This is a genomic window from candidate division WOR-3 bacterium (assembly GCA_039801085.1).
GTDB lineage: Bacteria > Hydrothermota > Tepidihabitantia > Tepidihabitantales > Tepidihabitantaceae > JAOABP01.
The window spans coordinates 286684-517369 of the sequence record JBDRTY010000002.1 but is presented as its reverse complement, the minus strand read 5'-3'; the positions used below and the strand labels follow the sequence as shown (position 1 = coordinate 517369).

General features: G+C 53.2%; 208 protein-coding genes, 4 tRNA genes and 2 rRNA genes (2 of these 214 running past the window's edge). 99 read left to right on the top strand and 115 right to left on the bottom strand.

All coding sequences use genetic code 11. From position 1 onward, the window contains the following. The 17 genes from ABIK48_06705 to ABIK48_06625 all read left to right on the top strand — a co-directional run. Nucleotides 1-21, top strand: partial view of a 50S ribosomal protein L25 gene (locus ABIK48_06705; protein ID MEO0021847.1) — the 3' portion only. The gene continues 672 nt to the left of window position 1, outside the view; 21 of the gene's 693 nt are visible here — the last part of the coding sequence; the start codon falls outside the window, past its left edge; the stop codon is at nt 19-21. A 1-nt stretch (nt 22) separates the two neighbouring features. Beyond that, complete coding sequence (pth, locus tag ABIK48_06700) at nt 23-616, top strand: aminoacyl-tRNA hydrolase (protein MEO0021846.1); 594 nt, start codon at nt 23-25, stop codon at nt 614-616. Continuing rightward, the gene (gene ychF, locus ABIK48_06695; GenBank protein MEO0021845.1) at nt 613-1665 is read left to right on the top strand and encodes a redox-regulated ATPase YchF; all 1053 of its coding nucleotides are present in this window, start codon (nt 613-615) and stop codon (nt 1663-1665) included. The genes pth and ychF overlap by 4 nt, the downstream gene beginning before the upstream one ends. A 14-nt stretch (nt 1666-1679) precedes the next feature. After that, complete coding sequence (gene rpsF / locus ABIK48_06690; GenBank protein ID MEO0021844.1) at nt 1680-2018, top strand: 30S ribosomal protein S6; 339 nt, start codon at nt 1680-1682, stop codon at nt 2016-2018. A gap of 2 nt (nt 2019-2020) precedes the next feature. Further along, on the top strand, nt 2021-2521 hold the full coding sequence (locus ABIK48_06685) for a single-stranded DNA-binding protein (GenBank protein MEO0021843.1): 501 nt from the start codon (nt 2021-2023) through the stop codon (nt 2519-2521). Nucleotides 2522-2577: 56 nt separating this feature from the next. Then, nucleotides 2578-3012, top strand: a complete 435-nt coding sequence (gene rplM / locus ABIK48_06680; protein MEO0021842.1) for a 50S ribosomal protein L13 — start codon at nt 2578-2580, stop codon at nt 3010-3012. Between the two features lie 3 nt (nt 3013-3015). Further along, nucleotides 3016-3405: a 30S ribosomal protein S9 gene (gene rpsI / locus ABIK48_06675; protein MEO0021841.1), complete on the top strand. Its 390-nt coding sequence runs from the start codon at nt 3016-3018 to the stop codon at nt 3403-3405. Next, nucleotides 3390-4124, top strand: coding sequence for a 30S ribosomal protein S2 (gene rpsB / locus ABIK48_06670; GenBank protein MEO0021840.1), 735 nt, complete (start codon nt 3390-3392; stop codon nt 4122-4124). Before rpsI ends, rpsB begins: the two co-directional genes overlap by 16 nt. Before the next feature lie 14 nt (nt 4125-4138). After that, complete coding sequence (gene tsf, locus ABIK48_06665; GenBank protein MEO0021839.1) at nt 4139-4720, top strand: translation elongation factor Ts; 582 nt, start codon at nt 4139-4141, stop codon at nt 4718-4720. Next, nucleotides 4713-5393 (top strand): uridine monophosphate kinase, encoded by a 681-nt coding sequence (locus ABIK48_06660; GenBank protein MEO0021838.1) that lies wholly within the window; start codon nt 4713-4715, stop codon nt 5391-5393. The genes tsf and ABIK48_06660 overlap by 8 nt, the downstream gene beginning before the upstream one ends. After that, nucleotides 5387-5944 carry a ribosome recycling factor gene (frr, locus tag ABIK48_06655; GenBank protein MEO0021837.1) on the top strand — a complete coding sequence of 186 codons (558 nt, stop codon included), beginning with the start codon at nt 5387-5389 and terminating at the stop codon, nt 5942-5944. The genes ABIK48_06660 and frr overlap by 7 nt, the downstream gene beginning before the upstream one ends. 36 nt (nt 5945-5980) lie before the next feature. Continuing rightward, nucleotides 5981-6706, top strand: coding sequence for a polyprenyl diphosphate synthase (gene uppS / locus ABIK48_06650; GenBank protein MEO0021836.1), 726 nt, complete (start codon nt 5981-5983; stop codon nt 6704-6706). After that, nucleotides 6696-7505 carry a phosphatidate cytidylyltransferase gene (locus ABIK48_06645; GenBank protein ID MEO0021835.1) on the top strand — a complete coding sequence of 270 codons (810 nt, stop codon included), beginning with the start codon at nt 6696-6698 and terminating at the stop codon, nt 7503-7505. Before uppS ends, ABIK48_06645 begins: the two co-directional genes overlap by 11 nt. Next, nucleotides 7502-8545, top strand: coding sequence for an MBL fold metallo-hydrolase (locus ABIK48_06640; GenBank protein MEO0021834.1), 1044 nt, complete (start codon nt 7502-7504; stop codon nt 8543-8545). Before ABIK48_06645 ends, ABIK48_06640 begins: the two co-directional genes overlap by 4 nt. Before the next feature lie 78 nt (nt 8546-8623). Beyond that, the gene (locus ABIK48_06635; GenBank protein MEO0021833.1) at nt 8624-9268 is read left to right on the top strand and encodes a hypothetical protein; all 645 of its coding nucleotides are present in this window, start codon (nt 8624-8626) and stop codon (nt 9266-9268) included. 98 nt (nt 9269-9366) lie between these two features. Beyond that, the gene (locus tag ABIK48_06630; protein ID MEO0021832.1) at nt 9367-10449 is read left to right on the top strand and encodes a tRNA 4-thiouridine(8) synthase ThiI; all 1083 of its coding nucleotides are present in this window, start codon (nt 9367-9369) and stop codon (nt 10447-10449) included. Beyond that, nucleotides 10433-10660, top strand: coding sequence for a NifU family protein (locus ABIK48_06625; GenBank protein MEO0021831.1), 228 nt, complete (start codon nt 10433-10435; stop codon nt 10658-10660). The genes ABIK48_06630 and ABIK48_06625 overlap by 17 nt, the downstream gene beginning before the upstream one ends. A 10-nt stretch (nt 10661-10670) precedes the next feature. Here the strand turns inward: ABIK48_06625 and ABIK48_06620 are convergent, their stop codons facing one another. From ABIK48_06620 to trpS, 5 genes are read right to left on the bottom strand one after another with little or no spacing between them, the layout of a single operon-like run. Further along, on the bottom strand, nt 10671-11891 hold the full coding sequence (locus tag ABIK48_06620; GenBank protein MEO0021830.1) for a hypothetical protein: 1221 nt from the start codon (nt 11889-11891) through the stop codon (nt 10671-10673). Beyond that, on the bottom strand, nt 11888-13156 hold the full coding sequence (gene rseP, locus ABIK48_06615) for an RIP metalloprotease RseP (protein MEO0021829.1): 1269 nt from the start codon (nt 13154-13156) through the stop codon (nt 11888-11890). Before rseP ends, ABIK48_06620 begins: the two co-directional genes overlap by 4 nt. A 10-nt stretch (nt 13157-13166) precedes the next feature. Continuing rightward, a complete protein-coding gene (dxr, locus tag ABIK48_06610) occupies nt 13167-14327 on the bottom strand; it encodes a 1-deoxy-D-xylulose-5-phosphate reductoisomerase (protein MEO0021828.1) in 1161 nt (386 codons plus the stop codon). Continuing rightward, complete coding sequence (gene ispD, locus ABIK48_06605; GenBank protein MEO0021827.1) at nt 14324-15001, bottom strand: 2-C-methyl-D-erythritol 4-phosphate cytidylyltransferase; 678 nt, start codon at nt 14999-15001, stop codon at nt 14324-14326. Before ispD ends, dxr begins: the two co-directional genes overlap by 4 nt. Nucleotides 15002-15005: 4 nt before the next feature. After that, nucleotides 15006-16013, bottom strand: a complete 1008-nt coding sequence (gene trpS, locus ABIK48_06600) for a tryptophan--tRNA ligase (protein MEO0021826.1) — start codon at nt 16011-16013, stop codon at nt 15006-15008. Nucleotides 16014-16380: 367 nt separating this feature from the next. On the opposite strand from trpS, the gene ABIK48_06595 reads away from it, so the two are divergent. Next, entirely contained in the window at nt 16381-17637 is a 1257-nt protein-coding gene (locus ABIK48_06595) for an ABC transporter substrate-binding protein (protein ID MEO0021825.1), read from the top strand. Continuing rightward, nucleotides 17634-19274: a FlgD immunoglobulin-like domain containing protein gene (locus ABIK48_06590; GenBank protein MEO0021824.1), complete on the top strand. Its 1641-nt coding sequence runs from the start codon at nt 17634-17636 to the stop codon at nt 19272-19274. The genes ABIK48_06595 and ABIK48_06590 overlap by 4 nt, the downstream gene beginning before the upstream one ends. Here ABIK48_06590 and lnt read toward each other — a convergent pair. From lnt to lysS, 9 genes are all read right to left on the bottom strand, one after another. Continuing rightward, a complete protein-coding gene (gene lnt / locus ABIK48_06585) occupies nt 19225-20739 on the bottom strand; it encodes an apolipoprotein N-acyltransferase (GenBank protein MEO0021823.1) in 1515 nt (504 codons plus the stop codon). The two genes, ABIK48_06590 and lnt, sit on opposite strands and share 50 nt — an antisense overlap. A 24-nt stretch (nt 20740-20763) precedes the next feature. Further along, the gene (locus ABIK48_06580; GenBank protein ID MEO0021822.1) at nt 20764-21813 is read right to left on the bottom strand and encodes a Gfo/Idh/MocA family oxidoreductase; all 1050 of its coding nucleotides are present in this window, start codon (nt 21811-21813) and stop codon (nt 20764-20766) included. Then, on the bottom strand, nt 21810-22436 hold the full coding sequence (purN, locus tag ABIK48_06575) for a phosphoribosylglycinamide formyltransferase (protein ID MEO0021821.1): 627 nt from the start codon (nt 22434-22436) through the stop codon (nt 21810-21812). The genes ABIK48_06580 and purN overlap by 4 nt, the downstream gene beginning before the upstream one ends. 94 nt (nt 22437-22530) lie before the next feature. Continuing rightward, a complete protein-coding gene (gene selA, locus ABIK48_06570; GenBank protein MEO0021820.1) occupies nt 22531-23922 on the bottom strand; it encodes an L-seryl-tRNA(Sec) selenium transferase in 1392 nt (463 codons plus the stop codon). Nucleotides 23923-23924: 2 nt separating this feature from the next. Then, nucleotides 23925-24968, bottom strand: coding sequence for a protein arginine kinase (locus ABIK48_06565; protein MEO0021819.1), 1044 nt, complete (start codon nt 24966-24968; stop codon nt 23925-23927). Continuing rightward, a complete protein-coding gene (locus ABIK48_06560) occupies nt 24965-25462 on the bottom strand; it encodes a UvrB/UvrC motif-containing protein (protein ID MEO0021818.1) in 498 nt (165 codons plus the stop codon). The genes ABIK48_06565 and ABIK48_06560 overlap by 4 nt, the downstream gene beginning before the upstream one ends. Before the next feature lie 23 nt (nt 25463-25485). Next, a complete protein-coding gene (locus ABIK48_06555; GenBank protein MEO0021817.1) occupies nt 25486-26172 on the bottom strand; it encodes an ABC transporter ATP-binding protein in 687 nt (228 codons plus the stop codon). Next, nucleotides 26165-27391: a lipoprotein-releasing ABC transporter permease subunit gene (locus tag ABIK48_06550; GenBank protein ID MEO0021816.1), complete on the bottom strand. Its 1227-nt coding sequence runs from the start codon at nt 27389-27391 to the stop codon at nt 26165-26167. The genes ABIK48_06555 and ABIK48_06550 overlap by 8 nt, the downstream gene beginning before the upstream one ends. Further along, entirely contained in the window at nt 27388-28863 is a 1476-nt protein-coding gene (gene lysS / locus ABIK48_06545; protein ID MEO0021815.1) for a lysine--tRNA ligase, read from the bottom strand. The genes ABIK48_06550 and lysS overlap by 4 nt, the downstream gene beginning before the upstream one ends. A gap of 94 nt (nt 28864-28957) precedes the next feature. On the opposite strand from lysS, the gene ruvX reads away from it, so the two are divergent. Beyond that, a complete protein-coding gene (gene ruvX / locus ABIK48_06540; GenBank protein MEO0021814.1) occupies nt 28958-29413 on the top strand; it encodes a Holliday junction resolvase RuvX in 456 nt (151 codons plus the stop codon). After that, nucleotides 29410-30372, top strand: a complete 963-nt coding sequence (gene mltG / locus ABIK48_06535) for an endolytic transglycosylase MltG (GenBank protein ID MEO0021813.1) — start codon at nt 29410-29412, stop codon at nt 30370-30372. Before ruvX ends, mltG begins: the two co-directional genes overlap by 4 nt. Before the next feature lie 125 nt (nt 30373-30497). Here the strand turns inward: mltG and ABIK48_06530 are convergent, their stop codons facing one another. The 4 genes from ABIK48_06530 to ABIK48_06515 form a co-directional block, all read right to left on the bottom strand. After that, complete coding sequence (locus ABIK48_06530; protein ID MEO0021812.1) at nt 30498-31148, bottom strand: class I SAM-dependent methyltransferase; 651 nt, start codon at nt 31146-31148, stop codon at nt 30498-30500. Nucleotides 31149-31154: 6 nt separating this feature from the next. Beyond that, nucleotides 31155-32573, bottom strand: coding sequence for a T9SS type A sorting domain-containing protein (locus tag ABIK48_06525; protein MEO0021811.1), 1419 nt, complete (start codon nt 32571-32573; stop codon nt 31155-31157). A 60-nt stretch (nt 32574-32633) separates the two neighbouring features. Next, the gene (locus ABIK48_06520) at nt 32634-33284 is read right to left on the bottom strand and encodes a hypothetical protein (protein ID MEO0021810.1); all 651 of its coding nucleotides are present in this window, start codon (nt 33282-33284) and stop codon (nt 32634-32636) included. Nucleotides 33285-33427: 143 nt separating this feature from the next. Continuing rightward, nucleotides 33428-33781, bottom strand: coding sequence for a DsrE family protein (locus ABIK48_06515; protein MEO0021809.1), 354 nt, complete (start codon nt 33779-33781; stop codon nt 33428-33430). A gap of 248 nt (nt 33782-34029) precedes the next feature. Between ABIK48_06515 and ABIK48_06510 the strand changes: the two genes are divergently transcribed. From ABIK48_06510 to speY, 3 genes are read left to right on the top strand one after another with little or no spacing between them, the layout of a single operon-like run. Continuing rightward, the gene (locus ABIK48_06510) at nt 34030-35025 is read left to right on the top strand and encodes a zinc-dependent alcohol dehydrogenase family protein (protein MEO0021808.1); all 996 of its coding nucleotides are present in this window, start codon (nt 34030-34032) and stop codon (nt 35023-35025) included. Nucleotides 35026-35061: 36 nt separating this feature from the next. Beyond that, entirely contained in the window at nt 35062-36207 is a 1146-nt protein-coding gene (locus ABIK48_06505) for a type III PLP-dependent enzyme (protein MEO0021807.1), read from the top strand. A 10-nt stretch (nt 36208-36217) separates the two neighbouring features. Beyond that, the gene (gene speY / locus ABIK48_06500; protein MEO0021806.1) at nt 36218-37387 is read left to right on the top strand and encodes a deoxyhypusine synthase; all 1170 of its coding nucleotides are present in this window, start codon (nt 36218-36220) and stop codon (nt 37385-37387) included. Nucleotides 37388-37396: 9 nt separating this feature from the next. Here the strand turns inward: speY and ABIK48_06495 are convergent, their stop codons facing one another. The 4 genes from ABIK48_06495 to ABIK48_06480 all read right to left on the bottom strand — a co-directional run bounded on the left by ABIK48_06495 (nt 37397) and on the right by ABIK48_06480 (nt 44043). Then, a complete protein-coding gene (locus ABIK48_06495) occupies nt 37397-39145 on the bottom strand; it encodes an ABC transporter ATP-binding protein (GenBank protein ID MEO0021805.1) in 1749 nt (582 codons plus the stop codon). Then, nucleotides 39138-40931, bottom strand: a complete 1794-nt coding sequence (locus ABIK48_06490; protein ID MEO0021804.1) for an ABC transporter ATP-binding protein — start codon at nt 40929-40931, stop codon at nt 39138-39140. The genes ABIK48_06495 and ABIK48_06490 overlap by 8 nt, the downstream gene beginning before the upstream one ends. Before the next feature lie 64 nt (nt 40932-40995). Next, on the bottom strand, nt 40996-43524 hold the full coding sequence (locus tag ABIK48_06485; protein MEO0021803.1) for a FlgD immunoglobulin-like domain containing protein: 2529 nt from the start codon (nt 43522-43524) through the stop codon (nt 40996-40998). A gap of 51 nt (nt 43525-43575) precedes the next feature. Then, nucleotides 43576-44043: a T9SS type A sorting domain-containing protein gene (locus ABIK48_06480; GenBank protein MEO0021802.1), complete on the bottom strand. Its 468-nt coding sequence runs from the start codon at nt 44041-44043 to the stop codon at nt 43576-43578. Between the two features lie 226 nt (nt 44044-44269). Here ABIK48_06480 and ABIK48_06475 point away from each other — a divergent pair, with 226 nt between their 5' ends. Further along, a complete protein-coding gene (locus ABIK48_06475) occupies nt 44270-45379 on the top strand; it encodes a hypothetical protein (GenBank protein ID MEO0021801.1) in 1110 nt (369 codons plus the stop codon). Here the strand turns inward: ABIK48_06475 and ABIK48_06470 are convergent. Beyond that, on the bottom strand, nt 45373-46911 hold the full coding sequence (locus tag ABIK48_06470; protein ID MEO0021800.1) for a hypothetical protein: 1539 nt from the start codon (nt 46909-46911) through the stop codon (nt 45373-45375). The genes ABIK48_06475 and ABIK48_06470 overlap by 7 nt on opposite strands. A 59-nt stretch (nt 46912-46970) precedes the next feature. Beyond that, complete coding sequence (locus ABIK48_06465; protein MEO0021799.1) at nt 46971-48302, bottom strand: hypothetical protein; 1332 nt, start codon at nt 48300-48302, stop codon at nt 46971-46973. A 186-nt stretch (nt 48303-48488) separates the two neighbouring features. Between ABIK48_06465 and ABIK48_06460 the strand changes: the two genes are divergently transcribed. Together ABIK48_06460 and ABIK48_06455 are read left to right on the top strand one after the other, a co-directional pair. Next, nucleotides 48489-48561 (top strand) — tRNA-Ala (locus tag ABIK48_06460). A 23-nt stretch (nt 48562-48584) separates the two neighbouring features. Continuing rightward, a complete protein-coding gene (locus ABIK48_06455) occupies nt 48585-49178 on the top strand; it encodes an arginine decarboxylase, pyruvoyl-dependent (protein ID MEO0021798.1) in 594 nt (197 codons plus the stop codon). Here ABIK48_06455 and ABIK48_06450 read toward each other — a convergent pair whose 3' ends face one another. The 9 genes from ABIK48_06450 to ABIK48_06410 form a co-directional block, all read right to left on the bottom strand. Further along, nucleotides 49179-50342: a SpoIID/LytB domain-containing protein gene (locus ABIK48_06450; GenBank protein ID MEO0021797.1), complete on the bottom strand. Its 1164-nt coding sequence runs from the start codon at nt 50340-50342 to the stop codon at nt 49179-49181. Between the two features lie 48 nt (nt 50343-50390). Continuing rightward, nucleotides 50391-50507: ribosomal RNA gene (rrf, locus tag ABIK48_06445) — 5S ribosomal RNA — on the bottom strand. A 39-nt stretch (nt 50508-50546) separates the two neighbouring features. Further along, nucleotides 50547-53561, bottom strand: a 23S ribosomal RNA gene (locus tag ABIK48_06440). A gap of 246 nt (nt 53562-53807) precedes the next feature. Continuing rightward, entirely contained in the window at nt 53808-54089 is a 282-nt protein-coding gene (locus ABIK48_06435; protein MEO0021796.1) for an SWIB/MDM2 domain-containing protein, read from the bottom strand. Between the two features lie 440 nt (nt 54090-54529). Next, nucleotides 54530-54736 carry a hypothetical protein gene (locus ABIK48_06430; protein ID MEO0021795.1) on the bottom strand — a complete coding sequence of 69 codons (207 nt, stop codon included), beginning with the start codon at nt 54734-54736 and terminating at the stop codon, nt 54530-54532. Nucleotides 54737-54789: 53 nt separating this feature from the next. Then, entirely contained in the window at nt 54790-56928 is a 2139-nt protein-coding gene (locus ABIK48_06425) for a TonB-dependent receptor (GenBank protein ID MEO0021794.1), read from the bottom strand. Further along, a complete protein-coding gene (locus ABIK48_06420; protein MEO0021793.1) occupies nt 56918-57187 on the bottom strand; it encodes a hypothetical protein in 270 nt (89 codons plus the stop codon). Before ABIK48_06420 ends, ABIK48_06425 begins: the two co-directional genes overlap by 11 nt. Before the next feature lie 200 nt (nt 57188-57387). Continuing rightward, nucleotides 57388-59148, bottom strand: a complete 1761-nt coding sequence (locus ABIK48_06415) for an ABC transporter ATP-binding protein (protein ID MEO0021792.1) — start codon at nt 59146-59148, stop codon at nt 57388-57390. Then, nucleotides 59145-60542: a radical SAM protein gene (locus ABIK48_06410; GenBank protein MEO0021791.1), complete on the bottom strand. Its 1398-nt coding sequence runs from the start codon at nt 60540-60542 to the stop codon at nt 59145-59147. Before ABIK48_06410 ends, ABIK48_06415 begins: the two co-directional genes overlap by 4 nt. 703 nt (nt 60543-61245) lie before the next feature. On the opposite strand from ABIK48_06410, the gene ABIK48_06405 reads away from it, so the two are divergent. From ABIK48_06405 to ABIK48_06395, 3 genes are all read left to right on the top strand, one after another. Further along, nucleotides 61246-61527, top strand: coding sequence for a hypothetical protein (locus ABIK48_06405; protein ID MEO0021790.1), 282 nt, complete (start codon nt 61246-61248; stop codon nt 61525-61527). Nucleotides 61528-61612: 85 nt separating this feature from the next. Further along, a complete protein-coding gene (gene der / locus ABIK48_06400) occupies nt 61613-62890 on the top strand; it encodes a ribosome biogenesis GTPase Der (protein ID MEO0021789.1) in 1278 nt (425 codons plus the stop codon). Nucleotides 62891-62894: 4 nt separating this feature from the next. Then, nucleotides 62895-63995: an LCP family protein gene (locus ABIK48_06395; GenBank protein ID MEO0021788.1), complete on the top strand. Its 1101-nt coding sequence runs from the start codon at nt 62895-62897 to the stop codon at nt 63993-63995. Here ABIK48_06395 and alaS read toward each other — a convergent pair. Both alaS and ABIK48_06385 read right to left on the bottom strand, forming a co-directional pair. Continuing rightward, nucleotides 63992-66580 carry an alanine--tRNA ligase gene (gene alaS / locus ABIK48_06390; GenBank protein ID MEO0021787.1) on the bottom strand — a complete coding sequence of 863 codons (2589 nt, stop codon included), beginning with the start codon at nt 66578-66580 and terminating at the stop codon, nt 63992-63994. The genes ABIK48_06395 and alaS overlap by 4 nt on opposite strands. A gap of 46 nt (nt 66581-66626) precedes the next feature. Beyond that, on the bottom strand, nt 66627-67061 hold the full coding sequence (locus tag ABIK48_06385) for a hypothetical protein (protein MEO0021786.1): 435 nt from the start codon (nt 67059-67061) through the stop codon (nt 66627-66629). Nucleotides 67062-67856: 795 nt separating this feature from the next. Between ABIK48_06385 and ABIK48_06380 the strand changes: the two genes are divergently transcribed. The 4 genes from ABIK48_06380 to ABIK48_06365 are packed head-to-tail and all read left to right on the top strand — an operon-like array spanning nt 67857 to nt 72666. Next, entirely contained in the window at nt 67857-68126 is a 270-nt protein-coding gene (locus tag ABIK48_06380; GenBank protein MEO0021785.1) for a DUF2007 domain-containing protein, read from the top strand. Next, complete coding sequence (locus tag ABIK48_06375) at nt 68116-68343, top strand: DUF2905 family protein (protein ID MEO0021784.1); 228 nt, start codon at nt 68116-68118, stop codon at nt 68341-68343. Before ABIK48_06380 ends, ABIK48_06375 begins: the two co-directional genes overlap by 11 nt. Nucleotides 68344-68376: 33 nt before the next feature. Next, on the top strand, nt 68377-71013 hold the full coding sequence (gene ppdK / locus ABIK48_06370) for a pyruvate, phosphate dikinase (GenBank protein MEO0021783.1): 2637 nt from the start codon (nt 68377-68379) through the stop codon (nt 71011-71013). Next, complete coding sequence (locus ABIK48_06365) at nt 71014-72666, top strand: phosphoenolpyruvate carboxykinase (ATP) (protein ID MEO0021782.1); 1653 nt, start codon at nt 71014-71016, stop codon at nt 72664-72666. A gap of 2 nt (nt 72667-72668) precedes the next feature. Here the strand turns inward: ABIK48_06365 and ABIK48_06360 are convergent, their stop codons facing one another. The 11 genes from ABIK48_06360 to ABIK48_06310 form a co-directional block, all read right to left on the bottom strand. Then, nucleotides 72669-73478, bottom strand: a complete 810-nt coding sequence (locus ABIK48_06360; protein ID MEO0021781.1) for a metal ABC transporter permease — start codon at nt 73476-73478, stop codon at nt 72669-72671. Further along, entirely contained in the window at nt 73471-74199 is a 729-nt protein-coding gene (locus ABIK48_06355) for an ABC transporter ATP-binding protein (protein MEO0021780.1), read from the bottom strand. The genes ABIK48_06360 and ABIK48_06355 overlap by 8 nt, the downstream gene beginning before the upstream one ends. Continuing rightward, complete coding sequence (locus ABIK48_06350; GenBank protein MEO0021779.1) at nt 74196-75014, bottom strand: metal ABC transporter substrate-binding protein; 819 nt, start codon at nt 75012-75014, stop codon at nt 74196-74198. The genes ABIK48_06355 and ABIK48_06350 overlap by 4 nt, the downstream gene beginning before the upstream one ends. Then, on the bottom strand, nt 75004-76848 hold the full coding sequence (locus ABIK48_06345) for a TonB-dependent receptor (protein MEO0021778.1): 1845 nt from the start codon (nt 76846-76848) through the stop codon (nt 75004-75006). The genes ABIK48_06350 and ABIK48_06345 overlap by 11 nt, the downstream gene beginning before the upstream one ends. After that, a complete protein-coding gene (gene nikR / locus ABIK48_06340; GenBank protein MEO0021777.1) occupies nt 76845-77300 on the bottom strand; it encodes a nickel-responsive transcriptional regulator NikR in 456 nt (151 codons plus the stop codon). Before nikR ends, ABIK48_06345 begins: the two co-directional genes overlap by 4 nt. A 3-nt stretch (nt 77301-77303) precedes the next feature. Continuing rightward, entirely contained in the window at nt 77304-77573 is a 270-nt protein-coding gene (locus tag ABIK48_06335) for a hypothetical protein (GenBank protein ID MEO0021776.1), read from the bottom strand. Further along, nucleotides 77564-77896 (bottom strand): hypothetical protein, encoded by a 333-nt coding sequence (locus ABIK48_06330; protein ID MEO0021775.1) that lies wholly within the window; start codon nt 77894-77896, stop codon nt 77564-77566. The genes ABIK48_06335 and ABIK48_06330 overlap by 10 nt, the downstream gene beginning before the upstream one ends. Before the next feature lie 76 nt (nt 77897-77972). Further along, on the bottom strand, nt 77973-79757 hold the full coding sequence (uvrC, locus tag ABIK48_06325; GenBank protein ID MEO0021774.1) for an excinuclease ABC subunit UvrC: 1785 nt from the start codon (nt 79755-79757) through the stop codon (nt 77973-77975). A gap of 56 nt (nt 79758-79813) precedes the next feature. Further along, nucleotides 79814-81271 (bottom strand): RtcB family protein, encoded by a 1458-nt coding sequence (locus ABIK48_06320; protein MEO0021773.1) that lies wholly within the window; start codon nt 81269-81271, stop codon nt 79814-79816. Between the two features lie 728 nt (nt 81272-81999). After that, complete coding sequence (locus ABIK48_06315) at nt 82000-83385, bottom strand: T9SS type A sorting domain-containing protein (GenBank protein ID MEO0021772.1); 1386 nt, start codon at nt 83383-83385, stop codon at nt 82000-82002. Nucleotides 83386-83419: 34 nt separating this feature from the next. Next, nucleotides 83420-83944 carry a hypothetical protein gene (locus tag ABIK48_06310; GenBank protein MEO0021771.1) on the bottom strand — a complete coding sequence of 175 codons (525 nt, stop codon included), beginning with the start codon at nt 83942-83944 and terminating at the stop codon, nt 83420-83422. Nucleotides 83945-84779: 835 nt separating this feature from the next. Here ABIK48_06310 and ABIK48_06305 point away from each other — a divergent pair. The 14 genes from ABIK48_06305 (at nt 84780) to ABIK48_06240 (ending at nt 100108) form a co-directional block, all read left to right on the top strand. Next, nucleotides 84780-85613, top strand: coding sequence for a transporter (locus ABIK48_06305; GenBank protein MEO0021770.1), 834 nt, complete (start codon nt 84780-84782; stop codon nt 85611-85613). Nucleotides 85614-85684: 71 nt separating this feature from the next. After that, nucleotides 85685-87919, top strand: a complete 2235-nt coding sequence (locus tag ABIK48_06300; GenBank protein MEO0021769.1) for a kelch repeat-containing protein — start codon at nt 85685-85687, stop codon at nt 87917-87919. A 22-nt stretch (nt 87920-87941) separates the two neighbouring features. Then, nucleotides 87942-88118: a hypothetical protein gene (locus ABIK48_06295; GenBank protein MEO0021768.1), complete on the top strand. Its 177-nt coding sequence runs from the start codon at nt 87942-87944 to the stop codon at nt 88116-88118. Between the two features lie 87 nt (nt 88119-88205). After that, complete coding sequence (locus tag ABIK48_06290; GenBank protein ID MEO0021767.1) at nt 88206-88658, top strand: thiamine-phosphate pyrophosphorylase; 453 nt, start codon at nt 88206-88208, stop codon at nt 88656-88658. Nucleotides 88659-88720: 62 nt separating this feature from the next. Further along, nucleotides 88721-89767 carry a recombinase RecA gene (gene recA, locus ABIK48_06285; protein ID MEO0021766.1) on the top strand — a complete coding sequence of 349 codons (1047 nt, stop codon included), beginning with the start codon at nt 88721-88723 and terminating at the stop codon, nt 89765-89767. Next, entirely contained in the window at nt 89730-90368 is a 639-nt protein-coding gene (locus ABIK48_06280) for a RecX family transcriptional regulator (GenBank protein MEO0021765.1), read from the top strand. Before recA ends, ABIK48_06280 begins: the two co-directional genes overlap by 38 nt. A 94-nt stretch (nt 90369-90462) precedes the next feature. After that, nucleotides 90463-92607 carry a hypothetical protein gene (locus tag ABIK48_06275; protein ID MEO0021764.1) on the top strand — a complete coding sequence of 715 codons (2145 nt, stop codon included), beginning with the start codon at nt 90463-90465 and terminating at the stop codon, nt 92605-92607. A gap of 133 nt (nt 92608-92740) precedes the next feature. Further along, a complete protein-coding gene (locus ABIK48_06270) occupies nt 92741-93376 on the top strand; it encodes a corrinoid protein (protein ID MEO0021763.1) in 636 nt (211 codons plus the stop codon). Beyond that, nucleotides 93373-94386 (top strand): uroporphyrinogen decarboxylase family protein, encoded by a 1014-nt coding sequence (locus ABIK48_06265; protein MEO0021762.1) that lies wholly within the window; start codon nt 93373-93375, stop codon nt 94384-94386. The genes ABIK48_06270 and ABIK48_06265 overlap by 4 nt, the downstream gene beginning before the upstream one ends. Then, nucleotides 94377-95771, top strand: coding sequence for an ASKHA domain-containing protein (locus ABIK48_06260; protein MEO0021761.1), 1395 nt, complete (start codon nt 94377-94379; stop codon nt 95769-95771). The genes ABIK48_06265 and ABIK48_06260 overlap by 10 nt, the downstream gene beginning before the upstream one ends. Further along, nucleotides 95762-96886: a 2-hydroxyacyl-CoA dehydratase family protein gene (locus ABIK48_06255; GenBank protein ID MEO0021760.1), complete on the top strand. Its 1125-nt coding sequence runs from the start codon at nt 95762-95764 to the stop codon at nt 96884-96886. Before ABIK48_06260 ends, ABIK48_06255 begins: the two co-directional genes overlap by 10 nt. Then, nucleotides 96883-98265 carry a 2-hydroxyacyl-CoA dehydratase family protein gene (locus ABIK48_06250; GenBank protein ID MEO0021759.1) on the top strand — a complete coding sequence of 461 codons (1383 nt, stop codon included), beginning with the start codon at nt 96883-96885 and terminating at the stop codon, nt 98263-98265. Before ABIK48_06255 ends, ABIK48_06250 begins: the two co-directional genes overlap by 4 nt. After that, nucleotides 98262-99341 (top strand): uroporphyrinogen decarboxylase family protein, encoded by a 1080-nt coding sequence (locus ABIK48_06245; protein MEO0021758.1) that lies wholly within the window; start codon nt 98262-98264, stop codon nt 99339-99341. Before ABIK48_06250 ends, ABIK48_06245 begins: the two co-directional genes overlap by 4 nt. A gap of 2 nt (nt 99342-99343) precedes the next feature. After that, nucleotides 99344-100108 carry an acyl-CoA dehydratase activase gene (locus ABIK48_06240; protein ID MEO0021757.1) on the top strand — a complete coding sequence of 255 codons (765 nt, stop codon included), beginning with the start codon at nt 99344-99346 and terminating at the stop codon, nt 100106-100108. Here the strand turns inward: ABIK48_06240 and ABIK48_06235 are convergent. From ABIK48_06235 to murA, 3 genes are read right to left on the bottom strand one after another with little or no spacing between them, the layout of a single operon-like run. Further along, a complete protein-coding gene (locus tag ABIK48_06235) occupies nt 100105-101463 on the bottom strand; it encodes a carcinine hydrolase/isopenicillin-N N-acyltransferase family protein (GenBank protein MEO0021756.1) in 1359 nt (452 codons plus the stop codon). The genes ABIK48_06240 and ABIK48_06235 overlap by 4 nt on opposite strands. A 1-nt stretch (nt 101464) precedes the next feature. After that, on the bottom strand, nt 101465-102529 hold the full coding sequence (gene ispG / locus ABIK48_06230; GenBank protein MEO0021755.1) for a flavodoxin-dependent (E)-4-hydroxy-3-methylbut-2-enyl-diphosphate synthase: 1065 nt from the start codon (nt 102527-102529) through the stop codon (nt 101465-101467). After that, nucleotides 102516-103778, bottom strand: coding sequence for a UDP-N-acetylglucosamine 1-carboxyvinyltransferase (gene murA, locus ABIK48_06225; GenBank protein ID MEO0021754.1), 1263 nt, complete (start codon nt 103776-103778; stop codon nt 102516-102518). Before murA ends, ispG begins: the two co-directional genes overlap by 14 nt. Before the next feature lie 101 nt (nt 103779-103879). Between murA and ABIK48_06220 the strand changes: the two genes are divergently transcribed. The 3 genes from ABIK48_06220 to ABIK48_06210 all read left to right on the top strand — a co-directional run bounded on the left by ABIK48_06220 (nt 103880) and on the right by ABIK48_06210 (nt 104704). Next, the gene (locus tag ABIK48_06220) at nt 103880-104140 is read left to right on the top strand and encodes a hypothetical protein (GenBank protein MEO0021753.1); all 261 of its coding nucleotides are present in this window, start codon (nt 103880-103882) and stop codon (nt 104138-104140) included. A gap of 55 nt (nt 104141-104195) precedes the next feature. After that, nucleotides 104196-104269, top strand: a tRNA-Ile gene (locus ABIK48_06215). A gap of 12 nt (nt 104270-104281) precedes the next feature. Continuing rightward, complete coding sequence (locus tag ABIK48_06210; protein MEO0021752.1) at nt 104282-104704, top strand: hypothetical protein; 423 nt, start codon at nt 104282-104284, stop codon at nt 104702-104704. A 1-nt stretch (nt 104705) separates the two neighbouring features. On the opposite strand, the gene ABIK48_06205 is transcribed toward ABIK48_06210, so the two are convergent. Next, a tRNA-Arg gene (locus ABIK48_06205) sits at nt 104706-104779 on the bottom strand. 340 nt (nt 104780-105119) lie between these two features. Between ABIK48_06205 and ABIK48_06200 the strand changes: the two genes are divergently transcribed. From ABIK48_06200 to ABIK48_06175, 6 genes are all read left to right on the top strand, one after another. Continuing rightward, entirely contained in the window at nt 105120-105911 is a 792-nt protein-coding gene (locus ABIK48_06200) for a methyltransferase domain-containing protein (GenBank protein MEO0021751.1), read from the top strand. Between the two features lie 163 nt (nt 105912-106074). Beyond that, nucleotides 106075-107814: an Omp28-related outer membrane protein gene (locus ABIK48_06195; protein MEO0021750.1), complete on the top strand. Its 1740-nt coding sequence runs from the start codon at nt 106075-106077 to the stop codon at nt 107812-107814. Further along, nucleotides 107814-108590 (top strand): hypothetical protein, encoded by a 777-nt coding sequence (locus tag ABIK48_06190; protein ID MEO0021749.1) that lies wholly within the window; start codon nt 107814-107816, stop codon nt 108588-108590. The genes ABIK48_06195 and ABIK48_06190 overlap by 1 nt, the downstream gene beginning before the upstream one ends. A 3-nt stretch (nt 108591-108593) precedes the next feature. Continuing rightward, the gene (locus ABIK48_06185; protein MEO0021748.1) at nt 108594-109232 is read left to right on the top strand and encodes a hypothetical protein; all 639 of its coding nucleotides are present in this window, start codon (nt 108594-108596) and stop codon (nt 109230-109232) included. Nucleotides 109233-109235: 3 nt separating this feature from the next. Beyond that, complete coding sequence (gene selD, locus ABIK48_06180; protein MEO0021747.1) at nt 109236-110273, top strand: selenide, water dikinase SelD; 1038 nt, start codon at nt 109236-109238, stop codon at nt 110271-110273. A 71-nt stretch (nt 110274-110344) separates the two neighbouring features. After that, nucleotides 110345-111925 carry a PQQ-binding-like beta-propeller repeat protein gene (locus ABIK48_06175; GenBank protein MEO0021746.1) on the top strand — a complete coding sequence of 527 codons (1581 nt, stop codon included), beginning with the start codon at nt 110345-110347 and terminating at the stop codon, nt 111923-111925. Here the strand turns inward: ABIK48_06175 and ABIK48_06170 are convergent. Beyond that, nucleotides 111922-113460, bottom strand: a complete 1539-nt coding sequence (locus ABIK48_06170) for a right-handed parallel beta-helix repeat-containing protein (GenBank protein MEO0021745.1) — start codon at nt 113458-113460, stop codon at nt 111922-111924. The genes ABIK48_06175 and ABIK48_06170 overlap by 4 nt on opposite strands. A gap of 106 nt (nt 113461-113566) precedes the next feature. On the opposite strand from ABIK48_06170, the gene ABIK48_06165 reads away from it, so the two are divergent. Together ABIK48_06165 and ABIK48_06160 are read left to right on the top strand one after the other, a co-directional pair. Then, a complete protein-coding gene (locus tag ABIK48_06165; protein MEO0021744.1) occupies nt 113567-114073 on the top strand; it encodes a thioredoxin domain-containing protein in 507 nt (168 codons plus the stop codon). Beyond that, nucleotides 114074-114382 (top strand): hypothetical protein, encoded by a 309-nt coding sequence (locus tag ABIK48_06160; GenBank protein MEO0021743.1) that lies wholly within the window; start codon nt 114074-114076, stop codon nt 114380-114382. 43 nt (nt 114383-114425) lie between these two features. On the opposite strand, the gene ABIK48_06155 is transcribed toward ABIK48_06160, so the two are convergent. Further along, the gene (locus ABIK48_06155; protein ID MEO0021742.1) at nt 114426-115547 is read right to left on the bottom strand and encodes a hypothetical protein; all 1122 of its coding nucleotides are present in this window, start codon (nt 115545-115547) and stop codon (nt 114426-114428) included. Between the two features lie 224 nt (nt 115548-115771). On the opposite strand from ABIK48_06155, the gene ABIK48_06150 reads away from it, so the two are divergent. From ABIK48_06150 to ABIK48_06100, 11 genes are read left to right on the top strand one after another with little or no spacing between them, the layout of a single operon-like run. Then, complete coding sequence (locus ABIK48_06150) at nt 115772-116077, top strand: metalloregulator ArsR/SmtB family transcription factor (GenBank protein ID MEO0021741.1); 306 nt, start codon at nt 115772-115774, stop codon at nt 116075-116077. Further along, nucleotides 116074-117084, top strand: coding sequence for a thioredoxin domain-containing protein (locus tag ABIK48_06145; GenBank protein MEO0021740.1), 1011 nt, complete (start codon nt 116074-116076; stop codon nt 117082-117084). Before ABIK48_06150 ends, ABIK48_06145 begins: the two co-directional genes overlap by 4 nt. A 2-nt stretch (nt 117085-117086) precedes the next feature. Next, nucleotides 117087-117788 carry a cytochrome c biogenesis protein CcdA gene (locus ABIK48_06140; protein MEO0021739.1) on the top strand — a complete coding sequence of 234 codons (702 nt, stop codon included), beginning with the start codon at nt 117087-117089 and terminating at the stop codon, nt 117786-117788. Nucleotides 117789-117802: 14 nt separating this feature from the next. After that, nucleotides 117803-118975: a permease gene (locus tag ABIK48_06135; protein ID MEO0021738.1), complete on the top strand. Its 1173-nt coding sequence runs from the start codon at nt 117803-117805 to the stop codon at nt 118973-118975. Nucleotides 118976-118987: 12 nt separating this feature from the next. Then, nucleotides 118988-120202: an ACR3 family arsenite efflux transporter gene (gene arsB / locus ABIK48_06130; protein ID MEO0021737.1), complete on the top strand. Its 1215-nt coding sequence runs from the start codon at nt 118988-118990 to the stop codon at nt 120200-120202. Next, the gene (locus tag ABIK48_06125) at nt 120195-121049 is read left to right on the top strand and encodes a universal stress protein (GenBank protein MEO0021736.1); all 855 of its coding nucleotides are present in this window, start codon (nt 120195-120197) and stop codon (nt 121047-121049) included. Before arsB ends, ABIK48_06125 begins: the two co-directional genes overlap by 8 nt. A gap of 10 nt (nt 121050-121059) precedes the next feature. Further along, the gene (locus ABIK48_06120; GenBank protein MEO0021735.1) at nt 121060-121458 is read left to right on the top strand and encodes an arsenate reductase ArsC; all 399 of its coding nucleotides are present in this window, start codon (nt 121060-121062) and stop codon (nt 121456-121458) included. Then, entirely contained in the window at nt 121455-122261 is an 807-nt protein-coding gene (locus tag ABIK48_06115) for an NAD(P)-binding domain-containing protein (protein MEO0021734.1), read from the top strand. The genes ABIK48_06120 and ABIK48_06115 overlap by 4 nt, the downstream gene beginning before the upstream one ends. After that, nucleotides 122261-122704: a putative zinc-binding protein gene (locus tag ABIK48_06110; protein ID MEO0021733.1), complete on the top strand. Its 444-nt coding sequence runs from the start codon at nt 122261-122263 to the stop codon at nt 122702-122704. The genes ABIK48_06115 and ABIK48_06110 overlap by 1 nt, the downstream gene beginning before the upstream one ends. A 15-nt stretch (nt 122705-122719) precedes the next feature. Continuing rightward, complete coding sequence (locus ABIK48_06105) at nt 122720-122956, top strand: thioredoxin family protein (GenBank protein ID MEO0021732.1); 237 nt, start codon at nt 122720-122722, stop codon at nt 122954-122956. Nucleotides 122957-122962: 6 nt separating this feature from the next. Beyond that, the gene (locus ABIK48_06100; protein MEO0021731.1) at nt 122963-123202 is read left to right on the top strand and encodes a hypothetical protein; all 240 of its coding nucleotides are present in this window, start codon (nt 122963-122965) and stop codon (nt 123200-123202) included. Here the strand turns inward: ABIK48_06100 and ABIK48_06095 are convergent. Genes ABIK48_06095 through ABIK48_06075 form a run of 5 tightly spaced genes read right to left on the bottom strand, consistent with a single transcriptional unit; the run spans nt 123188 to nt 128746 of the window. Beyond that, complete coding sequence (locus tag ABIK48_06095; GenBank protein ID MEO0021730.1) at nt 123188-125335, bottom strand: TonB-dependent receptor; 2148 nt, start codon at nt 125333-125335, stop codon at nt 123188-123190. The two genes, ABIK48_06100 and ABIK48_06095, sit on opposite strands and share 15 nt — an antisense overlap. A gap of 10 nt (nt 125336-125345) precedes the next feature. Beyond that, nucleotides 125346-126272, bottom strand: a complete 927-nt coding sequence (locus ABIK48_06090) for a permease (protein MEO0021729.1) — start codon at nt 126270-126272, stop codon at nt 125346-125348. Continuing rightward, nucleotides 126269-127339: an AIR synthase family protein gene (locus ABIK48_06085; protein ID MEO0021728.1), complete on the bottom strand. Its 1071-nt coding sequence runs from the start codon at nt 127337-127339 to the stop codon at nt 126269-126271. Before ABIK48_06085 ends, ABIK48_06090 begins: the two co-directional genes overlap by 4 nt. Before the next feature lie 8 nt (nt 127340-127347). Further along, nucleotides 127348-128331 (bottom strand): hypothetical protein, encoded by a 984-nt coding sequence (locus tag ABIK48_06080; protein ID MEO0021727.1) that lies wholly within the window; start codon nt 128329-128331, stop codon nt 127348-127350. Beyond that, nucleotides 128324-128746, bottom strand: coding sequence for an RrF2 family transcriptional regulator (locus ABIK48_06075; protein ID MEO0021726.1), 423 nt, complete (start codon nt 128744-128746; stop codon nt 128324-128326). Before ABIK48_06075 ends, ABIK48_06080 begins: the two co-directional genes overlap by 8 nt. 410 nt (nt 128747-129156) lie before the next feature. Between ABIK48_06075 and ABIK48_06070 the strand changes: the two genes are divergently transcribed. The 4 genes from ABIK48_06070 (at nt 129157) to ABIK48_06055 (ending at nt 132303) form a co-directional block, all read left to right on the top strand. After that, nucleotides 129157-130092: a universal stress protein gene (locus ABIK48_06070; protein ID MEO0021725.1), complete on the top strand. Its 936-nt coding sequence runs from the start codon at nt 129157-129159 to the stop codon at nt 130090-130092. Nucleotides 130093-130173: 81 nt separating this feature from the next. Further along, the gene (locus tag ABIK48_06065) at nt 130174-130833 is read left to right on the top strand and encodes a HEAT repeat domain-containing protein (protein ID MEO0021724.1); all 660 of its coding nucleotides are present in this window, start codon (nt 130174-130176) and stop codon (nt 130831-130833) included. Nucleotides 130834-130937: 104 nt separating this feature from the next. Next, nucleotides 130938-131690, top strand: coding sequence for a hypothetical protein (locus ABIK48_06060; protein MEO0021723.1), 753 nt, complete (start codon nt 130938-130940; stop codon nt 131688-131690). Further along, entirely contained in the window at nt 131683-132303 is a 621-nt protein-coding gene (locus tag ABIK48_06055) for a hypothetical protein (GenBank protein ID MEO0021722.1), read from the top strand. Before ABIK48_06060 ends, ABIK48_06055 begins: the two co-directional genes overlap by 8 nt. A gap of 109 nt (nt 132304-132412) precedes the next feature. Here the strand turns inward: ABIK48_06055 and ABIK48_06050 are convergent, their stop codons facing one another. The 6 genes from ABIK48_06050 to ABIK48_06025 all read right to left on the bottom strand — a co-directional run bounded on the left by ABIK48_06050 (nt 132413) and on the right by ABIK48_06025 (nt 140977). After that, a complete protein-coding gene (locus ABIK48_06050; GenBank protein MEO0021721.1) occupies nt 132413-133156 on the bottom strand; it encodes a hypothetical protein in 744 nt (247 codons plus the stop codon). A 35-nt stretch (nt 133157-133191) separates the two neighbouring features. Then, nucleotides 133192-134619 (bottom strand): hypothetical protein, encoded by a 1428-nt coding sequence (locus ABIK48_06045; GenBank protein ID MEO0021720.1) that lies wholly within the window; start codon nt 134617-134619, stop codon nt 133192-133194. 69 nt (nt 134620-134688) lie between these two features. Continuing rightward, nucleotides 134689-136581 carry a glycosyltransferase family 39 protein gene (locus ABIK48_06040; protein MEO0021719.1) on the bottom strand — a complete coding sequence of 631 codons (1893 nt, stop codon included), beginning with the start codon at nt 136579-136581 and terminating at the stop codon, nt 134689-134691. A gap of 97 nt (nt 136582-136678) precedes the next feature. Beyond that, nucleotides 136679-138493 (bottom strand): PQQ-binding-like beta-propeller repeat protein, encoded by a 1815-nt coding sequence (locus ABIK48_06035; protein ID MEO0021718.1) that lies wholly within the window; start codon nt 138491-138493, stop codon nt 136679-136681. A 21-nt stretch (nt 138494-138514) separates the two neighbouring features. Further along, nucleotides 138515-139567 (bottom strand): hypothetical protein, encoded by a 1053-nt coding sequence (locus ABIK48_06030; protein ID MEO0021717.1) that lies wholly within the window; start codon nt 139565-139567, stop codon nt 138515-138517. A gap of 1134 nt (nt 139568-140701) precedes the next feature. Continuing rightward, a complete protein-coding gene (locus ABIK48_06025) occupies nt 140702-140977 on the bottom strand; it encodes a T9SS type A sorting domain-containing protein (protein MEO0021716.1) in 276 nt (91 codons plus the stop codon). Nucleotides 140978-141158: 181 nt separating this feature from the next. On the opposite strand from ABIK48_06025, the gene surE reads away from it, so the two are divergent. Continuing rightward, a complete protein-coding gene (gene surE / locus ABIK48_06020; GenBank protein ID MEO0021715.1) occupies nt 141159-141914 on the top strand; it encodes a 5'/3'-nucleotidase SurE in 756 nt (251 codons plus the stop codon). Here the strand turns inward: surE and ABIK48_06015 are convergent. From ABIK48_06015 to ABIK48_05990, 6 genes are all read right to left on the bottom strand, one after another. Continuing rightward, nucleotides 141904-143835, bottom strand: coding sequence for a PQQ-binding-like beta-propeller repeat protein (locus ABIK48_06015; GenBank protein MEO0021714.1), 1932 nt, complete (start codon nt 143833-143835; stop codon nt 141904-141906). The two genes, surE and ABIK48_06015, sit on opposite strands and share 11 nt — an antisense overlap. After that, entirely contained in the window at nt 143832-145496 is a 1665-nt protein-coding gene (locus tag ABIK48_06010; GenBank protein ID MEO0021713.1) for a SpoIVB peptidase S55 domain-containing protein, read from the bottom strand. Before ABIK48_06010 ends, ABIK48_06015 begins: the two co-directional genes overlap by 4 nt. Before the next feature lie 37 nt (nt 145497-145533). After that, nucleotides 145534-146115, bottom strand: coding sequence for a thiamine-phosphate synthase family protein (locus ABIK48_06005; protein MEO0021712.1), 582 nt, complete (start codon nt 146113-146115; stop codon nt 145534-145536). 82 nt (nt 146116-146197) lie between these two features. Next, on the bottom strand, nt 146198-146779 hold the full coding sequence (locus ABIK48_06000) for a hypothetical protein (GenBank protein MEO0021711.1): 582 nt from the start codon (nt 146777-146779) through the stop codon (nt 146198-146200). Between the two features lie 96 nt (nt 146780-146875). Beyond that, nucleotides 146876-147715, bottom strand: coding sequence for a GNAT family N-acetyltransferase (locus ABIK48_05995; GenBank protein ID MEO0021710.1), 840 nt, complete (start codon nt 147713-147715; stop codon nt 146876-146878). Between the two features lie 2 nt (nt 147716-147717). Beyond that, on the bottom strand, nt 147718-149394 hold the full coding sequence (locus ABIK48_05990; protein ID MEO0021709.1) for a tetratricopeptide repeat protein: 1677 nt from the start codon (nt 149392-149394) through the stop codon (nt 147718-147720). Between the two features lie 158 nt (nt 149395-149552). Between ABIK48_05990 and ABIK48_05985 the strand changes: the two genes are divergently transcribed. The 3 genes from ABIK48_05985 (at nt 149553) to ABIK48_05975 (ending at nt 152585) form a co-directional block, all read left to right on the top strand. After that, complete coding sequence (locus tag ABIK48_05985; GenBank protein ID MEO0021708.1) at nt 149553-151505, top strand: T9SS type A sorting domain-containing protein; 1953 nt, start codon at nt 149553-149555, stop codon at nt 151503-151505. Between the two features lie 10 nt (nt 151506-151515). Next, nucleotides 151516-151610, top strand: a tRNA-Sec gene (locus tag ABIK48_05980). 27 nt (nt 151611-151637) lie between these two features. Next, nucleotides 151638-152585 (top strand): hypothetical protein, encoded by a 948-nt coding sequence (locus tag ABIK48_05975; GenBank protein ID MEO0021707.1) that lies wholly within the window; start codon nt 151638-151640, stop codon nt 152583-152585. Here the strand turns inward: ABIK48_05975 and tsaB are convergent. The 8 genes from tsaB to ABIK48_05935 form a co-directional block, all read right to left on the bottom strand. Beyond that, nucleotides 152568-153293, bottom strand: a complete 726-nt coding sequence (gene tsaB, locus ABIK48_05970) for a tRNA (adenosine(37)-N6)-threonylcarbamoyltransferase complex dimerization subunit type 1 TsaB (GenBank protein ID MEO0021706.1) — start codon at nt 153291-153293, stop codon at nt 152568-152570. The genes ABIK48_05975 and tsaB overlap by 18 nt on opposite strands. Beyond that, nucleotides 153266-153802: an NYN domain-containing protein gene (locus ABIK48_05965; protein ID MEO0021705.1), complete on the bottom strand. Its 537-nt coding sequence runs from the start codon at nt 153800-153802 to the stop codon at nt 153266-153268. The genes tsaB and ABIK48_05965 overlap by 28 nt, the downstream gene beginning before the upstream one ends. Then, nucleotides 153795-154535 (bottom strand): type III pantothenate kinase, encoded by a 741-nt coding sequence (locus ABIK48_05960; GenBank protein ID MEO0021704.1) that lies wholly within the window; start codon nt 154533-154535, stop codon nt 153795-153797. Before ABIK48_05960 ends, ABIK48_05965 begins: the two co-directional genes overlap by 8 nt. Continuing rightward, the gene (locus ABIK48_05955; protein ID MEO0021703.1) at nt 154532-155296 is read right to left on the bottom strand and encodes a biotin--[acetyl-CoA-carboxylase] ligase; all 765 of its coding nucleotides are present in this window, start codon (nt 155294-155296) and stop codon (nt 154532-154534) included. Before ABIK48_05955 ends, ABIK48_05960 begins: the two co-directional genes overlap by 4 nt. Before the next feature lie 10 nt (nt 155297-155306). Then, complete coding sequence (locus tag ABIK48_05950) at nt 155307-156986, bottom strand: FG-GAP-like repeat-containing protein (GenBank protein ID MEO0021702.1); 1680 nt, start codon at nt 156984-156986, stop codon at nt 155307-155309. A gap of 72 nt (nt 156987-157058) precedes the next feature. Next, on the bottom strand, nt 157059-159560 hold the full coding sequence (locus tag ABIK48_05945; protein MEO0021701.1) for a hypothetical protein: 2502 nt from the start codon (nt 159558-159560) through the stop codon (nt 157059-157061). 19 nt (nt 159561-159579) lie between these two features. After that, nucleotides 159580-160923, bottom strand: a complete 1344-nt coding sequence (locus tag ABIK48_05940; protein MEO0021700.1) for a T9SS type A sorting domain-containing protein — start codon at nt 160921-160923, stop codon at nt 159580-159582. 136 nt (nt 160924-161059) lie between these two features. Next, on the bottom strand, nt 161060-161959 hold the full coding sequence (locus tag ABIK48_05935; GenBank protein ID MEO0021699.1) for an aminotransferase class IV: 900 nt from the start codon (nt 161957-161959) through the stop codon (nt 161060-161062). 78 nt (nt 161960-162037) lie between these two features. Between ABIK48_05935 and ABIK48_05930 the strand changes: the two genes are divergently transcribed. The 7 genes from ABIK48_05930 (at nt 162038) to ABIK48_05900 (ending at nt 168405) form a co-directional block, all read left to right on the top strand. Next, nucleotides 162038-162922 carry a hypothetical protein gene (locus ABIK48_05930; GenBank protein ID MEO0021698.1) on the top strand — a complete coding sequence of 295 codons (885 nt, stop codon included), beginning with the start codon at nt 162038-162040 and terminating at the stop codon, nt 162920-162922. A gap of 360 nt (nt 162923-163282) precedes the next feature. Continuing rightward, on the top strand, nt 163283-164584 hold the full coding sequence (gene rsxC, locus ABIK48_05925; protein MEO0021697.1) for an electron transport complex subunit RsxC: 1302 nt from the start codon (nt 163283-163285) through the stop codon (nt 164582-164584). 5 nt (nt 164585-164589) lie between these two features. Then, on the top strand, nt 164590-165642 hold the full coding sequence (locus ABIK48_05920) for an RnfABCDGE type electron transport complex subunit D (GenBank protein ID MEO0021696.1): 1053 nt from the start codon (nt 164590-164592) through the stop codon (nt 165640-165642). Beyond that, on the top strand, nt 165639-166208 hold the full coding sequence (locus ABIK48_05915) for an FMN-binding protein (protein ID MEO0021695.1): 570 nt from the start codon (nt 165639-165641) through the stop codon (nt 166206-166208). Before ABIK48_05920 ends, ABIK48_05915 begins: the two co-directional genes overlap by 4 nt. Next, the gene (locus ABIK48_05910; GenBank protein MEO0021694.1) at nt 166198-166806 is read left to right on the top strand and encodes an RnfABCDGE type electron transport complex subunit E; all 609 of its coding nucleotides are present in this window, start codon (nt 166198-166200) and stop codon (nt 166804-166806) included. Before ABIK48_05915 ends, ABIK48_05910 begins: the two co-directional genes overlap by 11 nt. 1 nt (nt 166807) lies before the next feature. Then, a complete protein-coding gene (locus ABIK48_05905) occupies nt 166808-167395 on the top strand; it encodes an RnfABCDGE type electron transport complex subunit A (GenBank protein ID MEO0021693.1) in 588 nt (195 codons plus the stop codon). Nucleotides 167396-167397: 2 nt separating this feature from the next. Further along, nucleotides 167398-168405: an RnfABCDGE type electron transport complex subunit B gene (locus ABIK48_05900; GenBank protein MEO0021692.1), complete on the top strand. Its 1008-nt coding sequence runs from the start codon at nt 167398-167400 to the stop codon at nt 168403-168405. A 33-nt stretch (nt 168406-168438) separates the two neighbouring features. Here ABIK48_05900 and ABIK48_05895 read toward each other — a convergent pair whose 3' ends face one another. Genes ABIK48_05895 through ABIK48_05855 form a run of 9 tightly spaced genes read right to left on the bottom strand, consistent with a single transcriptional unit; the run spans nt 168439 to nt 181190 of the window. Then, the gene (locus ABIK48_05895) at nt 168439-171240 is read right to left on the bottom strand and encodes a DEAD/DEAH box helicase (GenBank protein ID MEO0021691.1); all 2802 of its coding nucleotides are present in this window, start codon (nt 171238-171240) and stop codon (nt 168439-168441) included. Further along, the gene (locus ABIK48_05890; GenBank protein MEO0021690.1) at nt 171233-173260 is read right to left on the bottom strand and encodes a hypothetical protein; all 2028 of its coding nucleotides are present in this window, start codon (nt 173258-173260) and stop codon (nt 171233-171235) included. The genes ABIK48_05895 and ABIK48_05890 overlap by 8 nt, the downstream gene beginning before the upstream one ends. 16 nt (nt 173261-173276) lie before the next feature. Then, nucleotides 173277-176396, bottom strand: coding sequence for a tubulin-like doman-containing protein (locus tag ABIK48_05885; protein MEO0021689.1), 3120 nt, complete (start codon nt 176394-176396; stop codon nt 173277-173279). A gap of 2 nt (nt 176397-176398) precedes the next feature. Continuing rightward, complete coding sequence (locus ABIK48_05880; GenBank protein ID MEO0021688.1) at nt 176399-177535, bottom strand: vWA domain-containing protein; 1137 nt, start codon at nt 177533-177535, stop codon at nt 176399-176401. 38 nt (nt 177536-177573) lie between these two features. Continuing rightward, complete coding sequence (locus ABIK48_05875) at nt 177574-177948, bottom strand: response regulator (protein MEO0021687.1); 375 nt, start codon at nt 177946-177948, stop codon at nt 177574-177576. Nucleotides 177949-177978: 30 nt separating this feature from the next. Further along, entirely contained in the window at nt 177979-178698 is a 720-nt protein-coding gene (locus ABIK48_05870; GenBank protein ID MEO0021686.1) for an ATP-binding cassette domain-containing protein, read from the bottom strand. Beyond that, nucleotides 178695-179399: an ATP-binding cassette domain-containing protein gene (locus tag ABIK48_05865; protein ID MEO0021685.1), complete on the bottom strand. Its 705-nt coding sequence runs from the start codon at nt 179397-179399 to the stop codon at nt 178695-178697. The genes ABIK48_05870 and ABIK48_05865 overlap by 4 nt, the downstream gene beginning before the upstream one ends. 49 nt (nt 179400-179448) lie before the next feature. Further along, the gene (locus ABIK48_05860) at nt 179449-180318 is read right to left on the bottom strand and encodes a branched-chain amino acid ABC transporter permease (protein MEO0021684.1); all 870 of its coding nucleotides are present in this window, start codon (nt 180316-180318) and stop codon (nt 179449-179451) included. Continuing rightward, nucleotides 180315-181190: a branched-chain amino acid ABC transporter permease gene (locus ABIK48_05855; protein MEO0021683.1), complete on the bottom strand. Its 876-nt coding sequence runs from the start codon at nt 181188-181190 to the stop codon at nt 180315-180317. The genes ABIK48_05860 and ABIK48_05855 overlap by 4 nt, the downstream gene beginning before the upstream one ends. Nucleotides 181191-181412: 222 nt before the next feature. Between ABIK48_05855 and ABIK48_05850 the strand changes: the two genes are divergently transcribed. The 7 genes from ABIK48_05850 to ABIK48_05820 all read left to right on the top strand — a co-directional run bounded on the left by ABIK48_05850 (nt 181413) and on the right by ABIK48_05820 (nt 192675). Then, on the top strand, nt 181413-182537 hold the full coding sequence (locus tag ABIK48_05850; protein ID MEO0021682.1) for an ABC transporter substrate-binding protein: 1125 nt from the start codon (nt 181413-181415) through the stop codon (nt 182535-182537). A 22-nt stretch (nt 182538-182559) separates the two neighbouring features. Beyond that, on the top strand, nt 182560-184095 hold the full coding sequence (locus tag ABIK48_05845) for a hypothetical protein (GenBank protein ID MEO0021681.1): 1536 nt from the start codon (nt 182560-182562) through the stop codon (nt 184093-184095). Further along, the gene (locus tag ABIK48_05840; GenBank protein ID MEO0021680.1) at nt 184062-185057 is read left to right on the top strand and encodes a hypothetical protein; all 996 of its coding nucleotides are present in this window, start codon (nt 184062-184064) and stop codon (nt 185055-185057) included. Before ABIK48_05845 ends, ABIK48_05840 begins: the two co-directional genes overlap by 34 nt. Next, a complete protein-coding gene (locus ABIK48_05835; protein MEO0021679.1) occupies nt 185048-187147 on the top strand; it encodes a hypothetical protein in 2100 nt (699 codons plus the stop codon). Before ABIK48_05840 ends, ABIK48_05835 begins: the two co-directional genes overlap by 10 nt. 9 nt (nt 187148-187156) lie before the next feature. Further along, entirely contained in the window at nt 187157-188137 is a 981-nt protein-coding gene (locus ABIK48_05830) for a hypothetical protein (GenBank protein MEO0021678.1), read from the top strand. Nucleotides 188138-188228: 91 nt separating this feature from the next. Continuing rightward, a complete protein-coding gene (locus tag ABIK48_05825) occupies nt 188229-191174 on the top strand; it encodes a hypothetical protein (GenBank protein MEO0021677.1) in 2946 nt (981 codons plus the stop codon). A gap of 49 nt (nt 191175-191223) precedes the next feature. Continuing rightward, complete coding sequence (locus ABIK48_05820) at nt 191224-192675, top strand: sigma-54 dependent transcriptional regulator (GenBank protein MEO0021676.1); 1452 nt, start codon at nt 191224-191226, stop codon at nt 192673-192675. Nucleotides 192676-192698: 23 nt separating this feature from the next. Here the strand turns inward: ABIK48_05820 and ABIK48_05815 are convergent, their stop codons facing one another. Genes ABIK48_05815 through ABIK48_05730 form a run of 18 tightly spaced genes read right to left on the bottom strand, consistent with a single transcriptional unit; the run spans nt 192699 to nt 207316 of the window. Continuing rightward, on the bottom strand, nt 192699-193310 hold the full coding sequence (locus tag ABIK48_05815) for a 4Fe-4S dicluster domain-containing protein (protein ID MEO0021675.1): 612 nt from the start codon (nt 193308-193310) through the stop codon (nt 192699-192701). Next, nucleotides 193307-193678, bottom strand: a complete 372-nt coding sequence (gene mnhG, locus ABIK48_05810; protein MEO0021674.1) for a monovalent cation/H(+) antiporter subunit G — start codon at nt 193676-193678, stop codon at nt 193307-193309. Before mnhG ends, ABIK48_05815 begins: the two co-directional genes overlap by 4 nt. Next, nucleotides 193671-193922: a monovalent cation/H+ antiporter complex subunit F gene (locus tag ABIK48_05805; protein MEO0021673.1), complete on the bottom strand. Its 252-nt coding sequence runs from the start codon at nt 193920-193922 to the stop codon at nt 193671-193673. The genes mnhG and ABIK48_05805 overlap by 8 nt, the downstream gene beginning before the upstream one ends. 9 nt (nt 193923-193931) lie before the next feature. Next, a complete protein-coding gene (locus tag ABIK48_05800) occupies nt 193932-194420 on the bottom strand; it encodes a Na+/H+ antiporter subunit E (GenBank protein ID MEO0021672.1) in 489 nt (162 codons plus the stop codon). 1 nt (nt 194421) lies between these two features. Further along, on the bottom strand, nt 194422-195927 hold the full coding sequence (locus tag ABIK48_05795; protein ID MEO0021671.1) for a proton-conducting transporter membrane subunit: 1506 nt from the start codon (nt 195925-195927) through the stop codon (nt 194422-194424). A 2-nt stretch (nt 195928-195929) separates the two neighbouring features. After that, a complete protein-coding gene (locus ABIK48_05790) occupies nt 195930-196283 on the bottom strand; it encodes a sodium:proton antiporter (protein MEO0021670.1) in 354 nt (117 codons plus the stop codon). Nucleotides 196284-196288: 5 nt separating this feature from the next. Then, on the bottom strand, nt 196289-196729 hold the full coding sequence (locus ABIK48_05785) for an MnhB domain-containing protein (GenBank protein MEO0021669.1): 441 nt from the start codon (nt 196727-196729) through the stop codon (nt 196289-196291). Between the two features lies 1 nt (nt 196730). Continuing rightward, the gene (mbhE, locus tag ABIK48_05780) at nt 196731-197276 is read right to left on the bottom strand and encodes a hydrogen gas-evolving membrane-bound hydrogenase subunit E (protein ID MEO0021668.1); all 546 of its coding nucleotides are present in this window, start codon (nt 197274-197276) and stop codon (nt 196731-196733) included. A gap of 3 nt (nt 197277-197279) precedes the next feature. Beyond that, nucleotides 197280-199214 carry a complex I subunit 5 family protein gene (locus ABIK48_05775; protein ID MEO0021667.1) on the bottom strand — a complete coding sequence of 645 codons (1935 nt, stop codon included), beginning with the start codon at nt 199212-199214 and terminating at the stop codon, nt 197280-197282. Further along, complete coding sequence (locus tag ABIK48_05770; GenBank protein ID MEO0021666.1) at nt 199208-200419, bottom strand: proton-conducting transporter membrane subunit; 1212 nt, start codon at nt 200417-200419, stop codon at nt 199208-199210. Before ABIK48_05770 ends, ABIK48_05775 begins: the two co-directional genes overlap by 7 nt. Then, nucleotides 200416-201606 (bottom strand): nickel-dependent hydrogenase large subunit, encoded by a 1191-nt coding sequence (locus ABIK48_05765; protein ID MEO0021665.1) that lies wholly within the window; start codon nt 201604-201606, stop codon nt 200416-200418. The genes ABIK48_05770 and ABIK48_05765 overlap by 4 nt, the downstream gene beginning before the upstream one ends. After that, nucleotides 201596-202048, bottom strand: a complete 453-nt coding sequence (locus ABIK48_05760; protein MEO0021664.1) for an NADH-quinone oxidoreductase subunit C — start codon at nt 202046-202048, stop codon at nt 201596-201598. The genes ABIK48_05765 and ABIK48_05760 overlap by 11 nt, the downstream gene beginning before the upstream one ends. Next, nucleotides 202045-202461, bottom strand: coding sequence for an NADH-quinone oxidoreductase subunit NuoB (gene nuoB, locus ABIK48_05755; GenBank protein MEO0021663.1), 417 nt, complete (start codon nt 202459-202461; stop codon nt 202045-202047). Before nuoB ends, ABIK48_05760 begins: the two co-directional genes overlap by 4 nt. Then, the gene (locus ABIK48_05750; protein ID MEO0021662.1) at nt 202458-203414 is read right to left on the bottom strand and encodes a complex I subunit 1 family protein; all 957 of its coding nucleotides are present in this window, start codon (nt 203412-203414) and stop codon (nt 202458-202460) included. The genes nuoB and ABIK48_05750 overlap by 4 nt, the downstream gene beginning before the upstream one ends. Beyond that, the gene (locus ABIK48_05745) at nt 203411-203905 is read right to left on the bottom strand and encodes a 4Fe-4S dicluster domain-containing protein (GenBank protein ID MEO0021661.1); all 495 of its coding nucleotides are present in this window, start codon (nt 203903-203905) and stop codon (nt 203411-203413) included. The genes ABIK48_05750 and ABIK48_05745 overlap by 4 nt, the downstream gene beginning before the upstream one ends. Beyond that, complete coding sequence (locus ABIK48_05740; protein ID MEO0021660.1) at nt 203887-205476, bottom strand: molybdopterin dinucleotide binding domain-containing protein; 1590 nt, start codon at nt 205474-205476, stop codon at nt 203887-203889. The genes ABIK48_05745 and ABIK48_05740 overlap by 19 nt, the downstream gene beginning before the upstream one ends. A gap of 2 nt (nt 205477-205478) precedes the next feature. Next, complete coding sequence (locus tag ABIK48_05735; GenBank protein ID MEO0021659.1) at nt 205479-206306, bottom strand: FAD/NAD(P)-binding protein; 828 nt, start codon at nt 206304-206306, stop codon at nt 205479-205481. Further along, a complete protein-coding gene (locus ABIK48_05730) occupies nt 206303-207316 on the bottom strand; it encodes a 4Fe-4S dicluster domain-containing protein (protein MEO0021658.1) in 1014 nt (337 codons plus the stop codon). The genes ABIK48_05735 and ABIK48_05730 overlap by 4 nt, the downstream gene beginning before the upstream one ends. A 97-nt stretch (nt 207317-207413) precedes the next feature. Here ABIK48_05730 and ABIK48_05725 point away from each other — a divergent pair, with 97 nt between their 5' ends. Further along, nucleotides 207414-207875 carry a DUF1893 domain-containing protein gene (locus ABIK48_05725; GenBank protein ID MEO0021657.1) on the top strand — a complete coding sequence of 154 codons (462 nt, stop codon included), beginning with the start codon at nt 207414-207416 and terminating at the stop codon, nt 207873-207875. 15 nt (nt 207876-207890) lie between these two features. On the opposite strand, the gene ABIK48_05720 is transcribed toward ABIK48_05725, so the two are convergent. From ABIK48_05720 to thyX, 4 genes are read right to left on the bottom strand one after another with little or no spacing between them, the layout of a single operon-like run. Continuing rightward, nucleotides 207891-208739 (bottom strand): hypothetical protein, encoded by an 849-nt coding sequence (locus tag ABIK48_05720; protein ID MEO0021656.1) that lies wholly within the window; start codon nt 208737-208739, stop codon nt 207891-207893. 10 nt (nt 208740-208749) lie between these two features. Next, nucleotides 208750-210507 (bottom strand): FG-GAP-like repeat-containing protein, encoded by a 1758-nt coding sequence (locus tag ABIK48_05715; GenBank protein MEO0021655.1) that lies wholly within the window; start codon nt 210505-210507, stop codon nt 208750-208752. 14 nt (nt 210508-210521) lie between these two features. Continuing rightward, the gene (locus ABIK48_05710) at nt 210522-210872 is read right to left on the bottom strand and encodes a hypothetical protein (protein MEO0021654.1); all 351 of its coding nucleotides are present in this window, start codon (nt 210870-210872) and stop codon (nt 210522-210524) included. Then, the gene (gene thyX / locus ABIK48_05705) at nt 210853-212424 is read right to left on the bottom strand and encodes an FAD-dependent thymidylate synthase (GenBank protein ID MEO0021653.1); all 1572 of its coding nucleotides are present in this window, start codon (nt 212422-212424) and stop codon (nt 210853-210855) included. The genes ABIK48_05710 and thyX overlap by 20 nt, the downstream gene beginning before the upstream one ends. 327 nt (nt 212425-212751) lie before the next feature. Here thyX and ABIK48_05700 point away from each other — a divergent pair, with 327 nt between their 5' ends. Together ABIK48_05700 and hutH are read left to right on the top strand one after the other, a co-directional pair. After that, complete coding sequence (locus tag ABIK48_05700; protein MEO0021652.1) at nt 212752-213222, top strand: Mut7-C RNAse domain-containing protein; 471 nt, start codon at nt 212752-212754, stop codon at nt 213220-213222. Beyond that, the gene (gene hutH / locus ABIK48_05695; GenBank protein ID MEO0021651.1) at nt 213223-214746 is read left to right on the top strand and encodes a histidine ammonia-lyase; all 1524 of its coding nucleotides are present in this window, start codon (nt 213223-213225) and stop codon (nt 214744-214746) included. Nucleotides 214747-214796: 50 nt separating this feature from the next. On the opposite strand, the gene ABIK48_05690 is transcribed toward hutH, so the two are convergent. Continuing rightward, nucleotides 214797-220268, bottom strand: coding sequence for a C25 family cysteine peptidase (locus ABIK48_05690; GenBank protein ID MEO0021650.1), 5472 nt, complete (start codon nt 220266-220268; stop codon nt 214797-214799). A gap of 348 nt (nt 220269-220616) precedes the next feature. Here ABIK48_05690 and ABIK48_05685 point away from each other — a divergent pair, with 348 nt between their 5' ends. The 4 genes from ABIK48_05685 (at nt 220617) to ABIK48_05670 (ending at nt 225894) form a co-directional block, all read left to right on the top strand. Continuing rightward, entirely contained in the window at nt 220617-221522 is a 906-nt protein-coding gene (locus tag ABIK48_05685; GenBank protein ID MEO0021649.1) for a hydroxyacid dehydrogenase, read from the top strand. Then, complete coding sequence (locus ABIK48_05680; GenBank protein ID MEO0021648.1) at nt 221523-222794, top strand: DUF1015 domain-containing protein; 1272 nt, start codon at nt 221523-221525, stop codon at nt 222792-222794. A 69-nt stretch (nt 222795-222863) separates the two neighbouring features. Further along, nucleotides 222864-223832, top strand: coding sequence for a GTPase (locus tag ABIK48_05675; GenBank protein ID MEO0021647.1), 969 nt, complete (start codon nt 222864-222866; stop codon nt 223830-223832). Between the two features lie 124 nt (nt 223833-223956). Continuing rightward, entirely contained in the window at nt 223957-225894 is a 1938-nt protein-coding gene (locus ABIK48_05670) for an OmpA family protein (protein MEO0021646.1), read from the top strand. 52 nt (nt 225895-225946) lie between these two features. Here ABIK48_05670 and ABIK48_05665 read toward each other — a convergent pair whose 3' ends face one another. The 6 genes in view from ABIK48_05665 to pilO are tightly spaced (at most 52 nt apart) and all read right to left on the bottom strand, a layout consistent with a single transcriptional unit that may run on beyond the window. Then, nucleotides 225947-226744 (bottom strand): prepilin peptidase, encoded by a 798-nt coding sequence (locus tag ABIK48_05665; GenBank protein ID MEO0021645.1) that lies wholly within the window; start codon nt 226742-226744, stop codon nt 225947-225949. Beyond that, nucleotides 226741-227877, bottom strand: a complete 1137-nt coding sequence (locus tag ABIK48_05660) for a type IV pilus twitching motility protein PilT (GenBank protein MEO0021644.1) — start codon at nt 227875-227877, stop codon at nt 226741-226743. The genes ABIK48_05665 and ABIK48_05660 overlap by 4 nt, the downstream gene beginning before the upstream one ends. 52 nt (nt 227878-227929) lie before the next feature. Beyond that, nucleotides 227930-229525 (bottom strand): secretin N-terminal domain-containing protein, encoded by a 1596-nt coding sequence (locus ABIK48_05655; GenBank protein ID MEO0021643.1) that lies wholly within the window; start codon nt 229523-229525, stop codon nt 227930-227932. Nucleotides 229526-229528: 3 nt separating this feature from the next. Then, nucleotides 229529-229984 carry a hypothetical protein gene (locus ABIK48_05650; protein MEO0021642.1) on the bottom strand — a complete coding sequence of 152 codons (456 nt, stop codon included), beginning with the start codon at nt 229982-229984 and terminating at the stop codon, nt 229529-229531. A 37-nt stretch (nt 229985-230021) separates the two neighbouring features. Continuing rightward, nucleotides 230022-230579, bottom strand: a complete 558-nt coding sequence (locus ABIK48_05645) for a hypothetical protein (GenBank protein ID MEO0021641.1) — start codon at nt 230577-230579, stop codon at nt 230022-230024. Then, on the bottom strand, nt 230576-230686 hold the 3' portion of the coding sequence (gene pilO, locus ABIK48_05640) for a type 4a pilus biogenesis protein PilO (protein ID MEO0021640.1). Its footprint extends 465 nt past the window's final position; the window shows 111 of its 576 coding nt (coding positions 466-576); the start codon falls outside the window, past its right edge; its stop codon occupies nt 230576-230578. The genes ABIK48_05645 and pilO overlap by 4 nt, the downstream gene beginning before the upstream one ends.

The following is a 230686-nucleotide window of genomic DNA, read 5'->3' as shown; positions in this document are numbered from 1 at the left end:
AAGAAAGAAGAGAAAAAATAGCATGACCATCTTCGGGCTGGGAAACCCCGGACCACGATACGCTTATACCCGGCATAATGCCGGTTTTCTGGTTGTTGATACTATCGCCCACCGGCTCGGCATCCGGTTTCATCATCTCCCTGGAAGCCTTGTAGGACGAACGGTTATTGACGCCAAGCCTCTCACTCTGGTCAAACCGCTTCTGTTCATGAACAATTCAGGTGTTGTCGTTAAGGAACATCTTTCCCGAAATCCGGATCATTTTCTCGTAGTGGTCGACGATATTGCCCTGCCGTTCGGGACTCTGAGACTGCGTCCTAAAGGTTCTGACGGTGGACACAAAGGACTGGCATCGATCATCTTTTACCTGAAGACTGATAACTTTCCTCGCCTGCGTATCGGCATCGGCAGCCCCGACGGTGTTGAGGCGGCTGAATATGTCCTCTCACCCTGGACCGACGAGGAAACAAGGCAGTTACCTGAGGTGCTGAACCGGGCGGCCGATGCCTGCCTGTTCGTCTTCCAGCACGGTCTGGAAATGGCAATGAACCGCTTTAATACATCGACCCGGAACTCTATCGTACCGCCACCAAAAGAAAGGATGGTATCACAGTGAAAGTCGGACTGGTAGGTCTGCCCAATGTGGGCAAAAGTTCCCTGTTCAATCTGTTAACCGGTGCGGGCGCCCGGGTCGATCTTTTCCCGTTTACTACAATTGAAAAAAATGTCGGTATCGTTGCCGTACCCGATGAGCGGTTAAATCGGATCGCTGATGTCATCAAGCCGAAGAAAGTAACCCCGGCACACATCGAGTTTGTCGACATTGCCGGACTGGTAAAAGGTGCTAGTTCGGGCGAAGGGCTGGGAAACAGATTTCTTGCTCATATCCGTGAGGTAGACCTGCTGCTTCATCTTGTCCGCAATTTCTCCACACCTGACATTCCGCACATCCTAGACTCAGTCGATCCGGACCGGGATGTGGAAATCGTCGAATCCGAGCTGGCGATCGCTGACCTCACCGTCGTGGAAAAAAGACTGGCATCGGCAGTAAAGGAACCGGAGAGCCCCCACAAGCACCACCTGATTGCCGCCCTGAAGAAACTGGACACCGCACTTCAGCGCTCGTTTCAACCTCCAGATCTTACACTGGAAGAAAAGCATACGGTCCGAGAGCTCGCTCTCTTTGTGCTGAAACCGGTCCTCTATGCACTGAACTGTTCTGACGCTGAACCGGCAGATCTCAGCCATTTCCCAAAGCTTGCCCGGCGTCAGCCGATTCTGTTTTCCGCACTACTGGAACAGGTGCTTGCCGATCTTTCTGAAACTGACCGGCGGGAAATGCGTCTCAGCCTCAATCTTCATCCTGAAGGACCGGGGGCAATTGTAAGTGCCTGTTTTACTACCCTGAATCTCCGCCGATTCTACACTGTGAAGGGAGAAGAAACCCGCGCCTGGTCGGCACCAGCGGGCACTACTGCACTTGATGCTGCCTATATGATACACTCTGACATTGGCAGTGGTTTTATCAAGGCAGAAGTGGTCAACTGGCAGGACCTGATTACCGCCGGTAGTTTTTCGGCTGCCCATAATGCCGGCAAGGTAAAAATTGAAGGTAAAAGCTATCTGATTCAGGATGGCGATGTCCTCTTGATCAGATTCAAATAAGAAAAGGAGGATCGATGAACAATTATGAGCTGGCGGCAATAATTGATGGTAATCTGAATGAAGAGTCGGTAATCAGAATCCGTCAAGAACTGGAGCAGTTACTGAAAAACCATGGGGGCAGTGTACTTGATGCCAGAACGGAACGCCGCGCCTTCGCCTATCCGATCCGGAAACAGCGTGAAGGCACATATATTTTCATCAACTTCCAGTCCCCCCCTACTACTCCGGAAAACCTCAGGCGCGACCTGCTGCATCGAGAGGAATTGCTGCGGCTTGCAATCTTTAGGCTGCCCCAGCAGAAGACAACTGAACCAGCGCATAACGAAGCACCAACCCCGACATCAACGGTATGAGTATGAACGATCAGAAACCAAGTGCTGCAAATTCATCCCGGGGCGAAGGTTTCTCGGGCCCGGGACTGCGTCTTGCCTATCTGAATAACGTTGTAGTCATGGGACGGCTGGTTGCCGACCCGGACATCCGTTACACCCCCAAGGGAACTCCGCACTGCACCTTCCGGATCGCAGTCAACCGACGATTCAAAGATCAGACCAGCAATGAGTGGCGGGAAGACACTTACTTTTTTACTGTTAGTAGCTGGGGACCGCTGGCAGACCGGCTCTCCGACCGGCTGAAGAAAGGCTCGGCAGTTCTGGTCCAGGGCGAACTGCGGTCCCGCTCCTGGGAAACTCAAACGGGTGAAAAACGGAGCTTGGTAGAGATCCACGGCCGAAGCATCCAACTGCTTGACCGGGGTGCCCCGATTGAACTGGAAACGGCTGAACCGGAACCGGACCTGCCCCCCGATGAGGAAACTGATATCACCAAGGATCAGCTCGATGACATACCGTTTTAACTCTAACTCGGCAGAATTTGACAAAGGGCGAACTTTTTGTTATAAGTTTTGATACAATGAAAATATACGCAGCTAAAAAGGAAAAAATCAAAGGTGAGTGGTATCTGATCGATGCCCGGGACCAGATTCTTGGCCGGCTTGCAAGCCGGATCGCACGGCTTTTAATGGGCAAACACCGGCCAACCTATACGCCCCATGTCGATGCGGGAGATCATGTGGTAGTTATCAACGCCGGCGCTATCCGTGTAACAGGAAATAAATATGAAGATAAGATTTATTACCGGCATATCAATACCAAGCCGGGGCATCTGAAACAGATCACTTACCGTCAGATGGTGGAACGATTTCCCACCCGACCGTTGAAACTGGCGGTATTGCGCATGCTGCCGAAAAATCGCCTTCAGGCACGGCGCATTCGCCGACTTCATATTTATTTAAACTCCGATCATAAGCATCAGGCGCAGAAACTTGTGCCCGTAGAAATAGAGTAAATTATGGATTCAAACACTTATTTTGCAACTGGCTCGCGCAAAACCGCTACTGCCAAAGTATGGTTAATTTCAGGAGAAACTGAGCATACTGTAAACGGGCGGTCACTGCTGAGCTATTTCGGCCGGGAGGATCTGGTAAAAGTTGCCCTTACTCCGCTGCAAGTAACGGGGATGACCAGCTTTGGTGTACGCAGCGTGGTCGCTGGCGGCGGACTGTCAGCTCAGGCGGCTGCAGTTTCCCTGGGAATCGCCCGCGCCCTTTTGCGGTTTAACCCCGAACTCAGGGGGACATTAAAGGCGGCGGACCTCCTCAAACGGGATCCGCGGGAAAAGGAAAGAATGAAATACGGACTGGCAAAAAGAAGGAAGCGGTTCCAGTGGACCAAACGTTAACCATCAAACAACTCTTGGAAGCCGGGTTACATTTCGGACACCATGCCCGGCGCTGGAATCCGAAGATGAAACCGTACATCTTCGGAAAGCGGAATGGCATCTTCATTATCGACCTCGAAAAGACACTCGAACGACTGAGCGTTGCCTATAATGCGGCGCGTTCCATTACCGAATCTGGAAAAGATATAATTTTTGTCGGGACAAAACAACAGGCAAGACCGATTATTGAGGAGGAGGCACGGCGCTGTGGCGCCCCGTTCGTTACTGTGCGCTGGGTAGGAGGACTGCTGACCAATTTCAATGTTGTCTCTACCAGAATCACCCGGCTGGCAGAACTGGAGCGCATCCTTAGTAATACCCAGCTGACCGCCCCGAAAAAAGAGACCCTGCGACTGCAGCGGGAATACCGGACACTATCCAAACTGTTCAACGGGCTGCAACAGCTGGACCGGCTGCCCGGCGCAATTTATGTGGTTGATCCGGTCCGGGAAGCGACCGCGGTTGCCGAAGCCCGGAGGATGAAAATTCCGGTCATTGCCCTGATCGATACTAATGGCAATCCGGAACTCATCGACTATCCGATCCCGGGAAATGATGATGCCCTCCGGTCGATCCGCCTGGTAACGAGTCATATTGCCAGTGCGGTAATGGAAGGCAAAAAGCAGTTTGAAACTGAAGTCGAGGAAAAAACTGAGGCTAAGGCAGATAAGGAAGGATAACCATGAGTCAACCGATGGACAAGGTTGTTGAATTGAGAAGACGGACCGGTGCCGGCGTGATGGACTGCAAGACCGCGTTAGAAGAGGCAAACGGCAATATCGAGCAGGCGATTGAAATTCTGCGCAAGCGCGGAATTGCTAAAGCAGCCAAGAAGGCAGAACGGCCAACCGCCGCCGGCGTCATTGACGCCTACATCCATCCCGGTGAACGGCTGGGTGTGCTGATTGAAGTTGATGTGGAAACCGACTTTGTTGCCCGGAATCAGGAGTTCCGACGGTTTGTGCGTGATGTCGCCATGCATATTGCCGCCTGTGACCCGATTGCCATTGACCGCAACGGGGTGCCACCAGAAGTGATTGAACGAGAACGCCGAATCTATCAGGAACAGGCAGCGCAGACCGGAAAACCCCCTCAGGTAGTAGAGAAGATTGTGGCCGGTAAGATTGAGAAATTTTATGCTGAGGTCTGTCTGCTGGAACAGCAGTTCGTGAAAGCACCGGAGAAAACTGTTGGCGATTATCTAAAGGAAAATATCGCCAAGTTCGGTGAAAACATCGTAATCCGGCGATTCGCCCGGTTCAAACTGGGTGAGTAACTACTACCGACGAATTCTGCTCAAATTATCCGGTGCAGTCTTTGCTCAAGAGGCACTGTTATCCTCGGTCATTAAACAACTCTGTCAGTTAAACGAGCTTGGCATTCAGGTTGCCGTCGTCCCCGGAGGGGGAAATATTCTGCGGGGCCGGGAAACCGCCAATATGGACCGTGTAGCTGCAGACAGTATCGGCATGCTGGCAACCGTACTCAACGGCATTCGTCTGTCCGAACTTCTAGGAAAACATCTGCCAGTGCACCACTTGGCTGCTTTCCCGGTAGGAAATCTCGTTCCCGGCTATTCGGTTCACCAAGCCCGGGCACATCTGGGACAGGGAGCATTACTGATTTTGTCCGGTGGTACTGGCAACCCATTCTTTTCGACCGACTCAGCGGCTGCATTGCGGGCAGCAGAGCTGAAGCTGGATGCAGTGCTTAAGGGGACGAGAGTCTCAGGTGTGTTTTCTGCCGACCCGGAGACCGAACCTGGAGCGGTTTTTTATCCCCGCCTGACTTATGAAGAAGTAATAAACAGGAATCTGAAAGTGCTGGATCGGACAGCCGTTATTCTGTGCCAGCAGTATTCAATACCAATTGTGGTATTTGACATTAATCAGCCGTCGGCTATTTTAGATATAGTGAGAGGGGAAAAAATCGGGAGTGTGATATGTTAGAAAAACTTTACACTGAATGTCGGAACAAAATGACCCGTGCCGTCGAAGTGCTGGCGGCGGAGTTCGCCCGCATTCGTACCGCCCGAGCCAACCCGGCAATCCTGGATGGAGTGAGGGTAGAGTATTATGGCACCCCGACTCCGCTCCGTCAGGTCGCCAATATCTCGGCGCCCGAACCGCGCCAGCTGATCGTTCAGCCGTGGGATCGAACCCTGCTGCCAGAAATTGAAAAGGCAATCCTGAAGGCAGAATTGGGACTGACTCCAAAAGTGGAAGCCAATCTTGTCCGGATTCCAATCCCCCCCCTCACAGAAGAACGGCGCCGGGAACTGGCTAAACTGTGTTCCAAACTTACCGAAGATGCCCGGGTGGCGGTACGTAATGTGCGCCGAGACTTTATAGAGGAAATAAAGAAACTGGAGAAGGAAAAGAAAATTTCTGAAGACGATGCCAAAGGTGCACAGAAAAAGATTCAGGAAATTACCGACGAATTTATCAAGAAACTCGATGACCTTTTGGCAAAAAAGCAGGGCGAAATAATGGAAAGATAGACGCACCCCTTGGGGCGTCTTGTATAAATATTTTTGATGCCCACTGCCAATGACCTCAAAATCCCGGTCCATATTGCGGTTATTATGGATGGCAACGGCCGGTGGGCTCGCCAACGGGGATTACCTCGGCAGCTGGGTCATCGGCAGGGGGTCAAGGCGCTGCGCGAAATTGTCCGGACCTGCGGTGAAATTGGAGTAAAGTTTCTCACCGCTTTTACCTTCTCCACCGAAAACTGGCAGCGGCCGGCTCAGGAGATTGAGAACCTGATGAAACTTCTGGCACGGGCGATAGAACAGGAACAGGCTGAGTTAATAAAAAACAATGTCCGGGTCCGAGCGATTGGCAGATTGACAGACCTCCCTGAATGGGTTCAAAAAAAACTCCGCACGCTGATTTCCGAAACCAAAACCAACACCGGACTGAATCTAACACTGGCACTCAGCTACGGTGGCCGCGCAGAAATTATCGACGCGCTGAAAAAGGCATATACACTCTGGCGCAGCGGTCGGCTCAGCCGACCGCCCCGCGCTGAAGAGGAATTTACTCAGCTGCTTTACGATCCGGAATTGCCCCCAGTAGACCTGCTGATCCGCACCGGCGGTGAACAGCGGATTTCCAATTTCCTGCTCTGGCAGAGTGCCTATGCCGAACTGTTCTTTACTGAAACACTCTGGCCCGATTTCCGCCGGGAACAACTGATGGCAGCAATCGCCGATTTCTCCCGGCGCCAGCGCCGGTTCGGAAGAATCGATGAAAAGTAATTTCAGGGGAAGACTGATTATCGGCCTGCTTCTCGCCCTGCTGGTCAGCTTTGTCATTCTCCGGCTTCATCCCTTGGTCCTTGCAGTTCTTACGGGTGCATGGAGTATTCTGGCGACCCTGGAATTTCTGAATCTGTTGCGCCGGGCGGAAATTCTGCTCCCAAACTGGCTGATACTGATGCTCGAAGTACTGATTATGTTCTCTGCCTATTTCCAGCTGCTGCCTGAATTTCTGATTCTAACCATCGCCTTCCTCTTCATCACCCCGCTTTTCTTCCGTTCACCTCTGCCCCGAATCCCGGTCTATTCACTGTTTACGGTCATCTATCTTGGTTACCTCCCGGCACATCTAATTTTGCTCCGGCAGTTCGCCGGGGAAAAAAATTACAGTGCTTGGCTCGTACTTTTCCCCCTCGCACTCACCTGGCTGAGTGACACCGGAGCATACGCAGTCGGGAAAATTCTCGGGCGGAAAAAGATCGCCCCCAGAATCAGTCCAAACAAGACTCTGGAAGGTGCAATCGCCGGTCTGGCAACGGCTGCTGCAGTCAGCAGCCTCTGGCTGCCGAAACTGCCCCCCTTCAGTTCCCAACCTTTCTTGATTGCACCGCTTACCGGTATCTTCCTGTCCGCTGCTGGTCAAACCGGAGATCTGTTCGAATCAATTTTCAAACGGGCAGTGGATATCAAGGACAGCGGCCGGACGCTGGGAGAACATGGAGGATTTCTGGACCGTGTCGATTCATTGCTTTTCGCCCTGCCTGCATTTTACTATCTGGTTCTGCTCATCGCCAGATGAACACCAGTCATGTAATCGCAGCCGGATCAAAGCTGAAGGCGGAGCTGGTAGCCTTTGATTCGTTCGGGGTCAAGGGGATGTGCACCTGCATCCACACGCCGGAAATTACTGTTGTCACCGACCCCGGAGTCTCAGCTCAGACTGAACAGTTCCCGCTCCCCGCCGAAGTCAGGGAAAAATTACGGGAACAGTATGAATATAAGGTAAAGAGCCGCTGCGCTGAAGCTGAGGCAATCGTCATTTCCCATTACCATCTCGATCACTTTTTTGACCTCCGGGACCCCGCAATTTACGGTGGTAAAATCATCTTTCTGAAATCATTTTATGATCAGCCGGCAGCACAGCAGGAAACCGCCCGGCGCTTTCTGAAGACAATTGACGGACTGCCGCGGGAGATTGTCATCGCAGACGGACGCCGTTTCCAATTCGGCAAAACTGAAATCGGCTTTTCTCCTCCTGTGTGGCATGGCGCAGCGGAGGCAGAACCGGGAAAAGTGATTATGACCGAAGTATGCCGGGGACGGAACCGGATACTGATTAGTTCTGATGTTGCCGGTCCGGTAGATGTTGAAACAACCGACTTAATCGCCAGCATCAAACCCAGCGTGTTAATCATTGATGGTTATCCCACCATGCTTCATGCCTATCCGACAACCAGCATTCCGTTTGTAATCAGTCTGGTCAATATCATCTATTTGCTGCTTCTGCCTTCGGTAGAGGTGCTGGTCCTTGACCATCATCCGGCTCGCGACTACCGCTATCCAGCACTACTGCTGCCCTTGTATCAGATCGCCCGGAAAATGAAAAAACAATTCGGCACGGCGGCTGAGGTGTCGGAAATGAAAAGTGCTGTACTGAATGCACTTGAGAACTACGGCACCACCCGCTGGCACCGCTGGCAACCACTGACGATAGAAATGTTTGCCCGGCTCCTTGATGAAGCACTGAATTCTGGAAACATCAGACCGGCATGGCTGCGACAGCGGCTCGGAATTGAGTCCGGCACGGTGCAGGACCGGCTGCGGCAATTGTCCACTTAGAACCGGAGTTCACTGATTCCGTAATCTGTACCGGCCGAGCAAGTTTGACAAACTAAACATTACCCGTTAGGATTATCTATGAGCAAAAAGCTGCGAGCCGGTCTGATTTTTTTAATTGTGCTGCTGACACAATTCCCTGCCTGCCGACGCAAACTTGCAGCAGATTATTTTCCGTTGGTCCCGGGTGCAGTCAGAATCATGGAAATTACCGAACACCGCATAACCGGTCCGGATACTGCCACCACCCGGGAGACAAAGGTAGTCGAAGTAGTCAAGGGCTTGAGAGATATTCCGGGACTGGGAAGGGTCTGGGTAGTAGAAGTACCACTCGGCTCCCAGAAGTCAGCCATGTTCTACTTTCAGCGTCGGGGTGATACAGTTTTTAAGTTTGTCCCCGGTGTCGGCGGCAGAATTGAAAGAATTATCTACTTAATTCAGCCTTTGACCATTGGAAAGAAGTGGTTTGATTCTGAACAGGAGCGGGAGGAAAATGAGGTCACCGGCTGTGAAGACGTCACCGTACCCGGTGGTACCTTCCGGCAGTGCTTCCGTGTTGAATCCCGAAGCAGCCGGGTTGACTTTGCACAGACTGTATGGCTTGCCAGCGGCTTGGGGGTAGTTAAACGCATTAAAACCCAGCGCTGGACCCATGGAGATACCATTCGGGAACTGTTCCGCCAGGAAGAGTTAGTCGAGTACCGGATTATTAAAAAGGAAAAATGAGCCCTTCGCCGGTCTCGGCCTTTCAGGTATTATCCTGCCTTGCTTGACTTTGACTGAATAATAATTACTATTACATATATCAGGAATGAGGGCCAGCTATGATTAACAGCCGCAATTCCAAGGCGGTAGGACTTTTTGCCGGCAGTCTGGACAGCATCTTGGCATTCAGGCTGATCGGTGAACAGGGAATAGCTGCTGTAGCGTTACATTTCAGACTGCCGTTTGCAATTCCGGGCAGAACCCCAACCGACGATCAGCTGCAGAATCAGGCAAAACTACTGGGAGTATCCCTTGTGACCTTTGATGCCGGTACAGATTATCTGGAAATCGTGCGCAACCCTCAGCACGGCTACACTGTCAAAATGGCACCATGCGTTGACTGCATGGCATATATGCTGAAGCAGGCAAAGCTGCTGATGCAGGAAATCCGGGCTGATTTCGTTTTCACCGGTGAGGTGCTGGGTCAGCGCCCCTTTTCTCAGAACAAACGTTCACTGAAACTGCTGGAAAAACTCACCGGGCTTGAAGGCAGAATCCTGCGCCCGCTCTCGGCAAAACTGTTGGAACCGACAATCCCGGAGCTTTCCGGGCTGATTCGCCGGGAACGGCTGCTGGACTTTCACGGCCGGAATCGGCGCCGGCAGATCCGGTTGGCGCGCGAATTCGGAATCGTTGACTATCCCATTCCCGGGGGTGGTTGTCTCTTGACCGACACTAATTTTGCCGCCCGGTGCCGGGATGCTATCGACAAGAACGAATTTCAAACTCTGACTGATATCCGGCTGCTGAATTACGGCCGCCATTTTCGCCTCCCTGGAAACTCAAAGCTGATTGTCGGCCGGAATGAGGAGGAGAACCGGATTCTGGAAAGCCTGAACGACTCCGACCAGCTGATTTTGAAACCGGTAGAAACAGTAGGCCCGGTGTGTATTCTGCGGGGGACGAAACCGGCAAAGAAAGAAATTGAGCTGGCAGCACAGATCTGCGCCCGGTACTGTGACCATCCGGAGGAACAACTGGTAAAAGTGGCTGCTAACGGGAAAATTTATAAGGCACGACCGTGCGCTGAGGAGGAACTTATCCAGTGGCGGATTGGCGGTCCGATTACCAGACCATCCCCCGTACTGGAATTTGACCGAAAGGGGAAAAACCATGACCGAAGAAATCCGGCAGCGGATTAAACAGGTGATTGAACAGAAAATCAAACCGTCCCTTGCACTTGATGGCGGGAGCATTGAACTGGTAAGTATTGAAGATAATGGCGTTGTGCGGGTTCGCCTAACAGGTGCCTGCGCCCATTGTCCGTTTTCCAGTCTGACTCTGGCAGCAGGGGTGGAAAAAACGCTCAAGGAACTAATTCCGGAAGTCCAGCAGGTGGAACCGGTCCTATAAAGCCGACAGCTCAGGGACGATCCAGACCTTCCAGAAAATTCTGACGGTAAGCCAGACTGTAGGGTATCAGGTACCAAATAGTGGAATAAAAGCCGACTCGGCGGGGACGACGGACAAAACGGTCCACCAGTGAATCAAAGGCATAAAACCGGCTTTTAATCCAGGCAGGCTCATCAGTCTGAACCATCGGATGATATCTCACCGGAACGAACCGACCGTTCCGGTCGATAAAACGGGTTTCAATGAAATCCAGATCGGTCCGGACGAGAAGCCCGGCAATGCGGTGGTAGTCCACACCTGAGTCGGGCAGCGTAATCCGTGCACCCACAAGAATGCGCCGTGCATGAAGAAATTTTACCCGGCGGTAGAGTTGTTTTGCTACTGCCGGACTTTTCAGTGCCTCCTCCAGCCAGGGATCAAAAAAACTTTCATTGAGGTAAATAATTTTCACCCCGGCTTTAGCCAGCATCCGGACCAGCTGGGGATATTCAAAAAGCCGGCTGCCGGCATTAACAGTCCAGTGGCGTCGGAATCGCCAGAGGATACGAAAGAGCGCATAGTAGTATTCAGGATACCGGGCAATATCTTCGTCCAGCAGCCGGATTTGTTTTTTCGGTAGGGCCAGCACTTCGCCGATAATTTCATCCTTCTGCCGGAATGCTGCCTGTTCACCATAATAAAGAAATTCCGGACACAGCGATCGAACACGATCGGGACAGGCACAACCGCGCACAAACTGCACTACCTGATAGTTAACGTTCATCATACCAGGCTTGGGGAATATCAGTTTGGGAACGACATAGTGCGGCTGCTGAAGAGCAGAGTAACAGGAAAGCAACCGACCCTGCCGGGCATCTTCACGGATACGGTCCCAGACGAGCACGATATCACCACAGACGCGGTACCGGACCCAGCCCGGCGGATTATCTCCCCAGGCAGTCACCTGCGGTCCGAAAAGCACCACCGGCACCTGCACCTCATAGAAGCGCTCAGTCAGTACCCGGGCCGAATTCTCACAATTAAAATCCACCCGCACCACCACCAGCTCGTAACCGCTGGTGGTTATTACCTGCAGCCGCTCATCCTGGTAGACAAACTCATCATCCGGGGTCAGCGCTGCCAGACGGCAGATTTCCAGGTCCGGACACAGAAAAAGCCGGGCACCTCGAGGCGGAAACCCCTCGATAAACTGCTGCGGCTCCGGGGCAGCCGCCACACCAAGAATTCTCACTTGAAAAGCAGCCGTCTGAGATCATTAAACAGCGTAAGCGCCACCAGAATTCCAATCACAGCCCAGCCGATGCTGTTCGCCCAAGTGAGTTCCCGGTCGGAAAGCGGCCGGCGCCGGATACCGGCAACGACATCCAGCAGAATTCGTCCTCCATCGAGCACCGGCACCGGCAGCATATTGACTACAAACAGATTGATGGAGAGCAGCGCCCAGAGCGCCAGAAAATACTCCCACCCCCAGCTCGCCCCCTCCCAAGCAATCTTGGCAACCATGATCGGTCCGCCAATGGCACGGGATGATATCTTCCTAGTAATCACTTTGTAGATAATTACGAAGGTCTGAACCGTTATGTAACCGGTGCGCCTTGCCCCCTCCCACACCGCCTGCGGCAGAGACATCGCCCTGCGGGGCAAACGTACCCAGACCCCGATCTGACCAAACCGTTCCCGGCTCAGCTGATCCTGCTCCAGCGCCGGAACGATTGAATCGACATACAGAGATTCTCCCCGCTGCCACCGAAGTTCAATCGGCATCCCGCCATGCTCGCGGACCACACTGACAAACTGTTCCCAGCTCTGAACCTCATTACCCCCAACCGTCAGTATACGGTCGCCAGCACGAAGCCCGAGTCTTGCCGCCGGACTGCCGGCACGCACCCGGTCAATCACCGGTGGAATGAACGGCTCCAGTTCCAGTGTTTCGGGAACCAGATACTGGAAAACCAGCGTGCTATCTCCCCGCCGGGTCGTGACTGCAACCTCTTTCCCCCGATGCTTCATCAGGAGCTGCTGCAAGGTTTCAAAATCCGGAACAGTATCACCGGCAACTGCAAGTATCCGGTCCCCTGCCTGCAATCCTGCCACCTGCGCCCCGCTGCCAGGTAAAGGGGTTACCAGCGGTGACACTGAAGTAACTCCGAAAATAAGATACATGGCTACAATAAGAACAAAGCCCAGCACAAGATTGAAGAACGGACCGGCAGCAATCACCGCTACCCGGACTCCGACCGGCTTACTGCTGAATCCCCCCTGCGCCGGATTGTCCTCTCCCACCATTTTAATGTATCCGCCGAGCGGCACGAGCGAAAGTCGGTACTCAGTTTCACCGATACGCCTCTTCAGTATTACCGGACCGAAACCGATGGAAAATGAGTCAACCGGAATCCGACCCAGCTTGGCTACGATCAGATGCCCGAATTCGTGAATAGTGATCAGTACGCCGATCAAAATTGCCACCAGTCCGAGCGTACTCAAGGATGTAAACATCTCCTTCCTTTCAGTTAATTCCGATCAGTTTGCGGGCGAACTCTCCTGCCCGCCGTTCCAGCTGCTGCAGGAGGGAAATAGAAAACCTCTTTCTTTTTTTCTCGCCAGTAAACTGCGCTAATGTCTTTCTGATTATACCCGGGATTTCCCCGAAGGCAATCTGCCCCTGAAGAAACGCTTCTACCGCAACATCATTAGCAGCATTAAGCGCACAGGTTCCGCTGCTGCCGGCAGCCAGTGCCCGGTATGCCAGCTGAACGCAGGGAAATCGCGCCTGATCAACCGGCAGAAAGTGCAGTTTCATCCCCTGTTCGATATCCAGAAACTGGACAAGCGAATTCTGCCGTTCCGGCCAGGTCAGGCAGTATTGAATTGGCAGTCGCATATCCGGCACTGACAGCTGAGCCAGAAACGAACCGTCCCGGAATTCAACCAGTGCATGCACTACTGATTCCGGATGAATCACCGCTGTCACCTGGTCCGGACTGAACCCGAAAAGCCGGACAGTCTCGATCACCTCCAGCCCTTTGTTCATCAGTGTCGCCGAATCAACGGTAATTTTCTTACCCATTTTCCAAACCGGGTGACGCAGCACCTGCCGCACCCGGGCATCTGCCGGCGGTCCGGTCCGGCGGAACGGCCCGCCCGAAGCGGTGAGAATGACGCGGCGGACCTCAGAAACATCTCGTCCCTCAAGACACTGATGAATGCCAGCCAGTTCGGAGTCAACCGGCAGTACTGTGCCGTGATAACGCCGGGAAAATCTCATCAACGGTTCACCGTAAACAACGAGTAACTCCTTGCTTGCCAGAGCCACCTTTTTACCCTGACGCAAAGCTGCCAGCACCGCGCCGAGCCCTCCGGTCCCGGACATTGCCATCACCAGCGTATCGATCTCATCACTGCCCGCAAACTGCTCCAGCGCCCGCATGCCACCCAGCACGCGGAAACGCCTCCCCAACCTTGATTTTACCCGTTCGGCCGCCTGCACATCACTGAGAAGCACAAAACCGGGCTGATACCGCTCCGCCTGAAAGCAGATTTCCGACACTGCCTGATGGGCAGCAATCGCTGCCAGTTGAAACCGGTCCGAAAGGTGTTCAATTACTGCCAGCGCTGATTTCCCCACCGAACCGGTGGAACCGAAAACTGCAATTTTTGTTCTCCTCATAACAGTGCTTCACACAGTCGCAGGTCCTCAGGATAGGTCACCTTCAGATTCGGCCTGGTGTTGATGATCACAGCAGGAGAAAGTCCCAGCAGTTCCACCGCCTGACAGTCATCGGTTATCAGCATTCCCTGATTGCTGCCTTTCGCATATCCCCGGCGCAAAATCCCCAGATCAAAGAACTGAGGTGTCTGAATTGCCACCAGACCGGAGCGGTCAACGGTGCGCACAATCCTGTCTTCTATCACCTCTTTAATCGTGTCAGTTACTGGCACACCAAAGGCAACCGCACCGGTTTTGCGCACCGCTTTCAACCCCAGCGTCAGCATTGGAACGGTAATCAACGGCCGTGCCGCATCATGAACCGCTACATATCCATCCCCCGGCAGCACTGCCAATCCCAGCATCACCGAGTCCATCCGCTCTCTCCCCCCACAAACCACATCAATTACTTTTCTTAACCGCAGCACCGCTACCATTTTCCGTACCTGCCTGATTTTACTTGGATTGGTAACTACGACATACCCTCGGATTGCCGGACAGCGCTCAAACGTCTGCAGACTGTAATAAATGAGCGGCTGTCCCCGGAGCATTGCGAACTGTTTCAACCCGCCGAATCTCCTGCCCCGGCCTGAGGCTAAAATAATTCCGTAGCCGGACTCTCCGCTCTTGACCACCTTGTTATCTGTCTTTTCCCGACATCGGAAAAAAGTTAATCTTCACCGCCTCCCGGACTAACGCCATTGTCCTCTCACCTTCAGCCCGGGCACGAGCGGTTCCGTTCTGCAGGATGTCCCAGACCAGATCCGGATTTTTCTCCAGTTCTGCCCGGCGCTCCCGGATCGGCTCCAGAAACCGGATCAGCACCTCGGTCAAACGCCCTTTACACGGGACACAGCCGATCTTTCCTGCCCGGCATCGTGCTTCAATCTCAGACACCTCATCTCGATTAAATGTCTGATGATAGGCATAGACAACACACACCTCCGGATGACCCGGATCGGTCGGGTGAATCCGTGCCGGATCGGTCACCGCCGTTCCCACCTTCCGCTTCACCTCAGCCGGGGTATCCGAAAGATAAATTGCGTTGCCCAGACTTTTGGACATCTTCGCATTGCCATCCAGTCCGATCAGCCGGGGATTGAGAATCTGCTCCGGCTCAGGAAATACCGGCGCATAAATTGCATTGAACTTGCGCGCAATCTTTCTGGTCAGCTCAATATGCGGTGCCTGATCCTCTCCAACCGGCACCAGGTGCGCCCGGCAGAACAGAATATCTGCCGCCTGACTTACCGGATACCCCAGAAACCCGTAGGGCATGGATTCCTCAAAATTATACTGCCGTGCCTCGGTCTTGATTGTCGGATTATGTAAAAGCTGCTGCACGGTAACCAGGTTGGCAAAAATAACAGTCAGTTCGGCAATTGCCGGTACCATGGACTGAACAAAAATAGTCGCCTTCTCGGGATCAACGCCGCAGGCGATATTGTCCATTGCTACATTCAGCACATCCTGACGCAACCGCTCCGGCTGATCAAAATTGGTGGTCAGTGCCTGAATATCGGCAATGATAATGAAGGTATCATACTGATCCTGAAGCTGCACCCGGTTAGCAACTGAGCCGACATAATGCCCCAGATGCAATGGACCGGTGGGACGGTCACCAGTGAGAATACGTTTTCTTTCCATTTATCCGATTATACGGAGAACAGAAACAGGGTCAAGAATTAAGAGAACACAATATGCCTTAATCGCAGAATTTCTCCCACCTGACAGTTTTCCCCGTCATAAAATTAGAGCCTGCCTGCAGGGCTTTTTAACGTGTCAATTTAACCGGTACCGGTATGCTTAAGACTTCTAATCTCAATTACTTGAAATAATGTACCCGAGAGAGAAGACATTTACGGTCATATGCCGTTCTCTGCCATAACAAGACCGCTTGACCGCTCCGGCAGCACTCCGGTAAGCCCAGCCTCAGGAAAAAATTCCTGCCTGTCTCGTGTGCGTTCATCCGGTATGATTTGACTGATACATTCAGGCAAATAAAATTGTGCTGATGGACCGCTACCTCCTGCTCATACTTGCTTTTATTTTCATAACCGGCTGTGGTGACCGCCAGAAGCAGCCGGCCGCGGGCAGAAAAATCATTGTAACCTTCTGGCATGCGATGGGCGGACCGCTCGGAGATGCACTGGAGGCAATGATTCAGGAATTCGAAACTCAGCATCCGGAAATTGACATTCAACCGGTATCAATGGCAAACTACTCCAGCCTTTCCCAGAAGCTGATGGGTGCTGTTCAGGTCAACGCCCCTCCCAATCTGGCTCAGATGTATGAATCCTGGACGAGCCAGTTCTATGCACTGAACAAACTGGTGCCCGCGGATTCACTCATCCATACCGCTGACGGTCTGACACCAGAGGAGCTCGCCGATTTCTTCCCTGCATTCATAGAGAACAACACCTGGAACGACCGGCTGGTGACCCTGCCCTTCAACAAATCAATCCCGGTCTTTTTCTACAACATTGAGCAGCTCAAACAGGCCGGCTATGAGCAGTTTCCCCAAACCTGGACTGAACTCCGGACCATGCTCAGACACCTGACCAGCCGTGAGACCGGGAGATACGGTAGTGCCGGCATTGTCAACGAAGGAGTTTTCGGCACTCTACTCCTCCAGCAGGGTGGCAGGTTTCTCAATGAAAGCACCGGCATGCCTGAATTTAACTCCCGGGCCGGGGTGTATGCTGCCCGGTTTCTGGCTGCACTGGTCAACGAAGACTCCAGTGTCTACTACGGTGCCGGCTACGAACCCCAGAACGACTTTCTTGCTGGCAGGATCGCCTGCATTCAGTCCACCTCGGTCTCCTACGCCTTTCTCAAACCGAACCTGACCTTCCGGCTTGGTATTGCGCCTCTGCCTATTGAAGGCCGACCCGCAGTAATCGGCTATGGCACCAACATCGGCATCTTCCGCACCGGAACCCTAGAACAGCTCGCCGCCGCCTGGAGGTTTGTCAAATGGTTTGTCGAGCCGGAGCAGCAGGCAAAATGGGCAGTCCGGACTGGCTATGTACCGGTGCGACGCAGTGCGCTTGCGCACCCCGAATATCGGAAATTAATGGCTGAACTTCCCGGACTGGAACTTGCCCTGAAACAGCTGGACTACCTCGCATTTGAACCGAAAACTGAAATCTGGTTTGCCGGCAGAAGGATTCTCGGTGACGCCTTGGAGAAAATCATCCGCACCGGAACCGATGCCCAGACAGTACTTGACGAAGCTGCCCGGCAGATCACCGGGGCAAACAGAAAATGACCCGCCATCAAATCGTCAGATTAACGTTTACTGGCGCTGTTCTGATTACCCTCACCCTTTACGCCCAGCCGGTACCAATTCGCTGGGCAATTGAGGATGTGGACGGCGACGGCAAGCCCGACCGCCGTGGACAGGTAGCCACTCTCACCGGTATTGTCACCGCCCCCGACTCACTTTTTGACACCCGTTACACGGACATCTATATTCAGGACACCAGTGCCGGCATCAATGTCTTCAGCTTCACATTCCAGAATGCCGATCTCGGAGACAGCGTGCTCGTAAACGGACGGATCGACTGGTACCGGGGCAAAACCGAGCTCACCAACGCCACAATCACCGTTCTGGCAAAAAACCGCCCCCTGCCTGAACCGAGACTCCTCACCTGCCGCGAAATCAACCGCGAACTTTATGAAGGTGAACTAGTGAAGATCCCCGGTGTCCGCATCAGCAGCCTTTTCCTCCAAGCCAGCACCAATTACATCCTGGAGGACTCAACAGGCACCACTCAGGTCTGGATCGATGCTGAAACCCCTCTGCCCGGCTTCATATGCTATCCGGACACCTTCACCCTCATCGCCATCAAGAGTCAGTATACCGGTGATACCACCCAGCCGCTCACCGGCTATCAGCTGCTGCCCCGGTTCCGCACCGACTTCTCCCGCTCGGCAGAAAGTGTTCCTCTTTTTACCATTGCTCAGGTCCAGTCGCCCGGTCCGGATGGCGTCACCCCCCAGCTCCTCAATCAGTGGGTCCGGGTTCAAGGCCGGATCACCGGTCCGGCACGGGTATTTACCACCGGCACTAACACCAGCCTTTACGTTCAGGACCAGACCCGTGGCATCAACATCTACCACTGCGCTACTGCCGCTGAACAGTCCCGCTACCTTGATTCGCTGGGCACTGAACTTGCCATCATCGGCAGAGTCACTGAGTACAACGGGCTCACAGAAATCGCCGATGGCGCAATCTGGGTCACTGATAGTATGCCTCAGCCTGTCCAGCCCCGCATCCTTCCCTTTAATACCCCGCTCACGGAAGCGATGGAAAGCAATTTGCTGACGGTAGTCGGGGATGTCGTTGCGGCACCAGTGCGCTCCGGCTCCGGCTGGAACCTGACGATCAAGAACGGAACCCCGGCAATCGCAATCCGGATCGGCGATAACACCGGGATTCCGGTAAACTGGCTCACCACCGGCAGACGTCTGCGGATTACCGGCATTGTGGGCCAGTATGACTCCGAAGAACCCTATAATACCGGTTATCAGCTGCTTCCCCGGTTTGCCGCCGACATCATCGATACGACCGCTGCCTTTGAACCGGCAGAAAAACTGACTATCGACACCATCTTCCCCAATCCGTTTGTGCCTGAAAACGGTCAGTATCTGACCCTGCAGTTTAACTCACCGCGCACTGGTTACCGGCTGACTGTGGAAATTTACGACCTCCGAGGCCGGCGGGTGCGCCAGTTGTTAAGAGATGCGCCCGGCGGTTATTATGATCTCAAATGGGACGGCACTGATGACCGGCTCCGTCCTCTGCCCGCCGGAATCTATCTGCTGAATATCCGCGCTGCCACCAGCAACGGCACTAACGAAACCTGTACCCGGCCCGTCGCCTTAGGCGTAAATCTGCGCTGAACCGGCGCCGGACGAAAATACCCGCGATCAGCGTCAACAAATAAAAAAGCACCACCCGGTCCCCAAGAATCCGGTAAACGGTCGGGCCGAGCGGCTGCGGCACACTGCCGGAAATCACCGTCTGCTCAAACAGCCGGGTCTGCTTCAGCACCCGGCCATACGGATCAACAATGAACGAAATGCCGTTATTTGCTGAGCGCACCATCGGCACTCCATTCTCGGCCGTGCGCATTACCGCCAGCTCAGCGTGCTGATAGGCACCGGGCAGCCTGCCAAACCAGCCATCGTTTGTTACCACCACAAGCAGCCTTGCCCCCCGGTGCACAAACTCCCGTGCGAGGTCCGGAAAGATCGCCTCATAACAGATCAGCCCGGACAGCAAACCGACCCGGGATTGGAAGACCGTGTATTCCCAGCCCCGATCCCAGTTGCCCATATCTGCGGTGCCAATCAGCTTCCGGATCACCGGCAGTTCATCGCTGTAGGGAATCTTTTCAGAAAACGGTACCAGCCGGAGTTTGTAATACCGCTGAGTAATCGGCTGCCGGGGCTGGACCAGCACCGCCCCGTTGTGCCAGGAACGGTGACTGTCATCGTAGACCGGTGTGCCGGTAAAAATCTCCAGATCGAGGGAGTCTACCAGCCGCTGCAGCATCGGACCCATCTCAGTGGAATGGGTGATGTCTACCAGCGTTGCCGTCTCCGGGAAAATTAACAGTGCCGGCTTCCCTTCTGCTGCCTGCCGGCTCAGCCGGAAAAGATCCTCCTGAATTCTCTGCCGTGAATTCAGATCCCCCTTGTCGAACGGTGACACATTCGGCTGAACAACTGCCACATTAAACCAGTGGCGGCAGGGGCGCATCCGGACCAGCCCGAAACCGGCCACAACAAGAAAAACTGCCACCAGCCCGGCAAGATATTGCCACCGCCGGGGACGGAAAAGCAGTCCGTAAATCAGCAGATTCACCAGCACCACCCAGAGCGAAAGCAGATACACCCCGCCCACCGAGACGATCTGAATGAAAACAGGCCAGGGGGTCATTGTGTAACCCAGAAAATCCCAGGGAAATCCGATCTGCCCTCTGGTTTTCAGAAACTCCAGCAACACCACCACGAACGGTGCACTCCAGAGCCCGAACCACCGCACCCCAACTGCCACTACACCCCAGTAAAGCCCGAGATAGCCGAAAAGCAGAACCACACCGATGTTCAGCAGAAACCGGGTCACCGGCTCTACCGGCACGACAAGAAACCACAGCCACCACAGATGGAACATTGCGGCAAAAAAACCGAAAAGCCATCCCCAGAAAAAGGACCGGCGGGAACGCTCGAGCACCCAGAAAAGTGGCACCAGGGCAAAAAAGGCAAGAAACCGGAACGGAAAAGGGGCAAACGCCAGACTCAGCCCCGCTCCGGCGAAAAAGAGCAGGACGATACGGCGCCAGTTAGCAACCCGGACTGGCATCTGCCCGAACAGACGGTTGACCGCTCAATCCAAACCCTCCCTGATCTCGGATTCCAGCCGCACCTCGGCCCCAGTCGCATTGGACCGATAGAATGCATCAGCAATCTGATTTATGAGGAGCGCATCTCCGACTGCCATTTCGGGCGGGACATCGTTGAGTAACGACTCCACCCAGTTTTTAATCAGCAGCTCATAAGCCCGGCGCACTGGGGCGCGAGTCGTCACCGGTGGTGTGACATTGACCAGCCGACCATGGATCTCGCGGGTTATTGTCAGCGGGTCTATCACTGCTGCACCCTGAGTACCGAAAAGATTACAATAGACAAAATCCCGTTCCAGGAGCAGACTCCAGCCCACCTCCAGAGTCATGACCAATCCCGAATCAAACCGCAGCAGGGCAAATGCGGTATCCTCAACAACCTGCTGTCCGCGCTGATGATTTTTGCGGTGGGATCCTGCCACACCAATCACGGAAACCGGCTTTGCCGGTGCCACCAGCCAGAGGGCGGAATCCAGAAGTGCGCTCCCCAGATTGAGAAATGCGCCTCCACCCGCAAAATTCCACTCCTGCTGCCAGCTCATCGGTGACCACTGCCGTCTGCCCCGGAGCCACCCGGTCTTCGCATAATACAGCTGCCCCAGATCTCCGCGCAGCACATATTCGCGGACGGTCTGGACATCGATGCGCAATCTCGTAACCAGACAGGGCATCAGACGACGCCGCTCCCGCCGGGCGGTTGTCACCATCTCCCGGACCTCAGCGGCATTCATTCCCAGCGGCATTTCGCACAGCACATCCTTCCCGCTTTCAAGCGCCGCAATGGTCATCGGGGCGTGAAGATAATTCGGGGTCGCAATCACAATGGCATTGATATCCGGTTCATCCTTCAGCCGGTCAAAATCGGTGTAATACCGCTTGACATTGTAACGGGCACAGAGGGTGTGGAGCTTGCGGATATCAGAGTCACACAGCGCCACAAGGTCAACCGCCGGATGAGATTTCAGTGCCGGGAGAAGCGCCACCTGAGCCTGAACACCACAGCCTGCCAGTGCCACCCGGAGCCGGCCGTTCATTGAGCGCGAACGAGCACCCGCCTGCCAGCCAGAATAAGCCGGTCTTCGCAGAACAGCCGGACCGCCAGGGGATACGCCTGATGCTCCTCAACCAGCACCCGTACCGCCAGCGATTCCGGCGTATCTTCATCCCGCACCGGAATCGCCCGCTGGACAATAATCGGACCGGCATCCAGATCGCCAGTGACAAAATGGACGGTGCAGCCGGTAACCTTCACTCCATATTCAATCACTGCCCGGTGCACCTCCAGCCCCTGCAGTCCGGCAAATGCCGGCAGCAGTGAGGGATGGATGTTCATGATCCGCATCGGAAACCGTTCAAGAAAACAGCCGGTAAGAATCCGGTTGAAGCCTGCCAGACAGACCAGATCAATCCCGTAAGGCTCAAGCAGCCTGATCACCTCAGCTTCAAAATCTCGCCGCTTCCGGAACTGCCGGTGATCAACCACCGCCGTGCTGATCCCGTAGTTTTCCGCCCGGGCGAGCACCGGCGCGTCCGGCACATTTACCACCAGGATTTTCAGTTCGGCAGGAAAATCCGGATGCTGACAGGCACGGGCGAGCGCCTCAAAATTGGTCCCCCGGCCCGATGCCAGCACTGCGATATTCTTTTTTATTGCCACCTAATCAGTGTATTCAACGATAAACTGCTGTCAACCCGCACTCAATTTGGAACCGGCACCCTGCCATAACTGCCGGCCGAACCGCTGACCGCGATTAAGCCAGTGCCTGAATCAATGCCTCAGCAATAATTGCAATCTCATCGGCGCGAATGGTGCGGAAGTCAAGCAGATATTCATCCTGCACCACCCGGCCGAAAACCGGCGGCCGGAACAGGCGCATCCGCCGTGCCAGCTCATCCACACTGATATTAACCGGCTGGACCGCCACTGCGACTGACTCCAGACTTTCGGTTGCCAGCGAACCACCGCCCACCTCCGCCCGGGTCGGTTTGATCTCAAACCGCGCCCGGCCTGCCAGCCGTTTCTGCACCGCGTTAAGCAGCTGTCGCGCCTGCTCCTGCATCTCGGCTGGCGACTTGAGTAAAATCTGGAACAACGGATGCTCACGCATCACCCGCTCCTCATCAAGAAACAGCTCCAGCGTCCGCTCCAGAACCGCATAAGTCAGCTTGTCACAGCGCAATGCCCGGGTCAGCGGATGTTTCTTCATCTTCGAAATCAGCTCCCTTTTCCCGACAATGATCCCTGCCTGACCGGCACCGATCAGCTTGTCTCCGGAAAAGCAGACCACATCCGCGCCGGCAGCGATTGACTCGCTTACTACCGGTTCCTTGGGCAGCCCGTACCTGGAAAGGTCAAGCAGCGCTCCGGATCCCAGATCATCAATTACCGGAATTGAGTACTTCCTGCCCAGTGCCACCAGCTCCTCCAGCGGGACCTCCTTGGTGAAACCGATAATCCGGTAATTTGAGGTATGAACCCTCAGGATCGCTCCGGTCTCCGATGTAATCGCATTTTCATAATCCCGGAGATGAGTGCGGTTAGTCGTTCCCACCTCCACCATCCGGCAGCCGCTCTGGAGCATCACATCCGGAATCCGGAACGAACCCCCGATCTCAATCAGCTGCCCGCGGGAGACAATCACCTCCCTGCCTTTGGCAATCGTGGAGAGAATGAGCAGTGTCGCTGCACAGTTGTTATTCACCACCAGTGCCGCCTCTGCACCAGTCAGTTCGCAGAGCAGCGGCTCAACATGCTGATACCGGCTGCCGCGCCGGCCGTCAAGCAGATTGATCTCCAGTGCCGAGAAATGCTCACTGACATCAATCAGTGCCGCCTGCGCCACCTTGGGCAGCGGTGCCCTTCCCAGCCCGGTGTGCAGGACCACTCCCAGCCCGTTGATCGCCCGGGTCAGGGTCGGTTTGCGGGCAACAAGCAGCCGGAGTTCCAGTTCCTCAAAACTGAATTGAGTATCCCTGCCGTTGATAATTTCGCTGCGCACCTCCTGGAGATAATCCCGGATAATCCGCTTGATGAGCCGGGGATGAAGCGTTCCCGCCGCCTGCCGGACCCGTTCATCATTAAATAGCCTTTCCACTGCGGGCAGCTGCTGCAATCTCGCCTGTTTCTCGTTATCCAGCAGCACCTTCACCTCACCAGTTTCTGGCGGATAAATGTTGCCCGGCGCTCATCCCGCTCTGCCGGTGTCAGCTTCTCGCCGATAATCACCTGCAGATTTGCCGGCCGGATGAGCACCAGCAGCTGGGAAACCTCGCTCATCTTCAGCTCATTGATGATACCCAGGATCACCCCGAACCGCACGGTCGCCAGTAGATTAGTTGCCTCATCCGACGAGATGATGCGTGCCCCGCGCAGAATCCCGAGCGACCGGAATACTTTGTCCTCAATCTCCACCCGCAGGTTATGCATCAGATATTCGCGCGCCTTCCGCTCGTAGTCGATAATCTGCCGGCTGACGCTAGTCAGCACCTCAATGATCTCCGCCTCTGACTGCCCGAGGGTCCGCTGATTGGAAATCTGAAACAGATTACCCCGGGTCTCGCTGCCCTCGCCGTAAATCCCGCGCACCAGCAGTCCGACCGCATATGCCCCGCGCAGCACCTTCTCAATTTCGCGCGTCAGCACCAGTGCCGGGAGATGCAGAAATACCGAGGCTCTCATCCCGGTTCCCAGATTGGTTGGGCAGGCGGTCAGAAATCCGAACTCCTCGGAAAATGCATATTCCAGCTGGGTCTCCAGCCTTTCATCCAGATCAGCTGCCAGCTTGAAGGCAGTGGCAAAATCCAGACCCGCAGCCAGCGCCTGAAACCGCAGATGGTCCTCTTCGTTAATCATTACACTCAGCCGTTCATCAGTGGAAACAAACAGCCCCCGCGGGCTTCTGCTGGCAATAAAATCGGGCGATGCCAGATGCCGTTCTACAAAATAAAGACCATCATCCTGCCCCAGCATCCCCGGCTCAAAAAACTTGCCCTCCTTTAGATATCCGCTTTCCTCAAGTGCCCAGTGCACCGTATCCAGCACCAGCTCCGCCTCACTGAACTTCATCCTCCCAGGAAAAGGTACATCCTCGATATTCCGGGCAAACCGGACCCGGGTTGAAATCACCACATCTCCCTCCGGTCCGGTATCACTCAGCCATGCCCCGACCTTTTCCGGCACCAGATTCATGATGCACCCTCTCCTTCTGCCCGTTTCAGCCGGTCACGCAATAACGCCGCCCGCTCATAATCCTCATCCTGAATCGCCTGTTCCAGCTCCGCCCGCAGCCGCGCCAGCTCCAGCCGCTCCTGCGCCCGTTTTCTCCCCCTCTGTCTTCCCTTGCCCACATGCTGCACCGAGCCATGCAGACGGCGCACCAGTGGCGCTAACAGCTCGGCAAAAGTCCGGTAACATTCTGCACAGCCGAGCCGGCCCGATTTCTTGAAATCGGCATAACTGAGCCTGCAGCGTGGACATACCCTTGTCTCATCCTGCTCCCCGACCTTCGCCTTGAGCTCTGCCAGAATTTCGGCTGCGTTCTTCTTCAAATCCTCCACACTGGTAAACCCCCGCTTCTTGGCACACTCCGCACAGATTGCCAGCTCGGTCGCCCGGCCCTCCTTGTCCAGCTGCCGGACGCTCAGTGACGCCTCCCGCTTACCGCAAAGATCGCAGATCTTCACCGTCTTGCCTCCTTCAGCCATCGCTAACCCAGCTTCCCGTCCTTCAGTTCCAGTTTCCGGTCTGCCCGTCCTGCCACCCGCTCATTATGAGTCACGACCAGCATCGTCCTGCCGTTGTGGCACAGCCTGACCAGAAGTTCAACGAGCATCTCGGTTGACCGGCTGTCTAGGTTGCCGGTCGGCTCATCGGCAAACACGATTGCCGGTGAATTTGCCAGCGCCCGGGCGACCGCCACCAGCGCCCGTTCCCCACCGGAAAGTTCTGCCGGCTTGTGCTGCCACCGGGTAACAAACCCGACCTCCTCAAGCACCGCCTCAGCCTGTGCCAGCGCCCGTTTTTTCTCAACCCCGGCAACGAGCAGCGGTATCGCCACATTTTCCATAACGGTAAACTCGTTCAGCAGATGATGAAACTGAAACACAAAACCAACCTTCCTGCTTCTGAACTCCGGCAACCTATCTTCAGGATACTGGAAAATATCGCAGGAATCAAGCACCACCCGCCCCCGGTCCGGCCGGTCCAGCCCGCCCAGAATATGCAGGAGTGTTGACTTGCCTGAACCCGATGGTCCGACAATCGCTACCAGCTCACCCGGCGCCACGGTCAGATTCACCCCCTTGAGCACCTCCAGCCGTTCCGGTCCGGTCTGAAAACTACGCCAGATATCCTCGGCAATCAGCACCGGCGCAGCGCCTCCTTTTTCATTCATAGCGGATCGCCTCCACCGGTTGCAGTCTTGCCGCCCGGTATGCCGGATAGAATGTCGCTACAAAGGTAATTACCAGCGCCGATGTGCAGACAATGGCAAAATCCTGCCACTGCATCTGTACCGGCAGATTCTTGATGAAATACACATCTCCGGGCAGATTCACAAACCGGTAACGGTTCAAAAGCCAGGATACCACAAACCCGAAGATCGCACCACCCGCAGTTCCCAGGATACCGATCATCAGCCCGACCAGCATGAAAATCCGGGTGATGCTCGGTGAGCGGGCACCAATCGTCTTCAGGATTCCGATCTCCCGGGTCTTGCGCATGACCATCATCGTCAGCATCCCGACGATGTTGAACGCTGCCACGAGCACAATCAGCACCAGCACAATGAATGTCACCACCTTTTCCAGCCGCAATGCGGTAAACAGATTCTTGTTCTGGGCGATCCAGTCGGTTGCCCGGAACGGTACCCCCAGCACACTGGCAACCCTTCTGGCAACCCGGCTCGCATCCAGCGGTTCAGAACACCGCACTTCATATCCGCTCACCACCCCCCGCATTCCCAGAAACTGCTGCAGATCCCGCAAACCGACAAACACAAAACTGGCATTGTATTCATACATCCCGGCATCAAAAATCCCCCGCACCCGGAAGGTCTTCGTCCGGGGCAGATAACCGACCGGTGTTGCGGTGCCAGCCGCCGGCGTAAAGAGCACAATCTCATCGCCGACAAAAACGCCCAGACTCCGCGCCAGCTCACTGCCGATCACCGCGCCGGCGGAATCCAGCGCAAATTCGCCCTCAATTACACTGCCCGCAAGCTGGGTCATTTTCCTTTCCAGCTCCGGCTCTACACCCTTGACCACACCGCCCTCCACCAGCGACCCGGCTCGGATCAGAATCTTCGTATAGATGAAAGGTGCCACTTCAACAACACCCGGCACCTGCCGGATTTTGCGGACGAGTGAATCCTGTTCACCCTGATAGGCCACCGGCTGGTAACCGAACTGGGAAACCGTAATATGGGGTGATGCACCCAGAATCCGGTCCCGGAGCTCCTTGTGAAATCCATTTTCCACTGAAAGGACAATGATGATCGCCGCTACCCCGACAAACACACCGCCCATTGCGATCGCACTCGGACCGGAAAGCAGCTGCCGGCTCCGGCCCCGGAGATAGCGCCGGGCGACGAAAAACTCAAAACCGGAAATCATCCGCTGGCTTTCTTCAGCTGGGGAAAGAGAATCACATCCCGGATTGAGTCCTGATTGGTAAACAGCATCACCAGCCGGTCAATCCCAATCCCTAATCCACCGGTCGGTGGCAGACCGTATTCCAGTGCAGTGCAGTAGTCATCATCCACGGTGGCAAACTCCTCATTCCGCTTCACCCCCTCAATAAACCGCTCCCGCTGCTCCAGCGGATCGTTGAGCTCGCTGAAGGCATTGCCGATCTCCATCCCGCAGACCACCGGCTCAAACCGTTCCACCAGCCTCGGGTCCTGCCGGTGCGGTTTGGCGAGCGGGGTCGTCTCCTTCGGATGGTCAAGGACAAAGGCCGGCTCGATCAGCCGGTCCTGAATCAGTTCGCTGAACAGCTTGTCCAGCAGCTTTGCCCGCGTCGTCCCAGGCTTGACATCAATCCCGGCGGTCTGCGCCGCCGTCCGCAGCTGCTCATCGGTCAGCTCCAACGGGTCGGCACCGAGCCTCTCCCGGAGCGCCTCAACAAACCGCACCCGCTGCCATGGTTTGCCGAAATCCACCCGCTGACCGCAGTATTCAATTTCAGTGCTACCGAAAAGGCTCTGCGCCAGAAACCGGAACAGCTCCTCGACCAGCGCCATCATATCATGATAATCGGCATACGCCTGATACAGCTCCAGCTGGGTAAATTCCGGGTTGTGGGTCCGGTCCAGCCCCTCATTCCGGAAGTCCTTGCCGATCTCATAGACCCGCTCCAGACCGCCCACGATCAGCCGTTTGAGATACAGTTCATCCGAGATCCGGAGAAACATCTCCTGCTCCAGCACATTGTAATAGGTAACAAACGGCCGGGCAGCGGCACCGCCATAAATCGGCTGAAGCACCGGCGTCTCCACCTCAACAAAACCCCGCTCATCCAGAAACTGTCGGATCAGCCGGATGATCCGGGAACGCAGTTCAAACACCCGCCGGGATTCGGCATTGACAATCAGATCCACATACCGCTGCCGGTAGCGCTGTTCCACATCCCGCAGTCCGTGAAACTTCTCCGGCAGGGGCAGAAGCGACTTGCTCAGCAGTGTCCACTCCCGGACATTGACAGTAACCTCACCGGTCTTCGTCCGGAAAACCTCCCCTGCCACGCCGATGATATCACCGATGTCCACCAGCTCCAGCTGTTCGTAATTCTCTGCTCCCAGCACATCCTGCCGGAAATAAAGCTGGAGCCGTCCCGCGCCATCCAGAATATGGGCAAAGCGGGTCTTGCCGTGCCGGCGCCAGGACATCACCCTGCCGGCAACCCGCACCTCTTTCCCGTTCAGCTCCTCAAAACTGCCGATCACCTCCTGACTCAGATGAGTCCGCCGGTAGTGATAGGCATAGGGCAGAATACCACCTGCCCGCAGCTGATTCAGCTTCTGCAGCCGGATTTCCCGCTGCTGTAAAGACGGTTCAAAATCATCCGGTAGCTTTGCTTCGTTCATATCGGGCTAAATATATCCGAACCGGTGTCAAAGTCAAAAAACATTGCCTTTCACCACTGGACAAAAACCGGGTTCTGGGCTAAACTTTTATCCAATGTCCCGGATCCTCTGCCTTGATTACGGTGAAAGGCGCACCGGTGTTGCCATCTCAGACGAAACCCGCACTATCGCCCAGAGTCTCACAACCATCACCCACAAGAACGACGAGGAGCTCATATCTGCGGTCAGCCGGCTGGTGAAACAGTATGAGATTGACCTGATTGTGATCGGTCTGCCGCTGAGCCTTTCCGGCAAACCCAGCAGCCGTAGTGAAAAGATCCGCCTGCTCGCCTCCCGTATTGCCCGTCAGCTCCATCTGCCGGTGGAACTGTTTGACGAACGCCTTTCCACCCGCTATGCCCAGCAGATTTACACCGAAGTCCACGGCATTCCGTTCCGGCAGCGTCCTGGTGCCGAATCACCGCTCGACCGCATCGCCGCCACGATCATCCTTGAGGACTACCTCAACTGGATCCGGAGCTGCCGCAAGGCAACTGGAGTCCGGGAATGACAATCCGTTTCCTGCTCTGCGCCCTGCTCTCCCTCTGCCTTTTCTGCTCCGAACCGGCTCCCCCCGACTACACCGGACCGAAACGGGAGGTGGTCATCAAACCCGGCATGTCAATTCTGGAAATTGCCACCGCCCTCAAGGAAAAGGGCATCATCAGCTCCGCCCTGATCTTTCAGCTCATTGCCCGGCTTGACCGCTATGACCAGCGCATCCAGCCCGGCCGCTACCGGTTCATCCCCAACTCCGATCCGAAACTGGTACTCAAGATGCTTGCGCGCGAAACCCCGGCATTCCTCTTCGTCACCATTCCGGAAGGAGCAACCACCCGCCAGATTGCGAAAATCCTCGCCGAAAACGGCATCTGCCCGGCAGACTCCTTCCTTACCGCCTGCGCCGACACGGCGCTATTGCGCTCCCTTGACATTCCCCTTGCCACTGCTGAGGGCTGGCTCTTTCCCGAGACCTACGAATTCCAGACCGGCTCTGACCCCCGTCACCTCGTCCGCCGGCTCGTCCACCAGTTCCGCGCCACCTATGAATCGCTCCGCCGGGAAAGCCGGACCGCCCTCAGCGAACCGCAGGTGGTGATACTGGCATCAATCGTGGAAAAGGAGGCGCGGGTACCGGAGGAGTTTCCGGTCATCGCCGGTGTCTTCCTCAACCGGCTCCGGCGCCACATCCCGCTCCAGTCCTGTGCCACGGTCCAGTTCATCCTGCCCCAGCCCAAGGAACGGCTCTCCAATGAGGACCTGAAGATTGATTCCCCTTACAACACCTATCTCCACCCAGGACTTCCGCCCGGACCGATCTGCAACCCAGGCAAACAGGCGCTGCGCGCGGTCCTGCATCCCGCAGAACACAACTACCTCTTCTTTGTCGCCCGCGGCGACGGCACCCACATATTCTCCCGCACCCCGCAGGAGCACGAGGCGGCACTCCGCCAAGTCCGCTCCAAATAGCCGGATTCCTCAAGCGATTCCTGGTTTTGTAAGGATATGGTGCCTTATATAGATATTATAGTAAGTTAAACACAATATGTTGTGGTGGGGGCATGCCCCGGGCTCGTACCCGGGTTAGCCCGGATTTAAGCCGTCTGCCTTCTGCCCACGATAACCACAAAGCTGGCACCGGGGTGAAACCCATCTCTTGGCTCATCGCCGGCTGTATCCTCACCCGGTCCGGAAAACAGGGCGGAGATGGTGCGGACAACCTCAAAACCAGCCTGCCGGGTGAGCCGGACAACCTCCTCGTAGTCATAGAACCGTGCCCGGCTGAAGAGCGGATGTCCGGCTTCTGCCTTGCGGAGATACAACCTTCCCCATTTACCACCACGGTCCAGATAGGCGTTGACCAGCATCCCGCCGGGCTTGAGCACGCGCCGGATTTCCAGAAGCGCCCGCCCGGGTTCAGAAAGAAACTCCCAGGTGGTCAGGAGAAAAACGGTGCCGAACTCACCATCAGGGAAAGGCAGGTTCTCGGCAACCGCCCGAACCGTCCTGATCCCCCGCGCCTGTGCCAGTTTGAGCATCGCTGCGGACGGGTCAACACCGAGCGGAATGCCGAGCGCCTGCGCAAACCTGCCCGTGCCAACTCCGACCTCAAGCCAGGGGTGGGGCAGTTCCGCCACCACCCGCCGCAGCGCTGCCAGCTCAACCGCAAACGCCTCCCTGCCCGGCGGCTTATCATACCAGGTATCGTAACTTTCTGCATAGCCGTTGAAGGGGCTGTCTGGCATTTTTAGTTATCTGAGAATCAGCACTTTGACGCACGAACCGCTGTCCGGAGTTGTGATATTCACAAAATATATCCCCGGTGCCAATCTGTTATGTGTCCAGTAGTAAACACCCGAACCGGCAGCCACATTGAATTCTGTTTGATCCACCAATCTGCCCGCCACATCGCTGACCTCTAACCTGAGCTTTCCCGGACTGCAAGCATGATAGTAAATGGCCGCCCTGCCCTGCACCGGGTTGGGAAAAACTTGGGTAATCACTCCGCTATCAGCGCGCTCCAGAGATTCTCCCAGCCAGATGTTCGGGAAAAAATTACCTGCAGAATCGGTCTTGACAAAACAGGACATATTTGCATACCAGCCGTAGAAAACGAACCCGCCATCAAGCGCCGACCGGATGCGATAAATATAGCTCCACTCAATGGTGCCATCGCCGATGATACGCTCCCAGAGAACTTCACCCGAACCACTGAACCGTATCAGCCAGATATATAATGTATCCCGACCCTGTCTGTGACGCAACATATAGGATCCGCCAGCAACACAACCACCATCTTTAGTCGGAGCAACCGAGTTCGGCGCCTTTTCTGGCGGATGAAGGTAAACCACCCGCCACCGCTCATTACCCCAGCGGTCAATTTTCCACACCCAGACACCGTCCTTGGGAGTCCAGCTGGTCCCCCCGCAGGCAATAAAACAGCTGTCCGAGGTCTCACAAATATCATTTATTACCGGCAAATCCAGACTTTCGTCCTTAAAGAAGCGTATCCAAAGGATATTGCCATCATCATCAGCCCGCGCCATGCCCGCCAGCTTCTCATTGCCAGCCCAGCCTGCCACTGCTAATATGTAACCGCCGAATGATACCTGTCTGATATAACCGTAACCAATAAAAGTATCATTCCCGGACGCAGCCATCTTTACCCATGTAATGTTACCATCCCGGTCAAATTTCCACAGTTCTCCGTTTTCATGCTTCATACTCCTCACTGTAACTAAAACCCCCGAGTCTCGGGTAGGAGATATCGAATTAAACACGAATTCCGTGTCCGGGAAGAACCTCATCCAGCGCAGATTACCCAGCGAGTCAAGCTTAGCCAGTGTTGTTCTGCCAACCGTTGATTCCGGGCAACTGTAAACCCAGAGGCAGGAAACGGCAAAATTACCATCCCGCAGAATACAGACATCTTCAGAAAAAACCCCACCAGGCAAAACCGGGCTGTAGGTTTTGAGCCACAGGGAGTCACCACTGGGAGAGAGCCGATACAGGGCAGCAGGTGTCCTGCCATGAGGGTTATTGATTAAAACTCCACCCCAGAGGAGATAACCGGAATCTCCAAGCACTGCGATGGAACTGGGCCAGAAACCGTTCAGTAGACGAAAGAAACGCGGTATCGCACTCAGCGGCTGCAAAAATCCGAGCAGCATAACTAAAACCGCCGAGTAATGTAATTTCAACCGAGCCAATGGTGTCATTATCCCCTCTGATTAATGGATAACCGTAACCTTGCCTGCCGTCACCCCGGCAGAGGTCTCAAGCCGCCAGTAATATATGCCGGTTTGCCAATGACCGGTGTCCAACCGCAGAACACACCTGCCGGAAATTGGGCATTCACTTAATCGCTTCATCACTGTGCCCGCAACACTGAACACCGTGAGATTTACGGATCCGGATACATCATTAACAACGATCTGATATTCTCTGCCCGAGGGCAGAAGCATAACCGACGGCAGAGCAGATATCCTATCGACAGACTGACTTCCATCAGGTTCCTGGGAATCATAATAACACCAGAATTGGGGTTCGTTATCTCTGCCAAACACCGCATAGAAGGTATCCCCAGCCTGACAAAGTGCGGCTCCCCAATCTACCTTGTCCCTTCTCGGATCTTCCCACGGTAAATTCTGCCGGCGTGCCCATGAACCTGGTGGTCCTGACGGTGCATACCAGCGCTCAAAAAAATTTATTTCATCTGAATCTCTACCATGGAGAAGCCAGAGCAGTGTGGTCGCATCCGGAGTGGGAGAACCGGTTTCAAGACCGCGTCCTGCTGCTATTGCGGTTCCAGGACCGGTTGCGTGCCCATAAAAGTTAGCCAGCCGAACCCACCCCCCATATAGGCGAAAGGGTGAGCACACTGCTAACAATCAAGATTTTCAGGTGTCTCATTTTAGCCTCCCTTGCCGGGAATTAATGACACCATTGGCTCACGGATACTATATAATAAATTTTCAATATGTCAATAATGGATTTACAATGCCGGACGTATTTCATCCTGCCATCAGAAGACCAGCACCTCATAGCCCTGCTCAATATAACGGGCAACGCTCGGATGGCCCTCAAGCTCATTGCACAGATTCAGTCCCTGCTCTCTGACCGCCGGCACAACCGTGTTCTTGCGGGCGCAGGCTTCACAGACACAGTCAATAATGCCCGCATTTTTCGCCTTCTGCCACAGAGCGGCAAAGGGCTTGGTCTCATTGCGCAAAAGCGAGACCTGCTTGGTCGCATCACCCTCAATCACAACCCTCACCTCCCAGCCCTGCGCCTGCATCCCCAGTCCGTTGAGCAGACAGTGGGCAAACACCACTGGATCCGAATTAAAGGCAAAGATGGCAACCCGGCGTTTTTCCATTTTCAGCTCCTTTCTGAATAAAATTACCACTGCTCTGCCTCACTGTCAACGGTAGCGGAAGGGATTTCTCCACTCCGGTCGAAATGACCAAGAACGAAGGCGCATTCGGACCGGAATTACTCCTTCTGTCATTCCGAGCGCAGTCGAGGAATCCATTTCCGGTCACTGTCTGCCTGAAGACCGCAACCGAACATCCGCCGTGCTTGTCTTGCCGGGTTCACAATGTTTAATAATTTCCGATGCGGGCGATGGTGTTGCGCAAGATCGCACCGGTGGAAACTGCACCGCTGGAGGCGTCCGAACTGCCCGTTCCGGAACCCGGTCCGGATGAACTGCGGGTCCGGGTCCTTGCCTGCGGTGTCTGCCATACCGATATCCATGAGATTGAGGGTGACATAAAGGTCCCGCGCCTGCTGCTCATTGTCGGACACGAGATTGTCGGCATTGTTGACAAGCTGGGCGAGAATGTGTCCCAGCCACCACCCGGCACACTGGTCGGCATCCCCTGGCTTGCCGGTGTCTGCAGAACCTGTCAACACTGCCGTAAGGGCAGGGAGAACCTCTGTGAAAACATCCGGTTCACCGGTTTTCATACCGATGGTGGATATGCCGAGTTTACTCTCGTCCGCGCCGGCTTCTGCTATCCCCTGCCCCGGAAAATCCCTGTGCCAAATCTCGCACCGCTGCTCTGTGCCGGTGTGATCGGCTACCGGAGCCTGAGGCGGGCGCAGATTCAGCCTGGCGACCGGGTCGGGCTGTGGGGCTTTGGCGCCTCTGCCCACATCTGTCTGCAGATTCTGAAATACTGGCGCTGTCCGGTTGCGGTCTTTACCCGCAGTCCGCTTCATCAGCAGCACGCCCGGGAACTGGGCGCTGACTGGGTCGGCAGTGCCGATGGACAGCCGCCCTTTACCCTGGACGCCGGGGTTATCTTTGCCCCGGCAGGCGAACTGGTGCCGAAGGCGCTTGCCTGGCTGGAGCGGGGCGCAACCCTTGCCCTTGCCGGCATCCATATGAGCCCGATCCCGGTGCTGGACTATGGTTTGATCTACCACGAACGGCAGCTAGTTTCGGTTGCCAACAGCACCAGGCAGGATGTGATTGAACTGCTCCGGCTGGCAGAGGAAGTTCCGCTTCAGACCACCGTCACCACCTTTCCGCTTGAGCAGGCAAACGAAGCCCTGCTGGCGGTCAAGCACAGCCGGATCAATGGCGCCGCGGTGCTCATCCCGGCCGGTGTTTAATCTTGACCCGCAAATCCGACCGGCAATAATTGAGGCGTGAACACAAATATCAAAAATCAGAACGGCTATCTGAGGAAACTGCGCGCCTCATTTCCCCGGCTCGCAAAAAAGCACGGCACCCCGCTGTTTGTCATCAGCCGCACCCTGCTTTTAGCCCAGCTGGCAAAGTTCCGCAAGCTCCTGCCCCGGGTGGAGCCGTTCTATGCGGTCAAGGCAAACCCGAACCCCGAGGTGATCAAAACTCTTGCCCAGGAGGGATGCGGATTTGATGTAGCGTCTGAACCGGAGATTGAATGGGTACTTGCGGCAGGTGCGGATCCGAAACGGGTGATCTTTGCCAATACGGTCAAACGGCCGGAGGCGATTAAATATGCGATCCGGCGCCGGGTCCGGCTCATGACCTTTGACTCCGAATATGAGCTGAACAAGATTGCCCGCCATGCACCGCAGGCGCAGGTGGTGGTCAGAATCAAAGTGCCGAATGTCGGCTCGGTGGTGGAGCTTTCACTCAAATTTGGTGCCGAACCGGCGGATGCGATTCCCCTCCTGCTCAAGGCAAAAAAACTCGGGCTGGAACCGGTTGGTATCTCCTTCCATGTCGGCTCCCAGTGTCTGCAGGGTAATAACTATCTTGACGCCCTTGAGCTCACCCGGATGATCCTGACCGAGGCAGAAAACAAGGGTCTGAATCTGAAACTGGTGGACATCGGCGGCGGATTTCCAATCCGCCATTTTGATACCGACCCGGACTGGTTTGCCGATATCGCCCCCGCACTCAATATGGAACTTGCCCGGCTTTTCCCGGATGATGTCCGGCTGATCGCCGAGCCGGGACGGGCGATTGTCGGACCAGCGGGCTTTCTGCTGATGTCGGTAATCGGCAAGTCGATTCGCAATAACAAGCACTGGTATTATCTTGATGATGGTGTGTATGGCGCACTTTCGGGCACCGTTTTTGACCATTGCAAATATCAGTTTGCAACTCTGAAGCAGGGACCGACCCAGCTCACCACCCTTGCCGGACCGACCTGTGACTCGCTGGACATCATCTCCACCGCCGAGGAACTGCCAGAGCTGGAGCTGGGGGATCTGGTGTATGCCCAGAATATCGGTGCCTATTCCATTGCCCATGCAACCCACTTCAACGGCATTCCGCCGGCAAAGACCATTTTTGTCCCATAGGAGGTGAAAAATGAAGAAGAAAAATTACCGTTACCGTCCTGATCTCAGCGAACTGCCGGACTGGCTGCGGAAACGCCGGACCCCGCGCAAGCATCTCTATCTCTCCGGCAAGCGGATTCTGCCCGAAGGTATCACCGGCAAAGAGTCAGCGGTCTATCTGATTGAAGAAACCTTTCTTGCCTACAACTCTGCCCGGCTCCGTCAGGCATGCCAGCTGTTTGTCCAGAAGATGCTCAAACCGAAGACAATCATCGGCATGTCGCTTGCCGGTGCCCTTACCCCTGCCGGTCTCGGCTGTTCCTGCATTGTCCCCCTGATCAAAGCCGGATTTATTGACTGGATTGTTACCACCGGTGCCAATATGTATCACGACCTGCACTTTGCCTTCAACTTTCCACTCTACGCGGGTTCCCCTGCAGTTGATGATGCCGATCTGCGCAAGAATGATGTTGTCCGAATTTACGACATCTTCCTCGGTTACACCGACTGTCTCTGTGCCACCGACGAAATCCTGCGGAAAATCCTTCTCCAGCCCGAGTTCCAGAAGGAGATGGGCACCGCTGAATTCTACCATTATCTCGGGAAGTACGCCGCCGAATACGAGGAGAAAAACGGGCTTAAGGATGTATCGATCCTTGCCGCCGCCTACCGCTATGGCGTCCCGGTCCACACCAGTTCCCCCGGTGACTCAACGATCGGAATGAACATTGCCGGACTGGAACTCAAGGGGCTGAAACTGCGCATCAACCCGTCAATTGATGTCAATGAAACCACATCCTATGTGCTCTATGCCAAGCGTTCCGGTGGCGAGTCCGGAGTCGTACTGGTCGGTGGCGGTTCGCCGAAGAACTTCATGCTCCAGACCGAACCTCAGATTCAGGAGATCCTGATGCTGCGCGATGTCGGTCAGGACTACTTCATCCAGTTCACCGATGCCCGGCCTGATACTGGCGGACTTTCCGGTGCGACCCCGCACGAGGCGGTCTCCTGGGGCAAGGTGGATCCGAACCGGCTGCCGGATGCGATCGTCTGCTATCTGGACGCAACCGTGGCACTGCCGCTCTTTACCCATTATGCGCTGGCAAGGCACAAACCGCGCAAGCTCCACCGGCTCTATGACCGCCGGGTAGAAATGATGGAACGGCTGAAACAGGAGTTTTTCCAGCACACCCGGATCTGAAGCGGTAATCTAACTGTCAAGCTGTTCCAGCTCCTCCCTGAGGAGCTGACGCTCATAAAGCCGGTAATAGAGACCGGACCTTGACAACAGTTCGGCGGGTGTGCCCTGCTCGCTGACTTCACCCTGGTCCAGGACATAGATGTAATCACAGGCGGAAAGCACCTTGAGCCGGTGGGAAACGATAATAAATGTCCTGCCGGGCAGTGCGTTAAAGAGCCGGGCAAAGAACTCCTGCTCGGTATCCGCATCCAGCCCGGAAGTGGCATCATCAAGGATGATTATCTCCGGCTGCAGGAGCAGCGCCCGTGCCAGCGCCACCCGCGCCTTCTGACCGCCGGACAGACCGGTGCCTCGTTCCCCTAACGGCTCATCCAAACCCCGGACAAACTCACGGACATCATCCTCGAGCTGAACCAGTCTTAACAGCTCATGCAAGCGGGAATCATCTGCCCTGCGTCCGAACAGAATGTTGTTTCTCAATGTGTCCGAAAACAGAACCGGCTCCTGCGGTGCATATCCGAACAGCTGGCGATAGGCGATCAGGTTCAGATCTCGGATATCGGTGCCGTTTAATATCACTGTACCCGCATCCGGCTCCATCAGCCGCAGTATCAGCCGCAGCAGTGTGCTCTTGCCCGAACCGACCGTGCCGGCGATACCGATCTTCCTGCCGGCAGGGATAACCATTGACACATTCCTGAGCACCGGCACCCGGTTATAACTGAAGACCACCCGCTCCAGCCGTAGTTCACCCGGCAGCGGTTCGAGATCCGCACCCCGGCGACTGATGCTGTAATCCTCGCGCACCAGCTCCATAATCCGTGTCCCTGCCCCGCTTGCCCTTCTGCCGGAGACAAACAAATTGCCGATATCAAACATCGTCGGCAAAAGCATCAGCTGATAGACATTGAAGGCAACGAACTCTCCCAGAGTCAACCGCCGGGCGATCACCAGTCCTCCGCCCACCCAGAGCACCAGCAGCAGTGCCAGCTCGGCAATCATCATATACAGCACCTGCAGCCGGGATTCAAACCGTGCCTCGCGAACCGCCAGTCCGACCCGCCGGTCCAGCGTCGCTCTGAACCGGCCTGCCAGACCTTCGGCGGTAACAAACGCCTTGACGAGCCTGATACCGGCAAATGTCGACTGGAGCTGGTTGTTGATCTCGGCAATCTGCTCCCGCCAGCGCATGAACAGGCTGTAGATTTTCGGACCGAGCCGGAGCCAGCCGACCACCCCAAGAGTCACCGGCACAATCGTCACCAGCGTCAGCAGCCAGTTCATACGCAGAAGCATCACCAGCGTGAACAGGGCGAGCATGGCGCCGGCGGCGAAACGGAAGATACCGGAACAGGCAAACCAGGACAGCTCCTGCAGGTCGTGGTCCAGCCGTTCCATCACATCACCACTCGGGAAGCGGTTGGTAAACCGGTAATCGTAGTAGAGCAGCCGGCTGAACACCCCGCTCCGAACTTCCCACTGAAATCTTTCGTTAGTCCTGCCCCTCAGAAACGGCAGCAGGACATCTGCCACCGCCCGTGCCAGCCCGAACCCGGAAAGTATCAGCACATAAGTCAGCAGTTTCCGGCTCGTAATCTCCGACTTGATCCCGTCAATGATCAGCCGGAGCAGATAGGGGAAGGCAACCGCCACCGCACTGGCAAATGCGGTCAGCACCACCAGCAGGACCGCCAGCGGAATGTTACGGCGCCAGAAGTCATAAACCACCTGCAATCCGCCTGCCTTGCCCCTAGCCATTGCTCCCCACCGCCTGCTCGACAAACTGCAGCCGGAAAAGCCGGGCATAGATGCCGTCTTTTCTCAGCAGCTCCTCATGCGCGCCCTGCTCTGCGATCCTGCCCTTGTGGACCACGACGATCCGATCAACCAGCTGAATCGTTGCCAGCCGGTGAGCAATGATGATGGCGGTTCTGCCGGCAAGCAGCTCCTGCATGCCCTCCTGAATCAGCCTTTCGGTCTGGGGATCGATTGCAGATGTCGCCTCATCCAGAATCAGCATCTGCGGGTCCCGCACCAGCGCCCGGGCGAATGCCAGCAGCTGCCTTTCACCCAGCGAAAGATTCGCGCCAGCTTCGGTAACCGGGGTTTCATACCCCTGAGCAAAACGCCGGATCGATTCGTCAATCCGCACCCGCTCTGCCGCCCGGATCACCTGTTCGGGGGTAACAGTCTGGTCAAACAGCCGGAGGTTGTCCAGCACCGTGCCCGGAAACAGCACCACCTCCTGCGGCACAAATCCGGTCAGCCGGCGCAATGACTCATTATCAATCTCCTGCAGGTCGATGCCGTCAAAGAGGATCCTCCCCTGCTGCGGACGGTAAAATTTCAGAATCAGTCCGATGAGTGAACTCTTGCCCCCGCCGGTCTCACCGACCAGTGCCACCTTCTCGCCCCGGCCGATTCTGAGATTTATATCCCGGAGCACATACTCCTCACCTTCATACGCAAACCACACCCCCTGAAACTCAATCTCCTGATTGAACCTGAGCGGACCGGTGATTCTGCCGGCAGGCTCGGGCTGCTGGTCCAGAATTTTCAGCGCCCGCTCCGCTGAGGCAAACGCCCGCTGCATGATGTTAATCTGGTCCGAAATCGCCCGCAGCGGAGCAAAGAGCCGGCTGATATAGGAGATAAAAAGCACGAGCGTGCCGACGGTCAGCGCACCCTTCAAAGCCCAGCTCCCGCCGACCGCCAGCACCAGTCCGATCCCCAAGAGTTCACCGAAATCAACCAGAAACCAGACCGCATACCAGAGATAGGACGCCTTCAGCTCACCCGTGAACTTCTGCCGGTTCAGCCGGTCCATCCGGGCAGCGAAATTCCCCTCCTGATTGAACACCTGAATCACCGGCAGTCCGCGCAGCGCCTCCACCACCAGATTGTTGATATCAGCCACCCGGCGCCGGACCTCAAGATAAACCGGCCGGACCTTCTTCTGAAACAGGTAAAAGGCAAGCACAAACGGCGGCAGAAGCATCGCCACCAGCAGATAAAGCCGCCAGCTGGTAATGCCCATGATTACGCTCATCCCCACAAGCATCAGGCCGCTCTGGAGCAGCACGACCGAGGTCCGGGTGAAAAGCATCTTCAGCGCCTCGGTGTCACTCTCAACCCGGGAGATGAGCTTTCCGCTCGGATTCTGATCAAAAAAGGACATCGGCAGTTTCAGGATGTGCTCAAACAGCCGCCTTTTCAGATCTGCCGCACCCTGTTCACCCACCTGCGCCAGCCACACGAGCTGGTAATAGGTGGCAACGAAGATGCCGGTCTGAACCGCCAGATATAAAAGCGAGGTAATTGCCAGCCCGTGCAGGTCACTCCGGACGAGGTTGACATCAATCGCCCGCTTCAAAAGCACCGGACCGAGCAGCGAAAGCCCGCTCGAGACCAGCAGCAGCAGGCCGGCTGCCACAATCCTGCCCAGATATGGAGAGAAGAAGGGCCAGAGCCGGCGCAGGTAATCAATTGCCCGGCCCTGTGCCCGCTCCTCCTCCTCAGGCAGCATGAACTCACCATGAAACATAGACCTAAATTATCAGTAAATTCTGCGAGGTGTCCAGTAAGGAAATTGTCCCGGAAAACCGCGGTCAGCGAATCAGAACCAGCCTTCCCCCTTTGGGTGATCCTGCCGCCCGGACAAAATAAACGCCCGCGGGAACGGCATTACCTTTTTCATCTCTGCCGTCCCAGTGCCACTCCGTTTCTGCGGCTTTGACTGCCGGCTTCAGTATCCGGACTGTCCTGCCGGCTTTATCATAAACCACCAGGAGAGATGTTGGCAGCGAACCGCGGATAACACAATTCCCGGAAACCGGATTGGGACTGACCGTCACCGCACTGACTCCAAACCCATCACCTTCACTTGTCCCAGGTGGCGTCAGCCTGATCGTGTAAATCCGGCTCCGGGACTGGGCAAAGAGACGGTGTCCATCACGGTCAACATCAACAAATAAGGTGAAATACGGTGCTCCAATCGGAAATTCTATGTAACCGATAACCCGGTCATTAATGCAGTCAACGACGATCACCCCGGTAGTGTCCACCCTCCCCGCATCAGGTCTCTCCCGAATGTCTATGGGGATAAATAGCTTATTATCGTAGAATGCTGTCGTCAAATAAGTCTGAACGCTTGCCCCCGGATAAATCACCTTTATCAGACTCTCCTGGGCACAGTCTATTACTCCGATCACCTCATCATACCCCTGCGGTGAAAGTGTAAGGGCGTTGTAATATACCTTATTATTAGCACCGGTTACCCAGCCCCTAGACCTCCCCCCCGGAAACAGCTTCAGCACCGTATCAGCACCGGCGTCAATTGAAAAAAGCACCCCGTCAAGGTGAATTGGCGAGACATAAACACGGTTGAAAACAGTATCGCAGTACATGTACCAAACAGGATAAGGCACCCGAATAACATGAGTTACCCGTTTCAATGAACAGTCATACACCGAAATAAAAGGCCTGAAGTGATGGGCAATATAAACTTTGTTTACACCTGCATGCCAGTAACACCCTATAGCCCCGTCGAAATCAAGTGGAACCGTTTGCACCACGCTGTCGGTTTCGGTATCAATGACGGTCAATCTGCTCGGAGCGGCGAAATGAACACAGTAAAGGTATTTATCACGGGTTGTCCTGGTCAGCATCCAGGGGTCGGGTAGCACCGGAATCTCACGGAGCACCGTATCGGCAATGCAGTCAATCACCTTCACCATCTGATCCTCATTGACTATCACATAAATCTTGTTTCCCGATTTATCCGGTAAACAGACATTTATTTCGTCATAAATCGGCGCGCCGACTCCAAATGATTTCAGCAGCCTGCCGGTCTCGTCAAGAACCGAACACAGCGACCTGTCCGAAACATTGCCAAAAACATAAAGTTTCCGCACCGCCGGATTCCAGAAGATAGCGCTGATCTGAACGCCGCCCCGAATGCTGTCCACCAGCTGATGCGCTGCCGCATCAAATACATATATCCGGTTACTACTGCTGATGTAAAGACAATTGTTGTTGGGATTGTAGCAGACTGTACCCTGCTGGCGGTTATTATTAACAGCGAGCAGTGTAATTAACGAATCTGTCTGGCAGTCAATTACCGCAACCCCGACATTAGAGTAAAGATAGAGCCTTTTTAATTCCGGAATCGGAATCAGTCCGTAAGACTGATCAGGTGTAATACACGGCAGAATCAGTCGGCCCAGTATGCTGTCACTTGCCGCCCTGATTACATAAATTGTTGAATCGCCTCCTGTGGTTACAGCATAGATTTTATCCAGACCGGGATCATAAGCAAGTAAATTAGCAGCGGCATTTAACCGACGGTATACCGAATCACCACGACAGTCAAAGACCACCAACTCATTCCCCAAAGCCAGGTAAACCTTCCGGTGCTGATTGACATAAATCATATCTGAAGATCTTACTTCCCACGCGGAATCGCTGATAAGAACCTGTTCAGCAACCAAAGGTCTGGTCCGGGCATCAATGATATTCAGCCAGTAGGTGAAATATATTGAGCCTAAATGGATTGAACTTAGAACATAATACTTCTGAATCTCAGGTGCCCAGACAATCCGCACCGGGATTCCGGACCCTATCACAACATAATCAATCAGACGATGGGTTAACCCGTCAAAAAATACCACTGCATTAAACCTTCTCAATTCAGTACTTTCATCACAAACCGCCAGGCAATCCATTGAATCGTCATAAACCATACCCTGAAAACTTTCGTTGATAGTCCAGAGTTGGGCAATTAGACTGTCATTGTGAAAGTCAATCACATCCACCCCGCCCAGTGAATAGAGATATGCCCGGTTGGTTCTCCTGTGCCAGAATCCGGCATAACCATAGGTATCATCAAATCGTCGAACATACGGAATCTCTTTGATAATACGGTTTGTTTCGCAGTCAATCACCGAAATCCAGTGATCACTGACACAGTACAATTTATTCTCGGTTTGCGAAAGAACAAGTTCCTTAGCCACGACACCATACGGCTCCAGTGCTCCATTATAATCCAGCCAGGGAAGTGGTGTCATCCGTTCAATAACCTGAGCATAAAGAACTGCATTAAGAACCGATACCAGCACTGCAAAAACCGCCAGCTTCAAATTACTGCTTATGGATAAGGGCTTCCCCGGGTGCATCACGGACACCCCCTTTTACTTTATAACCACACGGACAGTCTGTGCTTTATTACCGGTGGCAAACCGGACCAGATAAACCCCGGCGGAAACGGACCTGCCGGCATCATCACGGGTATCCCATTCCACAACCGGATAACCGGAGCCAGACTGACCGATGATTAAGCCCCTGATTTTCCTGCCGGAGATTGAATAGACATCACTCCTGACCCAGCCCGGCTTTGCCACCCGGCAGGGTAATCTGACCATTTCCCCCTGACGGACTAAGATTGAATTGCCCCGACAACTATCGTCAAGTAATACACCCTCCGCCTGTCCACCACCACTCTCAGGTTCCTCGTAACTGCCCCACCATCGGCGGTAAAAGTCTCGCGAACCACCACCTACAAACGCATAGATGTAACCCAGATAATAATCCGCAGTAATTGCACCACCCATCCGGACATCGGTGTCAATCCCACCGAAATACTCCCAGCGGAAATTCACATTTTTCTTATATGTTTTCCGGTCACTACCAGACGGCAGGTCACCTGCAAGGCAGTAAATAAACAATTCATTTGTATTACGATTGTATGAGCAGAGTGCACCGCCAGGTCCTAACTCTGCAGTTGGCAGCCGATCCGAGCTTCTCCAACTGTTACTGGCTGGTGAGTAACCTGCCAGATAACCAGTGGATGCAGAAAGCATAAAAATTGTATTATTTTTATAATATATGATTCTATTCCTGTCAATAGTATTTGACGCTGGAACGCGTTTACTTATACTTCCTATCATCACACCAGGAAACCGGTTTGTTGCCATTTCCGCCGGAATCGGGCGGGGACATCCGAACTATCTTGACTCCGTGCTCTCGTTTCTGCCCGATGTACCCAGACTGACACCACCAGGACCGGGCTGGCGGCTGTTAAGACAGCTCTACCGGCTTGGCGGCAGAGGCGGACCGCTGACCGGAATTTACAACCGGATACGGCAATCCGGAACGGTTTCCGCATCGGTATTATCATTGCTTGATCCTAAACTGAGGAAAGAATTTGGCAGTTTCCCGGGAATCGTGCTTGTTGACCATCCACTCCTCGCCCGGCTGCTGGCACCGGTCTGCCGGGTTGTCTATCTGCACGGTGAGATCGCCGCTCCGAAAAGTGCCGCCATCGCTGAAGCGGAACTGATTCTTGTCCCGCTGGAGCCGACCGCCCGGTGTTTTGAGGCGCTGGGCATCAGCAGCGAAAGAGTGGCGGTCACCGGACTGCTCATCGAACCGCAACTGCTGGCGCGTGCAGAAACCGCCTTCCATAGTCGCCTGGCGCGCTACCGCACTGACCAGCCGCTGACCGTTGCCTTCTTCACCTCCGGCGCCTATCCCCGCCCCCATATGAAGGCGCTCTGCCTTGCCGCCCGCTCCTGTCTTGATGCTGGACACCAGGTGCTTGTCTTTGCCGGCACCGAGGGTAGATTTGCCCCCAGACTTCCCGGCACCATGGTATTTCCCTCCCGGGCTGATGAGAATGAAAAGACCGCCGCGCTTTTTCCCGAAATTGACCTGATGGTGGCAGCAGCGCACGAGCGAACCAACTGGACGCTGGGCCTGGGCTTGCCGATGTTTACCCTGCTACCGCATATCGGACCGTTTGCGCCCCTGAATTTCACCTTTGCTGCAGAACACGGGGTATGTCTGCCGCTAACTCAACCGCAGAAACTGGGCTCAATCATCAATACCCTGCGCCACGCCGGCAGACTGGCAGAAATGGCACAGGCGGGCTGGGGGAAATTTCCGATCACCGGTGCTGAAACCGCTGCCCGGCTGCTGAGCTCTTATCTTCAGTAGTTGGTCCAGGGACCGGCAACGATACGCCTTCCACCGCCCTTGACATCGCTGACATAGACCGCAGGACGGTTAAGTCCGTTTCTCGGTCCGGCATCACCGATCCACGCCTTCAGTCTGCGGTCCGGCGAAATAACTGCGCCCTTCCGAACCGCCGGTGCTGAACCGCCTCTGAAGGCATCCGGATACTGCCACATCCTGCCGGTATTGACATTGACACACCACCATTGCCGCTGCTCCGGATATTTAACTTCAAGCCGGGTGCCCGTGGTCTGATAGATACCAGTGCCGGCGGCGAAAATCACGGTGGTGTCATCAAGCCATTCCGGCGCAAAACCGCTGGTAATCAGGTTTACCATCTGCAGTTCACCGGAGGTAAGGTCATACCTGCCAAATCCGGTCGCAGTGCGGAAGCATGCCCGATAGGCATTCAGCCATCGGGGCTGATAACCTTTGCCAATAATCCGGAAATGAGCCGAATCCGGCTCGGCAACTGCTACCAGACCGGTATCCGCCTGAATCAGTTCCAGAAGCAACCGGTTGCCCTCCGGTGCCGGGACAATTGCACTGACCTCAAACCCCTTGAGTGAAAAGAGATATTTAACCCGGCCGTCAAGCCCAAAATGAACGATGCTGTCCTTATGAAATATCAGCAGTCCGCTGCCGTCTGCCTGCCAGGCATACGGTCCCGCACCCGGCAGTCGCCGGTTGCCACTGCCATCGGTTTTTACCAGCCAGAGCGTCCGTCTCGAACCATCAAAATTGGTATAGGCAATATGCCGGCAATCAGGAGCAAACTTTACGCTCTCAATCTCCCCGCCCGGCTGCAGTTTCAGCCTGCGCACCGGCACCCCCAGACTTTCCAGCTCAATCTCACCCTCAGCCGGCACGCGGTAACTGATCAGAGGAAATGCCCCGGACCTGATCTGCTCTGCAGTCAGCGGTTCCTTCCTGTTCCTGTCCGGCACCAGCCGCCAGAAACTGACCGGTGCCGCAGAATCAGCCCGCGGTCTTTCTGCAATAACCAGCGCGCTGTCGCCTTCATAATAAAGCACCGCCAGCCAGTCGGCATCGGCTGCAACCGCGCCCGGTGACCGGAGCATGCCGCGGTCTGTCTCCAGTTCCCGGAGCTGAAACTGGTTGCTGCTATAGTCAAATACAGTCAGCGCTAACCTGGTGCCGGAACCGGACCAGACCCCGTCTTCAATATAGTTCCGGCGGTCGCCCGGCTCATCCACCAGGAGCAGCTGCCGCACCGAACCGTCACCAAAATTGAGCGTAAACACCCCCCAACCGGTAGTCAGTACCAGCTGCTCACCGGAATGATCCGGAATCACACGGTTAATCACCGATGGTGTCAGGATTCGCACCGGCAACTGGCTGTCAACCCGCACCCACGCCACCACATCCCCGCTCTCCAGCCCCTCAACATCCGAACCTTCGTCATAATAACGGGCAGTAAAAGCCAGCCGGCGACTGTCAGGTGACCAGCACAGGTGCTGAAATTCCACCCGGCTCGCATACCAGCCGAACACCAGCTGAACACCGGCAAGTAACAGAAATGCGGTTTTCTTTCTGACGATAATCCCGTCCTTCAGCGCACCAAAATCATCCGCTGCAGTTCAGTACCGGAACGCACAAAATAGACTCCACGCTGGAGCCGGCTCAGATCATTGAATCCGGGTCTGAGGTCAACTATCCGGCGCCCGCTGATATCAAGAACAACCCCGCCCGGCTGAGGAATGAAAAGTGCGGAGCCGTCATTGACAAACTTTGAATACTGCCTGCCGGTCAGCCGCAGTTCCGCCTCCTCAATTCCGACCGGATAGCCGAAAAATCCCCACATCACCTTGTAGGGGGAAGTGTCACCCTGAGTCCAGACCGCAAGGGCACCCAGACCGCTGGGGGCACGAACCGGTTCACCGATACTGAACAGCCGGCGCACCGTGCCCCTGGTCCAGCCGGTCATGAAATAATATAAATGATAGCAGATGTCCTGAAATCCGGCTGAATCCTCCTGCCAGAAAAGGTAGGACCAGACTGTGCCCACGGTTGCCACCACCGGCACCGTTGACATACCGGCAGTATGATAACCGCCACCATTGCCACCGGCGAAATAGGGATCATAATTTCCGCCGGTGCAGACCTCCCAGGCAGCAGAAAACCGGTCACCAGAAGCGAAGTCAGGGCTCGGATGTGCCAGCGGTTCCGAACCTGACATCAGCACCTGCACCGGCAGCCAGGTGCCATTCACCTGACGCCGCTGGACAATCCGGTAGGGTGCAGGCTGTGCCGGATTGAACTCCTGCCAGATGACATAAATAGTGTCCCGGAAGCACTCGATCGCCGGAAACCGACACTGAGCGGTGCTGTCCGTTGAAACCCGGAACCGCCCACTGATCACCCCGTTCTCATTGACAGTGCGATACCAGATCTGCGGTTGATCCGCACCCTCCTCCCAGACAACATGGGCAACCCCGGTGCTGTCCGCATAGACATCCGGATGACCGCAGTCGGTTCCGCTGGCACTTACATTCACCGGCAGCATCCGGAATTCCAGATTCCGGTAATGAACATTGGGCACGCCCGACCCGGTATCGCTCATCACCCAGACCAGATGCCGATCGCTATCTCTGCCCCAGGTGATTCCCGGATCCCGACCGGGATAAATGCCAACCGGACGGCTCCAGGGCTGAACCGGACCGTTTCCGGATAAACAGTAATAGATACTCTCCCGTGACTGAAAAACGAGTGTGAGCGTATCCCGGTCCGGATAAAGCATCTCGGAGCGATAAGCCAGTTTGTGACTGTTGCTGGGTCCGGTTGCGAAACGGCTGGTTGTGGAACAAATAACGCCGAACTCAAACTGTCCGGCAGCCATTCCTGACAGCAGTGCCACACTCAGCAGCACTCTGCCACTCTTCATGGACACCTCCTTTTGGCTATCAGCAGACCACCACCAGCTTATCATACCATGGATCGCTATTTCTGTCAACCGCTCTGCAGTCTCAACTATCCGCTTGACAGCGGTCAGCAGAGATTTACAATTCTAACCGGTGAATTATAATTATCCCGGGAGGTTACGGCTTTGAAGCCGGCACCTCAAAACTGTGGGGCAGTAGCTCAGCTGGGAGAGCGCCAGAATCGCACTCTGGAGGTCGCCAGTTCAAATCTGGTCTGCTCCACTTTTTATTTTTAAGGAGGGAAAATGGTCATCCTGCCCCGCTATGTCTTTCTTACCAAAGGAGTCGGTATCCACCGGGAACGGCTTGCCAGTTTTGAGGCGGCACTGCGCGACGCCGGTATTGCACCTTACAATCTGGTGCGGGTATCTTCAATTTTCCCGCCCTACTGCCGGATCATCTCCCGTCAGCGCGGACTCAACCTGCTGAAACCTGGTCAGGTCCTGTTTGTGGTGATGAGTGACAACGCTACCAATGAACCCCACCGGCTGATTTCCGCCTCGGTGGGTATCGCCATTCCCAAGGACCCTTCCCGCTACGGTTACCTGTCCGAATATCACTCCTTTGGTGAACGGGAGGACCGCGCCGGCGATTACGCCGAGGACCTGGCAGCTCAGATGCTTGCCACCACGCTCGGCGTTCCCTTTGATCCGGATCTGAGCTACGACAAACGCAAGGAGATCTGGAAGATCGCCCGGGAGATCGTCCGCACCCAGAACATCACCCAGACCGCCATCGGTAACAAGAACGGCCTGTGGACAACTGTTGTGGCTGCCGCTGTTTTTATTACCGATGCCCCGGAAGAAAAGGAAATTGCTGAAGAAGAATCCCAGACCTGATCAGTACCACCTACCCAGCTTCAGCCGGGGATAATAATGCTTCAGTATCTGCCGGTAATCATACCCCAGCCTTGACATCCCGACTGCTCCATCCTGACACATCCCGACCCCATGCCCCCAGCCTTTGCCCTCAAAAATCACCCTGCCCCGACTGATCCTGAGTTCAAAAAAAGTGGATTTGAGACCGAGAGCAAGACGGAAATCAGCTCCATTTACTGTCAGCTCTCCCCGGTCCGTCTTAAAATAAAGTTTCTGCACCCGGTGTGATTCATTATCCCTCATCAGCCGGACACCCTTCACCCGGACCCTGCCTGATCTGCCGCTCAGACGGGCAAGGGTGCGCTCAATGCTGTCAAGTCCGATTGACATCCGCCAGGAGAAGTTGTCGCTCCAGCTGCAGAACGGACGCCCGCCGGCGCCCGGACTGTCCCGGACACTGATCAGAGAGGGATTTGCGCCGTCAGCAGTTACCCCGCCGCAGTTGCCATGATACAGCGCCTCCGCCACTTCATTCTGATACATCAGCACCTCGCCGCGCGTCTCATCAACCGCCCGACTTGCCAGCACCAGCTCCGCACCCGCACCACGGTACTCCTGATCCCGGAGGTAGCTGTCATACAGATCATAACCGAGCCCCTCCCGCCGGCCCAGCCGGCTCAGGGTAAAACTGCGCGCCGCCATCGCCTGTGCCTTCACCGCCTCGTAGGTTTCAGGATTGACCGGACCGATTTCACACGGAACGACACTGTAAAGATACTCCTCCAGCGGCAACCGGTTGACAACCACTGTCCGCCCTGAATCGCTCAGAAAAAAGACTAACACCGCACCCCGATAGCGCCGGGAGCCGACCCGGAGCAGTCCCGAACCGCTGGTAATCACCGCTGTATCCCGGAATACCTGCGGCGGCAGATCGCCATCCGCCAGCCGGAATCCCCGAGGTTGAAAAATCACCCGCACCCGTTTTGATTTCCAGGCTCTGCCGCCAATCCTGACCTGCAGTTCCGGCTCGGCGCTAATCACCACTCCACTATCCGGCACGGTCAGTCGGACCCGCACCAGAACCGGTTCAGGAGTGTGCTCTGACTGTTGATAAACAACCACCGGCTGATAACAGCCGGCGATTATCATTACCACCAGAATTAATCCAGGAACCGGCGTCCGCATCAAAGAAATTTACCCGGAAATGACTGCCGGTCAAACAGAAAAAGAAAAACCCGGCAGCGACCTACTCTCCCACGCCGTTGCCAGCGCAGTACCATCGGCCCTGGAGGGCTTAACGGCTCTGTTCGGTATGGGAAGAGGTGTTTCCCCTCCGGTATCACCGCCGGGAATCTTACAGACCAGATTTAAGGAGAAGAAGCAGACTGAAACCTCAAGCCGCACGGCCGATTAGGACCACTCGGCTGAACGCATTGCTGCGCTTACACCTGTGGCCTATCAACCTGGTAGTCTACCAGGGGCCTTCAGGGTGGCAGACCTTGCGGCCTGCCACACGGGAGACCTAATCTTGGGAGGGGCTTCCCGCTTAGATGCCTTCAGCGGTTATCCCTGCCGCACTTGACTACCGAGCGGTGCCCTTGGCAGGACAGCTCGTACATCAGAGGTGCGTCCACCCAGGTCCTCTCGTACTATGGGCAGCTTCCCTCAAGTCTCCTCCGCCCACGATGGATAGAGTCCGAACTGTCTCACGACGTTCTGAACCCAGCTCACGTACCGCTTTAATGGGCGAACAGACCAACCCTTGGGACCTTGTCCAGCCCCAGGATGCGATGAGCCGACATCGAGGTGCCAAACCGGGCCGTCGATGTGAACTCTCGGGCCCGATCAGCCTGTTATCCCCGGAGTACCTTTTATCCGTTGAGCTATGGCCCTTCCACGCAGAGCCACAGGATCACTAGGTCCGACTTTCGTCTCTGCTCGACCTGTCGGTCTCACAGTCAGGCCGGCTTATACCCTTGCGCTCACCACACGGTTGCCGTCCGTGTTGAGCCGACCTTTGAGCGCCTCCGTTACCTTTTGGGAGGCGACCGCCCCAGTCAAACTACCCGCCTGCCACTGTCCACCGCCTGGATTAACAGCACGGTGTTAGAACCCCAACAGAACAAGGGTGGTATTTCACCGACGGCTCCATCCGAACTGGCGTCCGGACTTCACAGCCTCCCACCTATCCTACACATGCTCGGCCAAGGTCCAATGACAAGGTGTAGTAAAGGTTCACGGGGTCTTTTTGTCCAATCGCGGGCAGGCGGCATCTTCACCGCCACTACAGTTTCGCCGGGCTTCTCGTTAAGACAGCGCTCCACTCGTTACACCATTCGTGCAGGTCGGAACTTACCCGACAAGGAATTTCGCTACCTTAGGACCGTTAGAGTTACGGCCGCCGTTTACCGGGGCTTCGGTCGGGAGCTTTGCCTTGCGGCTGACCCCCTTCCTTAACCTTCCGGCACCGGGCAGGTGTCAGTCCCTATACCTCGCCTTCACGGCTTAGCAGAGACATGTGTTTTTGTTAAACAGTCGGCAGAGCCTCTTCACTGCGGCCACCTTGCGGTGGCACCCCTTCTCCCGAAGTTACGGGGCTAGATTGCCGAGTTCCTTAACGAGAGCTCACCCGAGCGCCTTTGGATATTCTCCTCGCCCACCAGTGTCGGTTTACGGTACGGTCACCCTGATGTCTGGCATAGAGGCTTTTCTCGGCAGCCGGTCCGGTCCAGTTCCCCTGCCTGACGGCAGAGTCCCCATCGCCACAGTGAATTCCGCGCGCGGGTTTTCCTACGCGCCATCACCATGGCTTAGACCCCGATCCAGCACGGGGCTGGACCCTTCCAACTGCGTCCCCCCATAGCTCGTAACGACACCAAGGTGGTTCCGGAATATTAACCGGATTCCCATCACCTACGCCTTTCGGCCTCAGCTTAGGCACCGACTAACCCTGGGCGGATTAACCTTCCCCAGGAAACCTTGGGCTTCCGGCGAACAGGTTTTTCACCTGTTTTAACGCTACTCGTCCCGGCATAATCACTTCTGGTTCGTCCAGCTGGCCTCGCGGTCAGCCTTCAACCTACTGCAGAACGCTCCCCTACCACTCCTCCGACTTGCTCGGAGAAGTCCACAGCTTCGGCGGTATGCTTGAGCCCCGATGAATTTTCAGCGCAAGGTCGCTCGACTGGTGAGCTGTTACGCACTCTTTAAATGATTGCTGCTTCTAAGCCAACATCCCAGCTGTCTGAGCAACCTCACCTCTTTTCCCACTTAGCATACACTTAGGGGCCTTAGCTGGTGGTCTGGGTTATTCCCCTCTCGGCCATGGACCTTAGAGCTCACAGCCTCTTTCCCGCAATCTGGAGTTGCGGCATTCGGAGTTTGGTCGGGTTTTCCCCCACATTGTGGGGGAGCGCCCGTCCAGTGCTCTACCTCCGCAACTGAACTTGCGAGACTGCCCCTAAAGGCATTTCGGGGAGAACCAGCTATCACCCGGTTTGATTAGCCTTTCACTCCTACCCACAGCTCATCCGAGGCTATTGCAAGGGCCACCGGTTCGGTCCTCCCTTGGGTGTTACCCCAAGTTCAACCTGGCCATGGGTAGATCACACGGGTTTCGGGTCGAATGCGCGCGACTAGTCGCCCGGTTAGGACTCGCTTTCGCTCCGGCTTCGCCTCAGAGAGGCTTAACCTCGCCACGCACATTCACTCGCCGGGTCATTATGCAAAAGGCACGCGGTCACAGCAGCGATCGATCCTTGCGGAAAGACCGCCACTGCTCCCACTGATTGTAAGCACATGGTTTCAGGTTCTATTTCACTCCCCGCCAGGGGTTCTTTTCACCTTTCCCTCACGGTACTGGTGCACTATCGGTCAGTTGAGAGTATTTAGCCTTAGCCCGTGGTCGGGCCTGATTCCCACAGGGTTTCTCGTGCCCCGTGGTACTCGGGAAACCAGTCGCAGGAGAGCCTGCCGTTTTCGCCTACGGGACTTTCACCCTCTCTGGTGTCCCTTTCCAGAAGACTTCGGCTAACAGCAGACCTTTGTAACTCCTTCGCCTCCCAGCAGCCGGCGGGACTGGCTCCCACTACCCCGTTCCGGCAACGCCTGCTGGCTTGACACCGGAATCGGTTTAGGCTTTTCCCCTTTCGCTCGCCACTACTCAGGGAATCGCATTCGCTTTCTTTTCCTCCGGGTACTGAGATGTTTCACTTCCCCGGGTTCGCCTCCCGGGACTATGGATTCATCCCGGGATGTGCAGACATTACTCTGCACGGGTTTCCCCATTCGGGCATCGCCGGGTCAAAGCTTGTGTGCAGCTCACCGGCGCTTATCGCAGCTTACCACGCCCTTCATCGCCTTCAACTGCCGAGGCATCCACCATGTGCTCTTAGTAGCTTGAGGTGAATATCAGCCTGCCTCTTCTCCAAATTGTCAAAGAGCAAAATATTCAAAAATTTTGGCTAACTATATATTAACAAATCCTGCCTTACCTGTCAAGCAGAAAAAACAATAAATTTTCAGACGGCTCCGTTATTTTAACTTTATCAAAAAAATAGACTTAATAATCTCACCGGGGTTCGGCTAATAAAAAGGCTGAACCCCCGACTGCCGGGGGTCTGCCTTAACTGCTCCGGGGGAAGTTGTGGACTAGAACAGATTATTGGCGTTAATGTATTTCCAGAGAAGTTTCATCATTTCACCGACCTTGACCGAGGCTTTCTTGCCCATGATCGCCTGCAGCTCCGGAGTCAGCTTGACGCTCCGCTTCATCAGCGGTCCCTCGCCGGTCATCAGCTTATGCTTCTTAATGTAAGCCCAGAGCTTCTTGTTGATATCCCGGACCTTGATCGTCTTCCCCGGACCGAAGACCGGCTGCATCGCCTCCGTCAGCTTCACGGTGCGGTTCATCAATGCTTGTCCACGCGGCATTTACTGCTCCTTTCTGCCCGTTACGGGCGGTTTGAAAACCATCGTCTTCCTCCTGTCTGCTTCGACAGGCATTATAATCATTGTGAGCAGAAACTTCCCTCTGTCAAGCGAAAACAGCAGCCAGAAAATCCCGGTTTTCCCTCAAAACCGGCGCGTATTTCTTGACAGCCAGCCTTGATATTCCTATGAATCAGCACAGCAATCGAACTGCTCATTCATTCCCGGACTCTGCAGCCGACACACAATACCTGACCTTCTGATGCTAATTAAGTTCATGAGCCGGGGGTTGATCCAACACACCCCCTGATCACCACCGGAATGCTCGGCACATTTCGCCAGCGCGTTTATAATTTTTCCGGTGAGCAGTGCTTTATACCCCCAAGAGACAGATTACCACCGGTGATGGATTTGATTGACGCAACTTGGGCTGCGATCCAAATTCAATCCGTATTCTCCCGCTGCAACTCCTGCTCAATCTCTAAAGAACGGCGGCGCTGGAAGCGGTAGTTGTTGAAGTTATAGGTCAAGCCGATAGTGGCACGAAACCCCACAAACCAGCTCCATCCGCTCTGTTTAAAACCTTTGCCCTCAGATGAACTTGACCAGATTGGTGGTAGCGGGTCGGATATGGTAAGAAACAGGTTCAACCGTCTTTTTAGAAACTGATGGCTAAATGTCAAACTTGTGTTATAGAAAGAGCCTATGTTCCCTGAGCATCAACCTTCGGGCTATCGTAAGACACAAGAAACCGGCCCTGGGTATTTGTTGGCAGTTGAAACTGATTGTCTATAGAACCGCTCCAGATAAAACCCCTTTTTGGGAAATCACCCCGCTTTATCTGATAGTCATATATTTCGCCGGTGAGGCTCACCGTCCACCATCTGAGCGGGCTAAAGTCAAATGTGAATTCACCCCCCAGCGCGCTGGAGCTGCCAACATTCCGGGGGATACTTACTATTATATTTTCTGAATCAACCGAACGGATATGGTCAATTGCGTTCTGAGTAATCCGATAATAAATCTCGGCAGACAGCCGGTTTCCGCCAATCGGCAACAGGTAGCCGAAGTCAAACGAGTGGACAAACTCCGGTTTCAGTTCTGGGTTTCCCTCAGTCCTGGTATTCGGGTCCGTCCAGATTAAATAAGGCCGGAGGTTGCGCGCAGTCGGTCGGTTAATCCGGCGCGCATAACTCGCCATCATCTGCTGTCCCCTTGGTAATTGATAGGAAAGATGCAGGGTCGGGAAAAAGTCAAGCCTTTTCAGCCGATAAGTATCATTGTCAGCAACAGCAACTGTCTGTAGCCAGAATTCCGTTCGCAACCCGATTTTGGTGCCAAAATTACCCCAGGTTCCGGAAAACGTGCTGTATGCCCAGTTGGTGTTAAGGTTATAATGACTCTGACGGCTGAATTGGGATAATATTTCATATTCACCAGTGGCAGTATCAAGAACTGATACGGTATCGCCATTCAAGGCGTCATCAAATCGGCTGCCCAATCCTGCCTCCAACTGATTCTGTTCGGTAAAAGGAAGTGTATAGTCGACCTGGACTCTTGTGAGGCTCAACCTGCCGGTCTGGCTTGCCTGCCAGCCGCTGGTGCGACGATTATTGGAGTCAAGCCGCTCGGTTCGGGAAAGATAATCATCATACCGTCGACAGTAATCGGCTCGCAGGAGAACCTTATGCCCAGGCTTGCCCAATCGGTGCTCCTGTTCAAAACCGAAGAGATGATACGGTCCGGGGCGCCTGAGTCTTCGCGCACTGTTATAATAACCAGTATCAGGGCTAAGGCTCGACCACTCCGAAACTTCGGTGTCCCACCTGCCTTCCGTATCCATTCTGCCGATACCGACATCAAAACTGGTTTTGTCTCGTGGAGAAAACTCCATAGAAAAACCGCCATTGACCCCTAACAAAAAGAAAACCCGGGGGAAAAGCGATTTGGAGACAAAGTAAAATGTCGTATCACCGGAGTAAATCTCACGCTGCTCCACATCTCGCCGAGTCAACCGGGTCCTACCCGCCCTCGCACCAAGGTAACCGCTAAAAATCCCCTGCCGGTAATTCAGATAGAGGGTCCCATTATAACTTGCTGGAAGTCCACCACTCGCATTAATGAGTCCACTTGAACCCGGTTGCCGCTGCTTCTTTAATATTACATTGATTATCCCTGTTACTCCTTCTGCCTCATATTTTGCTGACGGGTTGGTTATAATCTCAATCCGGTCTATGTTTACCGCCGGAATCTGTTCCAGCGCCTCCTTGGGTTCAAGGAGCGTTGGACGACTGTCAATCAGGACAGTAAAATTACTGCTTCCCCGCAAGGTTATATTACGCTCCGCATCAACCTTTACTGACGGCGCATCCTTCAAAACATCAACCGCCGTTCCTGTCGGCGGAATACCTCTCTGGGCAACATTTAATACCTTTCTGTCGATCTGATAAGTCAGTTTCGGGCGGGTTCCGAATATCCTAACCTCTTCAACCGGTACTGCGGTCTGGCGGATGTAAATGTCGCCAAGATTAACTCTTCCGTTGGACGCAACCTGAATATTTTCAAGCCTTTTTACCTGATAACCGATGAATGAAACCTCTAAGTAGTATTCTCCGGGCCTAACTCCAGTTATGATAAATCGCCCATCCTTTCCTGTTATTGTCCCCGTAACCTGGGAACTGTCGGGCAGCTGGTAAAGTATTACCGTTGCATACTCAATCGGCACCTTCAGATCCATATCATAAACACTACCGGTGATCGAACCCCGCACTTCAGACTGGACAGAACTGCCGCTAATCAGCAGCGCGATAACACCCAAGAAAACAATAACACTATTCCCCATTTTCGCTCCCATCCTTATCATACCGTATCGGTTCCTTTCTATCCCCGATATCAAAACTCTGGGGAGGTGTGTCAAGAGCACCTCTGTCCCGGAATCGGGCCCGGGTTATCCGCTCCATAAACATACTAAACTCCCTTTCCCTCTCCGCAGCCCGTTTCTTTAAAACCAAATCCAGCATACCGCCAACAAGCAAAATGTACTGGATAAAAAAGTAACCAGTATATTTAAAGAAATTAGTAATAATGGCTGTTCCATCCATCGCCCATCTCTTCCATATCGGAGACCCGATGTCATACAGCCAACACCCAATCAGAAAATGAATAAGCGGGATAATTAAGGAAATCCCCGAGCCCAGCATCAACCAGAAGATCAGTCGGTTGTGGCGTCTCTGGAGAAACGAGAAACCGATGCCCATCAACCCGACGATGGCATTGCAGATGGCGAAACTTTTATACAAATTTACCCCGCATTGTTAGCTTCCCAGAATTCCCGATAGTCATGAAGAGTTGCCAGAAGTTCATTATGTGGAGCCGTTCCAATAAACCTTCCGGCATCAATGAAAATAACGCGCTCCGCCCAGGCGACATCAGAAAGTCGGTGTGTGATGAAAATTACTGTCCTGTCCCTGAAGAGTTGGAATATAGCTTCCCGGATTAAAGATTCTGACTGTGGGTCAATTTCTGAGAATGCCTCATCAAATATCAGTATATCTGGATCCCTGAGAATTACCCGGCTTATTGCCAACCTCTGAACCTCACCGTCAGAGAGCCCCACTCCGCGCTCCCCAATTTCTGTATCAAGCCCTGCAGGCAAACCAACTATGAAATCATACAGATTGGTATGTCTGAGCGCTTGAAAAAGCTCATCATCTGAAGCGTCGGGCTTACCGATTCGGACATTATCCCGCATTGTTCCTGGAAGCACATACTCATTCTGGTGGACAACCCCTATTTTCTTTCGCAGATCCGAAGTTCTTATGGACCTGATATCTATACCCGCAATACCTATCCTTCCTTTTTCAGGGGTGTAAAACTTAAGCAGCAGTTTGACCAGAGTTGTCTTCCCACTGCCCGACCTGCTTACGATCGCCACTTTCTCCCCATATTTGATTTCAAATGACATGTTATGCAATACCGGTTTTTTACCCAAAAAACCAAAAACTACGTTATCAAAAGAGATATCCATTCTTTTATCAGCAGGAACGGGCATATTTGCGTCGCCGTTTTCTGCTGGAATATTATAGATAGTAAAAACTCTCTCCAGCGAAGCAAAGGCTTTCTGGATGGAGGAATTCAAACCCATGAAAACCTGAATCGGAGTGTACAGATAGTTCAAAATAGCATTAAATGCCACAAAACTACCCAAGGTAAGACGTCCCTTCATTATTTCCTGCCCTCCATACCACAGGATTAGTATAGCTCCCAAACTACCGATGAACATAGCGATAGAACCTGAAAGGAGAAATGTTTTAGTGAAGCTGAGGTTAATGGCAAATGATTCTTCAAGTCGGTTGCGTAACCTTATGGCAATTTCTTTTTCCAGCCAGAACGTCTTGATTAACGAAATTGCTGAAAGCCACCCGAATAAGAAACTCAGGAGGCAAGCAAAATTCTTCTGAACCGCCCCCGATTTCTTACGAATTTGGCCGGAGAACACATAAGTTGAGTAGATAAATAGCGGCATGATTCCCAAGGCAAGGAGTGCAAGCCTCCAGTTAAGTGAACAAAGCGTAATCACTCCTATGATAAAGGTAACTAAATTCCGCGAAAACGCAACCAGGGTATCTGCCATCAACCCTTGCAGATTGGAAACGTCACCGGTCAGAATTGAAACTGATTCACCCGTTTTCGTGCGATCATGAAATATCATATTTAAGTGTTCTATGTGTTCAAATAACCTCTGCTGAATATGAACTGTGACTTTGGAACGAAATATGAACATAAGCAGACTGCTAATATAGCTACTGAGTGCGGTGGTTGCTGAAAGAAACAATAAACCAATTGCAACAAGAGTAAGAAGATGAATATTCCGGTTCGGGAAGACCTTATCAATTGCAAATCGGGTAAGAAACGGCCCGGGCAAACCCAGAAGGGCAATAAACAAGCTGGTCAAACCTGCCCCGAGGGCATAGCGAAGATGGGGTCTCCACAAACAAATAAACTGACGTAACGGTAAAGCATGTATTTTTATTTCACGACCCTCAACTTGAGAACAACTCACTGTTTCGGATAAGGAATCAAAGCGTCAAACGCCCTCGGATTTTTCTCCATAATTGAGGCATACATCACGAGTTCCTCGTGAAACCGCGTAAGCGCCCTGGCACACTCTTCTCTTTTCCGATGTAGGGATAACGAATCCCCTTTTCTACCGGAATTAAAACACAAGTCGCACAGCCGCTGCGTCCAGCATTTTATACACTTCTTCTCAGACACCTCAACATACCGGTCTATTAATCCTTTTGCCGCTTTTATATCAATGCCGGTTTCAACCTTTCCCAGCCTGAAGCAAGCAGCACTGCCAACCTTCTCGCATGGTGTGAGTTCCCCATTTACATTGACAAAAACTCTGGTTATGCCAGGATAACAAGTCCCGTTCGCGGGTATAAATTCTCCCAGTCTTACAGCGGTCCGTCTATGTATCCGTCTCAAGGACTTAGCAAAAAAAGCAGACTGGACTTGGGTAGGAATTTCATTTCTGGCTAAGCGTGAAATGTAGTCCAGCTTGAGCTGCTCGCGCTGCTTCACCTGTGCGGGTGTGTAATTACCGATACGGGTGAACAGGTTTGTGTCATAACTGGAAAGAAAAGTAATGGTTAGCGGATGATTCTCCACAAGCGGCTCGCTTTTAAAGAAATCGTCGATCGCATGCAAATCAGAACCCGGTCCTATCGTTACTGCAAAGACAACATGTGTGTCATAGTAAGTGGGTGCCAGTTTGCGCAGCATCGCTAGGTTTTTGAGTATTCTATCAAATGTGGGGGAACCATTGGGAAATACCCTATACCTGTCGTGAATGTGCCGGGGTCCGTCAAGGCTGACCTGGAGGAAAACTCCATTTTCTGCAAAGAACTTGGCCATCTCCTCATTAATAAGAGTCCCATTTGTTACAATCCTAAAAATCCATCGGACATCTCTATCGCAATTAAACTCAGATATTAATTCCCTAATTACTTCATAACGAAGAAGAGGCTCACCACCATAGAAGGATACGCCTCTTTCTTGTTCCCCGTCAATGGCGAGTGCGCAGGAACGTGCATAAGCGAGCGATTGTCTCATAACCGTTTTGCTCATTGAACATGAAAAATGGGTTCTTTCATAATAGTATTGTCCAGAAAAGATGCAATAGAGACCCCTCAAATTACACTGAGCTGTAACCTCGAGAATGATCTGCTCCGGACCTGCCCTGTAGGTACTTAAAAGAGAATCAGGGTCCTCATAACCAAGCATGCGTTTTGGACGATGCGACAAAAACAGACCTTCTTTTTGTTGCGTATGAACAGCCTGTATAGCCTCTGTGATGTCATCTGCCCCGTGTTTTGCTAACCACTTGCTGATTATATCAGAATCGTGTAATACACCAATGTCATCTATTATATCCCAAACAACCGCATCCACTTCTACGAAACAATTTGTATTTACATCATATATATCGCCTCTCTGAAAGACTAATGAACTTGTGAATAAATGGAGAATCCATCCACCACTTATCGCCTGATTTCTGCTGATTACGGTAATGCCGCCTGATCTCCGGGAACTGTTAACGAAATCCGAGTTAAGTCATTTGCTGCTTCTTGTGAAGAACCACTACACTCGCACAGCCATCCGCAGCAGTATTTTTTCCCGGTACCATCTGTTCCACCTGATTCTGGGGTGACTCCCCACTGCAGGACATTAATCATAATTTCCCCTTTCACAGTCAGGGTTTATAATCTGACTGCGACTCAATTATACTCTCTCTTGTCAAGTAAAATTTTTTAGCAAGAGATTGTATAATTGAAGATGCTACCGTTTTATACCGGAATGGGTTCAAATCTAAGCTGTGTTACAAGATATTCACCGGCTGCGCTTGGCTTGATAAGACTTGAGGCTTGAAAAAGTAGAGATTCCTTCACCACTGGTAAAATGGCGGTGATGAAGTACTCGCAATGATACTTTCAACATTATTTCTTTTGCCAGCCGAGACCAAGTTATAGATTAAGGAAAAAGTTTTAAAAAGGCTGCCCCATTCAAGTGAAAACAGCAGCCAGAAAATCCCGGTTTTACCTCAAAACCGGTGGATATTTCTTGACAGCCAGCCTTGATATCTCTATTTTAAGATGTGGCGCAGACACCACTGATCAAACGGGGCAAGCACTACTTCTGTCCGGAATGCGGCAAGCTGATGACCCGGCCACACAAATCCTGTCCTGCCTGCGGGCTGCAGTTTACCGGCGAAATCGTTGAGGACAAGCTCAAGCCGCCTCAGGACCCGGACAAAATGGCTGAGGTTGAGGAGCGGTATGAGGAGATCCGCAGTCAAAGTTTCCTCTGGATCAGCATCGGCGTAGTGCTCTTTTTAGGAACAGCTGCGGTAGTCCTGCTGATCCTCCTCCGGCACTGAACACCCGGACCGCCCGGTCCCGGACAGAACCCGGACCGGCAACTCCGCTTGACAAATTTATCCCCGGAATTAGTCTCTATATCCTATGACTCCGGCGGTGGCAATTGTCGGCCGGCCCAATGTGGGCAAATCAACGCTGTTCAACCGGCTGGTCGGCGGCAGGGTCGCCATTACACTTAAGGAACCAGGTGTGACCCGCGACCGGCTGATCCGTCCGGTCAACTGGCAGGACCGGGAGTTTCTGGTGATTGACACCGGCGGTTATGTTCCGGATGCGGAGGAGCAGATTCAGCAGGAGATCACCCGTCAGGTGGAGTCCGCCCTCAAGGAGGCAGCAGTGATCATCCTCGTGGTAGACGGCACCACCGGACTTCTGCCGCTGGACGAGGAGCTCGCCAGCCGGCTCCGGGCACAGGGCAGAAAGTTTCTGCTTGCGGTCAACAAGTGTGACAAGCGCCGGCAGTTTGATGAGACCGAATTCTACCGGCTCGGGGCGGAAAGGGTGTTTGTTATCTCCGCCGAGCACGGCACCGGTGTTGACGAACTGCTGGATGCGGTCATTGCCGGACTGCCACCGGTAAAACTGCCCGCTCCGACCGGTCTTGCCCTGGCGATCCTGGGCCGACCCAATGTCGGCAAGTCCACCATCCTTAATCAGCTCCTGGGACGAGAACGGGCGATCGTCACCCCGGTTCCGGGTACAACCCGCGACCTGATTGAGGAGACATTTGATTTTGAAGGTGAAACCTTCCGGATCGTCGACACCGCCGGCATCCGGCGCCGGACAAAAATCGAACAGCCGGTTGAATACTATTCGGTGCAGCGGGCAATTGACGCCATCAACCGCTGTGACATCGCACTCGTCGTCATTGACGCCACCGAAGGTCCGACCGCCCAGGACAAGCGGATCATCAACCTGGTAACACGACGGGAAAAAGGACTGGTGATCATTGCCAACAAGATCGACCTGATCCCGAGAGAACTGAAAAAGAAGGTTGAGGAGTACATCACCCGCAACCTGGAGTTTGTCAGCTATGCCCCGCTGGTTTACACCTGTGCCATTCGGGGCAAGGGGGTCCGGGACGCGGTCCGGCAGGCAAAGGCGGTTTATCACTCAGGTGCGATGCGGATCAGCAGCCGGTTTCTGCGCGAGACCATTCTCGCCCAGCTAAAGGAAAATCCGCCCGCACCCGGCTGTTTCGTGCTCGGACTTTCCCAGACTGGCATCCGACCACCGGTATTCCGGCTCCGGGTCAGCAGACCGGAGGCGGTCAAGAGCCGTTATCAGCGCTATGTCCTTAACCTGATCCGCGAGCAGTTCCGTTTCACCGGCTATCCGCTCCGGCTCAATCTCACCGATTAGCACAATGGCACGGAAAAAACTCGGCGGGCTGATTCTCCTGCTCACCGGTATCCTGATGCTGATTATCGTGAGCGTAATAATCTTTATCCTTTCTCCCCGGAGTGCCAGTAAGCCTGTATCGCTCCTGAATGAGACCGGCAACAGCTTCAACATTCTGCTCATCGGCAGGGATGCCCGCGCCCTCAATCCGGCTCAGGACCGGGGTGGTATTACCCGGATCCCGCGCGAAAAGACCGCCCATTCCGATATCGTCATCATTGCCCATATCAACCTGGAACTGAACCGGGTCAGTCTGGTCGCCATTCCCCGGGACCTGCTCGTTGAGGTTCCGGGCATCACCGCAGCTGGGGACCGGACCGATTTCAACCGGATGGAAAAGCTGACCCATACCCTTGCCATTGGGGGTGTGCCCCTGCTCCGTCAGACGCTGGAACAGCTGCTCGGAATCAAGATTCACCGGTATGTTGCCCTTGACTTTGACACCTTCCGGATGCTCTTCCGGCTTCTGACCCGTTTTTTGGGTCCGCTTAGGGTCGGCAATCTCCTGCTCACCGATCCGGAACAGGCGCTCAAATTTGTCCGGCAGCGGAACTACCTGAAATACGATGATCTCGACCGCTGCCGTAACGCCCTGAACTTCATCCGGAGCGCAGCCGGCCGGCTCTGGTTTGTTTCCGGGACCCGTGCGGGTGAACTGCTGATAGACCAGTTTTTCAGAACGGTAGGCACCGACACCGACCTGACCCCCGCCGAGGCACGCTACCTGTTCGGCATGCTCCGCAAAAACCGGTTTACACCCGGAAAGCTCCGTCTTGCGGTACTGGTAAGTGAAGGCAGACCGGTAACCCTAGACCGCTACATGATAACCCTGTCCTGCTACCTGCCGATCTATCCGGAGATGGAAAGGCAGATCCGCCACTTCCTCAGGGATGAGGACACGGTCCCGGCACTGGACTTCATGACCCAGCAGCACTACTCCTGGCCCTGGTATATGACCAGAAATTATGACCTCCTGCCTGAATATCAGGAGGATACACTGGAAAGGCTGGATCTGGTCCGGAGAATTCTGGAGAAGGCGGTTCTGCCGCCCGAATCCGGAATTTAACCCGGGAGTTCAGCCAGCGCCTGGCGGAATGCCTGCTCGCCCGCGCTCAGCCGCTCAACCGCACCGCCACCTTCGGCAATGTCCTGCCTGCCGCCACCACCACCGCCCAGCGCCTGACCGACCAGCTTTGCCAGCCTGCCAGCGGGCAGCTGTGTCTGCAGTTCCGGGCTGACAAAGACCACATATCTCAAACGGGAACCACTGACCGCACCGGTGAGCAGTCCGGCATAACTGCCGGTCAGAACCTCGCGCACCCGGTCGGCAATCACCCGCAGCTCATCAACCTCAAAGAACGGATAATAACCGACCACCAGCCGGACCGGTCCTGCCTGCTCGGCGCTTGCGACCAGCCGGTCCGCCTCCTGGCGTGCCAGCTGGGCGGAAAGCTGACGGACCCGGTTGCTCAGCCGTTTCAGCTCCTCATTCAGCACCTGCACCCGCTTCACCAGCCCGGCCTCCCCAACCCCCAGCTCCTCAGCCAGCCGGTCCAGTGTTGCCCGCTCCGCTCCGACCCGCTCAAACGCCTGCCTGCCGACGAGCGCCTCAATCCGGCGGATGCCTGCCGCCACCCCGGTCTCAGCGGTAATCCGGAACATCCCGATCTCACCGGTCCGGCGCAGGTGGGTGCCACCGCAGAGCTCAATTGAAAAATCGCCGATCTTCAGCACATTCACCCGCTCACCGTACTCCTCACCGAAAAATGCCAAGGCGCCCATCCGCTTCGCCTCCTCCAGCGGCACATCCACCAGCCGTTCCACCCGGATATCCGCAATCACCTGCTCATAGACGAGCCGCTCCACCGCGGTCAGCTCTTCAGGCTTGAGCGGTTCAAAGGCGGAAAAGTCAAACCGGAGCCTCCCCGGCTCAACGAGCGACCCCTCCTGTTTGACATAATCACCGACAATCCGGCGCAGGGCGGCATGGAGCAGATGGGTAGCGGTGTGTGCCCGCTCAATCTCCCGGCGCCGCTCCTGGTCAATCGTGGCAAAGACCGGTCCCGACTTCGGCTCGCCGGACTTCAGTCTTGCCCGCACCAGCCGGATCCCGTGCCGGTAATAGCTGTCCAGGACCTCAAACTCAAAACCCTCACCGACCACCCTGCCGGTATCACCCACCTGTCCGCCCTTCTCCGCATAGAACGGGCTCTTCTTCAGCACCAGCTCATAACTGCCGTCCTCGAGCCGGCTCAGACTCACCAGCTCGGTCTCGGTCTCATCCTCCTCATAACCGACAAACTCACACTCCAGCGGTCCGGAACCGGCAACCGGTGCTGCCTCCTGTCCGGCAGCGATGAAGCTTGCCTTCCGGCTCCGCTCCCGCTGCTCCTGCATCGCCTGCTCAAAACCTTTACGGTCCAGCTCCAGCCCGGCATCCCGGGCCAGCTCTGCCACCAGCTCGATATGAAAACCGTAGGTGTCATGCAGCCGGAAAAGCTCCGCGCCGGGAATCACACCGGCGCTGCGATACCGCTCCACCACCTCCGCCCACAGCTCCAGCCCGGCATCAAGGGTGCGCAGAAACCGCTCCTCCTCTGCCCGGATGATCAGCGCCGCCTGCTCCCGCTTCGCACCGAGCTCAGGATAGAACTGCCGCATCAGCTCCACCACCGCGCCTGAAACCCGGTAGAGAAACGGCTCCCGGACATTGTGCCGGTGAGCGAAAAGCAGTGCCCGGCGCAGGATGTTGCGCAGGATATAGCCCCGGCCCTCATTGGAGGGAATCGCACCGTCGGCGATCGCAAAGGTCAGCGCCCGGCTGTGGTCCGCAGCAACATAGAACAGCTGGCGGTTGTCAAGACTCAGCTCCAGCCCGAGAATCTCCTCAGTCGCCCGGACAACCGGACTGAAGAGATCGGTCTCAAAGATGCTCTTCTTCCCCTGAGAAACCATCGCCAGCCGCTCCAGCCCCATCCCGGTATCGATTCCGCGGTTCTTGAGCGGCACCCGGGTTCCGTCCGGCAGCTGATTGAACTGGGGAAAGACGATATTGTAAATCTCGCTGAACCGGTCACAGTCACACCCCGGACCGCAGCTCTCCCTGCCACACCCGAACTCCGGTCCCAGATCACAGTAAATCTCCGAACAGGGTCCGCACGCCCCGGTTCCGCCGGCCGGACCCCAGAAGTTGTCCTTCTCATCCAGCCGGTAAATCCGGCTTTTCGGCAGACCGACAACCTTATGCCACACCTCGTAAGCCTCATCATCCTCACGGAAAACCGAGACATAAAGCCGTGCCGGATCCAGCTTCACCACCCGGGTCAGATACTCCCAGGCCCAGGGAATCGCCTCCGCCTTGAAATAGTCGCCGAACGAAAAGTTGCCCAGCATCTCAAAGAAGGTGCAGTGCCGCGGTGTCTTGCCCACCTGCTCCAGATCCGATGCCCGCAGACACTTCTGGATTGAACATGCCCGCCGGTAGGGCAGCTCCACCGCACCTGCCCACAGCGCCTTGAACTGCACCATCCCCGCGCTGGTGAAAAGCAGCGTCGGGTCATCACGGGGAATGAGCGACGAGCTGGGCACAATCTTGTGCCCCCGCTCCGCATAAAACTCAAGAAAAGTCCTGCGCAGCTCCCGGTGATTCATATTGATCGATTTTACCAAGAATTGTGATTTTCTTCAAGTAATACCCTCAGCCCTGCCGGTGCCGGCCGGTTCTGCCCCTGCGGCAGCGCGGTGAACCGCCTTCATCCCTGAGCAGCCGGGTGTAGACCCGCTGCCGGACCGAAGTCCGCACCTGGCGACTGCTGACCCCGTCAAGATAGCGGTCCATCACCGCATCCACCGCGGCCTTGAGCCGCTCAAACTCGGGCAGAATCTGGGCCAGATACCCTTCATCATCCGGCACCTCAATCTCCTCCAGTCCGAGCTCCAGCGCCAGCCTGAGAAACCGCGCCTCCGCCTCAGAACGGCAGGGCAGGACACGCCGGGATACCACCACCCGCCAGCCGAACAGCCCCGGCTCAACCCTGATTTCACTGCCTGCCTTCACCACCGGCAGCCGACGCCGGTGCCGTCTGGGATATGAAAGCACCCGCTCCTGATAAAACTGGGCAAGCGACCGCACTTAATTCCAGCATAATCACCAGTCAGAACCGGTCAAGCACCGGCAGACAATCAACTGCCAGGCTGATTTCTCCACTCCGCTCCGCCTCCGGCTCCGCTCCGGTCGAAATGACCGAAGAAATGCGCGCCTGCGGTGTCGCTCCAGTCGGGATGACAGGAAACGGTTCGCCTCCGGCACCGGGGGAAATGACTTTGCCCCCTTGGTCATTCCGGGCGAGCCGAAGGCGAGTCGAGGAATCCCTCTTTCCCAATGCAGAGTGCAAAGTGCAAGGCGGAGAGATTTCTCGACTCCGCCTCGCTATTGCTCGGCGTCGCTCGAAATGACGAAAAGAGGTGTCATTCCGAGCGAGGCGAAGCCGAGGAATCCCTTTCACACAATGCAGAATTAAGCAAGGGATTTCTCCGCTTCGGTCGAAATGACAGGAGGAAAGGTCATTCCGAGCGGAGTCGAGGAATCTCTTTCACAATGCAAAATGCAAAATGAAAAGGGGAAGGGGTGCGAAGTTGAGGGTCATTGCCGGTTTTGCTCTATTCAGTTAGAGTCAGAAACATGGCGTAATTTCACATTTTCAACCCGACTTTCCCGGGTGCTGTTCCGGTAAGTTGCGGTTCTGCAGAGTGTTGCCAGGCTGATGCCGGTTTGTGCCCGAAGAGGGGGGCAGTTCCCCCCACCGTTCGGCCGTTCCCGGCTTTTGCTCTGGCAGATGGGAACAGGTGTGAAATTTGTTGCCCATTTCCGGAGTCTAATATGTGGGAGATTTGATTATTTACAATATCCGGGTATAATATAATTCTTATGGCGCTGAAGCAGGTTTATCGGGCAGAGAATGAGCTGATGGCAAATACGATCCGGGATCTGCTGGAGGCAAGCGGGATTCCGGCACTGGTGCATTCATTTCAGATTCCGGCTTATGACGGCATCGCCCAGGTGATGCGACCTGCCTGGGGTGAGGTGCTGGTTGAGGAGGAAAATCTGGCGCAGGCAAAAGAGATTATTGATGGGTTTCTGAGCGGAAAGCCGGTTGATGATGCGCCGGGTACCGGTCAGACTGACGATGACCGGTAGCTTTTCCACGCTGGGCAGGTTGCTGATTCTTGCCGGTTTACTGCTGATTTTCTTCGGTGCCGGGCTGATAATTCTGCCCAGGCTTGGCTTTTTCCGTCTGCCCGGAGATATCGTAATTGAACGCCGGAATCTGGTGGTCTATATTCCGGTGGCGTCCTCAATTGTGCTGTCGCTCATTCTGACCCTGATTCTGAATCTGATCTTCTGGCGCCGGTAAAATTTTTATTGCAAACCAAGGAGTGAATGTTGTATGAGTAAACTGGTCTATCTTTTCGGTCCGAAGCGGACCGACGGTTCAGGAAAGATGAAGGCGGTTCTGGGCGGCAAGGGCGCCAATCTTGCCGAGATGGCAAGGCTGGGTTTGCCGGTGCCTCCCGGATTTACGATCGCCACCACCGTCTGTGTCCATTATCTGAAACACGGGCGGACCCCGCGGGAGCTGAGGCAGGAGGTTGAGCGGGGCCTGCGCTACATTGAGCAGAGCACGGGGAAGAAGTTCGGAGATCCGGACAATCCGCTGCTCGTCTCGGTCCGGTCCGGTGCCCGGGCGTCGATGCCCGGTATGATGGATACGGTGCTGAATCTGGGCTTGAATGATGCGGCGGTTGATGGGCTGGCACAGAAATCGGGGAACCGGCGGTTTGCCCTTGATGCCTATCGCCGGCTGATTGAGATGTTCGGTGATGTGGTGATGAAAACCGGCAGAGAGGAGTTTGAGGCGGAGCTGCACCGGGCGCGGGAACAGCAGGGGGTAAAGAGTGATACCGAGCTGGATGAGACCGCGCTCGAGTCGGTGGTGCAGCGGTTCAAGGAGATCTTCCGGGAAAAGACCGGGCAGGATTTTCCGCAGGAGCCGGAGCAGCAGCTGTGGCTGGCGATTGAGGCGGTGCTCAAGTCCTGGAACAACCCGCGTGCCTGTGAGTACCGGCGGATCTACCAAATCCCGGATGACTGGGGAACAGCGGTCAATGTCCAGGCGATGGTTTTCGGCAATCTGGGCGCGAACTCGGCGACCGGGGTGCTCTTTACCCGGGACCCGGCAACCGGTGAGAAACGGCTTTACTGTGAATACCTGCCCAATGCCCAGGGTGAGGACATCGTTGCCGGAATCAGAACCCCGCTGCCGGCAGAGACCCTCAAACAAGAGCTCCCCGATGTGTATGACCAGCTGGAGAAAATCAGCCGGAAGCTGGAGCGGCATTACCGGGAGATGATGGATGTGGAGTGGACCCTGGAGGCGGGCAGGCTCTATATCCTCCAGTGCCGGGTTGGCAAGCGTTCACCGCAGGCTGAGGTGAAGATTGCGGTGGATATGGCAAGGGAACGGCTGATTTCTAAGATGGAGGCGGTGCGCCGGATTGATCCGGAGAAACTTACCGCCCTGCTCCATCAGCGGATTGCACCCGGCGCGCAGTTTACCGTTGCAGCACGGGGCATTGCCGCATCCCCCGGTGCGGCAAGTGGCGAGATCGTACTCACCGCTCCGAAGGCGGTGGAGTGGGTTCAGGCAGGCAGGCGGGTGATTCTGGTCCGGCATCAGACCTCAGCCGATGATGTTGCCGGTATGGCAAAGGCAGAGGGGATTCTGACCGCTGCCGGTGGCACCACCTCCCATGCCGCGGTGGTGGCGCGGGGCATGGGCAGGCCGGCGGTGGTCGGCTGCGGTGAATTGCACATTGATTATGAGACAGGCACGGTGCAGATTGGTACTCAGGAGCTGAAGGAAGGCGAGATTCTGACTATTGACGGCTCAACCGGCAGTGTGATCATCGGCAGGGTGCCGATGGAACCGCCGCAGCTGACTCCAGAGCTGGAGACGCTCCTCAGCTGGGCGGACGGTCTCAGGCTCCTTAAGGTGCGGACCAATGCCGATACTCCGGCCGATGCCCGAAAGGCACGGGAGTTCGGAGCCGAAGGGATCGGCCTGTGCCGGACCGAGCACATGTTCTTTGCCTCGGACCGGGTCGGGGTGATGCAGGAGATGATTCTCGCCGAGGATGAGGCGGGTAGAAGGCGGGCGCTGGCGAAACTCCTGCCGATGCAGCGTCAGGATTTTGTCGAGATTTTCCGGGTGATGGACGGTCTGCCGGTGACGATCCGGACTCTGGACCCGCCGCTGCATGAGTTTCTGCCGGTTGAGGAGGAGAAGATCGCCCAGCTGGCAGAACGGCTCGGAATCACCGTGGAGCGGGTGAAGGCGACGATTGAGAAGCTAGAGGAGGCAAATCCGATGCTCGGGTTCCGCGGGTGCCGGCTGGGCATCATCTATCCCGAAATCACCGAGATGCAGGCGCGGGCGATCTTTGAGGCCGCCTGTCAGGTAAAGCAGGAAGGGATAAAGGTTCTGCCCGAAATCATGATTCCGCTGGTCGGTGATGTTGAGGAGCTTGTGCGGCAGCGGCAGCTGATTGAGCAGGTGGCAGAGCAGGTGTTTGCCGAAACCGGAATAAAAGTGAAATACACCGTCGGGACGATGATTGAGGTGCCGCGGGCGGCGCTGCTGGCGGATGAGATCGCAACCGCTGCCGACTTTTTCTCCTTCGGCACCAACGACCTGACCCAGCTGACCTATGCCTGGTCAAGGGATGACTACGGCAAGTTCTTTGCCGGCTATAAGAGGCTCGGGATTGTGAGCTTCAACCCCTTTGACACACTGGACACGAAGGGGGTCGGACTGCTGATGAAATGGTGCAGCCGGAACGGCCGGCGGGTGAATCTCAAGCTGAAGCTCGGCATCTGCGGCGAGCATGGCGGTGATCCGCAGACGATCGTCTTCTGCCACAAAATCGGGCTGGACTATGTGAGCTGTTCGCCGTTCCGGGTGCCGGTTGCCCGGCTGGTGGCAGCCCAGGCGGCGCTCGCTAAAACGGAAAGAAAGGATGTCTAAATGGAGAATTTTGTTCCGAATCTGAACCGGCTGCTTGAGTCCCATCCTGATGTCCGGCGCAATCCGGCACGCGCCGAGCTGATCCGGGAGGCGGTGGCACGCCGGGAGGCGATTGTGCTTAAGACCGGTACCCTTGCCACTTGGACTCCGCCCGACTCCACTGGCAGAAGCCCGCAGGATACGGTCACGGTGCTGCGGCCCGAATCTGAGGGCAACATTGACTGGACCTCACCGAACAACCTGCCGATCACGCCCGAGACCTTCCAGATGATCTGCGAGGATGTGCTGGCACGGCTGGAGACCAAGCCCCGGCTCTATGCGCTCGACCGTTGCCTCGGCTGGGACCCTTCCTATGCCCTGCCGCTGCAGTTTGTCTCGGACCGGGCGCTCCACAGCCTGTTTGTCGATAACATGTTCTGTCCGGTGCCGGCGGAGATCAGAAAGTCGATCTTTGCTGACCGGCCCTTCACCCTCGTCGCCCTGCCCTATGACCGGCTGAACCCGCAGCGTTATGAAGGCAGACTGCGCAAACTGCCGGGCACCAACCGGACGAGCACGATGGTGATCGTAATTGACTACGACCTCCGGCTCGGAATCGTCTTCGGCTCGGCATACTGCGGTTCAATCAAGAAGCTGATGTTCACGGTGATGAACTACCTCCTGCCCGAGCAGGGGATTCTGCCGCTGCACTGCTCGGCAAATGAGGGGGAGAAGGGGGACATCACCCTGTTTCTGGGTCTCTCCGGGACCGGCAAGACCACCCTGTCCACCGATCCGCGGCGCAGGCTCCTCGGCGATGATGAACACGGCTGGTCAGATTCCGGGATCGCCAATTTTGAGAACGGCTGTTACGCCAAGCTGATCAACCTTGACCCGGGAAAGGAGCCGGAGATCTATCATGCCTGTTTCCATACCGCCGACTATCTGGAGCACGGCGCAATTGTGGAGAATGCGATGGTCTATCCGGACGGCTCATTTGACTTGAGCGATGCCCGGCTCACCGAAAACTCCCGTGGCTCCTATCCGCTCTCCTTCCTCTCCAACATCAAGACCCCGCCGGTCGGCAGCCATCCCCAGACGATCATCTTTCTGACCGCGGACGCCAACGGCGTCCTGCCGCCGGTTGCCCGGCTGAGCCGGGAACAGGCGATGCTCTGGTTTCTGCTCGGCTACACCTCAAAACTCGCCGGCACTGAAACCGGGATCATTCAGCCCAAAAGCACCTATTCCCGCTTCTTCGGCCAGCCGTTCATGCCCCGGAACCCGGATGTCTATGCCCGGCTGCTGGGTGAGAAGCTGGACCGGCACAAGACCCGGGTCTATCTCGTCAATACCGGCTGGACCGGCGGGCCCTATGGCAAGGGGCAGCGGATTGAACTCCGGCTCACCCGCGAGATCGTGCAGGCGGTGATTGACGGCAGTCTCGAACAGGTGGATTATGAGATTGAACCGGTATTTCAGCTGGCGATCCCGAAATCCTGCCCCAATGTGCCGGACAGCACCATTCTCAACCCGAGAAATACCTGGCAGGACCGGGCCGCCTATGAGGAGCGGGCAAGGAAACTTGCCGGCGAGTTCCTGACCGTATTCCAGCACAACTACGGGAACAAGGGAATTGACCCGGCGATCGCCCGTGCCTGTCCGGGCAAGTAGGTTCAGCCCCGCGGTCTCATTCTGCGCTTGGGCGAAAAGATCAGAGCAAAGGTAAAGATCAGGCTGGCGCTGCAGATGATGGCGGCACCGCTGGGCAGATTGAAGAACCAGGAGAGTGCCAGGCCGGAGAGGCTGGCAAGCAGGGCGAAACCGGATGAGAGCAGATACATGGTATTGAGCCGGTAGGTGAGCTGATAGGCAGCCGACGCCGGACTGACCACCAGGCTGAAGATCAGAAGTCCGCCGATCGTATTCAGGTTCGCGGTAACCGTCAGGGCACAGAGCACCAGCAGCGAAAAGAAGATCGTCCGCTCCGGTACCCCGACCGCCCGGGCGAGCTCCCGGTGAAACAGGACCGCCCGGGTCTCCTTGTTCAGCACCAGCAGAAACATAATGACTACCAGTGTGTTTAAGCCGAGCAGAATAAGATCAGTCCGGCTGACGAGCAGAATGTTGCCCCAGATAAAGCGCAGCGCCTCAGTGCGCGGACCCTTGAGCAGACCGATGCCCAGAAACGCCAGCCCGAGCATGAGCGAGAAGATCACCCCGAGCGAAACTCCGGGTTCCAGATCCGCCCGTTCCGCCACCGGTCCGATGAGCAGAGCGGCGCCGCCGGCAAAGAGCAGACCGGTCAGGAGCGGATTGATGCCGAGCAGCAGTCCGCAGACCGCACCGGCAAATGCCGCATGGGACATGGCAACTCCGACAAAGGGGATGTTCAGCAGCACTACCCAGACCCCGACAATCCCGCAGGCGATACTGCCAAATACTGCTGCGAGCAGGGGCTTGACCAGGAGCTGAAATTCACTCATTGAAAAACCTCTCCAGCCGGTCCGGTGCCAGTCCGTCCGTCCTTTCCCCCTGCCAGACGATCCTGCCCGCCTTCATCAGCACCACCTGACTGCAGACTGAAGGCAGATGTTCAGGCAGATGGGTGACCATGACCACGGTCAGGCGGAAACGGACATAGATTTCGGCGATGAGCTCAAGCAGCTCCTGGACCGAACGCCGGTCCAGACTGGTGGTCGGCTCATCGAGCAGCAGGATTTTCGGCTCCTGAAGCAGGGCGCGGGCGAGCGCCACCTTCTGCTGTTCACCACCCGAGATCTGTCCGACCGGCCGGTGGCTCAGGTGCACAATCCGGAAGTAGTGCATCAGCTCGGCTGCCCGCTGACGGTCCGCCGGAGCCGGATTGCGGAAGAGTCCGAGCCGGCCGTAAAGCCCGAGCAGGATCGCCTCCTGACAGTCAAACGGCAGCCGCGGGTCAAGAACGAGGTTCTGCGGAACATAGCCGATCTGACTGCGCCAATGCCTGATAGTACGGGAAGTTACCAGCTCTCCGAAGAGACGGACGGTGCCGGAATGTATTCTGCCCAGCCCGTTGATTACGGTCAGCAGGGTGGTCTTGCCGGCACCGTTCGGACCGAGAATGCCGACAAATTCACCGGGGTTGATCTGCAATGAGATACTCCGCAGTGCGATGTGTTCAAAATAGCTTACCGTGACATTGCTGATCTCAATCGCTGGCGTCACCTGATGACCTCAGCCAGCCGGCGGGTATTATCCGAGAGAGTCTGAAAATAGGAACCTTCAAGCGGAAAGTTGCTCAGCGTGACATGCCCGATCCCGGCAGCGCGGGCAAGCTCCCGGCCCGCATCCGGCCCGGACTGAAGATTGTCCACAATCAGCCCGACTCCGGAATCAACAATCACCCGCGCCAGTCGTGAAAGCTCGCGGGCGGTCCAGTCTTCAGCCCGGCCGTAGGTGCCGACCACCCTGAACCCGAGCCAGACAAGAAACGGCGCCTGGTGCTCAGCCGCGAGAACCTGGGGCAGGTTTCTGCCGGCAAACTCCGCCTTTATCTGCCGGCTCATTGAGTCGAGCTCCTGGAGATAGCGGTTGGCATTCTGCTGATAAACCAGGCTTTCAGCCGGATCGATCTCAATCAGGAGCTGGAGGATCTCGCCCACCGCCTGCCGGTGAACCTCCGGAATCATCCAGTTGCCCGCGGTTTTAAGTGTAACGATGCGTGCCCCCGGATTCCGGAGCTGCTCCTTCAGTTTTGCAAACCATCCCTCCCAGCCGTGATTGAGGATGAGCCGGGCTTCATTTGCCGCCACCAGTGCTGAAGGCTGAAGGTCAAAATGGCCCGGGCAGAATCCTGGAGGCGCAAGAGTTGTGACCGCCACCCGTTCACCACCCACCGCACTGACGATGCTTGAAATCAGACTGGTGGTGGCAACCACCTTGATCCTTGCCGGTGCCTTGTGCCGGCAGCCGGCAGCGAGCAGAAAAAAGGTCAGCGTCAGTACCAGCCGGTAAAAGACCGCCCGCCTGCTAATCGCCATAGTCCACTCCGACGGTGAACGCCCGGCCCGGCATCAGATACAGTCCGGCGGCGGTGCCGGGCAGATCGGCATAAATCTGATACTGGCGGTTGAAGATGTTTTCCACCGCCGCAAACAGCCTCAGTTCCTTAAACAGCCGGTAACCGGCACGGAGGTCGGCGGTCCAGTAGGCGGGTATGGGCTGACGACTGGAGTCGGCAGCAAAGTAGTTGCCGACATAATGCAAGCCGGCATTGGCGTCAAGCCGGGAGCGGTTGAAGCCGAGGCTGAAGTCCAGCTTGGTTTCAGCCCGGCCCCGGGTATGGACACCGAAGTCACTGAAGGTGCCCGCACCCCGGAGCACAAATGGCTCAAACCGGAGCCGGATGGCGGTCTCCAGCCCGCGGAACCGGAAGCTGCCCCGGTTCTGATATTTCCTCGGCGGTGGCGGGTTAGGGTTGGGCACCAGTTCGATCAGATTCTCGCCCCGGAGAAGATAACCGCTGAGATCAACCTCTGCCCATTCACCCAGCTGCTGATTGATTCCGGCTTCGTAGTTCCAGGCGATCTCCGGCTTGAGCTCAGGGTTGCTGGGCGGAAAGATGTGGGTATAGTTCAGAGGTGGATAGCGGAAGCCCCGATTGACACTCAGCCGGAGCCGGGTGGCGCTGAGCGGACTTACTACCATCCCCGCCTTTGGTGCCAGCACATTACCGCTGATATTGTCCCGGGCGAACCGCAACCCGGCATTGACTGTGACCGGTCCGAGCCGCTGCTCATCCTGAGCAAACAGGTCAAACTGATTCCGCGACCAGGAGGGCCGGCTCGTGTCCGATTTTATCCAGCTGCCGCCAAGATTTCTGATCTCCACTCCGGCCTGCATCAGATTTCCGCCCGCAATCTGCCGGTGCAGATGGATAAGGCTGCCGTTGGTAAAGTCGGTTGAGTGCCAGCCGTCGCGGGGATCAAAGATGTGTTCGCCGAACAGGCGGTAGAGTTTAATCGTGCCCTCACCCAGGCCGGTCCGGAAACTGCCGGTCAGGTCGAGCCCGCCCCGGTCATAACGGTTCCAGCCGGTCGCCACCAGTGTTTCCGGGTCGGTCGCCCGCTTCGGCTCATGCTTGACCCCGCTGAAGTATTTACCCGTAAAATCCAGCTCCAGCACGGGTGAAACCTGCCAGCCTGCCCTGAGGTTCAGATCATTGCCGTTATACTGGGAGTTGGGGAGATGGCCGGCAGAGAGCGCCTTGTCAAAGGAGATAAGGCTGTGGAACCGCTGCTGGCGGGTGCCGGCGCTCAGCCGGAGCCCGGCGGTATTGAACGAACCATAATAGAGCCGGGCACCGAGGTCGAGCGGCTTCGCTGCCTGCCGGGTAACGATGTTGATCACACCGCCGAGCGCATCCGAGCCGTAAAGCGCGGAAAGCGGACCGCGGACAAGCTCAATCCGTTCCACATTGTTCAGTGGCAGTGAGTGGGTGATCGTGCAGGAGAAGAGGCTCATCTTCTCGGGCCGGCCATCAACCAGCACCGCCACCTGCGTGCCCCGGGCACCAAGACCGCGGATATCGATATCGGTCCGGCCGAACTGCCCGGTGCGCTGGATGAAGACGCCAGGCAGAAAGGCGAGTGCATCGGTTGCGGTCCGGGCAAGCGAGCGCCGGAGTTCCTCACCGGTGATGACACTGACCGCTGCCGCCACATCCCGGCGGTGATGGCGGAGCCGTTCGGCGGTCACCACCACATCCGGCAGCTGCAGCACCACCGAATCCCGGTGTCCCGCCGGTATCTCTGCCCAAACGGCGCTGATGATTAAAATAAGACTGCCCGGAATTGAAATCATATTCCGGTTCATTTTTCTGCCCTCCTGTGGTTTAAAGGTTTAATTTTATTGAGCGCAATCATACTGACCATGCCCTGTTCCACCCCCTTGAGCGCGCTCAGCCGGTCGGCAAGCGCCTGAATCCGGCGCACCGGACCGCGCAAAAGCAGAACCTCAAGGCAGTGATCAGGATCAAGGTGAATATGAATCGTGGAGATGATTTCGGTATAATGCTCGTGACCAAGCCGGGTGAGCCGGCGCACCACATCCCGGCGGTCATGCTCATAGACCAGCGCCAGCGCCGCTACCGCCGGACCGCTGCCCTGCCGCAGCCGCCGTTCCGCCAGCCAGCGCCGCACCAGATCCCGCAGCGCCTCGGACCGGCAGGTGTAGCCGGCCGCCCGAATCTCCCGGTCAAACTCGGCAAAAAGCCCGGGCTCAAACGAAACCCCGAACCGTTCGATTCTTGTCCCGTTTCTGCCCACGCCCTATGACCTCCGGATGAGCAGTGCCACAAGCCAGATAACAACCACCGGCGTAAGCATCGCCAGCCCAAGCAGCCAGCCGCTGGTAATCAGCCCGCCGGTTCTCGCCTCAAGAAACGGACCGCCCTCATAGCCCATGATGTGATCCACCAGAATCATCACCGTTCCGCCCCAGAGCATCAGACTCAACAGCCCGAGCCGGTAGCGCCAGCGCAAAACACGCCCGAGGACAGTAACAATCAGGGCGGCAAGCGCTGCCGGAATCAGCCACATCGCCGCCTCCCCTGTGGCTGAAGTTGTAACTTCTGTTCAAGTGCCAGCATCAGCAGCCAGACGAGGATGAGAACGGCGGTCATCGTCCCACCCACCGTAAACATCTCCCGCAGCATCTGTGCGGTTTCCGCTGGTGAACGCATCGCCGTCAGAAACGGTGGCCAAGGGACGACCTCGCCGTTACTCACATGCTCAACCGCCAGCATCGCCGATCCGCCCAAGAGCAGGGCGCTGAGCCGCTCCGGATGGCTCGCAGCGGGCAGTCTGCGGCGCAGTAGTGTGGTTACCACCCCGGCACCTGCCGGGACAAGAAAGCACGCCATGTTACCTCCTTTGTGTTACTTTTTAAAAAATTGTAGCACGCAGAGTCTGCCGGTCAAGAAAATCCGATATAATGGTTCAGGCTTCAGGGTGCAGCTGGCGGTAAATCTTCTCCGCCAGGCTGGCGCCGATTCCCGGCACGCGGGCGATCTCGGCGATGCCGGCGCCGCGCAGCCGGGCAAGCGAACCGAAGTGGGTAAGCAGTGCCTGACGCCGTGCCGGACCGATCCCCGAAATCGCATCCAGCTCCGACTCCAGCAGCCTCCTGCCCCGCAGCCTGCGGTGAAAGGTGATCGCAAACCGGTGCGACTCGTCCCGGATCCGCTTCAGCAGTTTGAGCGCCGGCGAGGTCACCGGAATCGAAATCTCCCGGCCGTCAAGGTAGTAAAGGGTATCGGTCCGCTTTGCCAGCCCGAGAATCGGAATCTCCCGGTCAAACTGATGATAGGCGCGGAGGGCAGCAGAAAGCTGTCCCTTGCCGCCGTCCACCAGCACCAGATCCGGCAGCGGCAGCCCCTTTTCCAGCAGTCCCCGTATCCGCCGTGCCAGCACCTCCTCAATCATCGCAAAGTCGTTCGGACCGCTGACCGTGCGGATTTTGAACCGGCGGTACTGGCTCTTGACCGGCCGGTCATCCCGGAACACCACCACCGAGCCGACCGCATTCGTGCCCTGGGTATTGGAGATGTCAACTCCTTCAATCACCCGGGGCGGTGCGGGCAGATTGAGAATCACTGCCAGCTCTTCATTTGCCTTCGGTATCCGCCTTGCCGGCGGCAGAAGCTCGACCAGCGCCTTCTCCGCATTCCGCTGTGCCAGCTCGAGCAGACTCAGTTTTGCACCCCGCTCCGGAGCAACAATCCGCACCTTCCTGCCCGCCCGCTTGCTCAGCACCTGCTCAAACAGCTCCGCACCGGGCACTGCTGCCGGCAGCACGATCTCCTCGGGCAGATCCGCGGTATGGGTGAACACCGAGCGCAGCACCCCTTCCAGAATTTCAGCGTCACTGACCGTTTCATCCGCGGACAGCGGATACTGCTCGCGGGCAACGATCCTGCCCTCCCGGATCCGGAATACTACCGCTACCGCCGCCCTTTTCCCCTTTGCCAGCCCGACCACATCCCGGCTTGTCCGGTCGGGAGAGACCACCTCCTGATGCCGGACGATCTCGCGCAGCGCCAGCAGCTGATCACGGAGAACTGCCGCCTGCTCGTAGCGCTGGGCTTCCGCCTCCTGCCACATCCGCCGTTCCAGCTCCGCAATCAGTTTTTCTGACCGGCCGGCGAGAAACTCAATCACATCCCGGACGAGCTGACGGTACTGCTCCGGGCTGATACCGCCGGTGCAGGGACCGAGGCACCGTTTTACCTGAAAATTGAGGCAGGGCGGCCTCGGATCGGATTCCGGGAGTTCCCGCTTGCAGGTCCGCAGACGGAAGATCCGGCGCACCGCCCGCAGTGCCCGGCGGAGCTCACGCGCACTCGTATACGGTCCGAAGAGCACCGAGCCGTCGGGCTTGATATTCCGGGTGATGAAGATCCGGGGAAACTGCTCCTGCACTGTGATCTTGAGATAGGGATACTTCTTGTCATCCCGGAGCCGGACATTGTAGCGCGGCTTCTTGATCTTGATCAGGCTCTCCTCCAGCAGCAGCGCCTCGGCCTCGGAGCGGGTGATAATTGTCTCAACCGTCTGCACCCGTGCCACCAGTGCTGCCAGCCGGGGATCGGACTGGGGCTGAAGATAGGCGCGCAGCCGGTCGCGCAGGCTCCGCGCCTTGCCGATATAAAGGATTTTACCGCTGTGGTCCTTGAGTAAATAGACACCGGGTTCGGCTGGTGCCGCCTGCACCTGAGCGATCAACTGCGAATCAGGAGCGCCCATGAAATTTATTCAGAATAAAAAGGTTGCCGCCAGCCTCAGCCCTTGACCACACCCAGCGGCCTCATCCGGGCAACCTTGCGGGCGATGCCGGCGCGGTGGCAGACTTCAACCACCTGATCCACATCCTTGTACGCATCCGGCACCTCCTCATTGAGCACCTCCCGGCTTGCCGCCATCACCACGATTCCCTTTGCCCGCAGCTCCGCGGCAACATCCCGGCGCTTGGTCGCCTCCAGCGCCCTGGTCCGGGACCAGACTCTGCCTGCACCATGACAGGCGGAGCCGAAGGTCTGTTTCATTGCGGTCTCGGTTCCGAGCAAAAGATAAGAGCTTGTGCCCATGTCACCCGGAATCAGCACCGGCTGACCCAGATGCCGGTATTTTGCCGGCAGTGCCGGATGTCCGGGTGCGAACGCCCGGGTTGCACCCTTCCGGTGGACACACACCTTCACCTTTTTGCCGTTTATTTCATGCTCCTCAATCTTGGCGATATTATGGGCAACATCATACACCTGGGTCATGCCCAGCCGCTCAATCGGCATCCCCAGCACCTGAGCGAACGCCTCCCGGACCCAGTGGGTAATCGCCTGCCGGTTCGCCCAGGCATAATTTGCCGCCGCCACCATGGCGCCGAAATACCGCTTCCCCTCCGGCGAATCGAGCGGTGCGCATGCCAGCTGCCGGTCCACCAGCGTAATCCCGTATTTCCGGGCTGCGGCAACCAGCGACTTCACATTGTCATCGCAGATCTGATAGCCCAGGCCTCTCGAGCCGGTGTGAATCATCACCGTAATCTGACCCTGATGAATCCCCAGCGCCTCAGCCGCCTTCGGGTCATAAACCTCAATTACCTCCTGAATCTCCAGAAAGTGATTACCCGCCCCCAGCGTGCCCAGCTGGGGCATCCCCCGTTCCAGCGCCCGCTGCGAAACTCCGGCAAGGTCCGCACCCGCCATCTCGCCATGCTCCTCAGTATACTCCAGGTCCTCAGGCGTGCCGTAACCCTGCTCTACCGCCCAGCGTGCACCCCGGGTCAAAACCTGCGCCACCGTATCCCTGGAGATCCGGATCTTGCCGGTAGAACCGACCCCGGAGGGCACATTGTGAAAGATCGCCCGCACCAGCCTCTCCAGCAGCTCGGGCTTCAGGTCCTTCCTTTCTAGACTGGTGCGCAGCAGCCGCACCCCGCAGTTGATGTCATAGCCGACCCCGCCCGGCGAAATGATACCACCGGAAACATCAAACGCCGCCACCCCGCCGATCGCAAACCCGTAACCCCAGTGAATATCCGGCATCGCCAGTGAAGAGCAGACAATTCCGGGCAGAGTGGCAACATTGGCAACCTGCTCCGGCGCCATGTCCTGCTTCACCGTCTCAATCATCCGGTCATCCGCATAGATGATGCCGTCAACCCGCATTTCCGGCTTGTAGGACTTCGGAATCCGGAACCGGGTCTCGTCAAGTTTCTCCAGAGGTCCGTTCCAGCCAGCCATACATTAAATTATAATTCCGGATCACTGCCAGGTCAACAGCAAAGACAGACGCCCGCTGTCCGGACAGGACCGGGCAAAAGCACCAGCTCTGCCGACAGCGGTAGGGGGAACTGCCCGGTGGTCAGGGTTTCTCAGGGTACAATTCAGTAAGTTATTGAATAATCATTACATATAAAAACGGGTCAATCAGCAATCCACAATCAGCTCTAACTTACTGTTTTTCAGCAGGATGGCGAATCGTTACCCGTTTGTGCCCAATTTGTGAAATTTTGCGTTTTGAATTAAAGCGATTCCTCGACTCCGTTTCACTCCGCTCGGAATGACAAAAAAGAAAAGGCACGGCACGACCGCAAGGTTAAAGTCATCTCGACCGGACCACTGCCGCCCTTTCCGTCATTTCGAGCGACGCCGAGCGATAGCGAGGCGGAGTCGAGAAATCTCTACCCTGCATTTTACATTTTTCATTTTGCACCTTGCATTGTGAAAGCGATTCCTCGACTCGCCTTCGGCTCGCCCGGAATGACCTCGCCTTCTGTCATTTCGACTGAAGCGAAGCGGAATGGAGAAATCCCTCTCTGCACATTTTGCATTGTGGAAAGGGATTCCTCGGCTCGCTCGGAATGACAAGGGGGCAAAGTCATTTCAACGACAGCCGCAGGCGCGTATTTCTTCGGTCATTTCGACCGGAGCGAAGCCGGAGGCGGAGCGGAGTGGAGTGGAGAAATCCCTTACTTCACCACCACCAGCCGGCGCCGGCTCTGCACCCCTGCACCCGCAAGCTCAAGAAAATACACACCCGCAGGCAGCGAGGGCAGGCTGATGCGGTTCTCGCCTGCCGGCAGATAACCCGCATAAACCAGCCGCTCCTGCCCGCTCACATCCCGCACCACCAGCCGGTAATCACCAGCACCGGGCAAAGAAAAATGCAGTCCTGCACCGGTCATGACGGTATTTGATGTGCTCATTAAAATTGCGCGCCATTTTCCCTCTTCAATTCCTTGAGGGTAAGCAAGTTTAACAAGCAGAAAACAATCCTGTCCATTCGTCATTGCTGTGCCAAAAACATAAAGACTGGCGGAATCGGCAAATCTCACCCTGTAGGCACAATTAATAGTGTCCTGATGATAACACCAAGTCCAGTTGGTGTCGCCATCATAAGAACATTGAAATAAAATCACCGAACTCTGCTCGACGGCGGTATCACTAATAACTGTAAGCACCAGCAAATTGCCCTGCCAGTCAATCGTCAATCCGTTACCCAGAGTCCAGTAATGCTCCCCAAAACGAAATGTTTTTACCCATTGTAATTGCCCGTCCTGACTGTATTTCAACAGCACCGTGGAAAATGGAGTCCTGGGCGGTGTGCTGTAACTACCGGCACTGCCAACAAGGTAAATACCATAATTAGTGGATATCAGCTCGGATGCCTCGTCCTGGGCTTGGAAGTCAAAAGTCTGATACCAGAGCACACCTCCATCAATACTCCACTTCACAATCAGAAAATCATACTGCTCTGCACCCAGCCCCACCTTGCCGGCGCCGATAATACTGCCATCGTCAGAACAGGAAAGTGATACTATATGCTCCTCCGGATAACCGAAATCATACACCTTCAGCCACAGCGATTCACCAGCGGGTGAAAGTTTCATCAGCTGTGCATTACTCCCGCGTCCACCGGCGACATAAATGTTCAGTGATTCATCGCTCGTCACCCCGGAGAAGTAATTTGTCTGCCGCGGATACACCCGCCGATACCAGCACAGATTGCCGTTCCGGTCATATTTAACCACTCCGCCACCCGAAGTCATTGAGCCCGCAATGATAACATTCCCTGCCCGGTCAACCGCACAGCCGTGAAGCCAGTCCAGATAAGGACTGTCAAACACCCGGGTCCAGACCGTATCGCCGTCACGGTTATAACGGATGAGCACAAAGACCGGATTGGAATCTGCATATGCTTCGCCAACCAGAATCGCCTCTTGCGTATGGGGATCAACGCCACCCAGTGCCCAAGTCTCATCAGCATAATCAAATCGCCGTGTCCAGAGCGTATCCAGAGCATAAACTGGTTTTAACAAAATGAGAGATAGAAGGGGGAGAAGCAGAAACCCCACCGCTTCTCCCCCTGTATGTCCAGCTGAACCGGTTTTACCACTTGCCTTCAGCATGGGTGTAGATAATTGCTTCGGGGGGCACCTGAAAAGCATGCTCGCCTTTAACAAAGTGAGAATGGGTGACATTAGGACCGTGATATCCAGTATGATGCCATGATAACGAATCCGAGTGTCGTCTTCTTTTCGGACCCGGGTCCAGCAGATTAACCAACTGTCCATCAGCGTTTAATATCTGATACCACATGTCCAGATAAAGTTGACCCCGATCAGGCCGGATAGTCTTCCCTCCACCGTCATACCATTTCCAGCCGTTATTATCAACCCAAGTTGTAAGCCACGATTCAGCCCTAAACCCACCGTCGCTATGAATATCAATTGTAGCGGTAGGATGCTGAACCAGCTGTTCGGTAGCGGTCAGATATCCTCGCTGATGCAGCTGTTCCAATGTTACTTCAACGAACTCAGCACCGGGTGTCTCGCTATCTTCACTGTAATCTTCAAAGATAATTGCCTGTGGATAGCCCTCAGCGCCGGTATACTCATACAGATAGTAATGCACGGTGCTGGTGCCCTGCGCTACCAGCAGGGGGGGCGAAAAGCAGGGCGGTGACCAAAAGCAGGCTGGTGTTCTTACAGTTCATGCTTACCTCCTTTTTGCAGCCTTCTGCCTGCTGTTCTTGGTGGCTCTGCCACCTGAAAATAATAACCCGTCCCCCGCCTTCTGTCAAGCGGTCTGCTCCCCTGTTTTCATTTTGCACTTTGCATTGTAGACGGGGCTCCTCGGCTCCGTTCCACTCCGCTCGGAATGACCTGAAGGGACAAGCGATTCCTCGACTCGGCTGACGCCTCGCTCGGAATGACCTCGCCTTCTGTCATTTCGACTGAAGCGAAGCGGAATGGAGAAATCCCTCTCTGCACATTTTGCACTTTGCACTTTGCATTGTGAAAGCGATTCCTCGACTCCGCTCGGAATGACCTTTCCTCCCGTCATTTCGACCGAAGCGGAGAAATCCCTTGCTTAATTCTGCATTGTGGAAAAGGAATGCCTCGGCTTCGCCTCGCTCGGAATGACACCTCTTTTCGTCATTTCGAGCGACGCCGAGCGATAGCGAGGCGGAGTCGAGAAATCCTACCCTGCATTTTACATTTTTCATTTTGCACCTTGCATTGTGAAAGCGATTCCTCGGCTCGCCCGGAATGACCAAGGGGGCAAAATCATTTCAACGACAGCCACAGGCGCGTATTTCTTCGGTCATTTCGACCGGAGCGAAGCCGGAGGCGGAGCGAAGTGGAGAGATCAATTACTTCACCACCGCAAACTCTCCGCCGGTTAGCAATACTTGACGAAAACGGTTAAGGGTCTATTCTTTAATCAGATAAAGAAAGGAGCATATATGAAGCTGGTAAAAGCATTGTTTGTGGCCCTGTTTCTGCTGTGTGCCGAGATGCAGGGCACACCGCTGATTGTCCGGACCGGTAATGTCAACAAGCCGTTTCAGCTGCTGGGCTGGGTGACCGCCACCTATTACGAGCACAATCAGCTCTACGACTGGACCCAAGACCGGTTTGACCGGGTGTCAACCCCGCTGAAGGTCTTCAATGCCGATCTGATGGCCGGTATCGGTCTGCCGGGTAACATTGACCTCAATCTTGTGATGCCGGTAACAAGCAAAACCTACGGTAATCTCAATTCCAGCGGTATCGGGGATATGATGCTCATGGCGCGCTACGGGCTGTTTCAGGGTTCAATCCTGCCGCTGCGGGCAGCGCTGGGCATGGGTCTTTACCTGCCAACGGGCAAAAAGGATGCGACCCCGGCGCTGGGCGACGGCTCAACCGACCTCGGATTCGGCGTTTCGCTGATCACCGCCAATATCCCGTTTGTCACCGGCCATCTGCGTGGTGCCTACTGGCTCAACGGCAAGAATGGTGATGTCAAGTATGGCAATCTGCTGGAGTATGTGGCGGTGCTGGATTTGGGCGTCCTGCCCGGCCTGACTCCGGAACTGGCACTTTCCGGCTATACGCAGGACCGGCAGCAGGTCAGTGGGATCGCAGTTCCCAATTCCGAGCTGAACCGGAGCTTCTTCCATGCCCTGCTGATCTGGAAGCCGCTGCCGATGCTGACGATCCGGCCGAAGGTGGCACTGCCACTCAAACCGCTGTGCAAAGGTGGCGGTCTGGCAGACTTTTATCCCGGACTGGATGTCTGGGTAACTGTGCCTTAAAAGATTGACACCGGTTTTAACCGGCGTATTTTAAGTTACAGGGTTAAAGTCAGCCTGAAAAGGAGGCAGCCGTGAACCGCTATGCGGTAATCTTGTGTCTGTTAATCGGTGCAACAGTGGCGCTGAACCTGAGCGCCAGCGATGCCGACACCAGGACCGGAAACCGGTTAATGGGCAAGGGCACAAAATCCGCCACTCAGCCGGGCAACGATGGCGGCGCCTTCGGCATGGTCTGGACGAGCCGTCAGAGCTCACCACCGCCGGGCAGATACTGGTGTCCGGGAACAGGCGTAGTGCGGGATACAGTTTACTTCCTCGGCGGCAGAATTGATTACGGCGGCGGCAACACCAACTCCACACGAACCATCTGGGCATATGTGCCGGCAACCAACAGCTGGATTACCACCGGTCTGCCGACCCTGCTCGTGCCCCGTCGGGCAGGCGGTGGTGGCAGAATCGGCAACAAAATCTATGTTGCCGGTGGCAGAGATTCAACCCATACTACCCTGAACACCTGCGAGGAGTTTGATGTTGACACCAAGACGGTAACCTCAAAGGCAAGCATGCCCGGTGCTGGCTGCTGGGCGTGTGCCTCGGCGGTTGCAGGTAATAAGCTCTATATCATCGGCGATGAAAACAACTCCGGCAACACCTATGAATATGACCCGGCAGCGAACCAGTGGTATACCAAGGCGTCACTGCCTGCAGGCAGAGGCTGGGCAGCGGCTGCCGGTGCTCAGGGCAGGGTTTATGTGTTTGGCGGCAGTGATGCTGCCGGCAACACCCTGAGCGACTGCTGGGAGTTCAATCCCGCAAACAACACCTGGACCCAGAAGGCAGCAATGCCCGGACCGCGCATCTATCATTCGGCGGTGACTTACAACGACACACTGATTTTTGTCATCGGCGGCGCAAATGACGGAGCCGGCTATGGTGACAGTCTGGTCTACTGCTACCATGTGCCGAGCAACACCTGGCGCATAATGACGCCGATGCCCACCAGCCGGGGCTGGCTGATGGCAAACCAGGTTGGTGATGCGATCTATGCCAGTCTCGGTTCGGACTGCAGCACTCCGACCTATCTGACGGTCAACGAAATGGCGCGATTTCTGCAGCACGATGTCGGGGTTGCCCGTCTGTCGCCCGCCAATCGCACCCCGCCAAATCAGCGGGCGGTCTTCAGGATGCTGGTGAAGAATTATGGTGAAGCCAATGAGGATTTTACCGTGCGGATGGCGGTGTATGATTCCATCGCCGGTAATAATGTGATTGAAGATGAAAAACCGGTGACCGGACTGGGACCTGGTGACTCGCTGTGGGTGGTGTTTGATTCGCTGACACCGGTAACTGGTAATGTGTATCTGGTAACCGCGAGCGTCACTCTGACCGGAGACGAGAACCCGGCTAACGACACCCTGCGCACCCGGGTTGAGGTCCGGCTCGGCAGTGACCCGGACGGGTTCGGCTATATTTACGAGTCTACGCAGGAACCCGGGGATACGGTGCGGTTCTTCTGGATTGATCCGACCGCGGGCACACCGGTTACCGACTGGAGTCCGAATGCGGATGACGGCTATTCGGTCCGGAGTCTGCCCTTCACCTTCCGGTATTACGACCAGTACCTGAACACCATTAACATCTGCACCAACGGCTTTCTGGAGACCAGCACCCTGACCAGTTTCAGCAACACCTCCTTTCCGACCGCAATCACCAACCACATCGCCGGCTGGTGGGATGACTTGGACCTGCGCAGTGCCGGCACGGTCTATCAGTATAACGACCCTGCGGGCCAGTATGTGGTGTTTGCCTGGGTGAATGTCCCGCGCTACAATGCCCCGGCTGAAACCCAGACCTTTGAAATTGTCCTCTACCCCAACGGGGTAATCCGGTACAATTACCTGTCCATGAATGGAACACTCAACTCCAGCACCGTCGGCATTCAGGGGCTGAACGGCAGCAACAACTGGTATCATCAGTATCTCTATAACGGTGTGCCGGCACACCACATCGTTGACGACTCGGTGGCGATCATCTTCTATTATCCGCCGTATCTGGGAACCGAAGAAACGACATCACCGGCAGTCAGCGTAAGCAAACTGCCGTCAATTCTTGCCGGTCGCGAACTGAAATTACCGGCAGAGTTTCATCACGGACGGGTCACCATCTACGATGTTCACGGCGGAGTGGTCAAAACGGTTGAATGTGCCCGCAGACTGAACCTGAAGCACCTCCCGGCCGGGGTGTATGTGGTGCAGCTGGAGAACGGTACAACCGTCAGCACCCGGAAACTGATTCTGATGAAATGAGTCTAATAAATAAGGAGGAAAAATGGCAAAAAAGAAAAGTGGCGATGTCCTGTACTGTGAAAAGTGCGGCGTTGAAGTGATGGTCACCAAGGAATGCGGCTATGAGCAGTGCGAGATCTACTGCTGTGATAAACCGATGAAGAAGAAGGAGAAGGAAGAGCCGAAGCGCTACGGTGGCTGCTGCGGCGGCGGATTCTGAAACGAAAACCCCGATAACGCCCGGTGATCGAGCACCGGGCGTTTTTATTTAATTGACCTTTCCGGCATAGAAGTTAACCTGAACCGAATGCGGCAGAACTGCCAGCCGGAACTAAGTTCCAAACAGGCAAGAATCATCGATGCCAATATCAACCGGCTGACTGAAGGATTACGGGTGATTGAAGATATCATCCGGTTCGGACTGGAGGATGAACCGCTACTTGCGCGGATCCGGAATCTGCGCATCCGGCTCAGCAAAAAAATTGCACCATTGCGTCGGGCAGTGATTTCTTCTCGTTCCAGTGAAAACGACCCGGGCAGGTCCGACCGGTTTGACCGGATGAAACGCCGAGGTCTGGAGGATGTGCTCACCGCCAATTTCAAGCGGTCCGAGGAAGCAGCACGGGTACTGGAGGAAATGCTTAAACTGGAATACACCAAAGACCGCCGGCGATATGCCTCCTTCTTCAAGCAGCTCCGGTTTACACTTTATTCACTGGAAAAACGCGCACTTGCCCGGCTGGAGCAACTGCGGGCTTGACTTCAGGGTGTGGAGTTCTATACTTCTGAAAGCGGCGCAGGATAAAATCAAATGGAGGAGCTATGGCAAAGGAAGAGAAATTCAAGGCGTTGAGCAATGCCCTGGGACAGATTGAAAAACAGTTCGGCAAGGGTGCGATCATGAAGCTCGGCGAAGAAGGCGCGGTAGTGGAAATTGAAGCCATTCCCACCGGTTCCATCGGTCTGGATTCAATTCTGGGGGTCGGCGGTGTACCCAAGGGCAGAATTGTTGAAATCTTCGGTCCGGAGTCCTCAGGCAAGACCACACTTGCCCTGGAGATTATTGCCCAGTGTCAGCGCCAGGGCGGCACCGCCGCCTTCATTGATGCCGAGCATGCCCTGGACCCGAAGTATGCGGAGAAGCTCGGAGTCAATCTCCGTGAGCTGCTGGTATCTCAGCCCGACTCCGGCGAACAGGCGCTCGAAATCGCGGAAACACTGACCCGCTCCGGCGGTCTGGACCTGTTTGTCATTGACTCAGTGGCAGCGCTCGTGCCCCGGGCAGAGATTGAGGGTGAAATCGGCGACTCCTTTGTCGGGGTTCAGGCACGGCTCATGTCCCAGGCACTGCGCAAACTTGCCGGCGTCATCTCCAAGTCCAAAACCTGCGCCATCTTCACCAACCAGATCCGGCAGAAAATCGGGGTCATGTTCGGCAACCCGGAGACGACCACCGGCGGTCTGGCGCTCAAGTTCTATGCGACTGTCCGGCTTGATGTCCGCCGGGTGGCAGCGATCAAAAGGGGTGAACAGGTGATCGGCTCGCGCACCAAGGTCCGGGTGGTCAAGAACAAGATCGCCCCGCCGTTCCGCGAGGTGGAGTTTGACATCATCTACGGCGAAGGCATCTCCCATGCCGGCGAACTGATTGACCTCGGCACCGAACAGGGCATCATTGACAAATCCGGCGCCTACTTCTCCTTCGGCAATGTCCGGCTCGGTCAGGGACGGGAAGCGGCAATTGAGTTCCTTAAAAGCCATAAGGATGTCGCCCAGAAGATCGAGGCGGCGCTGCGGGAGAAACTGAAACTGCCCAGGCTCAGAGTCCGGGATGAGGATATCCGCCCTCAAGCCACAAAGAAGAAGTAAGAAACGGCTCTCGGTATTTGTTGACGGTGAGTACGCCTTCTCGCTTGACCGGGAGACGGTAGCCCAGTTCCGGCTCAAAGCCGGCACCCGGGTTGACCCCAAGCTGCTGGAACAGATTGTCCTTGAGGAACAGTTCCGCCACTGCCGGGACGATGCCTTCCGGCTCCTCTCCTACCGGGCGCGCAGTGAAAAGGAGTTAAGGGAACGGCTCGACAAAAAGGGCTATTCGCCGGAAATAGTTGAAAAGGTGCTTGCCCGACTCCGGGAACTGGGTATTGTTGATGATGAGAAGCTCGCCCGGGACTATGTTGAGGCACGGATCACTGTCGGTCACAAGGGGAAATTCCGGGTAAAACAGGAACTGCTGAAAAAGGGCATTGCTCCGGAAACCGTCCTTACCGCCCTGCAGACAGCACCCTCCGAACTGGCGGCGGCAAGGATGGTGCTTGAGCATCACCTGCCCCGCTACCGCCGACTTGATCCGCAGACCCGGCTGCGCCGGCTCTATGGCCTGCTGGCGCGCCGGGGATTTGCCGCTGATACCATTGACCAGGTACTCCGGCAATACCGGCAGGACACCTCCCAAAACCTGTTGACATAAAAAACAATTTCAGCAATAATTAACCAGCCACCAGGGCTTATGATCTACCCTTAGTGGCGAGGGCTTGTGCACATAAATTATCAAGGAGGTTAACATGAAACGCAGGATGATTCTGTCCTGTGTAACGATCCTCATTGCCATGCTTTTGGCAGCTGAGGATGCGCTTTTTCTACCAGCTCCGGGTGCAGTCACAGCACCCGTAACTGACAACCCGACCGCTGCTGATGCAATTACGATTCCCAGAATGCTCTCCTATCAGGGAAAACTGACCGACAGCCTCGGCAATCCGGTCCCGGACAGCAGCTATCAGCTGACCTTCCGGCTCTATACTCAGCAATCCGGTGGAACCGCATTCTGGAACGAAACCCAGACCGTACCGGTAAAAAGCGGTCTGTTTTCGGTGCTCCTCGGCTCGGTCAATCCAATCCCCTATGTTCCTGACCAGGGTGGTTTGTATCTTTCCCTGCAGATTGGCGCGGGCACAGAATTGACGCCGAGACTACGGATTGTATCCACTGCCTATGCATTCAAGGCGGACAGCGCCAATTACGCTTCACCGGCTGGTAATGCTGGTGGCGACTTGACCGGCACCTATCCCAATCCGGTAATTGCCTCCAGTGCTGTTACCAGTGCCAAGATTCAGGACGGTGCGATCATGGCAGCAGATCTGAACCAGATGGGTGCCAATACCGGACAGGTGCTCAAGTGGAATGGAACACAGTGGAGTCCGGCAAATGATGAGGTAGGGACAGGAGACAATGCCTGGGTCCGCGGCACACCCGATTCTGTCCTTTTTACAATAAGATCACTGGGTATTGCCCGGGGCGGTGCCCAGAACGGACTTTTAGGGTTTGCCCGTCATACCCAGATCAATCTTGGAATCAGCTGCACGACCGGAATAGCCAGCAGCGGAGAAGATTCCTTCTGCACAGTAAACGGGGGGTATCGCAACATTGCTAGGGCAAAAGGAACTACCGTCGGCGGTGGTGTATATAACCGAGCTGGATGGGAACACGCAACGGTCTGCGGCGGTGGCTATAACCAGGCGTTATCAAACTACGCAACCGTCGGCGGTGGTCAATACAATACTGCGGGTTCCGTCATTTCCACTGTGGCGGGTGGCGGGCAAAACCTGGCAGGCGATTTGGCTGCCACCGTTGCCGGCGGTTTGTGTGATTCTGCCAAAGCGACTTTTGGCAGTGTGCTGGGGGGGTACTGCAACACCGCCGGCGTCACCTCTACTGACACTGCAGCCACAGTTGTCGGTGGTACTAACAATGGGGCACGTGCCCGGTATGCTTTTGTAGGCGGCGGCAAATTTAACTTTGCAAGAGGATTGTATTCTACAATCGGTGGTGGCTACGATAATTTTGCCGATTCTGCCTACACCACGGTTGCCGGTGGCTATTTTAACATCGCCAGCGGATACTGCGCCACTGCCATGGGCGGAATCGGAAATCGGGCTACTGGCTCTGCCGCAACAATCAGTGGCGGTTACAATAACCGGGCGGAATCATCGCTAACCACAATCAGTGGGGGTGCTAATAATCTGGCCAATCATTATTTTGCCACGGTAGCCGGCGGTTGTGCCGATACTGCTGCGGCAGACTACAGTCTGGCTGCCAATTACCACTCGGTCGTCCCAGCTGGTTACACCAACGCTGTGGCATTAAACGGAACAGTCGCCACCGCATCAAACCAGCTGCGCTGTGGGATCCTGTCCAAAGCCGGTGGTTCATTTACCATCGACCATCCGCTTGACCCGTATGGCAAAATTCTCAATCACTATTTTATTGAAGGACCGGAGATGAGAAACATTTATGAGGGCAGTGTCATCCTTGATGAGCAGGGCCGGGCTGAAGTGAGACTGCCGGACTATTTTTCTGCACTCAACCGGAACCCCCATATTCAGTTGACCGGTGTTGGAACTTCCGATGTGTATGTAGCGGAAAAGATATCGGGCAACCGGTTTGTGATCGGAGGCAGACCCGGCACTGAGGTCTACTGGCTGGTAACCGGCGAACGGCAGGATGTCTCGGCTGAAGCAACAAGAAGATTGATGCCGGTGGAACAGAAAAAGACCGGTGACCTTGCCGGCAGGATGCTGGATGATGACTTCCTCGCCGGCTGCATGGAGCAGCTGGAACGGGAAGGCAGGGCAGCAGGCATTGACTTCCGCACCCCTGAAGGCAGAAAACGTTATCAGCAGCTGAAAAATCCGCCGGTACCGGAAAGATAACGGAGAATCGGTAAGCGCACAGGATATCTTTATCTTTTAACCGGCAGTACGGAGTGTACCGGATTTTTATTCTTCAACCCGAGTCCGACTGTGCTTGCCCGTTGTTTTTTTATCGATATCATTAAACTTACTGATGAATCCCACGGATATTCTTGACCGGATGGCAGATGCGGTCCTCCGGATGGCAAAGGATGAGGTGCTCCAGCTCTGTGAGCAGGCGCTGGCGCAGGGAATCGCTGCCGACATTGCCCTCGAGCAGGGACTGGCACGGGGAATGCGGCTGGTCGGCGAAAAGTTTGCCTGTCAGGAGTATTTTGTCCCCGAGGTGCTTGCCGCCGCCAAGGCGATGTATGCCGGTTTTGATATTCTCAGAGAACACCTTCCCCGCACCCCTGCCCGCCGGTCCCGGATCGCACTGGGAGTGGTCCAGGGCGATATCCATGACATCGGTAAGAATATCGTCAAGGTGATGGCGCAGGCAGCCGGTTACGAGGTGATAGATCTCGGCAGAAATGTTCCCATCGAGCAGTTTGTCAATGCGGTCCGGGATGGAGTTGCCGCCATCGGCATGTCCGCCCTGATGACCACCACCATGCCGAACATGGCGAAGGTCATTGAGGCGCTGAAGCGGGCAGGATTGCGCGACCAGGTGAAGGTGCTCGTGGGCGGGGCACCGGTTAACCGGCTCTTTGCCGAGAAGATCGGTGCGGACGGCTATGCCCCGGATGCCCATAATGCGGTCCGGGAAATCCGGCGTCTGACCGAGTGAAAACCAAGCTAACAAGGATTACCCGGCTTCTTGATCGGTCCGCGGCGGAACTGATTAAGCAGCAGATTGAACCGGCAGTGTTTCCAATCGTCGTTGCCAATTGCGCTGCCCGGCTTGCCGGCGAAAAGCTCTACCGGGTGCTGACCGATGCCGAATTACTGAGTGCAGTCCTGGACCACTCCTACCGGCTGTTTGACTACGATCTGGTGATGGTTTTTGCCGATGTGCTCGTGGAGGCAGAGGCGATGGGCTGTCAGATTGACATACCGGAGGATGAACCGCCGGTGCTGTTGACACCTGCGGGGAATCATGCCCGCATTGCCGACCCCCAGCGGTCGGAGAGAATGCCGGTAATTCTGGCGGCGATCTGCAAGCTCCGGCAGCTGACGGCCGATGAGGTTTTCATTCTCGGCTCACTGAAAGGACCCTTCTCCCTTGCCAGCTTTCTTGCCGGACCGGAGGAGTTCCTCGCCCTGCTGGTTGAGGCGCCGGAGCAGGCTGACCATTTTCTCCGGCTGGCAACGGAAAACCAGAAACATTTTGCCCGGGCAATTATTCAGGCGGGCGGAATTCCCTTTATCGGTGATCCGATGGCTTCGGGCAGCCTCATCAGTCGCGAGCACTTTGCCCGGTTTGCCCTGCCCTGCCTCAGAGAGCTGGTTGCTGAAATTCATGCCCTTGGTCTCTGGACCGGCCTGCACATCTGCGGTGATACCACCACTATTCTTGATCTGCTGGCAGCTTCCGGTGCCGAGATCCTGAGTATTGACGACATCAGCATGGAACTCGTTCGGAACCGGCTGGGCCCGGAACAGATAATCATGGGCAATGTCTCCACCACCCTGCTGGCAGACGGCACGCCGGCAGAAGTCCAAAGCGCAGCCGAAAAATGTCTTGCCACCGCCTTGCCCAAGCTGATCCTCGCCAGTGCCTGCGATGTCCCACCTTCAACACCGCCTGCCAATATTCAGACGCTGATTCAGACCGCCCGGAGGTGGCAGTGGTCATAAAGGTCCGGCCCCGGCAAGGACAGAACCTGCGTGATCTGCTGCTTCAGGCTGGCATTCCGGTTCCGGGCGACTGCGGCGGCAATGGCAGCTGCGGCAAGTGCCGGGTACTCGTAGACGGCAGTCCGGTGCTCGCCTGCCAGTTCATTCCTCAGAAACCGGTGCCGGTGGCGGTCGATCTCACGGGGGCAGGAGAAACTCCTCCACCCCGCCGTCCGAAATCGGCACAGCTGTGGCTGGCAGCGGACATCGGCACAACCACAATCGCTCTGGCAGCGGTTGACCGGTTAAGAAAAAGGATACAGCGGCAGGAGACGATGCTCAATCCTCAGACAAGATACGGAGCGGATGTACTCAGCCGGATCGTCCAGGCAGCAAATGTAAAAAAGATCCGGCTTGCCGAACTGCTTGCCCGGTACGGCGAAGAAATCGGCTTGGACCGGCGTCACCCTATAATTGCGGTCGGCAACACGGTAATGATGCACTTCCTCTTCGGGGAAAATCCCGCTTCCCTCGGCATCTATCCTTACCGCTCCTGCCTGCCACTGAAAAAGGTAATTTCTGTCCGGTGCGAGAGTCTGCTCATCAGAACCCTGCCCCTGCTCGGCTCCTTTATCGGCAGTGACTGCACCGCGGCGATTCTTGCCAGCGGTCTCTATCAAAGCCGCCGACCATGCCTGCTGATTGACGCCGGAACCAACGGTGAACTGGTGCTGGGCAATCGCGAGCGTCTCATTGCCTGCTCCACCGCTGCCGGTCCGGCATTTGAAGGAGCGACACTGGAGTGCGGCAGTTTTGCCCGGTCCGGTGCGATCCGTGCCTGCCGCTACCGTCCTGAAGGCTGGAAACTGATTACGGTCCGTAATCGTCCACCGGTTGCCATCTGCGGCTCCGGGGTTCTGGATGCGGTTGCTGAGGGACTGAAGGCAGGTCTGATTATGCCCTCGGGCCGGCTCCGAACCGGCGACCGGCTGCTCCTCCACCCTGATGAGCAGAATCCGGTCTATCTATCCCAGTCCGACCTTCGGGAAATTCAACTGGCAAAGGCGGCAATCGCCGCCGGCATCCGGATTCTGCTGCGACGGTGGTTCGGCACCGACCGGCCTGAATCCACCATGCTCGACCGGATCTTCATTACCGGCAGATTCGGCAACCGGATCAACCCTGACTCCGCCTTCACCATCGGCCTACTGCCGCACATGGAGACAAAACGGATCCGCCAGCACCCTGACCTGGCGCTCGCCGGTGCGGTCCGGGCAACAATTAATCCGGAACTGCTGGAGACCGCCACCGCCATCGCCGACAGGTGTGAGGAAATCATGCTCGCCGAGGAACCGGAGTTTGAAGAGCTGTTTATTGAATGCATGGAGCTCAAACCATGGAGCTGATCAACCGGCAGGATCTGGCCGCCCGGCGCCTGAATGAACTTCAGGAGCTCAAAGCCCGGGGCAGGAAGCTTGCCGGCTACTTCTGCCTCTATGTGCCGGTGGAGCTGCTGCGGGCAGCCGGCGCAGTTCCAATCCGGCTTGCCCGGGCTGATTATCCGTCATCCCAGCTCGGTGAGCGACATCTCCGGGCCGATGCCTGCCCCTTCTGCAAGAGCAGTCTGGAAAAACTCCTCTCGGACCCGCTCTACCGGCTCATGGACATGCTGATTTTTGTCAATACCTGCGATATGATGCGCCGCCTGCCGGAACTGGTTGGTACCCGGGTTTCAATCCCCGTATTTCAGCTTTATCTCCCCCGCACTGCCGAGCCCTTCCCGGCCCGGATTGCCGAATTTGAACACCAGCTGCGCCGACTCGCCGACTTTGTCACCCGCCTTACCGGCACCGCCATTGATGACCAGCACCTCCAGAATGAAATTGAAATTGGCAACCGGCTCCGCTCCGCCCTGCGCAGTATTGAAGCTCTGCGGGTCTCGCCAGTTCCCCTGCTGACTACCGGAGAGCTGTTTGACCTGATCAGCCTGGCAACTCTGCTTGAACCGGCAGATCTACTTCCGCTGATTGCGCAAATAAAAAATCGGGCTACGAACCAGGTCTTCAACCGGCAACCAACACCTCCCCGGCTTCTGCTTGCCGGCAGCATCATTGCCGAGGAGGAACGGGAGGTAATCAGTCTGCTTGAGGAGCGGGCGGCGATTGTCGCCGATGTGATCTGCACCGGCGCCCGGTTTATTGAAGGAGATATTACCACCGGTTCCGATCCTTTCCGCGCGCTTGCCGAATACTACTTCAACCGCATCCCCTGTCCCTGCCGGCGCCCGAACACCGCACTCTTTCAGCACATCCGGCAGCTGATTGCCGAACGCCAGGTTCAGGGGATCGTGTTTCAGACCCTGCTCTACTGCGACCCCTGGCGTTTCGAGGCCCGGGACCTCCGCCGGGCAACCGGCCTGCCGATGCTGGAGATCGACCATGACTACTCCCGCCAGCATTTTGAACAGCTGCGCACCCGGATTGAGGCGTTTGTTGAAATCCTGACCGGAGCAGGAAAATGACCGGATTTAACTTCGGCTATCAGGACCCGGTCCCGGCACGGATCACCTTTGAGGAGTGGGATGACCTCTTTCAGCAGATTCCGGATGAGCTGATTGAAAAATTTCACTATTTTCCGCCCAATCAGGATGCCTGGTCCAAGTACCTGTTTCCACCGCAGGTATTTGCCATTTATGGCGCCCGGCACCTGCGCCGGCTCAAATTTGACAACTCCCTCGCCGCCCTCCGGCTCTGGGGCTTTGTCAATAACGAATCGGAACGGCTGTTCCGTGCCCGGCAGATCGGCAGGAGAGTAATCGCGGTCATGGGCGATCTCGGACCGCTGGCGGTGCTGGTAAACGCCTTTCCAGACTGTGTTCCCTTTTACCCGGACTGCTGGTGGTGGACACCCTTTGTCATGGAAAGCAAAGTTCTACTTGAGACTGCGGCCCGGCTCGGGATCGGCGAGGCCACCTGCTACTCCCGGGCTGCCCTTGGTGCCTTTGCCAAGCACAGCTATTTCCCGGACCCGGATCTGATCATCGCTGCTACCGGCGCATCCTGCGATGACTATTCCGGTGTTGAGAACCTTGTCGCCCGGCTCACCGGCAGCTGCCTCTGGGTTGAAACCCCGCTCCGCCAGCCGGAAAACATTGAGCCGCTCAGCGATCTGCTGGTGGCGGAGTACCACCGGGTGATTTCGGCCCTTGAGGAACTGACCGGCACTCACCTGACTGAATCTGCTCTTGCTCAAAGCATTGCTCAGGCAAATGCGGTCCGGACCATGACCGCCCGGCTGCGCCAGCTTGCCTACCAGGATGCGGTCCTGCCGGCGCTGGAGATAATGGTCATTGAATTCGGCTGTCTTCATTACTATTCGGACATTGCGGAATGGACCGCAATCCTCAGACATCTGCTGGCAACTGCTGAATACCGCCGGCAAACCCGCCAGCCGGTTGTCCCTCCGGAGGCACTGCGGCTCGCCTGGCTTACACCCCCGGCTGATCCGCTGCTGCTCACCTATGCCGAGGATCAGGGCGCCCGGATTGTTGCCACCGAATATGTGATCAATCAGGCGCTGACCCTGATCGATCAGTCCCAGCCGCCACTGACCGCAATTGCCCGCTCCCATATTGACGGTTCGCTTAACGGCACATCCCGGGAACGGGCAGAAATGCTCATCCGGCAGGCGCAGGCAAACCGGGCCGAAGGACTGATTATCTCCGGAATCCTGGGTGGTTCTCACTGTGCCATGGAGTCCCGATTGATTGGCAGTCTCGTCCGTGAACAGCTGCAGATTCCGGTGCTGGAGTTTGATGTTGCCCCGCCCAACCGGGAAATCGACCGCCAGACAAAAACCAGAATTGATGCCTTTCTGGAACTGCTGCGGAGCCGGCGATGAGTGAACTACTGAACCCGCGCGAACGGTTCGGACTGCTGGTCATTGACGAACCTCAGGACCGGGTTCCGGTTTTCCCCCTGCTCACCTCCTATGCGGCCGGCTTCTGCGGCGTCTCCCTGCGGGACTACTATACGGACGGCACGGTCATGGCAAAATGTCAGCTCCGGGCTCAGGACCATTTCCAGACCGATTTCATCTCGGTATTCTCCGAGGTCGGAATTATCGCCGAAGGGCTCGGCTCCCGGTATTACTATCCGGAATCGGAACTGCCGGTCCTTGCCCAACCCCGCTGGCCGGATCTGGAACAGGCGCTAGAGGAGATCGGCACCGCTCCTTCCCTGCCGGCACTTTTCAGCCGCGGATTCGGCCGGCTCGGTGTCTATCTGGATGCCATTAACTATGCCTACGAGGCGGTGGCTGACCGGATACCGGTACTGGCATACATTCCGGCGCCATTTACCACCGCCCAGCAGCTTGTTGATCCGGAGGCGTTTCTGATCGGGCTGATTGAAAATCCCGACGCCGTAAAACACCTTCTGGACTATGCAACCCGGGCAGTCATCGCCTTCTCCCGGTCGATCATCCGTGCCGGTGCCCTGCCAATCCTTGTTGATCCACTTGCCTCCGGCAGCGTCCTCAGTCCCCAGCAGTATGCGGAGTTTGCCCTGCCCTATGAGAGAGCGGTAATCAGCTTCTGGCACCGGTATGATCTGGATGTGGTCCTGCACATCTGCGGCGACACCACCGGCATCATCCCGCTCATACCTCAGACCGGTGCTGATCTGGTGAGTATTGACCGGATTCCGCTTGAGCGGGCGCTGGCAACGGTAGGTCATCAGGTCCGGCTCATCGGCAACTTTGACACCACCACTCTCTGGCTTGCCACCCCGGCCGAAATCGACTCCGGGGTCGAAGCCATGGTCCGGCTCGGAAAGACCTGTCCCCGCGGCTATGTCTGCGCCACCGGCTGTGAAGTCCCGCTGGCAACCCCGCCCGAAAATCTTGCCACCTTTGTCCGGACCGCTAAAATTGCCGGTGGCTATGAATTTCCTCCCAAACCGGCACGGAGGCAATGACAATGTACATCGCTGGTATTGACGTCGGTTCGGCAAACACCAAGGTAGTCATCTATGAACCGGAACAGGACCGGATCGCCGCCACCGCTGTCAGCCGAACCGGCATGTACCCGCGCCAGACAGCGGTAAAGACACTGACCACTGCGCTGGAACAGGCACAACTGAGCCAGCATGACCTCTTCCGGATCATCGCCACCGGCTATGCCCGGCACAGTGTCAATTTTGCCCATGCGACCGTTACCGAAATCACCGCAACCGCCCGGGGCATCCGGCACTGGCATCCCGGGTGCCGGACAATCATTGACATCGGCGGTCAGGACTCCAAAGTCATCAGCCTGAACAGCGAAGGCCAGATTCAGGACTTTGTGATGAATGACCGCTGTGCCGCCGGCACCGGCAGTTTTCTGGAATTCATCGCCCGGGCGCTGGACATTCCGATTGAACAGTTCGGTGAACTGAGCACCCGTTCCCAGAAACCGGTTACTCTCTCAAGTCTGTGTGTCGTCATGGCAGAAACTGAGATTCTTTCCATGGTCGCCGCTGACACACCGGCGGAGGATATCATTGCCGGACTGCATCTCGCGCTCGCCAGCCGGATTGCCGCAATGGCTGCCCGGCTCTCTATTACCGCGGAAATAATCTTCACCGGTGGGACCGCATTAAATTCTGGCATGCAGTCCGCTCTGACAAAGACGCTCAACCTGCCGGTTCAGACCGCACAGTTCCCTCTGTTGGCAGCCGCCTTCGGTGCCACTCTTTCCGCTTAATTGATAATCAGCAGTTTCTGCCGGGTGCTGTCATCACAAATGATCATCACACCCGGCTGATATTGAAAAACCCGGCGACCGGCAACATCAAACAGTCTGATACGGGGTGGCAGGCGGTGCAGTGTTTCGGTGCGTCCTGACCGCTGCACCGTCAATCTTGCCCGCTCGCTTTCCGCATCAAATTTCGGATCATTCTCCTGCCAGAACTCTTGGTAGGCAGCTACAGCCAGTTGACATACATACCGGGTCAGCTGTGCTGCTGCCAGTGAATCCGGGCCATCCGGTCCCCACTCCTGCTCTTTTTCCGCAACCAGCTGGAGTATGATCGATTCCCGGGGGGCAATATAATCCAGCCAGCGGGCAAGCCGGAAAGTATTAACCGCCTTGGGAAAGTCCGGGTCCGGACAGAGCCAGCTGAACAGCCGCTTTGCTTCATCACACAGCAGTGCGGTATTAGCCCCGTTCAGCTCCTTCGGCAACGCACCCCCCTGTATCCATAATGGAACGGGTATTGTCGCCAGTGGCGATCCGAGCAGAACCCACATCATTCCAGTATTCGGGCTGGCACCAGGTTGGGGTCCGACCATGATTTCAACCGAACGGGTAGTTACCCGGGCGATAGTTGTGTCGATCGGCAGATAACCGTAAGGCAGTGGATCCATTCTGCCCAGAAACGGCAGGGGATAAGGTTCAAACCCGACCTGCCCCAGATCCCGGCTCAGAACCCGGATAATAAAGTCCATCGAGATTCTGCTTTCCCTCAGTCGGGCGGTACAGAGCTCCATCGCCCGTTCAAAACGGTTTTTGCCGAGCAGTCTGCTGGGACCGCCGGCAAGGGAGAAATTTGCCCGGAGCTGAAACCCCAATGAGTCCCGATCAACATCAAACCGGTAATAATAAGTATTGCTGGCTTCAAAGATCGCCGCTGCGCCCGTAGCATCAAAAACACCATAATTTGCCGGTGTTTCCCGCCCGACTGTATTCAGTGAATCCATCAGTTTTGCAAAATCCTCAACCGTCGCACAACTTCCCAGTGCCTGCCGCATGATATTTCCGTCATCTGCGCCCACACCATAACCGCTGAGGTTGTAGGAATTGGAGTTCATAATCGCAAAACCGGCATCATTAATCCCGGCCCAGACATCCAGTGTCTCACCAGCATAAACATTGGCAACAAACCGGTACCGTGGTCCCCGGAACACACCCATCTCCTGGTCGGGGTTGGTAACATCCCGATTCTTCCAGAGTACTATCCGCCCGTCAACCGTTGCCGAGGGACCAAAAACACCGATGGTGCAGGCATGACTTACCATCACCAAGATCGACAGCACCCAGCAGAAAATGGTCTGTTTCATCTCAATTGTGCGCCCCTGCCAGTTTTTGTTTTATCTCCTTAATCAACTCCAGCACCAGATTTTTTTCATCCACGGTGCGCACCACCTGTCCATTGCTGAAAATTACCCCCCGCTCTTTTCCACCAGCAATGCCGAAATCTGCCTGACGGGCTTCTCCAGGACCGTTGACCACACATCCCATTACCGCAATCTTCACCGGTGCATCAATTCCTCTGAGCGCCCGGCGCGTTTCCCGGACGAGACGGTTGATATCAACTCGGGTCCGCCCGCAACCGGGACAGGAATACACCACCGGTCCCTTCCGGCGCAGTCCGAGCGCTGCCAGCAGTTCATAACCGGCAATCACCTCCAGCACCGGATCTCCGGTTAGTGAAATCCGGATTGTATCCCCGATCCCCTGAAGCAGCAGTGGTGCCATTCCGGCTGCAGACCTGATCGCACCCTCAAACGCCGGACCGGCTTCGGTCAGACCGAGATGCAGCGGGTAGGGGTAACGCCGGCTCAGCTCCTGATAAACATTGATCAGCATACGCGTCTCGGTAGTCTTGGCGGAAAGCACTACTGCCTTGAAACCCAGTTGCTCAAACGGTTCCAGACCGGTTGCCATTGCCTCAAGCAGCGCCGACACCCCGTCCTTCTGTCGTACCGTTTTGGGCAGCGAACCGGAGTTAACTCCAACCCGGATTGCCACACCATGATCCATTGCTGCCCGGATGATCTCCTTCACCTTCCAGCGGGCACCGATATTACCGGGGTTGATTCTCACTTTGTCAAATCCGGCATCTATTGCTTTCAACGCCAGCCGGTAATCAAAATGGATATCAGCAACCAATGGCATATCCGCCTGCGCCCGAATCGCCGGCAGCACCGCAGCACTCTGCTCATCCGGGACCGCGATCCGCACCAGCTCACATCCGGCCCGGGCAAGCCGCCGAATCTGCCGCACGGTTGAACGGATATCATCGGTCCGGGTCTTGGTCATGGACTGCACCCGGACCGGCGCACCTCCGCCGATTATCAGATTGCGAACGGTAACCGCCAGCCTCTGCTTTTCAGAAACTGACACGCCTGATATCTGCTCCCAGCGGCTTCAGCTTGTTTTCCAGTCGCTCGTAGCCGCGATCCAGGTGATAAATCCGCAATATCTCCGTCTGACCCCGTGCCGCCAGACCGGCAAGTACGAGTGCCGCCGATGCCCGCAGATCTGATGCCATCACCTGTGCTCCCTCCAGCTGTTCTACGCCGTGAATAACCGCCATATTGCCGGTAATGTCAATTAAGGCACCCATCCGGTTGAGTTCCAGACAGTGCAGAAATCTGGACTCAAAAATATTTTCGGTAACCGTGCTTGTTCCCTGCGCGATACTCAAAAGCGCGGTAAACTGTGCCTGCAGGTCTGTAGGAAAACCGGGATAGGGAGCGGTGGAAATCTTTACCGCCTGGGGGCGACTACCAGCTTCCACCAGCAGTCGATCAGCACCCGCTTCTACTCTGACACCGGACTCCTGCAGCTTGGTAATTACCGCCGTTAAATGCCTTGGTTCACAGCCGATAATCTCGACCCGGCCCCGGGTAATGGCGGCGGCAGCCGCAAAGGTTCCGGCTTCAATCCGATCCGGTATCGGTGTATGACGGACGCCCCGCAGTTCCTTCACGCCCCGGATGATAATTGTCGGCGTTCCGGCACCGGTAATCTCAGCCCCCATTTTGCTCAGAAACTGGGCAACATCTACCACTTCCGGTTCACAGGCAGCACCCTCGATTACTGTCTCCCCCCGCGCCAGCACTGCCGCCATCATCGTATTAATCGTCGCTCCGACACTCGGACCCTTCTGCCCTTCCAGCATCATCGTATTCCCCCGCAGCAACCGGGCACGGGCATGAATATAGCCTTTTTCAATCTTCACCTTCGCTCCCAGCGCGGTAATGCCTTTCAGATGAAGGTCTACCGGCCGGGGCCCGATTGCACAGCCGCCCGGCAGTGAAACCCGGCAGTCCCCGAATCGGGCAAGCAGCGGACCCAGAACATAATAGCTTGCCCGCATCTTGCGCACGATGTCATAGGGCGCCTCGGGTTTCAGTCTGCCGGTGGCACTGATCCTTACCGTCCGGTTCCTCATCTCCACCCTAACCCCGATCGATTTCAGCAGCTTGAGCATCGTGGCAACATCATCAAGAAAGGGGACCTCCTCAATGACACAGGTATCTTCGCTCAGGAGGGCTGCTGCCAGCAGCGGCAGAACTGCATTCTTCGCCCGGGCAACCCGGACCTCGCCCCGCAGCGGCCTGCCGCCGCGAATTCTGAACCGGTCCACAGTATATTTTCCCGATAAACCGCCTGATTGTCAAATCACGTCCCTGTCCGCTGCAGATGCTTCTGCTTGACAGCAGATTGAAAATTGTTAATTTCAGTCTGGTGAGAAGATATTATCAAGAACCGGATGAAATCTGGCTCAAGGAGGCTGATATGAAGGCAAAGAGAAAAACACGGAAAAAAAGGTCAAACCGGTTGAGGACTCACACGGAACCCGCAGCACCTCTTGATCTGGAAACCGAGACCGAACCGGACTCTCCCTTTTTCGGTGCCGACAGTGATATGGAAAATGACATCATCGATATTGACGAGCTGGAAGACTTCCCCCTGAACCCTGACGAACCTGATGAATCCGAGTGGTGACTGACAGTTGACTTCTGCAATTTTCAGGGCTAACATTATCTAAATCTAAATACTCGGGCCCGTAGCTCAGTTGGTCAGAGCAACTGACTCATAATCAGTTGGTCGTCCGTTCGACCCGGACCGGGCCCACTCAACTTTTCCATGGACGAGCAGGAGATCAGCTGGCAGGTACACCGGGCACGGGAACAGCCGGGGAAAACCGTGCTCATCGGCTCTTTCATCCTGCTTTTTCTGCTCTTTACCTTTTTCTCCTTCGGACCGACACTTATGCTGGTCGCCCTAATCGTGCTGAGCATTGCCACTCACACCTATTTTCTCCCCATTACCTACAAAATGAATGCCCGGGGTATTACGATCGACAAAAAAATTTTCTGTTATAGTTATGAATGGTCAAGGTTTCGCCGCTTTTTTCTCACCAGTGGGGGAGTAGTGTTAAGCCCGTTCAGCCGGAAGAACTTTCTGGATAACTTCCGCGGTGTTCATCTCCTGCTGCCTGCCAACCCGGCACGGGTATTAAAATATCTGGAATCCCGCTTTCCGGATTCAGAAAATAATAAAAACTGAAAGCGCCCGACGCGATTCGAACGCGTGGCCTGCAGATCCGGAGTCTGCCGCTCTATCCATCTGAGCTACGGGCGCCTGATTCATTATTAATTAAATCACGGGCAAAGTCAATATATCCCAAACCACCGCTTGACAGTAATCTCTGCTCTTCTATAATAAATACAATGCAGCAGCACTTCTACCGGCAGGCAAAACCGGTGAACAAACGGAGACGCAGGAAATGAATCACCGGCTCTTTCGGAGCAGTTCGCTCCGAAATCACCTGTCACTCCAGCTCTGTTTTATAAAAGGTAAATATCCAACCGGCAGTTCCGACCGCTGGCGATGGAGGCGTAAGTGAACTGCCGGTTATCTTCCCGCAGTCTGCGGGTAATCACCAGTAACCCCAAAACTAAAAACATAATAAGGAGGATCCATGCCGAAGCGTTACGACTATACCGGTAAGGATGTCCAGGAAGTCTATGATGGTCCGGGCGGTCTGCTCTGGGAAGCGGTCATGGGTGAGCAGATTCACTCCGGAGGACTGGAGGCAACCGACCGGCTCGCTCAGGCGCTGGGACTGAAGCCCGGGATGCATGTGCTTGATGTCTGCAGTGCGCTGGGTGCTCCTGCCCGGCACATTGCACAGAAGTACGGCGTCCGGGTAACCGGTCTGGACTTTACCAAGACCATGCTGGAAAAGGCGCGGCAGCGGACAAAAGATGCAGGACTGGACCACCTGATCACCTATGTCGAAGGCAACGCGCTGGACATGCCGTTCAAGTCAAACACCTTTGACATCGTCTGGGGCCAGGAGGCGTGGTGCTATGTAACCGACAAGGATCTGCTGGCACGGGAATGCTACCGGGTATTGAAACCGGGGGGCAAGATCGGATTCACTGACTGGGTGATCACCGGCAAAATTGAGGAGGATCTGCTGGCAAAACTCTACGAATCAATGGCATTTCCCTATATGGAGACCTTTGAAGGCTGGCAGGAGGTGCTCAAGCGTGCCGGCTTCAAAATCCTTCAGGCTCAGGATCAGACTGAGGAATTCGCCCGCTGTTTTGACGAATACAAGGTGATGGTTGAAGAAAAGCTCAAACCAACGATTCTCCAGAACTTCGGCCAGGATCTGTTTCAGTTTGCGGTCAATCTGGTGAACATGTGGCGCGATGCTGCCCACCGGCATCAGGTCGGCAGAGGATTCTATATCGGTCAGAAGTAGCCGGATGAACTAATTGAGATACCGCATAATAAGTTTACTGCTCGTGATTCTTGGGATTCTACTCCTTTTCACCGGAATTCCAACTGGCGGTTTCAGCCGGATATTTTATTTCAGCACCCAGATCTGCCTGTCCTGTATGGGACTGGTTTAAAAAGGAGGTAAAATGAAGAAACTACTGATGCTCATTCTTGCCCTGTGCCCGGCACTTTTTGCGGTGCAGCGGGTCGTAGTGATGGAGGACTTCACCGCTACCTGGTGCACCTATTGCCCGGGTGCCGCCCGTGGTGCGGAAGAACTCAAATCCCGCGCATTTGACTCAGTAGTGGTGATCGCCTACCATTCATCAACCTCAGATCCATTCTACACTGCGACTGCGGCAAGCCGGATGAGCTATTACGGCGTGAGCGGTTACCCGACAATGCGGATTGACGGCACCCAATCGGTAGTGGGCGGTATGCATTACGGCACGATGTACCCGACCTATCGTCAGATTTTTGACTACCGAAAAACCATCACCAGCCCACTGGAAATTGACCTTGATGTTGCCTACGACTCAGTCACACGCAACGGCACCCTGACGATCCTCGTCCGCAATACCTCTACCGCTCCGGTCACCGGTCAGCTTCATACGGTCATCACCGAAAGCCACATCTACTACCCGTGGCAGGGAATGGACTCCCTGCATGATGTTGAACGGACAATGCTCCCAAGCGCTGCCGGTGAGGCGGTCACCATTCCCGCAAATGACACCATCATCCGGACCAGAAATTTCACCATCGCCTCCGGCTGGGTGGCGAAGAACTGCGAGATTATCGTATTCGTCCAGGACAATGCTACCAAGATTATGTACCAAGGGGCACTGACTGCGGTCATGCCGAAGCCGTTGCTGAAATACTCGGGCTGTCAGCCGATCCTGCCCGCACCGGGCAGTACAATAAACCTCACGGTGGTATTGCGCAATATCGGCACCGCTGCTGCAACCGGTGCCAGTGCCATGCTGTCCACCACCGATCCCTATCTGACCATTACCCAGAATACCGCCAGCTTTGGCAGTATCCCGATCGGCGCTGATGTCTCTGCCAGTCAGCCATTCGTAATCCAGATCAGCTCCTCCTGTCCAGACCCGCATCTCGCCACCCTGAAGCTGATTGTCACCAGTACCGACTTCGGCACCGACACCATTTTGTTCCCGCTCAACATTACCGCCAGCCCCGGTTTTGCTGACGACATGGAACACGGCACCGGCAACTGGACCCATGGTGGCATCAGAGACTACTGGCATCTTTCAACCTATCGCAGTGTCTCGCCCAACAACTCCTGGTACTGTGGTAACGAGGCAGGTCATCAATATATTAACGAAATGGATGCTCGACTGATGACCCCACTGTTCACGGTCGGCGAATCAGCCTGGGTCCGGTTCTGGCACTACTATCAGACCGAGGAAAACTACGACTTTGCACTCGTTGAGCTCAATAATGGTTCACCCTTCTGGTATCAACTCGCCAGTTTTACCGGGTCCAGTGGTAACTGGGAACAGGTACAGCTGGATCTGACACCATTCCGGGGCCAGACGGTCCAGCTCCGCTTCCGGTTGATCAGCGATTACAGTGATGTTGGCGAGGGCTGGTACATTGACGACCTGACCGCCGGCACTGGACTGGCAGTTGCCGAACCTGTGCCTCAAACAGCGAGCGGAGTGCTCAGAAACGCCACAATTATCCGCTCCCGGCTGAACTTGGCCGGTAGTGTCCCGGGATACCATCCTGGCCAGCTGGTGGATGCGGCCGGTAGAAAAACATACGAACTGACCCCGGGCAGTAATGATCTTTCCCGTCTGGCACCAGGGGTTTACTTTATCAGAACCGGCGATCAACCACTCCGGCGGATAATTCTCCTCCGGTAATGACTGCGCTCATCAGCACTAGGGGCAGGCGGCTAACTTTTGCCTGCCTGCCCCTGCTCATCGCAGCCTGCTCCGAGGCCCCGGAAATACCGCTCATTCCTACCAACCGGATTGTCCTTGCTGAACTGTTCACCTGGCAACGCTGTGTCTACTGCCCCTATGCCGCTCACACCCTTGACAGCCTTATCGGAGAATTTAATGACAGTGTCGCGGTCATCGCCTGGCACCGCCGGGTTGCTGGTGACACCCTGTCACCGGAGTATGTTGAACTCCGGCGGGCGCTGTATTACGAGTCCGGTGGTGAGCCGGCAGTGGTCTTTGACGGTGGCGAGGTGGTCCGGACACCCGGACCGGAATATAACTACGAAACCTATAAAAATTACATCCTTGCCTGCCGGAGCCATTTCCCGCAGGCACAGCTGGAGATCGAGGCGTTCAGCCGGGCAGACACCGGCCGGATCACGATCCATACCTGGGGTGTGGACTCAACGCCGGCAGAAACCCTGCGCCTGTTCGTTGCAATTACCGAGGACAGTGTCCGGGCGCCCCTCAGTGGGGCAACCGATTCCCTGTTTCACAATGTCCTGCGCCTGCTGTTGTTCGGAGTTGAAGGTCAACCGCTCCGGCTCTTCCGGGCAGAAACGCTGCGATTTGACATTTCCTTCAATCTGCCCGGTCATCTGAATCCTAACCGGCTGAAGGCGGTTGCCTTCATTCAGCAGCCGGCAACAAAAAGGGTATTACAGACTGCAAAATGTAAAGTAGTCCGGAGGTGACAAATGAAGATGATATTAATAACTGGGCTGCTGCTCAGCCTCGCGGTACCGGTCCGGTCTTATGAGTTTCGGCTCGTCTGCCGGACCGATACCCAGCAGATGGTCCAGCCCAACAGTCTGGGTTATTACACCTTCACCCTGACCAATACCGGTACCGAACGGGACGGTTATGAACTGAACTGCATTCTGACTCGGACCGTCCCCGACTGGTCGATCATCTACTGCCTCAAGGGCAGATGTCTGGAACCGGGGATGCCGATGTATGATACCCTTGAGCCCGGGCAGTCAGATACGACGCTGGAAATCAAGGTCTACACCAGCACCACCCCCGGTGAAGCGGTTGCCATTCTCACCGTCCGCTCGCAGGGTGACCCGACGTTAAGCCGCTCGATCACCACCATCACCACCCTCTGTGGTGGAATGAATGAAGCCCCCCCGCTCCCGGTCTCAACCCCTGAAGCTGACACCCGGTTTATCAGACGGCATCAGTATCTGACCTTCGACTCGAGTGCTGAACTGTACTCACCTACAGGTCAGCGGCTGCTGCGGCTGGAAAGGGGTGCTGATGATATTCGCCGTCTGCCCACGGGCGTCTATCTGCTCCGGAACGGCAGCCGGCTCCTCCGGATACTGCTTCTCTGAAGGTTGAAACCCCGCTCCCTGCTGGAATTTGCCACCGCTGCTGGCTGTGCCGGCAAGACATGCCAGGCAGACCTTTATGCAATCCTGAAAAAACTGCCGAAAACCATCCACCCAGACCTTCTGGTCAGCGGAGATACCGCGGACGATGCCGGAATTTACCGGCTCAACCGCAACCAGACGCTGGTCCTCACCGTTGATGTCCTCGGTCCGATCGCCGAGGCCCCGTTCACCTTCGGGCAGATTGCCGCTGCCAACTCAATCTCCGATGTCTATGCCATGGGCGGCAAACCACTGGCGGCACTTTCAGTGCTCGGTTTTCCGCCGGACAAAATCGAACACACCCGTATCCGGGCAATCCTTGCCGGTGCAATCAGTAAAATCAGTGAAGCCGGTGCAGTCCTTGCCGGGGGTCATACCTTCAAAGACCAGGAGATCAAATTCGGACTGGCGGTCATCGGCACCATTCATCCCGGGAAGGTAATTACCAACGCCGGTGCCCGCCCCGGCGACCGGCTGATTCTGACCAAGCCGCTCGGCACCGGCATCATCACCACCGCACTTAAAGCCGGCAGAGCGCCGTCAGAATCAATCCGGCTTGCCAACCGCCTGATGTCCACTCTTAACCGAACCGCGGCGGAACTGATGGTTAAAATCGGAGTCAGCGCTGCAACCGATATTACCGGCTTCGGTCTTCTGGGTCACGCCTGGGAGCTGGCGCAGGCAAGCCGGGTCAACCTCGTAATTGAAGCATCAGCCGTCCCGCTGATTCCCGGCACGGTCGAACTGGCACAGCTGGGTCTTTACCCGCTGGGCACACTCAATAACTACCGGTTTGTAAAAAAATCCACCCGTTTCTGTGCCGGCATTTCCAGAACACTGCAGCTCATCCTCTGCGATGCCCAAACCTCAGGCGGCCTGCTGATCTCCGTGTCTGAACCCAGGGCATCCCGGCTTTTGAATCTACTCCAGCGCTCTGGAATCGTCGACGCCCGGTTCATCGGTAAAGTGATAAAAGGTAATGGAAGAATAATCGTCAACTGAATTTGGGGAGAAATATCCTTGACTTGTGCCGGCTCAGAAAGCAAAATTACCTTGCGATTGAAATGAAGACCATGCGCAATCTCACACTGACCGTTATCCTTGTAACTGCCGGCTTTGCCTGGGATGTGGAACTGGTACGCATCTTCAACCTCGGTTCTCATGGCATGTCTGCCACCGGCATCTATGATCTGGACGGCGACAGCATTCCGGAAATCCTTATCCCTGGCAACTCCCAGTTATACTGTTATGATACCAGCGGTTCCCTCCACTGGCAGTTTACACCGCTGAGTCACTATTTCCCCGCAGTTTCCTCGCCAATTGCCGCCGACATCGACGACAACGGTACAATTGAAGTAGTTTTCTCCACCCCGGCAGCAGTCTACGTCCTTTCTGCCACCGGTTCAGTAATTTGGTCAAGACCCCTTGACGGTGAAGGTGGGGTGCAGAACTGCATTTCCTCCGTGGCACTCGGTGATATCAACCAGGACCGCCGGCTGGAAGTACTTGCCTATGAGGTCTATGCCAGCCGCTTGCTCTGTCTGAACCCGGTTAACGGTGAAACCATCTGGACCTATCAGCCAATGGCTCATCCCCGGTTTGCGGTTGGCACGCCGACCGTTGCTGACCTGAATCTTGATGGCACACCGGAAATCCTCGGTCAGTTTGCTGACAGTATCAGCGGTGGCTATCTGTACTGTCTGAATGCTGCCGGACAGGAGCTCTGGCACTACAACACCCTTGGATCCGGAATATCGGGCTGGCAGCTGGCATCAGCTGCGGTCGCGGACCTCGATGGCGACGACACGCTCGAAATCGTAACTACCGCAAATTACTGGGGAGTTGTCTGCCTGAATCATCGTGGTCAGGAGAAATGGCGCCGCTCTGTTTCCCAGCATGCTGCCGCCTATCCGGCAATAGCTGACATTGACTGCGATGATACGCTGGAAATTGTGACAGCGCTCGGTCCTGCCATCCGGTGTTTCTCCGGTCCGGACGGCAGAGACCGATGGAGTTTCAATGTTGACTCCGGATATTATATCGTCTCCTCACCGGCACTCGCCGATCTCGATGGCGACCAGCGGCTGGAAATCATCTTTGCGGAAGTAAAACAGAACAACCCCGCTGACCCGAACCGGCCGGTCTGGATTATCAACTATCAGGGTCAACCGCTCTGGAACGATACGATTGGCACCACCATGTCTGACCCGACTTGTGGTGATTTGAATCATGATGGCAGAATGGAATTTCTAATCGGTCCGACCCTGCGCGGTGGCAGTTACTTCTGGTTCCGGGTTGACACGGCTGCGGTCATCCCGGGCACGATCACCTGGCCTACGCTCCAGCATGACCCGGGCCGGACCGGCTGGTATGAATATCAAAGCCCGGGTGTTGCGGTCAAGGAACCGGCATCTGCTCCCACCTGCCCTTCTGCCGGTTTGCAGGCATACCCGAACCCGTTTACTTTGCGCGTATGTCTTCAGACCCCGCCTCCTCTCCGGGAACTGCGAATATTTGATACTGCCGGACGGATGGTAGCCAGTCTGCAACTGAATAACGGTTACACTGTCTGGGAAGCGGAAGCAGTCAGACCCGGTATTTATTTCTGCCGAACCACCAAAGGAACACTCCGCCTGGTTAAGGCTGCCGATTAAATCTTTATCAGCCTACCGGTTGCTCTTCCCTCCGGAGTATCAATCTGATAAAAATATACCCCTTCGGTCTGCCGGCTTCCGTCCCAGTTTACCGTGCCGGAACCGGAAATCTGTTCCACCAGTCTGCCCAACCGGTCAAAAATCCTGATGTGCAATAGCAAATCCGGGCTGGCAGCGAATATAACCCGCTTCCGAAAGACTGTCGGCGCTATCCGAATAACAGCGGCCCGACTCTGGTGCAACTGTGTGCTTAAGCTGCTTGCCAAGTCAGTCTGATAATGATAACCCATGTCAGGCTGATTTCTGTCGGGCACCGAATCGGTCCGGGTAGACAGAGACCGCAAAATTGAATCCAGATCTGCCGGGAAAGTCCAGAGCAGCGTATCACCTGCATCAGCACACGGGCTGGTCTGCGGCTGTCCGGCAGCAGTCTGACTCAGATAATAGCCGCCGCGCGGACCGGTGACAAACAGCGGGTCAAGAGAAATATCCCCCGGTCCGGCTGAACAACCGTAATAATTACCCCCGCTGTTATTCCAGATATCGTTGTAAAGATTGTAAATATAACCTAAATTGTAAATTCCGCTACCAGCAGAAGCCGAATTCTGAACGATGATATTGTTCTTCACGAGTGCAGAATCCCCGCTTTCCACATAAATCCCGGCACCATAATTCCACGTCCCGCCTGAACAGATATTGTTTACAATCGTATTGTTGATCACCGCCGCGGTTCCGGCAATCTTCACTCCGGCGCCATAATTCCAGTAAGAACATTCATTCCGGTTACCTGCAATCAGATTGCAGAAAATCAGTGCCCTTGCCTGAGTTTCCACCGCAACTCCCGCACCGTGTCCCCGCTCACCACCATAACTCCGGTTTCCGGTGATCTCATTACCGTAAATAAACGGGGTTGAGCGCAGATCGCAGAAGATACCAGCACCATAATTCCAGTAACCGTCAGCACATTCATTTTCCTGAATCAGATTAAAGGCGATTTCCGGGGCAGAGTTCATACCGATAAAAATTCCCCCGCCGTAATTCCAGGTGGCACTACCCGTACAGCGGTTTCCGGCTATCTCATTACCTATGATCAGGGGCGAACTCCGGTAATCACAGAAAATCCCCCCGCCGTAATTCCTTTCACCCTCGCAGACATTACCGGTAATCCGGTTACTGATAATTGCCGGTGAACCCTGACAGTAAATTCCCGCGGCCTGATTTGCCCTGCCACCGGTAATGGTAAAACCGCACAGCTCGGTCAGGCGGGAAACGGCGGCAGGAAAACTGATCACCGGTCCGACACCATTGCCGTCAATAACTGTTGAATTCGAACCTGCAGCTGAATAAAGTCTTATTCCATCCCTGCCGGGCCAGATAATCTGCTCATAATAAATACCGGAACTGACCAGTACCGTATCACCACCCAGCGCTGCATTCAGCCCCGACTGAATCGTAGGAAAGGAGTCGGGCACAAAAATCACCCTGCCCGAAACGATGCTGAATAAAATACCGCAGATTACTCCGATCTGCCTCATCCGCCTCCTTTTGTTTTCAAATAATATGCCATTATTCCCGGAAGGTCAAACCCCGCTTGACTGTCATCCGCAAATGCCGATAATTTGACAAATCGAAAGGAGCAGTATGAAAAGACTGACCCTGCTGTTTATACCCCTCCTTCTGTTTTCCTTCTGTGGCGGGCAGAAAAAAACTGCAACACCCGAACCCGCAGACACGACCCGGACCGCAATTCAGACCGAATCTATTCCCGCACCGGAATCCGCAACACCGCCGGTAGCGCAAACGGAGCAACCCGCCGGCACTGAACAACAACCGGCAACCGGTTCCGAGGCACCATCAGAAAAACCGGCTGCCCTGCCCAAACTCTGGGACTTCTTTGCCACCTGGTGCCCGCCCTGCAAGAAACAGGCACCAATCATTGAGGAGCTGGCAAAGGAATATGCGGGCAGAATTGAGATTATTTCCATTGACACCGACAAAAATCCGGAGCTGGCACGCAAATTCAACATTCAGGCGATCCCAACCCTCGTCTTCCTTGACGCCGAAGGAAAAGAGCTGTCCCGCAATGTCGGCTTGATGTCAAAAGATGAGATCCTCGCTCGGTTCCGCCAGCATAAATTCATTGAATAGATGCTCCGGGGCAGGCTGAAATCCGACCTGGGCTATCTGGAAACCTGGGGCACATTCAAGGGACTGCTGGAAATCTGGCAGACAAAAACCGGGATTGAGGTCAGCGGCACCTGCACCGATATTGTCGAGCTCTATTCCTGGCTTCTGCCCTCAATCGCCCGTGCCTATCCCGATAAGGAGGTCGAGCTCGGCAGGATCACAATTTCCGGCAGCGACTTGGAACGGGAACTGCTGAAACAGGAAATCCGGATGTATCTTGAGGAGCACTCCTGCCGGATGGAGCGTGCAGAACCGAGCCGTCAGGCATAAAAAAACGGGGGGCATTCTGCCCCCCGCAATCTCTCCATTTCATCTATTTCCGTTCGTCCATCGTCCAAGGTAGAGGCGGATTCGGATCAATCACATTCAGCACCGTGATCTCGCCGGTCACCGCATTCAGCTTGAACACATGCCACCACCAGTTGTCCCCTGCCGGTGTATTCGGCACATTCAGCGTCCGGACCAGATTGCCGTAATTGTAGATTCGCACCACTGCACCTGAGGTGGAAATTGTTGAATCGCCTGCCCAGTGATGCACCGCATAGATGTATTCACCCGGGAATGCCTGAGAAATAGTAATGTGCTCCGGACCGAAACTGCTCACATCATCCACATCCAGCGAACAGTAAGGCGCCACATGGAGGAAACCGTGCCGGCCGAAATACACATGCCAGGAGTCACCCTCAATTGCCGGAGTCCAGATATGGGCATCAATGTCCCGGGGATGTTCATTCCAGGTGAGGGCAATCGTATAGGGATAGGCGGTATCGGTCACGACAAAATTCAGCGGTTCGGACCAGAACGAGACACCACCCAGCTTGTCCCGTGCCTGCACCATAATCTGGAAAACCCCGCCGGTAGTAAAGGTGTGGGCAGCGGAATCAGTGCCACCGGAGGCAACAAAAACGCCCCAGTCCGAGGTATCACCATCACCCCAGGAGAAACGGAACTGCACCATATCGCCATCCGGATCGGTTGCGGTCGCATAGAACCAGTACTGCCGGTTCCTCACTCCACTGCCCGGTCCGGTCGGGAGCGCCGGTGTTGCCGGCACCTGATTAATCCGCACCGTAACCGTCAGTGCTGGTGACCAGTCGGAAACATTCCCCTTGATGTCCCGGGCACGAACGGTAACTGAATAAGTTCCGGCGGTATTCCAGCTCTTGCTCATCACCACCGTATCACCGCTCCTGACCCAGGTGCTCCAGCCCGAAGTATCGCTTGCCGAACCCCAGTTAAACTGATAAGCGATTGAATCGTTATCCGGGTCGGTCGTCACCGCCTTGTAACTGCCGGCAAACCCGACCGCCCTCATATCCGGTCCGGTGGGCGCTGCCGGCTTCACCGGTGCCTTGTTACCGCCGAACAGATCGCACCCGACACCTGCCAGCAACAGCAGACCAGCACCCAGTATTAACAACCTCTTAACGGTCATACCTGCTCCTTTGTTTAGAATAAACTGCTGATTAAGACATTATCCACCCCCGATGCAAAAGTCAATATCAACATCACCTATGAATCCGGCAATCACTCCACCCCTGACCCCGGAGTGAACCCCGCTTCAGAATTCCCGGACTGTTTTCAGGGTTATAACTTACAGCGAATCAGAAAGTTAAATTTATTTGACATCCGGATAAATATGTGTATAATTATGCACATATGAGAACAAAAGCCGTAATTACCCCGGATGTGCTCTTTGCGGCGCTCTCCCATCCGGTACGGCTGGAGACGGTTGCCATGCTTGCAGGTGGTGAACGGTGTGTCTGTGAAATCGCCCGTCATTTTAACCAGGAGCGTTCGGTGGTCAGCCGGCATCTTCGCCAGCTGGAAAGGGCAGGCATTGTGGAATCGCGCTCTGAGGGTCGAAAGGTCATTTACCGGCTGATTGAACCGCGGGCACTGGACCTGATTGATATCTCGCTGGCAATGGTCAGGAAACGACAGAAGGGAAGGAAACGGAAATGAAAAAAAACTGGTATAAGCCGGCAATTGCCGTTCCGGTAGTTGTGTTAGTCGCAGCGGTTCTGATATTAAAACTCAGCCGGGGAGCAAAAACCGGCAACGCACCAGCCGGGATTTACGCTCCAGCTGAAACTTTAAGCGCTGCACCGGTTACTGATTCTGCGGTTCGGACTTCCCAGCCTGTGCAGACTGATTCCGCACCAGTCGCAGAAACGGTCTCCCCGGTTCCAACCGGCAATGTGCTGGCAGTGGTAAACAATACCCGGCTCACCCGAAATGACCTGGATAAGATGTTTCGTTCCCTGCCGGCTCAGTATCAGGACATTTACAAAAACGACCTCGAAGAACTGCTCGAGCAGCTGATCATCCGGGAACTGCTTTATCAGGAGGCGAAAAAACAGGGCTTGGTCGAAAATGCCGGCGCCACCGAGCCGGAACAGAAAAAGGACCGGGCGATCGAACGCCTGCTTCAAGACCTCACCAGCCGGCTCACCGTCACCGAAGATGAAATCCGCCGGTTTTATGAGGAACGCCAGGCGGAGATGGCGGGCGCATCACTAAACCAGGTGCGGGACCAGATTCACAGCTTTCTTTTACAGCAGAAACGGGGAGAAGCGGCTGACAGTTATATTGAAAGTCTTAAAACCCGTGCCCGAATCTGGCGCAATGAACAGTGGCTTTCTGAACAGCGGGCAAAGAAACCCGCAGACCCGCTTACCAGCGCCTTAAAGAGTGGAAAACCGACAGTTCTGGACCTCGGCGCCGGTCATTGTGTGCCGTGCAGAATGATGAAACCGATATTTGAAGAACTGCAACGAGAGTATGGTGACCGGGCAAATATCATTCTACTGGAGATCAGTGAATATCGGGCACTTGCCAATAAATACAATGTTCGCATTATCCCGACCCAGATTTTCTTTGATAAAGAGGGGAATGTCTTCTGGCGCCACGAAGGGTTTCTGCCCAAGGAGGAGATCATCCGGAAGCTCAAAGAAATGGGGATGGAGTAGCAATGCTCCGCTCCATTCTTGAATGGCTTGCTGATGGGGTAGGTTCATCACCAGCGGTGGCAATTGCCGCTTCATTTCTCTGGGGTGTCTTGAGTATCCTCTTGAGCCCCTGCCATCTGACCAGCATTCCCCTGATCGTCGGCTTTATCAGCGGTCAGGAGACAACCTCAACTAAAAGGGCTTTTGTCCTTGCTCTGCTCTTTTCCCTGGGAATCCTTGCCACAATCGGCCTCATCGGACTCATAACCGCTCTTTTGGGCAGAATGCTGGGCGATGTCGGACCTTATGGTAACTATATCCTTGCCGTCATCTTTCTTGTCGTGGGTTTGTATCTCCTGGAGGTAATACCGCTCCCCTTTATCGGCACCCCCAGGGAGTCGGCATTCAGGCGCAAAGGTGCTCTTGCTGCCCTGATTTTAGGTCTTCTTTTCGGGATTGCGCTTGGTCCCTGCACCTTTGCCTATATGGCGCCAATGCTCGGGATTGTGTTTACGCTTGCTTCAACCCGGTTTCTCTACGGTGTACTTTTGCTCTTAGTTTATGGCATCGGCCACTGCTCAGTAATCGTTGCTGCCGGAACGCTCACTGAAATTGTCCAGCGCTATCTCAACTGGAACGCCCGGTCAAAAGGGGCAGCAATTGTCAAGAAGGTTTGCGGTATCTTAGTGATTTTAGGCGGAGTCTATCTCTTATGGACCGCATAGAAAAGGAGTAGCAGATGAAGGAGTACCAGAAGTTTCTCGTTATTCTTGCTCTGTTTCTTCTGTTTTACTTTATCCCCTTTAACCATATCCGGGTTCAGACCGCATTTCTGGAAGGGCTGGCGATGCTGCAGGACTATGCCCGGCTCCATGTGCTTCTGTGCCTCGTCCCAGCCTTCTTTATTGCCGGTGCGATTCAGAACTTCATCACCAAAGAGGCGGTTTTGAAATACTTCGGGCCCAGGAGCAACAAGGTGCTTGCCTATTCGGTTGCCTCGGTCTCCGGCGCGATTCTGGCGGTCTGCTCCTGCACAGTTCTGCCGATGTTTATGGGCATCTATTATGCCGGCGCCGGGCTGGGGGTCGCAACCACCTTTCTCTATTCCGGTCCGGCAATCAACATCCTCGCCATCATCATGACCGGCAGGGTGCTGGGCTTGGAACTGGGGGCGGCAAGGGTAATCGGCGCGGTCCTGTTTTCGGTAATTATCGGGCTTCTGATGGCTCTAATCTTTTCCCGTTCAGAACAGCAGCGGGCAGAAGCCTTTACCCGTTTCAGCCTTGAACCACCACAGACCAGGCGGAGTTTGTGGCAGAATATCCTCTACTTTGCCGGAATGATTCTCTTTCTGGTCTTCGCCAACTGGGGCAAGCCAAAAGAACCGATTGGACTCTTCAGTGCAGTTTATTCTGTAAAATGGTTCCTTGCCGGTATTTTTCTCCTTTTGACGCTTCTGATGGTCTTTTTCTGGTTCTCGGGCGAAGAGCGGAAATCATGGGTTGCCTCAACCTGGAGCTTTGCCAAACAGATTCTGCCGCTGCTTTTGGGCGGAGTATTTGTTGCCGGTTTTCTGCTGGGCAGACCGGGACTGAACCGGGGCATCATTCCTGATTCGGTGATTGCCGGGCTGGTCGGCGGTAATTCGCTTTTGTCCAACCTGTTTGCTTCGGTCTCCGGCGCCCTGATGTATTTCGCCACCCTGACCGAGATTCCAATTCTGCAGGGACTGCTGGGTTCAGGCATGGGCAGAGGTCCGGCACTCGCCCTGCTCTTATCCGGGCCGGCGCTCTCTCTGCCCTCAATGATTGTCATCATCCGCACCATTGGCTTCAAAAAGGGGTTTACCTATATTGTGCTGGTGGTTGTCCTTTCAACAATTGTCGGCTTGATTTTCGGTGCGTTGACATAAAGGAGAGCAAGAATGGCGACAGAATCCGTTACAACCAGACAGCCAAAAGGGCTCAATGTCTTTGAAAAATACCTCACCTTCTGGGTCCTGGTCTGCATCGGCGCGGGTATTCTGCTCGGCAAGCTCGCGCCCGGGCTGGCAAAGACGCTCGACGGCATCGCCATCTACACCAACGGCGCGCCGGTCATCTCCATTCCGATTGCAGTCTGCCTCTTCTTTATGATGTATCCGATAATGGTAAAAATCGACTTTACCGAGGTGCTCAAATCCGGCAGAAACGCCAAGCCGGTCGGTCTGACTCTGTTTATCAACTGGGCAATCAAGCCTTTTACAATGTATGCGATTGCTTTGTTCTTTTTGGGGGTGGTCTTTCGTGTTTTAATCGGCGTCAATGCGGTTGACTATGTCAAGATGCCATTCGGCCTTGACCTGGATATTGGCGCCAGATACGGCATCGGACAGGTGGTCCTGCATAACGGCATCAAGATGCTTCAGGTCCCGCTCTGGCGCTCATTTTTAGCCGGCTGCATTCTTTTAGGCATCGCACCCTGCACCGCCATGGTTCTGGTTTGGGGCTATCTCGCCAAAGGCAATGACGGACATACTCTGGTGATGGTTGCCATTAACTCCTTGACGATGCTTCTGCTTTACGGACCGCTGGGCGGCTTTCTGCTTGGTGTCGGCAGACTGCCGGTACCCTGGCAGGCGCTGGTTTTGTCAATCGCAATCTATGTCGCCCTGCCGCTTGTTGCCGGCTATTTCTCCCGCAAATGGATCATCAAAGTAAAGGGCCCGGTCTGGTTTGCAGAAAGGTTTCTACACTTCCTCACCCCGATTACCATCATCGCCCTTTTAATTACGCTCATTTTGCTCTTTTCGTTCAAGGGCGATGTCATTGTCTCCAATCCCCTCACTATTCTTTACATTGCCATTCCTTTGTTCATTCAGACCAACCTCATCTTCTGGATCGGCTACGGTCTGGCAAGAGTGCTGAAACTTACCTATGAGGATGCCGCACCCTCAGCGATGATTGGCGCCTCCAACCATTTTGAGGTTGCCATCGCCACCGCAACAATGCTCTTCGGCCTTTCCTCAGGTGCAGCACTGGCAACAGTCGTTGGCGTCTTAATTGAGGTGCCGGTAATGCTTTTACTTGTCCGCATCTGTCTGAAAACCAGAAACTGGTTTTCGCCAAGCAATAAAATGAAAGGGGTAGAATATGTTTAGAAAAATTTTAGTTGCCACTGACCTTTCCCCTGCTTCAGAGCAGCTTATCAATCACATCTCAGGGCTGTCCACTTTAGGCACAAAGGAAATAGTGCTATTATTTTGCTTGAACATCCGGGATGTTGGGTCACTGGCGGAGATGCTCTCTCAACTCATAAAGCCGGTCCTAGAAAAACAATCCCGGGCGCTTGCCGATCAGGGGTTTGCGGTCACAGCAGAAATCCGGCTCGGTCTGCCGGCAATAGAAATCAACCGCACCGCTAGAGAAAAACAGTGTGCGCTAATTGTCATCGGTTCTCACGGCTATAACCTGAGCAAGGAAATCCTACTTGGGGGTGTTGCTACCGCGGTTCTACACAGCGCAACTAAGCCAGTCATAGTGATAAAGATGAAACCAGCTCGCACACCGAAAGACAAAGCCTGGCACCCGCTTGAGCATATACTTTATCCCACCGACTTTTCTGATAATGCCGAAGCGGCTTTTCTTTATCTTGAACAACTGATTGGACTGGGTGCCAAAAAGGTTACCCTCCTTCATATTCAGGACCAGATTTTAGGAAGACACCTGAAAGACCGTTTGGATGAGTTTAATCAGATTGATACCGAAAGGCTGGAAAGACTGCGCGACCGGCTTCTCACCAAAGGGAAACCCGATATCGGGATTGAAATTCACCTGGGTATCGTCGCCGAGGAGATTCTCAAGCGAATAACCGACAATGACATCACGCTCGTGGTGATGGGCGCTCAGGGAAGAGGACATATCGGCGAAATGTTTCTTGGCAGTGTCAGCAATAAGGTGGTCAGGCGTTCACCAGTGCCAATTCTCCTTGTTCCACTGGTGCGATAGGTGAACTAAGATGACCCGCATCCTTTTTGCCTGTGTTGGCAACTCCTGCCGGAGCCAGATGGCTGAGGCGTTCTGCCGGGAACTGGGGAAAGATGTTAAGTGCGCCTCTGCCGGTTCCAGTCCCGAAAAGGAGGTCTCCCTAGAGGCAATAGCGGTAATGCAGGAAGTTGGAATAGACATATCAGAGGCAAAACCCAAAGGGTTTGCAGACCTGCCGGATTTGAAGTTTGACTATCTTGTTACAATGGGCTGTGAAGTTGCTTGCCCGTTTCTGCCGGGTGTAAAAAGAATTGAATGGCAGATTCCAGACCCGAAAGGCAGAGGGATTGAGGAATACCGCCGGGTCCGGGAGATGATTAAACAGCAGGTTATTGAACTTTTAAGCCGGCTGGAAAGGAAGTGTAAATGAATAAAACTTCAATCGGGTTTATCGGCGGCGGCAGAGTCACTCGGATTATTCTTGGTGGTTGGCGGCGTTCTGGGGTTAACATTTCGGACACTGTTGTTAGCGATATTGCGGCTGATGCCCTTGACCGGTTACATAAGGATTATCCCGAGATTAAAACCGTTGCTGACAACCGCATTCCTGCCGAAAAAGGGGTTGTGTTCATCGCCCTGCATCCGCCCGCGCTCAGAACCGCACTACCTGAACTCAAAGGGACGTTCAATAAAGATGCAATAGTTGTCTCACTTGCGCCGGTGATTACCTTTGCTGAACTGACAAAACTGCTTGAGCACAGGCGGCTGGTGCGAATGATTCCCAATGCCCCATCAATGATTGGCAGGGGCTTTAACCCGGTCGCCTATTCAGCTGCTATTACTTATGCTGGACGCCAGACTCTTGAACCACTCTTTGCGCCCCTGGGTGCTCATCCTGAGGTTTCAGAGGCAGACCTTGAAGCCTATGCAATATTGACCGCGATGGGACCGACCTACTTCTGGTTTCAGTGGCAGATGCTTGCGGAACTGGGGGAAAAGTTCGGTCTCAAACCCGAAGCTGTGAATCGGGCACTTTTGACAATGATTGAAGGCGCGGCGCAACTGCTTTTCAATGCCGGATTGAGTCCGGATGGGGTACTGGACACGATTCCGCTCAAACCGCTGAGCGAAATGGAAAAAACAATAACCGCAACTGTGGCGGAAAAACTCACTACCCTATATCAGAAACTAAAAACCGCCAGTTGCGAACATCTGAACAAAAAGGAGGGATAATGGCTGAACAGACGGAAGCGAAGTTAATCCCGGGTGAGAACACCCATGAGAACATTATCTTTGCCTGCTTTGGCGGGCTTTCCAACACCGGTCTCACCACCGCTTTTGCCAGTATTGAGGTGGTCAAGGAACTAGGACTGAAGAAGGTGGGCATTGGCTGTTTGCCCGGTCTACCGGTCAATAATCAGACTGTGCTGCAAAAAACAAAGGTGGCAAAGAAGGTTATAACCGTTGACGGCTGTCCATTTGAGTGCAGCCGCAAGGTGGCTGAGACAGCAGGTGTGAAAATCAGCAAGGCGATTGTTCTTGCCCGGGACATCGGGATGAAGAAAATGTCTCTGGCGCAGGACATCGCTACAGGTGCCCGCCCACTTGCAGAATATGTTTCTGCAGAGGATGTGGCAAAGGCAAAAGAACTCATCAAACAGGCGCTTGAAGAATAATAAAAAGGAGGACAAATGAACATCCAGATATTAGGCATCGGCTGTCCGCGATGTCAGGAATTGGAAAAGCGGGTGATTGACACTCTTGCCGAACTGGGGATTGCGGCAGATGTTGAGAAGGTAACCGATATCAAAAAGTTTGCCGCAATGGGGGTATTTATGACTCCCGGTCTCGTGATTGACGGCAAGGTGGTCAGTCAGGGCAAGGTGCCGACAAAAGAGGAGCTGAAGAAACTTATCACTACCAGGTAATAATAGATGAAGGAAAACAAACACCGGCACTTCCTGCCCGGCATCCTGCGCCTTTTGGGATTCTGGGCAGGAATAACCGGTGGTTATGCTACATTCGGCTCAACCTGCCCCTGCTGCGGCAGACCCGGCTGCCCGGTTGGGCTGGGCATCGCCGCCCTGTTCGGTGCGCTCGGGTCGGTTCTCATCCTTAAGGCAAAACCCATGACTGCCCGCTTGAAGGAACTGGTCATCTCAGATGCTAAGTGATACAGTCGCGTAGAGTTCGCGACCGATTATCGGACCCCAGTAATATTCAGTTCTGCCCTCATGATGAGACCGGGGCAGCTGGTGATAATCGCCAACATTGTTAACCCCGAGACTTAATCGGACAATACCCAGCTGCCGACTCAACCGCAGGTCGAAAACCGGATAGACCGGCGATTCACTTTCCAAAATCCTGCCATCTGACAGAACAGTCTGGACCAGCATCGGACCGTTAAGTTCGCCGGCGGTGTTCAGCTCCACCTTCCAGACCGGCGTCTTCACACTCAGATTGTAACCGACACCCCAGCGCCGGACAAAGGGGATAGTCCGATGCTGATGGTCTTCAGCCCGGAGAACAAAGCACTTAAGACTGAGGCTGGTATGAGTGTGGAAATTTAATATCGATGACAATTCGATTCCGGTTGAGGAAATGGGCTCATCCCGGTTGGAGTAATAGAACACTGCACGCCGGCTGAGAGTATCCACACCGGTAAGTTCAGCCGCAATGAAATTCCGCACCAGGTGTCGGAAAAGGTTAAGCCGGAAATCGGCAATCAGGGAGGGAGTGATAAAGCGTCTTGCCAGCCCGGCGAGCAGTGACAGACCGGTTTCACGGCTGAGGTCCGGATCCCGGCGGATGGCATACTGGAATCCTCCGGGGAGATTTTCCATGCTTTCAAATATTACCATCGGGGTCCGGAAACCGGTACCGGCAGCAAAATTCAGTTCCGCAAAACCCGGGAAGAATTTTATTGCACCGTAAGGCGAAAGGATTGTGCCGTATACCGAGTTCAGATCCAGCCGGATCGCAGGCAGGATTTCATGCGCAACTGGAAAAACGGTGAAGGCAATTTCCCTGCCCGCAATCCAGATTCCCAGATCCTCCTCCTGGCTGGGCTGAGTAAAAAGACGGCTGTCCTGAACCTGCTGACGGAGAAAGGATATACCGGATCGCAGATGCGGAAATTCGGCACTGACATCGGCGAACAGGTTGAACTGCTGACTGAAATAGTCCCGCATTTCCACTGTACCCGTCTCCTTCTGCCCAGACAGGGCAATCCGGCAGGAAAGTTCACTCCTGCCCGCAGTATAGGCAGCACGCTGCCAGAAATCCCAGCGCCGGGTCCTGATCTTCTCAGCAAGCGGGTTATTAATATATTCCGTATCCGGAATCACCACCCCGCTTCGGCGGATTTCATCACCAAAAGAACCGCCGAGATTGAACCGCCAGACCAAACCCGGATAAAAACTAAGATTACCGATCAGGATATTGCGCTGATAAAAGGTATTCTCAACAATTCCGTCCAGATTCTGATCTACCGGCTGGCGGTCGCCATGGGCGCCCATCAGGCTGAACCCCAGTGACCTGCGGGCACTCCCCACCTGCGCCGCAAGGTCATTCCCGTAACTGCGCCGGGTGTATGTTCCTCTTGCCTCAAGCGGACGGACGGGCTGAAGCAGCAGAATATTGAGCGCACCGGCAATCGCATCGCTCCCCCAGAGCGCACCGGATGCCCCCTTTACCACTTCCAGCCGGTCAACCATCTCCACTGGAACAAGATCAAGAATGTAACGGGAGGCAAGACCGGCAAAGAGCGGCATTCCCTCCAACAAAATCAGTGAAAACCTGCCGGGCAGCCCCTGAATTGACACCTCACTGACCTCACAGGCGCTGCACCGTTTCTGCAGCTGAATCCCGGCTTCCATGGTAGCCACCTCGCCGACAGTGGACTTTCCTGCCCGCTCCGCCACAGACTGGGGAATGACCACTGCGGGTACTGGTGTTTCCGCTGCCTGAATGGTCTGTCGGCGCTCCTTTGTCTCCACCATCGGCACCGCAAGAGCTACCGGATGGAGCATGACATCCCGTCTTACCCGTTCGCCATGTGCCACAAATACCCTCAGTGTTTCGGATTTAAAACCCATGAACTGATATACCACCTGAAACTCACCGTGCATCGGGACTTCAAGAAAATAATTCCCGGTAGTATCAGTTGCCGTCCCGCTCGGGTGACCGCTCAGCCATACCTGTGCCCCGGCTAACGGTTGGTCCTGCTCATCCACGACCCTGCCCGCGATCGCACCATGAAAGGCAAAGGCAGGCAGTGCAATCAAAATCAACGCCAGCCATCTCATTTATCCTCCTTCACTGAAAAATAAATTTAAAGACCACCCCGAAGCCCAGCGAAAGTAGAGCAACCACCGCCAGAAAGATGAAGAGAACGCTGAATCCGAACTTTTTTCTGATGACGAGGATTGTGCCGTAGCTCGTAATCGGTCCTGCTAGCAGCATCGTGATCCCGGCACCCGGAGTCAGTCCCCTCATGATGAATGCATCCACCATGGGGGGGCTGGATGTTGCGCAGACATACATCAGGATCCCGAAAACCAGAGCGAATATGAACCCGCGGTAATCTCCGAGATAAAGGCTTACCAGTTTGCCCACCGGATCAAATGAAGCAACAATTGCCGCAATTACCAGCCCGGCCATGGTCTCCAAGCCGATATCCTTTACCAGATCAACGAAAGCGAATTTCAGAACCGCCCGGAGCCGCTGGATAAAACTCCTCTTCCCGGGCACCGCGCAGCACTGACAGGGACGCTCATCCGGGTTGCCTCTCTGTTCAATAAAAAGGAGCTCGCCCACCATTCCCATCAACAATCCCATGATAATAACTGCGGTGAATATAAAGATGGCAAACTTGAATCCCAGCACCGCCCAGGTTACCAGCACCGCCGATATTGAAGTCCCTGGAGTGGCAACGAGAAATGCCAGCACTGGACCCAGCCGCGCCCCTTTTTTCTGAAAGCTCACCGCCAGCGGCAGTGAACCCCAGCAGCATATCGGTAAGACTGAACCGATGAGCGTTGCCCAGAGAATCGGTTTTATCCCGCTCCCCCCGAGGTGCCGCTCAATCCATTTTTCCGGCACAAATTCATTGATAATTCCGCTCAACAGGAAGCCGATAATTAACGCGGGACCGACTTCAAACAGGTAGTGCAGCAGTACAGCAATGAACCCCTGAAACTCAGCCGGAGAACCGCTAAAGAATACACCTCCGAAACCGCTCACGACTGCTCCAGTTGCGCATAATTCTGCCGCGCTGCATAGAATGCTCCCCAGAACTGGTCAACCGTTGGATGTTCAAGGGGCATTTCCTTATTGTCATCAATCAGTATCATTCCCAATCTCGGCTCCACCAGTTCGCCGACAATGGAAGATTTTATCTGCTTTGCCCGCAGCGCTTCAACCACCTTTTCAGCCTTATGCTCACGGCAGGTAATTATCAATGTCCCTTCGCTGATCGACTGATAAGGGTCGATTTTGAAGAACTGACAGATTTCATTAACACAATCTTCGATCACAATCTTCTCTTTTTCTATCCGGACCCCGAGGCCTGCTGCCTGAGCCAGCTCATAAACCCCGCCCCAGACCCCGCATTCCGTGGCATCGTGCATTGCCGAAATACCGTCATCCCGGACGCCGACTGCTACCGCCGTCAGCGCATCCTCAACAACCGACATCTTGTAAAAGAGATTCTCTGCCTTCCGGACAAATTCCCTTCCAAATTCCCTTGCCAGAAGATTCGGGAACATCGTTGCCAGAATTCCGCTCGCCTCTACCGCCGGCCCCTTGGTAATGATGATTTTGTCGCCGGCACGGGCAAATTGCGGGGAAACATAACTCTCCAGGTCCCCCACTGCAAGCACGGTTGCCCCGCCCACCATCGGGAAATTACAGTTTTCGTAACGTGCGGTATGTCCGCTCACAATCGCCATCCCCATTTTCCGACACTCATTATCAATTGTTGTCCAGACCGTGCTCAACGCCTCCTCGGTCATCATCATCGGCAGATTCAGGTCAATCACCAAGTAGGTAGGCGGCAACCCCGAAGTCACCACATCCGAAGCCAGGATGTGAATTGCAAACCAGGCTGCCCGCTGCCAGCCATATTCCGGCACGATAAATACCGGATCGGTGGTAATTGCCACCGCCTTGGTACCAATGTGCACAATCCCGACATCAACACCGTGTTGCGGACCGACAAGGATATCCGCATTCGCCGCCCCAAGATGCGGAAAGATTAATTCATTAAACACCTCTGCCGAGATCTTGCCAATCGCCGGCAGTTTTGCCATTTCACCTCCTAAATCAGATAACCTCTGATCTGTTCCCGGGAAATCGGCGACACAGCAATTTCCGCCCCCGGTTCAACTACTACCGGCTGGTCACCATGAATGCGATAATCACTGTAAGCCAGACAGATACGGGCTGCCAGCTCAATATCGGCTGGTGTTGCGGTATTTTTGACCAGCACTACCGGACCGACCACATCCTGCGCCTCCAAAGCAAAATAACCGCCATTCTTAGCCACCGCTCTCAAAACGATATTCTCCTGTTCATTTCTGCCCACAATCATCTTGATACCGTTTGGCAGTCGGAGATGTCTGCCGTAACGCAGCAGAAAAATGTCGGTCATTGAGTCATCGCCATGCTGAAATGCGTCGCGCAGACGCCGGGCAAAATTCGGATCGGTCAGCCGACATCCGCCAGCCGGACAGGGATAATCGTAAATTCCCATTTTTGACGCCAGTGCCATCTGAGGCCGGCGGGAACGGCCACGGATTGCCAGCAGTTTATCACGGTCGACAATGCCGCACATCTCCGGGATGGTCGGCTCAAAAAACTTTGCCGAAAGCGGTCGTAACAGCCTGCCATCCAGCCCGGACTCCCGGGCGATCAGTCGCAGTGCCTGCAAATTCTGGGACATGGGTCTTTCATTAAGTACCTCGCCGGTAAATACGAAATCCGCCCCGATCTCTTCCATAAACTGCCGGGCCCTTGAAAACATCAAAATCCGGCAGTCGATACACGGATTCATATTGCTGCCATATCCGTAGCGGGGCTTTCTGACCAGCTCAATGTATTCCGCACCCAGCCTAACGGTGCGCAATTGAATGCCGAATACCGCAGCCGCCTTTCTGGCTTCATGCTGACAGCCTTTCCTTGTGCAGGTACAGAACGGAGTAGCAAAATGCAGCGCAACAACCTCGATCCCCTGCTCAATAATAACTTTTACCGCAAGTGAGGAATCCAGCCCCCCGGAAAGCAGCCCAATTGCCTTAGCCATATCTGCCTGCTCCTGCACAGATATCAGCCAGGGTATGCCGCTTTAAAAAATTCTCCTGAATCTGCTTCAGTTTACGCCAGTAGGGTCGTGCCGGACACCCCTTGTCCCTCGGACAGCATTGAATCCTATCATCGGCAACACAGAAAACCGGCGCCGCAGACTCCCCGACTGCCGACATGATCTCAATCAGCCTGATCAGAGAAGGAGAACGGGCAAGTTCATAACCACCACCCGGGCCCTTTCTGGTTCTGAGAATCCCAGCACGGGTCAGGCGATAAAAAATCTGCTCCAGATACTTCTCAGTAATACCCTCGTGCTCGGCTATTTCCCTGAGCGTCACATTGCGTTTGCCGTAAAAACTTCCGAGATAAGCCAGCGCGCGCACCGCATACCGGGTTCTGGTTGTTAACCGCACTAATAATAGTTTACTAAAAAAGTAGGCTATTGTCAAACAATTAATATCCAAGCCGCATCGCCATGCGGATACTCCGCGAAACCCTGATGGGACTTGCCACTCTGAATTGCCCGGTTGGGCTCGGCATCGCCGCCGTTTTCGGTGCGCTCGGGTCATTTTTCCTGCTCAAGGGAAGAACCTGGCTTGCACGCTTAAAACGGTGCCTCAGGCTCCGGACAAATGCGGCAAGATAAATCACCGGAAATTCTAACTCCTCGTTTGAGATACTGCTCGAATTAAAAATTATATCCAGTAACCCTTAGTACTTAACTTTCAAACGCTCTTTTTATAATTAGTCCCGTAATCCCTATAATCTATTGACTTGAGCCGTGCCGGTAGTATAATAAATGTACAATTTAGAAGGGGGGATTATGAAGGTTAGTGAAAGTCACGGTGGGATGTGCAAGCTGCTGCTGGCGACCGATCTCTCGCCAGCATCCGAACAGCTGATTGATTTCACCCGCAATCTCAAGGTCCTGAATATCGAGCAGATTCTGCTCACCTTCTGTCTCAACATCAGTGACAACGGTATCATGAAGGACGCAATGGAGGTCAAGATTCCGACACTGGAGAACCAGGCAGCACGGCTGACTCATGCCGGCTTTCAGGTGAAGACCGAGATAAGGTTCGGTATGCCGGCGGTGGAAATCCTCAATGCCGCTGAAGAAAAAAAGTGTCAGCTGCTCGTAATCGGCTCCCATGGTCGGAATCTGTCGGACAGAATCTCGCTCGGCGGCACCGCATCCGCACTGCTCCATAATCTGACTCTGCCGGGTATGGTAGTGAAAATTCCCAGCATTGCTGCCTACGAAAAGCAGCATACCAGCCTCCTTGACCATGTCCTCTATGTCACCGATTTTTCCGAGAACGCTGACGCCGCCTTTGCCTGCCTGGAAAAGTTGACCGCACGGGGCGCCCGCAAGATCACCCTGCTCCACATTCAGGATCATATCATCGGTAAACATCTGAAGGACCGGCTGGAAATCTTCAACCGGATTGATCTTGAACGGCTGAAGTGTCTGGCACGCCGGCTGCAGAGCCTGGGTAAACCGGAAATCAAGATGGAAATTCCCTACGGCGGGGTTGCGGAACTGATTTTGAAGCAGATCAATCATGACAATGTTTCGCTGGTGGTCATGGGCGCCCAGGGCAGAGGCTACATCGGCAAACCGTTTCTCGGCGGGGTGACAAACAAGGTGCTCCGGAGCTCACCGGTACCCCTGGTCGTTGTGCCGTTTGTCAGCGGTCTGCAGTGGAGCAGCGCTGCCCGCGAGTCCTCAATGGTTGACGAGCTGAATCTGAAGTAGCATTGCCGGGAACCGGCTTGATGATGAACCAGGCTGCCAGATCTTCTTGAGTTATGTTGCTGTCCCGGTTATACTACTGCTGTGTCTGCTGCCAGAATATTTATCCTCATATTCATCCTGATTGCCGCCTGTGTCTCCGAGTTCAGCCAGCGGCTGCGTCAGCTCGATTCATCCGACCCGCAGGTCCGCGCCGACGCCGTAAAAAGGCTCGGCGAACTGGGCGACCGGCGTGCAGTGCCCAGACTGATAACCCTGCTGAAGCAGGACACCTCGGTCATCGTCCGGTTTGAGACTGCGCTGGCGCTGGGAAGACTGGGGGATAAAGAGGCGATTCCGGCTCTGGCTGAGGCGGCAGGAAATGACCCGAGTCCGGATGTGATGCTTGCCGCCACGAAGGCACTGGGGGATCTAGGTCCTAAGGCAGTTGAACCGCTAATTGCACTGCTTACCTCCCGACTGGCACCGGTCCGCCTGCTGGCGGCAAGAGAACTGGGCAGACTGCGTGCCACCAGTGCGGTCAGACCGCTGATTGAGCGTCTCAACGACCCGGACCCGGGTGTGCGCAGGGCGGCGATCTATGCCCTGCGCCGGATAGGCACTGCAGAGGCGATGGAGGCGGTTGCCCGGATGCTTTCCCGTCCGGACCAGGAACTGGAATCGGCTGCTGAGGAGGCGCTCGGCGGTGCCGGCTACGAAGCCGACCTGGAGGAGCTGCGGCAGCTCCTGCGCAGGTTCCGTTGAAAACAGAGACTCAGCTCTGAAATCTGAACCCGGGTAATACCCGGTTCAAATCAGATTAAAAATCGTTGACAGTAGCCATTTCTCCAATAATATGTATTCCTTCAATGACCGACCAGCATCTCAACCTTTTCTACTCTTACAACCTGAGCGAAGATGCTGAACTTATTGAAGACAATCTCACCCGTGCCTTTATTCAGACCCTGCGTATACTTTCAGGGGAAAACCGCAAAAATTTCCTCAAGGAGCTTTTTAGCAAACTCCCTGAATATGACTATCCAAATGCCGGATTCGCTCTCCAGGGCAATATTGAAACAAATATCCCTGAAAACTGCCCAAACAAATATCTTGTTACTATCGCAACCAATCCACCAGAAGAAAAGAAAAAGGGAGCAAAAGATATAAATGCTGAAGGCGGTTCTTCGCCCGATGCCTGGATATATAAAGAGCAAGATTATTGCTTTCTGATTGAGTGCAAAAGGGGCGGTAATCCGGTGATTGAAGAACAGATAATAAAACACGCGAAGAATTACTTCGGGCTTACGGATGAGGAAATAGAAAAAAGGCGGCTGGATTTAACCTGGGGTGAGGTTCTCTGGGTAATAGAAAAGTTTATCAGCGATTTTCCCAGGGAACGGATATATAGCACCAATGAGCAGGAGCGGTATGTCCTGGAAAATTTCCGGGACTTCCTTGGCTTTTACGGTTACCGGATTTTCAAAGGGTTTGATTTTGAACAAATAACTGAATGCCCAGACTGGCAGATTTATGTGCCCGCATTTGCCGGGATTGAATTTAAAAACATACCAGACCCGCCTGATTTCAAGTTGGGAATAGATAAAGGAGGCAAAAATGATTAGCGGAATGGATGAGCACAAAGTAAACAATTTTTATAAAACCTACAGATGGTGCGACCAGTTGTTCAAGGACATCCACGGCTTATTAACTGTAATAAGTAACCGTTATAAGGTGAAAGTATCGGATCTTTACTACCAGACCAAGTCTAAAGGTCTACCCTTACTCCCCGACCCATATTATTGTGCTTTTAAACTTAAAGAAAAACCAGAGTGGATAGTAGGTTTAGTGTGTATATTGTGTCCAGATAGGGCTACAGAGTTCAAGAACGATACCCTAAAGAATATAATAACAGAACCTGCTGTGATAGTGATTGCGAGCCATCTCCGCACCCCGAGACCAGCAAAACATCATTATGCTTACTATGTGGTAATAAATGATAAACGCTTTCTTGATAATTTTGTTGTAAATGATGATACCACCTTTTCTGGTCGGTATACAGACACCGGCGATTTAAAAGGTGGTGATTTCAAAGGCTTTTTCGTTCCGCTCTATGAGTTCAGCCGGCAGAAACTTGAAGAGAGAGCAAAAAAAGAAACAATCGGACTGGAACAGGCACTGAACAAAACCATTGAAGAGTTAATTGTTAATCCGCTTAATAAGTTATTAGGACTTTAGTCCAACCAGAAGTCGCTTCTCAGTGCATCATAATACCCAGTGAAAAGGACAAAGTGCTGAGCCAGTTTGAGGTGTAACCGCTGGCATCAGGATTTTCCGGATTTTTCTGCTAACCTTCGGCACCACCGCCAAGATAGCGCAGGTTGACAAACCCGTCCAGAAACCGGTTGAACCGGGCACCGAGCCGGACCGAGGCATCGAGAATCGCCCCCTTGAAGGAACTTTCCACATTGGTGGAGCCGGTAACCACTGAGCCCTGGGCATAAAAGCCGTCAATCTCAGACCCGAGCCAGACCGACCGGTTGAGCGGCAGTTGCAGTCGTGCTTTGAGAATCGGCACCGGTCCGAGGTCCTGATAGACCCGCTGTTTTTCGCCGTCCAGCGACGCAAAGAAGATGCTGGCATTGCGCAGCTGGAGGGAAAGACCAACCCCCAACTCCTTTTCCGGATCGGGCCACAGATCATAAAGCCAGGAAAGCCGGTAGAAATCAAATCCGTAGCGCAGGCTCATCGGTGTGCCCGGCTCAAAGGTGTCGCTGTCCACAATCAGCCTTTCGGTCAGGGTTGTGACCGTGCGCACATCCAGCGGCTGATACAGGGCGATGAAGGTGTGACGCGGTTTCAGCACCAGCTCCAGTGAATACCGCTCAAACGGAAACAGGATGTTCTGCCTGCCTGATCTGACATAATCAAATACCGTGCCCTGCGGTCCGAACTGAATCTTGTGGCTCTGAAACCCTAATGCTCCTGCCTCAACCACCGCCCGCAAGCCAAGACTGGCGTCCGGATTGCTGAACTGGGCATAACCGGTGGTGAGCATCAGCCCGGTGATTATTACCAGAAGCCTTTTCATATTTATCTCCTTCCGTTTATCATTCTGCTAATTACCTACCTGACCTTTACCACCCGTTCCTGCCAGAGGTCACGGGTGAAAAGTGAATAAACTCCGGCGGGCAGAACTCTGCCCTGATCATCGGTTCCATCCCAGCTCCGGCTGCCAGCAGGCAGGTTCCGGACGCACTGTCCAGCGCTGTTATAAATCCTCAGCGGTCCATTCGTGGCAACCGGCAGCTGGTGCCGGAAAATCCGGGGACAGCCTGCGGGTATGAAGCCCGCCGGTCCGGCAGGATTGCCATCCATACCGGTCAGACTTACCAGAAAGCTGTCCACAGAAGTGCTGACCGTTGCCATGCCGTCGCTGAACTGGAAGTAGAACCGGTGCCAGCCTGCGGTAAAGCCGGAGCGCCAGGTGCGGAAAATCACCCCGCCCTGATAGCGGTGACTGCCGGCAACAAGCGGGAAGGGAACATCATCAATCACCACCGTCCGCGCAACCGGCAGGTGGTTATCAGGGTCCTGATACCGCACCGAGAAGAGAAAGCTGTCTGCCGGTGCGCCGGAACGGGGCGTGACTGCGGGCGCGCTCAGCAACGGCGGCTGATTGGTGCCAACCGTAAAACCGGGGGTAAATCCGGCGTAGAAGTTTGCCGGCAGGGTGGTGTCCCGGACATAGTTTCCGCCAATCGGATAGACCGACTGCGTAGTGGCTGCCACCGCCAGATAACCGCAGTTATTGGGCCAGGGACCAAACTTCGGATGGCTGGTGAAATCGGCGATCAGCCCGCGGAGGTAAAGCCGGTTACCGCTCGTCTGGGCATCAATCCCGGCAAGCCGGGAGAAGTCGCCGGTGTAGCGGTTGATCAGGTAGAGACCGGTGGTGAAAACCGCCGGAATATCAGCATAGCAGAGAGCAAAGACATAGGAGTCGCTGGGCGCCTCGGCATTGACAAACCCGACCGAATAGATGTACCAGGGCTGAGGAAATGAGTAGAGAGGCCAGGAGTTATAGTTGTTGGTCAGCAGGGCATAGAAACGGTCGGCTGAATAACCGACCCGGAATCCGGTCAGATCCAGCCAGTTACCCTCAGGCGAGCGGGCATCACCGGTCGGGTCATAATTGCCGAGCGCCAGCAGATTGAGCGGCGGAACCCAGCTGTTTGCGGAATTATAGGGAGCAAGGGTTGCAGCACCCTCAGGTATCTCTGCCCGGAGGTAGTAGTAAACCGTGCCTGAAGCCGGCAGAGGAAACCGGGCATACCAGGTGCTTTCATAACCCGGAGTGCCGAGCCGGGACATCGCCAGTCCAGTCCAGGACTGCTGGTTGTCGATCGAGTAAAACAGTTGCACACTGGTAAACGCCTCATCCGTAACGACGCAGTCAACATTGACGGTTACCGCCGAATCCGGTGCCGAGTTGCAGATGTCTCGGAGTTCCGGTAGACTGGTGGTAATTATCAATGACAGCAGAAAGCTCATCCTTCAACCTCGCTCATCGGTACTCTCGGAAGGATATTAACACCGGCAGGGCAGAAATCAAACAGTTGACTAATTTCGTTCCAGCCGGTAAACCGCAATCTCCCGGTTTGAATCCATCAAGAGCAGGGTAAACCGGTAATCACCGGCGATGTAGCTTTCGCCGTCCGCCATATAGGACATGAATTCGGGATGAGGTTCATAGCAGTTGAACAGCCAGAATGCCAGCGCCGGCAGCCGGAGATCAAACTGCGCCCGCTCCTGCCGGACAAGCCGGTAGAGAGAATCATAGGTCAGCACCTCTACTCCGAAACCACGAAGCTTTTCAACCAGCCGGACCGAGGTGTAGCGGGAGGGAATGAGCCAGGTGCGCAACTGATGATAACCCAGCTCCTTTGCCTGCTCGGCAGCTCCAAACAGCAGACTTTCCGCCCTGGCTTGCGGCAGGATCAGCTCCGGCACCACCGCAAACACCGAGAGATTTCTCCCGAACTCCTCCCGCGGCATCAGCGGCATTCCCCAGCCGCCGTCAAAGACCCAGAGCACCCGGTCCGTCTGCCAGCCGTAATGCTGATAAAGCCTGTCAACCAGCGCCCCGAACCGGTGCCGGTGCTGATTGAAGTCCCAGTCCTGAATGCTTGTCACCAGATAACCGCCGTAATCAAACTCCCGGAAATCACCGGTCATTCTGCCGAAGAACTCAACCGGCTGTGTCCGATCTGCCAGATAATAGCTGAGCAGGGCACTGCCCTGATAGTCGGTAAACAGGGTGTCACCGGGCGGTACCTTCAGCTGGAGATAGGCGATGGCGCGGTGCATGCGGTCAAGCCTGTTATCAGCCCGGCTGATATGCTGGCCGCGATAACTGAGCAGGAGATTGCTCAGCAGGGCAAGCAGTCCGCAGCCAGCAGGCAACATCCGTTTCAACACCGGTTTCTCCACCATACCCAGACCGGCAATACCGGCAGTGGCAAACAGACCGAGCAGGATGCTGTGTCTTGTCCCGCCATAGGGCATCAGCCCGGCAACTGCACCGGCGATCATCAGAAGCAAGGGCAGGACAATCAGCAGTGCCTGCCGTCTGCCTGACCGGCTGAGCGCAAGCGTAGTAATCCCGGAAATGAACAGAACAAGCAGAATAATGGCGAGGACATCTGAGCCGCTGAGATAGCGGAAGAAACCGAATGTGTTCCGGCCGATAAAGACCAGCGGATTTTCCCCGGGCTGGAGATAATTTTCTTTGAGCCAGCCGGTAACCGCAAACCGGGTCATCGGGCTGTTGCGGATATTTTTCAGGTGGGTCAGATAAAGCAGAAGATACACCAGCCCGGCGCTCAGGTTACCGGTGAACCCGGCTGCAACCACTCTGGAATTCAGTTTCCGGCTGAAAACATAAATCAGAAAGTAAATTCCGGCAGCGATTGAAAACCACAGTGCCGAATAATGGGCAGCGCCGGCAAGTGCGGAGAAAAAACCGGCAAACAGCATCGCCTGCCAGCAGTTTTCCTGCACACCCTGCTCCAGCAGCATCAGACTGACAGTTGCAAGCAGAAGCATCAGACTGTAGGAACGGACCTCAGTCCCGTTGCCCACCAGTGCCGGCAGAAAGGCAAAAAGAAATGTGCTGGCAAGACCGGCAGTTGAATTGATCGCCCGCTTCAGCCACCGGTAAAAAAACCAGATCGCACCACCGCTGGCAAGCACCGAAAACAGACGGAGAAAAATTTCCGATGTTCCGAGCAGGCGCCAGCAGTAAAGCAGAAAAAAATAAAGCGGTGGATGGGGATTGGTCAGGCTTGCCCGGTAGACTGCAGTCAGATTTGGCTGATTGGCAATCAGGTAATTGAGCGCCTCATCGGGATTGAGCCAGGTGCCACGGGCGGTCAAAATCCGGAGCACCAGCCCGGCAAGGACCAACACCAGCGCGACCGCATCCGGTTTGTTCAAGGACCGGTCAGTTTTCACAACATTAATCCTGCCCGAACCTCAGCGGGTGTCAAAATCTGCGGTAAAAAAAGCGGGCAGAGGATATCCTCTGCCCGCTGTCTTATTCGCCCTTGTGCTATTTCTTACCGGTGTTGTAGAGGTCCTTCTGCCACTTGGGCCAGGGTGCACCGGTATGGAGTGTGCCATCGCTGTAACCGAGCACGCAGTACATATAGTTCTCGCCGACCACAATGATATTACCATTGGGTGCAATCGTCAGGCTCGGATTGGAACCCACCTCCAGCCGCCGTGGTCCGGAATGCCGGGCTCTGCCCCCAACCTGCAGGAAGCACTGTGCGGTCCAGATCCAGGCACCATCGGTCTGGCTGATGCAGTAGAGGTTATCATCATCATCCATGAAGTAGAGATAACCGTTGGCTGCCAGTGCCGGTGAACCGACTACGCTGTTCGGGCAGGTGGTGTTGGTCCAAGCGGTCTGACCGTCAGCCAGATTCAGCGCCACCAGTTTACCGAGTCCGGTGCCCACATACAGCCGGGTAACACCAACCGCCATGCCGGAAATTCCTGCCGGGTCAACCATCTGGGTCCACCGGATCGAACCATTTTCGTTCACGGCGGTTACATAGCCCGAGTCATCACCAACATAGATTACCCCCGCCTCATCCAGCACCGGTGAGGTCAGCGCAGTGCCCTGCCGGATGGTCAGCACTGTATCCAGCGCCAGAGTTGGGGTAAACCGGTAGAGCATACCGTTCTCCAAGGCAACGATCACATTGCCCGAACGGTCAATCACCGGTGCCCCGCTCACCGGCGCCGGCAGGGCATAGGCACCCAGACGCGAGCAGGAGCTGACCGCATCCTGCAGGTAGTAAAGCGTATCTGCATCGCTGGCGATATAAATCTTGTCACCGTTGATCGCTGGCGTACCCCAGCCCGGATTGACGGTGTCGGTCGGACTCCAGCTCCATGCCCGGTTCAGATTTGAGGCATTGAGCGCATACAGGAAGGCATCATCCGAACCGATGATGATATGGCCCGTTGACTGACAGTATGCGGGATGGCCGTTGTAGTAATAGTCATCCGGGTCAGTCCCGCGCGGTGAACTCGCCTGAGATTGCTTCCTGCCGCTGCCCATCCGCACTGAATAGATATACCCGTCTTCGCAATAGGTGTAGATCAGTGTGTCCACAATCACCGGGGATGCAACCGGCGGCTCCGAATCCTCAGTTGGACCGACAAACGCCCAGAGCACTCTGCCGGCAAGACCGATGATGATCTTGGACGAATCCGGATCGCTCTCCGAACGCTTCCAGTCCCGTGCCTTGATCTTCACCCAGAAAGTATCAACCTGGTCATATTTGTGATAAACGGTCACTGTCTCACCGGAAGCAACCCGCTGGTCAGTAAACCACTTCTTGGTGCCGTCGCCAAAATCAAAATAGAACTCAATTGAATCGTTTTCCGGATCAACTGCGCTCGCCTTGAATTCGGTTTCCACATTCTTGGCACTCATCGGCGGAACGCTAAACCAGACCAGCTGCGGCGGGCTGTTCGGCAGCACCCGGATTGACTTCGATTCGGAAAACTCCGAAATCTTGGTTGGGTCCTCATCCAGATATGCCGCCACCTTGAACGAGAAGGTGCCGGTCTGAGTCCATTTCGGATAGATATAGGTGGTATCACCGCTCGTCGTCACATCTGAGGTGTCCATCCGGTTGTCCGGCTGACCGAGGTCAACCACATACCGGACATCCTTGTTACCGGGTGCGGTACAGAAAACCCGGACAGGTGTTGTCGCATTAATCCAGGTTGATTCCGGTGCCGATGCAATCACCGGCGTTGATGGCGCCTTGGACTTCGGGCAACCGAGCCCGAGCAGTGCCAAGATCACCGCTGCGGCAACCAGCGGTAACATGTTTTTGCTCTTCATTTCTCTCCTCCTTCTTTCTTTTTAGAGCTCACAGCCGCGATCGAAAGTAACCACCGGCCCGTGAAAATAGCCCGATTCCGGAAGCCGGTAGAAACCACCCTTGCCATCTTCAAAATAGAAGTAGTAATTATGAAACGCCCCGGGATAAAGTCTGGTCCGGAAACGGTAGAGCCCGGAGTACTTTTTGCCGAATACCCGCTGCATCAGATGGGGCTGACCGTTGATATACACCTCAGCCCGTGCTGGCGGGTCATTGTCCGGATCCCGGTATTCAACATAATAGGTAAAAACCGTTCCCCGGTCGCCGGCTGAGGGATCAACCTTCTGCCACACCAAACGCGGCCCCTCATTAACACACTCATTCACCTTCGGCCCGTGAATCACGCCATATGCCGGATGAAGCTGACAACTGCCACACTGATCAACCCCGGCAAAATAATAGAAATGGTTTCCCGGGGACAGTTTTGTCTGATAATAGTAGATCCCATCTGCCGGTTCACCCTGCAGCAGCTCCATATCGTGCCAGATGCCATCAATATTCACTCTGACCGCCCTGGGTTTCACACCATCCTTGTCCTGATACCGGACGGTGAAAGTATAAACCCCGGTTCCGGTAGTAAAATCCTCCTGATATCCGCCATTGGTCAGCACCGGTATTCTGTTATAAACTTCCTTCCCCTTGCCCACATATGGTCCGGGCTTGGCGCCGTAACGGGGATACCGCTCATAAAAACCGTTAATGTCCTCAGCATAAAAATAATAACTGTGCTCACCGGCAGGCAGTGTCAGCCGCGCCTGATAGAGACCACTGGCAGCCTTACCCTTGACCAGTCGCATCGGATAGGCGATGCCATCAATGTAAATCTCAACCTTGGCGGGCGGGTCATTGTCCGGGTCGGAATAGCGCACCCGGGCGAGATAGGCATTTCGGGAACTGCCCTGCAGTGGTATCAGCTGCGGACTGCACAGACACGGACGGTGATTAACCTCCGCTGCGGTTACCGGCAGAACTGATACCAGAATTGTCAACAGGATTACGGGAGCTGCCGCAAAAGCAACATGCTCTTTGCGCATTATTCCTCCTTTTTTTCATACGCAGCCACTTCAGGTAAATTATAAAAAGTCAAACCCCTCTGTCAAGCAAAAGATAGACCGCGACCGGCTTTGTCAGACTCATCATTCCGGGACCTGACTGCCCGATTCAGCGATCCGACGAAGCTGTTTCTGTTTATATCCAAATCTGCATTGTGATCGGCCAGAAAACCAGAACGTCTGAACTTGTTTTTATTGACTGCGAGTGAAGCCCCGGACCTGAAACCGTTCTCCACAAAACAGCACCACCCAGACCGGAATCGCCCCTCGCTGGTATTAACCCCACCCTCGGGGGAACTGCCGGGGGGATAGACCGCCACAGGGTCCAATTCGCCAAGACATTGAAAAGTTTTAACTTACACCGAACACCCAGCCATCGGATTTCCTGATTGCAGATTACATTGATCAATTGATCAAAAAATTCCTTCGGCAGGCCCGGAATGACAAAAGAGTGCAGGTCATTTCGAGCGCAGCCCCGAAGGGGCGAAGTCGAGAAATCTCTGAAAAGGGATTCCTCGACTCGGCTTACGCCTCGCTCGGAATGACGGGGAAAATGGTCATTTCGACCGGACGACGCCGAGGCACATTTTTTCAGTCATTTCGACCGGAGCCCGAAGGGCGGAGTGGAGAAATCCCTCAAAAGAGATTCCTCGACAGGCTCGGAATGACAGAGGGGCGCAGGGTCATTTCGAGCGCAGCCCCGAAGGGGCGAAGTCGAGAAATCTCTGAAAAGGGATTCCTCGACTCCGTTTCACTCCGCTCGGAATGACAGAAGGGGGGACAAGCTCGGAATGACTAAAGGAACTGTCATTTCGACTGGAGCGAAGCGGAATGGAGAAATCCCTCAAAGGAGATTCCTCGGCTCGGCTTACGCCTCGCTCAGAATGACAGAAGGGAGGAGCGATTCCTCGACTCGCCTTTGGCTCGCTCGGAATGACGGGGAAAATGGTCATTTCGACCGGACGACGCCGAGGCATATTTTTTTCAGTCATTTCGACCGGAACCCGAACGCACCCCCTCCAGTCATTTCGACCGGAGCCCGAAGGGCGGAGTGGAGAAATCCCTTGAAAACAAAAGCGGGGGGCGATATCGCCCCCCGCAATCCGTTCGCAGTCGCTACTGGACGATGAGCTTCTGGCTTGCGCTCTGTCCTGCCGCCTCGAACTTCACGAGGTAGATGCCAGCAGACAGCTGCCGCAGATCCAGGCTCCGGGTACCGGTGCCCTGCGCCACAAAGCCGAACTCCGCAACCGTCCGACCCGTGACATCAAACACCTTCACCCGCGCCGCACCCGCCTGCGGCACACTGTAGGAGAGCAGACCATAGCCCTTCACCAGCGGATTGGGCGTCAGCGCAAAGCCGAACCGTGCCGGCGTCACCGTCTGACCCATCACACCCGAACGCTCGGGCGCGGAGACCGGTGGTTATTATGTTTTTTACCCTGAAACCCGCAATTCAGACCTTAAGCGACGAATCCAAACCTTTAACGATACTAATTTTTATTCTATCTGTCAATTTTCAACAAGACATCAGGTTGACCTTCGCTGTCGTGCCATTAAAATCTCACCGTCAATGGAAAGACCGCTTCTCGTCCTGACCAATGACGACGGCATTGATGCCCCGGGAATAAAGGACCTTTTTACCGCCACCCGGGGTCTGGGCAGAAGGTTTGTGGTCGCACCGGCAACCAACCAGTCGGCTGCCAGCCACTCCTTCAGCCTGCGCAAACCGCTCGTGGTCCAGCGGCGCAAACCCGGCTGGTATGCGGTTGCCGGCACTCCGACCGACTGCGTCCTCATCGCCCACCACGGCATCTTCCGGAGGTCGATTGACCTGGTAGTCTCCGGAATCAACGACAGCCCGAACCTCGGTGATGATGTCCTCTATTCCGGCACAGTTGCCGCTGCCATCGAGGCTGCCCTGCTCGGCATTCCGGCAATCGCCCTGTCCTATCTCCGTACCGGCGAGAACCTGCCCGCCATCCGCCGGCTGCTTTTTGTCCTGGTACCGCTTTTACTTGACGGACTTCTGCCTCATAAGTGCCTGCTCAATATCAACATTCCGGCAGGAGAGATCAGGGGGATCAGGGTGACACGCCTGGGACACCGGATTTACCGTGATATGGCAATTCGCAAGCGACTGCCCGATGGCGGCCTGTGCTACACGATTGACGGTGAAATGGACTTCAAGGCGACCCGGGGCTCAGATTTTGAAGCGGTCTATGCCGGGTTTATCTCCGTAACCCCGCTCCATCTTGACATGACCCATCATTACGAGGTCCGCCGGCTGGAGCGGGCATTCAAGAAGCTGGACTGGTTTAACGGTTGACCGTCAGCTGGCGGACGGCAACATTCCCCTGGCCGTCAACCGCCCAGACCGCCACCGTATTCAATCCGGGCTTCAACTCCACCGCACTCGAGAACCGCTCGCTCAATCCGTCAAAGATCGTGTCCTCCGGTATCACCGGTACCCAGGACCCGGAATTGACCGCAATCCGGCAGGCGGCAAGCGGTGATGTGGCATCGGTCACGGTCCACTGCGCCCGGTTGCCGGAAATTCTGATCTCGGAAATCACTGGCGGTGTATTGTCAATGAGAAACGGCGGACTCTCCCTTTCTGCTGTCTGCGCCTCATCAGCACCGTGATCCGGTGCATCCGAGACAATAACCTTAATCCGGTACCAGCCGTCGGGCAGCGTCCTGGTGTCAAGCTCATAACGACTCTCGGTCAACTCTCCCTTCAAAACCAGCCAGTCCGCTCCGCCTTCCGGTCTGAGCAGCAATTGATAAAGCAGTGAATCGCCATCCGGATCGGAAACATCAAAGGTGATCTGCCGTCTCGGCTGAGCGTTACCACGCCGGACCTCATTTTCTGCCGGTGTGCTGATATCAAGCCGGCTGATGACCGGTGTCCGGTTGACCGGTTGATAATAAAGATCAACCCGCTCCAGCGCCGGTGTTGCCGCGCGGTAACTGGTAGCAAATTTTGCCCGCCACTGGATGAACCGCGCCGGTGGCGAAACTACCCGTTCCCGCACCGGCATCCAGCTGCTCCAGAGTGAATCCGGCTCTTCGGCATTCCCGGAACGGGTCTCGAAGCCGACTTCGGTTCCAGCCGGGGTGTGCAGCCGCGGCACCATTCTGCCGAACCGCGCCACCGTCTGACAGTCATATACCGGACTGGTGAAATAACCGGAATCGGCATAGCTGGAAGTTAACCGGTAAACTGCCGCCGGATTGCCGGTGCCGAAGTAAAGTTCCCGATCGCGGACCGCAGTCACCAGCAGCTGGGGCTCCTCCATCCGGGCAAGGACCCCTGCTCTGCCCAGTGTGTCCAGTGCATAAATCAGCCCGCGGTTACCGGTGAAAACCAGCAGCCGGTCGCCAAAGCTCACCAGGCTGAATATGGTTGACTCCGGACACTGCCACTGCCACCGGACCAGCCCCTCGGAATTGAGCGCATAAACTGTGGGCTGACCACCGCTCTGACTCTCAGTTCCGGGGTTTGCTGCCAGATAAATCTGTCTGCCCCTGACCGTCACCGCCCGGACCTCCTCCAGCGGCGTGTCGTAGAGCACCGCGGCGCTGGTGAGGCTGCCATCCGGTGCCAGTCGCAACCGGTAAAGTGTGCCGGCGGGTGCGGTGCCGGCGAGCAGCTCCTCTCCGGGCCTGAGCCAGCTGAGGGTGGTGATGTGAGCGGATGGTGCGGTAAACACCGTTTTCGTTCTTCCCTCGGGCCCGATCAGGTAAAGCCGGCCGTTCGGACCGGTAGCGCAGAGAATTGCTCTCCCGGGACCGGAGATCAGGCTGTGAATATAAACCTCACCGGTATTGACGAAGGTATCACTTTTGCCATCCGGAAGCAGGCGCCAGACGATTCCCTGCGGTGAAGTGCCAAAGTACACCTGATTATCCTGCACCAGCACTGCCAATATCTGCCCCTCCTCACCGGAGAAAACCGGCACCAGCTGGCGCCGCTGGAGATTGAACCGGTAAAGCCGGCTCTGGTTACCGGTGCCGATATACAGATTACCGCTGCGGTCCGGAGCGATACTCCAGATAACCGCATCCTCCAGCTGAGTAAGCGGCTCCACCGCACTGCTTAAGCGAATCTCACCTTCAGCCGGCAGATAGACATTTTGCAACTCAATCTCGTCTATCCGCGGAAACAGACTCTCATCCGGCATAAATGTCCAGACCGCAGCCATTAACTGCGTGTAAAATAATACCATCAGCCCAACCGGTTTCATTTGACCTCCACTTCGATGGTTGCCGAACCGATGACCACCCGTTCCAGCGGCACGATCGTTTTGAACAGCCGGCTTGCCGGAACAGGCCGGACCTCGCCGAGCGAACGGGGCACACCGAGCACCCGCTGAATTGACGGCGGCGCCTGCGGCAGCTCCGCCTGATTATCAAGTCTCAAACCCGGTTTCCGGACATAGCCGGCAATCACCAGCTCATCCTCCCGTCCCGATTCCCCCAATAGCCTCAGCAGTCCGTCGAGAGTTTTCGGCTGGGCTAACTCACCCGCATCACCCAGCTCCTGATTCAGAAAATCGTCCCGGCTGGTGAGCGTCAGCGTGAGCGGACCCGGCGATGCTGCGGGTGGTACTGTCAGCGTCACCCTTTTTTCCGTCTCCTCGCCGCGGTAGTCACGCAGCCGGAGAAGGATGCCGAATGTATCGCCTGGCTGCACCCGGCTCCGCTCCGACCGGGCGGAAATCAGCTGGCAGATGCGCCGGCCCGGGTGAAATTTAAGTTCTGCTTCAACCGCGCGCAGACTTACCGGCTCAATCGGATTTCCGAACAGCAGTGCCAGCTCGGCACTGAACTTTTCCATCATCTGGGAAAGCGGTTCGGTCCCGCTGAACAGATGGCGGACTTCCACCCGGTTTCTGCCCTGCCGCTCGAAAACCAGCTGCACCCGGGTCTCAAGCGCATAATCCTCCATCATGCCCTCAGTCTGCAGCACCGTCTGAATCAGCCCGACCGGCAGAAAATCCGGGGTGAGCTGCTCATGGTCCGCAACCCGGAACCGGTAGGAGTCATCGGTAACCGGAGATTGAATATGTACCCGCACTGGAATCATCGGTGCTTCCGGTCCGATGATACCGCTGATTCCGGTCAGCCGGTCCTGATTGACTACACCTACCGGTTTTGACGGCGAAAACAGCTTTGCGGAAATGTTCAGTGAAGGCAGAACCGAATGAATTCTGCCACCGGTCAGCGGCAGTCGGACCGCACCGGCAAGAAACATCGGATGACCGAAGGCTAAGATCCGGTTGCCATCCCGGGCGGTGATTGTGCCGATCGCTGCTGCCCGGACATCACCATCAATCAGCGCCACCCCCACCGCTCCGCCCGGCACCAGCTCCGCAGTATCATCACCGCCGGCAATCCCGCCGGCAACCGGCACCAGTCCATGCCGGCTGAGCACTGGTGCCACCAGTGCCTCCAGCCGGGAAGAAAAACCCGAGAGTGCAAGCGGTACCGCAGGCAGATTCAGCTCTGAACGGTAACCGGAACCGAGCGGTCGGACCGCACCGGTTTTCACCGTATCCGGCAGTTCCCAGATCTTCAGCATCTCGCCCGCCGGGGTAATACCGGCAATCGGCTCCTTGGCAAACGCCCAGGCATAGGCAACCGCCCCCACCAGCCGGCCGTCGATATACACCGGACTGCCCGACATGCCGGCAATCACACCGGTCTGCTCCAGCCCGGCACCGGAAAGCCGGGCAAGAATGATATCACCCCGGGGCGTAGTCCGGTGCATGACATCAATAATCTCCACCTGAAACGGCTCGGGCTTGGTACCGGAAAACACTGAATACCCTGTACCCTTCATTCCCGGCTTGAGCGAATCCACCGGCATGATCGGCAGTGCCGGATAAACAGCTCGGCAAGCCATTACCAGTAAGAGCAATATGCGAAACCTGAACCTCATATTATACCGACTGATGGTAAATCCGGGCGATATCCACGAGCCGCCGGGCAACAACGACCGGCTCGGGTCCCAGCAGAATGAACATCGGCTCCTTGCCCCACCCGGCGGTCTCACTCACAATTTCCGGCACGATACCGCCGGTTGACTGCAGAACCTGCTCCACCTTCCAGGGTGCGGACATCCGATCTTTGCCCAGAAGCTCCTCCGGCTCTCTCGTCCGGTCAATTACCCCGATTCTGAACCCGTGCTCTCCTGCCCATTTTTCCACCAGCATTCTGATCCGCTCGTTCCAGCGGAAATTCACTGCTGAACGCACTTCAGGGTCAAAACGGCGCAGCTCCAGGACAAAACGGGCAAGATGATCCGAAGCCCCAAACCGGACCGGACCGGCTGCCTTCGGGCGACTGTTGACCACGGTAATTCTGCCATCAACCGCTGCAACATCAGCTGGGGTGCTGGCATCAGCCCGGGCAAAAACGATATTCGTCCGGACTTCCGGAATAAGCGGAACAAACTCAGCACAGTCCTCAATCAGCTGCACCGCCTGATTTAACTTTTGAATTATTACATCAGGTTCGGACATTGATTGAATGATTACCCCCGGCCGAAACAGCCAAGGCTGGTAACACCAGCCCCGTGAATCTCAGGATTACAATTCCCCGCGCTCACTGATGAATCTCCCCCTCAGTTCCTCCCCGGATCGCCGCCGCCACCGTCGCCCGGATTTCCTTGAGCTCCTTCATATTGAGAAATGTCACCCCCAGACCGAGCGTTGGCGGACGCCAGCGGACACCGGACAGGATGCTCATGATCTCCACTCGCTCAATCGGCCGGTACTGCTTGAGAAAATCCTCATCAAGCAGATCATACAGATTCTGCCAGCCGACCGGGGTCAGCTTGGGCGTGGAACCGACCAGCAGAATTCCATCCGCCTTCAGACCGAGGGAAACCGCATCCCGGAAATAGTTCAACAGTGCAATCCGGTTCTGGGGCTCGGAAATAAACCAGGCACCCTTGAGCCCGGGATCATACGCCAGATAAATCTCCTGTGTGCCATATACGGAGCGGAAATTCTGCGGCAGTGGCGTTTTGTTCGCAAAGGCATTGTCATAGAAGTTCTTCAGCAGTCCGGGGTTGGTCAGTATCTTCTGCGCCGGAACATCAGCAGCAATCCGCTGATAGCCGTAATTTGCCATCACCGCATTCAGCGGATCAGAACCCGTGAAACGGGGAAGCTTATCCAGCATCAGCCCGCACCCGATTTTCGGGCTGAGCCGACGGAAATCAATCTCCAGAGAACGGTTTACCTCCAGCCGCAGTTTTTCAGGAATGACCTCCTCCCTTCATACCGGCCGGACCTTGCGCCGGAAATCCCGGGCTTCCCACTCATCGGTCGCCAGGTGATTCACAAACTGGTCGATGCCGTTACGGCGCAACCAGTAGTTGCCGTTGCCGACGACAATCAGTCCCCGGCGCACCCAGTTGTAAATTGTTGACTCATCCTTGGTCAGCTGAACATAGGTCCGGAAATCGTCCACCGGTTTCAGCGTATCCGTGTCCAGAACAAATGCGATCAGCACGAGCGGAAAGGTCTTGATTACAATCTTGAAACTGGGGGGGAATTCACCCTTTGCCGGCAGCACCTCCAGGCTGACGATGTTGTCCGGCCTCAGCAGCCGGTCAAGATTGAACTCCGGGGTGAAACCCAGCCGGTTGCCGATTACCCCGATCCCAACATTCTGCAGCTCAATGTTTTTCTCCGCCGGCTTCATCAGCCGCATCATCCGGATTTTGAAGAATGCGGACTTCTGAATTGAAAGCAGCTCCCGGAAGATCACATAGGTCATGATTGAGGCGATTCCCTTGCGCCGGTAGCCTTCCTTGACCGCAATGTCCCAGAGGATCACGCCAACCCCGGGTGGATCCCGCTCGATATAGGCCCGGCCGATCTTCTCGCCATCCATGGAAACAAACACATTCGCCTTATTCGGGAAAATTTCGGTAATGATCTCCATCTCCTTATTTGCCAGCGGACCTTCACGGATCAGGATATGAGTATGATCCAGCCAGTCAAATTTTGGCCCGATTCTCCCCGGCTCCCAGACAAACGGCTTCTCCCGGATAAACGCCGACCGGAAAAAATCGCCAATTGCCCGGATAATCGGTAAATCACCCAGTCCCATATTCACCTCAACAGATTAGGGTTCAGCGAAACCGCCCGCTCCAGGGCTTCCACCGCCTTGTCCTTCAACCCCTTATCCCGGTAGGCAATTCCCAGATTATGCCAGGCACCGGCATGCTTGGGGTTAAGTTTTACCGCCTTCTGATAGGCATTGATCGCATTATCCAGTTCCTTCCGCTCATAATAGGCACGCCCGAGGTTGTAATAGGCTGCCACCAGGTTCGGCTCATGTTTTAATGCCTCCCGGTAGCATCCGATCGCCTTGTCGGGCTTCTGCTGTTCGAGATAGAGATTGCCCAGTGCCAGATAGGCTGCGCAGTAATCCGATTTCAGCTCGATCGCCATCTGAAATGCTGCCTCTGCCTGACCCCATGCCTCCATCTTCTCATAGGCAAGACCCATATTATACCACACCTCAGGAAGTTTGGGCGCCAGCTGCACCGCCTTCTTGTAAGCCAGAATCGCATTCCGCCACTGATTCGCCTGTGCATAGGCATTTCCGGCAAGATGGTGCAGTGCCGGTGAATTCGGACAGATCTTCAACCCTTCATTCACGATCCGGATCGCCCGTTCCGGCTGATTCTTGCGCATATAGCAGAGTGCGAGGTCCATATAGGTCTCAACCGAATCCGGCATCAGCTCCAGGACCCGCTGAAAATTCTCAATCGCCCGGTCCCAGTAGGTCTGGGCAAAATACTGCTGGGCGATACTCGCATAGGTCAGCCCCACCAGATCCGAAACTTTCAGCCGCTTACCCGCGGTCAGCGGCTCAAAGGAGAGGGGTGTCTGCCGGGTGGGGTCCCAGTAAACACTCCGGTTGTCAACGATGACCTCAAGAATGATCACCCCGGCATTGAAAACATAGCGCACCTCAAAACCCAGTTTGCCAATCATGATACTGTCCAGCACTGCCAGACCGAGCACATTGCCGGCACCGGGCCGGGTAGACAGGTAGGCATCAACCACCTTGGACAGCAAAAATCCGGTTGGTGCCAGCCGGGACGGCTTCAGCTGCCACAACCGCTCCCTCAATGCCACCAGGAGCCGGAACTGCGGTTCAAATCCGGCTCGCCGGCCATTCAATGTCACCATTTCCAGTGTCTGAGCAACTGCCGGTCCCTCCACAACCTTCTGAAACAGCAGATCAATCTTTCTGCCGTAATTTTCAAATTCGGTCCTCGCGCGCAAACCGGCAACGATCAGCATAATGTATGCCAGTGCCGATGCCTCACCGAACCGGCGGGCGATCAGGTTGAATGCCTCCAGCAGCCGCTCATTGGAATCGGCGATGTTTCGGGGCAGCGCGGCGGGACAGGAATGAATTTCCAGAAACCGCCCGAGCTCCGATGCCGGCAGAATTCCCAGCGCCCGCTGAATCAGTTCTTCCCGCATCCGGGGTTCAAATTTCACCTGATGGAGCTGCTCATGAATCAGCAGCGCCTCCGCATACGCCCGGTTCAATTCCAGCGTCTCGTCCAGCGGATCGGAAACTGAAGGCCTCGGAAACTCAAAAAAGGGACCCTCGCTTTCCATTCCGGTCCTGCCCTCGCGCCAGGCGGACAGCCTAAGCGGATGTATTGGCTGCAGATCCCCAGGATAACGTCCCCGGTTCTGACTCAATAGAAAATCGACAGTCCGGATTGCCTCCTGGAGCACATCTAACCCGATACCGTTTTCCATGCGCTATCTTCTTTAAATACCCTGCACCAAATTTCTTTTACTGGGCATTTTAACATAAACACGGCAGGTTTCAAGTTATTTATGGCTTTAATTGACATCCGGCAGAATGCAGGCTAAAGTTTTATGTATGCACCATAAAATTTGAAAAAGGAGGAAAAATGACCCGCCCAGTACTGTTCCTCGTTATGCTGCTCCCGGCACTTGTCCTGGCTCAACTGGATACCTTCTGGCTGCGAAAAATTGACGGTGGTCCCGGACTCGAAGATGTCTTCTCTGATATGGCAGTTGATGATTCCGGGTATGTTTATATCACCGGTCAGACCGCCAACGCTTCACTCACGACTGACATCTTTGTCCAGAAATACCGCCCTGATGGCACCGTAGTCTGGACCGCGACCTATAACGGCCGGGCAAATCAGGATGATTCGGCATCGGCGCTCGTGGTCGACAGCATCGGCAATGTGTTCGTCTGCGGCTGGACCATGGATACCCTGATGGACATGGATATGATCACCATCAAATACAGCCCGGCGGGACAACTGCTCTGGGCAAAACGCTGGTTCCGTGCCGTTAACCGCGACGATGCCGCCCATGCCCTGGTCCTTGACCGGCTCGGGCGGGTGATCGTCACGGGCTTCTGCTCGGATGCCAGCTATAACATCGACTACTGCACTGTCTGTTATAACGCCCAGACCGGTGACACCTTCTGGGTCCGCTATTACAACCGGGTTCCGGAAAATGACGAGGATATAGCCTACGCCATCTGCGTTGACGATTCCAATAACATCTATGTCACCGGCACCAGCTACGATGACGGCACCGACTACGACATTGCCACCATCCGCTATCGTCCCAATGGAACGCAGACCTGGCTCCGGCGCAAAAACAACTGGCCCTGGGTCGGCGATGACTATGGAATGAAAATTGTCTTTGACCCCGTTACCCGCTCCGTGCTGGTCGCCGGTACGGTCTGGGATGACAATCAGGACTACAACTATTTTACCATGAAGTACCGTGCGACCAGTGGTGACTCGCTCTGGTACCGCACCTACAACCGTTATCCGGCGAATAATGAAGATCTCCTGACCGCACTCGCTCTGGACCCTGCAGGTAATGTCTTTGTCACCGGCACCAGCTTTGACGATGTCACTGACTATGACATCGCCACCGTATCCTACACTGCCTCGGGAATGCCCCGCTGGACTCAGCGTTATGATGCGGACGGATTTGAAGACACCGGTGCTGACATTGCTATTGACTCGCTTAATCAAATTTTCGTCCTCGGCACCGGCGAATCAAGAATCAACCGGATGGATATGACGATTCTGAAATATGATAATGCCGGCACTCCGCTCTATGTCTGGTCCTGGGACAACCCGGCAGCTCACCGTGAAGACTGGGGCTACCGTATTGTGGTACGGGGTCCGAAATATATTTTTGCTGCCGGCACAACGACAGACGACACCGCCAATCAGGATCTGGTGGTGATGAAACTTTATGAAGTTCTCCATGACTTTGCCGTCCGGACACTGCTCACTCCCGAATCACTGTATATCTCCGACACCCTTTACCCCAAAGCAATAATCAGCAACCTGGCAATCAACCCTGACAGCTGCCGTGCCTACCTGAAGATCCAGCCGGGAACCTATATGGACAGCAGCTGGCTGGTCCTGACCCCGGGCGCATTTGATACCGTGCGCTTTGCCCCATTCCTTGCCGAAACCGCCGGCGTCATCACCGTAACCTGCTGGGTTAATCTCGCTGCCGATGAACGCCGGTTTAATGACACTCTGATCCGGACCGCAGTCGTCTGGCAGGAAACGACCGGCCTGGCTGAAAACCGTCCCGCAAACACCCGTCTGGTGGTTACCATCACCCCGAACCCGGTCCGGGCCCAGGCACAGATAAACTTCAATCTGCCTCCCGAACCGGCAGTGACACTCCGGCTCTTTGACCGCACCGGTGCCCTTGTCCAGCAGTTCCCGATTCAGACGGTCAACGGCAAAACCCGCTTCCGGCTGGATTTGAAAAACCTGCCCGCAGGTGTATATTTTCTCAAGGCTGACCGCGTCGATGTCCCGCTGAATGCCAAAGTGGTTATTCAGCACTGAACAGATATGCGGAGGCGGATGGGTGCTGGTGTGCCTGGCGGACTTCAAATCCGTATGGTCGGCGTTAAGCTGACCGGTAGGTTCGATTCCTACCCGCCTCCGCCATATTATTTTACCTGCAGGTGGTTTTAAATGCACCGCCCTCTCCTCATCATTCTAATCCTCAATACAATCTTGATTGCCGAAGTTCCGATTATTCCGGACCGGCTGTCGGTCGACGGCTTACTCTGGTGTTATGGCACATTCTCGCGGGGCGGCGCCAGAGGCTGGTTCAAAAATGCGTTTGAATTCCGACACCGGCAGGCAACTGTGGGACTCACCGGCAAAATTGCACCCCTTGTTTCCAGCCGGCTGGAATTTGACTTCAGCCGGCTGACGCTGCGCGACCTCGCGGTGGAATTCACCTGGCACAGTGGGATGGGTCTGAAGGTGGGCCAGATGCTTCTGCCATTAAGTTTCAACAGCGAAATTCCTGAAGAGCAGCTGAACCTGGAGGAATATTCGCTTCTCTGTTACACGAATATCCTTAAACCCGAAAACCCCCGGGATATCGGTGTGCTCTGCTGGTATCGTTCTGACAGCACAGCTGCTGCTGCGATCCGGGCAATCGCCGGAGTAGTCAATGGCACCGGCCCGAACACCGGGGATAATAACAGCGCCAAGGATATATTTCTCCGGCTGGTATTAAAACCCTGGCATAGCTCCAGCCTCGCACTTGGCACTCGTATCTATTACGGCTGGACTCAGGCTGAAGCGGTCCCATGGCTCGGACTGGGTGCAGAACTCCAGCTAAATCAGGGACCGTTCCTGATTTCGCCGGAAATCGCCCTGCGCCGGTACCAGAATGTCAATGTCCTCGCCGGTGATGTGAAGGTTGAAGCCCGCTTCAATCCTGTTGCCCCGGCACTCTCTTTTGAAATCATCCGCTGGGAAGATGCTAAAATCCAGTGGCGGGTTCTGCCCGGAATCAACATCCTGCCCCACGACCGGCTGAAAATACTCATCGGCTTTCAGTATCACAGCCTGACGGACATCTGGGAATATCAGGCGCTGGTAATTAAATTACAAGCTGCCCTTTAATCGTCCTTCAAGATTAATCTCGGCATCAGTGCGCCGCAGGTAAACCGGTTCCAGTTCGGACAGCCGGTCCGGACCCTCACTTTTTAATAACTCAACCCCGAGCCGGACTATTACCGCCGGCTCTGGCAAACGCACCCCGGAATCCACAAACCTGATTCCCATTGCCGAGAGAACCGGCTTTATAAGTTCACTGCCCTCACCAGCAAGGACCAGCTCACCTGGGGGCTGCCTTTCGGCAACAAGCCTCCCCCAAAAAAGGGCTGCCCCTGCCTGAGGTGAAATCAGAACCTGAGTTCCATGATACAGGGCAGCGTAGAGCTCATTCCGGCGCGCATCCATCACCGCCAGCACCGCACCGCTGCCGGCACCTGCGCTGGCAGCGATCACCTGAAGCGTATTCACCCCCTTGACCGCAATCCCCTTCGGCAGTGCCAGACCCTTGACGGTGCTCAACCCCACTCTCAAACCGGTCCACATTCCCGGACCGATGGTCAGACAGATACCGCTGAGTTGATCCAGCTGCAATCCGGCAGCGTCCAGTGCCCTCCTGATTAAAAGTAACAGCGACTCATTATGGGAAGTCCCGGCGGAACTCCGGGTTTCATATAAAACCGCACCTCCGCTGACCAGCGCCAGGCCGGTCTGAAACCCGCTGGTATCCAGTCCCAGAAAAATATCCTTCACGCGACCGTCGGCGGTGTCTCCCATTCCCGATTCTGCGTCTGTGTCTTGACCGCCCCTTCAATCTCCTCCAGATTGATATATTCGTCACACGCCCGGATCAGCTCAACTGAAGTATACCCCCGGCCGAGTCCGATTGTAATCACCTTCTTCCCCCGCTTGGACAGCCAGTCCACCAGCGCCACAAAGTCACCATCACCGGTAACAAGCACAATCTCATCCAGCCAGTCGCTCATCGAGAGAATCTCCAGCGTGATCTCAATATCCATGTTCGCTTTGATCGTGCCGTCCGGCCGCTCCCGTACCGGCTTGGAAACCACCCGGTATCCCTGAAAGGAAAGGGCATCAATGAGCCGCTGCCGTCGCTCATCGTCCCGACGATAAGGCACAAAGGCAACAAACTTGCAATTCTCCCGCTCCCGGTTGCCGGTAGTAATTACATGACGGATAATCGCATCATACCGCACTTCCTTCCCCTGCCGTTCAAAAGTCTCCTGAATATTCTGGACATCAACAAACACTCCGGTCTTATTCATTCTGCCTCCTGTTGTAATAATATATTTCGGCAAGACCACGGCTTGCCAGATTTTGATCCACAATACTTATTATCTCTCTGAAATGCCGCACAAAATGCCGTATACCGCCCCCGGTCCCGATCACTAGTGGTGACTGCAGTCCCGCTTCACTGGTGATCCGGGACAGAATCAATTTGATCCCTCCAACCAGCAGGAAAAACACGCCCGACTGCATTGCCGGTCCGGTCTGCCGGGACAGAACCCGGGATCGGGGATAAAAATCGATCCGGGGCAGTCTGCCGGTTCCTGCTGCCAGTCCGTTCAGCATCAGCTGGGCACCGGGCAGAATCGGACCGCCAAGAAAAACGCCGGGCATTTTAACCACATTGAAGGTAATGGCAGTGCCAAAATCAATTACAATCAGGTCCTGATGGTAACAACTGAACGCACCGGCTGCGGCGCAGAGCCGGTCTGCTCCCACGAGCCTCCGGTTGTAATGCACCCGGATCGGTACACCAGTCCGGGAATTAAAAAGCATGGTCCGCACCTGCCGGCTCAAAGCCCGGTAGACCGCGAGCGTCTTCTTGGGCACTACCGAAGCCACTGCAGCACCGGTAATTTTTGAGCTCAACCTCAAGTTTGCCAGCACCTGCTCAAGCCGGCTCGTCGGCACAACCCTAGACCGGACCAGACACTGTCCTTCAAAAAACGCCAGCCGGCTGTTGGTATTACCGATAATTACCGTCAATATCATCTCAACTGTCTCACCTGTCCCGAGCTCAGCACCACCAGCCTGCCGGAATCACTCCGCAGCACAATCCTGCCCTCATCATCAATATCAATCACTGTGCCCAGGTGCCGGCGCAAGAGCGTTTTCACCTCAACCCGGTGATTTATAACCGCACTCCGCTGCCGAATCTCTTCCCAGACCGGCTGGGAATTTCCCTTCTTCATCTGGGTCAGGAGCTGGGAAAACTCCTCCAGAAACAGATCCAGCAATCGCATCTTGTCACATGCCTGCCCGTAAACGCTAAACAGTGAACCCGCTTCCGGCAGATTTTCCGGCAGCTGGTGCTGATTAACATTCACCCCAACACCAACCACCACTGCCTGTCCCCTTTGTTCGCACAGGATACCGGCAACCTTTTTATTACTGATCACCACATCATTAGGCCAGCGCAGCATCGCTGGCGGTTTTGCGGTCTGAATACCCAGTTCAATTGCCCGACAGAGCGCGAGTCCGGCAATCTGGGTGACAGCAGCCGGCTGCGGGAAACCGGACTCAGTGAACAGCAAAAGCGAAAAGATCAGACTGTCCTCATCGGCGAACCAGCGCCGGCGAAACCTGCCCCTGCCTTTTGTCTGCCGCCGGGCAACAACCACCGCTGGCTCTTTCCGCGCCGCCAGACTGAACGCATAATCATTTGTCGAACCAACCGTATCCAGCAGATACACCCGGCCGAAACGCGTAAGCCGTGCAAGCAGTTCTCCGGCAATTGTCTGCTCCGCTGCCAAATTACACCCCTTATCTTCCGAGCCACACCAGCTTTACCGGTACTGCCCCTTCGGCCCGGATCATATAAACTCCGGGAACTGCCGGTCTGCCATCATCCAGACTTCCGTCCCATACAATAACCCCGTTTTTGATAATGAGCCGGCGCACCAGCCTGCCATCCTGGCTGTAGATGCTGACCGGTATTTCTCGGAATAAAATTTTATCAAACCTGATTGTCATCGGTCCAGCCGCAGGGTTGGGCATAATCGCAACACTCAATCGGCTGGTACTGCCTGCCTCAGCAACGCCCACCTGCGTAGTATTCAGAAACAGATGATTACCATTACCCCGGTCCCAGTTGGTCACCGCCAGGTCCGGATATTCCGGATAACGGTAATAAAAGATCACATTACCGTTTCCCGAATCCGGCGCGTCGGCGAAACTTACCCAACCTGCGGTCTGATCAAAACAGTAATCAGCCGGAGTTACTGCCCCGCCATTTACTTTAATACTGTCCAGAAACTGAACCGGCCGGTGCCCGAGGTAAAACAGCTTGCGGTAACCATCCCCACTACTGCTCTCGACAACCGCGACCAGCTGCCGGTTGCGCACATCAGTCCAGACCAGCGCCTCACACACCAGATTATTCGGATTTGCCGGCTGCCACTGCCAGGAAGGCAGGGTATCGAGTACACCGGCATTATTGGCATAAACCCGGACCGGTTTCCACCAGCCGCCGGCTGCCAGCTCCGGATACCCGTCACCATTCACATCACCCCAGGCAACACAGGATGAATAGTTCTGAGTCCCCCGGCGCTGCATATTAAAACTGGCAATCGTATCCAGCACCCCATTGTTATTATGAAAGACCTTGATGCTGTTCGGATCGCCCAGCTGATCATTGGATGCTACTGCCAGATCCAGAAAGCCGTCCCGGTCATAGTCACCGAACTCCAGGCGCAGGACCCAGCCGATTCCCTGCCGGGCAACCCACGAGGGACGGGTATCAAGCACCCCGGCACGATTTTCATACATTACCACCTTGCGCCGGCAACCGACAAAAAGATCAAGATCTCCGTCATTATCAATATCACAGAACCGGATCGCATCGGAGGGTATGCTGTCCTCAGCAGTCCAGCAGGGCAGACTGTCAAAGACACCACCGTTGTTCCGGTAGATCCGGACAGAATCACCATCGGGCGCATAGGCATCACCGGCAGAAATTGCCAGATCCAGATCTCCATCCAGATCAAAGTCGCCCAGACAGCAGTCAAACGAGGCATGCCGGTCTGCGGAACGCCACCATGGTAATGGACTGAGTCCCGAGCCGGTGTTTAAGTAGATTCGTGCCCGGAAATCACCGCTTGTCCCACTGCCCAGATAACCGACCGCCAGATCCGGCAGTCCGTCATTATTCACATCACCGGCATAACAATGGCCAAAATAACCGCTGTCATTCGAACGCCAGGATGCCCTGGTCTCCAGCACACCGCCGGTATTGAAATAAACCGAATTGTAATTGTAAGCCATGTCATTACCGTTACTGATACAGAAATCCACAAACCCGTTGCCATCAATATCAGCAAAGGCGCCACCGGTTGAATAGTCATTATCCACCGAACTCCAGTCCGGCGCAGCCGGCAGCGGGATCTGGGCGTAACCCGTAAGACAAAAAATTACCAAAAAAGGCATTACAGCCTGTCTGCTCATCAACTGAGTTTAGCCTATTAAGGCTTCTGGTCAAGCCTTTATGGTGTTGCGTTCAATCGACTGGCGTGGCAGTTATTTAACTATTACAAGTCGCTGAGGCTTGAAGCCACGAATGAATGCAAAATAAACGCCCGGTACCATTCGGCCGGCATCAAAGATCAGTTCCTTCGCTCCGAGGACTCTGACGACCCGACCGCTGATGTCGGCAATGTTTATCTCCTGTCCAATCCCGGCTTGACGCACAAACCGGATGCCGACCGAAGGCATAAAAAGACCCAAAGCAGTCTTACCACTCCTTGCCGGTGACTGCTGCAACCCGATCAGGTCATCCGCGAATGCGAATACCCTGGCACGATCGTGGTCGTTGATATAGACCATGTTATCAATGTAATTCCATTGCATATATCCCGGCTTTGCCGGTCCGGTAAATGAGTCAATCACCGTATTCGTCCGGCAGTCAATCACCATGATTTTCGGCTCTCGGGAAAACAGGGATGCGGTGTCGTAATTGGCAACATAAAGCCGGTTACTGCGGACGTTCCAGACCGAGTTTTCCCGAAAGTCATCATGGCGGATGCCGCAGTTGCTGATCGTATCACTGAGCCGGTTGGTGGCACAGTCAATGACAAGAATATTGCCCGAACCGTGCGGAAAGTAGAGCCGGTCATCAATCGAATCGTAATAAAAGAATGGTTCGCTCGTATAGTAAACATTAATAACCGAATCAATGATACTGTCCGAATACGGATCCAGAACATAAATCCGGTCCCGATAGGGACAGCCCGCATACACCTGATGGATATTGCCCTTATTGCGGAAGGCAAGCGGTCTGCCGATTGAATCCAGCACCCGGATTACCGTATCACCATTGCCACAGATAACGAAAGTCTTCAAATCCGAAGGTGGATAAGTAATCGCCGCATAAACCCTGCCGGTATGGGGGTTGCAGTAACCATCGCCCGACTGACCGACATCAATAACATTAAGAACCCGATCAGTCGCACAGTCAATGATATAAAGCGGAAAATAACGGCGCAGAAAATCGGAAAAGGGAATGGCATACAGCTTGTTTACCACCGGATTGTAAAGCAGATAATGACCGCCAATCGGACCGGGAATGAAGTTGACCAGTGAATCGGTTGCCCCGTCCAGCACATAGATCCCAAGTGATTGGCCCGAGGCAAGATAAATCTTGTTCTCTGCAGTTGCCGTGGTAAAATGGAAGAACCACTCAGCCGGTTGCAGTTGATGAGACAGATCCACCGTCTTCAGGTATTCATTTGTGTGACCATCGTAGACGATAAGCAGAGTGGAAAAGGTGTCCACAGTCACATCATTGACATAAAGCCGGTTTGTAACCGGCTGCCACATTATCCGCTCATTCAGATATCCAGCCTTGATCGCGGTTTCAAACTTCCGCCGGGCACAGTCAAAAATATGGACACAGCTCTGATCAATACAATACAGCCTGTTAAGCGCCGGATGCACCAGCCCGTCTTCAAAATGAAACCAGAGCTCAAAAACATCAAGCAGACTGTCGGCGCCGGCATCAAAGACATAAAATAATATATCATACCTTGAACCGGAAGCGGCATACAAATGATTGCTCTGCGGGTTATAGAGAAGCCAGTAGGGAATCTGGTAAAGTGGAAACAGCATTGAATCGCTGATCACCAGACTGTCCACCGGGATCACATAGATCATTGCAACCGTATTGGTGTATGGTGCAAGGACATATAATTTGTTATTGACGGTATTGAGAACCTGGCGGGCAATGCCCAGTCCGGAAACCGGCATCTCCAGCTCACCCCTTACCCGGCGGTTCCGACAGTCAATCAGCTGCACCCTTCCTGGTGCAGTTGGAGAATAAAGGGTTGCGGTCAGCAGTTCCCGCTCCGGGAAAAGATAAAGGTCCAGGTACTGAAAATCGGGCGGTGCGGCGATTGAATCGGTAATCTGGTCCTGTTCACAGTCAAGGGTATAAATCGCCGCCGGCGTGCAGATGTAGGCATAACTGCGCACTGTATCAAAGACCGTCAGCCAGTGCAAGCCCGGAATCTGCCGGATAATATGGCTGGTCCGGCAGTCAATCACATGGGTTACCGTATCTCCTGCCAGCGAAAAAGTGGTGCAGTAAACCTTCTGTGCCGGAATACTGAGGTCCAGTTTCAGCATTGGCCAGAACCGGGTACCGGGAGCGATAACTACACTGTCAACTGTCAGCCCGGTAACGGCATCAACGCCATAGACCGTCACCGCGGAGGAATCATCAACCAGACGGGCATGATAAAGACGGTTGTTGCCGGGGTTGAAAACAAAATTGGGACTGATGTCGTGGTGGGGTATAAGCCGCTGATTTGTCCCGCAGTCCAGCGTTACGATATTCTCTGATTTGGAACTGTAGATGTAAATCCGGTCCAGCACCGGATTATAAACCAGCGAACGCAGGTAAGAATTACCGCCAAGACTGTCCGGAATATAAAGCGTCCGGACCGGCTGTGCGAGCACCACTGACAAAAAAAGAACCAACACCATTGCCCGTCCGGCATTTCTCAATATTAAAACCCACGGCATGGTGTCTCCTGTTTATTTTTTACCTTACAACCAGCTTACCTGTCTCCAGCCCGGCATGATAGAAATAAACACCGGGCGGGACATTGTTGCCTTTAAAGTCGCAGCGATTCCAGACCGCCACGCCATCAGCAACCTCTCCATCCCAGACCAGTCTGCCAGCTCCGGAATAAATCCGCAATCTCACCGGTCCTGAGCGATCTCTGATTCGGAAAGTTGCACTGTTTTCTATCGGGTTTGGACTCACTGTAACTCTGCTCGGTTCATATTTAAACCCGGGCTGGGACTGTTCACCGGAGTAATCTCTTGGAAAATTAGAATAAAAGGCAATGACATTATGCCCGTTTCCAAACGATACCCAGATGCCGGGAAGCGAATCGGCAACATTCCGGCTCCACCAGTAAGCACCAAACACCAGATCCGAACCAGGACCAAAAGTTCTATCCGGATTAGGGGCGTCGGTATTCCATCTGTCAGGCACATCGTAACAATCAAAATGTCTCGTGCCTCCACCAATAGCGCAGTGCATAATTGAATTCACCTCATCGGTCTGATGTGGATACAGGTTTCCCCAGGTGTCATGGGAAACAATGGCAGCACCTTCCAATACCCCGCCGTGTAAAATGTCATCGCGTCTTTCCCAGTAGTTGCCCGGGATGTAGTACCTGTAGAAAAAATCACTAATGCCAGTTCGATAGGACATTCCCTGCATCGCATAAATGTAGGTGGGTATTAATGTCATAAACGGCACCGGGGGCCAAAGCGCCATATCCGCACCGGCATAGAAAAAAGTATCGAGGATCATGCCCTTGCCAAACGGTGCCAGAAACTCCCAGTAAGGAAAGGGTGCCTTGATCTCATCACCGTTTCCATACAACCGGTTATAAACCATGAATTCAGAACTGCCTTCACCCTTGATGAGATAAAACCTTGTTACCGGCTGACCACATACCGTGCCAAACCCACCAAATCTGAGACTGACACCTCTACCTGCCGGTGAGGCTCCCCAGATGTCCCTTTCCCTGGTCCAGGACCGGCTCTGCACATCATAGGACCAGATATCACGACGGTTACCAAATACCGCCAGCACCTTTTCCTCCGGCGGTATACGGAACGGGTTATAAACGTAGCAGATGGAGGCATCCCGAGCCGGTGTTACACCCGCAGGCACTGGCAGCTGCTCCCACTCCAGCGAACCACCGAATCCAGCCCAGGTCTGAAAGAAACCGTATTCCGAAGAAACATTTGATGGGATGATTAAAAAGAGCTTGCTATACGGCTCGTCCGGGTTGTGCCCATAGGTCAGAGAAGTGCCGGGTAGAGTTCTATCAAATGGCGGGGGGGGTATTGAACAGCGCCCAGTCACCAGCAAAGCTGGGCGATAGTAAAATGATTAAAAATACCGGAGTGCTGATTAAGTGCTTCATCTCCTTTCTCCTTTCCAATAAGGAGGCACCATGCCGCATCATATTGTATCACATATGAATTTATCTTGTCAAGTTTTACAAATTTTTCATTCCGGCCCCGGACTGTTTTATCACATAATTTCTAAACTCTGTCTGAAGGGCATGGCTGATTGCTCCTGGCACACCCGCGCCCACCGGCCGACCGTTAACCATCACGACCGGCACCACCTCCCAGGTGGTGCTGGTGACAAAAACCTCATCCATTGCAAAAACCTCGTCCTCTCGTACCCCGCTCTCCACAACTTCAATCCCGAGCCGGGCACACAGCTCCAGAACCACCGTTCTGGTTACACCAGGCAAAATGTGCCGGTTGAGCGGATGGGTGAACACCCTGCCATTTTTTACCAGAAACAGATTGGTATGGGTACCCTCGGTCAGAATCCCGTTACGGACAAAAATCGCCTCCTCGGCACCAGCCGCCTGCGCCTGATTACGCGCCAGCACACTCGCCAGAAGACCGATCGCCTTGATGTCGCACCGCTGCCACCGGATATCCTCCACGGTAATCACCCTAATACCCTGCTCCCGCTCCCGGACCGGCGGCACAATTTCGGTCACCGATATATACAGCGTCGGCAGCACCTCCCTAGGTGGGAAAAGCAGGTTGCGCTGCCACACCCCGCGTGTCGCCTGAATGTAGAAAAACACATCCCGACCAGAGAACCCGTTACGCTCCATCAGCTCGACACAGATCTCGCCCAGACGATCAACATCCGGCAGGTCAATCTGCACCGCCCGCAGACTATTCCGGAACCGGTTCAGATGTTCCCGGAGCCGGAAAATCCTGCCCTGGTAGGTGCGCATCACCTCATATACACCGTCGGCAAAATAGAAACCTCGGTCATCAGGCGAAATCCGTGCCTGCCGTTTAGGCATAATAGCACCTTCCGGAACTTCTGCCGAACGGATATAACAGTAATCTGGAACTTGACTCATCACCATAAGATATGCCCGACCGTCCTGAAGTCAACGATTGAAATTTTTCCCTGTTCCGGCTAATCTGAAACTGCCACGATGGAAATCATCTTTATCGGCGCCGAATCACTGGGTGTGCGCAGCATGTGCACGCTGGTGAAAACCCGGGACCGGCTGATTCTGATCGATCCCGGTGTTGCCCTTGCTCCGCTCCGGTTCAGTCTGCCGCCCCATCCGCTGGAATTCAAAAGGGCAGAAGAAATAAGGCACCAAGTTCTCAGTCTGCTGCCGGAAACCACCGATATCGTCATCAGCCATTTTCACGGTGACCACGCCCCGCTTCTTGAGCCTGATTCATCCCAGATTCCGCTCTCCGAATTCAAGACCCGACTCGGCAAAACCCGTATCTGGCTCAAAAGCACTGCCGGTAACACCCGGCTGATGCAACACCGGCACGGGCAGTTCATCTCCGAACTGGGCAACCTTGTAATGATGGCAGACGGACACACCGAACCTGGACTTGATTTTTCCCCACCGGTCCTCCATGGCCAGCCGGGCAGAGGCACGGTAATGATGACCAGAATCAGTGATGGCGAAACCACCTTTGTCCATGCGTCTGATATTCAGCTTCTTGATAGCGCAGCGGTCGACCTCATTATCAGCTGGCAGCCGGACATCGTATTTGTTGATGGACCACCATTTTACCTGAATGCTCTTGCCCCAGAATTGAACCAGCAGGCACTGAAAAACGCCGTCCGGCTGGCGATTAATACCGGCACACTGATCATTGACCACCACCTGCTGCGCAGCCCATCCGGGCCTGAATGGCTGAACCGGATCGAGAAAACAACCGGCACCCGCACAATCTCTGCTGCTCAGTGGCAGAAAAAAGAACCGCTGCTTCTCGAGGCGAACCGCTGCCGGCTTTACACCCGGCATCCAGTTCCGGTTTCAGACCAGAACGGACCCAAAACCGGTGAATAAACCCAGCTGGAAATCACAACCGTTGCGTGTCGACGATACCTGACAGATAGCCGCAGAAAATCATCGGCACAACCATCACCATTGATGTCCGTAAGACTTCTATCCTGATTCTGCACCCATCCGGTTCCAAAGCAGTCAGGTCGGCTCGGGAGCGCACAATCACGACCACTGTCCCGGATACTGCCCACCCCTAGCCCCCTTGTACTTAAGATATTATTTTTCAACAGGATAACTTTCTAGCCCTGTTTCCCCAAGTTATTGTCTCGCTCAAAGTAGATCAGTTTTCTATCCACTACTCTTTTTTCTTGACATCGGTTAAGCTGAAAATAAAATTTTACCTTTAATTAATAATTTTAAACTATGTTGAAATTTCGTGGCGGTGTTCACCCTCCAGAAGGTAAAGAGGCAACTGAGCATAAGCCGATTGAGACTCTGCCTCTCCCTTCGCGAGTACTTGTTCCCCTTTCCCAGCACCTCGGTGCACCCTCCAAACCGGTGGTGAAAAAGGGGGATAAAGTATTTACCGGTTCGGTGATTGGTGAGCCCGGCGGAAGGATTTCAGTCCCGACCCACGCCCCGGTTTCAGGTACTGTTGCTGAGATTGCCGAACTTCCCCATCCACTAACCGGCAGACTTGTAACCACGATAATCATCGATTCGGACGGCAACGACACCCTTGATCCTTCCATTCAGGAACAGAATCCGGGGGAACTTACCCCCCAGCAGATTATTGAGGCGGTAAAGAATGCCGGCATTGTGGGCTTGGGTGGTGCTGCCTTTCCGACATTTTTCAAGATCTCCCCGCCAGCTGATAAGCCGGTTGATACTCTGCTCATCAACGGCTGTGAGTGCGAACCATTCCTCACCGCCGACCACCGGCTGATGCTCGAAAAAACTGAAGAGATCGTTGAGGGCACCAGTTATCTGGCGCTGGCGCTTGGGGTAAGCAATGTGATCATCGCCATTGAGGATAACAAACCGGATGCGATTCAGGCAATGAGAGAAGCAGTAGCAGGAAGGAATTTCCGGGTTGTCCAGCTGAAAACGAAATACCCGCAGGGAGCAGAAAAACAGTTAATCAAGGCATGTCTCAACCGGGAGGTTCCCTCCGGCGGTCTGCCCGCCGATGTCGGCTGTATTGTCCAGAATGTGGGTACTGCCTTTGCAGTCCGCAATGCGGTCCGGTTCCGCCGCCCACTTTATGAGCGAGTAGTAACGGTTACCGGTAATGGGGTCAAGGAACCGAAAAACCTCTGGGTCCGGATCGGTACTCCGGTGAAAACCCTGATTGACTTCTGTGGTGGCTATAACGGCGAACCGAAGAAAATTATTAACGGCGGGCCGATGATGGGTATTGCGCTGAGCAGTGACGAACTGCCCGTACTCAAGGGTACTTCGGGCATCCTCGTGTTCAATCGGGTGCCGGAAACACCGGAACAGGACTGCATCCGCTGCGCCCGCTGCATTCAGGTATGCCCGATGGGACTTTCGCCCACCCGGCTCAATTACCATATCCGCGCCAAAAGGTTTGCTGCTGCCAAATCGGAACACCTCCTGGACTGCATTGAATGCGGCTGCTGTGCCTATGTCTGTCCGGCAAAAATCCGGCTCGTGCATACCTTCAAATTCGGCAAGGCAGAGATCGCCCGGCTCAAGGTGTAAAAAATATGAGTGAAAATCGTCCAATCCTGCAGGTTACCGCCTCACCCCATATCACCGGACCAGTCACCGTGAACAAACTGATGTGGGCGGTGATAATTGCCCTTCTGCCCGCCTTTGCCGGCTCAATCTACTTCTTCGGTCTGCGGGCACTCATCATCACTTTGCTGAGCGTTGCTTCGGCTCTGCTGTTTGATGCCCTGGGCCAGCGGCTTTTCGGCAGAAAGATTACTCTCCTTGACGGCAGTGCGGTCCTGACTGGCATCCTGCTCGGGTTCAATCTTCCGCCCAATGTCTCGTGGTGGATACCGGTTGCAGGCAGCGCCTTTGCCATGCTGGTAGCCAAGCAGTTTTTTGGTGGTCTGGGGCATAACTTCATCAACCCGGCGCTCGCCGGCAGGGCGTTCCTCGTTGCTTCCTGGCCCACGCAGATGACCACCAGCTGGCTCGCCCCGCGCGGGGGTATCATTTCCGGACTGCCCGCGAACGCTCTGAATCTCTGCACCGATGCGGTTACCACCGCGACACCACTTAATGTCCTGAAGCAGGGGGCAAAACTGGTGCTGCCCGGGTGTAACCCGCATGCCCTTTACGAACAGTTGCAGTCCTGGACAACCCTGAAAAACCTTTTTTGGGGCAACACCGGCGGGTGCATCGGAGAAACATCCGCCTTGCTGCTTTTGATCGGCGGGCTGGCGCTCATCATCATCCGGGTCATTGACTGGCGCATTCCGCTCTCCTATCTGCTCACTGTTACCGCACTCGTCCTCATCCTGCCCGGACACAAAGCCGGCCTGCTGAACTATACCATTTTCCATCTCCTCTCCGGTGGTCTGATGCTGGGAGCATTTTATATGGCGACTGACTATGTGACCTCTCCCCTGACTGCAAAGGGCAGAGTGATTTTCGGTGTCGGCTGCGGCGTTCTGACCGTCCTCATCAGACTCTGGGGCGGCTATCCGGAGGGGGTCTGCTATTCGATCCTGCTGATGAATGTCGCCACCCCTCTCATCGACCGGCTCACTCCGCCGCGGCTTTTCGGAACAAGGAGAAAGAAATGAAGGACAGTCGGGCTTGGATGGTGCTGTCGCTCCTGATCACCTGCCTGATTTCCGCCTTCGCCCTTTCTCAGATCTACAATCTGACTCTGCCCCGGATTGAGTATCAGCGGAATGTCGCCGGACTCAAAGCAGCATTTGGTGCGGTGATGCCCGAAGCAGATCGTTTTGAACCCGCGACCCCGGATTCAAGCATCTGGCTGGCATTCAAGGGGGAAACCAGGATCGGCTCGATCATTAAAGCCGCCAAACAGGGTTATGGCGGACCGGTGCCGGTCACGGCGGGGGTAGACCTGCAGGGCAGAATTGTCGCAATCAGAGTTGCCTCTGCCGCTGAAGGGTTGAAGGAAACACCCGGGCTCGGACTGAAGGCAACTGAACCGGAATTCCGCAATCAGTTCCAGGGCAAAACAGCCGCAGAAATCCGGCTGACCAAAGATGGCGGCACGATTCAGGCCATCACCGGCGCCACCATCACCTCGCGGGCGGTCGCGGACGGCTTGCACGAAGCGCTGGTAAAATACAGAACAATTCTGATTCCCCAGGAGGAACCGGACCATGAACCGTAACCCGTCCCGCCTCTCCTATCTGACTTCAGGAATCATCAGGGAAAATCCGACGCTGATTCTGATGATCGGTCTGTGTCCAACCCTGGCAACTACGGTCACCGCCCGCGATGCCCTCGGCATGGCAGCTGCTGCCTCTTTTGTGCTCATCTGCTCGAACATTGCCATTTCTGCTATTCGCAAACTTGTCCCCGATTCAGTCCGGATTCCGATCTTCATCATTATCATCTCCACTTTTGTCACCATCATCGACTATGTGATGCAGGCATACCAGCCTGACCTTTACCGGGTACTCGGGGTCTTTGTACCGCTGATTGTGGTCAACTGTATCATCCTCGGCCGGGCAGAAGCCTTTGCCTACCACCACGGCATTTTTGATTCGTTCCTTGATGGTCTGGGTAAATCAATTGGGTTTACGCTCGTGCTCTTCATTATGGGAAGCTTGCGCGAGCTGTTCGGTGCCGGAACCTTCTTTGGCAGTCCACTCCTGCCCGCAGCATATCGCTCCGCTCCCATGCTCTTTGCCATCTTCCCGCCTGGTGCATTTCTCTTGATCGGACTGCTCAAGGCGCTGGTCAACAAACTGGGGTGGGGGAGGTAAAATGAAACTGAACCCCGGACAGATTTTCCTTGCCGCATTCCTGGTCAACAACATCATTCTCATGCGCTTCATCGGACTGTGCCCCTTCTTCGGTGTCTCCACCTCGGTCTCCACATCAATCGGCATGAGCGCGGCAGTGCTGTTTGTAATGCTGCTCGCATCATGGGTTTCCTGGGTCCTGTACCATGCCCTGCTTTTGCCGCTCGGGCTGGTATTTCTGCGCACCGCAGTTTTTATCTTGGTAATCGCCGCACTTGTTCAGTTTGTGGAAATGTTTCTCAAGCGCTACATCCGCAACCTCTACTCGGCAATGGGCATCTATTTGCCCCTGATTACCACCAACTGCGCCATCCTGGCAGTCACCTTCTTTAACATCAACTATAACTTCAATCTGCTGCAGGCAACCATCTTTGCACTCGGCACCGCCGGCGGCTTTGCATTGGCAATCATTCTCTTTGCCGCTATTCGCGAACGGCTTGAGGATGCACCGATCAGCCCGGCATTCCGTGGTTACCCGATCGCCTTCATCGGTGCCGCACTCGTCTCGCTGGCATTTATGGGATTTACCGCCTTATTCGGTATATCGTAACTATGGACTGGTCACTGGTTATCAAATCGCTCATCACCCTGGGAGGACTGGGACTGATTCTGGGCGTGATTCTGCTGCTCGCCTCCATCAAACTGGCGGTCAAGGTTGATGAACGGGAAGCCCGCATCCGCTCGGTCCTGCCTGGCGCCAACTGCGGTGCCTGCGGCTATCCCGGTTGCGACGGTTATGCCGCTGCGATTGCCGCGGGCAAGGCACCGTTGAACGCCTGCTCAGTCGGCGGACCTGAAGTAGCCAAGAAAATCGGCGAAATCATGGGGCAGGAGGTAACCGCAGCTGAACCGAAAGTGGCGGTTCTCATCTGCCGCGGAGGCAAGGATCAGGCACCCCAACGCTTCCAATATAAGGGGGCCGAAAACTGCCGTCAGGCAGCTCTTCTGCTCGGCGGACCCAAAGCCTGCATCTACGGCTGTGTGGGCTTTGGACACTGCGTCACTGTCTGCCCGGTCAAGGCGATCAGAATGGGCGAAAACCGGCTGCCAATTATCGACGAAAGAAAATGCATCGGCTGTGGCAAGTGCGTAGCCGAATGCCCGAAGGGAACGCTGAGCCTGATTCCCCGTTCGAAACTGGTCTACCTCGCCTGTGTTTCTCACGACCGCGGGCGGGCGGTTAAAGAGGTTTGCTCGGTCGGCTGCATCGCCTGCGGACTGTGTACGCGGGTCTGCCCGGTTGGCGCCCTGAGAATGGAAAACAACCTGCCAGTCATGGACTTTCAAAAGTGCATTGACTGCGGCATCTGCGTTCACAAATGTCCGACCAAATCATTTATCGACCGGGCACCAGGCCGACCCAAAGCATCTATCAATCCCCGCTGTACCGGCTGCGGTGAATGTGTCAAAGTTTGTCAGTTCAAGGCGATTGAAGGTGACCCCGGAAAACAGCACCGGGTCATCCCCGAAAAGTGCATCGGCTGTGGCCAGTGTGTCCTTGTCTGCCCGGTCAAGGCGATTGACCTGGTCGGGGCATTAGGGCATGCGGTTAGAACATAACCCAAAATCAATTCTTCGGTATATATTGGTCATTTATTTGTTATAATATACCCAGCCTTCCTCCATTAATCGGGCTAAATCGTATTCCTCATTATTTAATGGATTTCTAACTATACCTGTTTTAACAAACTCGATCACCCCTAGAAAACCAGCTATTTCATCTTCGATTCTTTTACATAAATTAAACCCTTTACCATATTCGTCATAGTCCCGTAGTTTGATCTTTCCAATATAATCCAACAAACCATAAAACTCCAAAATTTTAAATGCAACCCATTCAGCAAACCCTTCACTAATTATTTTTTCTTTCAAAACATTGCTGTTGGTCTGTTCAAATTCCCAGTTATGAGCATATTCGTGAGCAATGACTTGAATTGCCAATGCTTGAGGAATCTTAGGAATCACCTTTACTCCACCTTCGGAAGAACAAAAACCTAATAGTTTTTTATCTAAGTTATCAACCGTGATTCTCGCTGGCTTTTGAATTTCCAGACCTAATTTGTTGCGAAAAAGTCCGATGATTCTTTTTTGTTCTGCCTCGTATTGTTTTTGGGCTGAATCAGCATCAAGCCCCTCAGATTTATAGATAAGGAATTTCTTGGTTTCTGATTCTTTGCCCAAAGCCTGCCCTATTGTTAGCAAGATATCGTGTTTTTTCCCTTTGAGCGTTACATTTGTTTTTTTGTATTCTATACATAGTGGACAACCATCAGAACAAGGGCAAGAAATTAGCAATTCATACCCGTACTCATAAAGTAAATTAAGTAATTCTACCATACCCTCATAAATCTCCTTCAACACTTCATTACCACTGTCGACCAGAGGAATAATATAAACAGCGGATTCGTCAGAGAAAACAGCAATCAGCCGTTCAAAATTGTGGAAAAAATAGGGAAGAAAGATATTCCAAATCTGAGCAATGCCTGCGGAGCTATCTGTGTTAAATTTAATCAGCGATGTTTTTCTTATACGACTAATTGGTTTAACCTTTACCTCCCCCGTATTCTGAAACTTAAAATCTAAAAAATATTTAAACCCGCAGAATTGAATTTCAATCGTTTGTTCGGGTAATAATTCCAATCTTCCTAATCCTTTAATTTCTTTATAAGCAATTGGTTCGGTGTGCTTGCTTGAAAATAAGTGATTAATTATCGGGACAGTCAACACCGGGGTATGCTCTGTTGCGTAATTAAGCTTACATTTATCACCGTCAAAACTGCCGTCAAAACTGGAAGATATTTGGTATTTTTCCAGCCCGTTATAAATAACTGCTTCAGGGTAGACAATATATGGGAAAAGTGATTCTGTTACAAACTTTCTTATTGAGTAAATTTCTTGGCTACTCGTTGAAAGCTCATAAAAGTTTTTATCCATGATGCCCCATGGAATATCTTTCTGCTTGTCATAAATTTTATCTCGGTCTAATACGTAAACCCTACCGTCACCTTTTTCAATTAACTTTTCCTGTACAAGTTGGCTGAGAATCTCTTCTGTTAGTTCTTTACCCCAAACAGAAATCAATTGTTCATAACCTAAAGAATTTATTCTTTTACTAGCAAGAGTTCTAAAAAAATAAAACTCCGTTACACTTTTATTTTGAGGAATTATAATGTCTGGTAAACGAAGCTTATCAACCATATCCAACCTGCGTACAAAGAAAAACGATAATGGATCTTCGTTGGCAATTATTATTGCCAAGCCATTTTCGGTAATTAAATTACTGAGTATCTGCTTGATATTTTTGTAGATTGGTGCCGTTCCTAAAACAAATACTCGATTAAACTTTTTAAATTTGTCACGAGGTATTTCGGAAATATCGCCACATATTGTTATTTCCAACTTGGGGATTTCTAACTGCACCGAACGCAACAAATCTTCTTTAAGTAAACGGTAATCTGCGGAACTAAAACTTTGAATTAAATTCCAAACCAGAATGTTATCTTCTGAACGACAAAAAATTTTGAAGCAACCTTTTAATTCTTCGAAAAAATTTTCCCGAAAAACTTGAATTTCTCCAGTGTCGTCATCAACCTTGGCTACAATCTGGGGAATCCAATATAAAATTTTGAATCTATTGTTGCCGCTATAGCTACTTGTTATAACCGAGCAGTTCCGGTGGGTTAAATTACGGGCAAATTTTTCTGGTGACCCAACTGGTGCACTTGTGAGTAAAAATTGAATTGAGTTATTTCTCTCAATTATTAAGGAAGAAATAAGATTGCTGAGATGAAATAACTCCTCCGGGTGAAACATTGTGATTTCCTCAATCACAACATGCAGTAACGCATCCATCCAAGTGGATCCCTCCTCAACCGAGAATTTAGTTAAAAAATACTCCTTAAAAACTTCCGGTGCTGTTATGATTATATCCGGCTCCCTCCCGAGTGCCGAACAGAATTCCTCAATACAGTCTGCCTTTTCGGCTTTCACCAACCAATCCCACCTCATTTGTTTTATGCGATCATTAACTACTGCCAGCCGCGACCGCAAATCATAAGTTGACGGGCGGAGGTACAACGCAGTCCGATGTTTAGTAAGTATTGTCGCAACTACCGCTAAGTCCACCGCCATTGAACTACCACTTCCTGGTGCTAAACATAAATAAGCATCCTTTCCATCAGCTATCTCCTTAATGAATAACCCTTGGTGTTGGTATAAATGGGAAAGTTGCAAATTGCTCAATAAAACCTTCAGGATATTTTTATATGGAATACCTATCTTCTCTATATCGTAGTATTTGGGTTCAACTATCCCTACCTCATCAACCTCATAAACCTGACCTTTATAATACCTTAGATTTTCAGGCTTTTCAATAATTGCCTTAATGTCAATCATATTTAGTTGGAATTAGCTTGTATATTACGGTTATTAACAGAGCTTCTTTATGGTTCCAATTAAAGGTTTTTTCAACGCTAAATTCCAAAGTGAGACTCTGGGGTTTAACAACAAAATACAACTTGGGTGTTTCAGGTTTAATTAAGGACGAACAACCCGTCACAATATTATTATCGGTTACTCTAATGTAATCATTTAATTTATTTGCGCCCAACCCTATCAAGGGAGGCGGAATTTCTTGTTCGATTATTTGAAAAATTTCTTCTCTTAATTGGATTAAGGTGGTTTGTATATTTTTAGACAGATTATGATAAGAAACACTCTCCAAGAAATGATCAAATATCACAGATAGATTTTGAAAAACTTCCTTTTTTTGAACTTCCTTGTCAATCAAATCATCTAATAAATTCCCGTGGGAATTTATTTCCTGAACAAACTGGGACGGCGTATCAGAATTTTTACAGAACTCAAAGTTTTGTAAAGTCCGGCGCCAAATAAAGCATATCTCTCTTATTTCGTCAAGAACATTTTCAAAACTAATTATCAGTTTAGTAGACAAATGCTTTACTAACCATCTCTTGAACCACTCTTTAATATCATGTGTCGTATTCTTTATAAAACTGTCATATTGATCTTTTAGTTCTTTCAAAACTGTAGCCCCCTTATTTTTTATCGCGTTCAATTTCAAATAACGAACAACTAATATTAAAAAAAAGACCCCTCCCCCCACTAAAATTGATCGCATAAAGTTCCGGAAGTTTCCCCCCCCCAATGAAAATAACGCAATCACAGTCAATAAAAAAATAACATAGCCAACTAAAAAAAAGATAACCATATATCGAAACTTTGATTGCCAATAATACAACTTTTTTAAAATTTCGGCTACTTTATTAAGTGCTGGAATAAAAATGTATCTCTGCTCTTCAGGAAAGTAATCCATTTTAGAATTAATAACGTTTGCTTCCTTTTCCCTTTTTTCCAACCATTCTTCTAAGGCGATCAATGTACCGCCCCCTCTTAAAAATCCCGGAATCGCTTCTTGAAGTTTTTGTACCGATGTTTTTCTAATCTCTTTCAGCCCTTCATTAATTTCAACAGTATGTTTTTTAACATGATCATAAAGAGAGTTGTAAACAGTATTCAAAACTTCGGCGGTTATCCTTTGAGATTCTTCTTTAATTCGGGACTTATCCACTTCGCAGTTAGTTTTCAGCAGACAGGGATAGTCAGTAACATCATGCATATGGGTAAAGGGACTATCAATCGGAGGATTCGAATAACGGGAAAATATTTGATCAACACCCTTTTCAACAACTTCTTTTACCAGTTCCTCAGGATTAACTTCAAACCTATTATTAATTTTTTTAAGGTGATTTTCGCTGAATTCCTTAAATTTAGTGCTTAATTTATCGTCGATCAACCTTCGAATCGGAAGCTGAAACAAAGTTGCCCCAAAGCTAGCAATGCCTTTTTCATCTTTACCTCTGTTGCTAAATTTTTCTAACCAGTACCGCAATTCGCCATTTGATATTATTGCATGAACCAGCGCCATAAAATGATTAAGTAACACAATCCAATCAACCGGTTTAACAGCGCGGTTGCTCGTATCTTTATCAGAGAAAAAAAAGCAAAACTCAAAATTAGAGTAATTAGAGAATTTATCTGGGAATTCCCTTAGAAAATCAACAACTGCATTGGACGGCAAAAATAAAATCGGATAAGTGTAAATTATGATATTAGGGTACTTATCACCGAGTATGTTGAGGCTGTGATAAATCTCCTGGGAAGCCGATTGAACATCGATCAAGGGGAAAAAAATAACCTCCCTAGGTGTGATTTCTTTGTTGATTTCATTCATTGTGGATTCGATGTCAGCAACCGCCCCAATTTTAACTTTAATACTTGGCGATTCCGGTTTAACCTGGTTATAAAAATCATTAGCAAAAGATTTGAATAAATCCCACATGCCATCACCACTTTTAACTAAATAGAGTAAACAAGTGGCGGCTGATAAAGACATTAAGTGAACAGTGCTTTTATTGCCTTAACTGTTGCAACCTTTTAGCCAATTCCTCTAATTCTTTATTTGAGTTTGGAATCACAGTGCTCTTATCCATTATTGAGGATAATTTAATCAGCAAGCTTAGGATCTTATAACTGCTACTGTTTTTATCTGTTTTGATCTTTTTCAATTCCTGCTGTGCTATTTTGAAGAGATTCTGTACCGCTTTAAGCTTATCATCACCATAATATTCATTCATGAATTTCTCGCATACCAAAGTGCCAAGCTGCCTTCGAGTAATTTGATCGTTAAGTAGCTGATTATAAAGTGCCTCAACCCCCCGGATAGGATTTCCAATCTCCTCTCCTCGTGGGGAATAGATACGGAATATTTGTTTATCGCGTTTGATAAATCCCATTGCCATTCCAAGAAGTATCAATAAAATAACGTCCTTCATTCGTTCCTCTTCTTTAGCCACCGGGTGCAAAATATTATCGCGCCATATCGTATAAAACCTGTAATCTGCATGCGCTGGAATTCCAGTTTTACGCCCTTTATCCACGGCAGATAAAATAGTTTCCACATGTTTATTATACGCCTCGGCTATTTCTTTAAATGACAATACTCGATACAGAGGAAAGAAAGACAGTTGGGTGTAAAAAGTAATTCTATCTGTCATTTTTGTATAAATGCAAGAGGAAACTGGTATTTCTTTAGCGAACTTAAAATTTTCTGGGGCAAATACCACCTGAATCTTGATGTGCTCTACCTGATCTTCCCCTTGATTATCTCTTATTATGTCGTTCTCCTCAATTTTTATAAAAGGCTGCGTCAATTCTGACATCTGCTTTAGAATTCCCCGTGCTGCCTCTCGCATCCACCTATCCTCATTATAATCTTTGTTCATAAGCAGATTTGCCGTAGCAGTACCAAAAACCATGCTGAGGCGATTTTTAACCCCCTCTTGTTCAGCACCGCTTCCATTAGTCATTACGTTCTTTACCTCATTGTAAGTCCGCTGCAAAAACCACGTCATCGCATCATCTACCCGAATTCTTTTTACCAAGTCATAAACTTTTGATTTAATTGCCCCGGTAAAAGTCTGCTCTAACTTTGCGGCATATTCATTCCTGCTATTATTAAGCGACTTTGCCATTTTATTGGGATCTTGAATATACTTATCATACAATTCTCTTATAATAGTCCCGATGCCATCGTATTTTTTTTCACAACCATTGATGATTTCTTGTCTAACCCCCTCGTCTTTAAAGATCTTTTTAATATCGGGGTAAATATATTCATCTACATCAGACTTCGATGTCGAAAGTTCTAAATTTAAAAGATATTCACCAGAACTAAAACGTTCAGGATCAACAATCCAGTCGTGCTGCACATACGCTCCAGTTTGTCGAGCACACTGAGCAACATAGTCGTTAAGAATACCGCCAAGATATTGAATTACCCATTTGATGTGTTTCGTAGTTTCAATTATTTCTTTGTAGAACTTTTCCATTATTTTACGTTCAGCTGATTGTATTTCGGCATCAGTCCATTGTTTCAGGGTAGCAACAAATTCTCCTTTTCGAGAGGGAAACTCATCACCAATACCCATAAAACCCCTTTTACACTTTAGCACTGCATCGTATCGAGCACTTAATTGTTCGCGAAGTGCGTCAGCTTTATCCCATAATGGTTTTGACCGGTTAGTGTGTTCTATATTAGCTTGCATCACTCCAATGAATTCCTCTAAGATCTTATTCAGTTCGTCAAACCTAAGACTCGCAACCAATTCAAAAATTGTGCGCTCAAAGTTTTTCGTTATTACTTTCTTCAGATCTTCCAATTCCTGAGATAACTCTTTTTTATAACCCTCTATCAAATCTGAATAATCAAGTATGAGTTTTTCTATTCCGTGCGGTGCTAACAAATTCACAAAGCTCGCTGTATTTTTAATCCGGGGAGCACTAAAACGTATTAACTCCCGGTCTCTCTTTGCCTTATAAGACCTCGCCGACCGGCATTTATCGCGCAAATAATTTGTCAACTGATTTCCATCACGTTCGCAAATTGAATTATCTCTTTCAAATTTTTGCAAGTCAGGATTGGAAAAATCAAATCCTAATTTCAATACTTCGCTAATCAAACGGGAATAGCAATAATTTGTTACCTTGTGCACTGGAAACGATATATGACTAATACCGAAGGTGGAATAATTACGGCTTCGCCCATTGGAAGTGAGAGGCAAAGCATCAAATCTGTTCCAAGAATTTGCGGCTAGCGTCTCATCGAAGTCAATAGATGTAAGGAGCGTCCCCAAAAAAGAAGCAAGCAATTCTTGATAATTGTTTCTGATTTCTCGGTCACCACCCCCTCGCACGTAAAATGTCCGACCCTGTAAATTGTCTGACTGTATAAGAAACACAATATCAAATAATCTATTTTGCCCTTTTACCGTTGCGTTTATATTACCATAATGAAATTCAAAAGTATCACCCTTTTCCATCCATCGTTCAATTTCGGTCAATGTAGCAAACCCGTATAACTTGGTATTACCTCCCGCAAATTTTTCAACTACCGACCCATCGCAGAACACGCCGTAAATCTTGTATGACTCATCAACCAAACTCCTAACTAACATCGCTGTGTCGATCAGTATGCCGGAACCTGTCCCCCCGGCAAGCGAACTTACCAAAAATACAACATTGGGAGTATTTACTGCTGCCATACCCTGATCTTTCTGTAACTTGGCTCGCAGTTCATTGGCCTGATCGATACGTTCTTTAATTGCTGATTTAATTCGGGGAAAATGCAAATAAAAAGCCAGTCGGCCAGCAATTCTAATTTGACCTGCCCCCCTTGTTCCCTTTATCTCTGATTCTAAAGTAAAACCAGGAATCCACCAATACTTAAAATTTGCATCTTCTTTAAACAGCTTATCAATTTCATGTTTGGGCCTACTGACACGGAATCCTTCCCAATAAATCTGATCGATAGAAGCAATCTCCGACTCAAAATCAGGGTCAATATCAATGGAGGAAAAAAAGACGGTTTGATTGATCAATCCGTGATAAGCGGGATTTTCTTCAAACAAACGCTTAACCCTGCGCACAACCCCAGTCCCAAAACCGCCCAAACCAATTAGAATTGAAGCCATATTTAATCTCCTTTCTCGTATTTCAGTTTAACGCTGTTGTATTCAAATTCGATATTTGAAGTTAAAAGATATCTTTCTCCAGCCTTAATTTCTCCCCCGACTTCCCCCATTATTTTAACTGATTTATCGGGCTGTTTGACGTTCAAAAAGACATTCCCGTCTCTGTGCACTGATAACTCCAGTTCACCGATTGCGATGCCTGGAATATCGATATCACCTGAAATCAGCAATTTATTTTTACCAACTTTCTGATGCTGTCTCAAATTAAACCGATCGATCGTATGTCCAACATCATCAAGCCATAACAGCTGAGCATCTGGCGGAAATTCAGCCAATCTAAACTTATACTTAACGATCACAAAAACCAGTGCCAGCAGCAAAATCCCTCCACCAATCACTAAAATCAGCCAGTATCTTCCATCTCTCTTTTGCGAATGGGATTCTACCCTCGATTTCTGCCGAGCAACATCTTGTTCGCCTTTCTTGGGGGGGGGGGTCTGGGCCGATGGAATCTCTGAAGAAAGGTTCTTCATTTTAATTTCTCGCGGCACTGAAACAATCTCTCCTCCCGTAGATTCCACAAACATTGTAAGGCTATCCTGAGGTTGAGTCCCTAAAGTAACAACATAAAGGTAGGTATTTTCGGCTTGATAGCTGCTAAAATACCACTCAAGAATCTGCTTAAAACTCAGTGGATTCTTAACCTTGGGCGGTGGCTCATTTTTACCATCAGTGAAAAGATAAATGTAGATCGGGTTGCTTGGTGAGCGTAGTCGATAGCGTTCGGCGATCTCTGCTACTCGAGCAAAGGCAAGCGTCATATAAGTCCATTGATCGTTAAAAGCTAAGCGCTCAATTTCTTGCAAGATATTACTCGACCACAAGTTCTTCACTTCATTAAGCTCTTTGTTGATATAGAAATCATTCCCGAACGAACACAAAACAATATTATCCCCCTCTTTAAACTCGCGACGAATAAAATCAACTAACGAACCCGTTACCCGCTGGTAAAGGTTATCGTAGCGCATACTACCAGAAACATCGATTACAAAAATTAGAGTTTTCTGAGCTGCGACATCTCCCGGAACCAAAAGTAAATACAGAAATAAGTATTTTATGGCTCGGTTTGTCCAAAACATAAAAATCTAAAAAAAATTAATAAAACATTCTTACTCTGTCAAGTTTTGCGTAATACTGATCTTAGACCTTCTTTCAAATCCTTTATGCTTATAGGTTTTTTAAGAAATAATGCTGCACCCATTTGCGCAATACAATCTTTCTGTTCCTCAAACTCGCGGTAGGCGCTCATCATTATCACTGGAACTTCGCAAAACTTGTGTTTAGCCCATTTGAGAAACAACAAACCATCAGCGTTGTTTGGATCTGACTCATTTAATCGGATATCCACTAGAAAAACGCCGAAATTTCCGTTTGCCTTCTCCTTGGCTTCTTCTAAATTGGTAGCAATAACCACATCATAATCAAATTTAAGAATGTTTTTCAATGCCTCAGCATACTCAATGGAGTCTTCGACGATTAATACTCTTTCCATAATTTATTAGATAATAAATTTCTCCTGTTGTCAACGAAAAAAAACCTCAACCAATTTTCCCTTTTCCAGCACTACATCAGGTTCTTCTTGGCTTAGAATTACCCCCTTTTTAATTATAAAAACGGTAGTGGCGATTCTCAGTGCCTCGCGGACATTCTGCTCTACTAACAAAATCGTCGTGCCCAAAATCTTTCTAACATTTTCAATCTTTTTAATCATTGCCTCCACCAGCGCCGGCGCCAGTCCAGCAGATGGTTCGTCAAGTAAAAGCAGTTGCGGCCGACGCAGCAGAACCATGGCTAAAGCGAGTGCCTGTTTTTCTCCTCCAGAAAGTTCCCCGGCACGCCGGTTTTGATATGCTCTTAACTGCGGGAACAAATCAAAAATTTCTTTGCGCGCTCGATTGAAATCGATCCGACTCAAACCCATACCCCCGACCTCCAAATTTTCCTGCACCCTCAAACTCCTAAAAATTTCACCTCCTTGAAGAAAATAACCTAAACCAAGTCTGACTCTTGCATCCGTTGAAATCTGAGTGATGTCGCGACCCTTGAAGTAAACCCTTCCCTGCCATGGTTGAAGAAGTCCACCAATAACCTTAAGAAGTGTCGATTTTCCCGAACCGTTAGGACCGATAAGCACCGCCACCTCCCCCTCGTGAATCACCATACTAACTCCAAATAGAATTTTTTTTCTGCCATAACCAGCATGAATATCATCGATCTTTATCAAATCAGATGCTTGACTCATAAACCCAGATAGGCATTTCTGACTGTAGGATCAGATAGCACTTCTTCTGGCAAACCGAACGCTGTAATTTTCCCTTCATCCATGAAATATACCCAGTCACACGCCGCAAGCACTGCGGTCATATTATGCTCTATTAGAATTATAGTTTTACCATCTTCCTTCAGTCTTTTTAAAAAATCAAGAAGCACAGGAATAAACCCTGGATCCACCCCAGCAGTTGGTTCATCCAGTAGCAATACGCTACTATTCCCGGCAAGCAATCGGGCAAGCGCCAAGAGTTTCTGTTGCCCGTAGGAAAGATTTTCGGCACGGATTTGCATTTTATCACTTAACCCCACAAATTCCAACCAGCGAATCGCAGTTTGCCGATTTTCCTTTTCTTCCTGCTGGATTTTGGGATATTTAGCAAATAAATTAAAAGGGGTCTCACCACTCTGACCCTTTATCGCTACCAACACATTGTCCAACACACTCATTTGGGCAAAAATTCTCGTATCCTGAAACATCCTACCCACTCCCAACTGGGCAACCTGAAACGGGGCTAAACAGTCAATTCTGATATCCCCTAGATAAATTACCCCCTCATCCGGTTTTATGAAACCGTTGAGAATATTAAAAAGGGTAGTTTTGCCCGCTCCATTGGGTCCGATTAAACCGGTAATCTTGCCACGGTAAAACGTAACGGTAACATCATCTATCACTCTCAGCCCGCCAAAACTCTTTACCAGCCCTTCGGTCCGTATCATTTCATTAGTCGAACTGGTAGTCACCTAAAATCCCCTGAGGTCGAATTCGCATCAGCACGACAAGGAGAGCTCCGTAAATAATTTGCCGGACATTTGCCGCTACGGGATCAGAAACCCTTAAAAATCTCAGAAGTTCAGGCAAAAAGAGCATCAGTAGCGTCCCAACTACTGGACCTTTCAGATTACCGGTCCCACCAATTATTATTATCGAAAGGATGAATACCGATTCATCAAAAGTAAAGCTGGTAGGATCAATATAAGCCACATAGGCAGCATATAGCGAACCGGCAACCGCTGCCAGACCACCAGCAGTCATAAACGCCTGAATTTTAAAAACTCTTGTGTTCTTACCCAGCGCCTCAACGACAAACTCATCCTCCCTGATTGATTTAAGCACCCGACCAAAAGGAGACGAACAAAGTGTACCTACTATCAGAAAAATTAAACCCGTGATCAGTGCACTCATCAGAAAATATTCCGGTACATTAGTGATCTTAAAACCGAGAAATTCTGGCTTGGGGATACCCGCAATCCCATATGGACCCCGCGTAAATGATATCCAGTTATAGAGAAGGTAAAAGATGATACTCTGAAAAGCCAACGTCGCAAGTAAAAAATAATCTCCCCGCAACCGAAGTGACGGTAATGCCACAATCACTGCCAGTATCATTGCTCCGACCATTGCCACAGGAATAGTAGCGAAAAAGTTCCAGCCCGCCCTGACCATTAGCAGTGCTGATATATAAGCACCGAGCCCGTAAAATGCTGCATGGGCCATTGAAAGCAAACCAGTATACCCCACAAGCAAATTAAGTGACTGCGCGAGAATAAGATAAATACAACACATAATCAGTATGTGGAGTAAGTAACTCAAATTTCCTCCAGTCTACCGCGTTTTCCCAGTATTCCTTGAGGCCGAAGCAAAAGCACAATCAGCAGTATAAAAAATGTAACTGCCGACTCCCAACGGGCCGAAATATGCCCAGCAGCCAAGTTTTTAGTAATTCCGATAATCACCCCCCCAAAGAATGCTGCTTCAATGACTCGGATACCACCGAGGATTGTCGCCACGGCGCCGATTAACACTGCTGACCCGCCAACGTGCGGATCGATGCCGACATCAAATGCTGCAATCACACCTGCCACTCCCCCTAACATCGACCCCCAAGCGAAACTCAGCAGTCGTAACCGCTGAATACCAAGTCCAAGCACTGCAATCAATGATGAGTTATCTGCCAGTGCCCTCAGCGTTATACCAAACCTAGTATGTCTTAGCAAAATAATTGTAAGAACACTTAGAATCAGTGCAGTGCACCCCCCAAAAACCTGAATTTTGGTTAATATGCCCCCCCCTAATTTCAACGTTTCCTCTACCCCAGACCTCAGAACCCTAGTCTCATTACCTAATATAAGAACAATCAAGTTAACAATGACCAAATAACTACCTAAACTGCTTAGAATCACAATGGCAGGTGAAGACTGTTGCCTATATAAAGGATAGAAAATCAATCTCTCAAGCAGCATCCCTAGTCCAATCGCACCTATGATCGCCAGCATTATTCCAACGCCTATTGGCAGATTTAAAATTTTCCAAGAGAGGTACACTATGTACCCAGCGACAGTAAATATCCCGCCTTGTGCGAAATTAAATACTCTGCTTGAATTATAAATTATACTAAACCCCAAAGCAAACATTCCTAAAACAACTCCCTCAACCAAACCATTGGCAATAAACTGCAGTAACATCACATTCAACCTATTTTAAACTACATCTGCAAATTATGTGCCAGCGTGTGCAAAGGAAAAGATGATTCAGAAATGAACGCAAGGTGATTCTGTTATCACTTGATTGTGACGATCAAATCCCATCGGCTGGCTTTTCAGAAAGCTTTTGTGTGGTTGTTGACAAGGAACGCAATTTGCTTACTATAGAATTGTATGAAGCCAAACAAATAAAAGGAGGAAAGCTTGCACAATGGAATAAAAATTGGCATACTTATGACCGCAGTTTTGACGGTACTAGGTCAAATAGATTGCAAGAAAGAACCCCAAGCAATAAAGATCGGCGTAATTTTACCTCTTACTGGGAGTGCCGCTGAAATTGCACAGCAGCACAAAATTGGCCTTGACTTGGCGGTGGAAGAAATAAATTCACGAGGCGGAATCAACGGTAAGAAACTCCAGCTTATTTACGAAAATGATCAGAATGAACCGAAATTAACTGTAAGTGCATTCAACAAACTCGTAACGGTTGATCGTGTGCCCTTGATCATTACAGTAATGAGCTCTCCAAGTATGGCGATTTATAATCAAGCGGAGCAGAAAGGGGTAGTTCTGTTCGCCAACTGCGGCCATCCTGAAATTACCTCTCTTAGTGACTGGGTTTTCAGAAATTTTCCTACCAGTAAACATGAGGCTTTAAAAATGGCAGAGTTTGCATTTAATAAAATGGGAATAAGAAAAATCGCCATTTTTTACATTAACGATGCCTTTGGTGAAGCAGCAATGAAAATGTTCAGTCAGCATTTTCACCGCTTGGGAGGACAAATTCTTAAAGCCGAAGCATTTGAAAAAGACGGAACTGACTTCCGGGCGTCTATTAGGAGATTAATTGCTGCCAAGCCGGAAGCGATATATATCTACGGATATGGTAAAGCTAACGGAATTGCGCTCAAGCAAACAAAGGAACTGCAGTACAAAGGCTACATACTTGGAAGCTATAACTTTTCTGTCGAACCTACCATCAGCCTTGCAAAGGAAGCATTGGAAGGTACTTACTACACTACCCCTGCATTTGACGCTTCATCCGTCACTGATACATTAACATTAGCGATAGTAAAAAAATTTGAAACCCGCTTCGGGGCGCTCCCGAATTGGAATTCCGTCATTGAATTCGATGCACTATTCAACCTCCTTACCCCAATATTCAGCAAGTACGGCACTGTTCCTCAAAAAATTAAGACCGGACTTGAGAATTTCAGCGATTTCCAAGGCGTTGCAGGTTTCTATAAGTACGACCCGGTCGGTGAGTGGGTTATAGACCTAGTGGTAAAAAAGGTGGAGGGAACAACCGGTGTCCAAGTCTATCCGTAAAAATTCGGACCCTCGGGGACAGATGGAAAATCGGTCTTTCCTCAGAAAATTAACCGCCGTGCCGGGACTACCCGCAGAGTTCTGTAACCCATTGAAATTTGCCAGTCAATTCTGGCAAAGTGCCTTTATCTTGGAGGAGTATCTAACCGCACACTTTGGTCCCCCGGCAGCCGCTCTGAAGATGCTTGATCTGTTTGCAGGAATAGGTACTTATGCAATATATTTTGCAAGGCATTATAAAAATTATTTTTCAAAAATCGTAGCAACAGAGAAGGACCCGCGCACCTATGATTACCTAGTAGAAAGAATTAAATCGTTTGGACTTCGCAATCTAATTATCCCCTGCAAGGTAGACGCTAATGCCGGCTTTAATCCATATCTCTGCCCGCGTTTAACCTTGCACAAGCAGACCTTTGATATTCTGCTCGCAAATCCGCCCTATGTTCCCCTGCCCCCGGGCAGTGGCTTAGTATTTAACTTTGGAGGCCCTCTCGGTATATCGGCGGTTTTCCAGTTTTTCAAACACCTAAGTCAGTACTCCCGTCCTGCAAATGCCATGTTCGGTTTACTTGCATATTCATTAGGGGATTCGCAACCAGGCCGGCGGGGAATTATAAACGGAACTATGAACCCCGAATTTATAAAAAACACGGCGATGCGCAGGGAGTATCTTTCCTATAAAAAAATGTTACGGTCGCTTAGCAATAAATACACCCTCCGGTATTTTGTGTTACTACCGCCTGCTTGGAGTGGTTACAGTATCGACTATGCTGATGAACCCACCATTCTCCTAGATGATTACTATCGTCTTTTACCACAGAATTTGTATAATACCAGAGAGCTTCTCCAGTTCTGTAAAAATTTCAGCCGGAAATACCGTTTCCTTACAAATCTTCTTATTGTCGGCATCAACAAGGGAAAAATTCAGAATCGTCGAGCATTTTTAATAAAAAACATCGGCCCGGAGTACCTGAATTCGGTATTAAAACTGGAAAAAATCTGCTGGCCCAAGCAGCTACAGGCTTCGCGGGATAATCTGGCATCGAGGCTGCAAAATTTCAGTGCCGGCTGTGTCGGCGCCTTCAACCTTGATGGGACAATGGTTGGTTTTGCTACCTCCCAGCGCATCAAATTTAAACCGACAGGAGAATTAAGACAGCTAGCAATGGCAAGATGGATGGAATTAGATAATTATCCGGATGCCGATATTTCGCGCACCAGTGATCCCCGAGGCAATGCGCTACATCTTGTTTCCGCCTGTGTTATGCAAAAATATCGCCAGCAGGGTTTGTGGCAGGACATGCTCATTTATCGGTTAAAACTGGCAAAATTACTTAATCTTGACTATGCCGTAATCTTGACCCGACTCGCACCTAAAGAAAGAAGAATCTTTACTCGTCAAGAATTAATCAACTACATACTTCACGCCCCCGATCCTTATCTCAGAACTCTGCGCAAATATGGATTTGTGCCGGATGGATTTATCTACAAAGAATCGGATTCCGAATCCGGGGGGTACTGGGTATGTCTTTACAGAAAACTGAAACCGGAAAAATGAATCAGGATTACTATCCCAGCTGGCTAGTAAAAATAGCCGAGTCAACGAAAGATTTCATAAATAGAATTAATTACAATAAAGGAAAAAAGATCTATTTCGTCCTAACCATTAAAGCGGACGATCTACGGCAAGCCTTAAACATCAGCGAACCGGTGTTCAATAGAGTGTTTTATTACGTTCCTGAACCTTCTACTGAAAAAGATAAATTTCAAGATAATTTATCGAAAATAAACAAATTCTTTTTTGGAGGGATCGATTCTTTTTATAACCGAATTGTCCTAAATCTAGAAAACTTGCCATCACTATCCGATTTCCTTCTGCCCAAGAATAGCATCTTGGCGGTAGCAAATTCCGAAAAATGGAATTTCCTCAAAAAATATATTGATATCTATTTTTATAAGAATACAACCACTTACATCGACCTCTACTGTAAAATAATAGGAATGATAAATAATAATCAAAACAGGGACCAAATAGATAGTGCGATTATTCAGCTAGCTAGTAAATATGAATTAGAGGCCGATTTCGTGAAAAAATTTACAAGCGGGGACTCATCCCAAAATTATAAAACAACCAAAATAGAGCACACGCTCAAATATTGTTTAACGATCTTTGACATACATATGGCACTGGGATTCGATCTCCTACTCTATTTGCCTATACATCTTTATGATGTATACTATCTTGCTATCATTATAATTACAGAATTTGAAGCTTTTTCTGAGCACGAGAATTTCTTGTCTTTTCTTTTTAATTTTAACCATATAGTAATCCAGAAGGCACTGTTAGGACTGTTTTACAGCACACTGAGCTATGAACTCCGGAAACATGCCCGGCGGTCCGCAGTCGCAGCGATTATGGCTCGGAATCTCTCTCACTACGACTCTCATATTGAAACCGGGATCCAGAACCGCCTTGATACATTTTGTGAGGAAATCATAAAGCGCTTGGGATGGAAGTAAAAGGTAATTTGACGTCAAATTACTATCAAGACCTCCATTGCACAAAAAAAACTGATCGGCAACTGCTGCTTTATGAAATCTTGAGACGCGCCTATATCCAACACTCAATCCAACGCCATAAACAGGAGAATTTTATCGCCCGAATGGCAACCAGATGGCCTGGATGGGGGCTTGGGCTTGAATTTCATCAATTCTTCATCCAGCCTCTGTTCCAAAATCCTCTGGTCATGCACTTCCTCAATCTTTCCGACTTCATCTCCCTTTCGCAAATAAAAATAAAATACGGCTATGCGGAAAATAATAAAGGAATAACCTGGGTATTACCCAAAATCAGAATTAAAAATAGTGCCAACCAAGAAAGGATAATCGAAGATCCGGATCTGGTTGACTTTACCATTGCCCTGCTGGAACCAAGCAGGGACATTAAATTCAGCTGTGAGTATGAAAATACCAAACCTTTTCTGGTCTGGGCACGGGGTGCTGACCTTGCAGTTCAGGCTTTCCATTCCCTTGTTAAAGGTCTGCTCAGAAATGCTGCTAAACACCGCCATAATAAATCTCAAAATGACCAGTTGGAGTTGCGAATCGTTATTTTCCCTTCGTCTGAACTGTTAGACAGCAGTTTCCCCCGCGACAGCAGATTCGCTTACCTTCTCCTGAGTGCCAGCACCGACTATTCTGCTCAAAAGGTGCGGGAGGAAAAAACATTGGTAAACATTGTGAACTTTCTTAACAATAAAATCTGCCAGAAGGTAATTGACCCCCTGACGGGGGAAGTCACCCCGGGGAATTGGGGTTTGAAGGAAATAAAAGTCTGCGCCGCATTCTTAAGTAATGCTCAGCTGAAGGAGGTAGATACTGAAAATCCCGATTACATCGAAGTCCGCGAATGTCCGGAAGGAATCTGGAATAACTGCGATGATAAAAAAAGATTCTGCTACATTATCCGATTGGAAAAGTCCAGACAGTTACTCGCTATATTGAATCAAAATGTAATCAACAATATCCTAGATCGGAACAAGTGGGAAGTTGAGGGGATAAGGGTAATTCCCCCTGATGATATAATAAATGACAGCGACACCAATTACAGCCTCCTTTATCTTGATGCCAATGTAAATCTTCCCGAAACTCTGAAATTACCCCAGAAACAGATAAAAGGAAATCTGGATCTACAGCCAACCCACCCCGACAAATTTCTGCTGCAAGCGTATGACCTGCATCTTAAAGACCTGATTAAAGACAAAAAATATCACATGGTAATCTATTTTGAAGACGTTGACAGATCTAAAAAATGGACCCAAAATATAAATAACATAAATTATCAAATCAAAATTGAGTTTCCTAAAACAGTGGTGGGAATAAATGAAATTTTGAATAACAAATACCTTAAGATTCTCCTCTTGCGTCATCATAACATCCTCGGTCAACTTCAGAGCATGGACCGCACCAAACTCCAACTTTACTTTTATCAGTTTGCTTCTTACAGTGACCCTTTTTTCAACTTCCTTTTCCACATTGATCCTGAGAGACTGGGAGGACTGATCATCCGTCAGTTCGTTGAGTCGGCTTTGATGAATGTGCTGGTTATTGATGAACGGATTGCACAAGAGGCGGTAAAATTAAAGGCGGTAGAAGATAAGAATGTTAATCTCGTTGAAAAACTCTACTGGATGGGCATATATATAGCCCGGAGTGTGAAAAAGGGGGACGACGGCAATGAAACAATTTGGCTGATCGATAACGCAGAATCAGACAGCAATAGAATGGTGGATGTTGAAATGCGTTATTTTCAGCATGTTAATAACAGCCGGTTCGAGTTAGAAAAAGACGTGCCGGTTCACATCCTTCTAATCCACGCCAGTAAACTTAAGGAAATCGCCGCAATGTTGGGCAAAAATCTTGAAGAGACTGTCCGTATGTTTAAAACTAGAATCCCCTATGTCATCGTTCATTCCGGAAGGGGAAAGACTACCGGTGATATCCCGGACAATGCACCGTTTCTGGACTTCAACATCGTTCAGCAGTATCTGACTACCGAGCCTTCAAAATTCTTTCTGGTCCAAGTTGCCTTAAACACAAAAATTGAGTAAAATCAGACGATGGCTAAAATTCAGGTAATAATAACTTCACCGGACATAAAATCTGACAGGTTTATCGGTAATATCCCAGAATGGCAGGCATGGTTTGATAATAGAAATAGCAATAAAAATTTTGCTTACAAGATCGATAATAAATTTCGTATCAATTTTACAGACGATGCGAGTGATATTCGCATCGAAGAAAATGCCATCATATGGGTAAACACAATGAAAATCGAAAATCTAAATAAAAATCTAGAGCCTCTGGCACAAAAACTAAACTCGGAAGATCACCAAGTATTCATTGCTACTCACAATATTTTAAAACAAAAATTTGATTGTTTAAAACATAAAGTTAAAGTTATACGTGATTACTCACTTGTAAAAGAGAACAAAAAAATATTTAGCAAGATAATAAGAGAGGAAACCAAGTTGAACCCGAATGCAGATTTTGACACAATTTTTACTGTCTTTTTTCAAAAAAGAGTTAATTCTTTCAATGTGCTCAAACACCGACTTATCAACCTTTTTGCCCCGACAGCTCTGTCTTTAGAACGACTGGCAGAGATATATGATTACCCGGAAATTTCAAAAGATAATCCTATTGCTTTCCTTCAACAAACAATAAAGGTTACGCAATTTAAACAAAAACTCAAGGAATTGGGGGAATTGCTAAATAATATTGAAGAACTATTGCTCGTCGAATGTCAAAAAGAATGGCAACCCGTTTGGGATAAAATCATTTTGCTGTGCGGTTTTGAAAAACAAACCTCAGGAGGATATCGCCTCGATAATGAATCCAAGCTGGCAAAATTTATGGAGATTCTTGAACACCCAGATACCCCAACATTAGAAGATGTTAAAAAAATACTTAACTATGACGGCTGGGATGAACTTGCCTGTATAATAAATCACCCCATCGGTAATTTCTCAGACTGGTTCCGACTGCTCAACGATCTTTTAGAAAAATTAAAACAATATACCCGAGATGAGCAATCCTAGGTTTGAATTAGTTTTCCCCTGCAATCAAAATAGGAATAATTGTGGCTTAAAACTCGGGCTCGATGAATTAAATAATGTTCTTAATAATTTAATGATAGAAATTGAAAGTGACATTAATGTTACCATCGTTTTCCTATGTGACCACTGTCGGGATGAAAACGAAGTAAAAATAAAGGACATAATTGAAAATATACCCGACAGAAATCGGATACTTTTCTTCTCCTTAGAAACCTTACCACATGGTGACCATGCGCAATCAATTTATAATAGAACCTGTATCCTCCGTAAATACCTAGAGGAAAAGGGTAAGGCAGCAACCGCCTCCCCCTACAATCTGCTACAAAAGATTAACGAATTGCTACTGCAAATGCCGGTAAATGGATTAGCCATTAACTCATATCCTCCTGAGCTATGGGGACCTATAAACAACAACACACCAGCCAAAATTGAACACGATTATTTAAGACAGATGGAACAAGAAACCTCGAACAAGGGTTATCGTGAATATCTGACATTTCTTGAAAACCTTGACCGCCAAAATTGTATTAAAGTCAATTCCCGTGAAATCAAAAATCTCAGCATACTTGTAATTGATGACAACCCGGATAATTTAGTAGAACCCTTAAGAAAAATCGTTAACGAATTCGGGCAGAATGTAAATATTCATATAACGACTGAAAACGAATGGAGAAAATTCATCGACAGAGAATTTTTAACTTTAATGTATAAAAATCAAGGCAAGTTGCGCGTAAGAAAAATATCATCCTCGAATGATTCATCGTCCCCTAAAGAAGAAAAAGAAATCGACCTGTTTGATAGTCAGACTAAAAAATTCCAGTACCATTTCATCGCCGTTGACTTGCTTTTGGGAAATTATAACAACGGGAACAGGATTATCAGAGAGTTGATAAAATTCCGAACCGCGGTCAATCGTAATTTAAAAGGACATGATCGTCCGGCAATTTTTGATGTCGTTGTTCTTTCATTAAGTCTGAATATTGAGAACATTGAACGGGCGCTGGAAGAAGGTGCTTTAGGTTATGTATATAAACACAGAATATACCAGTTGCCGGCATTAATTGCTAAACTGGAACGAAGTAGACATATACTCGCACAAATCGAGCGAAGTTCAATTGGCAAAGCGCGTAATTTTAGCAAATTATATCAACTGCCCAATTATCTGCGTCGAAAACTACAGACCGAACCATTTTTAGACGTCAGTAGCTCAGAATCTTATTACAAAAATACACTTGCCACCCGTTTGGCGCACCAGTGGATAAAAGAAATACCTAAAGCAGAGCTCCACTGTCACCTGGGTGGTACAATGGATGTTGACCTAGTGTTCCATCTCTCTTTAAATGTCCTTTTTCATCGCTTTCGTTCAACAAACATCAACCCGCTTGATTACTGGAAAGAAAACCTGCAACTGTGCGGTGAAAATATAAATTTAAACGATATATTAGAAAAATTCAAAAATGAGTTGATTTCAATCGCTCAAAAATCTAATGGGCAGAATAACAATGTTTATTGGAAGTGGCTAAACAAGTTTCTTCATGAAAATCAGAATAAATGGCCAGAACAACTGGAAAATAATTTTACCCCTGAAGAGCTTTTTCTCAGTTATCATTATTATCGGTATTGTCAGAAGTTGAATAAAGGTAGTATCGAACTTGATCGGGATGAATTTATTTGCACTTTTATTGTTTTCTTAGGTGTTTGTGAAGGTAAAACAAGCGAAGACATTCGAAATTTCTGGAATAAGTGGTCAAGAAAGTTATTATTCTCCACTAACGATTATCCACCGGTTATTATCGACCACCTGCAAAAAGCCCAAAAAAATATTTCCACTCATCTAGGAAACGGAAACTTACAAGAATACGGAGAACATATTACTAAGTTCTATGAAGAGATTAACGCTTCTATTAGCGCTAACAGTCCCAAACAACCCGGACTGATTAGTCAATTACTATCCCTCGGAACAACGGCGCAAGGCAAAAAAAGATCCCTTAAAAATTATTTACGACCAGACATATTCTGCGGCTCTGTCCAACTGCAGTATTACGAGAATATTGTGATCGCGGTCGCCAATTTCTTGGAAAAAGCAACGCGCGATAATGTTCGTTATACTGAACTACGCGTTGCCCCAGATGGTTATTGCAAAAAAAATCTGATACTTCAAGAATCAATTCAGGCGCTTTTTGATGGCGCCGACCTTTTCAGCGCATATTTATACTTCACTCAACATCGGTTTATCTGGCCCAATTTCATATTCTCCGGCAAAAGACATAAATCCCCAGAACAAATTGCGCAGGAAATAGCGGCAACCGTAGTCTACCGTCAACGGGAAATCCTGCACTTACTCAAAGAAAATCAATTAGATACTCCCTTGACACCTAGCAGTTTCCTTTATGAATGGAAACCCAGCCGCCTGGTTGGATTTGACCTTTCGGGTATAGAAACCGCTGCTGATGTTGAACGCTATATTAATGAATTTATACCACTTTTTCGATTATGTATTCCCATCACTGTCCATGCAGGGGAATCCGCAACAGCGGAAAATATCTGGAAAGCAATTTATCTGCTTCATGCTAACCGCATCGGTCATGGTTTAACTCTCCGAAACAATAAATTTTTAATGGACCTCGCCCGGGACCTTCAGATTTGCATTGAGTTGTGTCCGAAAAGCAACCTGCTCACCAATCAATTAATCGAAGAAAATTATCCCTTGTTTCATTTTATTCAGCACGGTATTCCCTGCACGATTAACACTGATGATCCGATATTTTCCGCTAACAGCACACTTTCCCACGAGTTTGTAGAGGCGGCTCGGCTTTATCAAAACGCCCATGATAATAAAAACAAACTCTGGTTATCTAAATGGGAAGTGCTCCGATTAGTTAAACACGCTTTTAAATTTGCCTTTATCAGTCGAGATGAGAAAAGAGAACTGCTCCGAGCGGTTGAAGAGGAAATATATCAAAAAATCATTTGGCAGGAAGAATTGGAGCCTTACTTCCCTATTGATTATAATTTATAACCCCACAAATTAACTTGATTTTTTGGTGATGATTATGTAACATGTTGGAGTGATTCCGCAAATATTACTCGTTGACGATAATGAAGAGTATTTAAATTCACTTGCAGCTGTATTAGGAAGCCAATATCTCATTCTAAAAGCCCATACATTTGACACAGGAACATTACTACTGAAAGAAAAGCCTGATATTGCACTAATTGACATTCGTTTAGATGATACGAAACCATCTAACAAAGATGGTATCGAACTCTTAAAATACACCAAAACCTATTATCCAGACATACCTGTGATCATCATGACCGCATACGGCGATATCCAAACTGCCGTTGAGGCAATAAAACTGGGAGCCGACGATTTTATACAAAAAGACAAAATTACTGTCTGGGAATTCAAAAATATAATCAAAAGAACGCTTGAGAAGAAAAGGCTGGAGAAAAAAGTAAAAATACTAGAAGATGAATTACACCAGTTAGAACCGGCCGAGCTGATTGGCAACACCCCAGCAATTAAAGAAATCAAGAAAATTATTCAGATGATCTCCAACAACGGGGAAATCTCGGTCTTAATTACCGGCGAAACCGGCGTAGGGAAAGAACTCGTCGCACGCACAATTCACAAAACAAATCCAAGACGGAATGGACCTTTCGTAGCACTTGCGATATCAGCTCTTACGAAAAACATAGTTGAAAGCGAGTTGTTCGGCCATGAAAAAGGTGCTTTCACCGGTGCAGATCGCCGAAAAATCGGTTATTTAGAAAAAGCTGACACTGGTATTTTGTTCCTTGATGAAATTGGGGATTTGGACCCGGAAGTGCAGGTAAAGTTACTTCGGTTTCTAGATACAAAACAATTCTGTCGTGTCGGCGGAACGGATGAAATTAAATTAGATGTTCAAATTATAGCCGCGACAAATATCGACCTAAAGAATGCAATAAAAGCAGGTAAATTTAGACCAGACTTATATTACCGTCTAAAAACAGTAGAAATTTATGTTCCACCTCTGCGAGAGCGTAAAGATGACATACCGCTTCTGGCAAAATATTTCCTCAGACAGCATTACCAGAAGGGGAAAAGCAGGTGTGAAGATATCCACCCGAGCGCCATCGACTATCTCCAAAACTATCACTGGCCAGGAAACATTAGAGAGCTAAAATCTTGCATTGAGCGGGCGGCAATCTATGCCGATTACAATCAACGCAGCGTCATCAACATCGATGATTTACCCATGGAAATAAGGAACAAGAACGAAACCACTGGCTATTCTTTAAAGGTAGAAATCTTGGAACAGGGCATCGATATTTCTGAAGAACTGGCAAAGATGGAACTTGCTTACATCGAAGCAGCACTTAAAAAATGTGGAGGTATAAAGTCCGAAGCTTGGAAATTACTCGGTTATAACGACCGGTTTGCTCTAAGAAGAAGAATTCGTATTATCCAGCAAAAGTTCCCGCACCTTTTAAAACTATATTCTTTAAATATCCGAAAATCACACCTCACTTAAGTTAAATCCCACCGCGGACTTTATCAGTAGCCCCACTGCTCGGTCATGTAGACCCGACGCCGGCAGTCCGGGCAGAGAATCCGCATCGTTCCCGAACGGTAGGGCAGAGCACCCGCGGGTGCCGACTCCAGAACCGCCAAGCCCAGTTGCTGGTAGTGAACCAGCAGAAGAGTAGGATTGGCATTAATCAGATCTCCAACTTTTCTCCCAATGTGGAGCAACTGTTCCCGGGTAGCAAACGGTTCCCCACAGGCTTCACAGTAGATAAGTTCCTTTTCCACCATCGTATCCCAGCCGCCCCGTTCTGTCCGGGAGAGATCAAATTCCGGAGTATGGTAGATTGCCTCGGTTGGACAGCCTTTGACACACTGAGCACAGTAGATGCACCGGTCTGCATGATGGATGTTGCGCATGACCCTCTTCTCCCGGTCCAGAATCAGCTCCCGGGCATCAGTCGGACACACCTGTGAGCAAGCACCACAGCAGATGCAGCGGTCTTCGCGAAACTTCAGTATCCCTCGGAAGTTGGGATGGACAGAATCCACCGCCTTGGGGAATTTAGTTGTAAATGGCCCGGTAAATACCGCCCGCAACGCCTCAATCAGCTCTCGGACCTTGGGTAACGGAACTCTCATTTCCCCTCCTGATCCGTCATCGAATTGTCAATGATTGAAGGTCCGCCCCGATCGGCAGTGAACTCATCCCGGACCGTACCTTTCCAGAGCTTGACCCCGGCAATCAGTGACCCGCGGACGAGCGCATGGCTGGAGACCGGCACGGTAAAGAGAATAAACACTGCTGCCAGCAGTGCCTTGATCCCGAGCGGATTGAATCCCGACCGCAGAAATATTCCAATCATGATCCCGCAGACCCCCAGAGTAACACACTTGGTTGCCGCCTGCATCCGGTTGTAAAGATCGGGAAATCGCGCCAGTCCCAGTGCACCCAGGAGCACAAACACCACCCCGAGCCAGAGAAAGATCAGCGCCAGTACGCTAATCATCGAGACTCCTTTTTTCCAGAAACTTTGCCAGTGCCAGAGCACCGATGAAGGAGATGATCGCCAGCGCAATGGAGATATCCAGCAGATAACTCAGTGTGTACTGTAAAGCCACCAGTGCCGTAATCGCCGAAAATACCACCCCCATCATATCCACCGCAATCGCCCGGTCAGCAATTGAAGGTCCGACCAGCGCCCGGTACAGGCAGAACAGCGCCGCCGGCACTAAAATGATAATTGGCACCATTCCGCCTCCTCAGTCAAAGATCTTCTTCAGGAAAAATTCAAACGGACCCTTGATCATCTTCGCCATCTCCTCCGGATTATCACTTCTGATCTCAATCCAGTGAATATAGAGCGTATCATCCTTGATCTCGACCGTCAGCGTCCCTGGAGTCATCGTAATCGAATTAGCAAGAAAAACTTTGGCAATATCACTCTTCAAATTCGTTTTAATTTTAACAATCCCCGGCTTCAGATTCAGACCTGGCGAAAGCACCCGCAGTGCCACATCAATATTTGCCTTCAGACACTGCCAGCCGAATACGGGTATATAAATCAGCAGCCAGAACCAGCGCACCGGATTAAGCAATTTACGGGGTTGGAGCGGCAGGTAGCCCCCAAACATTCCGGCGGCAATGAGTGCCACCGCAGCACCGGCAATAACCTCCTGATAATTCAGTGTCCAGCCCAGAAGCAGCCAGATGATCCAACCGGCAATGAAATAGGCAAATCGTCTTGCCACTTTACCCTCCCAGAACCAGCCGGGCATATTCCAAGCCGTTGAGCAGCACCCGCGCAGCAGGACCGACCAGATGATCCAGCACACCCCGGAATCCGACGCCAACCACCACCGTAAGTACCACCAGCACCAGCATCGCCAGCACCATCAGCGCCGGTGCCTCCCTTGCTGAAGTCACCGGACCATCCTTCTTGGCAAAAAACGCCATATTGACCACTTTGGTCAGATAGCCGAGCGTCACCGCTGAAAACAGCGCCGCAAGAAATGCCAGCCAGTACATCCGGGCAGCAACTGCACCAATGATGATAAACAGTTTCGAGAAAAAGCCGGCAAACGGCGGCAGCCCAGCCATAGAGAATGAAGCGAGAATATGTGACCAGGTGGTCGCCGGCATTGTCTTCTCCAGCCCCTTCAATTGCTCAAGATCCCTTGTGCCCGTCTGACGCTCCACCGAACCGGATGCCAGAAACAGCGTGCCCTTGCCCAGCGCATGAGCGAAAATATGAAACAGGGCACCGACAACCCCCCAGAAGTTACCAATCCCCAGTGCGACGAGAATATATCCGATCTGACTGATACTGGAATATGCCAGGAGCCGTTTGTAATCATTCTGAGTGTAGGCAAGCAGCCCGCCCAGCACCATGGAAACTGCCCCAAAGGCAATCAGCAGATTGAAGAACGCCGGCGTCGCTGCCCGCGAGACCCCGAAGACATTGAACATCAACCGGCTCATCGCATAAACACCGGTGACCTTGATAAAGACACCGGACAGCATTGCTGAAATGGGCGCCGGAGCGGAGAAATGGGCATCTGCCAGCCAGGCATGGAATGGCTCCATACCCATCTTAATCGCAAATCCGATCAAAAGTGTCGCAATCACAAACCAGTAAAATGGTGTCCTGCCGAACCCGGCGAGTACTTGCGAAAGATGAGCGAGATTAAGGGTTGATGCGCGGGCATAAATCAGAGCAATTCCGAACAGAAGAACTGCCCCCCCCACCTCACCGAGGACCATGTACTTGAACGCCGCCTCCACCTCTTCCTCTTCAGTGCCGAACGCTACCAGCGCATAGCTGGCGATTGCTGAAATCTCGATGAATACAAACATATTAAACAGGTCACCGGAAATCGCCAAGCCGTTCAATCCTGCAATCAAAAGCAGCAACAGGGTAAAGAACTTCCACCGCCCCCCGGTATAGCGGTCCAGATACCGTATTGAATAAAGTGAAGCACAGAACCCAACAATATTGATAATCAGTACAATCAGTGCGGTCAGGGCGTCAAACCACATCGCGATGCCGATTATCCGCCAGCCACCAACCCAGTAATGAAGCGGCAAGCCGCCAGTATTGACCATCAGCCAGCCATAAACCGAAACTCCGAGCAACAGAGCACTGGCAATGCTGGCAATCAGATCTGCAAACCTGGTCCATAGCTTGGACAGCAGTGGCACCAGAAACGCCCCGGCAAGCGGGACAGCAACAAACAGTGGTAGTATCCTGCCTTCCATCGTTATCCCTTCAGCCGTCTGATTTCTGAAATATCAAAGGTCTTGTATTTCTCATAAAGCCGCATCGCCAGCGAAAGCATCAGAGCGGTCGTAGAGAGTCCGATGACAATTGCGGTCAGTACCAGCGCCTGGGGTACCGGATCAACAAAATTCCTGGCAACTCCCATCCGAACCTGCTCGGGCTGAGTGATAATCGGCGCCAGTGCCCCCTTCTTGAACCCTACGAGGGCGAAGAACAGATTGACTGCATATTCAATAAGCGAGAATCCGATAACAATCTTAATCAGGTTGCGTTTGGAAATAACCACATACAGGCCGATGAGAAACAGAAGCACACAGGCAAGATAGGGAATCATCCTTGCTACTCCTTCATCACAAATCTTGAGGCACCAAGCGCCAGAAAGATGGCAAACAGCCCGGCACCAACCTTGAGCCCGATTGCAATGTTCGCCAGCGGTATTATTCCACCACTCACCAGTTCCAGCGGTCTGCCGATATAAAATAGCCCGGCATTCCGGAAGAAGTAGTCGGCAGCAAAATAGCCGGCAAGCGCCAGCCCGAGGAACAGCACTCCGCCGGAACTTTCAAAAATCGATGACAGAATATACTCCCTGCGCTCCACCTGCTCAACTGCCCCGAATGCCAGCGAAACTAGGATCAATGCCGCTGCCACCAGTACACCGCCGGCAAAGCCACCACCAGGAGTCAAATGTCCGTGCAGAATAACATACCACCCATAGAGCAGCAGGATGCCGGCAAGCAATCCGGTCATTACCTGCACGATCAGTGACATTCCACGCATATCAGAACTCCCCGGGCTTTTTCCGGCTCGCTAGCCGCATTACCGTTAGAACTCCAACCACCGCGGTAAACAGCACTGTTGCCTCGCCGAGGGTATCATAACCCCGGAAATCAAGAATAATTGCCGACACAATATTGGCCGCGCCGGTCCGCTCCAAGCCCAGCTGAACATACTCCTGGGCAATTCGCATCACCGGTTCTCCAAACCTCGGTATCTCCTGCAGCACACCGATAATCAGCGACAGAAAAAGTCCGCCGAAAGCCAGAAATGCGGCAACAAACATCGCCGTCTCCATTTTCAGCCCCTGAGTAACAGTAGTATCAACATCGGTCGTGCGCAGAATTACTGCAGTAAAGAACACCACCGTCAGCGTTTCAACCACAATCTGCACAATCGCCAGATCCGGCGCCTGCACCAGAATGAACATTATCGCCACGCTGAAACCGACCAGCCCGAGCGCCACCGCCGCCGCCAAAAGATTCCTCGTCTCACTGGCTACCAGCGCTGCAGCCAGCATCACCGCAAGCAGCAAATAAAGTTCAAGCATAACTTACCTCAAAAACAGCAGCAGATAAAATATTACCGCTCCCAAAAAAACCCACGAGAGATAAAGGGGGAGATTTCCGGTGTGAATCCGAGAAAGACCAATGCCAAAGTAGTAAATCAGCCTGCCGATAAACTCAACCAGTGCTCTGAGTGCCCGGTCCACCCCTTCCCGAAATACATAACCGATCACCCGGAAGACACCCACAAGCCAGTTATAGAGATCAAATGCGCCGCGTTCACCAAAGATCAGCAGCTCGCCGATAATCGGCATATGCTTCACCGAAGAGTAAAATGCCGTTCCCGGAACCCGGCTCTCCTCAGAATAACCAATCTGTTCCCCGCCGACAAATGTCCTGCCCGTCACCGGCCTGACAGCCGTACTCAGCAGATAGACACCTGCTCCCAGACCGAGCGCTGCCAGCAGCAGGAGGGTTGCTGAAACCGGACTCCAGACCCCGGACAGATTCAGCTCGTAAAAATTGAAACCGGGAATGATCAGCCCGCGCAGTGGCAGCTGATATGCAAAAACCCCGAAAATCACGCAGGTAAGCGCCAAGAGAAACGGCGGCAGCCACATCGTCAGCGGCACCTCCCGGACCCGTTCCAGCTGTGCGGGCCGCTGACCAAGAAACAGGGCATGCAAGAGTTTCAAAAAGGATGCTAGGGTTAGCACACTGCCAAACATTGCTGCCACTAGAAAAACCGGGAACAGCCGGTTGCCCTCGCCCCCCACGCTCAACACCCCCTGATAAACCATCCATTTCGAGAAGAACCCGTTAAGCGGTGGAACCCCTGCAATTGCCAGTGCACACACCAAAAATGAAATAAAGCTCATCGGCATCTGTCTTGCAACACCACCCAGTTTTTCCAGCTCATCGGTCTTTGCCCAGTGTTCAACCGACCCGCCCGCCAGAAACAGTCCGGTCTTGTAAATGGCGTTATTGAACATATGGAATAATCCGCCGGCAATGCCCACCGGAATCCCGGTCCCGATTCCCAGCACCATATAACCCACCTGGGAAACGGCGTGGAATGCAAGCAGTTTCATCATCCGCTTCTGAACCAGCGCCATCATTACTGCAAATAGAATCGTGCCTGCACCAATCGCCATCAGGACATTGCGCAGGACCATGTTGCTGGCAATGTCAAACATGTAAACGGTGAGCCGGACCAGAAGATAAATTCCCAGCAGTTTATCCAGTGCAGCGGGAATGAGCGCCAGCACCGGAACCGGTGCGGTCTCAGCAGCAGTCGGAATCCAGGTATGGAGCGGCATCGCACCCGCCTTCGCCAGTGCCCCGGTAGTAATCAGCACAAACCCCGCAATCATCGCCGGATCATAAAGCGGCACCGGCACTCGGGGCGCAAGGTCAATCCAGCCACCGGGAACAAATGTCCGCACCATCAAAATTACTATTCCTAAAAGCATCGCAAAATCAGAAAGCCCGACAATCACCAGTGCCTTGCGTGCAGTTTTATAAGTCTCTCCCCGTCCGATCAGCAGGATTGCATAAAGCAGAAGCAGCAACCCGCCCCAGAAGAAAAACAGCGTCACCAGATCTGCCGCCAGCACGACACCATTTGCAAAAGCCAGGATCAGCATTGAATAAAGATAAAAACCGCGAGTGCCCTCCCGACCGCGCATATACCGGAAGGAGTAGAATAGAATCAGCGTGGTAAAAATGCTGACAAAGAGAAGAATGAAACCGGAAAGCTGGTCCAGCCGGAAACCGGCGGTAATGCTGCCGAGCTTCATAATCGTCAGTTCAATCGGTTCGCCACTGCGGGATAACAAAAACAACCGGATCGCATAGTAAAGCGAAGCGACTGTGCCGATAAAGCTGAACTCGTTGCGCAATCTGCCAATCAGATAACCCAGCAGTCCGGCAGCAGCGGGAACGAGGATCATCATAATAAATGGATGCGCCAGCATTACCATCCCCCCTCAAAAAATCTCACCGGCACAAACCAGAAAATCCCCGCAGCGATACTTACAACCGCCATAACAATCACCAGCCCGATCGCCATCCGGGAAATCTTAATGGGTTTTGAACCATCACCCCCAAGAAATATCCGGGCATAAAACCGGCTCATATAAAGCATGGTAAACAGGGCAGCTGCCAGCGCTCCAATCCCGTAAAGAAGATTACTCCTGACCGCTGCCAAGACAACACCCAGCTTGGCAAAAAACCCCAAAGTGGGAGGCAATCCCATAATCGAAAGCGTCAAAACACCGGTAGCACCCGCTAGTGCCGGTGAAACCCGGGACCAGCCACCTAATTGCTCCAGTTCGCCAGTCCCAGCCGCATCCTCAATCGCACCTGCGGCAAAGAAAAGCCCGGATTTTGCTACTGCATGCGCCAGAATGTAAAGCAGGGCACTGGTGATGCCGTAATCGCCACGAACCGAAAGTGCCAAAAGTATAAACCCCAGCTGACTGACTGTCGAATAAGCAAGGGTATCACGGACGGTACGCACGGTTAGTGCAACTCCGCCAGCGATTAATGCGGAACCAACCGCCAGCACGGCACTGATCAGGTAAAACTGCTCTTGAACCTTGACCGTCTGCACAAACAGTTTGAAAAACAGCACCAAACCCATGTTTTCAGCCAGCCCGGAAAGCAGTGCACACACCGACGCCGGAGCAGAACGGTAGGCACGGGGCAGCCAGATGTAAAGTGGCAGCGCCGCTGATTTTGCAACGATGCCGGCCAGCACCAGCAGTGCGGGAAACATCGGCAGTTCCTGCCCCTGCAGTTCCCCCAGACTCCAGCTGCCCAGCTCAAGCTGAATTATCACCAGCCCAACCAGCATCACCGCTGCTGCGGCAAAATTGATATACAGCGCCCACAGACCTGCATCAACCGCCTCTTGATTCCGGAAATAGGACACCAGCCTCCATAGGGAAATGGTTGCCAACTCCCACAGCACAAATATCACCAGCAGCTCCCGGGCAAAAACCAGCGCTATCCCAGCGGCAATAAGCACCAGTAAGAAAATGTAGTATTCGGCCTGCTGTCGGGGGAATCCCTTAATCCTGGCAATTGAATACAGCAGCGCCATCAAACCGACGAAACCGAAGACGCCGGCAAGAAATATCTCCACACTTCCACTGCCAAAACTCAGCCAGTTACTCAAATTCATTTCAACCGCTCCCGGATCCGCTCTGTTTTCTCCCACGACAGCCGCAGCAGGTCCTTTCCCGCATATTTCAGTCTGCCGTCCTCAAATGCCGCCATCCGCTCAGTACAGCAGTAGCAGGGATCAACCGCCGCCAGCGTCAGCGCCGCATCGGCAATCGAACCACCCTTGACCGCCACCACATTCGAAGCGATATTCATATAACTGGGGGCACGGATTTTGTGCCTTAAGGGCCGGTTTGTTCCGTCCGAACGGATATAATGAAAAACCTCGCCCCGCGGTGCCTCGGTCCTGCCAATCCCTTCGCCTGGAGGGATCTCGTCGATCCGCATATCAATCGGTCCCTCCGGCAGTTTATCCAGACATCCCCGGATTATTTTTATCGACTCGAAAATCTCCAGCAGCCGGACCTTGGCTTTGGCAAAAACATCCCCCTCCGGCAACACAATCACATTCCAAGGAACCTGGTCATAGGCGCAGTGCGGGTCATCCCGCCGGACATCAATATCAACGCCTGATGCCCGGGCAGTGGGACCAACTACTGACCAGGCGATCGCCTGTTCCCGGGTCAGAATCCCTACCCCTTCCAGCCGTGCCCGGATCACCGGATCATCCAGTACCGCCTTGGTCAGCATCATCGTCTTTTTCTCCACCAGATCCAGCGCTGCCCTGATTTCCGGAACTTGTTCCGGTTTGATATCCCAACGCACTCCTCCCGGCTTGTTGGCACCGTAATGATTCCGGTTCCCGGTAATCATCTCAAACACCTGCAGGATATGTTCACGGTAACGCCACGCCCACATCCACACCGTATTATAACCGATAAAATGGCCTGCCAGCCCAACCCACAGCAGATGAGAGTGTATCCGCTCCAGTTCATGAATAATACTGCGAATGTAGTTTGCCCGCAGTGGCGGCTTGATACCCGCACAGTCCTCAATTGCCAGCACCGCCGCCAGCGGATGGGAATTGGAACAGATGCCGCAGATACGTTCCACCAGAAACGGCACCTGCTCGTAGGTTAACTCTGGAGAGATAAACTCATGCCCGCGATGGTTGTAACCCAGATTGATCTCCAGATCAACAACCGTCTCCCCTTCGACGATTAGTTTGAAGAACTCCGGTTCCTCCTGCAACGGGTGATATGGACCGATCGGAACTATCCGTCTGGTCTTTGTTTCATCGCTCATGGGCTTCATTCCTCCGTTCATAATCCCGGCGCAGGGGCCGACGATCAGGCTTCCAGTCAGTATCTGAAGTCAGCAGGGGCCTCAAATTCGGATGACCGACGAAATCAATACCCAGCAGCTCGTGCATCTCCCGCTCAATCCACTGTGCTGCCGGAAACCAGCTGCCCAGCGATTCCACCTTTGGATCATCCTTTGGAACCAAGACCTTGAGCGTATAAATGATTCCGGTGGAATCCTCAGAAAAATGGTAAAGAACCTCAAACCCATCCCGGGTATCGATACCGGTGCAGATCGAGAGCCGCATTCCCCGTTCCTCGTGGAGAAACCGTGCTGCTGCCGTCAGCTGCTCGCGCGGAATCCGGATGTAGAGCCGGCGCGGATTCTTTTCCAATACCTCAATCTGCGGAAACCGCTCACGAAGAAACTGCAGTGAACCGCTCATAGTTTGCTAAGTGCCTTAACGACACCTAAAATCATCGCCTCGGGTTTGGGTGGACAACCGGGAATATAGGCATGGACCGGAATGTGCTTGTCATAGGGACCGACCGCATTGTAGGAGTTCCGGAATATATGATTATTACAGGCACAGGTGCCGATCGCAATCACCAGGCAGGGTTTCGGCGTCTGCTCATAAACCTCAAGGACCCGCGGGAGCGACTTGCGATTGATTACCCCAGTCACCAGCAGGGCATCCGCATGCCGCGGAGAACCAACCAGCACCACTCCAAACCGCTCAACATCATAACGGGGGGTCAGAAGTTCCAGAATCTCAATATCACAGTTATTACAGGATGCTGCCGCTACATGGTAAACCCACGGCGATTTCTTAAGACCCCAGAGCCTTAAATCCCTCATAATCCGATAAATGCGAGTACCAGCCCGATTATCCCTATCGGTGCCAGAATAAACCAGAAAAACCTCAAAGCCTGATGAATGGTCAACCGCGGGTTGGTATTTTTCATCAGGACAATCAGAACCACAATCAACAGAAATTTCAGCAAAGCCCACCAGTCGCGCAACCCACCCCAAAGCAGTGTAATCAGAAACAGCGGCAGGAGGACAAATGCCATCGCTCGGGTAATCCGGAACAGCGCCAACGGTGCACCGGAGTACTCGACAATCACACCCGACATAATCTCCTGCTCGGCCTCGGGAATGTCAAACGGCACATAGCCCAGCTTTGCCTGAATGGTAAAAAGAATGATCACCGCCGCGATCACCCCTGATACCGAGTAAAGCAGAGGTCCGAACTGCTGTTGATAGGCGACGAGACCGCCGATCCGGAGTGCGCTGGCAACACCCCACTGCTGTGTCACCTTTACCACCGGAATCAGAATCGCCAGGACAAACGGCAGTTCATAACCCAGATAAAGGGTCATCTCCCGGGAGGCACCAACCGCTGCCACCGGATTTCCCGATGCCGACGCACCGATAATAAAGGAGATCGGGACCAGCGCAAAACAGTAAAGCAAAACGATAATATCACCAATGAATGAACTCTGCTGATTAACAACTGTATTAAAGTTACTGTAAATAATCAACATTGCCACCAGCGTCATTCCCGCAATACCGACGACCGGGGCAAACAGAAATGCTGTTCGCGCCACCCCTTGCGGTACTATTGTCTGTTTCAAAAGCAATTTCAGGATATCGGCAAACGGCTGGTAGAACGGTGGACCCTTGCGCCACTGCACGCGGGCAGAAACGAACCGGTCTACCCAGGTAAGCACCAGCCCCACAACTGGGACCCCGATTACCGTTACCAGAAACCCGACAATCAGTCGCCAGCCGCTAAACCAGGTGCTCATACCCGCCTCCAGAACGACAGCCGGGCACTGGTACGTTTACCTATCTGCTGTTCCTTGATTTCCGCCTCGGTGACGAACTGCAGGGCACCAGTGGGGCAGCTCGCAGCACAGCGTGGACCTCCATCGCGATCCTGACACAGACTGCATTTCTGGGCTATCCGACGCAGGAGCTCCTTGTCCAGAACTCCGAAAGGACAAGCGAGGATACAGGAACGGCAGCCGACACAGTGAACGCTCGACTGATAAACAATTCCCCGCTCCTCATCCTTTTTGATCACCTCAAATGGACAGGCAGCAGCACAGAGCGGTTCTGCACAGTGACGGCAGGGCATGGGTATCAACACGGTCTCGCTGATTTCAGCATACCGGATCCGGGCTTCACCCTTGAAACGGCTCCGGCAGGCTGCCTCACATGACCGGCAGCCAATGCACCAGTCAAGCCGGACAAAAAGCCGCTTGGAGTTTTGAGTTTCTACTCCTGTACCCGCCATATTTCAACCTTTGCCGGGGGAATTGTAGCGATACCGGTTGCGTCGTCAAATTTAACAGAAAACAGACGCCGGTTTTTATGTACGTCTACTCCAACCGCGGCTACCCCTGCCCGCACTGCACTGGAAACTCTGACCCCAAACCGCTGCTCCCCAGTCTGACTCTTCACCACGACGATGTCACTGTCCTTTACCTCCAGCTTCCGGGCATCAGTGGGATTGAGCAGAATTTCATCCTCAGAATCGAAAAATTCACCAAGCCCGATTGCCAGACGTTCGCCAATGAGCAGATACCCCTCAGATTCTGTTTGCCTCCGGTCGGCGGTGAGCAGTTCAAGCATTCGCTCCAGGCTGAACCGGGGAGTTTCACCTGTTGACCCGGCACCAATTCTACCCGCGACCGCCCCACAGATTTCCGCAATCGTTCGGGAACCGCTCACCGGACTGGCAACCGGCTCCCGGACCACTCGGCGCCACAGAGTATCCCCCTGTCCTGCCTTTTCAAACTCACTTGGCACTGGAAGTAAAAGTCCGGGCAGGGCATAATTAAACCGGAATATGCTGGTCGCCACCCGGAACTGAACTTTGCTCAACTCAGGCAGCACCTCAGGATAACTGTAAGGATAAAGACCGCCAAACCAGAAGACCAGCCGGATTTTCCCCTGTGCAATCTGCTGGTAAAACTGTCCGAAACTAACTTTCCCCTCAGGAACAAATGCCTCAGCAAAACCGGCAAACGGCTTATCCGCCTTAAGTGCCACCAGCTGGGCGCAGAGGCTGTGCAGCAGCGGGTTACTGACCCGGCCGAAGCCGGCAGCTGCGCCTACCAGACCGTTAGGTGCCGATTTCATAATCACTGCTGCCTCCTCCAGCTGCCGCCGCTCAACCCCACACTCTTCGGCAAGCCGGTCCACATCCAGCTTCAATTTCGGATCAAGAACACCCGCAATTGCTGCCAGAGCCCGATACTCAGTTCCCGGCTGCACCTGAATGAACTGATGGGCAAAACCTGCCTGCTTGGTCCGGATTGAATCAATAACCACAAGCCGGCTGGTCTTGTCAGCATACCGTGCATTCAGGATGATACCGGCAGCCACCGGAGAAACTCCGAACACATCCCCGACCAGCAGGATCGCCCGGGCACCTGTCACATCATCCAGATTTGCCCTTCTGACCCCTTCCAGTCCATAGCCCAGATACCGATCTGGCTCAAGGTAACCGCAGATCAGATTCCCGGTGCCAAGCTCTCGGGCAAAATCGGCAACAATACCCAGTTCCTCCTCAGTCAGACCACGGCTGTAAACCACAGCAATCTCATCGCTTCGACAGGATTGGCGCCATTCGCCAATCAGCTCAATCGCCTGCCGCCAGCTGATTTCCCCCCCATCAAGCAACGGATAGCAGAGCCGTTTGGGATGGTCAATTACAATGCTGGCACTATTGCCACGCGGGCACAGCCGGCCATAATTCGGAGCCTCACCCGTCAAATACTCAACCCGGTACTGATAGCCATCGAAAATGACCCCGAGGTTACAACCGTTAAGGCAGAAATCGCAGACCGTCTTGCGGATCACACTCACAGGAACGGCTCCTCAATATCTTTGATCTGCTCCCAAGTCAATACCGGACCGTCCTTGCAGGTAAAATACGGTCCGAGCCGGCAGTGACCGCACTGTCCGAGACCGCAGGACATGTTCATCTCCATTGAAAGATAGATATTTTTCCCCGGAAAACCGGCTTCAACCAGTTTTTTTGTTACAAATTTCATCATGATCGGGGGACCACATACCACCGCCACACTCTTCTTCACATCACAGGGAATCTCGTCCATTAAGCAGGTAACAACACCAACCTTGCGCTCCCAGGGTTCAGTCGCACTGTCAACTGAAAGGTCAATATCAACACCCTTGATCTTTTCCCACTCTTTCAGCTGCTGTTTATACACGATGTCCCTGGGCGTACGGGCACCATACCTGAGATAAATTCTGCCATACTTCTTAATTTCGTGTACCAGCGCCAGAAACAGCGCCCGGAGCGGTGCCAAGCCAACACCACCGCCAACGATATAAATATCCCGGCCCTCAAACTCCCTAAGCGGATAAGGTTTGCCGTATGGACCGCGGATTCCGAGCCACTCACCGGGCTTTTTGGTAAAGAGTGCTGAAGTTGCTCTGCCCACGCGCATAATCGTCATCTCCAATGTTTCACGCTGGAATTGCGATGACGAAGGGGTAAAGGGTGCCTCGCCAAACCCGGGAATGGTCAGCTCCACAAACTGCCCGGCAAGGAACGGGATCTCCGTTTCCGGTTTCAGAACAAAAGTGCGTATATTGGGAGTTTCCTCAATCACATTAAGGATCTGTGCCCTTACCGGCTGATAGGGATTCTTGACCGCACCGCTCATAACTGCCCCAAAATCTTACGGATATCAATCCGGCCCATGCAGGTGGTGAAACACCGGCCGCAGCCGGAACAGGCGTAAAACCCGTTCTGATTCTTCGCATGCATAAACTTGCAGTGAAACCGGTTGATAAACCGTTGAACAAATGTCGGACGCGGATTGGCACCTCCCCCCACCCGGGCATACATCGGGATATAACAGAAGTCCCAGACTTTTGTCCGCTCAAACCGTTCCGCATTTCCCTGATCGTAAAGAAGAAAGCAGAAACAGGTCGGACAGGTCATAAGACAGCCGAAGCACTCAACACAGTCCGCGCCGGCATCAACCCAGAATTTTCTGTCGCTGGTCCGTTCCGCAATCGCCCCTGCCAGATTCGGATTCCACTCTTTCGGGTTCTGCTGTTTTAATACTGCCAGCGCCCGCTCCCGCTGCGCCTGACGCTGACTGAGCTGAGAACCGTTTGCCGGCACAAAATCACCGTCGATCAGCTCACGACCCCGCTCTGAAATTACCTCCACCAGCCAGCCGTCATCAAGCACACTCAGACTCAGGTCCACCTCCTGAGTCAGAAATGGTTGCAGACCAAGCAGATTGCAGAAACAGGAAGGCTCAGGCACCGGACAGTCCGCACCGATAAAATAGGTATTCGCCAGACGCCGGGCATAGAAAGGGTCGGCAAACTCCCCTTCAAGAAACATCTTCTTATGCACCGCAATCCCCCGCAGGTCACAACCCTTCAGTCCGAAAAGCAGTGTCGGCATATCTTTACCATCGGGACTTAGAGGTTCAGGAAAAGACGCCACCCGCTCCCGAGGTGAAAACAGAAACGGCTTGATCGACTCAGCAGCCCGGATCTGCCGTAATGCCAGCTGTTCCAGTCGAAAACCGGCGGGAACATATTTCTGCCAGTGAACCCGCTCCTCCAGCAGCGCGGGGTAAAAAAGATTAAACCGGCCCGCCAGCCGGCTGAACCATGCACCGCAGCGAGCGTTAGCGAGAAAATAAGTGTCCAAGAGGTTAAAAAATACAAATTTCAAATCCGCTGTCAAGAAAATTCAGTAAAATTCACCACGCTTGACCCGGGGAATTATTCCAGCAGAATTTCACACAATGGTGGTAAAACCGCATCCGTTCAACCGCACCCGAGCTGAAAAACTGCTTCGGTATCTGGACAGCTTTGGCTGGTCACTGTTTATCATCAGGGGGAGTAGTATCATTTTTTCCACAGACCAGCCCGGTGCCCATCCCCTTCTGACAATTGCCCAAAAATTCCACTCCGGTTTAGCGGGCGCCACGGTGGTTGATCGGGTTGTCGGCATCTGTGCCGCCCGGGTCTTCTGCCATCTCAGGGCAGGCAGTGTGATTGCCCGTACCATGTCGCGCACCGGCTGGGATCTGCTGACTCAAACTCGAATTCCCTGCTTTTATCAGGAACTGGTCGAACATATCCGTAACCATACCGGCACCGATATCTGTCCTTTTGAGAAAATGGCATTAAGAATCCCTGCGCCCGTCCGGCTCCTGCGGGAAATGGAAAAGAAAATAAAAAGGGCGGAGCAGGCTCCGCCCTGAATCCATCCTTTGTAACTAATCTGCGGTCCGCACCCGGTAGGGGAAAAGCCAGCCGTTAAAATCATAAGGTGCGTCCGGCGTCCGGATTGTCGACCGGAGCATTAAGTCAAAAATGGCGAACCGGAAAGAAGGAACTACTTGGGCATGCCAGGTCCCCTGAAAAACCCCGTCTCCTAAATAGTTAAACGGCACCCGCACATAGAAAGGCCAGATTAGAACAAAGGTATGCAGAAAGGCAACTCCTTCGGTCGCATTAGTGTAAAGGGTCACCGTCACCTCTTCGCCGGGTGTAAACCAGAATAGACTGTCAACCGCAAAAAAGGTGGCGAGCGGTGACTTGACCACCAGCTCGCGCAGCGAGCTCCGGATTCGAACCGAGTCGATCCGGACCGTATTCACCGAGTCTGAGGTGCCGGTGGCAAGCGAAATCATCTTCAGCCGCCAGCCCCGGTCAGTATCCGCCTCCTTGCCCTCGCGCCGGAAAATTGCCTGCAGCCGGACCGTTTCAACCAGCCGCTTATTCCAAAGCTGGAGTGCAGTATCCGGCACCTGTGCCAGAATATGGAGATAACCGTAGTTATGTCTGGACCAGCTGACCACAGCTGAATCGCCCTTGACCTCAACCTCGATCATGGCGGTATCATGAGTCTGGGGACCACGCCACCAGAAGAAAAGAGTTTCACCAGCAGTAAAATATCCGCCCCCGGTAGTTGAGTCATGACTGGTGCTGGTGGCAAAATGGATCGTATCATTTTCCACCAATGCGATAATTGCTGCCCGGTCTGCCGCTACATCCTGTTTTTTGCAGGAGACGGAACTTAAAATCAGCATGGCGAACACCACAAAAAGCAATAGATTCTTCATTAATTCCTCCTTATTTATAAACAATCAAGCGGTTGCCTCTGCCATTTCCCAGAACCACAAAATAGGTTCCAGCCGGAAAACGGTCAAGCGCAACGGTCATGGTCCTGGCACTGACCTCAAATGCCCCCATCAGCCTGCCCTGGGCGTCAAACAGTTTTATCTGCTGTCCGGAGACAACCGGTACCCCAAGATCCAGCGTTACCCGGTTTTTTGCCGGATTTGGTGTCAGCCTGAGTGCCCACAGAAAAACATCACCTACTCTCTCATTCAGGCTGACCGGGTTTCCGATAAAAAACGGGCCAGGAGTAATTTCACTGCTTGCATGAATTCCCCTGTAAACAGTATATCGGATATAACAGTAACGGGAACTGACCGTCTCCGGCACCCGCCACTGATACCGGCCATTGTTCTTCAGACTGTCGGCGATTAAAAACCACGGTCCGTTTACCCCGTTGACTGAAAGCTCAAGACGGACTAGGGAAGAATCTGCAGACCCCGGCACCGCACTCCACCAGTCAAGGAACTGCACCGCACCGTTCCAGAACCGCTCACCGCCTCGCGGAAAGACCGGATAAATTTGCAGACTGTCCGGCAGTGATGCCTCTTTATAGGCGTGTGCCCAGTTCCGGTAATTGGGCCAGGAGCCCTCATTAATGATGATTGCGATGTCTGGTTTGCCATTGTGATCAAAATCAGCACCGGTGCGCAGCGCCCGGTAGGTCCCGGGTGCATTGGTGGCAACATCGGCCGCCTGAACCCAGTTACCGCTGCCATCACCAGTCCAGACAGTCAGCCGTCCACCTCCAACCGCCACTAGGTCACAGAACCCGTCCGCATTCATATCACAAAGCTGGGTGCCGCCATAATTGCCGGAAGAAGGCAGTCCATTGCTCCGGCTGTGCCAGACACCCTCAATCTCGTCATAGATCCAGACCTCAACCCCGCCTGCACTATTGCAGAAGGCAACATCAAATCCGCCGTCATTATCAACATCACCGGGGGAAATGCCGGACAGACCGTAATTTGACCGGGGCAGACCGCTGTCACCCGGATAGAACCTGCCGGTGCCGTCACCAAAATAGACCGCGGGTCCGGCGGTGGCGGCGATGATATCCGGATTGCCGTCCCGGTTCACATCCCGAAAATAAAACTCCATATCACAGTTAATGCTCTCCGGCGTCCCCCAAGACAGCTGCCAGGTACCGTCACCCTGATTAAGATAAACCCGCAACCCGATACCATAACCGAATGAGCAGGAACCGATATCAAGATCGCCGTCATGGTCGACATCGGCAAAGTCGGTGGAAAACATCCCCCAGCAGGCACCACCGGGCATCAACCCGTCATCCCAGGCGGTCCACACTCTGCCGGTACCATCACCGAGTGCCACCTCCAGCATGTCATCTCCCAAATCCTCACCCGAGTAGTTGTGGTGCATACCGTAACCCACATCCAGCAGACCGTCACCGTTGACATCACCGACCGCAATCCCGCCATAACCGAAATTGCCATACTGATAGACATTCCAGTTGCCCCGGCCGTCACCAAACCAGACCATCACCCCGTGCTCCTGCGTGTTGATATAAGGACTGCCGTGGTCACCGATGGAAAGGATGTCAATGTTACCGTCATTATTGACATCGGCAAACTCCAACTCGGTCCTGCCCCCTTCCAGCGCCGGATTCTGGAATCCGTTGGAACACTCGGCATAATTGAGCTGGGCAGAAGCGAAACCGGCGCTGAGCAAGAGAAGAATCAAACAACGCATTTGACCCCCCTTTTTTATTTTCTGGCTTGCCTCAGTGTCAGCCTGAGCCGGTCATCGGACCGGGCGCTGATCTTGTAAAATCTTGCTAACGGCATCAGATAATCAGCCAGCAGGAGCAGAATCCCGAAAAGTAAGAGAATCTGGCGCACCATCCTTCCGCCGCTGCTGTCAAAAAACGGGACCCGCATCGGATTTGCCCAGAGCAGTACCGCCCCCCCGAGTATCACGAAAAACAGTATATTCACCACCTGGCGCAGTATCATGAGCCGGTTCACCATCCGGATGAGCCGGGGTTCGGCAATCTCCAGCTCCGGCTCCCGGTTCCGGACCGCCTGCTTGAGCTGCTCACGACTGCTGATGTTCATTATTGTTCCTCCTTCGAGTGCTGTTCTGGTTACTGTTGCCCCGCGGCAACTGTCGCGGCTTGGGCAGTTCCAGTCTGGTAACCTTCGGCTCATGACCAAAAAGCTCCTGATAAACACGGGCATAGCCATCCTTCCCGCCAGCGAGCAGCAGTGTCAGCGGCATCACATTCCGCGCCTGCTCAACCATCCGGCTGACGATGTCCCGGATGTCCCACTGTGCCGAGCTGTCTTGGCGCAGCCGGGACAGATGGTAAAGCTCACGTGCATTCAGAGTTAAAAGCACCCGGCGCTGATGGGAGTTGGTGAGTACGTACTGGGCCGCTGCCGGATTGACTGCAGCAATCTTGTCATAAACCTCCTCAGTCAGAGTCAGCACCTCCTTGAAACTCTTGTGCTCCTTGAGCTCAGCGATCGATACCGGAATTGTCCACCCCAGATCCGGATCATAGGGCTGGACGGTAATCGTTGTCAGCCGGTGCCGCTTCAGCTGGGCAAAACAGGCAGCTGAAATCACCAGCTCAAAAGTTACATACAGATGCTCAAACTCCCGCAGCACCGCATCATACGCCTGCAGATCCTGACAGGCAAGTTTGAAAATTTCCTTCTTACGTGCCAGCGTCTGTTTTTCTGAACGGGAGAGGCACTCAGCAAAGGTTGCCCGGGAAGTGGAGTGCAGAAGCGCCGCCAGCAGTTTATTATCCGCATTCTGGGTATAATCCACCAGCACTACATCAGAGGCGGACATCGCAATCAGATTTCTGGGCCGACGCGGAAAGGGCCGGGTCATGAAACTCTGGGCGAACTCCTCCAGCCGGTGATAGGTGTTTTTCTCATATTCGGTCGGACCGGTAAAGACGAGCAGGGACGGTGCCACCGCCTCCGCCTGCTCGTAAAGCGCCTGTGCCAATCCCCGGACCTCTGCCAGTTCACTGGCTGCCAGACGCCGGATCATATACTCAAGCGTGCGGGCGTTGACCGTCATTCCCAGCTGAGTCTGCGTCGCCAGCGGTGTAATATACCGGGCGTCCTCCTTCGCCATATTCTCCAGCCGTTCAGGCTGCTCTTTGAGCTCGGGACGGGCTTGGGCAAAATACTCCTTCAACCGCTCCAGCAACCTGCCGTAGGCATCAAACTGGACCCGCATCAGATTCAGGTAATCATCCAGCAACTCGGAATTTCTGATCTCCTCCGGCACTACATACTGATTTTCAAGCTTAACATACCGCTGGGAACGCTCGGTAAACGATACCAGCCGGTGATGTTCCACCGCCTCCACTGCCAGCCGGGACAGGTCTTCAAGATCAAAGTTGAAAACCGCATGCTCGGCAATGGAGTGATGCCCCATCTCAAACACAATGGTCTGATTTGACTGGCGTGCTTTTTTCAACTCCCGTCGTGCCTCACTGCGCAGGGTATCAACCGGCTTGGAACTCCGGCTGATCCGGGCATAGGCAGCTGCGATCGTCTCCGGTGTCGGTACCACCCGCCGGTTCTTGCTCAAACTCTGAATCAGCTCCTGCTCAATATTGACTCCTGCAAGTCTGACCTTCATACTGTTCAGAGAATATGCACAAATTTAGAATTGTCAACAATTATTAGTTATTAGTTGCCGTATATATAAATAATTTGATGCTTCGGAGATGAACAAATTGACATTTTAACCATCGTCCGTAACACCCAGTTTGAACCAACACACAAAATACATGAAGTTACTGACCTGACGCCGCCTCAATGCCGGATTTAAGAGGTTCACCCTGGGGTTACTTCCAGAATAAAGAAAAGAGGAAAGGTGCTATCGCTTCCCAATCCTCAACCACCTTCCCTGCTTCACGCCTGCTGACCTTGATTTATATCTCCTGATGATTAAATTTATCCGGTAATGAAGTCTGATAACCATCCCCGTCTTTTCTGTGACGTCATGTTGGGCAGGCTTGCCAGGCGTCTCCGGCTCCTGGGCCTGGATGTCCGCTATGAACCTAGTGTCCGGGGGTTGCAGGCTTACCGCCGGGCAAAGGCAGACCGGCGCCTGTTTCTTACCCGGCATCAGAAACTCAAAGGTCTGCCAGATGTTCTGCTTCTGGAAAGCGAAAATACCGACCGGCAGCTGGAAGAAGTCCGGGAGGTACTGGGTATCCCTCAGGAAAAACCCCGTAGCGAATCTCAAGCCCTGTCCCGCTGCCCGGTCTGTAATGAAGTGTTAAAGAAAATCAGCCGGGATCAGGCACGACCGGCAGTACCATTCTACATCTATCAGATTCATAACGATTTCCGGCGCTGCCCGCAGTGTCAGCGCGTGTTCTGGCCCGGCAGTCATGTACAGAAAATGCTCAAAAAACAGGGAGGAAAATAAATGGCAGTAATGCTGGATGGCAAAACGCTGAAGATTGAAGACCTGGTCCGGGTGGCACGGAACCGTGAGCCGGTTGAACTCACACCCGCTGCCCGCGAACGGATCACCCGCTGCCGGCAGTTTGTGGAGGACAGAATCGCTGCCCGTGCTGTAATGTATGGCATCACCACCGGCATCGGGGAACTGTCTGAGGTAATTCTTACACCGGAACAGACCCGGCAGTTTCAGCGCTATCTGGTTTATTCCCATTCTGCCGGCTGTGGTGACCTGCTACCGGAAGAGGTGGTGCGGGCTGCCATCTGCTCCCGTATTAATGTCCTTGCCAACGGCAACTCCGGCATCCGGCTCAGGGTTGTGGAAACTCTAGTAGCAATGCTCAATAAGGGCGTAACACCGGTGGTGTTTGACCGGGGCTCGGTCGGTGCCTGCGGTGACCTTTCACCGATGAGCCAGATGGCACTCGTGCTGCTGGGCGAGGGCGAAGCGTTCTATCAGGGAAAACGGCTGAGCGGCGCTGAAGCACTCCGGGCGGCAGGTATTGAGCCAATTCAGTTTGAAGCCCGGGATGGCCTGGCGACGATCAACGGTTCCAATATGACCGCCGGCTGGGGTACACTGCAGCTGTTTGACACTGACCGGTTCCTTAAAACGTCGGAAATTGCCGCCGCACTGACTCTTGAGGTGCTCAACGCCAATATGACAGCCTATGATGAACGGATTCACAAGGCACGCGGATATCCCGGTGCGATCACTTCCGCAAAAAACATCCGGCGCCTGACCGAAAACTCGGAAATGCTCCGTCAGCCGGGCAAGAAGGTCCAAGATGCCTATTCCCTGCGCTCAACCCCGCAGGTAGTCGGCGGTGCCCGGGATGCACTGAACTGGGCAAAGCAGATATTTGAGACGGAACTGAACGGGGTTGGTGACAACCCGCTGTTCTTCCCTGATGACCAAGCTTATCTCACTGGCGCCAATTTTCAGGGCACACCGCTGGCGCTGGCACTGGATTTGGTCGGTTCGAGCATAACGATGATTGCGGTCCTCTCCGAACGGCGCACAAACCGGCTCCTGAACCGTAATTTGTCAGTCGGATTGCCTGCCTTTCTTACCAAGGGTGCCGGAATGTTCTCCGGACTGATGCTGACCCAGTACACTCAAGGCATGCTCATCTGCGAAAACCGGATTCTTTCCGCACCCGCCGCCACCGGCTCAATTCCGGCAGCCGCAGATCAGGAGGACTTCGTCTCCATGTCCTTTACCTCGGCACGCAAGACAAGCCAGATTCTGGAAAATGCCTGGTTCGTGATTGCGATTGAACTGCTCAGCGGTGCCCAGGCGGTTGAGTTTCGCAAACCGCTCAAACTGGGCACGGGCACTCAGGCTGCCTATGAACTCATCCGCAGCACCGTGCCCAAACTAGAAGAGGACCGGCCACTGCAGTACGATATCAACCGGCTCACCGAACTGGTCCGCTCCGGCGAACTGCTAAAGGCAGTAGAGTCCGCAATCGGCCCGCTGGAATAACCGGCAGAAAATCATGGGGGCACCGTTTTTCATTTTTCCGTGATGACAGACTAATGCTGAACAATCAGCTTACCGGTACGCACGCTCATCGTTTCGGTAAACCGGACGAGATAAATACCGGCCGGCAGTCTCGTCGCATCAAATCGGATGCGCTCCCCCGCTCCCACCTTCACTTCCAGAACTTTCTGACCAGCTGCGGAAAACAGTTCCACAATTACGGGAAGCCGACGATTACTGACAAACCACAACTCCTGATCGGCGGGATTGGGTACAATTCTGATACCCGCATCCTCGGATCTGACCAGCCCGGAGCCGGCAACACCGGAACGGTTAGGCGGCGTGCGGAACAGACTCATTGTGTCCGGAACATAGACATAGAACTCGTTCGTTGAGTTACCGCGCAGCGCCCAGACCTGTTTGTGCATGAAGGTAACTGCGCCTCCTGCTTTCACCCGTTTGCCCGCCGGACCGGGCGGCATCGGTGCCAACTCAAACCAGCTGTTATTGGCAACATTATAGCAGTAGAAGAAATCCCGATTGCCACCGGTGAGGGCATAAAGCGTATTTACCCCGTCGCTCGTCAGTCCGCAACCGTCCTTGCAGCGTGACCGCTTCCCGGAAGATGAGTAGTCGGGCACGCTGGCTCTCTGAATCCAGCGGTCTTCTCCGATTGAATACTCATAGAACTCATTAACCGAGGATTTGATTGCAAACAGCCTTTCATTGCCGTGCGCACACAGCGCTGAACCGGACTTGAATTTCTTGGCCATTCCACCGATCGGTGCCTGCGCCCGTGGATACCACTGATTGGCAGTAACCGAATAGACATAGAACTCGAGCGTATTGGAACCTTTTAACAGATAGACCTCAGCGGTATCACCTCTGCTGACAAACGCCAGCCCGGTTCCACCCTTGAGCTCCTTGGCACCGGCCGGGACATCGGGCAGCTGCTCCCAAGTGCTATTCAGGACATTAAACCGCCAGAACTCCAGCGTATTGTTGCCTTTGGTGGCATAAACATACCGCTCACCATCAGAACAGAGCGCGCCACCCTTATTCACCGGCTTGCCAGACGGACCGGCAGGTATCTGAGGTAATGTCCGCCAGACTCCAATTGAGGCATCATATTTATAGAACTCCCTGGTCTTATTGCCCTTAAGCGCAAATACGAACATCGAATCGGTCTCAATCGCCGCCAGAGCGCCACCCGCCTTTACCGGACCGCTGCCCGCTGGAACATCAGGCCGGCGCAACCAGCCGATTGCACCCGGGGAAACCTTCAGTTTTGCAATAAATGTATCATTCGCGGGGTTGATATCACCATTTAGAACCACCAGTCCGGTCAACCGATAATAACCAACTGTTGCCGACCAGGAAGGCAACCGCACCTCCCGAACCTCACCGGGTGCCAGCGCCTCTGCCATCGCAGAATCGGCGTAGGCGATATTGCTGCTGACCGTATCCACGACCGTCAGCTGAACAAGGCAGTTCTCACTTACATCGCCCAGGTTACGCACCCGCACGATCGGCGCCACGGTCATCGGCCGCATCTCGCCCTGAGGAATAAGCGCAACAACTGCCACATCATGAGTCACCACCTGACAGGTCGCACTCAGAGTGTCGTTCCCCGGATTCCGGTCTCCGAGCCCGACCGAACAGCGCACTACATACCTGCCTCCGGTAGCGTTCCAGGTTCCAAAGGCAACATCGCGGCTCGAATCTGGGGGCAGGTTGACGACCAGCAGGGAATCGGAGAATACGGAAATCGTATCTCCGAATCGAGTGAGCCGGAGATAACTCATGAAACTCTTGGGCGCGGTGGAAAAGTTCCCCACTCGGACAACCGGTGTTACCGGACCGGGGTCCACCTGTCCAGCTGGCGCTACAATCGCCACCACGCCAACATCGGTCCCTGCCACCTGAACAGTACCGCTGACCGCATTGTTATCCGGTTTCTGATCCGAAGCCAGCATCGTGGAACAGCGGGTAACAAAACTGCCCGGGGTATTTGCCTGCCAGTTCGGGAAGGCGATGATGGTATCGGCGCCCGCCGGCAGGCTGACCAGAATCTGGGCGATATAGCCGTCGCTGATGGTAAACCGGCAGCTGAAGTTCTCGGGCACAGAGCTGTAGTTTCTGATCCGGGCACGGGGGAGAATAACACTGCCGGAGTCGACCGTCCCGGCAGGGGTCACAATCGCAACCGTACCAACATCATGCACCACCACCGTCGTCCTAAGACTTAACGTATCGTTTGCCCGATTAATGTCGTTGTAGACATAAGTTGAACAGAATACTGTCACCGGACCGCGGGGAACATTCACCCGCCAGGATGGGAGATCTACTTGCTCCACCGCACCGCTGCTGATTACCACCTGTGCCGAATCCCGGTAGTAACTGCCGATACGCACATACACCTTGACATTCTCCTGAACTGACCCCAGATTGGCAACCACCACCCGCACCGGCACCAGCGCCCCGGAATCAACTTGGGCACCCGGACTGTTAATTCCTTGAACCGCCAGATCATGAATGTTGATACTGAAACTGCCAGTCGTACGGTCATTACCCGACCGCATATCACCACTTAGCTCCGTGGAACAAACAGTAGCATAGGAACCTCGTGGTCCACAGATCCAGTCATTGAAATTAACCACCACCGAATCTCCCGGTGCCAAATTGTTGACCGATGCCTGATCGCTCCAGTTCACCGGACCGTTGATCCGGAATTTGAGCGTAAAGCTCTCGCTCGTATTACCGAAGTTTCTGACCTTCGCCCGGACGGGGATTGTCGGCGCCGAATCGATATTGCCTGCCGGAGAAATAATCTGAGTGCAGCCAACATCCCGCACCCGGACAAAAGTATTGGCGGTTATCAGGTCGTTTCCGGGGTTATTATCACCACTGAGCTGAGTTGAACACCGGACCGCATGACTGCCCCGTTCCAGCGCAGTCCAAGCCGGGAAATTTACGGTATCAATCGCGCCCGATGCCAGTGTCTTCGTCCGGGTCTGAATATAGCTCGTGCCCCCGATCACCAGCCGGACATTAAAGGTCTCATTCGTATTCCCGTAATTGCGCACTGTTGCGACCGGATAAACAACTGTACCGGAATCCACCGTAGCCGGAATTGTTATTGATACTGCACCCGCATCCCGGTAGCGGACAAACACCGAACCGGTCAGATAATCATTGTTCGGGAAGGTATCGCCAGCAAGCATGGTTGAACATTTGACCGCCAGATTCCCCGCAGGTGCTGCAGTCCATTGAGTGAACTGAACAATCGCTGAGTCATTGCCGCCAATCTGACCGACAATCTCATTTGCGGTATACCCACCACCAATTGTAAACCGGATTGGCACATTGGACACCGGCACTGCAAGATAATTCCTGATCACCGCGGTGGGATTGAGCGTTGTGCCATAATCAACCGTGCCTGACGGGGTAATGATCCGGATCACGCCGACATCGAGCCTGGTCGCAACCACCTGACAGGAATCCAGGTCGGGCAGATAGTTGGGCTTGGAGGCGGTGACATACATATACCCCGGCGTAGTCGGATTGATGGTAAATGTAACCTGTCCGGAGGCATTCGTATAGTTACGTTCATAAACCTCACTGCCCTTCCAGACACAGACCAGCGCCTGCGATACCGGATTGGACCCCGATGTTACGGTAACAGTGAAATTCTGAATGCCGATATTAATCGGGCTTGAGAAACTTGCGTTCAGCTGTGCCGGGACATTCTCATACATCAGCTGCAGCGGGTCACCGAAGTAATTGAGTTCAAAATAGCACCAGCGCCACGCACCATCCCCGCCATTGGCCGGGCCGCGGTAGACCTCCTTGGACACAGCATGAGTCAAAGCAATCGGCATAGTATCATGATTAAAGAAATAGTCATAAAACCGGATATCCAGCTTTTCTGAAGGACCGATCACGGGCGGCGTGCCCCAGCCATAGCGCGAGTTCATAATCACCGAAAGGGCGCCACCGGTTGCACAGTTGTGAGTAGCCTCAGCAAGACAATCATTGTATTCAAAGTTCCCCGGATAGCAGGCGATCGAGTTGATCAGTCCGACCCGTGAGCCGTTGTTATGACCTGAGATCACCGAGGTGCTGTAATAAGCGGTTGAGTTGTGATAAATGCCGTAATCATTACCATGCCCGACCATATGGCAGAACTGAAACCCGTGGTTCAGCGAATCCCGGACCATCGTGGTATTACCCGGGTTTTCAATATAAACATCGGACCAGCCAGTGGGGGTGATATTGGCAATCGAGTCGTTTGACTGGGTCTCATCATAACCACTCCAGAGATAACCGCTCACCAGAAGAATCCGGCGCAGATAATCGGTTGGCGGATTTGACTCATGAGTAATGACCTTGTTGACAAAGGTCTTAACCTGATTCGTATCGTCAACACTCGCCCGTCCGGCATAGAGATCATAATAAAGGTCGGTAGTATCAACACCGTACTGACCGAAGATATTGTCATTATTGGAATCCCAGGAATACTGCAGGTCAACATAATAAAGATCACACGGGATATTTCCGATTTCTCCAGCACAGGTAGCACGTGCCTGACGGGCTGGCACAACCGTGGTATCACCGCCTAAAAGCACCCACATCGTGCCATAATTGTTAAAATAATCACGGATGAAATTCCGGATCTTCTCGGGCAAATCCCGGCCTGAGTAATTGGAATTAATCCAGCTCGTTGTCCGGATAATTCCGGAATAGCCGAGTCGTTTACGCCAGTTCAGAAGCGGCTGAAAATAGGGCTCAAGCGTAGAATTGGTAATAATAACATAATCATAGGTGCCAAAGTCAGCAGTCTTTTCCGGCGGTGCATACCACTCCACATCCTCAGGGTTGATGACCAGAGACTTTACTGCTGCGCTGAACAATTTGAGCTGCTTTCCGGTCAGACTGATAAACTCTGCTGCCGGGTCCGGTTCATATGTAACCTCGACCCTGAAGTTCTGACTGATGAGGTAGCTGCCATTAACCGGATCATACCGCACCGGATAAATCACGATATTAACCAGCCGGAATCCGGATTTGATGCCCACTGGGCTTATCCAATAGCGCTCACCGGGCCAGGGCTGAGTTCCCCGGTAAACTTCGGGCTCAGGAGAAACAAAGGTTTGGGGTTCAGACGCAGATACCGGCACTGGGGGCTGTGCTGGATAAGGTGGATATCCCGCCTTAATTACAGTAACACCATCCTCAGTCACCCGTACTTGCCCCACCTTCATTCCCTGGGGAATTGCCAGAATGAAACTCCAGCAGGGTAATATCGGTTTCCCGGTTTCCCGCACATAGTCAATCTGCAGATTGGAATGCTCTAGCACTGCATTTCGCTCAGGATTGAGGATGGTGAAAATCTGACCATCCCGTTCCAATGTCTGCACACCAAATGAATTGGGACGGAACTGAAAACTGGCGGACCAGCCGGCGCCAAACAAATAACCGGCTGAAAGTCCCAAGAATATTATGACAAATACATTACGCCTCACCTTACCTCCTTCCGGCGGTGGCAAAATCATTTAACCGCCGATTTTGACCCGCTGAATTGATATTGTAATGGAATAACTGGGTGTTGCGAGCGCCCTTTATAGGAGCGTTCGGAAATGATGATGTGCCGAGCCTGCACATGATTTTATGCGCCGCGCCTTTTTATTATGCCATTACTGGCTGATAAAATTATACCATAAACTGGCAATCTGTCAATCGGAATTTTATGAAAAAATGCGAGTTAAAACAGGGGTCAGTACCCCTTGTTCACTGTTGACTAAACCAAACCCTCGGTTATCATATACTATAACTCACGCTTGATTGAGTATCCAAAACAGAAGGAGCAGACAATGAAGATCATTATCACTGACCCGATTGACCCTGAAGGTGTAAAAATCCTGACCGATGCCGGTTTTACCGTAGATGAAAAGCCGGGTATCGCCCCAGAAGAACTGTTGAAGGTTATTCCGGACTATGATGCGATCATTGTCCGCAGCGCAACGAAAGTCACAGCGGAAGTGATCAATGCCGGTAAAAATCTCAAGGTAATCGGCCGGGCCGGAGTCGGACTCGACAATGTTGACCGCCAGGCAGCCGAGGCGCGGGGAATCAAGGTGGTTAATACCCCGGAGGCAACCTCAATTTCGGTTGCCGAACTGGCGCTGGGGATGATGTTTGCCTGCGCCCGCTCCATCCCGCAGGCAACCGCTTCCCTGCGCAGCGGCAAGTGGGAAAAGAAGGCATTCAAAGGGATAGAACTCTTCGGCAAGACACTGGGAATCATCGGTTCCGGCAGAATTGGAACCGAACTGGCGAAGCGGGCACTGGCGCTGGGAATGAAGGTGCTCGTCAATGATCTGCCCGGTATCCAGCCGCAATATGGGGAGCCCTGTTCTCTTGATCAACTGCTCGCCGAATCGGATTTCATCTCCCTGCACATCCCGAAAACAGCGGAAACCTACCATCTGCTGAATAAAGAGGCATTCGCAAAAATGAAAAAGGGAGTTATTATCATCAACTGCGCCCGCGGCGGTGTCATCGATGAAACCGCCTTATTCGAAGCAATTCAGAGCGGACAGGTGGCAGCAGCGGCGCTGGATGTGTTTGAGGAGGAACCGCTTAGAGATTTCCGGCTGTTCTCATTACCACAGGTAATCGGCACTCCCCACATCGGCGCCCAGACCAAAGAAGGTCAGCGTCGGGCAGGAATTCAGATTGCTGAAAAGGTCCGGGATGCACTGAAAGGAGCAGTATAAATGGCTGATGTAAGACCCTTCCCGGCGATCCATTATAACCCGGAAAAAATTGCCGATTTAAGTGCTGTAATTACCCAGCCTTATGACAAAATCAGCCCTGCAATGCAGGAGAAGTATCTTGCCCGGCACCCCTACAATTTTGTCCGACTGATCCTGCCGAAAGAGGCCGACCCGTATAACAGCTCCGCCCGCACCTGCAGCGACTGGCTGAAACAGAAAATACTGATTGAAGACACTCAAGCGGCGTTTTATGTCCTGGAAGAGGAGTTTCAACTGGAAACTCAGACTCTGTGCCGCCGCGGTTTCATCGGTGCAATCAGAGTAGAAGAATTTGAAAAAGGCACAGTCCTGCCCCATGAATTCACTCATTCCGGTCCCAAGGCTGACCGGCTCAACCTCCTGCGCACCACCAAAAAGGATTACGAGCAGATCTTCCTGCTCTATCCGGACGAATCAGGCGAGATCGAGCGCCTGCTCCAAACTGAAGGACCCCCATTGATGCAGGTGGTTGACGAATACCGTGTAGTCCACCGGATATGGCGAATTGACGAACCGTCCCGGGTCAATGCCCTGCATCAGGCACTGCAGAACAGAGTATTATTGATTGCTGATGGCCATCACCGCTACGAAACCGCACTCAATTACCGGCAGGAAATGGAGAAAAAACATCCGCTGCCGGACAACGCTGCCCTCAGGTTTAAAACCGCTGCCTTCTTCAAAATTACCGACCCGGGCCTCGTAATTCTGCCTACCCACCGGCTGGTCAAAGGCGTTCAAATCCGGCAGGAAGAGCTGCTCCAGCGCCTCGGAGAAATGTTTATCGTAAAACCGGTCAACGACACGCAGGCAAAAACCAAGCTGGAACACAATCGGAACCAGCATGCCTTTATCATGTATCTCGGACCGGGCAGAAGTTTTCTGCTGCTACTCAAATCTGCGGATATCGCTCTGGATGCCCTCAGGGGAAAAAGCCCGGAATACCGCCAGCTCGATGTTGCCCTGCTGCACGCGCTGGTGATCGACCGGGTATTGGGAATCACCCCGGAACTGATCGAAGGCCGGGTTAGCTATGAGCGTTACTGGAATGATGCCATCGCCCGCGTTAATTCCGGTGAATATCAGATTGCTCTGTTTCTTAACCCCACCCGGCCCGAGCAGGTTCAGGCACTGGCGAAGAAAATGGAGCGTATGCCCCAGAAGTCAACCGATTTTTATCCTAAACTGATCTCCGGACTTGTATTTATGGATGTTGATGAAACAAAGACCTTATAACTTCTGAGGGTGCCGTTTAACCGGCTCAGCCCTCCCAAAGGAGGTGCTGAACGAATTTAGCGATATAATATGCCGGCGAATCTGACTCCCGAATATAAACAGGCAGAGGAAAAATTCCGGCAGGCAAAAACTCCGGAGGAAAAACTCATCTGCCTGGAAGAAATGCTCGCCACGATCCCAAAGCACAAGGGCACTGAAAAGATGCAGGCGGACATCAAGTCCAGGATTGCCCGCATCCGGCGCGAACTGTCCGAAGATCGGGGTGGTGGCAAACGGGTTGACTGGTACTCAGTCGAAAAACAGGGGGCAGGACAGATCGCAGTTTTCGGAGCTCCGAACTGTGGCAAATCAGCACTCGTTAACGCATTAACCGGATTGAACACCGAAATTGCTCCTTATCCATTTACCACCACCAGGCCTCTTGCCGGGATGATGCCTTATGAAGACATCCAGATCCAACTGATTGATACCCCGCCACTGACACCGGATTCGCCCGCCTGGCTTTTCCATATCCTGCGGACCGCGGATGCGGTTTGCTGGCTGCTTGATCTGGGAGACGATTCGGTTCTGGAAACAACGGAGCAGATCAGAGAACTGCTCGTCCACCACCGGATTGCCTTTACGCCCGAACCCGGTACAACAGTCAAACCTCTGCTCCGTCTCGGCACTAAGGCTGACGACCCGGAAGCCCAGGATCGGCTCAATATTCTCCGGGAACTGGTGGGTGATATTGATATTCTTTTGGTATCGGTAAAGACCGGACAGGGACTTGAAGAATTCCGGCGCCGGGCATTCGCTGTACTCAATATCATCCGTGTCTATACGAAAAAACCGGGCAAACCGCCGGATATGAACGAACCGGTAATTCTGAAAACCGGTGCCACAGTTATTGACGCCGCCTATCATCTGCACAAGGATTTTGCCCGCAAACTCGCCTATGCCCGACTCTGGCGAAACAATGTCTTCACCGGTCAACGGGTAGAGCGGACCCAGTGTCTGCAGGACCGGGATATCATTGAATTTCACATTCAGGAGTAAAACTTTCGCAAGTTTTAAGTTGACAACCCCGTATAAAATTTATACTATCATATGTGTTTACGGAAAAGGGGGTGTCCCTTTTCAATTTTGGAAAAGTATAGTACAAAACCGAGGAGGTATTTTTATGAACGGTAAAAAGGTACTCATCGCACTGAGCATCTTCTGGATCTTAATCGGGCTCAGCTTGGCAGATCCCGCACTGGGAGGGGGCAGGGGACTGTTCCGGATTCAGGATGCCAGAGTTGAAGAAGACGGCGCTCTGGTGTTTGCCAACCGCTGGATGTTAAATCGCACCAACCTTGGCGACAAAGTCACAATGTATCGTGGCCCGCTCTTTGGAATGGAAATGAACTACGCACCATTTCCATTCTGCGAGTTTTACGGTTCACTGGTAGGTATTGTCGATTTCCGCACCAACCCTTATACCCTGTTCTACGACTGGCAGGGACAGATGCTGGGGGCAAAGCTTTCGATTCCATTCATCCCGGTATTTAAACTTGCCGGTGCCGGACAGTGGGTTATGCCCAGAAGCAATTACACCTACCAGGAGTCGGATGGATTCCTTGACCAGCTGTTTATGGATAAAAGCAACTGGCGTGCGATCGCAGCATTCCGTTTCTGGGAACTTTACAAAACCCTCCCTACCCTGATGCTGAATTACGGCCGGACATTATCTACCCCCGCCCAGCAGTTTGCCGGTGCCGGCATTGAATTTCCCTCCAATGCCGTTGACCTGTTCATTGAAGTGACTTCCGAAACAGAAGCTGAAGCCGGCTTTGGCGCTTTAATTGGCAGTAATTACACACCGAAAGCGCGGGTCACCCCGGGAGTACGGGTAAAAATGGGAGCGCTTCATCTCAACGGCGGAATTGAACTGGGTCTGACGGAAACTGTTCCCAACTACGAAGCGATTTTAGGAATTACACTGGTATCGCCTTTCCCAAAACCGCCGGAGCGTCCCTGGGGCAGACTTGTCGGCAAGGTTGAAGACGCCCGTACCGGCATGCCCCTGGCAGCCAAAATCCGCTTCATCCGCAAACATCTGCCCAGCCTTAAATCCGATCCGGAAAACGGCACCTTCTATCTGGAAAAATTGCCTGCCGGCGTAGTAATTGTCGAGGCATCTAAAGATGGCTATATACCAGAAGCAGTACCGCTGGTAATTCCGGACAAGGGATATGCCTCCCATACCTTCAGACTGAAACCGCTCGTTCCCTACGGCACGGTTTCCGGCAGGGTCTACGACACCTACAATGGTAAACCTCTGGAAGCGAAAATCTCGTTTGTAGCCACTAACATTCCTTCGGTCAGCTCCAATCCGCTTACCGGGTTTTTCCGCGCGGATAATGTCCCGGCGGGACTCATTGCGGTACGCATAGAAAAGGAAGGCTATTTCCCGGAAGAAAGGGCGGTAGAGGTTGAAGATGGCAGCATTACCAAGCTCAACATCGGCCTCACTTCTCTGGAAATGAAAGGGACATTCAAAGCGAAGGTTGTGGACAAACAGACTGGCAAACCCCTCCTGGCAACAATCAGTTTTACTCAGGGTGAAAAACCCTCCCTGACCACCGACAGCACGACAGGTCAATGCCAGACCGAGCTTCCGGTCGGCAGCTATGAAGTAAAAATCGACGCTCCGGGATATGTTGTCCAGACTGTCAGCTTCAACATCACCAAGGGAGAAACCACGGAACGAACATTTGAGCTGGTGTCCAAGGGGATGGTCTTAAGACTCAAAGGTGTCTATTTTGAGCTCGGTAAGGCAACCCTGCGTCCGGAATCCTATCCCGCGTTGATGGAGGCGGCTCAGATTATGAAAGACAACCCGGATATTGTGGTGGAAATCCATGGTCATACCTGCAGTATCGGATCTGAAGAATCCAATCGCATCCTGTCAGAAAAACGCGCGTATGCCGTTATGAATTTCCTTGTTCAGTATGGTGGTATTGACCCGAAACGGCTCAGTGCTAAGGGATTCGGTGAATCACAGCCGATTGCCTCTAACGATACCGAAGAGGGTCGCCAGCTCAACCGCCGGGTCGAATTCGTCATCGTGAGATAATACTGAATTAAAAAAGAAGGCGGGGACGAGCATGTCGTCCCCGCCTTTAATTTCACGGCAGCACCAGCTTCAGGTACCAGCCGAAAATCGCTCTGCCTGCGAAAAGTCCAACCACCCCGCCCAGTGCCAGCAACGGTCCGAACGGAACCTCCTGCCCTTTCTTCAGCCGTCCGCTGATTCTCCCCGCAAGACCGAAGATCACACCAGCAACTACCGCCACTGCCAGTGCCACAATCATACCCCTCACACCTGCAAAAACTCCGATCATTGCGGCAAACGGCAGATCCCCCCAGCCCATCGCCTCCTTCTGTTTTACACCCAAACGGGAAAATGGCCGGGCGAGCACAAACCGCCACAACGCCCAGGCAAAAAAGACAAAGCCGGCTCCGATTACCGCGCCCCAGAATGCTTCTTTGATTGTCATCCGAAACACCGGAATCAGAGCAGTCACCAGCCCCACAATTAACCCGGCAAACGACAGTTCAATCGGCAGAATCTTGTGGTCGAAATCGATGCCGGCAAGGACAATGAGCAAGCTGATAAAGACCAGCGCGCGCACCAGCTGCCAGTCAAAACCGAACTTGGCATAGCTGAGGAGAAAGAGCAGGGCGGTAATGCCTTCAATCAGGGGGTAACGGAACGAGATTGGCTGATGGCAGTCCCGGCATCTGCCCCGCAATATCAGATAGCTGATGATCGGAATGTTGTCGTAAGCCCGGATCGGATGCCTACAGCGGGGGCAGTGGGAAGGAGGATAGCTGATCGATTCCCCGCGCGGGATGCGCCAGATGCACACATTGAAGAAGCTGCCGAGAATCAGACCCAAAAGCCCGATAATAACCCAGATCACTGTCCCTTGGGTCCCGGAGCGGTAACCGGCGACTCCGGTGGCGCAAACATCTTTTTGTCGTTTGCCGCCGCATAAGCCACTTCGGGAGAAATCAACCCTTTCTTCAGCAACCCCTCCAGACTCTGGTCCATGGTCTGCATCCCATACTGCGAACCCGTCTGCACGAGAGAAGGTATCTGGTGAACCTTTGCCTCCCGGATCAAATTCTTGATTGCCGGCGTTGCAATCAGCACCTCCATTGCTGCCACCCGTCCCCGTCCATCCTTGCGCGGCAGTAGTATCTGAGAAATAATACCGCGGATGACACTGGCAAATATCTGGCGGACATACTCCTGCTGATCTGCCGGGAAGACATCAATCACCCGGTCCACAGTTTCTGCCACACTCTTGGTATGAAGTGTTGAAAGCACGAGATGGCCGGTTTCCGCGGCGGTCAACGCCAGACTGATCGTTTCCAGATCCCGCATCTCGCCGACCAGGATTACATCCGGGTCTTCGCGGAGGCAGGCACGGAGCGCCGAGGCAAATGATCGGGAATGAGTATCGATCTCCCGCTGGCTGATCAGACAGTTCCGGGGACGGAAGATATACTCAATCGGATCCTCAATCGTAATAATTCGAACCGCCTGTTCCTGATCTATCAAGTCAATCATGCTCGCCAGCGTAGTGGATTTCCCACAACCTGTCGGACCGGTCACCAGCACAAGCCCGGAGTGTGAGCGTGCCAGTTCCGCGACTGATGGTGGTGCCGGCAATTCCTCCAATGTCCTGATTTTGGCCGGAATTATCCGGAAGGCGGCACCGATTCCGTTCAAATCCAGAAACACATTCACACGGGCACGAACTCGTTCCGGAGTTGTATATTCAAGGGTCAGCGCTTCCGGTATTAGCCGTTGACTGGCAGCCCCCCAGGTGTAAGAAAGATCGATTTCCTTCTTGCTATTTACCGCCTGCTTCTGTTCATCAGTAAGAATAGAACAGACCAGCGCCTCCGCATCATCTGCGGTCAGCGCTGGTCCCGGAATTTTTTTCAAGCGGCCGTTAACCCGGATGATCGGCGGGTTACCGGCGGTTATGTGGAGATCTGAGGCACCATATTTAGCTGCATACCTCAGCAGCTCATCAATATTCATCTTCTGGTGGTCACTACTCTCCACCCTTTACTTTAGACCGCCTGCCTGTCCTCTATCCCTCCGGATTAATGATATGAGGGATGATAAAAATCATCAGATCACTTTTTGTCCGTTCCACTGATGTCTTCTTGAAGAGATGACCGAGGATCGGGATATCACCAAGCAGTGGAATCTTACCGACACTGCGGGTCTCCTCATCCCGGACCAAACCGCCAATCACTACCACCTCATCCTCAGCAACCTTAACCTGAGTTTCGGCTTCGCGCCGGGCAACAATCGGCTGCCGGTCATCGGCCGAACCTACCCAGCCGGTAATTGCTTCAACCGAGGGACGGACATGCATGGTGATCATACCGTCAGAAGTCACATGCGGTGTCACCTCCAGTTTAATCGGGATCGAACGCGTCTTCCAGGTGTAGGTAATCTCACCGGTATTCGGGTCCTTGTGCACTTCGCGGATGGGGACATCAATACCCATACTTACAGTTGCAGTCTGATTATCCAGCGTCAGGGTTCTGGGATTTGCCAGTACCCGCGAACGCCCGCGCGAACTCAGCACTTCCAGCGCCGCGCTGAACCGGTTGAAGGAAATCTTCCCAAAAAGCATCTCTTTAACAATAACCGGAATCGCTACCTCTTCGCCGATTTTCGGCAGTTCGGTGCCAAATGAAGCTACTGGCGTCCAGTCAATCCCCCACCGATCCTCTGCGGAGTGGGTTGTTTCAACAAACTTCGCTTCAATTGCAATCTGCGGCACCGGTCGATCCAGATCGGCGATAATCTTCGCCACTTCATCCAGTGCCTCCGGGACATCAGATACCACCAGCACGGCACTCCGTTCCGCCGCACCGCCCTTAGTCCCAACCCGCCGGTATCCCACTGTCGCCTCACCAACCGGCGAGAGTGCCTTCTTAATGACCTTCAGCACATCTTCAGCCTCAATGTAATCCAGGTTAAACACCCTCGTCTGAACCTCACCATACATCTCCTTCTTGACCGGCTTGACAATCAGCACTCCACTCCGGTCTTCAACGATATTACAGCCAGCTGCCTTGACCAGCGCCTCCAGACCTGCCCGCAGCGGCACTTCATTCAGTCGCACACTTACAACTGACTTCACATCCTGAGTGATCATCAGGTTGAGATCAAACTGCCGTGCCAGCATCCGCAGCACACTCGTCACTTCAGCATCCTGAACCAGCAGAGTCAGCGGGGGTTTGCCGCTGAACTGGTCCTCGGGCTCCGGCGCTGGCGGAGGCGGCAACGGCTGGGTTCCGAGGCTGACAGTAATAACACCGTTTTCATTGGTGATCCGGTGCCGGACCAGTTGCCGGAGCAAAACTGTCACCCGGACACCGCTCGTTGCTTCACTCGGTTTTACTGTAACTGCGGTCACGGGATAATAGCTCGAGCTGATCCGCTCCTGCGCCACCTGCGAAACTCCGTCCATGACATCAACGATCACTGCCGGCGGTTCCTGAGATACAAACGAACTGATATTGGGAGTTCCGCTGCAGGCAATCGTCACCCGCACCTCATCGAGCAGCTTGTCGATTGCCACATCCTTGACCGCTACCTGTGCCTGTGCCGTAAACAGGACACTTAGAAACAAAAGTACTGGCAAAACTATGGTTACTTTTTTATTCATGATTTACTCCCCCAGTGTCAAGGTAAATGTCCTTCCACCCTGTTCCAGAGTTACCCGGTCCTGTTCAATGCTCACAACTCGTTTACCGCTGATCTGATCGCCAACCTGAACGATTTGATCATTTATCAGCGCACTTGCCCCGTCATTGGTAACTGTGATCGCCCGCAGATTCAGATTGGCAACCTCGCTCATCAGCATCCAGTCCCGGACAAAGGGATCGCTCCCCCAGACAATCGGCTCCGCAACAGCCGACTGTGTTCCTCCCTGTGCAGGCGGTGCTATTGCTTCCTGCAGGGCTGACTTTAACTGCCCGGCTTTACCTCTGACCGTCTGAGTCACCTCGGTAGTAGCCGCATCGGTAATTACCTCCGGCATCACCTGCGGTCGCGAACGGGTAAAGGTAAATATCGCCAGCACCGCTACTGCCAAACCTAAAATTACCAGTAATCTCTGTCTCAAGGTGCTCCTTTCTTTTTTAACACCCAAACATTTGCTGCTAACTTCTCTTTCTCTGTGTAAAATAACTTGGTGGCAGCAAGCTTTCTCCGACGCGGACAGTAGTTCGTCGGCCAAAAGCCTCGACCTCAATCCGGTCCGTACCGATCGCAACAATCTTACGTCCCATCACCACATCACCGACTCTGACCCTGCGATTATCAATCAAGGCATAGCTATCCTCGCCCAGGGAAACTATTGCCTTCACCACATAGTAAGTACCCTTCCGACTCGCCGTTTTCCGTCCACCCCGACGGCTGCGCGCATATTTCAACATCCGCCGCCGCTCCCGTTCCTGCCGTTTCAATTCTTTTTTCCGCTTGCGTTCCTCCGCCCGCAGACGCTTACGCTCGGCAGCGCGCTCCTCCTTTGTCTTTGCCTTCAGCCGGCCTGCGGTCCTGCCCTGGGCTGCAGTACTGCGGCGACCCGCCCCAGAAATTGAATCGGACTGAGTGGTACTGCGGCTGGAGCGGGCAGCAGGCTTGGGTTTTCTGAAGAGCAGCACACCACCCACTACTACTACCGCCGCCACAATCAGAACCAGGATAATCCGTCTCACAAATCACCCCTGCCCGCAAGACTCGAGGCATAGATATTTACCAGCAGTTTTGCCTCTACTTCCGGTCTAATATCTTCACGGGCGCTGAAATCAAAATCCGGTACCCG

Excerpts from the sequence above, each read along its gene's own strand:
- ABIK48_06170 (MEO0021745.1), bottom strand. The coding sequence starts at position 113,460 with ATGAGGCAGATCGGAGTAATCTGCGGTATTTTATTCAGCATCGTTTCG.
- ABIK48_06360 (MEO0021781.1), bottom strand. The coding sequence starts at position 73,478 with ATGAGTGAATTTCAGCTCCTGGTCAAGCCCCTGCTCGCAGCAGTATTT.
- ABIK48_05770 (MEO0021666.1), bottom strand. The coding sequence starts at position 200,419 with ATGAATTTGAGTAACTGGCTGAGTTTTGGCAGTGGAAGTGTGGAGATA.
- ABIK48_05765 (MEO0021665.1), bottom strand. The coding sequence starts at position 201,606 with ATGAGCGATGAAACAAAGACCAGACGGATAGTTCCGATCGGTCCATAT.
- surE (MEO0021715.1), top strand. The coding sequence starts at position 141,159 with ATGGAAAGACCGCTTCTCGTCCTGACCAATGACGACGGCATTGATGCC.
- speY (MEO0021806.1), top strand. The coding sequence starts at position 36,218 with ATGAAGAAGAAAAATTACCGTTACCGTCCTGATCTCAGCGAACTGCCG.
- ABIK48_05845 (MEO0021681.1), top strand. The coding sequence starts at position 182,560 with ATGGAAAATCGGTCTTTCCTCAGAAAATTAACCGCCGTGCCGGGACTA.
- ABIK48_05880 (MEO0021688.1), bottom strand. The coding sequence starts at position 177,535 with ATGTTTTGGACAAACCGAGCCATAAAATACTTATTTCTGTATTTACTT.
- ABIK48_05835 (MEO0021679.1), top strand. The coding sequence starts at position 185,048 with ATGGAAGTAAAAGGTAATTTGACGTCAAATTACTATCAAGACCTCCAT.
- ABIK48_05960 (MEO0021704.1), bottom strand. The coding sequence starts at position 154,535 with ATGATATTGACGGTAATTATCGGTAATACCAACAGCCGGCTGGCGTTT.
- ABIK48_06250 (MEO0021759.1), top strand. The coding sequence starts at position 96,883 with ATGACCGGATTTAACTTCGGCTATCAGGACCCGGTCCCGGCACGGATC.
- ABIK48_06490 (MEO0021804.1), bottom strand. The coding sequence starts at position 40,931 with ATGTTTCATGGTGAGTTCATGCTGCCTGAGGAGGAGGAGCGGGCACAG.
- ABIK48_06630 (MEO0021832.1), top strand. The coding sequence starts at position 9,367 with ATGATTAACAGCCGCAATTCCAAGGCGGTAGGACTTTTTGCCGGCAGT.
- hutH (MEO0021651.1), top strand. The coding sequence starts at position 213,223 with ATGGCAGTAATGCTGGATGGCAAAACGCTGAAGATTGAAGACCTGGTC.
- ABIK48_06350 (MEO0021779.1), bottom strand. The coding sequence starts at position 75,014 with ATGGCGATTAGCAGGCGGGCGGTCTTTTACCGGCTGGTACTGACGCTG.
- rsxC (MEO0021697.1), top strand. The coding sequence starts at position 163,283 with ATGTTGAAATTTCGTGGCGGTGTTCACCCTCCAGAAGGTAAAGAGGCA.
- ABIK48_06245 (MEO0021758.1), top strand. The coding sequence starts at position 98,262 with ATGAGTGAACTACTGAACCCGCGCGAACGGTTCGGACTGCTGGTCATT.
- tsf (MEO0021839.1), top strand. The coding sequence starts at position 4,139 with ATGGACAAGGTTGTTGAATTGAGAAGACGGACCGGTGCCGGCGTGATG.
- ABIK48_05890 (MEO0021690.1), bottom strand. The coding sequence starts at position 173,260 with ATGTCTTTATCAGCCGCCACTTGTTTACTCTATTTAGTTAAAAGTGGT.
- ABIK48_05745 (MEO0021661.1), bottom strand. The coding sequence starts at position 203,905 with ATGGCGGGTACAGGAGTAGAAACTCAAAACTCCAAGCGGCTTTTTGTC.
- ABIK48_05660 (MEO0021644.1), bottom strand. The coding sequence starts at position 227,877 with ATGAATATTGATGAGCTGCTGAGGTATGCAGCTAAATATGGTGCCTCA.
- ABIK48_06330 (MEO0021775.1), bottom strand. The coding sequence starts at position 77,896 with ATGGCGTGCTTTCTTGTCCCGGCAGGTGCCGGGGTGGTAACCACACTA.
- ABIK48_06070 (MEO0021725.1), top strand. The coding sequence starts at position 129,157 with ATGAAGGTTAGTGAAAGTCACGGTGGGATGTGCAAGCTGCTGCTGGCG.
- ABIK48_06185 (MEO0021748.1), top strand. The coding sequence starts at position 108,594 with ATGAAGATGATATTAATAACTGGGCTGCTGCTCAGCCTCGCGGTACCG.
- ABIK48_05825 (MEO0021677.1), top strand. The coding sequence starts at position 188,229 with ATGATAGAAATTGAAAGTGACATTAATGTTACCATCGTTTTCCTATGT.
- ABIK48_05655 (MEO0021643.1), bottom strand. The coding sequence starts at position 229,525 with ATGAATAAAAAAGTAACCATAGTTTTGCCAGTACTTTTGTTTCTAAGT.
- ABIK48_06200 (MEO0021751.1), top strand. The coding sequence starts at position 105,120 with ATGCCGAAGCGTTACGACTATACCGGTAAGGATGTCCAGGAAGTCTAT.
- ABIK48_05930 (MEO0021698.1), top strand. The coding sequence starts at position 162,038 with ATGGAAATCATCTTTATCGGCGCCGAATCACTGGGTGTGCGCAGCATG.
- der (MEO0021789.1), top strand. The coding sequence starts at position 61,613 with ATGACTCCGGCGGTGGCAATTGTCGGCCGGCCCAATGTGGGCAAATCA.
- ABIK48_06590 (MEO0021824.1), top strand. The coding sequence starts at position 17,634 with ATGACCCGCCATCAAATCGTCAGATTAACGTTTACTGGCGCTGTTCTG.
- ABIK48_06135 (MEO0021738.1), top strand. The coding sequence starts at position 117,803 with ATGAAGGAGTACCAGAAGTTTCTCGTTATTCTTGCTCTGTTTCTTCTG.
- ABIK48_06000 (MEO0021711.1), bottom strand. The coding sequence starts at position 146,779 with ATGCTGGATAAGCTTCCCCGTTTCACGGGTTCTGATCCGCTGAATGCG.
- ABIK48_05680 (MEO0021648.1), top strand. The coding sequence starts at position 221,523 with ATGGCTGATGTAAGACCCTTCCCGGCGATCCATTATAACCCGGAAAAA.
- thyX (MEO0021653.1), bottom strand. The coding sequence starts at position 212,424 with ATGAAGGTCAGACTTGCAGGAGTCAATATTGAGCAGGAGCTGATTCAG.
- ABIK48_05840 (MEO0021680.1), top strand. The coding sequence starts at position 184,062 with ATGTCTTTACAGAAAACTGAAACCGGAAAAATGAATCAGGATTACTAT.
- ABIK48_06475 (MEO0021801.1), top strand. The coding sequence starts at position 44,270 with ATGATTCTATTCCTGTCAATAGTATTTGACGCTGGAACGCGTTTACTT.
- ABIK48_06320 (MEO0021773.1), bottom strand. The coding sequence starts at position 81,271 with ATGGCTGGCTGGAACGGACCTCTGGAGAAACTTGACGAGACCCGGTTC.
- ABIK48_06525 (MEO0021811.1), bottom strand. The coding sequence starts at position 32,573 with ATGCTGCTCGGATTTTTGCAGCCGCTGAGTGCGATACCGCGTTTCTTT.
- ABIK48_06645 (MEO0021835.1), top strand. The coding sequence starts at position 6,696 with ATGAAAAGTAATTTCAGGGGAAGACTGATTATCGGCCTGCTTCTCGCC.
- ABIK48_06035 (MEO0021718.1), bottom strand. The coding sequence starts at position 138,493 with ATGAAGAGCAAAAACATGTTACCGCTGGTTGCCGCAGCGGTGATCTTG.
- lysS (MEO0021815.1), bottom strand. The coding sequence starts at position 28,863 with ATGAACGAAGCAAAGCTACCGGATGATTTTGAACCGTCTTTACAGCAG.
- ABIK48_06140 (MEO0021739.1), top strand. The coding sequence starts at position 117,087 with ATGCTCCGCTCCATTCTTGAATGGCTTGCTGATGGGGTAGGTTCATCA.
- tsaB (MEO0021706.1), bottom strand. The coding sequence starts at position 153,293 with ATGGGAGACACCGCCGACGGTCGCGTGAAGGATATTTTTCTGGGACTG.
- ppdK (MEO0021783.1), top strand. The coding sequence starts at position 68,377 with ATGAGTAAACTGGTCTATCTTTTCGGTCCGAAGCGGACCGACGGTTCA.
- dxr (MEO0021828.1), bottom strand. The coding sequence starts at position 14,327 with ATGAGGAGAACAAAAATTGCAGTTTTCGGTTCCACCGGTTCGGTGGGG.
- ABIK48_05950 (MEO0021702.1), bottom strand. The coding sequence starts at position 156,986 with ATGAGCAGACAGGCTGTAATGCCTTTTTTGGTAATTTTTTGTCTTACG.
- mnhG (MEO0021674.1), bottom strand. The coding sequence starts at position 193,678 with ATGATTAGCGTACTGGCGCTGATCTTTCTCTGGCTCGGGGTGGTGTTT.
- ABIK48_06635 (MEO0021833.1), top strand. The coding sequence starts at position 8,624 with ATGAGCAAAAAGCTGCGAGCCGGTCTGATTTTTTTAATTGTGCTGCTG.
- ABIK48_06345 (MEO0021778.1), bottom strand. The coding sequence starts at position 76,848 with ATGAACCGGAATATGATTTCAATTCCGGGCAGTCTTATTTTAATCATC.
- ABIK48_06595 (MEO0021825.1), top strand. The coding sequence starts at position 16,381 with ATGGACCGCTACCTCCTGCTCATACTTGCTTTTATTTTCATAACCGGC.
- ABIK48_06420 (MEO0021793.1), bottom strand. The coding sequence starts at position 57,187 with ATGGATGGAACAGCCATTATTACTAATTTCTTTAAATATACTGGTTAC.
- ABIK48_06050 (MEO0021721.1), bottom strand. The coding sequence starts at position 133,156 with ATGAAAAGGCTTCTGGTAATAATCACCGGGCTGATGCTCACCACCGGT.
- ABIK48_06295 (MEO0021768.1), top strand. The coding sequence starts at position 87,942 with ATGGCAAAAAAGAAAAGTGGCGATGTCCTGTACTGTGAAAAGTGCGGC.
- pth (MEO0021846.1), top strand. The coding sequence starts at position 23 with ATGACCATCTTCGGGCTGGGAAACCCCGGACCACGATACGCTTATACC.
- ABIK48_05670 (MEO0021646.1), top strand. The coding sequence starts at position 223,957 with ATGAACGGTAAAAAGGTACTCATCGCACTGAGCATCTTCTGGATCTTA.
- ABIK48_06110 (MEO0021733.1), top strand. The coding sequence starts at position 122,261 with ATGGCTGAACAGACGGAAGCGAAGTTAATCCCGGGTGAGAACACCCAT.
- ABIK48_06425 (MEO0021794.1), bottom strand. The coding sequence starts at position 56,928 with ATGGGGAATAGTGTTATTGTTTTCTTGGGTGTTATCGCGCTGCTGATT.
- ABIK48_05995 (MEO0021710.1), bottom strand. The coding sequence starts at position 147,715 with ATGGGACTGGGTGATTTACCGATTATCCGGGCAATTGGCGATTTTTTC.
- ABIK48_06150 (MEO0021741.1), top strand. The coding sequence starts at position 115,772 with ATGAGAACAAAAGCCGTAATTACCCCGGATGTGCTCTTTGCGGCGCTC.
- ABIK48_06030 (MEO0021717.1), bottom strand. The coding sequence starts at position 139,567 with ATGCGCAAAGAGCATGTTGCTTTTGCGGCAGCTCCCGTAATCCTGTTG.
- ABIK48_06175 (MEO0021746.1), top strand. The coding sequence starts at position 110,345 with ATGCGCAATCTCACACTGACCGTTATCCTTGTAACTGCCGGCTTTGCC.
- ABIK48_05885 (MEO0021689.1), bottom strand. The coding sequence starts at position 176,396 with ATGGCTTCAATTCTAATTGGTTTGGGCGGTTTTGGGACTGGGGTTGTG.
- ABIK48_06580 (MEO0021822.1), bottom strand. The coding sequence starts at position 21,813 with ATGAACGGCCGGCTCCGGGTGGCACTGGCAGGCTGTGGTGTTCAGGCT.
- ABIK48_05905 (MEO0021693.1), top strand. The coding sequence starts at position 166,808 with ATGAAACTGAACCCCGGACAGATTTTCCTTGCCGCATTCCTGGTCAAC.
- ABIK48_06100 (MEO0021731.1), top strand. The coding sequence starts at position 122,963 with ATGAAGGAAAACAAACACCGGCACTTCCTGCCCGGCATCCTGCGCCTT.
- ABIK48_05720 (MEO0021656.1), bottom strand. The coding sequence starts at position 208,739 with ATGAAGAATCTATTGCTTTTTGTGGTGTTCGCCATGCTGATTTTAAGT.
- ABIK48_06055 (MEO0021722.1), top strand. The coding sequence starts at position 131,683 with ATGATTAGCGGAATGGATGAGCACAAAGTAAACAATTTTTATAAAACC.
- ABIK48_06160 (MEO0021743.1), top strand. The coding sequence starts at position 114,074 with ATGCTCCGGGGCAGGCTGAAATCCGACCTGGGCTATCTGGAAACCTGG.
- ABIK48_06235 (MEO0021756.1), bottom strand. The coding sequence starts at position 101,463 with ATGAAACAGACCATTTTCTGCTGGGTGCTGTCGATCTTGGTGATGGTA.
- ABIK48_06085 (MEO0021728.1), bottom strand. The coding sequence starts at position 127,339 with ATGGCAAAACTGCCGGCGATTGGCAAGATCTCGGCAGAGGTGTTTAAT.
- rpsI (MEO0021841.1), top strand. The coding sequence starts at position 3,016 with ATGGATTCAAACACTTATTTTGCAACTGGCTCGCGCAAAACCGCTACT.
- ABIK48_06275 (MEO0021764.1), top strand. The coding sequence starts at position 90,463 with ATGAAACGCAGGATGATTCTGTCCTGTGTAACGATCCTCATTGCCATG.
- ABIK48_06375 (MEO0021784.1), top strand. The coding sequence starts at position 68,116 with ATGACCGGTAGCTTTTCCACGCTGGGCAGGTTGCTGATTCTTGCCGGT.
- ABIK48_06080 (MEO0021727.1), bottom strand. The coding sequence starts at position 128,331 with ATGGCTAAGGCAATTGGGCTGCTTTCCGGGGGGCTGGATTCCTCACTT.
- ABIK48_06305 (MEO0021770.1), top strand. The coding sequence starts at position 84,780 with ATGAAGCTGGTAAAAGCATTGTTTGTGGCCCTGTTTCTGCTGTGTGCC.
- ABIK48_06495 (MEO0021805.1), bottom strand. The coding sequence starts at position 39,145 with ATGGCTAGGGGCAAGGCAGGCGGATTGCAGGTGGTTTATGACTTCTGG.
- ABIK48_05785 (MEO0021669.1), bottom strand. The coding sequence starts at position 196,729 with ATGCGTGGAATGTCACTGATCGTGCAGGTAATGACCGGATTGCTTGCC.
- ABIK48_05965 (MEO0021705.1), bottom strand. The coding sequence starts at position 153,802 with ATGAATAAGACCGGAGTGTTTGTTGATGTCCAGAATATTCAGGAGACT.
- ABIK48_05815 (MEO0021675.1), bottom strand. The coding sequence starts at position 193,310 with ATGAGAGTTCCGTTACCCAAGGTCCGAGAGCTGATTGAGGCGTTGCGG.
- ABIK48_06010 (MEO0021713.1), bottom strand. The coding sequence starts at position 145,496 with ATGGCTTGCCGAGCTGTTTATCCGGCACTGCCGATCATGCCGGTGGAT.
- ABIK48_05990 (MEO0021709.1), bottom strand. The coding sequence starts at position 149,394 with ATGGAAAACGGTATCGGGTTAGATGTGCTCCAGGAGGCAATCCGGACT.
- ABIK48_06465 (MEO0021799.1), bottom strand. The coding sequence starts at position 48,302 with ATGAAGAGTGGCAGAGTGCTGCTGAGTGTGGCACTGCTGTCAGGAATG.
- ABIK48_05700 (MEO0021652.1), top strand. The coding sequence starts at position 212,752 with ATGAAGTCTGATAACCATCCCCGTCTTTTCTGTGACGTCATGTTGGGC.
- ABIK48_06195 (MEO0021750.1), top strand. The coding sequence starts at position 106,075 with ATGAAGAAACTACTGATGCTCATTCTTGCCCTGTGCCCGGCACTTTTT.
- ABIK48_06045 (MEO0021720.1), bottom strand. The coding sequence starts at position 134,619 with ATGAGCTTTCTGCTGTCATTGATAATTACCACCAGTCTACCGGAACTC.
- ABIK48_06210 (MEO0021752.1), top strand. The coding sequence starts at position 104,282 with ATGGACGAGCAGGAGATCAGCTGGCAGGTACACCGGGCACGGGAACAG.
- mltG (MEO0021813.1), top strand. The coding sequence starts at position 29,410 with ATGACAATCCGTTTCCTGCTCTGCGCCCTGCTCTCCCTCTGCCTTTTC.
- ABIK48_05985 (MEO0021708.1), top strand. The coding sequence starts at position 149,553 with ATGACCCGCCCAGTACTGTTCCTCGTTATGCTGCTCCCGGCACTTGTC.
- uppS (MEO0021836.1), top strand. The coding sequence starts at position 5,981 with ATGCCCACTGCCAATGACCTCAAAATCCCGGTCCATATTGCGGTTATT.
- ABIK48_06530 (MEO0021812.1), bottom strand. The coding sequence starts at position 31,148 with ATGCCAGACAGCCCCTTCAACGGCTATGCAGAAAGTTACGATACCTGG.
- lnt (MEO0021823.1), bottom strand. The coding sequence starts at position 20,739 with ATGCCAGTCCGGGTTGCTAACTGGCGCCGTATCGTCCTGCTCTTTTTC.
- ABIK48_05775 (MEO0021667.1), bottom strand. The coding sequence starts at position 199,214 with ATGGTAATGCTGGCGCATCCATTTATTATGATGATCCTCGTTCCCGCT.
- ABIK48_06280 (MEO0021765.1), top strand. The coding sequence starts at position 89,730 with ATGAGGATATCCGCCCTCAAGCCACAAAGAAGAAGTAAGAAACGGCTC.
- ABIK48_05725 (MEO0021657.1), top strand. The coding sequence starts at position 207,414 with ATGGTGGTAAAACCGCATCCGTTCAACCGCACCCGAGCTGAAAAACTG.
- ABIK48_05945 (MEO0021701.1), bottom strand. The coding sequence starts at position 159,560 with ATGCCGTGGGTTTTAATATTGAGAAATGCCGGACGGGCAATGGTGTTG.
- ABIK48_06685 (MEO0021843.1), top strand. The coding sequence starts at position 2,021 with ATGAACGATCAGAAACCAAGTGCTGCAAATTCATCCCGGGGCGAAGGT.
- ABIK48_05935 (MEO0021699.1), bottom strand. The coding sequence starts at position 161,959 with ATGAGTCAAGTTCCAGATTACTGTTATATCCGTTCGGCAGAAGTTCCG.
- ABIK48_05735 (MEO0021659.1), bottom strand. The coding sequence starts at position 206,306 with ATGAGCGGTGCGGTCAAGAATCCCTATCAGCCGGTAAGGGCACAGATC.
- ABIK48_06565 (MEO0021819.1), bottom strand. The coding sequence starts at position 24,968 with ATGAATCTGGTGCCGGAAAAGGTCGGGGCATGGCTGAGTGATACCGGA.
- rpsF (MEO0021844.1), top strand. The coding sequence starts at position 1,680 with ATGAACAATTATGAGCTGGCGGCAATAATTGATGGTAATCTGAATGAA.
- ABIK48_05750 (MEO0021662.1), bottom strand. The coding sequence starts at position 203,414 with ATGAGCACCTGGTTTAGCGGCTGGCGACTGATTGTCGGGTTTCTGGTA.
- ABIK48_06095 (MEO0021730.1), bottom strand. The coding sequence starts at position 125,335 with ATGAGATGGCTGGCGTTGATTTTGATTGCACTGCCTGCCTTTGCCTTT.
- ABIK48_05910 (MEO0021694.1), top strand. The coding sequence starts at position 166,198 with ATGAACCGTAACCCGTCCCGCCTCTCCTATCTGACTTCAGGAATCATC.
- ABIK48_06365 (MEO0021782.1), top strand. The coding sequence starts at position 71,014 with ATGGAGAATTTTGTTCCGAATCTGAACCGGCTGCTTGAGTCCCATCCT.
- ABIK48_05975 (MEO0021707.1), top strand. The coding sequence starts at position 151,638 with ATGCACCGCCCTCTCCTCATCATTCTAATCCTCAATACAATCTTGATT.
- ABIK48_06120 (MEO0021735.1), top strand. The coding sequence starts at position 121,060 with ATGACCCGCATCCTTTTTGCCTGTGTTGGCAACTCCTGCCGGAGCCAG.
- ABIK48_06165 (MEO0021744.1), top strand. The coding sequence starts at position 113,567 with ATGAAAAGACTGACCCTGCTGTTTATACCCCTCCTTCTGTTTTCCTTC.
- ABIK48_06335 (MEO0021776.1), bottom strand. The coding sequence starts at position 77,573 with ATGTGGCTGATTCCGGCAGCGCTTGCCGCCCTGATTGTTACTGTCCTC.
- ruvX (MEO0021814.1), top strand. The coding sequence starts at position 28,958 with ATGTCCCGGATCCTCTGCCTTGATTACGGTGAAAGGCGCACCGGTGTT.
- alaS (MEO0021787.1), bottom strand. The coding sequence starts at position 66,580 with ATGAATCACCGGGAGCTGCGCAGGACTTTTCTTGAGTTTTATGCGGAG.
- ABIK48_06270 (MEO0021763.1), top strand. The coding sequence starts at position 92,741 with ATGAATCCCACGGATATTCTTGACCGGATGGCAGATGCGGTCCTCCGG.
- mbhE (MEO0021668.1), bottom strand. The coding sequence starts at position 197,276 with ATGCTTGAACTTTATTTGCTGCTTGCGGTGATGCTGGCTGCAGCGCTG.
- ABIK48_06255 (MEO0021760.1), top strand. The coding sequence starts at position 95,762 with ATGGAGCTGATCAACCGGCAGGATCTGGCCGCCCGGCGCCTGAATGAA.
- ABIK48_06125 (MEO0021736.1), top strand. The coding sequence starts at position 120,195 with ATGTTTAGAAAAATTTTAGTTGCCACTGACCTTTCCCCTGCTTCAGAG.
- recA (MEO0021766.1), top strand. The coding sequence starts at position 88,721 with ATGGCAAAGGAAGAGAAATTCAAGGCGTTGAGCAATGCCCTGGGACAG.
- ABIK48_05715 (MEO0021655.1), bottom strand. The coding sequence starts at position 210,507 with ATGCGTTGTTTGATTCTTCTCTTGCTCAGCGCCGGTTTCGCTTCTGCC.
- ABIK48_06105 (MEO0021732.1), top strand. The coding sequence starts at position 122,720 with ATGAACATCCAGATATTAGGCATCGGCTGTCCGCGATGTCAGGAATTG.
- ABIK48_06395 (MEO0021788.1), top strand. The coding sequence starts at position 62,895 with ATGGCACGGAAAAAACTCGGCGGGCTGATTCTCCTGCTCACCGGTATC.
- ABIK48_05760 (MEO0021664.1), bottom strand. The coding sequence starts at position 202,048 with ATGAGCGGTTCACTGCAGTTTCTTCGTGAGCGGTTTCCGCAGATTGAG.
- ABIK48_05920 (MEO0021696.1), top strand. The coding sequence starts at position 164,590 with ATGAGTGAAAATCGTCCAATCCTGCAGGTTACCGCCTCACCCCATATC.
- ABIK48_06240 (MEO0021757.1), top strand. The coding sequence starts at position 99,344 with ATGTACATCGCTGGTATTGACGTCGGTTCGGCAAACACCAAGGTAGTC.
- ABIK48_05875 (MEO0021687.1), bottom strand. The coding sequence starts at position 177,948 with ATGGAAAGAGTATTAATCGTCGAAGACTCCATTGAGTATGCTGAGGCA.
- ABIK48_05870 (MEO0021686.1), bottom strand. The coding sequence starts at position 178,698 with ATGAGTCAAGCATCTGATTTGATAAAGATCGATGATATTCATGCTGGT.
- ABIK48_06155 (MEO0021742.1), bottom strand. The coding sequence starts at position 115,547 with ATGACCGTTAAGAGGTTGTTAATACTGGGTGCTGGTCTGCTGTTGCTG.
- ABIK48_05685 (MEO0021649.1), top strand. The coding sequence starts at position 220,617 with ATGAAGATCATTATCACTGACCCGATTGACCCTGAAGGTGTAAAAATC.
- ABIK48_06555 (MEO0021817.1), bottom strand. The coding sequence starts at position 26,172 with ATGAATGAAAAAGGAGGCGCTGCGCCGGTGCTGATTGCCGAGGATATC.
- ABIK48_06550 (MEO0021816.1), bottom strand. The coding sequence starts at position 27,391 with ATGATTTCCGGTTTTGAGTTTTTCGTCGCCCGGCGCTATCTCCGGGGC.
- ABIK48_05895 (MEO0021691.1), bottom strand. The coding sequence starts at position 171,240 with ATGATTGACATTAAGGCAATTATTGAAAAGCCTGAAAATCTAAGGTAT.
- ABIK48_06145 (MEO0021740.1), top strand. The coding sequence starts at position 116,074 with ATGAAAAAAAACTGGTATAAGCCGGCAATTGCCGTTCCGGTAGTTGTG.
- rseP (MEO0021829.1), bottom strand. The coding sequence starts at position 13,156 with ATGTTTACATCCTTGAGTACGCTCGGACTGGTGGCAATTTTGATCGGC.
- ABIK48_06005 (MEO0021712.1), bottom strand. The coding sequence starts at position 146,115 with ATGTCCGAACCTGATGTAATAATTCAAAAGTTAAATCAGGCGGTGCAG.
- ABIK48_06455 (MEO0021798.1), top strand. The coding sequence starts at position 48,585 with ATGGTCATCCTGCCCCGCTATGTCTTTCTTACCAAAGGAGTCGGTATC.
- trpS (MEO0021826.1), bottom strand. The coding sequence starts at position 16,013 with ATGGAAAGAAAACGTATTCTCACTGGTGACCGTCCCACCGGTCCATTG.
- ABIK48_05790 (MEO0021670.1), bottom strand. The coding sequence starts at position 196,283 with ATGATTCCCTATCTTGCCTGTGTGCTTCTGTTTCTCATCGGCCTGTAT.
- ABIK48_05830 (MEO0021678.1), top strand. The coding sequence starts at position 187,157 with ATGGCTAAAATTCAGGTAATAATAACTTCACCGGACATAAAATCTGAC.
- ABIK48_06190 (MEO0021749.1), top strand. The coding sequence starts at position 107,814 with ATGACTGCGCTCATCAGCACTAGGGGCAGGCGGCTAACTTTTGCCTGC.
- ABIK48_05795 (MEO0021671.1), bottom strand. The coding sequence starts at position 195,927 with ATGGAAGGCAGGATACTACCACTGTTTGTTGCTGTCCCGCTTGCCGGG.
- ABIK48_06060 (MEO0021723.1), top strand. The coding sequence starts at position 130,938 with ATGACCGACCAGCATCTCAACCTTTTCTACTCTTACAACCTGAGCGAA.
- ABIK48_05915 (MEO0021695.1), top strand. The coding sequence starts at position 165,639 with ATGAAGGACAGTCGGGCTTGGATGGTGCTGTCGCTCCTGATCACCTGC.
- ABIK48_06450 (MEO0021797.1), bottom strand. The coding sequence starts at position 50,342 with ATGCGGACGCCGGTTCCTGGATTAATTCTGGTGGTAATGATAATCGCC.
- ABIK48_06290 (MEO0021767.1), top strand. The coding sequence starts at position 88,206 with ATGCGGCAGAACTGCCAGCCGGAACTAAGTTCCAAACAGGCAAGAATC.
- ABIK48_06515 (MEO0021809.1), bottom strand. The coding sequence starts at position 33,781 with ATGGAAAAACGCCGGGTTGCCATCTTTGCCTTTAATTCGGATCCAGTG.
- frr (MEO0021837.1), top strand. The coding sequence starts at position 5,387 with ATGTTAGAAAAACTTTACACTGAATGTCGGAACAAAATGACCCGTGCC.
- ABIK48_06025 (MEO0021716.1), bottom strand. The coding sequence starts at position 140,977 with ATGGGTCAGACGGTGACGCCGGCACGGTTCGGCTTTGCGCTGACGCCC.
- ABIK48_06380 (MEO0021785.1), top strand. The coding sequence starts at position 67,857 with ATGGCGCTGAAGCAGGTTTATCGGGCAGAGAATGAGCTGATGGCAAAT.
- rplM (MEO0021842.1), top strand. The coding sequence starts at position 2,578 with ATGAAAATATACGCAGCTAAAAAGGAAAAAATCAAAGGTGAGTGGTAT.
- ABIK48_06640 (MEO0021834.1), top strand. The coding sequence starts at position 7,502 with ATGAACACCAGTCATGTAATCGCAGCCGGATCAAAGCTGAAGGCGGAG.
- ABIK48_06435 (MEO0021796.1), bottom strand. The coding sequence starts at position 54,089 with ATGCCGCGTGGACAAGCATTGATGAACCGCACCGTGAAGCTGACGGAG.
- nuoB (MEO0021663.1), bottom strand. The coding sequence starts at position 202,461 with ATGAGGGATTTAAGGCTCTGGGGTCTTAAGAAATCGCCGTGGGTTTAC.
- ABIK48_05675 (MEO0021647.1), top strand. The coding sequence starts at position 222,864 with ATGCCGGCGAATCTGACTCCCGAATATAAACAGGCAGAGGAAAAATTC.
- ABIK48_06510 (MEO0021808.1), top strand. The coding sequence starts at position 34,030 with ATGGTGTTGCGCAAGATCGCACCGGTGGAAACTGCACCGCTGGAGGCG.
- arsB (MEO0021737.1), top strand. The coding sequence starts at position 118,988 with ATGGCGACAGAATCCGTTACAACCAGACAGCCAAAAGGGCTCAATGTC.
- ABIK48_05900 (MEO0021692.1), top strand. The coding sequence starts at position 167,398 with ATGGACTGGTCACTGGTTATCAAATCGCTCATCACCCTGGGAGGACTG.
- ABIK48_06115 (MEO0021734.1), top strand. The coding sequence starts at position 121,455 with ATGAATAAAACTTCAATCGGGTTTATCGGCGGCGGCAGAGTCACTCGG.
- ABIK48_05710 (MEO0021654.1), bottom strand. The coding sequence starts at position 210,872 with ATGAACATCAGCAGTCGTGAGCAGCTCAAGCAGGCGGTCCGGAACCGG.
- ABIK48_06015 (MEO0021714.1), bottom strand. The coding sequence starts at position 143,835 with ATGAAACCGGTTGGGCTGATGGTATTATTTTACACGCAGTTAATGGCT.
- ABIK48_05805 (MEO0021673.1), bottom strand. The coding sequence starts at position 193,922 with ATGGTGCCAATTATCATTTTAGTGCCGGCGGCGCTGTTCTGCCTGTAC.
- ABIK48_05855 (MEO0021683.1), bottom strand. The coding sequence starts at position 181,190 with ATGTTACTGCAGTTTATTGCCAATGGTTTGGTTGAGGGAGTTGTTTTA.